Below are 222,639 nucleotides of genomic sequence, written 5' to 3'. Positions count from 1 at the left end.
GACGCGGTAGCGAGAGCGTCCCTCCTTCTCGACGAAACCGTCCTCGACGAGGTCGCGGATGTACTCGCTGACGGCCTGACTGGTGACGCCGACTTCCGCGGCGATTTCGCCCTGGCTGACGGCCGGTTGCCGTTCAGCGATCTCGACGAGGATTCGAAACCGCGTCGCGGCGCGTTTGTTGTCGAGAACGTCGACCATGTGCACGCGTTCTCACGACATGGCCAAAAATGGCGCGGTCTCTCGGGCCGCTCGTTTCAGTGGTGGACTGTGGCCTCGAGTACCGCAACCACGTCCGAGCGGCATACAGCGTCAGGTTGATAGCGCTCGAGTCCGTCAATTCGCGTGACAATGTCCTCCTCGCCCGTAACGGTCCTGCCAGCGGCCGTAGGGTCGTTCGGCGCCACCGACGCGCTGGCGTGGGTCGCGATCGGCGCCTTCGTTCTCGCACTGCTCCTCCAGTGGCAGGCCCGTGAGAACGCCGCCCGCTACCTGGCCGCCGGCGCCTGGGTCGTCTTCGGCGTCTTTTGGTTGACGATGGTTCCGTACTACTACGGCGAGGCCCAGAGCCCGATCCAGACGATGTTGAGCCTCGCCGCACTTCCGCTGTGTGCGTACACGGGGTATCTCCTGTACCAGGGCCGAACGTCCCTGCTCTTGCTCACGAAGGCGGTCGCCTTCATGGGAATTATCTACCTCCCCGTCGAGACGATTCCGTTCGCCAGGACCTGGCTGATCGAGACGACGGCTGCCCAGACCCACTACGGGATGGAACTGCTCGGCCACAGCCCGGGCCTCAACGAGGGTGCGAACGGCTACAAGAGTCGCTTCGACTTCGACCCCGACGAGACGGTAACGGGGCGAACGACCTACATCGTCCTCGCGTGTACCGGCATCGGGAGCATGGCGATCTTCGGCGGATTGATCGCCGCCGTGAAGGCGCCACTCCGGCGAAAGGCCACCGCGTTCGCGCTCGCCATCGGCGTCATCTGGTTCCTGAACCTGATCCGAAACGTCTTCATCGGTCTCGCCTCGCCCTTCGGCTGGTTCCAGTACGACCCGCTGATCTACATTACGACGACGTACATGGGATCGCCCGCCGACCGGACGTCGTTCCTCGTCGCCCACAACTTCGTCGCCCAGTCGCTATCGATCGTCGCCCTCGTCGGGATCACGTACCTCGTGATTCGCATCCTTCCGGAGGTCGTAGAACCGCTCGAGGAGGCGCTGTTCGTACTCACCGGGACCGAGTACGACCTCGCCGAGGCCCTCGGAAAACCCGACCCCACAGGCGAGCAGATCACGCCCTCGAGCGACGATTGAGGCGATGGCCGGCGCTTTTCCCGACTCCGTTCGAGTGGACGCCCCCGTCGAGTTCCTCGAGCGTGCCGTCTTCGTCCCGGGAGCCAACGCACTCGTCCTCTCGGACCTCCACGTCGGGAAGGCAGCGGCTTCTCGGATCGAGGCACCGATCGACGACGGCGGCGACGTGATCGATCGCCTCGAGCGCCTGCTCGGTCGCGTCGACGCCGAAATGGTCGTCGTCGCCGGCGACCTCTTGCACTCGTTTTCGACCGTACCCCGTGGGGCCGACTGGACTGTCACTCGCCTCGAGCGGGTCGTTGCTGAGACCGGTGGCGAACTGGTGGTCACCCCCGGAAACCACGACGGGATGCTCGAGGCGGTCTACGACGGACGCGCTCCCGACGCGTACGTGCTGGCCGACGGGGAGACGCTGGTTTGCCACGGGCACGAGCAGCCCGTCCTGGAGCGAGTCGATGCGGAATCCGAGAATCACGAGAATCACGAGAATCACGAGAATCACGAGAACCGCAAGAATCGCGAGAACCGCGAGGCCTCGAACCTCGAGCGAGTCGTCGTCGGCCACGACCACCCAGCGCTCTCGGTCGGCGGGCGAAAGCTCCCCTGTTTTCTCTACGGCCCGGCTGCCTGGGAGGGCCTGGACGTGCTGATGCTCCCGGCGTTCACCCGGAGCGCGTCGGGCGTGACGATCAACCGGGCCCGAGGAACCGACTTGCAGTCGCCCGTGATTCGGTCGCTCGAGCCGTTCCATCCGGTGATTCGCGACGAGGGCGCCGACGAAACGCGTTGGTTCCCGCCGCTCGAGGCGTGTCGGCACCTGCTGTAGCGAGTCGACGGGCGAGATACTCAGTCGTCGTCCCCCCCCGCGGTAACGGCACCTGCGTGAGTACGGCCCAGAGAGTCGACGCGATGGACAGGGATTTGGTCTCGCCGTCACAAGAGCCGGTATGGACACCACGGACGCGTTCGTCGGTCTCGAGTGCATCGACTGCGGGGCGTCGTTCGACGCCGAAACCGGCACTCACCGCTGTCCCGACTGCGACGGCATCCTCGATCCGACCTACGACTACGACGCGGTCGACCTCGACCGGGAGACCCTCGAGGCTCGCCCGTTCGACTCGATGTGGCGCTACGAGGAACTGCTCCCCTTCACCCGGGCGTCGGCGGTGACGATGGACGAGGGCGCGACGCCGCTGGTCGAGTGTGAAAAGCTCGCCGACGAACTCGGCGTTGGGCGCGTCCTGATCAAAGACGAGGGTCGGAATCCGACAGGAACGTTCAAGGACCGCGGCCAGACCCTGGCGATGACGGCCGCGAACCAGCACGGTGCGAGCGACGTCGCGCTGGCGTCGGCGGGCAACGCCGGACAGGCCGCCGCCGCGTACGCCGGCCGTGCCGACATCGACTCGCACGTGTTCCTCCCATCTCGAGCGGGCTTCACGACCAAGGCGATGGTGAACGTCCACGGCGGCGACATGACCGTCGTCGGCGGGCGAATCGGCGACGCAGGCGCGGCTTACGCGGACGCGATGGCCGAGCACGACGACTGGTACTCCGTGAAGACGTTCGTGACGCCCTACCGCCACGAAGGCAAGAAGACGATGCTGTACGAGATCGTCGAGCAACTCCAGTGGGAAGTCCCCGACGCCATCGTCTACCCGACCGGCGGCGGCGTCGGCCTCGTGGGAATGTACAAGGCGGCCGAGGAGTTCCGCGACCTGGGGCTCATCGACGACGTGCCGGCGCTGTACGCCGCTCAGGCGACGGGCTGTCAGCCGATCGTCGAGGCCTTCGAGAACGGCCGAGAGCGCCACGACCCCGTCGAGTACCCTGACACCATCTGCGGCGGCATCGAGATTCCCGACCCCGGCGCCAGCCCGTGGATCCTCGAGGCTCTGCGCGAGAGCGACGGCGGCGCGGTCGCGACCGACGACGACGAGATCCTGGAGGCGGCCGTCGCCGTTGCGAAGGGCGAGGGCCTCGAGATGGCGCCGACCTGCGCGGCGGCGGCCAGCGGGGCCTGGGAGCTCGGCGAGCGCGGGGCGTTCGACGACGACGCGACGGTTGTGATCCTCAACACGGGGGCCGGAAACAAGGACGCCGACGTGCTGCGCAGTCACCTGATGGGCCAGGGCGTCTGACCGTCGATCGAGTGCTCGACGGAACTGAAATCGTAATTTCCTTCATTGTCGAAATACATTTAAATGGTGTGGGTTGTCTGCTGCATATAGCGGATGAGTGGAGCACTGCGGAATACCCTACTGAGATCGATTTCCCAATCGTCCATCGCGGACAATAGTTAGGTAAATCGCTCGCGAACTACGAGTACTATGTCGAACGAAGAAGCGAACGGTCGAACGCCGGGTCGAAATCCGGACCTCGAACGACTCAACCGCCTCATCGGGGAATGGGAACTCGAGGTGTCTCTAGATGGGCAAACGTACAGGGGTGGACACGTAACATTCGAATGGCTAGAAGACGGAGCGTTCCTCGTTCAACGTTCGGAGGTAAGTGATCTTTCGACATTGCCGCCTGGGTGGGTCGAGAACGCGCCGCGCTCTACCGTCTCGATCATCGGTTTGGACGATACGAGCGAGCAGTTCTGGATGCTCTACGCCGATTCACGTGACGTCTTCCGGGTGTACAAGATGAGTTTGAGCGATGAGGTCTGGGGACTGCGGAGGGATGCACCCGAGTTCTCACAACGCTTCACGAGTAACTTCGACGATGACGCCAACGTGATCGAGGGTACGTGGGAATACTCGGACGACGGGGTTGACTGGGAGGTAGATTTCGACGTAACCTACACGAGAACTGGAGCGTAGAAAGCGAGACTGTTGGTACTCCCGAAGGCTGTTACATAGCGTACCCGTTATTACCGTTTACAAACCGTTCAACGGTGCAAGGTTCGCGCTATCTATTCGGCACGACCGCTGAAACATATCACCGGTGGGAGTTTCGACAGAGCCCGATTTCCGAACTCACGATCTCCAAACGGAACTTCTCGCTCAGGACGTTTCGACTAACTCACTAACGCCTCGTACTGCGCCCCCGTCTGCTTCAACGTCTCCGTCGAGTACAGGCGCTCGTGGGTAACCGGCAGGTACTCCTCGGTGAGTTCGTCGATTTTGGCGTCGACCGCTGACTGATCTCGCCCGTGGATCATCGTGAACAGGTTGTAAGGCCACTCGAGGTCTGGTCGTCGCGGTCGGTGGTAACACAGAGTCACGTAGGGCAGCGAACCAGCGCGCTCGCCCCACTCGTCCAGTCGGTCGTCAGGGACGTCCCAGACGACCATGCAGTTGGCGTCGAAGCCGGTCACGACGTGGTTGACGATGCAGCCGACCCGCTTGATGCAGCCCTCGTCTTGGAGGCGGGAAACGCCCTCGAGCACCTCTTCGACGCACACCTCGCACTCCAGGTCGGTCGCGAGTTCGGCCGCAATGTCGTCGTAGGGCGTCCTGGACAGCGGGAACCCGTCCTGGATCGCGAGCAAGAGCGCGGCGTCGAGCGGGGAGAGGCCGCCCGCGGCGTCCTCGCTGATCCGAGTTGCGGAGGCGTCGGTGCCGTCCTCGAGGCTCTCGCGTGCGAAACTGTCCGCGTTCACCACGGGAAACTCGAGGTCGATGTAGTAATCCGTCAGCATCGGGAGCACTAACACAGTGCAGCCGGTTCGCTCCTCGATCTCCTCCAGGATGCGGTCTCGCGTCTCTTGGGAACCGGCGGTCACGACGAACCACATGTTCCACTCGTGGTCGCGGGCGTAGTTGTGGTTGACCTGTCGGTACCCGTTGATCACCTCGGCGATCTCGTCGAACCGGTCTTCGGGTGCCTTGACGGCTGCGAGCGTCGAGGAGCCGATGACGGGCGGGTTGAGGACGGCGCCGAAGCGACGGAAGATGCCGTCCTCGCGCAGGCGTCGGACGCGGTCGAGAGCCTCATCTTCGTCGATCCCGAGGGCGTCGCCGACGACGCGGAAGGGACGCTCCGCGATGGGGAACCCGCTCTGGTAGCCGTCGACGATGGCGGCGTCCGTCTCGTCGATCGTCTCGCGCCAGTCGTCCGCGGCCGATCGAGTGGAACTCATTGGTCGAAGTAGGGACGACCCGCACCTATCGCTTTCGGGTTTCTCGAGCGCGGAGTTGCACGTCATCAGGAGCGTTTTCTCCGGAACTGCCCCGCAGTCGAGCGAGACACCCGAGCCACGCGGGAATTATCCCCTCGGAGCACGAACTGTGACTATGTCTCGCATCGAAGTTGCCGAACTCGAGGAGGCCGAACGGACGTCGGTACTCGGAACCGGCGGTACGGGCGTGCTGTCGTTTTCGACCGAGGGCGACGAACCACCACGCACCGTCCCAGTCTCCTACGGCTACGATTCCGTCGAGTCGACCTTTTACTTCCGGCTGGCGACCTCACCGGAGCACCCACCCGAGACGCTCGACGGCCACGCCGTCTCGTTCGTCACCTACGACGCCAACGACGAGTGGTGGAGCGTCGTCGCCAAGGGCCGTCTCCAGGACATCGAACGCGACGACGTGGGCACGGACGCTCTCGAAGGCCTCGAGCGCGTCGAGATTCCGCTAATCGACATCTTCGAGACTCATCCCCGAGAGATTGACTTTGCGTTCTGTCGCCTCGAGCCGACGGCGTTCACGGGTCGTCGGGAGTCGAGCACGGCGCCGTGAGCGGCTTCGGATCGCTTTCGTTTCTAACTTAGTTGGCCACCACGCCGCTGCGATCGATCCAAACGGGAGGTTTTTCCCCCGCCCATCCCAACCTCGAACTATGGCCCAGGCTACCCAGGACTTCGGCGAGTGGCCGCTGAAACGCCTGATGACCGAAATCGTCGGCTCCGGTCCCAAATCCGCCGACGACATGACCCGCGAGCAGGCTCGAGAGGCGTTCCGGCGGATTCTCGCCGACGAACCCGACCCGACCACGCTGGGGGCGTTCTGGCTGGCGAATCGCTGGAAGAAGAATACGCCCGAGGAGCTGGCGGCGTTCACCGACGTCATGCGCGAGGAGAGCGTCGTGACGGCTGAACCCGACTGCGACCCCGTCGACTGTGGCGCGAACTACGACGGCAAGCACACCACGGCCGTCCTCGGCGTGGCCGCCGGTATCGTCGCCGCTGCCGCCGGGACGCCCATCGTAACCCACTCCGGCGACCGCGTCCCCACCCAGAAGGCGACGGCCTACAAGCACGTCCTGGACGAACTGGGCGTTCGGACGGAACTCGAGCCCAGGGAATCAGCGGAGATGGTCGACGAGACCGGCTTCGGCTTCTACTACCAGCCGACCTTCAGCCCCGGCGTCCACGCGCTGTACGACCGTCGGGATCAGATGGGCGTTCGAACGTTCGTCAACACCATCGAGACCGTCGCCAATCCGGCTAATGCCAACGTCCACCTCGGCTCGTTCTACCACCTGGCGTTCGCGAAGAAGACGTGCGACCTGGTCGCCGAGAGCGAGGCACTCGAGTTCTCCCGCGTCGTCATGTTCCAGGGAATGGAGGGCTACGACGACATCCGTCCCGGGTACACGAAAGTCGCCGACTGGCGGGCTGGCGAGTTCGACGACTTCGAGATCGAAACCGCCGAGTACGGTATGGAGATGGAGAACGACGACCTCGCCGTCGACGACGTCGACGCCGACTCCGCAGCGATCACCGAGGCTGTTCTCGCCGGCGAGCGCGACGACCACTTCGCCGACGCCGTCGCGCTCAACGCCGCGTTCCGGATGTTCGCCCGTGACGACGTAGCCGATCTCGAGGACGGCCTCGAGCGCGCTCGCGCGGTTATCGACGACGGGAGCGCGGCGGCAGTGCTCGAGGATCTGCGCGCGTTCTGATCCTCTCGCAAATCGACCGGGGTTGCGCGCGGATACTGCGACGACCGTTGCCTCGAGACCACCACTGTTTTCACCACGCCCCTCGTCGGCCGTGGTATGGCAAATCCGACAGCGACGCTTCACACGAGCGAAGGCGACATCACCGTCGAACTGTTCGAAGAGCGAGCGCCCCGAACGGTCGGGAACTTCGTCGGTCTGGCGACTGGCGAGCGCGAGTGGACCGATCCCGAAACCGACGAGCGTGTCACCGACGAACCGCTGTACGACGACGTGCCCTTTCATCGTATCATCGAGGGGTTCATGATCCAGGGCGGCGACCCGACCGGCACCGGTCGCGGCGGCCCCGGCTACACCTTCGACGACGAGTTCCACGACGACCTCACTCACGACAGCGCCGGCACCCTCTCGATGGCCAACGCCGGCCCGAACACGAACGGCTCGCAGTTCTTCATCACCCTCGACGCGACGCCTCACCTCGACGGCCGCCACTCGGTCTTCGGCGAAGTGACCGACGGGATGGACGTCGTTCGCGAGATCGGTTCCGTAGAAACGGACGGGAACGACAAGCCAAAACGCGACATCGTTCTCGAGTCGGTGTCCGTCGATCGGTAGGATCGATCGCGGGATCGATCGCACCCTCGAAACCGTAACGCGAAAGACCGTCGCCTCCCGAGGTGACGATATGAGCGACGCACGCGAGAAGACCGCTGAAACCGACGGGGGCGAAGGACGCCCACGCCCCAGCGACGTCGGCTCGAGCGACGGGCCGCCGGTCGACGAGAAGCCGTACAAGATCATCTTCGAGGCGAACAAGTGCTTCGGCGCGGGCAAGTGCGCCGAGGTGAGCGACAACTGGGAGATGGACCTCCAGACGAGTCTCGCGCGGCCAAATTCGTACTTTATCAGCGAGGACGATCTCCAGGAGAACGTCCGCGCGGCCGAGGTCTGTCCGGCGAAGAAAGACCAGGGCTGTATCCACGTGATCGACCGCCGAACGGACGAGGAGATCGCGCCCGATCCACACGGCGACGGCACGCTGAGCGTCGACTGGTAGTTGCCGCGGAACCGGCCCGCGGTGACGGCAAGGTCCATATGCATTCGAATCGAAGAATGACGCGTGCGACCCGTTCGTCTGCTGCTCCTGACGCTCGTCGTCGTCGTACTGGTTACCGGCGGCTGTCTCGACTTCGGGACGTCAACGGGTCCTCGAGACGTCGATGGTGGAGACGGTGACGACGGCGACGAACTCGAAGACGGTGACGACACTGACGACAGCGACGATCACTCCAACGACGGCGAAACGGATCGGAAGACGGGCACACTCGAAATCCACCACATCGACGTGGGACAGGCCGACGCGACCCTGCTGATCGAGCCATCGGGGGAGACGATGCTCGTCGACAGCGGCGACTGGCGAGACGACGGTGAGCAGGTCATCGCCTACCTCGAGGAGCGGGGAATCGACCGCGTCGACCACCTCGTCGCGACCCACGCCCACGCCGATCACATCGGCGGCCACGCCGCGGTGATCGAGCACGTCGAGACGAACGGCGACGGCGTCGGCGCCATCTACGACTCCGGTGTCGTCTCGACGAGCCAGACCTACGAACGCTACCTGGACGCCGTGGAGAAACACGATGTCGACCTCTTTCCGGTTCGAGAGGGGGACGCCGTCGACTTCGGCGAGGCGGAAATCGAGTTCTACAATCCGCCGGCCGAGGGTCCGAACGACGAGGACGGCCTCAACGACAACAGCATCGTTTTATCCGTAGCCTACGGCGACGTCTCCTACCTGACGACCGGTGACGCCGGGCGCACGGTCGAATCGCGCCTGGTCGAGCGCCACGGCGACGACCTCCGGGCGGAGGTCTACCAGGCAGGACACCACGGGTCATCGACCAGCTCGTCGTCGGCGTTTCTCGACGTCGTCGATCCCGAGGTGACGGTCGTCTCGGCTCCCCTCGAGAGTCAGTACGGACATCCGCACGACGAGGTGCTCGCGGCGTTCAGCGAACGCGGAATCGAGACCTACTGGACGGGCGTTCACGGTCACGTGGTCGTCACCACGGACGGCGAGTCTGTCGCGGTTCAGACGGAGCGGTCTGGTCCAACGGATGGATACGTCCTCCTGGAGGAGTTCTCGACCGATGAGACGGAGACGTCCGAGCAATTGGCCCAACGCGTAACCGGATTCCCGACGGAGGTACTCTCACTCCCATGACCAGTGCGACTGTCACTGCCGTCCTCGACCGCATCGCCGACGATTCGGTCGCGGTGTTGCTGCTCGAGACCGAGGCCGGCGACGAAGGCGAAGACAACGACGACCACGGCAACGACGTCGATGGTATCGAAGACGAAACACTCGATGGCGAAGACACCGAAGCCGACAGCGGCGGAGCCACCGAAGCCGATGACGGTGAAGACGCTACGAAACGCCGGCAACTCGACCTCGACCTCGAGTCACTCCCCGAGAACGGCCGCCACGAGGGGGCCGTCTTCGAAGTCGTTCTCGAGGATGGAGCAGTACGCGAGATGCGGTATCGACCCGACGAGGAGACTGATCGCCGCGATCGACTGCAGGATCGTTTCGACCGACTCTCCGACCGACTTCCGGACCGAGACTAACTGTCAACAATCGCCTCGTTCGACGCTCCTCTCTACTTTCTCATACGTCTCCGTCTCGAACGCCTACGATTTCGATACGCGGCTTCGCTGACCACGTCTCAGCTACGCGACCTCACTGTCCACGTCCCAGCCGATACTTTCACGTACCGGACACACCCATACCCGGTAATGATCGACCGACCCGTCAGGAGGCGGAGAACGTATGCCGACTAAGGTCGCTCGTCTGCTCGAGACCTACGACCTCGAGAGCCTCGGACTCGAACTCGAACAGCGCTGGCTCGGGAAGGGGTACGAACGGGAGAGCCTCCGCAAGTTGGCCACGCGATTCAACGAGCGTCTCCTCGGTGAACGGATGGCTCGCGCCGGCCTGTCGCCACTCGACGGCGAGGTCGAGAACACGTATCGACTCCTCACCGATGACGGCGTAAGCGCCGGGATGCGAACCCAGGCCGAACGCGAACTCGAACGGGCCGGCATCGACGTCGACGCGCTCCGACGGGAGTTCGTCTCCCACCAGGCGGTTCACACCTACCTGACGAGCGACCGGGAACTCGAGGGGCCCTCGAGCCAGACGAGTCCGGAGGACCGCCTCGAGCGGGATGCAGCGTCCATCCAGCGACTCTCGAGTCGGCTGACCGCGGTCACGGAGGACACAGTGAAGCGATATCGGGAGACGGACCTCCTCGAGAGCGGTTCCGTATCGGTGCTCGTCGACGTGAACGTCCTCTGTGAGGAGTGTGGAGAGCAGTACGACGTCGCGACGTTCCTCGAGCGTGGCGGTTGTCGCTGTCGCGAGTGATGGATCGGATCTGTCGTGAGTGATGGATCGGATCTGTCGTGAGTGATCGATCGAATCTGACGTGAGTGATCGATCGACCCGTTCGAGTAAACGGAACGCCAACGACCACTTGTCGTTCGAAACGGACGATAGACGATGGCATATAAATAGGTGGTGCCCCAAGTGGGGCCAATGAGCGCAGGCGAGACGACTGGACAGCCACGAGTGTCCGTCGAAAACATCGGCGGAATCGACTCGACGACGGTAGAACTGACGACGGGCGTGAACGTCCTCACGGGCCGAAACGCGACGAACCGAACCTCCTTCCTTCGATCTATCATGGGCGCACTCGGAAGCGACCACGTTTCCCTCAAGGCGGACGCCGACCACGGCTCGGTAACGTTAGAGCTCGAAGGTGAAACGTACGAGCGCCACTTCGAACGTCGGGAGGGGCGGATCGTCAGTTCAGGTGATCCCTATCTCGAGGATCCAACGCTGGCGAACCTCTTCGCATTCTTGCTCGAGTCGAACACCGCACGGCAGGCCGTTAGCCAGCAAGATGACCTTCGCGAGGTCATCATGCGGCCGGTCGACATCGAGGAGATCGAGGCCGAAATCTCCCAGGCCGAATCCGACAAACGCCGCCTCGACGAAGAGATCGACCGTCTCACGTCCCTCAAATCGTCGCTTCCCTCGCTCGAGGAACGTCGACAGTCGCTCCGGAAGGAGATCGAGGAAACGGAGGCCGAACTCGAGGAACGACGCGCAGACCTCGAGGCCTCGCGCGCGGACGAATCCGAGACCGACGACGACGAACTCGAGGCTAAACTCGACGATCTGCAGTCGGCGCGAAACAACTTAGAGGACATCCAGTTCCAGCACGAGACCGAACAACAGAGCATCGAAACCCTCGAGTCGGAACTCGAGGAGATGCAGGACGAACTCGAGGAGCTTCCCGACGGCTTCGAAACGGATCCCGACGCACTCGAACGGGAACTCGAGACACTTCGCGACCAGCGATCGACGCTCGATTCGAGTACGAACCAGCTCCAGAGCATCATCCAGTTCAACGAGGAGATGCTCGAGGGGACGAACCAGCGAATCACGCAGGCGTTGCAGGGCGAAACGTCCGAAACCGATGGTGGCGCGGTAACCGAACAATTGCTCGAAGACGACACAGCCATGTGCTGGACGTGCGGGTCCACGGTCGAAACCGACCAGATCGAGTCGACGATCGACCGCCTTCGCTCCCTCCGCCAGGAGCACGTCCAGGAACGCAACGAACTCCGGCGCCAGATCGACGACCGGAAGGAGACGTTGCGGGAGGCACGGGAGACGAGCCAGCGTCGACAGACGCTGACACAGCGAATCGAGAGTACGGAGGACGAACTCGAGCAACGGCGCGACCGGCTCGAGACGCTCAACGAGCGCGAAACCGAACTCCAGGAGGGAATTGACGACCTGGAGACGACGGTCGACGAACTCGAGGAGGAGAGCGAGAGCGAAACGCTCGATCACCAGAAGGAGGTGACCGAACTCGAATTCCAGGTCGGCCGCCTGGAGGACGACCTCGCGGACGTCGAGGCGGAAATCGAGGAAGCCGAGACCGAGATCGGCCGCATCGACGACCTGCGATCACAGCGAGAGCGCGCGTCCGAACGACTCACCGACCTCCGGACTCGGATCGACCGCATCGAACGGGAGTCGGTCGAGGCGTTCAACGACCACATGTCCTCGGTGCTCGACGTCCTGGAGTACGAGAACCTCGAGCGCATCTGGATCGAGCGAACCGAGCGGACGGTCAAGGAGGGACGACGGCGCGTCGACCGACCGGTTTTCGAGTTACACATCGTTCGACAGGCCGACGACGGGCGGACCTACGAGGACACGGTCGATCACCTGAGCGAGAGCGAGCGAGAGGTGACGGGACTCGTGTTCGCGCTGGCTGGTTATCTCGTCCACGAGGTGTACGACGAGGTGCCGTTCATGCTGTTGGACTCGCTCGAAGCCATCGACTCGAATCGGATCGCCCGACTCGTGGAGTACTTCAGCGAGTACGCGGAGACGCTCGTGACGGCATTGCTTCCCGAGGACGCGGCCGCCCTGGATGAGGAGTATACGCGAATTACGTCGATCTAGCTTTTTCGGGGTAAAGTCCTAAGTCTGAAGGCACGCTCCAACGGATGTCGTGTCCGATTGGTATCCGGACTGGTGTCGTATACGGTGTTCAGTCGTGATTCGAGCGTTACACGGATAGGTGTGTAACGTACAGACTGGAGGGTACGTTTGGGTACGGACTCGAGGGTACGTTTGGATACGGACTCGAGGGTACGTTTGGACTGGTAGGTAACGCATGGTCTACCGGTACCGCCTTCCTCGAGACGACGTAATCGACCTCTCAATTACTGTTCATAGCTATAATACTGATACGTATTGAATCGCTGTCGATGGCCCCGACCGGCGGTTTGGGCAAAGCGACCACTGGCTTTTTTGCTGATTGACTCGGTGGAGTCGAGCATGACACTCGATCCGGTTCACTTTGACGGCATCGCGCGGCTCGCGCGACGGATCGATCACGGGGCCGACGAGCGCGACCACCGGGCGCTCGCCGAGACGGTCTGGGCTGACTTTCTCGACCCGCTGATCGACGGTGACGGCCGATTCGTCCTCGAGCCGCTCGACACCGTCTCGAAGCACCTCGTCGACCGGGAGGCCATCGCCCTCTGTGACCGGCCGTTCGAAACCGAACATGGACTGGACGCCGGGACGATCAACCCGACGGTGTTCAAGAACGGCCTCGTGATCGACATCGCCCAGGCGGCGATGAGCACGACGCCCTCGTCGCTCGACCTCCACCGCTCGCGGACGATGATCGCGACGGTCCACTCGAACGATCAGACGGCCCACGTCGACGAGACGTGGGACGAGTTCGACGACGGGTACAGTCGCTCGCGGGCGATCAAGGTCCAGCAACGACTGCCGCGGTTCGCCGAGGGCATCGTCCACGCGCTGGCGCTCTACCTCGCCGAGAGCGAACACGCCCGCGATCACGCCGAGGACGTCTCGGACCTGCTGATCCTGGACGGGCCGCTCTACCCGCGAGGGCTCCTCCGGTGGTCGGACCAGCACCCGGACCTCGCGACGTTTCTCGAGGAGAATGCCCGGCCGAAACAGGTCGTCCAGAACTACGTTCGACTGGTCGAGACGTTCCTCGAGCGCGACGTCCCACTCGTCGGTTTCGTCAAGAACCCGGCGACACGGGCGATCACCCGGGCGGTGCAGTCGAAGGACATCGAGGCGCCGTGGGGCGACGACGGGACGTTCTTTACCCGCATTCTCGAGCGCGGCGAGTACGTCTCGGACATCGACGGGGAGCGCTGGGAACGCGACACCGAGAGCCTGACCTACACCGGATGGTTCCGTTCGCGAGGCGGCGTCGACAGACCCCTCTCGCCGGAAGGTGACGCACTCGGCGTCGATCGAAAACTCGACCTGGAGGCCTACGAAGTGACGTTCTTCGTGATCTACGACCCACGCGACGACTTGATCTACCGGGTGGAATCGCCGTACGGGGTCGTTCGCGACGAGGGGCGCCGGGACCGACTCACCCGGCAGGTGCTCCAGGACGTGGCCGTCACGGGCGGGCCGCCACAGGTCATCGAGAAGGCGGACGAACTCGCCAGAATCAGCGCGTCCGAGAAACGCTCGCTCCGTGAGGCCCTCGAGACACAGTTCGAGACGGTCGAACGGCGAACGTACGACGACAAGCGGTGGGGCGAGGAGTTCGTCTGAGGTTAGGTCGCGTCCCGTTCGAGCACGTCGGCGGCGTCGAGTTCGTCCTTCTCGATCTCGAGGTCGACGGCCTCGCGGTCGACGCCGATGCGGGCGAACTGGGTCTGAATGTGCTCGGTTGCGGCCTCGAGTGCCTGTTCACGGGTGTCGAAGCCCCGTGGCATCGGCGATTCGAAGGCAATGTGAACCTCGCGGCCGTCGATGAGCTGTGCGGTGCCGCCGCTATCGACCTCGTAGAACTCGTCGCAGATCCAGACGTACGGGGCGCCTTCGTCCGGCGCGCCGCGGAACGTGGGCGACTGCTCACCGCGCTCGTACAGCGTCCCGGTGAGTTCGGTCCCGCCGGCACGGCCGCGTATGAGGAGCATACGAGTGAGTAGGGTATCGAAACGGAAAAACCGGATGGTTGCAAGATGGCCACGAGCGGCCGTCTCGACAGACATTCTGTCTGTCGATAGATTCAGCGATTCACGACTCCCCGGAATTTCTCGCGTACCTGACTCCAGGCCAGCGGGCGATTCGTTCACGCTCGCGGAGTGTGTTCGACGTCACCACTGTTTGGACCGTGGTGTCTGTGGACCTGTTCGTTCGAAGACGACACTCCGTATCGTCTCCCTACCCGATAATTCGCGATGGTAACGACTGGGTCGACGAATCCGATTCTCGGTAACAGAAACCGGTAAATCGCTCACCGCCGAACACGTACGCAGATGTACGGATCCCCCCCGCTTTCGCGACGCCGCCTCCTCCAGCGAGCGACCGCCGGGGCCGGCACACTCGCCATCGCCGGCTGTCTCGAGCGCGGTGAGGACGACACCCCGGAATCGACCGGGGACGACGAACCGAACGGATCGGACGACGGCACCGATGGACCCGACGACCTGCTCGCGTTCCCCGAAATCGAGAACCCGCCGGACGCGGTGTACCGACCGACCCACCGCGAGCGCGTGCGGATGCTCGAGCCCGTCGACGCCGGCGACTACCACGTCGCCGGGATGGTCACCTACCCGCACCCGTTCTGGCTCGTCGACGGGAGCGGCGTCGAGACGGTCGAACCCGACCGTGACGATGTCCACCTGATGGTCACCGCCTGGGATCGCGAGACCGGACAGGTGGTTCCCGTCGACTCGAGTCCCGTCCTCGAACTCTCCCAGGACGGCGAGTTCGTCCGCGAGGTTCGCCCGTGGCTCATGCTCTCCCAGCAGATGGGCTTTCACTTCGGGGACAATCTCTCCCTCGATGGCGACGGTACCTATCGCGTCGAGGGCCGATTGAGCCCGGTCTCGATCCGTAAAACTGGCGCATTCGAGGATCGACTCGATGACCCCGTCTCGTTCGAATTCGCGTTCGACTTCGACGACGACCTTCGCCGACTCGCAACCGAGGTCGAGTACTTCCCCGAAGACGAGTGGGGCGAGCGCGGCGCGCTCGAACCGATGGCGAACGGAGATGGCGAGAGCGACAACGACGTGTCCGATCACGATGGCCACGCTATCCCGTACTCGAGCACACCGCCGACGGGAGGCCTCCCGGGCTCTCTCCAGGAACCGCTCGAGAGTGGCGACGCCGTCTTCGAGGTCACGATTCTCGAGCCAGGTTCCAGATTCGTCGATGGCGAGGCAGACGCCGGTACCGATACCGGCACCGACGGTCGGTACCTCGCCGTCTCCCCACGAACGCCTTACAACCACTGCGTACTCCCGCTGATGGCGCTCGAGGTGACCGTCGACGGCGACTCCCGGCGGCTGACCGAAACCCTCGACCACGAACTCGGCCTTCACTACGGGACGGCGCTGGCGACCGATCCGGACGAGGCTACCCTCGAACTCGAGGTTCGAACACCGCCGCAGGTCTCGAGACACCGGGGCTACGAGACGGCCTTCCTCGAGATGCCGTCTGCGTCGACGGTGATCTCGCTATGATCGGCATCGGCCGCCGACTCCTCGTCGCGTCGCTCGCGCTGGCACTGGTGACGTCCGCCGTCGCACTGGCCGGGTTCGGGGTCGGGACCGTCACCGCCGGCGACGCCGTCGCCACAATCTCGCCGACGCCCTACGAGGTCGAGGCCCAACCCGGCGAGGAAATCGAAATCGACGTCGTCATGGGCAGCCAGGGCGCCCACGGCGAGGGCGTCGCCTCCTACGAGTTGATCGCCCAGTACCACCCCAATTACCTCGAGGTCACGGACATCGAGGCGGGCGACTGGCTCGAACAGGGCGAGGAAACGGAAATCCGCGAGGAACGGGTGATCGCCAACGAGGCCGGAACGGCGATCCTCGAGCAGCGGCGCGATCCAGTGGCCGGCGGAGCGACGGGGCAGACTCGCGTCGCCACGATCACGGTCCAGGTCGTGACGGACGCACCGGCGGCACAGACGACACTCTCCTTCGGAAACTCGGAGGTCTACCTCGAGCGCGAGTTCCCGCTCGCAGTGCACGACCGGGAGGTGACGATCTCGATCGACGGCGGGGAGGAACCGCACGAGCCGTTCGATCACCCCGATCCGCAGAATCGCGACGTGCTCGAGGCGGATGCAAACGATTCGGCCGACGAACCCGATACCGCCGGTACTGGGGACGAACTGGACTCGAGCGACTCCACCGACGATGTGGACGAGAACGCCTCCGGATCGGCGGCCGAGTCAGGCAGCGACGAGCCACGCGGGGCAGACGATGTCGATTCGGTGCCCGGATTCACGCCCGTCTCCCTGCTCGTGGTGCTCCTCGCACTCGCTGGGTTCTACCGGGTCCTGGATGGAGAACGATAGCGGTGTCTCGAGTCGTGTAGCGAATCCTTCGAGCAGTCACCGACGCCGAATCCCTGGAGCGATCACTGACGTCGGTTCTCCGAACAGTCCTCGATCAGCGATTCCACGCGGCCGCGTCCGGATCGACCAGTCGCTCGCCACGGTCGAGTTCGGCGATGCGATCCAGTTCGTCGTCGCTCAACGCCACGTCGAGCGCCGCGTAGTTCTCCTCGACGTGGTCGCCGGTCGCCTTCGGGATGGGGACCACGCCCTCACGGGCGTAGTGCCACGCGAGCGTCACCTGGACGGGCGTGGCGTCGTGAGCGTCGGCGATCGCCTCGAGCGCGTCGTTCCCGGCGACGTTGCCCTTCGCGATCGGACAGTAGGCCACCGTCGTTAGGTCGTGCTCGCGTCCGTACTCGACCAGGTCGTCCTGCTGGAGGAACGGGTGCAGTTCGACCTGGTTGGCCACGATGGGTGAGTCGAGGATCTCTCGAGCCTCTTCGAGCAACTCGACGGTGAAGTTACTCACGCCGACATTGCGCGTCAGCCCGCGCTCGCGAACCTCGTCCATCGCGGGCAACGTCTCTGCGGGGTCGTAGGCGTCGGTCGGCCAGTGGACGTACAGCAGGTCGATCGAATCGACTCCGAGTCGATCGAGGCTCTCCTCGGTGGTCTCGAGGACGTCGTCGTGTGCGAGGTTCGAGGGGTGGACCTTCGTCGCCAGGAACACGTCCTCGCGGTCGACGTCGCTTCGCTCGAGCGCGGCCCCGACTGCAGCCTCGTTGTCGTACATCTGGGCGGTGTCGACGTGGCGGTAGCCGGCCTCGAGCGCTCGTACGACGCTCTCGGTGCAGGTCTCTCCTTCGTGACCAGACGTTCCGAAGCCGGGTTGTGGGACGGGTGTCTCGCTCATACGGAACCGGACGAGCGCCGAGTACTCGAGTGTCGGGGAAGCGGCAAGTGGTCGGCCGTCCCTCGAGTCGGTTTCGCGCCTCCGTCGTGCGCCTCGAGTTTATATACGATCGGGCGGCCAGACCGTCCATGGCTCGACAGCCCACTCGAACTCGCCGTACCGTACTCGGAACGATTGCCGGCCTCGCCATGGGCACTACTGCGGGAATCGTTAGCGGGAGCGGCGACGGAGCCCCCTCACAGGACGGGCCCGCCGACGCTCCGGCATCGCGCACCCAGCCAACGGCTCCCACCTCGAATTCGGGGCTCCCGTTCGAAACGTTCGTTGCGACCGTCGACCGAATCGTCGACGGCGAACACGTAGTCATCCTGCTCGAGGAGGGCGGGCGAACCGTCGATCAACTCGTCGTGCCTCGTGATCGCCTCCCGACCGTCCAGGAGCGCGACCGACTCGTCGTGCTCGTTCGGGACGGGAACCTCGCCGCAGCCTGGCCGCTGCCCGACCGTCTCGATCCCCGCCTGGGGGAGTAACCACGGGTGCTGCCAGCGAGGCTCGAGAGGGCGTCTCGAGCGAAGCGACTCGCCGTTCGTTCGCCGTCGCCCGAGTCGACCTGGCGCTGTGCTCGAGAGCGGGGACCGAGGAACCGAGACGTCACTCCTCCTGCCCGACGCCGTCACCCGCATCGCTGCCATCGACATCGCCCTCGTCGTCCGCCTGCGACTCGTCCCGGTCGCTCTCGTCCTGGCGTTTCGCGTCGCCCCCGCTGTATTCATCCGTGTCGGCTTCCTCGTTCGAATCGTCGCCGTCCAGGACACCGGGTCTCGGCCCGCCGGCTTCGGGGTCGACCTCGCTATCGATCGACATCGTCGGTTGTGCCTGTTCGGCCGATGGACCGGTCGCCTCGCTCACTTCGTCCGCGACTGCGGTATCCGAGAGGTCTGCTTCCTCGGTATCGTCATCGTCTAGCCGTGGATCGCCCGCTGCCGGGGTTTCTGCGGCCGATTCGTCGTCGACGGCCGGCTCGAGTGACGACGTCTCGTCGTCTTGCCAGTCGAACGCGTCGCTCGAGGCATCGAGCCCGGTTTCGCGACCCTGATCTCCCCGTTGTGCTGCTGCGTGGGCCTCGTCTGACGTGGATTTGTCTGATTCCCCGGTGCTCGCACGGCGTCGCTTGACGCCGGCGCCGACGGCCGCGATGCCGATGGCGGTCGGGATGACGCCGCGCACTCGACCCCGTCGAATCGATCGGAGCCCTCGCCAGAGGACCACGGCGCCGGTCGCCATCGTGAGCGATCCGTCGCTCGCGCCGCGTCTGGCCAGCGATAGCGCTCGTTCGACCGTCGACCCGCCGTCGAGCGGCGCGTTCGACTCGAGCGCTCGTTCGGTCAGATCGCCCGTCTGATTCCCGCCGTCTCCTGTGTCGACCATTGGAACGGGAGCTACACCGTCGACGCAAGTGAATCTTAGCCCGGCATACCAATCCACGCTCGATGCCGTCGTTCGCCGGCCGACGTTTGTGGAAAAGCGCCTGATACCGGAGACGTGACCGCCGAAACGACACATCTCGAGCGCGGCCGCGAGCACTGCGTCGACTACCAGAAGTCACCTGCCAAGACGACGAGATGGAGCACGCGTGGAATCGGTCGTCGCTCCCGACCTCGTGGCCTCGACGACCTCGTCCTGGACCTGGATGACCTCGTCCTGGACGTCCTCACCCGTGATTCTCATGGACGTCCTCACCTGCGATTCTCATGGACGTCCTCACCTGTGATTCGTACAAATCCCGACGAAGTTCCGCAGGATCTGGAGCCCCGTCTCGCCGCTCTTCTCCGGGTGGAACTGGGTCCCGAAGACGTTGCCCGCCTCGTTCGCGACGATCGAGGGGAACCGTCGCTCGTAGTCGGTGGTCGCCACCGTCGCCGATTCGTCGTCGGGGACGGCGTAGTAGGAGTGAACGAAGTAGGCGTAGCGCCCGTCGACGCCCTCGACGAGCGGATGCTCTCGTTCGACCGCGAGTTCGTTCCAGCCCATGTGGGGGATCTTCTGGCCCTCGGCGAAGCGGACGTTGGTTCCGGAGATCAGGTCCAGGCCGGTGACGGCCGACTCGCCGTCGGTCTCGCCCTCTTCGCTCGATGTCAGGAGCATCTGCATACCGAGACAGATCCCGAAGAGCGGCTGGCCGCGCTCGGCGACCGCCAGGAGGTCATCCCGGAGCGGATCGGCGTTCTCGACGCCTTCGCGGAACGCGCCGACACCGGGAAGAACGACGCCATCGGCGTCCTCGAAGTCGGCCGGGTCGTCGGTGATTTCGACGGCGGCGCCCGCGCGCTCGAGGCCGCGAGTGACGCTCCGGAGGTTGCCCAGGCCGTAGTCGACGATGGCGACGTCGGCGAGGGTCTCCTCGCTCTCCGCTGGGGACGATAGCGTGCTCTTGGTCATACGTACGTGTCGGCGACGAGCGAGCAAGTGCGTTGCCCTTCGAGAAAGAACGGCCGCGGAGGGGGAGTGAAGCCGCTTACTTCGCGAGTGACTCGGCCATCCGCCTGGGGAAGCCCTTTAGCAGTTCCCACAGTCCCATCGGCTCCTCTTCGGCGCGGATGTAGGACCGAACGCGCTGGCTGAACATCTCTACGGAGATGATCAGCACCAGGATTACGAGGATCGTCGCCATCATGTTCGTGTACTCGAACAGGCGCTGCTGGACGGCCAGGGTGTAGCCGATCCCGCCACCGCCGATGATTCCCAGACTAACCGCGATTCGAATGTTGATCTCGAGGATGTAGAGCGTCCACGCGATGAACGGCGTGGTCACCTGCGAGAGCATCCCAAAGACGATCACCTGAATGCGCCCTGCACCGGTCGTCTGGATCGCCTCGATCGGCCCCGATTCGATCTCCTCCAGTTCGTCCGTGAACAGGCGACCCAGATTCCCGATCGTGTCGGTAGCGATCGCGAGTGTCGCGGTGAACGGCGTCACGCCGCCGAGCGGAACGTAGATCAGCGCCCAGACGAGTGCTGGGATGGCTCGAATCGAGGACATGACCCCCCGGAAGAGGAAGTTGAACGGGAACGGCGTGACCCGTCCGGATCCAAGGACGCTGAACAGCAGCGCGAGCGGGAAGCCCATGATCGTCCCTGCAAAGCCCATCGCGAGGGTAATTCCCGCCTGCCCGAAGAGATTCCGATCGATGATGAACTCCCAGTACTGGCCCACGTCGAGAACCGGGACGCCGTTGACGGTCGTGACCGGGAAGTACTGCTCGAGCGCCCCGAGGAACTGCGGCCCGTAGCGTATGTACTGGGCGACGGTCATCTCGACGGCGATTAGCGCGCGATAGAAGAGCGCCATGACGGCCAGAAAGAGGAGTCCGCCGATTACGGCCCGGATTCGACGTGCACGTCGAATTTCCTTGTAGCGCTGCTTTACCTCCGGCGAGAACGTCTGTTGGCTCACTGTGCGGTCGCCTCCGTTTCGTCGTCGATGAGATCACCCAGATCGGTTCCGTCGACCGAGGGTGAATCGTAGATTCGGTCGATCACGTCGAGGTCGAAGTCTTCTGCGTAGCCGTCGAAGACGACTTCACCGTGTTTCAGGCCGATGAATCGCTCGCCGAACTGGCGGGCGAGGTTCACCTGATGTAAGCTTACGACGGTCGTCAACTGGCGATTCTCCGCCGCTCGTAGGAGGTAGGTCATCACTTTCTGTGCGCTCCCGGGGTCGAGGCTGGCGACGGGTTCGTCCGCGAGTAGCGTCATCGGCTTTTGCACCAGCGCTCGAGCGATCCCGACGCGCTGTTGCTGCCCCCCGCTCATCTGGTTCGCTCGCTGGCCCGCCTCGTCGAGCAATCCGACGGTCTCGAGGGCCTGTAGCGCCTCGAGTTTATCCTCCCGGTCGTGAGACTGGAGCACACTCTCGAGCACGCCGCTTCGCTGTAACGTTCCGGTGAGTGCGTTCGAGTAGGCGCTCATCTGCCCGATGATGTTGTGCTGCTGGAAGATCATCGCGATCTCCGGGTGCGGTTCCGTGATGTCGGTATCGTTTATCGTGATCGTCCCGGATGTGGGCTTCGTCAGCCCGTTCATACACCGCAGAAGGGTAGATTTTCCCGATCCTGACGCTCCGAGTACCACGACGAACTCGCCCTGTGGGACCTCGAACGAGACGTCTTTCAACGCCTGCGTATCGCCAAATCGTTTGCTCACCCCCTCGACACTGATATATGACATTGAATGGTGTTGTGGAGTATACTGTAAGAATCGTTTGGATTGATCCGAGCGTTACGCGTCGGCGAGATCGGCGAACTCGAGACCGAGTGCGTCCATGACGTTCTTGATTGGGTCGTAGTCCTCGACCGATCCTTCCTTCACGCCGGTGAACCAAAGTTGCTCGTCGGAGTCCTCGTCGATGAGATCCTCCTCGGTCGCGTTCAGCAACGCCTCCTCGATGTCGCCCTTCAGCGAGGAGTCCCAGTTCGAACGGGCGACGATCGGCGCTCGTGGGATGGGGTCGGATTCGGAGAGGAGTCGCAGTTCCTCGTCTGCACTACCCACACCGTCGGCCTCGGCCGAGGTCTCCAGGAATTGATCCGAGAACTGGTCCTCGGGGATGTGCGGCGCGAGCACGAACGCGCCTGCGCCGGCGGCCATGACCTCGTCCTGCTGGAGGAGTTCGTCTCGAGCGGTCGAGTGGTCCGAGTGACGCGTGCTGAAGTCCTCGGGACTGCCGTCGGGCGCGTTCCCGACGTCGAGTCCGGCTTCCGAGAGCATGTACAGTGGGAAGAGGCTCCCGGAGACCGAGAGCGGGTCACTGAGCGACACGTCGGTGCCCTGGAGGTCAGCCAGTTCTTCGATTTCGCTGTCCGGCGTCGTCGCGATCAGCGAGAAGTACTGTTCTGCACCGTAGGCAATGCGGATACCCAGGACGTCCATGGAGTCGGGTGCCGCGATCACGCCCGTTGGCGAGATGTCTGCGATTTCCGCCTGGTCGTTCCGAATCGCGTCGACCGTCGCCGTGTAACTGCTCGTTTCGGTCGCGTCGATCGTGGCCCCGGTCTCGTCCTCGAGGTAGTCGAACAGCGGCTGGTACTGTTTCATCATGTCGACGTCGCCTTCAGCGGGGTTCAGCACCATCCGAACCTCGCCGTCGTCTCCACCGTCACCCGTGAGATCTCCCAGACAACCCGCCAGCCCCGCCGTCGCCGTCACACCTGCACCTTTGAGGAACGTTCGCCGCTTGTTTGTCCACCGTGTCTTATCGGACATGGATGACACTATGAACGCCACCATTTAGGAGTTTCTATGTCGTCTACATACTCATCCATCGGGATTCCAATTGAGACGCGCTTTGTACACAAACCGGCCGAGTTTATCCGACATTTTGGCTCTTGACTGCTATTATTAAACAAACGATTATCGAAAAATTCCGTCGGTTTTCGGTATTGCTCGTTCGGACAAAATGTGACCCGTCCGAACGAAATACGAGTAGTTTTCACGCATACGTGAATCACCGCCCAGGCCTCGAGCGAGAGTGGGAGTGGGAGCGAGAGTGGAAGTGGGAGTGGGAGCGAGAGTGGAAGTGGGAGTGGGAGCGAGAGTGGGAGTGAACGTAACCGTCAGCGTCCACTGGTCGATACGGCTAGTCGAACCCGTCGAGGCGCGACTGGCCACCCTCGCCACCGTCGTCGAGCCCCGCCAACTCCGCCGCCGTCTCGAGCGTTTCTGCGAACGTATCGGTCTGGCTCCGGTCGTACAGCGTCGCGGCCGGGTGGAGACAGATCAGGACGCGTCTCGCGGTGTCGCCGATGCGGGCGTCCTCGACGGTTCCGGCTTCTTTCGTCACCGCGACCGACCGCTCGAGCAGGTGTTCGCTCGGCACCTTGCCGAGCGTGACGATCACCTCTGGGTCGAGTCGGGCGATTTCAATCTCGAGGTAGCCCCGACAGTTCGCGAGTTCCGCCTTCGTCGGGTCCCGGTTCTCGGGTGGCCGACAGCGCACGCAGTTCGTGATGCGGACGTCCTCCCGGTGGAGGCCCACGTCCCGGAGGTGGTCGTCGAGAACCGACCCGCTCCTCCCGACGAACGGTTCCCCTTCGCGGTCCTCGGTCGCACCGGGTCCCTCCCCGATGAACAGGAGGTCGGCGTCCTCGGGCCCCGCTCCGTTGACGATCTGACTGCGCGACTCGACCAGGTCGCTACAGCGCGTACAGCCCGTCACCTCGAGGCCGTCCATCTGTTCGGTGTCGGCGTTTTGCTCGGCGTCGGCGTTTCGCTCGGCCTCAGTCGACAGTTCACCGTCGGCGTCACCGTCGTCCGCGGTCATATGCTCCGCTCGGAGAGCCATCTACTAGAATCCTTCCACGCGCGCTCACAATCAACAGTGGGTGGGCGACCTACCGCGAGACCGACTCGAGGCGCTCGCCCTCCAGCTCCTCGAGACACCGCTCGAGCGGAGCGAGCGCCTCGTCGGCGATCGTGTACGGGTCGGTCTCGCCTGTCCGGACCGCCTCCGCGAGCGCGTCGACGCCGCCGGCGCGCTCGAGTTCGTCCTGGAGCAGGTCGTGGACGTCCTCCCGGAGCAGGGTTCGGATCTCCTCGCCGTAGCGTCGACGGGTGCGCTCGGCGAGGGTCCCGGAGCGCTCGAGGTAGTGGCGGTGGTGTTCCAGATCCTCGATCAGGTCGTCGACGCCGGTTCCGTCGGTGGCGACGGTTTCGACGACGGGTGGGATCCACGTGTCGGGTTCGTCTGCTTCGTCTGGTTCCCCCTTACCGCTGCCCTCGCTCGAGTGAGGGCTCGAGTCACCCTCACCCATCGCGTCCACACCGTGGTGCCCGCCTCCCGAACTCGAGAAGCCGCTGCTCCCGTCGCCCAGTTCGATCATCTCGAGGAGTTCCTGGACCGTCCGGTCGGCGCCCGGCCGGTCGGCCTTGTTCACGACGAAGACGTCGGCGATCTCGAGGATGCCGGCCTTGAGCGTCTGGACGGAGTCGCCGGAGCCCGGTGGAACGAGCACGGCGACTGTATCCGCGGTTCGAACGATGTCGATCTCGTTCTGTCCGGCACCGACGGTCTCGATGATGATCTTGTCCTTGCCGAAGGCGTCCATCGCCTTGACGGCGTCGGCGGTCGCCGTCGAGAGCCCGCCGAGGGTTCCCCGGGCGCTCATCGAGCGCACGAAGACGTCCATGTCGCCGACCGTCGAGGCCATGCGGATGCGGTCACCCAGCACGGCTCCGCCGGTAAAGGGCGAGGAGGGGTCGATGGCGATTACGCCGACGGTCTCGCCCCGATTGCGGTAGGTCTCGGCCAGTTTGTCCACGAGCGTGGACTTGCCCGCGCCCGGACTGCCCGTGATGCCGACGATTTCGGCGTTGCCGGTGTGGGCGTACAGGTCGGAAACCAGTTCGCGGTAGCCCGGCGCCCGGTTTTCGATCTTCGAGATGACGCGCGCGAGCGCCCGATGCTTTCCGGCCAGGAGGTCCTCTAACAGGTCGTCGTCGCCGCTCATCGCTCGGGGGCGTTCTCGCGGACGAACTCGACGGTCTCCTCGATCGAGGTGCCGGGTCCGAAGACGGCGGCGACGCCCTCCGCTTGCAGCGCTGCCTTGTCCTCCTCGGGGATCACGCCACCGACCAGGACGAGGGTGTCCTCGGCGGCGTCGTACTCCTCGAGGCCGTCCATGATCTTCGGGACCAGCGTCTTGTGGGCTCCCGAGAGGATCGAGATGCCGAGGACGTCGACGTCCTCCTGGACGGCCGCCTGGACGATTTCGGCGGGCGCCTTGTGCAGTCCGGAGTAAATGACCTCGAAGCCGGCGTCGCGGAACGCTCGAGCGATGACGTGGGCCCCGCGGTCGTGGCCGTCCAGGCCGACCTTCGCCACGAGACACCGGATCGATCGCGTTTCCTGTTCGCTCATGTCCGGTACTTTTCCGCCGGTCGGTTTGACTCTAACGGAAGTTCGTGGGGGTTCACGCGCCAATCGACGCGCACAAATCGCCGGCGCACGAGTCACCGCCAATGACCGATCTCGCGACCGACCTCCCGTTCATCGTCGACGTCCCGATCCGTTACCGTGATCTCGACCCCTTCAACCACGTCAACAACGCCGTCTACGTCACCTACCTCGAGTCGGCCCGGGCCGCGTACCTCGAGGCCGTCGCCGACCTCGCGGCCGAGGACTACGGATTCGTCGTTGCCAACCTCGAGATTGACTACGAGCGATCGATCACGATGGGCCAGGACGTCGTCGTCGCGACGGGAACGACGAATCTGGGCACCTCGAGCTGGACGATGGGCTACGAGATCTACGCCGACGGGACTCGTGCGGCGATCGCGGAGACGACCCTCGTGTGCGTCGACGCCGAAACCCGATCGTCGATCCCGATACCGGATTCGATGCGCCAGCGAATCGTCGAGTACGAGGGGTTCGAGGGCTGAAAGCTCGCTCGAGAGACGCTCGACTCGACAGTACCCGACGAGAGCCAGATCAGTCGATTCGCCCGCCAGTCAACCGCACGACGCCGCCGGTGTACGTCTCGTGGGCGACCGCACCCGACTGCGCGCGGAGCCGATCGTGGGCGTCTCGAACCTTTCGGTCGAGCTGTCCCGAGAGGTCGCGATCGTAGCGAAGCCGCGTCGTCGGCGGGGTCGACAGGGCGACGACGATCCCGAAGAGCGCGTTGACGGGCGGAGCGTACCAGCGCCTGCTCCGACCGGCGTTGACGAGGACGAGGTGGCCTCCTGGCGCGAGCGCGTCACACCACTGGTCGACCGCTCGAGCCGGCTCGTCGAGCATGCCGACGACGAAGGTGGCGAGGATCGCGTCGACCCCGTCCTCGTCGGGAATCGGCGGCTGGGTCGCGTCCGCCCGGACGACGTGGACGTTGTCGTACTCGGCCGTCGCTACGCGCGCTCGCTCGAGTACACCCCGGGTGAAGTCGAGCCCGATGACGGTCCCCCTGGGGCCGACCTGCTCGCGAAGGTAGGTCAGGTTGGCACCCGTTCCACACCCCATCTCGACCACGGTGTCGCCCGGTTCGAGCCGACAGGCGAGGGCGGCCTGACGCCTGAGGGTGACGATGCCGGGCGTTCGCGTGGCCAGCAGGTCGTACAGACGCGCCCAGCGGCTGTAGAACGCCTGTGCATCCTCGTCTGCCATTCAGACCAGCTCTCGGATCGTCCTCGCAACCGCCTCCGCGTCCGGACCCAGCACGTAGGTGAGGGGTTCGATGCCCTCGCCGCCGGTCTGGTAGAGGACGGTCGCCTCCGGCGTCTCCTCGATGGCCGCCCCGACGCTCGAGGCGACATCGCCCGATTCGTCGAACTCCGCGAGGTCGTGGCCGCGCTCGGCCAGCGCGTCCAGGAGCGCGGGATCGTACCGGACGTTCACCGCGGCCGCCGCGTCGCTGCCGTGACGTCGCGCGGCAAGGAGCACTGTGGCCACGTGCTCGGAGACGCCGAACTCGGGCTCTCCAGGGACCGTCGCCCGCCCCTTTACGTCGAAGATCCGCCCGGGGACGCCCGCCACGTCGTCGACGTCCTCGGCGTCGGGGACGCAAGCGACGAGGTTCGACCCCACCGCCGGAATCAGGCCGGCGAAGCCGCTCGCGTTCTCGAGGATACGCAGCCCGCGTCGGAGCGAGGACCGAACCCGCTCGCTCGAACGGACGGCACTCTCGGGGTCGTGAACGCGAAAGCTCGCGTCGTGTTCGGCCAGTTGCGGGACGGACGTCTCGTGGAGCGTCGCCAGCAGGTCGCCGGGACTCTCGAGGTCGCGCACGAGCACTTCGATCTCGACGAGCGCCTGGACCGGCGACATATCACCGCTCGAGAGTCCCTCGCCGAGTCGCGTCACGAGTTCCTGGACGCGGTCGTCGTCGGCGATGCGGTCGTTCGTGGCGACGTCGCCGTGGGCGTACTTCGAGACGGCGCTCTGGCTGATCCCGAGGACCTCGGCGACCTCGCTCTGGGTCAATCCTCGCTCGCGAAGCTCTCCCGCGAGCTGTGAGCGGATCGTCGGCAGGAACTCCTCGACGACGATCTCTTCGACGAATTTCATCTGCCCGGACGTAGGGGACCGCGTACAATAACTGTGGGGATCGTCCTGGACGTACTTCTCGCGGCTCGGGACTCCCGTCGCTCGAGGCGCGCGACTGGTTTACGGGAAGAAGCCTCGGCGCTTGACCTCGAGGCGGTTCACTCCTCGCGACGGTCGAGCTGATCGCCGCCGAACTCGTCGTCGCGCTGGATTCGGGAGGCCTGCGGGCCGTCCTGGTCCTGGTACTTCGAACCGCGTTCGCTTCCGTAGGGTCGATCCGCTGGCGTCTTCAGCTCCGTGAAGGTGAGCTGTGAGATCCGCATCCCCGGCGAGAGGGCGACCGGGGCACTCCCGAGGTTCGAAAGCTCGAGGGTGATCTGGCCTCGATACCCCGGGTCGCACAGGCCGGCCGTGGCGTGTACCACCACGGCGAGGCGTCCAAGGGACGAACGCCCCTCGACGTGGGCGATCAGGTCCGCCGGAATCTCGACGCGCTCGTGGGTCGTCCCTAGCACGAAGTCGCCGGGGTGGAGGATGAAGTCCTCACCGTCCTCGACGACGGTCTCGGTGACGTAGTCGTCGACCTCGCGTTCTTCGTTCGGGTGAATGCAGGGGATGTTCGTGCGCTGGAATTCGAGGAATCGACTCCCTAGCCGGAGGTCGACGCTCGCCGGCTGGATCTGCAGGTCGTAGTCGTCTATCGGCTCGACTACGAGGTCGCCCGCCTCGAGTCGGTCGAGGATGTCCGCGTCCGAGAGGATCATGTGCGGGAACTCGCGTGCGGCGTGGTAAATGGTTCGGATCCGCTGGCGGTCTGGTTCGGATCCACGGGCGCTTTCGTGGCCGTGCTGGTGGTGGCGCGGTGGCGATGATTGCCGGAGCCACGTCTCTGTCGCGGTCGAGCCTCAGTCGTTCGCGAGCGCTTCGTCGATTGCCCCGACGATCGCCGCCGTGTCGGGCTCCACTCGCTCGCCGTCGACGACGATCCAGGGTGTTCCCTCGATGCCTAGCTCCATCCCGTGGGCGCGCTCGGCTTCGAGGCCGTCCCGGTAGGTCACGTCCTCGGCGTCCGCTCGAACCTGCTCGGCGTCGAAGCCCAAGTCGCTCGCGACCTGTTCGATGAGGTCGTAGGAGTACCCGTCATCCCAGTGGGTGAAGATTTCGCCGGTGAACTCGAAGAATGCCTCGTCACCCTCCTGGTCCTGGACCGAGCGGGCCGCGCTCGCGACGGCGTAGGACCACTCCTCCTGGACGGGGATGGGAAAGTCCCGGTGTTCGTAGCGAATCTGCTCTGCGTCGACGTACGCTTCCTTGATGTCCGGGAATATCTCCGTGTGATAGAGGGCGCAGTGCCCGCAGCCGAAGTCCTCGAAGACGGTGACCGTGACGTCCGCGTCCGGGTCGCCGATGACGGGTATCTCGAGCAGGTCGTCCTCGTTGACGTCGGATCCGTTGCCGTTGCCGCCACCGTTACCGCCGCCATTGCCGTTTTCCTCGCCGTTTCCGTTCCCGTCGCTCTCCGCATCACCGCCACCGAGACAGCCAGCACCGGCGAGCGCCGATCCGGCGGCGAGCGCGGCGAAGCGTCGTCGCGTCACGTTCATGGTCCATCGTATCGAGTCCGTGCGCAAATAGGTGTCGCAGTCGCCAGTCTGTAACTCGAGCGTAACCGCGGACATTTTACCGGTCGTCCACCTCGTCGTCTGCATGAAACAGGCGATCGTCGCCCGAACGGACATCGGTATGGGAACGGGAAAACTCGCCGCACAGGTGGCACACGCCTCGTTGTCGGCCTACGAGAAGGCCGACGATCGATCGCGCCGGCGCTGGAAGAACGGCGGCCAGAAGAAGATCGTGCTGAAGGGCTCGAGCGAGCGCGAACTCCACGAACTCGCGGCGATCGCCGACCAGGAGGGACTGCCGAACGCGGTCGTTCGGGACGCAGGCCACACCCAGCTCGAGCCCGGAACGGTGACGACGCTGGCCGTCGGCCCTGGTGACGAGGACCTGGTCGACCGGGTGACGGGCGAGCTGTCGCTGTTCTGATCGACGGGGTCCGTCTCGCGATGCGACTTCGAGGACGCCCGTCCGATGGTGCGCTCGAGTGCGCCCCAGTTCGCCGCCTCGAGAACGCCTTTCACGCTCGAGGCCCTTCGTGAACCTATGAGTGGAACGTCGACCCCGAACGCCGGCGACGACCCGCACGGCGACCAACCCGTCGAGCGCGCCGGTGCCGACCTCGAGGACGCCAGTGCCGCGATGATCCTCGTCCACGGTCGCGGCGCCCGCGCCTCGGGCATGCTCGAGATGGCCGCCCAGTTCGACCGCGACGATGTGGCCTACCTCGCACCCCAGGCCGCCCGCGGAACCTGGTACCCGCAGTCGTTTCTCGCCCCGATCGAATCCAACGAGCCGTACCTGACCTCGGCGCTCGCCCTGCTCGAGTCGACGCTCGAGACCGTAAACGAGTCGATCCCGGTCGAGCGGACGATCCTGGCTGGCTTCTCACAGGGGGGCTGTCTCGCCAGCGAGTTCGCCGCCCGGAACGCCCGCGAGTACGGCGGCGTCGTCGCCTTCTCTGGCGGGCTGATCGGACCCGAGGGAACCCCGCGGGAGTACGATGGCTCGCTCGAGGGCACGCCCGCGTTCTTCGGGTGTAGCGACCAGGATCCCCACATCCCGCTCGAGCGGGTGCACGAGTCCGTCGAGGTCTACGAGGGACTCGGAGCAGACGTCACCGAACGAATTTACGAGGGAATGGGCCACACGATCATCGAGGACGAACTCGAGGTCGTTCGCACCATCGTGGACGATGCAGCCGACCAGTAGCCCGAGAGGCCGCTACTGTGGCGTTCGACGCAGTGGCCGTACGGCAATGACGAACGTCCACCCCAAACTATACTTTCTGTAGTAAGGCCTGATTGCTGACTCGAGCAGATCGTCCCTCTCCGTCAGTGGCGCTTGGGACTGCGGTTTCCGCACGTGGCCTGAAACCGATCCCCCACCGGGCTTCGCTCGTCCACCGTCAATCGCTTCGAAGTCCGTACGCAGCCGGTAAATATGCGGTATAATCCGAAATAAATGCGCAATTAGCGGTCTTTATTCCGATTTTATTATGAATTTGGCGGCAGTCTTAGATAGATCTGAAGCCAATTACGTGTGTGACCGTAAACCATGTCTAACGTCAGCGAACGAAATCTGGCATCCCGTACCATCGAGGGAGTGGAAGCGCTGGTTAGCACGGAATCCGGCGAGGTTTTTATCGACGTACCAGCCGCGAACCCGCGCTACATCCGCGTCGAGGAGGGCGACGTAATTCAGGAAGGAGACACCCGCTCGCGAACGGAAGAAGAACTCGCATCCGACTCGCTCAGAAAGTGGACGGTAGATACGATCGGACCGGAGACGGTCATCGGGACGGATCGAGAGACGGACGAGCGGCGCGAATGGGATCGGGAGTCGCTCGAACAGAAACTCGCGATCGGCAGTCTCTCTACGAACCTCACCGATTTCGAACGAGTAAACGTTGGGGAACCCCGCACGGCGGATCGGGACGGCGGACGGTCGGACGAGCAACTCGTGACCGTGACCGCGTATGGGAACGATAGCCGAAAATTCACCCAATCGTACCGCCTCGTCGACGTCGATGAGGGCGGCGACGAACGCCGCCTCGAGCTGGCCAAATCCGACAAACGGATCGAGGGGTTCGCAGACGAGCTGCGAAAGGAGTTCAACGAAGCGGTCGAGCTCGCGCTGCGAAACGAAGGGTACGCGGTCTGACTGACGTTTTGCTTCGATCCGGCGTTCCTTTCAACGGTGTTTCGAGTCAGGCCTGTTATCGTTTTTCGTTTCCCAGCCCTCGGACTTCCTCCACGGCCACTGGCGCCTCGAGTGCGGCACTCTCGTACAGCGCGTTGGGCAGGGGGACGTACACCGCGTCCAGGTCCGAATCGGCGAGCAGGTCGTCGTACGAGCCGTACGACCGCGGGATGCCGTACTCCTCGGCGACCGATTCGGCTCGGCCGGCGTCGCGGGAGGCGATGGCGCCGACGCGGTGTTCGTTCGAGTCGATCGCCGGCAGCAGCGCCTTTTAGGCGATTCCGGCCGTCGATAACACGCCAAATTCCATACGCGAACGCCGACGAGGAGGCGCAAAAACCCAGCGGATGAGGCGACGAGAGGGAGGGGGTTCGGATACTGTTCGGATATAGAGAGATCGTATTCGAATGCGAGAATCTCGCGAGATGGAGTTGAATACCGAGTTCCATCAGTAACTCTGGTGTCGCTTCTCGTTCCACAAAATCCACTTCGAGATGGCTATCGATCCGGTGGGACTAGCGTTTTCCGACTCAGGCATGCAGAAAACGCTCTGCCTCTCCTTTCGGTGTTCATCTAAACATCGCCCAGGAAATTCAACAGTTATTTACAGAACTATTTTGACATTCGCTCATGAATCGAAAACGCCATAATTATGCTGGGGTTCTCGAGCGCGGCCTTGCGTTGCTTCTCGATGGTATCATTATATTCGTGCTTCTACTTGCAGTCTTACTACCACTGATATTCCTCCTCCAACCAGCATCCCCGGAATCGACGGAGGCTCTGGGAGGTTTCGTTGGGCTCGTTGGAAGTGCCGTGTACTATGTCGGGACTGAAGCCAGGTGGGGTGCAACGGGCGGAAAGATGGCTATTGGTCTGCGAGTGGTCAACCGACACGGCGAGCAGTGTTCAACTGGGGATGCCGTCATACGGAATATTACGAAGATCATCGGCGCAGGTACGCTATTGGCGGTCATCGTTGCTATCCTCCTCATTATCTCGTCAGAAGACAACCAGCGCCTCGGGGATATGATGGCCGAGACGGTGGTCGTTCGAGAATAAGTTGTTGGACCGAATCACTATGTTGCCGTGTCCGGTAGGCATCGCCATGAACGTCTACCGGACTCGGGCCGGGCTTCGCCATCAGTTCCGGGACATCTTGCAGTTCTACTACCCAGTGATGATCGACACCAAAATTGGCGGGTACGCTGCCCAGGTCGACGAGCGGGACGGCTACGTCTACGACGCGAGGACGAGACACCTCGTCGCCACGGCTCGCGGCGTCCACAACTTTAGCCTCGGCGTTCTCGAGGACGGGCCCGACTGGTGTCGCTACGCCGCCGAACACGGCCTCCGGTTCCTCTCAACGGTCCACTGGGACGACGAGCGCCAGGGATACGACTGGGTGCTCGACGGCCGCGAGCTGACCGACCGCACCCGCTACTGTTACGGACATGCGTTCGTCCTGCTCGCCGGGGCGCGGGCTCACCAGGCCGGCATCGCCGGCGGCCGTGCGGAACTCGAGCGCGCGTTCGACGTGCTCGAGGAGCGGTTCTACGAGCCCGAGCACGGGTTGTACACTGACCGAGCAACGCCCGACTGGGATTCGCTGTCGCCCTACCGCGGCCAGAACGCGAACATGCACGCCTGCGAGGCGCTTCTCGCGGCCTACGAGGCTACCGACGAGGAGCGGTTCCTCGAGCGGGCGTACACCGTCGCCGATCGGTTTATCAGGGAAGTGACGAGTTCGACCGACGGCCTGCTCTGGGAGCACTACACGGAAGAGTGGAAACCGGATCTCGCGTACAACGAGGATCAGCCGACCCACCAGTTCCGGCCCCCCGGTTACCAGCCGGGACACCATGCCGAGTGGGCGAAGTTGCTCGCGTTGCTCGCGGAACATCGGTCGGAGGGGTGGCTCCTCGAGCGCGCCCGCGACTGCTTCGACGCCGCGGTCGACCTCGGCTGGGACGACGAGCACGGCGGACTCTACTACACGGTCCAGGACGACGGCGAGCCGATCGTCGCGGACAAGTACGGCTGGGTGCACACCGAGGCGATCGGCGCGAGCGCGCTGTTGAGCCGGTTCGACGCCGAGTATGCCGAGTGGTACGATCGCCTCTGGACGTACTCGCGTGAGCACCTGATCAATCCGAAGTACGGCAACTGGTATGGACGACTCACGCGCGTCCACGAACGCGACGATTCGGACCGTGGGCCGGCGGTCGAGCCGGGCTACCACCCGTTGACGAACTGCTGGCTCGCGATGCGGGCGCTCGAGGCCGAGTCGCCTAGTTAGACGTCGCTCCCCGAGCCCAGCACCGTCCGCACGTCCTGCGGATCGATCAACCCGCTGGCGAAGGCGAGCCCGGCCCAGACGACCACGCCGACGGAGATGCTCGCGAAGAGCATGCCCAGGCTCGAGATGAAGGGCGCGAGGACGACGACCAGCAGCCCCATCACGCCGGTGATGGCGACGATTTTCCCGACCGTCGCCGCGAGTTCCTCGAGGCGCAGGGAGAGTTCGGTGTGGACGACGTAGAGGTTTACACCGACGTAGATCGAGTGGGTAGTGATCGTCGCGATGGCCGCACCGACGACGCCGATGGTCGGGATCAGAACGACGTTGAGCCCGAAGTTGGCCAGGGCGGTCCCGCCTTTGGCCATCGCTCGAGCGCGGGCGCGTCCGAGGTAATCGAGGCTATCGCTCGTGAGGTTCGTGATCGCCTGCAGGACGACGAAGACGCAGAGCACCTGCAACACGGGGACGGCCCCGGCGTAATCACCGCCGAAGACGAGGGTCACGAACGGCTCGGCGACGATGGCCAGGCCGACGGCCGCGGGCACGTAGAGCAACAGCGTATTCGTCAGCGCCGTCTCGTAGAGCGTTCGGGCGTACTCGAGGTCTCCCGACGCCTTCTGTTCGCCGAAGTTGGGCGAGATGGTGAACCCGAGTGAATCCGCGGGCGCGAGGACGAAGTCGACGACCTGCTTCGCGAGGGTGTAAAAGGCGACGGCCACCGGGTTGAGGAAGAATCCAACGAGGACGATGTCGATCTGTTTGTCGATGACGTTCGCCCCTCGGGTCGCGGTGAGGGGGACGCTGTACTCGAGCACCCGGCGGGGGAGCCCCGGTTCGAACGACGACGCTCGCTCGAAGGGGCGATAACACTGGAGGTAGAGGACGGTAATCCCGAAGACGGCGGCGATGGCGTAGCCGACGACGTAGCCGAAGAAGGCCCCGAGTGCGCCGAAGCCGGCGACGACGAACGCCACGGCGAACAGGAGCCGCGAGACGCCGCCGATCGCCTGGACGGCGGCGCTGTACCTGAGCATGTTGAACCCCTGGAAGGTAATGATGGCGAGGCCGTGAAACGACATGGCCAGGACGTAGACGGCTCCGGCGGCGAGAAACGGCGCGACGGCCCCATCACCGAGTACCGCGGCGATCTGATCGTGACCAAAGAGCAGGATGATCGAGACGACCGCAATACAGAGCACCTGCACGGCGACGGTCAACTCCAGGACGCGAGGGATCTGGCCGGGATCCTTCTCTCGATACTCGGCGAGGTAACGTGCCGCAGACTTCCCGAGGCCCCCGCCGGCGATCAACTGGACGACGCTCAGCACGCCGATCGCCCAGAACAGCGTTCCGTAGCCGTCGGGATCGAGGAGGAATCGCGCCAGAACGACCATCAACAGCGCGCTCGAGCCCATGTAAATCGCTCGAGCGACGAGCATAGCCTTGAAGCCGCGGACGATGTGATTCAGCGTGCGTGAACTCATTGTATGAGAGTCGTGATAGTGGATGGAGACGATGTGTGGGTCGTGGCAGCGGGTGGGAGACGATGTGTGGGTCGTGGCATCGGGTGGGTGACGGCGTCGTGAGGCGGCCGTCGTCCGTGTGACTGGTCGATTCTGGATACGGCGGTCGACGGTCACCACGAGGCGACCCAGCGGTCGACAGTCGGCGTCGGCGTCGAGCCCACCTGTCGCTCGAGTCCAATGCCTGGACGGTGGTTTGTAATGCGGTCCGTTCGCCCTCGAACGAGCGGGCTACCGCCGGGGGATTCGAGCAACGCCTTTAGCCGTCAGTGATGGGCTCGAAACCGATGTTCGAATCCGACCGGCGGCTAGTAAGCGGACCCTACGTGGCGAGGTCGACGAGTGCGACGACCGTCCGCGACTGTCCGTCGTGAGAAACCGAGAACGAGGGTCGATTACTCGAGGTCGGCGTCGCCAGGACGGACGTCGTCGAGCGAAACCCACGATGGCCGAATCACGTTCGTCTCCGGATCGTACTCGAGCACGTGCATCTCGGCCATCTTGGGGAGGTGGTGGTGATGGAGGGAGATTTCGATCTCGCTACGGTCGACGCTCGCCTCGTCCTGGACACCGCGGTCGTCTTCGCGGGCAGCGACCTCGCGGGTCAGTTCCTCGAGTGAGACAGTCCCAGAAGTCCCGGTGAGAACCTCCAGCGCCAGTCGACGACGGTCGGCGGCGAGCAATCGATGACGATCACTGGTGCTTAGTTCGATTGCGTCCGAGCGTTCGTCCGTTGCGGTGTTCGATGGGGAAAACATTGATTTACACCGGTCGGCTGGTGATTGCCAACACGTACGGGTAGAGCGCGCCGACTCCTGTAAGGTCGTACTAGAAGTGATTAGGTATCTTTCGAAATCGTGAAGTGACCGATTGGGTGCGTTCGCTCCCGTCCGGCTATAAGAAATCGTGCCGGAGTCAGCGGATAAAATAGTAGGTACTTGAACGAGACGGGAGACTCCATCGACGGAACGTTGAAGCCCGAGTGTCTGGTATACAGGCTATGCCCTCGGAACGACTGACGCCCGCCCTCCGAGAAACCCTCGCCGTCTTCGACGGTGCAGGCGAACCTCGGACGACACCCGAGGTCGCCACGGCGATCGAACTGGGTCGGCGCAGCACCTACGCCCGACTGGAGCGACTCGCCGAACGGGGCAGACTCGAGACGAAGAAAGTCGGCGCCAACGCACGCGTGTGGTGGCGACCGTCCCGACCGTCCCGACCGTCCCGACCGTCCGAACACGTCGACGGGACGGCTCCAGACTGGCCGGCCGCCGCGGAGTCGCTGGTAACCGACGCACTCGACGAAATCGAGGTCGGCATCTTCGTACTCGACGAGTCCTTCGACATCGCCTGGGTCAACGCCGCGACGGAACGCTACTTCGGGCTCGACCGGGAGCGGGTCGTCGGTAGTGACAACCGACATCTCGTCGACGAACGTATCGCGTCGACCGTCGCGGATTCGGAGAGGTTCGCGGAGACGGTCCTGGCGACGTACGACGACAACACGTCCACCGAACGCTTCGAGTGCCTCGTGGAGGCGGCCGACGGGCGCGAGGAACGCTGGCTCGAGCATCGAAGCCAACCGATCGAGTCCGGCGAGTACGCCGGCGGGCGGGTCGAACTCTACTACGACGTCACCGACCGGAAGCGATCGGAGCGCGAACGTCGCGATCGGATACGCCAGCTTCGTGACGAGCGCGACCTCACCGAACGACTTCTCGAGACCGCGCCGGTCGGACTTGTGGTCGCGGGAGCCGACGGATCCGTCGAGCGAATCAACTTCCGGGTGAGAGACCGTCTGGGAATAGACGAAGGGGACGTCTCGGGTTTATCCGTCGAAGATTTGGCAGTCTACGAGCCCGACGGGGACCCACTCTCGGCAGCGGATCACCCGATTTCACGCGTGATCGAAACCGGCGAAACGGTCACCGATCGACTCGTCCGGTACGACGAATCGGGCGAGAGCCGTCGATGGGTTTCTCTCACGGCGGCGCCAGTATTCGGCGAGAACGGGAGCGTCGAGCGGGTCGTCGTCGCCAGCAAGGACGTGTCAGACAGCAAATACTGGGGTCGCGAACGGGAACTCGAGCAGTACGAACGAATCGTCGAAGCGGCCGACGACGGCATCTACGTCCTCGACAGCGACCGCCGGTTCACGATGGTGAACGACGGATTCGCGTCCCTGACGGGATACGATCGGGAAGAACTTATCGACGCTCGCGCAGAGACGGTGTTCGAAGCGGCGTCCGTCGACGTAGCAAACGAGAAACAGGCCGAACTCGACTCCGGGAACTTGGACGCCGCCGTCCTGGAGGAGGAGCTGCGTCGGGCCGATGGAACGTCGTTCGTCGTCGAGAGCCGGTTCGATCGCTTCGAATTCGACGACGGCGAGACGGGGCGCGTCGGCATCGTCCGCGACGTTAGCGAGCGCGTCGAGCGCGAGCGGGAACTCGAGGAGGTGAGGCGTCGCTATCGAACGATCGTCGAGCACTTTCCCAGCGGGGCCGTCGCCCTCGTCGACGAGAATCTTCGCTACATCACCTTCGGCGGCACGCCGGAGGGGGAGTCGGGCGTGACGAGGACCGATCTCGAGGGTAGCCCGGTCGAGGAGGTACTCCCGCGGAACCTCGCCGACGTCGTCGTCCCTCGTTACGAGGCGGCTCTCGACGGCGAGCCCTCGACGTTCGAGGAGACGGTAGACGGCAGGGTCTACCAGTTCCACTTCGTCCCGGTTCGAGACGACGACGGCGACGTCTTCGCTGCGACGGCGATGTCTCAGGACATCACCGAACGAAAACGGTACGAGGAGCGACTCCGGGCGCTCTACGAGTCTTCGCGCGGGTTCCTGACGGCCGACACGGTGTCGGCCATTGGCGAAATTCTGACCGAAACGGCCCAGGAGGTCCTCGATCTCCCCGGTATCGTGGTCTACGACTACGACGACGACCGCGACCGACTCGTTCCTGGTGCTTCCTCCGCCGAGTCCGGGTTCATGCGTGATGACTTCCCGGTCGTTTCGCTCGACGAGCGGAGCCTCACGGGTCACGTGTTCGATTGCGGCGAGAACCGGTACTACGAGAACGTCCACGAGTCGTCGCACCTGCAGGTTTCTCCCGAGGCAACCGAGATGCGTGCCGGTCTCTTCGTCCCGCTGGGATCGGAGGGAATCCTCATCGTGGGCTCACGGGAAGTCGACGGGCTCGACGCGAGCACCCGCCGGCTGGTGGCGTTGCTGGCGATGAACGCCGAGGCGGCCTACGAGCGGGTGAACAACGAATACACGCTCAAGCGCCAGCACGAGCAACTCGCGGCCCTGAACAGTCTCAACGAGGTCGTCAGGGAGATTACCGACGCCGTCATCGATCAGTCCACACGCGAAGAGATCGAGGCGACGGTCTGTGAGCGCCTCGCCGAATCCGACTCGTACCTGTTCGCCTGGATTGGCGACGTCGACACCACCCAGACGGTGAATCTGCGGACCGAAGCCGGCGTCGACGGGTACCTCGACGGCGTCACGATCACGGTCGACGCCGACGACGATCGGAGCGAGGGGCCCACCGGACGGGCCCTGCGAACGGGCGAGATTCAGACGATGCACGACATCGATGCCGACGCTCGCTACGATCCCTGGCGTGGCTGCGTCGAGTCCTACGGCTTCCAATCGTCAGCGGCCGTCCCGATCGTTCACGAGGGAACAGTTTACGGCGTCCTGAACGTCTACGCGGAGCGGGCGAACGCGTTCGAGGGCCAGGAGTGCGGACTGATCGGCCAACTCGGCGAAATCGTCGGTCACGCGATAGCCGCTGCCGATCGGAAACAGGCCCTCATGAGCGACGAACTGGTCGAACTCGAGTTCCGGATCCAGGACATCTTCGCGACGGTCGACGCACCTGTCGAGACGGCGGGAACGATCACGCTCGACCAGGCGGTTCAGATCGAAGACGACGAGTATCTCGTCTACGGTACCGCGACGCCGGACGCGGTCGACGCCGTGACCGGCCTCACCGAAGCTATCCCCCACTGGAACGACGTAACCTTCCGCTCGGCGGGCTCTCCGACGGGATTCGTGCTCCGCCTGTCCAGCCCACCGGTGCTCTCGGTCGTCGCCTCCCTCGGCGGCGTCGTCGAGCGGGTCGTCATCGAAGACGCCGACTATCGGATGACGATCCACCTCGCCCCGACCGTCGACGTGCGTCGGGTGATCGACGCCGTCGAGGCGTCCTACCCGAACGTCGAAATGGTCAGACGGCGGCAAATTACCCGACCTCACGACGACCCGCAGCGTATTCAGCGCCGTCTCGTCGCGGACCTCACCGACCGACAGCGCGCCGCCCTGGACGCCGCCTACCACGCGGGCTACTTCGAGTGGCCGCGCGAATCGTCGGGCGAAGACGTCGCGGCGTCGCTGGACGTGGCGCCCCCGACCTTCCATCAACATCTTCGAAAGGCAGAACGGAAAGTGCTCGATTCGCTGTTCTCGGACGAGGGGCGGACCGAAGACTAACAGCCATCGAGAGCGGTGTGAGGTCGCGAGCGGGCCGCCGTGTTCGGGTGAAAGGGTGGTCGTCATCGGAACACACGATGGCCGGTCGCCGGAATACACGACCGCTGGTCGCTAGAATATACGACTGCCGGTCGTCGGAAGACGCGACGACGACTGCACTCGATCCAGAGCCAGAGCCAGAGCGAGAACGAGAACGCGGACTCGATCAGAGGTACGACGCGTCCCAGCGCGTCGCCTTCCGCCGGTTATCACAGCTGTTACAGACGATCCGTCCCATCGAATCCATCGCATTGTCCAGCGAGTCGCAGTTGCCACAGAACCAGCCGTAGCGATCGCTCGCCGCCTCGTTCGCGTACACCGTGTAAAAGGGTGCCTTCGACCCGCGCGCAGGCTCCCCGTAGCTCACGTATCGCGTCTGCCCGTCGTCCTCGAGCGCCTCGAGCGCGCGCCACGCGTCGTCGTCGTGGTCGCTCTCGACGTAGACGTTCTCGGTGTGGGTCTGGTCCCCGACGTCGAGTTCGCGGGAACCGACTCGATCGAACCCGTGGGTGGCGTAGAACTCGTTGCCGACCTCGTTCGCCTCCAGGACGACGCCCTGAATCTGTTCCGCCCCGGCATCGAGGAGGGACTCGCGCGTGCGAGCCAGGAGCCGCGGGCCGATTCCGCTCCCGCGGTGGTCCGGATCGACGTGGATCCACTCGATGCGCCCAATCCCGTGGTTCTCGCCGACGAGTTCGCTCTGGGAGAATCCCACGGTTTCGCCGTCGTTCTCCGCGACGAGGTACACCGTGTGTTCGCGTTCGACCGCGTCCTGGAGGTCGTCGCCGTACCAGTTCCCGGCGGCCTCGTCGATGGTTTCGTCGTCCAGGAAGTGGGTGTAGGACTCGGCGAGCGAGCGCTGTGCGACCGACCGGATCCTCTCGCTGTCTGCGGACGTGGCTTCGCGTATGTCCATACCGGCCGCTACCACGGCCTCCTAGAAAACTTCTTGCTCGAGTGACGGCGCGCGAAGGTGTTGGAGTGTGGTTCGAAACCGGGAGTGTGGTTCGAAACCGGGAGTGTGGTTCGAAACCGGGAGTGTGGGGAGCGATTCGACACCAGGAGTCTGGAAAGCGGTTCGTTTACCAGGCGTGACCGTCGCAGGCGGAAGTAGGTCACACCAGTTATACCGATCCCCCTCTTCTTGCCGACCATGAGCGAGGATCGCGCCGACTCGAGTTCGGCCGATGGCGGGCCCGGCGAGGACGTATTCACCTACAACGGTGGGCGGGTCGACCCGGGCGAGTCGGCGAACATTCGGTACGGAATCAGCGAAACCTATCTCGGCGACCCGGTTCGTATCCCCGTGACGGTCATCAACGGCACCCACCCGGGGCCGACGGTCTTCCTGTCGGCGGCGGCCCACGGCGACGAACTGAACGGTATCGAGGTCGTTCGCGAGGTCGCTCACGACTGGGATCACGCCAACCTCCACGGCACGCTGATCTGTCTCCCCGTGATGAACGTCCCCGGCTTCCTCGCCCAGGAGCGGTACCTGCCGATCTACGACCGGGACCTGAACCGGTCGTTTCCCGGCCGGGAGGACAGCACCAGCGCGCGGCGGATGGCCTACCGCATCTTCACGAACTTCATCGAGCCCTGTGACCTCGGCATAGACTTTCACACCTCGACCCGCGGGCGAACGAACATGCTTCACGTGCGGGCGAATACGGACGACGACGACATCGAACGGCTCGCGAAGGCGTTCAGTTCGAACGTGATCATCGCCGGCGAAGGGCCGTCAGGTACGCTTCGCCGGGAGGCCACCGATGCCGGGGTACCGACGATCACCGTCGAGATGGGGGAGGCCCACCGCTTCCAGCGACGCCTCATCGACCGATCGCTGACAGGTGTTGCGAGCGTGCTCGCAGAGTTCGGCCTCCACCCCGACTCCTCGGTCCACTGGCCTGGATGGCGCGTGATCATCGACGACGCGGGCGAGAAGACCTGGCTCCGGGCCGACGCCGGCGGCATCGTCGACATGAAACACTCGAGCGGCGACCTCGTCAGGGAGGGAGAGACGATCTGTGCGATCACCAACCCGTTTAAGGAAGAAGATGACATCGTCACGGTCGAGGCGCCGTTCACGGGGCTGCTCGTGGGCGTCCTCGAAAATCCGGTCGTCTACCCCGGCAATCCGCTCTGTCACCTCGTCAGACTGGATCGGACCATCCTGAACGCTATCGAGCGCGAGATCGAATATCAGGACCCATTCCTGGAGACCCTCGAGTAGCCGCTGCTCGGGCGCACCCGAACGTATTCGGCTTCTCGGTCGAACCGGGGCGAACGGTGCCAGGCGACCCGCCGTTCGCGGTGGCCGACACGGCAGGATAAAAGTAACTTCTATAGCCCCAGGGTCCAACCCTCGAGATGAGCGCATGAGTCAGTCTTACAATCGCGGCCTCATCGAGGACTTCGGTCGCTGGAAGGAGTTCTCGGCCGGGATGTGGGCGTGGATCTTCCACAAGTTCACCGGGTGGGTCCTCATCGGCTACCTGTTCACCCACATCGCGGTGCTGAGTAGCGCCATCTCGGGCCCGGAGGCCTACACGAATACCCTCCAGGGACTCGAAGCACTGTTCCTCGTCCGACTGCTCGAGGTCGGCCTGCTGGCGGTCGCCGTCTTCCACATCCTCAACGGGATCCGCCTGCTGATGGTCGACCTTGGCGTCGGACTCGAGGCCCAGGACAAGACGTTCTACCTCTCCTTGCTCCTCACGGGCGCGATCACGGTCGCAAGCGTCCCGACGTTCATGACGGAGGTGGGCTTCTAATGGCGGAACGTTACTCCTCGTTCGCGCCGGGCGGGACCGCGTGGTTCCTCCAGCGCGTCACGGCGGCGTTCCTGATCGTCGTGTTAGCCTTTCACTTCTTCCTCTTGCACTTCGTCAACCACGCGTGGGAGATCGATTTCGCCGGGACCCAGACGCGTATGCAGGACATCGGCTACTTCCTCACGATGGTCCTGTTCCTGATCACGGCCACGTTCCACGGCGTCAACGGCGTCTACAACGCGCTGATCAACCAGGGACTGACCGGCACGTCGAAGAAGGTCGTCCTCACGATTCTCGTGATCGCCGGGGGCGCGCTGATCGGCCAGGGAATCTGGGTCGCACTCGTCATGGGGGATTTCATCTAACATGAGTACACAACAACAGGAGCAACCGGACGAACCGGAGACGCAGGAGGTACCGGCCGACCAGGAGATGAGCGGCCTGACCTCGCCGCAACAACAGCGACTCCAGCGCAAGGAGTCCGGGCGAGTTGACCGCGAGCGGGCCGCCGAGACCGAAGACTTCGAGGAGGATTCCGTCCACCTCAAGGTGTTCCGATACGACCCCGAAGTCGAAGCCAAGCAGGAACCGCGCTTCGACGACTTTCACGTCCCCTTCACGAAGGGGATGACCGTCCTGGACGCGCTCATCTATGCGCGCGACGAGTTCGACTCCTCGCTTACGTTCCGTCACTCCTGTCGTCAGGCGGTCTGTGGCTCGGACGCCTTCTTCGTCAACGGACGCCAGCGCCTCGGGTGCAAAACACAAATCTCCGCGCTCGAGCAACCGGTCCGCGTCGAACCCCTGCCCCACCAGGAGGTCGTCAAGGACCTGGTCGTCGAGATGGAACACTTCTACGAGCAGATGCACGCCGTCGAGCCGTACTTTCAGCAGGAAGACCTGCCCGATGGAGAACTCGAGGAACAGCGCCAGACTCGCGAGAACCGCGAGAAGATCAAGATGTCCAGCCGGTGCATCTGGTGTGGCGCGTGTATGTCCTCGTGTAACATCGCCGCCGGCGACAACCAGTACCTCGGACCCGCGGCCATCAACAAGGCCTACAAGTTCGCGATGGACGACCGCGAGGACGAGGAGATCAAGGAGCACAGACTGCGCATCCTCGAGCAGGAACACGGCGTCTGGCGCTGTCAGACCCAGTTCTCCTGCACCGAGGTGTGTCCGAAGGACATCCCGCTCACCGAGCACATTCAGGAGCTCAAGCGTGAAGCGGTCAAGAAGAACCTGAAGTTCTGGTAATATGTACGAACACGACGTCATCGTAGTCGGCGCCGGCGGTGCCGGCCTCCGAGCGGCGGTCGCAGCGCACGAGGCGGGAGCGGACGTGGCCATGGTCACGAAACTCCACCCGGTTCGCAGTCACACCGGAGCCGCCGAGGGCGGCATCAACGCCGCTCTCCGGGAGGGCGACGACTGGGAACTCCACGCCTACGACACCATGAAGGGGTCCGACTACCTGGGCGACGCCCCCGCCATCGAAACGCTCGCCAAAGACGCCCCCGAGGACACGATCAAACTCGAACACTGGGGGATGCCCTTCTCCCGCGAGGACGACGGCACGGTCTCTCAGCGGCCGTTCGGTGGCCTCTCGTTCCCGCGAACGACCTACGCGGGCGCCGAGACCGGCCACCACCTGCTCCACACCATGTACGAGCAGGTCGTCAAGCGCGGCATCCAGGTCTACGACGAGTGGTTCGTGATGAACCTCGCCGTCAGCGACGAACCCGACCCGAACGACCGGACCTGTCACGGCGTCGTCGCCTACGACGTCCAGTCGGGCGAAATCCAGGGCTTCAAGGCCCGCCAGGGCGTCGTCCTCGCGACTGGCGGCCCCGGCCAGGCGTTCGATCACACCACCAACGCCGTCTCCTGTACCGGCGACGGCCAGGCGATCGCCTACCGTGCGGGCGTCCCGCTCGAGGACATGGAGTTCGTCCAGTTCCACCCGACGACGCTCCCGAGCACGGGGGTCCTCATCTCCGAGGGGGTCCGTGGTGAGGGCGGTATCCTGTACAACGAGGACGGCGAGCGGTTCATGTTCGAACACGGCTACGCGAACAACGACGGCGAACTCGCGAGCCGGGACGTCGTTTCCCGCGCCGAGTTGACCGAGGTCAACGAAGGACGCGGCGTCAACGACGAGTACGTCCACCTCGACATGCGACACCTCGGCGAGGAGCGCATCCTCGACCGCCTCGAGAACATTTTGCACCTGGCTGAGGACTTCGAGGGCGTCGACGGCCTCGTCGAACCGATGCCGGTCAAGCCCGGCCAACACTACGAGATGGGCGGCATCGAGACGGACGAGAACGGCCAGACGTGTATCTCGGGACTGTATGCGGCGGGCGAGTGCGCCTGCGTCTCCGTCCACGGGGCGAACCGCCTGGGCGGGAACGCGCTGCCCGAGCTCATCGTCTTCGGCAAGCGCGCGGGCGCCCACGCCGCCGGCGCGGACCTCGGCGAAGCCGAGATCCAGACGGGTTACGGCGACGACGTCGAGGACGAGACCGACGCCGACCTCCCCGTGACGCCCGGCGAGGCGGGGCTCGAACCCGTCGGTGCCAGCGAGAGCGAGGACGTCGCCGCCGATGGCTCCGGCCAGATCACTGACGCCGACGGCCTCCTCGAGCGCGCCGTCGAGACCGAGCGCGAGCGAGTCGCGCACCTGATGGGACGCGACGACGGCGTCAAACACGCCGACATCCGCGCAAAACTGCAGAAAGCGATGACCCGAGACGTGAACGTCTTCCGCGAAGAGGAGGGACTCAAACGCGCTCTGAAGGCGATCCAGGAGTGCCGGGAGATGTATCAGGACGTCTACGTGGAAGATCCCTCGCGGACGTTCAACACGGACCTACAGATGACCTACGAGACGCGCAACCTGATCGACGTCGCCGAGACGATCACCCTGGGCGCGCTCGTGCGCAACGAGTTCCGCGGCGCCCACTGGCGCCTCGAGAACCAGGTCCGCGACGACGAGAACTGGCTCAAGCACACGCTGATCTCCTGGAACGGCGGCAAGCCGTCGATCTGGTACCGGCCCACGATCCTCGAGGGCGAGGACGAGACCTACGAGCCGAAGGTTCGCAGTTACTGATCGCACGGCGTTTGCAATCCTCGTTTTATCGAATCCGTTCTGTCAGGCGTCGCCGAACCCGTCAACGACGGTCGAATACAGCGGAACTGCTAACTCCCGTCGATTCGACACTCGAGTCATGGAATCCGATACGTCGACAGAGAAGACGCTCCACCTCGCGTCCTGGGAGGATCGGTTCTGGGCGTGGCTGATCGACGTACTCCTCGTGGGCGCGGCCCTCTCCGGTCTTGGCGAAGCGGTCGGGACGCTCTCGCTCGTCACCGGCGACCTGTCGTTTTCGCCCTCGTTTCTCGGCGTCAACGGCCTCGGGATCTGGCTTTACTGGACGGCCCTCGAGGGGTACAACGGTCAGTCAGCTGGCAAGCTCGTGATGAACATCGCGGTCACTGACGAACGCGGCGACCCGATCGACTACCCCACAGCGGCGCTCGAGAGCTTTGGGAAGGCGTTCTTGCTCCCGCTCGACGCGCTGATCGGCTGGATCGCCATGGAGGGCGAGTACGTGCGACTGTTCAACAGGCTGTCCTCGACGATCGTCGTCGAGGCTCCCGAGGAAGACGAACCGTCGGGCGTGACGTATGTCCCACCTGAGTGATTCGAAAGGTGATCGACGCCGATCCCGACGCGATTTTCCCCCTCGAGCGCCAGCGATAGCGTATGATTGGTGTCCGTTTCGTCGAGCGCGGTTGTGGACTCGAGGTCGAGCAGGAGTACGAAGGCGAGCGCAAGTACGGAGGCGAGTGCGAGTATAAGGTCGAGCGGGAGTACGAAGGCGAGGACCAAGACCAGGACGAGGACGAGGACGAGGACGAAAATCGCATCGAGTGGGAGCACGAGTGCAGAACCCGCGGATCAGCTAACCGGGTGCGACCATGAGCGGCCCGCGCAAACGACCCCGCCGAACCGGCGACGTGTCGGGCGGTCGTCGACTCAAGCTCGGATTTATAGTGCTCGTCGCCCTGTCGGGAGCCACGATGGCATTTCAGGGTGGTGCGTCGCTTCCGATCGTCGCCCTCGCCACCCTCATCGGTGGGCTGGCGGGTGGTGCACTGCTGTGGTACGTCTCCTGGATTACGCGCTAAACCCGAAGCTCTCGGTTCAGGACTGCCGGCGACTTACCACGAGTTACCACGGTTCGCCAGACGCCAGGTCGATCTCGCTGTCCCCCCTCTCCGACGGACAGATATCGGCGAGGACGCACGCCTCGCAGTCGGGCGACCGAGCCGAACACACCGCGCGCCCGTGATCGATGCAGAGGTGGGTGAACTGCTGCCAGTTTCCGTCGGGAACGATCGCCATCAGATCCTGCTCGATTCGCTCGGGATACTCCTCCTCGGTCAGGCCGAGTCGTCGCGAGAGCCGCTGGACGTGCGTGTCGACGACGATGCCCTCGACCACGTCGTGGCCGTGCTGGAGGACGACGTTCGCCGTCTTGCGACCGACGCCAGGGAGATCCGTGAGTTCGGCCATGGTGTCGGGGACCTGGCCGTCGTGTTCGTCGACGATTTTCTCACAGGCGGTGCGAATGTACTTCGCCTTGTTGTTGTAGTAGGTGATCGAACTGAGGGCGTCGGCGAGTTCCTCCTGGGGAGCGTTCGCGTAGTCTTCGGGCGTCTCGTAGGTCGCGAAGAGCTCCTTCGTCTCCTGGTTGACGCGCTCGTCGGTACACTGTGCCGAGAGGATCACCGCGATCAACAACTCGAGGCGGTTCGAGTATCGAAGCGAGATGGTCGAGTCGGGGTACTCGCGTTCGAGGCGGTCGACCACCTCGGTGGCTTGCTCCTGGCGAGTCTCGAGAGGGGTTCCCATCGGCTGTGGGTTTCGAGAGCGACCATTTCAGGCGTTCGGTTCCGCTATGACGAGTTGCAGAAATGAAAACTGAGGGACACTCTTATCATCCTCCACTTCGAGTCTCTCGAAAAGGCTCCGGGGGGAGTCCACCAGGTGGGCGGGCCACCTGGAAGCGACAGACGGGGAACTCAGGTTATGACCGAAGCAAACGAACCACTCACGATTCCGGACGAACCGTACGACCGATTCGACGACGATTTGCTCGACGCCCTGCTCGCCCAACTCAGCACGGACGAGGGCGGGGCCAGGCGTGACGCGCTCCGGCGAGCCCTGAACATCGACACCAGCACGAGCAACGAGGTCCGCCTCGAGCACGTCGAGTCGTCACTGACCGAACTCGAGGCCTACACCGACGCCATGGGTGAGTTCTTCGACGAGAACGGGACCGCCGAGGACGTCCTCGACTCTGTCCAGGACGGCCTCGAGTCGGCCCGTACGGACCTCGAGTCCCTCGAGTCCGAGATCGGCAACCTCGAGGCGACGGACGAGGTATTCGAGGAACGCGTCGATGGACTCGAGGAGACGTTCGAGCGCCTCGACTCCCGCCTCGAATACCTCGGGACGGAGACGACGGAGCTTCGGGGAGACTTCGAGGCCACGCGGGACTCACTCGAGGATTCGGTCGCCGAGATCGGTGCGACCACCGACACCCTCGCCGACGACCTCGAGGCCCAGTTCGAGACCGTCCAGAACCTCGACGCGCGTCAGGAGGACCTGACGGACCGACTCGACTCGATCGCCGACCAGCAGGAGGCCAACCGCACGGCGCTCGAGGCGCGGATCGACGAGCGGGCGGACGAACTCGAGACTCAGATTGACGACCGAGCCGGGGCCCTGGAGGACCGAATCGACGACCGAGCGGTCGAACTCGAGGAGCGAATCGACGCCGTCGAACGCCACGTCGACGACCGTCTGGCGTCGTTACGCGAGAACCTCTTCGCGGAACTCGAGTCGGTAGACGCCTCGCTGACCGAGGACGTCGAGGAACTCGAAACGGACGTGAGCGACCTCGAGGAATCCGTCGACGACTCGATCGCCGACGTGCGAACGGCATTCGCGGACGACGTTGCCTCCCTCGAGTCCGACCTCGGAACGCTCGAGGCGGCGACCGACGAGCGGATCGACGACCTCCAGGACATCCTGGAGACCGACGTGGACGAACTCGAAGGACGCGTCGACGAACTCGAGACAACGGCGGCCGAGGCCGAGGAGTGGCGCCAGTCGTTACAGCACGCGTTTCAGTGAGCGAGGTGTCGGCGGTCGGGACGGCTACGACCGGGTGCACCCGGCGGTCACTCCGATGCCGTGACCTTTAAGCGGTCGTCACACCCCTGTGGGGGTATGAAAGCGACGGCGATGGCCCACCCAATCCAGGGCCTGATCAAGTACCACGGGATGCGCGACGACATCGAGCGACTCCCGTATCACGACAGCATCAGCGTCTGCACCGCCCCGAGTCACACCCGCACCACCGTCGAGTTCTCGATGGACCACGACGAGGACGTCTACGTCGTCGACGGCGAGGAACTCGAGGGACGGGGCTTCGAGCGCCTCGAGGCCGTCGTCGACAAGGCCCGCGACATGTCGGACGCGGCCCACACCGTCTACCCGGTTCGCATCGAGAGCGAGAACAGTTTCCCCTCCAATGTAGGGCTGGGCTCGTCGTCGTCGGGCTTCGCGGCCGCGGCCCGCGCCCTCGCGGAGGCTGCTGACCTCGACGCCTCCCTCCAGGACATCTCGACGATCGCCCGCGTGGGTTCGGCCTCGGCCGCCCGGTCGGTAACGGGGGCGTTTTCTCAGCTCTACACCGGGATGAACGACGAGGACTGTCGCTCCCGGCGGGTCCCGAGCAATCTCCACGAGGAGTTGAAGATCGTCGTCGGGCTCGTCCCCTACCACAAGGAGACCGAGGACGCCCACGACGAAGCCGCCGACAGCCACATGTTCCAGGCACGAAACGCGCACATCCACGGCCAGATCGCGAAGATGCGCGACGCGCTCCGCAACGACGACTTCGACCGGGCGTTCGAACTGGCCGAACACGACTCGCTGTCGCTGGCGGCGACGACGATGACCGGCCCCGAGGGCTGGGTCTACTGGCAGCCGGCCACCCTCGCGATCTTCAACAAAGTACGCGAACTCCGGGAGGAGGAAGGCATCCCGGCGTACTTCTCGACTGACACCGGAGCGAGCGTCTACGTCAACACCACCGAGGAACACGCCGAAACCGTCGAGGAGGCCATCGCCGAGACCGGCGTCTCGACCACCACGTGGGGCGTCGGCGGCCCCGCGCGGCTGCTCGAGGAAGAAGACGACCACTTGTTCTAACCAACCACCTTTTACCCACCTTTTGCGTTGTCGTTCGAAAGAGCGTAGCTCTTTCGTGATGACGAAACGCCGCAGGCGTTTCGAACCACAGTCTAACGCGCTGACGCCAGCGTAGCTGGCGCACAGCGCGTCGTCCCTCGGCAAAAGCTGGACCAAAAACACTCCTCCTTCCCCTACGGGTCAGTCGTCGGTCCGCTCGCTCACTGCGCTCGCTCGCGGTGAGCATCGGTGGACCGCCTGCCCTTCCCCGAGTCGCGAGAAGTCGCCGCTACGGCGACTTCGCGCTCCCGGCCGTTCGTTATTGTAACGAAATCACGTGTGTGTCTGGAACTCACAATTGCTCGAGATTGTTCGAAAATACCGGTGTTGCCACTCGTCTCCTCGAATCGAGCGACGACCCGTTACGGGTATGCGCCGCTATCGCGGCATCTCAACAAAATGGGGTCGTCTGATCGATCACGCTCGGATAGCGCTGAACGACACTGCTCGGAGCGCCGCTCCCGTGAACAGGAGAACGACGAACGCGATGGCCAGCCACATGCCGACCTGCGTTCCGAGCGCGCCAGCGATAACACCGAGGAGATCGACACCGAATGCTTGCCCGAGCGCGAACAGCACGATCGTCAGGCCGACGACGGCGACCGCCGTCTGCAGTGCCGTCGAGGCGGCCCAGGCCCCCGCAGCGCTCTCGTCGCGGCGCTCCGCGGGTGGTCGCTCGTCACGAGCACGTGTCTCGGATCGATCGGCAGTGCGGTCTCGAGTCATCGGTCTAGTACCCCATCTGAGGTCACAAGACGGCTACACGTCAACGCTCACCCGGCAGGTGCATGGCGTACTTTATCTGGCGGACAGAAATCGCCGAGGTACCAATCCGGAATTACCGGTGGAAAAAGGTGATTACCCCTGAATCTCACGTCCACTTGTCCAGTCCGGTCTGGGTGACGCTCTCCTCGATCCGTTCGAATCCGCGTTCGACCTCGCCAGCGTCGACGCCCCACTCGTCGACTACGTAGGTGCGCGCCGCCTCGAGGTCCGGATCCAGGGTCGTCTCGAACTCGTAATCGTCGGTGACGTCCGGGTCCCGGAAGAGCTGTCGAACCCGGTCGCCGTACTCGACGTGGTCGCCGCGGGCCTCGAGCACGCTCCAGAGGTCGCCGTGTTCGGCGATTTCTTTCAGGGCCGTCTTCGGGCCGATTCCGTTCACGCCCTCGTTGAAGTCCGTCCCGATCAGGATGGCCGCGTCGATGAGCTGTTCCTGCGTGAGGTCGTGTTTCGCGAGGGTCGCCTCGAGGTCCATCAGTTCGGGGTCTCCCTTGCTCGTCAGTTGTCGAAGCGTGTAGGGGGCGCCGAAGAGGAGCGCATCGTAGTCCTCCGAGCCGACGTAGTCGGCGTCCCCGCGACGGGCCATGTGCGCGGCTTGCGCCTCGCCCTCCGCGGGCGCCTCGACGATAGGCACGTCGAGCAGTCGGAGCAGTTCACGACTGGTCTCCTGGATCGTCGGCGTCAGCCGCTGGGTTCGGGACTCGAGCTGGGCGATGGCGACCGTGTCGCCCTCCTCGCGGGCGCGCTCGAGTTGGGCCTCGTAGGTCTCGCGCTGGTCGCGTCGGGATTCGATCTCGTCGGCTTTCAGTTCCGAGGGGCCGCCGTCGAAGACCATCACGGGGATGATGTCGTGTTCGAAGAACTTCGGCAGGCCCTGGACGATACCGATCAGGTTCGCGACTTCGGTGCCGTCGCTGGTCGTGTACTTCCCGCTCGCGGTCCACTTGACGGTCGTCGTCAGGTACCGGTAGAGCCAGTTGTGGGCGTCGACGGCAACGACGCCCTCGACGTCCGAGAACGGAATCGACTCGATAACGGCGATGTCCCGGAGTGCTGCGTTTCCCATTGGGTGTTCTTGGAAGGAGAGGGATTTGAAACGTTCCCTCCCAATTTCGTTTTCATCGTCTGTCTCCGACATGAGCGGGCCCCATCTCGGCGCACCTACGCTACGTCGAATCGATCCGCGAAGGCGGCCCCACCTCGAGTCGGCGCGCTACGAACGCGCGTTCGCCGTCGGTGAGGTCGCGCTCCAGGAAGCGTTCGAGGCCCCGGCGATACGTCTCCGTGGTCGCCTGCGTCGGGTACTCGAGAACGAGTTCCGCGATGCCGGTGGTCTCGCCGGTGAACCCGAAGCCGCCCTTCCAGAGGGCGTCGTAGGCGTAGGGGTTGTTGACGGCGATCTGCAGTCGGTCGTAGCCGCGTTCGAGGGCTGCGTCGCGGACGAAACCGACGAGTTTCGGGCCGAGACCCCGGCCGCGGTGGGCGCGGTCGACGGTGACGTACCGGAGCCAGAGCGTCGAGGCGTCGGTCCGATCCTCGTTGAACGCGACGGCGGCGAGGACGTCGGTCGCGTAGGGGAGGTCGGCGCGTTTGCTCGAGTCGAGGTCGGCCGACACGATTCCTGCGTCGGCGTCCCCGGACTCGTACTCGTCGTCGTCCGTTCGAGCGCGCGCGACCGCTTTCCCGGTCGACGACATCACGAACTTGCCCGCGTAGCTGAACCGCTCGTGGTGAAGCCTGACCGTGGGGCCGTCGGGTGGCCAGCCGAGCAGCTCGAAGGTGACCGGCGGCGTGTCGGGCATCGACCGCAGTTCGCGCGCCCCGCGGAAAAGTCCGCGCTTTCGGTGAATTGAACGCTTCCCTCGAGTGTCGTCTCGTTCCAGACCGGGGATCGACGCGAGGTCGCGAACGGTCTGTAAGCGGTGAGTCGGGCCCGACTTCAACGACCGGGTGCTCGCCAGCCGTTGGCTTTTGCCGCCGTCCGTGCTAGCACACGGCATGAGTGCAAACACAGACACGACCAGCGGGTTCGGCGTCGGCGGACGCATCGGCTGGCCCATCGGTGGTGCGGTCGGCGGTGTCATCGGCGCCGCCGCGTTCGGCCTGCTCGTCTGGTTCTTCAGCCCCGACGTCATCGAGGCGACGATACCGACGGCATACGGCCTCGAGGCGGCGGGCACAATCGGCTGGGCGATCCAGCTCGCGCACGGAGTCATCCTCGGCCTGATTTTCGCGTTCGTCGTGACTCGCCAGGCCGTTCTCGGACTGCTCCGGACGGACGTCGAGACGGATGCAATCGCTCGAACCGGCCTGACGGGTCGCTTCGTCGCTGCGGGACTCGTCTTCGGATTCGCCGTGTGGGCCATCCTCCCGATGCTCATCCTCCCCGTCTGGCTGAGCGCCGTCGGTGCCGGCGAAACCACGCAGTTCTCCGCGCTCGCGACCAACGGCCTCGTCGGGCACCTCCTGTTCGGGACGGTCCTCGGCGCCGTTTTCGCGTTGCTGGTCGACGTGACCAAACGCACGTCGCAAGACGTGCTCGGGGAGTGACCTCGACCGCTTACGCCGCTGGCTCGAGGGTCACGGACTTCGTCTCGTAGTCCTCGACGAACGCGCCCTCGCCGCCGAGGGTGACGGTGCGGTTGTCGCCGTCCTCGCCGTCGCCCTCGTCCCCGTCGTCTCCCGCACCATTGGCGGCTTCGATTTCGACGATCAGCGCGTTCTCGACCGCGAACGTGTCTCTGGTCGGCTCGAGGAGGCTCTGTCTGACCCCAACGAGTCGCCCCTCGACGGTGGCATAGTCGTCCGTCCGAACGGGACGAGCCTCGGCGCTGACGGCGATTTCGCGGCCGTCCTCGAGGTGGAGCGTCGACTGCAAGACGGCGTGGCGGAAGTCGGTGTACGTCCGCGGGAGGTCATCCGGGTCCGTGACGTACACCTGCTCGGCCATCGGCCAGTAGTTGCCGAAGAAGGAGCCGACGATGATCGGCACGAGCTGGGCCTGCGAGATGGCGATTCCCTGCGTGCCCGCGTTCGAGCGAACGAGCATCTCGTTCGGGGCGAACAGGCCGAGGCGGCGCTCGGCGGTCACGATGAGCGGCGCGTGCTCTCCCCAGAGCCTGACGACGCTCGCGATGCCCTCGAAGCGCTCGGCTGGGAGAGTATCGTCGCCGGTCACGAGCAGGATGACCAGGACGCCGCGGTCGACCGTCTCCCGCAGTTCGTCTTCGATTTCCTCGAGCAGCGAGGCGGGGATCGAGAGGGTCACCTCCTCGGTGGCGCGCTCGAGCAGTCCCTTGATCCGCTTCATGATGGTCGTCCGGGTCTTGATGACCTCGAATTCCCGTTCCTGTTCGGAGACGTTGCCGTACCGGGTGGTGAGTTCGGGTTCGAGCGACTCGAGGTCGCTCGTGAGCGCCGCAACGACTTCCTCCGGCGGGTTCGCCCGGATCGTCGTCGGCACGACGTGATCGATGACGTCGACGAAGCCCCGTTCGTCGAGCTTCTCGCTGACGCTGTATACGTAGCGCTTCGAGACGCCCGCGTCCTCGGCTACCGTGCTCGCTTTCGCCTCTCCGTGCTCGAGAATAGTGAGATACGTGTCGATTTCCTTCTCCGACAGACCCAGCTGTCGGAGGTTGTCCGCGACCGTCTCGTCGTCCATACGGACTGTTGGATAGTCGGGTACAATGAGTGTTCTGCTCGGCGGTAGAGTGAACGAGGGTGGGAAGGGTGAGGGACTGAGGATCGGCCCGTATCCTACCTCGTCTCGAGGACGACCACGTCGTCCACGGTGATCGTCGTCTCGCTCCCATCTGTCTCGCAGTCGACCGGGGTCCCGGTGACGAGGTCCGTCGGGTCGACCGGGACCGTCGCGTCGAACGTGATCGTCGCGAGTTCCTCGCCGAAGTTCAGCGCCACGACGACGCGCTGATTCTCCTGGTCCCGAACGAACGCGACGGCCGCGTCAGTATCGGCGTCGTACGTGAGATCCTGGAGCGTCCCTTGGGAGAGGGCGGGTTCGGATCGACGGGCGGCTACGAGCCGCCGGTGGAACGCAGTGGACTCGCCGTCGCCCTCCCAGGGCATCGGTTGTCGGTAGCCGGTCGCACCCCGCTCCTGGCCGTAGTAGATCATGGGGACACCGGGGAGCGTGAGGACTGCCGCGACGGCCGCGCGCTGGGCGTGTGGGCCGCAGGTCTCGAGGTAGCGATCCTCGTCGTGGTTCTCGACGTAGCGCATGTGGAGCGACCAGTCGGGGAACCCCTCTCGATCCGGTGCCCGGGCGGCCTCGAGGATCGATTCGGCGGGCGCCTCGCCCTTTCCGACGTCGACCAGCGTCCAGTAGAGGGTGGTGTCGTAGTGAACGTCGAACTCGGCCTCGGCGTACGCCGGATCGCGGGGAATCGTCTCGTCGAGCAGGAGGAACTCGGGATCCCGGCCCTCGAGCTGGTCGTGGACCTCCTTCCAGAAACCGTGAGGGACGCCCCAGGCGACGTCACACCGGTAGCCGTCGACCACGTCCGCCCACTCGTCGACGACGTCGAGCATGTACCGTCGAACCGCGAGCGAGTCGAAGTTGACGTTCGGGATGTTCCGCCAGTTGAAGTAATACTGGGCGAGCTCGGTGCCTCGATCAGGGAGGTACCGTCGCGGGGGGCCGTACTCGTCTCGTCCCTTCTCGAGGTCGCTCTCGGTCAGGTGGCTCCCCTCGAACGGCTCCCAGACGTACCAGTCGGCGTAGTCGTCGACCCCGGCGGCGCTCAGGTCGAAGTTCGCGTGCTCGCGAGCAGTATGGTTGATCACGAGGTCGAAGACGACACGAATGCCCGCCTCGTGGCAGCGGTCGACGAACGACTCGAACGCGTCTCGAGAGCCCAGGTCCGAAGCCGTGTCGAAGTAGTCCGTCGTGTGGTAGCCGTGTTTCGTCGGGCTCTCCAGGACAGGCGTGAGCCAGATGCAGTCGACGCCCAGCGACTCGAGGTAGGGGACGCGACGTTCGAACGACTCGAACGTCCCCTCGTCGGTGAACGATCGAACGAACACTTCGTAGACGACGGCGTCGCGAATCCACGCCGGCGGGTCGTTCACGCGGTCGACCGACCCGTCCGGCGAGACGGCGACGCAGTCCGCGACGCTGTGACGTTCGCCGACGGCGACGGCGTGGACGCGAACCGGGTCGTCAACGGCCACGGACTTGAGGGCCCGAAGCGGGAGGCGGGCCTCGTGGCCGTCGGCCTCGAGCACGCCGTCGTCCAGGCCGTCCCGGTCGTCGATCAGGAACTCGACGGTCAGTTCGTCGTCCGCGAACTCGCTGCCGGCGCCGGCCGTCGCGTCGGCGCCGATCACCACCGTCTCGTCTTCGACCTGGCCGTCGAGGCGAATTTGCGGGCGGGCGGGGCCCGGAACCGTCGTCTCGGTCCAGACGTCGTGTTCGCTCCCTTCGCCGAGGACGAACCCGTGTCGATGGTCGCCCGGCGGCAGTTCGACGTCGAACACGTAGGTGCCGTCCTGGAGCCTGGGTCGGTCGCGGCCGGCGAGGTGCTCGTTGAACGGCCCGATGACCGACACGTCCCCCGCGTCGTGTTTAGGGAGTTCGTCGCGGTCGAGTTCGAAGGTCGTCTCGCGGCGAACGTCGGGGAACGCCCTGACGCGCTGGACGGCGGTACCGTCGGGTCCCGCGCACTCGAATTTGTAGGTTCCGGGCACGTCGGGTTCGGCGTGCCAGACCGCGGTCTCGGGCGCTTCGAGGTCGCTCACGTCCGGCTTTGCGAGGACGCGCCACCGATAGGCGGCTGTCGGATCGGGATCACGGGGGGCGAGTTCGACGGACTCGCCGACGGCGACGAAACGGGGTGGTCCGGGGTGTCGCATACCTACGCCATTTCAGGCGTTCCTCTTACGCCTTTGGTCTCCGGCCGTCTCCGACCCGCTACGCCATGATCAACTGTGAACTAATTTTACAACATACTTTTGTACCCGCCGTTCGTGGTCAGAGTCAATGACGCTACGCGCCGCGCTCGACGACTACAAACGACACCAGGGGTCCCCGACCGTGTTCCCCGGCGAGCGCCGGACCACGAGCGGCCGTTTCTCTGGACTGGCCGGCCGAACCGTCCACGTCGGCCGAGATGGAACGCTTCGAGACTTCTCCTATCCGCTCACTGGCTGCTACGGCATCGACCGCTCCCGGTTCGGCGTCCGGGTCGACGGCGAGATACAGTGGCTCGACGGACTCGAGACGACGTCCCAGACCTACGTCGACGACACAGCGCTGGTCGAGACGACCTTCGCCGGTGAGGACCGCGACCTCGACATTAGACTCGAACTGGAGCGCCTTGACCTCACGCTCGATGATTTGCACGTGACCCACGTCACCGTCGCCGAGGGGAGCGCCGACGCGCTCGCGGCGTTCGTCTCGTTCGCGCCAGGGGGACGCGACGACCGGATCGGGCAACTCGTCTACGACGACCCGGGCGTCGTCGAGGTGTACCATCGAGCGGAACACGACTTCCTGACGAGCGAACCCCGCTTCGAGACGGTCGGCGGTCAGCTTCCCGAACGACTGGCGGACGTTCTCGACGACGAACCCGTGGACTTCCCCCGAGGCGAGGAGACGGGCCAGTACGAGGACGGCCGACTCGGCGGGTACGTGCTCGGCTTCGTGCCGTTCCAGGACGGGAGCGCGACGGTCGTCAGCCGTCTCACCGACGCGCCCGAGTCGTCGGCCGTCGTAGAGGACCTCGTCGAACGAACGACCGCACTCGCTGACGTCGAATCGATCCGGGCGGCGGCGCCCTCGATTTCCGCGGGTCGGGAGGGAAGCGCCGATGCCGGGACCGGGACCGAGACCGGGACCGAGACCGAGACCGAAACCGAGACCGAGACCGAGACAGCGGACCTCGAGCACGGAGCCGTCGTCGATGACCTCCGCGTCCTCGGCGTCCTCTCGAGCGAGCGCGGCAGTCGCATGGCCGGCCCCGACTTCGACCCTCACTACGAGTACTCCGGGGGCTACGGCTACACCTGGTTCCGCGACGACGCCGAAATCGCCCGCTTCCTCCTCGAGAGCGCGGACGCCCTCGACCTGAACCTCGAGACCGTCCATGAACACAGCGCGTCCTTCTACGCCGATGTCCAGCTCGAGGACGGCACCTGGCCCCACCGGGTCTGGCCGAACGACGGCTCGCTCGCGCCCGGCTGGGCGAACGACCATATCGGTGGCGACGGCGTGGACTACCAGGCCGACCAGACCGCCAGCGTCCTCTCGTACCTCGCGACGTACGCGGGGACGAGCGACGAACGGGCTCGCGAGGCCGAACCCATCATCGACCGAGGGCTCGCTGGGCTCGACGACACCCTCGCCGAAGACGGGCTGCCGGTCGCCTGCCAGAACGCCTGGGAGAACATGGCCGGGCGCTTCACCCACACTGCCGCGACGTTTCTCCACGCGTATGCCGCCGTCGCGGCGGCCCCCATCGACGAGGAACTGCGAGCACACGCCCGCGAGCAGGCGCGGACCGTCTACCGCGGCCTCGATCGGCTCTGGGACGACGACCGCGGCATCTACGCGCTCCGGGAACGCGACGGCGACCTCGACGCGCGGCTGGACTCGAGCACGTTCGCACTCGTCGACGCCCACGCGGCCTACGACGTGCTCGAGTCGGTCGACGACGAACGCCGTGAACGACTCCGCCAGCACGTCGACGCGACGCTGGACGGACTCGCCCGGAAGACCGACGCCGTCACCGGGTTGATCCGCTTCGAGGGCGACGACTGGCGCACCCGAACGCAGGCAGACGAGAAGATCTGGACCGTCTCGACGGCCTGGGGAGCCAACGCCGCCGTCTCGCTCGCTCGCTTGCTCGGGGACGACACGTACCTCGAGCGCGCCCGCAACCTCCTCGCGGAACTGTTCCCTGGAGGGAGTCTCTGCCTCGAGTCGGGCTACCTGCCAGAGCAGGTCTTCGACGACGGCACCCCCGACAGCGCGACGCCGCTCGGGTGGCCTCACGCGCTCCGGCTGGCGACGATCGCGCAGCTGTGCGAGATCGGCGAACCGGTTCGGCCGGAGCATTCGACGCCAGTCTCGAACTGATCGGCTGTTCCGTCCCGACGTCGACGCTCGTGTCGGGTCGAACCCCGTGGATACCGATCACGAATTCTACCCTCCTCCGTCGAGCGGAGTCTCCGCTGGCCGATCGAACGTGAGTCGACCCGGGAAGCAACTCCGGGTCGCCGCGATTGTGCACGACGGAACTCGAGTATCGACTCGCGGACGCGAAGAAAAACGCGATCAGGCTTCCGGGGTCGCCGGCTCACGTCGCTGGGGGTGGAGCAAGGATTCGCCGGTGTCCCGGTCGAAGAGTCGGATCTTCGATTCGTCGAACGTGATCTCGATGCTCTCGCCCACGGTTGGCTTGACGTCGGCGTTGACGCGAGCGATGAAGTCCTCCTGGACGTCGAGGTAGAGGTAGTTGTCGCTCCCGATCGGCTCGAGGACGTCGACCGTCGTCTGGATGCCGTCCGAACCGGGATCGGCCGTGTAGACGTCCTCGGGGCGGATGCCGAGGGTGACCGGCTGTCCGTCCTGGACGTCGATATCGGCGGCGTACTCGGGTGACAGCGAGAAGCGGAAGTCTGCGCCGTCGGTGAGGACGAGCGAGTTGCCGGACGTGCGGGCGACGACGTCGATGAAGTTCATCGAGGGCGAACCGACGAAGCCGCCGACGAACGCGTTCGCGGGTTCGTCGTACACGTGAGTCGGCGCGCCGACTTGCTGGAGTTCGCCGTCGTTGAGGATGACGATTTTGTCACCCATGGTCATCGCCTCCTCCTGGTCGTGGGTAACGTAGACGGAGGTGATGCCGAGTTCGTCCTGGAGGCGCTGGATCTCGGCGCGCATCGTGGTCCGGAGCTTCGCGTCGAGGTTCGAGAGCGGTTCGTCGAACAGGAACAGTTTGGGCTCACGGACGATGGCTCGCCCGAGGGCGACGCGCTGTTTCTGGCCGCCGGAGAGTTCGTCGGGTTTCTGATCGAGGAGTTCCTCGATGTCCATCATCTCGGCTGCCCACTGGACCTTCTCCGCTCGCTCGGCTTTCGACAGGTCCGTACTCATTCGCAGGCCGAAAGCCATGTTCTGGAAGACCGTCTTGTGCGGGTAGAGCGCGTAGTTCTGGAACACCATCGCGATGTCCCGGTTCCGGGCGCTCTGGTTCGTAACGTCCTCGTCGCCGAGGGAGATCGACCCGCTCGTCGGCTTCTCGAGGCCGGCGATCATGCGCAGCGTCGTCGTTTTCCCACACCCCGACGGCCCGACGACGGTGACGAACTCGCCGTCCTCGACCTCGAGGTTCAGATCGTCGACGGCGACGATTGCTCCGCGGTCGTACTCCTTTCGGAGGTTCTCGACTCTCAGACTCGCCATTTCCTAGGTGTGAGTGAATCGCACATATAATTCTTTTCCTCGATTTCGAACGAATGATGCACTATTTCGTAGTACTTTTACCAGCGGCGGTGTGAGACACAGTATCGAACGTCAGCGGTTGCTGGCGCTCACGGTCAACGCGCCGTCTCGACCCTCGGGAACGTCCAAAGAGTCGCGTGGCCGTCCTGACAGCGCGAGCAGCCACGACCGACACTCATGACGACACCGAATTCGACCCACGACGACTCGAATCGATTTCCCACCGTAAGCTGGGCGAGCGGCGAAACGTACGGACTCGAGACGCCCCACGACTACGACACCGAGGACCCAACGCGCGTCTGGTGTACCCTGACCGACGGAGCGATCACCGAACCGCGGTTCCCGCGCGTGGACGTGATGAACCTGCGAACGCTGTCGTTCGTCGTCACCGACGGTGACGGCTACGTGGCACGAACGAGTCGACCGACCCAGCGCGCGACCGATACGCTCGAGCGCACCGTGACGCCGACGGCCGACGACGCACTCGTCTACGAACACCGGTTTCGCGAGACGGCGGCGGGCCACGACTGGACGCTGACCGTCGAAACCGCCGTCGATACCGAGAGCGAAGCGCTGTGCTGTTCGCTCGTCTTCGACGCGGCCAACGCACCCACCGAGTACGACGTCTACGTCGTCGGCCAGCCGACGCCATCCGCACGAGGCGTTCACACCCGCGCCGAACGCGTGGGTGATACTGACGACTACGGCCTCGCCGTCTCCGACACCGGCGGCGGATCGACTGTCATCCACGACCAGGACGGTGAGCCATACCGCGTGGCGCTGGCACTCGAGGCCGCGGACGGGTTCGACTGGGCGGCGGTCCGCGAGGGTGGCGAGAACGGAATGGAGCCGCTCGAGGGGGACGCCGGCGCCGCGGCTTCGGGCGAGGAAATCGTCTCATTCGGCGCTCGCGTCGGGCGTAGCGTTGCTGCCCTCGAGACCGAGGTCGCGCTCGGATTCGCGACCGACGCGGACGTGGACGCGGCCCGAGTGGAAGCAACGCGAGCACTCGAGCGCGGCTTCGAGACGATCCGCGAGGACTACGTCGACTCCTGGCAGTCGTATCTCGCTGACCTGGACGTCCCCGCGAGCGTCGCCGACGATCCGGACCGGCGCGTCCAGTACGACTTCGCGGCGATGACTCTCAAGGCCGTCGAGGACAAGACGTTCGTCGGGGCGGGCCTCGCATCTCCCTCAGTTCCCTGGGGAACCGGCGTCGAGGCCACCGAAGCGGCGGACTACGGCTACAACTTCGTCTGGTCGCGGGACCTCTACCAGGTCTCGACCGCCTTCGAGGCGATGGGCGACGTCGAGAGCGCGATCGACGCCACGGAGTACCTCTTTCGCTACCAGATCGAGGACGACGGCTTCCTCCCGCAGAACACCTACCTCGAGGGGACCACGCGGTGGGGCGGCGAGCAACTGGACAACGTCTCGTTCCCGGCCGTCATGGCCTACCAGCTCGCGAATCGCCACGGCTACGGGCTCGATCGAGCCAGCTACGACTACGAGGACGTGCGATCCATCGCGGAGTACATCTTGCGAAGCGGGCCCGACAGCGAACAGGAGCGATGGGAGGAGGAGGCGGGTTACTCCCCGAGTACGATCGCCGCCGAGGTCGCCGCGCTCGTCTGTGCGGCCTGGTTCGCCGACCGCGAGGGCGCCGACGAGGATGCCATCCGTTACCTCGCGGTCGCCGACGACTGGTCGCGCGGCGTCGAGGAGTGGTGCGCCACGGACTCGGGAACCGAGGAGCACGACGCGCCCTACTACGTTCGCGTGAGCGCGGACGGGCGACCGGACGAGGCGAGCGAGCGGACCCTCGCCAACGGCGGCCCAACGCTCGACGAACGCGAAATCGTCGACGCAGGCTTTCTCGAGCTCGTTCGGCTGGGAATCGTTCCCTGGGACGACGAGGTCGTCCGCAACTCGCTCGCCGTCGTCGACGGAACGATTCGCGTCGACACCCCTCACGGCCCCGCCTGGTACCGCTACAACGGCGACGGCTACGGCGAACAGACCGCCGACGGGCCGGACGGATCGGGTGCACCCTGGTCCCTCACGCACGAGGGCAAGGGACGACTGTGGCCGATCTTCACAGGCGAGCGCGGCGAGTACGAACTGCTCGCCGACGAGACCGACGCCGACCTCGAGCCGGAGGCCCTCCTGGAGACGATGACCGGCTTCGCCAACAGCGGCCGGATGCTTCCAGAACAGGTCTGGGACGGCGAGGAGACGACCGAGTTCAGCTGGACGTTCGGTAGCGGAACGGCGGCTGCGACGCCCCTGGCGTGGAGTTGCGCCCAGTACGTTCGGCTCGCTCACTCGATGGACGCCGGACGTCCGGTCGAAACGCCCGAAATCGTCGCGGACTTTTTTCGCGAGCGAGGTCGTCAGAGCCGCACATCGAGCGATTCGATAACCCCGACGCTCGAGGTCGAGATCGATGGCAAGACAGTCTCGGGCACCACCGATGGCGACTACCTCGTCGTGCAGACGGACGCAGGAATTGAGACGAGAGCGGTCACGAATGGACGGTTCTCGCTCGAGAAGGACAATGCACTGTCACCGATGCGTGTCGTCGCCGTCAGCGTCGGGGAGGACGTCTGGGCCCTCGAGACGGCGACTGAGGTCCTTCGCCCGGAACGAGGCGCTCCGTAACCACGTGTGTGATTGGCATCCGCATCCAAAGGACTAAATAGGTGAAGTCATAATTCATCACGTATTCACCATGACAATGGACAGGAGAACGCTGGTGAAGTATCTCGCGGGTGCCTCGGCGGCAGGCGCTCTCGCAGGATGTATCAGTACCGAAGACCCCAGCGGCAACGGTGATGGGAACGGGAACGGGGACGGGGACGGCAATGGAAACGGCAACGGCAACGGCGAGTACGAGGACGACGAGGACTGGCCGACCGTCGAACCCGAAGGCGTCTCCGGCGAGGCCGAACTCTGGCACGACCTCAGCGAAGGTGAGCAGGACTCCTTCGACTCGTACATCGAGGAGTTCAACGACAGCTACGACATCACGATCAGCCCGGAAGCGGTGTCGGAACTCGAGGACCAGACGACGGCGTCGATTCCCGCCGGCGACGGTCCCGAACTGTTCGTCTGGGCTCACGACTGGGTCGGCAAGTACTACGAAAACGGCTTCCTGAGCGACCAGAGCGACAACCTCAACATCGATCCCGAGGAGTACTTCGGGGAGAACGCGAACTCGGCGCGCTACGACGGCGCGACCCTCGGCCTGCCATTCGCAGCCGAAACCGTCGCTCTCGTCTACAACAAGGAGTACGTCGACGAGGCGCCCGAGACGTTCGAGGAAGTGCTCGAGGTCGCCGAAGAGTACCACGCACCCGAGGACAACACCTACGGCTTCACCTGGCCGATGGACGCCTACCACGTCAGCGCGTTCCCGCACGGCTTCGGTGGCTACTACTACGACGAGGAGTCGGGTGAACTCGGACTCACGAACGACGAGACCATCGCTGGCTTCCAGTACGTCATCGACAACGTCTGGGACTACATGCCGGCCGACCCCGGCGGAGAGGCCCAGCAGTCGGTGTTCATCGAGGGCAACTCGCCGTTCCTCATCACCGGCCCGTGGAACCTCGGAAACTTCGAGGACAACGACCTCGACTACGGCATCGCACCATGGCCCGAGGTCGAGGGCAACGAGCCCAGCCCGTTCACGGGCGTCCAGCTGTTCTACTTCGCCGCCGCAATGGACGAAGACCAGGAGCGAGCCGACTCGGCGATCGGGTTCGCGGAGTGGTACACGACCAACACGAGCCTGATCGCCGAACAGGCGGACAAACACGGGTTCATCCCAGTCCACAACGCCTTCGCGGACGACGGCGAGGAATCCGGTGAACTGTCCGAAAATCTGCAGGGCTTCTCCGCGGCCGTCAACCAGGGCAACCCGATGCCGACCGCCGCCGACTTCCAGGCCGTCTGGGAACCGCTCGAGACCGAGTGGTTCGAGGCCCTCAACGGCAACAAGTCCGTCGAAGACGCGATGGCCGACGCCGAGAGTCAAATTCAGGACGCCTGGAACTGAACGTCTGACTACCACAATGAGCCTTTCCTCAGTCGGAGCGCGCTCACGGGACGGATACCGTGCGATAGTACCGGAGTCGACGCAGGAGTGGATCAGTGAAAACAGCGCGTTGCTCCTGGTCTTACCGGGCCTGTTTTTCTTCTCGCTGTTCATGTTCTTCCCGCTTCTGTTTACAATCTACCTCTCCTTTACGGACGCCGAACCGGCGACTGTCTTCCAGGACGGCCCCGGCGGAATAACCGGCTTCTTCGGCCTGCGTGGGGTGGAGAACTTCGTCGGTCTGGAAAATTACGTGTCAGTTCTGTCCGATCCTGCGTTCTGGAACTCGCTCGGAATCACGTGGCTGTTCGTCGCGATAAGCGTCACACTCAAAGTGGCGTTCGGACTGTTCCTCGCGATGCTCGTGACGAGCGACCGCGTCCGCGGGAAGCGGTATCTCCGGTCGATCATCATCATCCCGTGGGCGCTCCCGCCGATTTTCACGATCACGATCTGGAGGGGCGTATTCAGTTCGGCCCGATTCGGCCTGGCGAACCAGGCGATTGCCGTCTTCGGCATGGCGCCGAAATCGTGGTTCAACGACCGATGGCTCGCGTTCGGGACCTACCTGCTGACCGAGATGTGGCTGGCGTATCCCTTCATGGTCATCATCACCGTGAGCGCACTCCAGGCCGTCCCGGACGATCTGATCGACGCCGCGAAGGTCGACGGCGCCGGCTTCGTTCACCGGTTCCTGAACGTGACCGTGCCGTCGATCAAACGGCCCGTGATGTTCGCGGCGATCCTGACCGCTGCGGCGTCGTTCACCCAGTTCCTGATTCCCTACGTGTTCAACCGGGGCGGACCGGGTCGAGCGAACGAACTCATCATCCTGTACGGCTACCGTGAAGCGTTCACGTTCGACGCCTACGGGGCCGGGGCCGCGATCATGATGACCGCCGTCGTCTTCATCGGCATCTTCATGCTCGCCGCGGTCTGGAAGGGACAGCTGGCGGAGGGGGTGAACTAACCATGACGATGCTCGAAAGCATTCGCCGAAAACTCGCACGCGACGTACGCACGGCAATCGACAAACCAGCCGAATTCCGGGCCGATGTGGAGTACACGATCGAGGGGGTCAAGCGGGGAACGATCTCGCCGCGGGACGTGTTGATTCCCGCCCTCTCGACGCTCGCAACGCTCGTCTTCGTCTTCGTGCTGTTGATCCCCATCTACTGGGTGCTCATGATCGCCCTGCAGGGAGACGGTGCCACGCTGTACTCCACCGATAGCGCGGGCCTGATCCCCCAGGACTTCAGCCCGGAGGCGTTCGTCTGGGTCGTCGGCGATCTGTTCATTCCCGGCGCAATCGTCCGGATCGCCGTTCCCTTCACCGACGTCGTGTACTACTTCGAGTGGCCACGAATCGTCTTCCTCGACGCGAGCAACTACGTCGACACGACGTCTGACTTCCCCAGGTACTTCTGGAACAGCCTGTACATCGGCGTCGCCACTGTCGTGATCGCCATGTCGCTCATCGTTCCAGCGTCGTACGCGTTCTCCCGCCGGGAGTTCGCGGGCCGGATGAAACTGCTCTACGGCTACATTCTGTTCACCCAGATCGGCGGTGGCCTCGGCATCGCGGCGCTGATCGCCCTGTACACGATCTTCTCGAGCACCGGGCTCACCAACAACAAACTCGTGCTGGCGGTCTACTACGCGGCGATGGCCGTACCGTTCAACACCTGGCTGTTGAAGACGTACATGGACTCGATCCCGGTCTCCTACGAGGAGGCGGCGATCATGGACGGGGCCTCCCCGTTCCGCGTCGCCTGGGAGATCGTCCTGCCGCTGGCGAAGCCGGGGCTGGCGACGATCTTCATCTTCATCTTCCTCACCGGGTGGATGGAGTTCATCGTCGCCCAGCTGGTGTTGCGCCCCGAGAACTACACGCTCCCCGTCGGGCTGTTTAGCCTGGTCGACACCTACACGGTGCCGTGGGGGCGGTTCTCGGCGTTCGCACTGGTGTACGCCTCGCCCATCGTCTTCGTCTACATGTTCGCTCAGCGCTACATCGAGAGCGGGCTCTCCTTCGGCGGCGTCTCGGGGTAGTCCGGCCCCGAGCGACGTTCTCCAGTTTTACGTCCCATCGCGGGACGCTCGCGCGAGCGGGTTCCGACATCGCCGCCATTCACGCCGCCGATCGGGCCCGTCTCGGCTTGCTGAACGCGTCCGAATCGGCTGCTCGAGTCCCGGCTAGCCTCGAGACGATCACCGCAGGCGAGTGGCGAGTGCAAGTGAAGCGACTACGCACGTCCCGGTGAAATGGGTGACTATGACCCAGTTCGGGTACACGCTCTCGAGCGAGGAACAGGGCCCCGACCGACTCGTCGACCTCGCGGTCGCCGCCGAGGAGGCCGGCTTCGACTTCGTCTCCATCTCGGATCACTTCCACCCCTGGATTAGCGCCCAGGGCGAGTCCCCGTTCGTCTGGAGCACGCTCGGCGCGATCGCCCGCGAAACCGAGGAGATCGAAATTGGCGTCGGCGTCACCTGTCCCATCGTCCGCATCCACCCGGTCAACGTCGCCCAGGCCGTCGCGACGGTCCAGGAACTGGCCGACGGCCGGTTCACCTTCGGGGTCGGAACCGGCGAGAACCTGAACGAGCACGTCGTCGGCGAGCGCTGGCCCGAGCACTCGGTTCGCCTCGAGATGCTCGACGAGGCCATCCACGTCATGCGCGAACTCTGGACGGGCGAGCCGATAAGCTTCCACGGGGAGCACTTCACGGTCGAGGACGCGAGGCTCTACACCGTGCCCGACGAGGACCCCGACGTGGTGGTCTCGGCGTTCGGTCCAAAAACTGCCAGGATGGCCGCCGCGGAAGGTGATGGCCTCTGGACCGTCGGCCCGCAGGAGGAGGTCATCGAGGCCTACGAGGACGCCGGCGGAGACGGACCGACCTACACCCAGCTCGACGTCTGTTACGCCGACAGCGAGGAGGAGGCGGTCGACACGGTGTACGAAATGTGGCCGAACGGCGCGCTCCCGGGCGAGTTGAGCCAGGCGCTTCCGAGTCCAGCCCACTTCGAGCAGGCCACCCAGATGGTCGAGAAGGAGGACATCGCGGAGGGATCGACGGTGACCGATCCCGATCCCGACGCACACGTCGACTCGCTCGAGGAGGCGGTGGAGGCCGGATTCGACCACGTCTACGTCCACCAGATCGGCGACGAGGAAGAGCGCGCGATCGAGTTCTACGCGGAGACGGTGCTGCCGGAAGTCAGGTAGATTTGGGTCCGAGGGCGGTGTCGGGTCGCGCTCGGTGCGATCGGTCACATCCTCGAGACGCCCTCGGCCGTCTCGCCAGGCAGACACTGTCAGCGAGCACCCTCGACCGTCCCGCTGATGGACGCCGTCACCGGGCACCGTCGGCCGCGTCCGCTCCAGCGCCGGTCGGCGTGCGGCCCCCAGCGTAGGCGACGTACCCAGCGAGCAGCGCCGTCAGGGCACCCGAGACGATGGTGCTCCAGGAGGCGCCACCGGTATCGGTCCCGTACGCGAGCACGAACGGCGAGAGTAACACCCACAGTCCCAGGATGGCCACGAGTGACATCGCGGGCGTACTGGAGGGGTGAGCCGTCTGGATCCGGTAGTAGTTGTAGCCGGCGAGCAGGAAGATCGACGCGCCCACGAGCACGTTGTTCCAGGTGGCCGTCTCCGCCGTCCCGTAAACGAACGGCGAGACCGCGATCCAGATCCCGATCAACGAGACGAGTCCGCTGAGCCACTTCTGGCCACTCGCATTCCCCCGCGTCGCCGTTCGGGTCGTTCGGTCGTCGGTTCCCGCGTCTGTCGAACCGTGTGATGAGTCGCTCATAGTGATCCTCGAGTCGGCTCCGACCAGGACGCCCAAAAAGGCGGACGACCGTTCGACCCGCCGTCTCGCGGCTTCGAAGGTTTGCTCTGCGGACTGCGACTGCCACAGGGGTCGACGATCGGCGGCCTGGACGACTAATCAGCCATTATCGACGAGTCAGGGGATCAGGAAAACGCGGGCTCGAGGGACACGGTCGGTTCGAGTGCGTCGGAATCGATAACAGCTGGTTACTCCCCGAAATCACGCGCCGACAGCGACGAGCGCGTCGACCAGGATCGCCACGAGGACAGCCCCGAGGAACGCGTTCGAGGCGTGGAACGCGCGGAACGCGGCCCGTTCGGTCTGCTCGAAGTGGAGGTCGACGGCGAACCAGAGGAAGAGACCGCCGAAGCACACGACGGTGACGGAGTAGAGTGCGCCGAGATCCGTGAGCCAGACGAGTGCAACCGCGCCGACGAGCGTCGCCCCGATGTAGTAGAGGATGTGCTTTCGTGTGACGGTTTCGCCTCGAACGACGGGCATCATCGGGAACCCGCCGCGGGCGTAGTCGTCCTGGTAGGCCAGCGCGAGGTTGTAGAAGTGCGCGGGCGTCCAGAGGAAGATCAGGCCCGCCAGTGCCAGGGCGGGGACGCCGATCTCGTTGGTGACGGCGGCCCAGCCGATGAGCGCCGGAAGCGCGCCGGCGAACCCGCCGATGACCGTGTTCTGAACGGTATTCGGCTTGAGCAACAGCGTGTAGACGACGCTGTAGAACAGGATGGCCACGAGACCGAGGGCGGCCGCCAGCACGTTGATCGACAGGAAGACCGTCATCGACGCAGCCGTGAGGAACAATCCGAACAGCAGGGCGTTCCGAACCGGAATCAGGTCGGTCGCCAGCGGCCGGTCGGCCGTCCTGGACATCTGCTGGTCGACGTCGCGCTCGAGGACGTGGTTGAACGTTCCCGAGGCGCCGATGGCGAGGACGCCGCCGCCGAGGGTCGCGACGATGGTCGAGGCCTCGAGGTCCGGGCCAGCGGCCAGCGCCATACCAGCGGCGGCGACCAGGCACAGCAGCCACATGAGCCGCGGCTTCATCATCTTGAAGTAGGCGTAGGCGGTGAGCCGGACTCTGGCGAGCCCGCCGTCGGGAAGCTGTCGGGGCGGGGCGTCGCCGGTGTCGATCGGTTCCGGCGGCTCCATTCGGTCGTCGCTCGAGCCGGTGGTGACCTCGAGGTCCCACGCGAGCGCGAGGACGACGAACGCGAAGATGGTGACGCCGATGGTGAGGTGCAGTCCAGGGATCAGCGCCTGTGGTCCCATCGTCGCTGTGGCGGCACCGACGGCGACCTGGACCGGGTACAGGGCGACGGCGGCGTACAGGGCGTAACGGACGCGCTGGGTGGCGTCGCCGATTGCGGCCACGAGGGTCGTGCCGATCAGCAGGAGGCCGACGAGGACGGCGGCGATGCGGTGGCCCCACGCGATCGCGAGTTCGGTCTGGCTCAGTGGGTTGGTGGGTGGGGCACACACCGGCCAGGATGTGCACGCGGTGACGGCGTTCGTCAGCGACGTGGTCGCGCCGACGATCACCAGGAGGTAGACGCCGACGGCGGTCGCTGCCAGCAATCCGGCGAACCGCGAGCGCGTCTCGATCGGACGAGGGAACGGCGGCGATGACACGTGTCTCTAGAGGAGGGTTCGTCTCCGCGTATTTAGGGGTCCCGTTTTTTCGCCCGGCCGTCCACCGTTCGCGGCACTCGATTCGGCGCCCACTCGGCCGTCGGATTCGTCACTCGGTCGTCGGATTCGTCACTCGGTCGTCGGATTCGTCACTCGGCTGTCCGACCACCCACGGCGCCGGTCGTACGTTCGACGAACGGTACTCGATATCGGGGCGCCTTTGCCCCTCGAGGTGCCCCGTCCAGACACGTATGATCGCTCGACGAATCCTCCGCTCCTCGAGACCTGCTCCATCCAGAGAACTACCCCGAACGGAGGCCGGACGTCGATGAACGTCCTCGCCGTCGTCGGCGCAGCATTAGTGCTAAGCGGCGTCGCCGGAATTCGGATGGCACCGCGGATGGTCGACGCGCAGGCCGAACGCGGGGTCGGCGCCGCGGCCTCGGCCGGCGTCTCGCGAGATGACCGAATTCGCGTGATGAAGGGGTCGGGCGTGGTGATTACGCTCGTCGGGTTCGGACTGGTTCTCCTTGGCGTTAGCTGAGTTCACCGCAAACAGGCCGCCACGACCTCGAGCATCGACTCGCCCTTGACCTCCTCGGCGAACAGCGGCACTCGCCGCACGTCGGTCACGCGAAAGAGGTCCTGGGCCTCCATCAGTGCGTTCTGCTGGACGTCCCAGCGGCGCTGGCAGAACGCACAGGAGTCGAGATCTGGCTGCAGAAACTCGCCCTCGACGTCGTCGGTGACCTCAGCCAGCGGCTCCATCACCCGATTGACGACGACGGTGCCGACCGGAATGTCGAACTCGTTCAACTGGGCGCGCAGTCGCTTCGACTCCAGGACGCTCATCTCCTCGGGGACCATGACGATCCGGAAGTCGGTTCGCTCGGGGTCCTGCAACACGGCACGAAGGCGTTCGATGCGCTCCCGGAGGATCTCGAGGTCCTGGAGGTCGTTTTCGTCTGCCTCGCCGGCATCGCCGAACATTCCCTTGATCCCGTCGACCATGCTCCCGACGCGCTGGCGAAAGCTGATGATCCGGCCCATCATGGTGTCCATGATCTCCGGCAACTGGAGCAACCGGAGGGTGTGGCCCGTGGGCGCGGTGTCGACCACTACGCGGTCGAACCGGTCGTCGTCGAGGTACTCGAGGAGGGTCTGCATCGCAGCGGCCTCGTCGGCGCCCGGCATCGTTCCTCCGAAGAGCATGTCCATCGGCGTGTCCTCACCCATGAACTGGCCGAGGCCGCCCAGGGCGTCGGGGCCGCCCTCGGCCATAAATGCGGCCTGCCCCTCCTCTAAGGCCGCATCGGGGTCGATCTCGGCAGCGAACAGCGGAATGTCCTCCCGAAGGCGCTCGGGCCGGGTCCCGATCTCGGTCTCGAAGGTGTCCGAGAGGGAGTGAGCCGGGTCGGTCGAGACGACGAGCGTCGCGGTTCCACGTTTCGCGCTGTCGAGTGCCGTCGCGGCGGCCATGGTCGTCTTGCCAACGCCGCCTTTCCCGCCGTAGAGGACGTAGGCGGGGCCGTCGACGGGTTCGTCGGATGGCTCGACGTCGATGGTCTGTCGGTCTGTGTCCGCGTCCGCGTCCACATCTTCGTCGGCCCCGTCGTCGACTGATTCCGTCGGCGTCACTTCGATCGTGTTGTCCTCGTTCGTCGCGTCGGTCTCGTCGACGGGATCGACATCGAGTCCGCTCATGCCCGTGGCTATCGGACGAAGCCACGAGTACTCGTCGGTTGCGAGCAGCGAGTGGCGAGTGGCGATAAACGAGCAGCGAGCAGCGAGTGGCGAGTAACGATCAGCGCTCAGGGAGCAACGATCAACCGAAGTACTCGGCCAACCGATCGGCCGCCTCCTGGAGGCGTGGCGTCACGAGCGCGAATCGGAGCCAGTCCTCGCGGGCGGTGCCGAAGGCCTCGCCGGGCATCCCGGCGACGCCGGCCTCGTCGATCAGGCGCTCGACGTTCTCGAGCGTGCCCGGATATCCCTCGAACCTGGCCAGCACGTAGAACGCGCCGTCCGGGCGGGTGTACTCGGCGCCGGCCGCCTCGAGCGCAGCGGTGAAGGTGTCAACGCGCTCGCGGAGCAGTTCGCGATTGGCCTCGTAGTACTCCGGACCGGTCTCCCGGAGCGCCTGGAGGACAGCGTACTGGGCCGGGGCGCTCCCGGCGACGTTCACCAGCATGTGTCGACTCTTGGCGTCCTCGACGAGATGGGGCGGGAAGATCGCGTAGCCGACGCGAAAGCCCGTGATCGCCAGCGACTTCGAGAACGCGTTGGTGACGATCCGGTGGTCGGAGTCGACCTCGAGCGCGCTCGAGAACGTTCCGGAGAGGTCGTAGTGATCGTACACCTCGTCGGCGACGAGGATCGCGTCGTTCTCCTCGGCGATGGCGACGAGTTCGCGAACCGTCGACTCGGGGTAGACCGCGCCGGTGGGGTTGTTCGGGGTGTTGACGACGATGGCGGCCGTCTCCTCGCTCGCCGCTTCGCGGGCCGCCTCGGGATCGAGCTGGCCGTCTTCGGCCGCCTCGACGTACGTCGGCTCGCCGCCGAGCATCGTCGTCTTGCCCGGGTAGTACGAGTAGACGGGATCGGTCAGGATCACCTCGGAGCCCGCGTCACGCTCGAGCGCCCGGGCCATCGCCAGGTAGTTCGCCTCGCCGGCTCCGTTCGTGACGACGACCTGCTCGATGTCGACGCCGCGGCGGGTCGCGATCTCCTCGCGGAGGCTTCGAAGCCCTTCGCTGGGCGGGTACTGGAAGTACTCGCTCTCGAGGTCGGCGTACTCGTGAAGGCCGTCCCTGAGTGCCTGAGGCGGCTCCCAGTCGGGGTTGCCGCTAACCATGTCGACGACGTCCCGGTCGGCCTCGGCGGCGTAACTCATGACGTGAAAGAAGAGAGGCGTTTCGTACTCCATGTGCGCTCGTGCGCGGTCGGAGATGGTGATTCTTTCGTCACGCGGTTCCGATCCGGGCGGGCGATGCCATAGAACCATTGCCCTCGAGTGCGTGTGATGTGTCATGCCTCCGCTGGATGACACGCCTAACGGAATTGACCCCGAGGCACTCGTGCGGCGCTACTACGACCGCGTCGACGCCGACGACGTCGAGGGGCTGCTCGAACTCTTCTCGGAGACGATTACCTACGAACGTCCTGGACAGGATCCGATCGAGGGTCGAGCGGACCTTCGGGCGTTCTACGAGCGCGACCGCCCGCTCAAGGACGGCGAGCATAGCCTCGACGCCGTGATCGTCGACGCTGGCGATACTGGAGAAACCGACGTCGATGCTGCAATCGGCGACGGCGACCGGGTAGCCGTTCGTGGCCGGTTCTCGGGCGTCCAGGACGGCGATCCCGTTTCGTTCGGCTTCGCCGATTTCCACGAGATGAACACGGAGGGCGTAATCGAGACCCGCTGGACGTACACGGATCGCGACACGGTCTAGCGCTCGAGTCGCATTGGTTCGGGCTCGCGCGGCCTCCCGACCTCGTCTCGACCTGGCGACCCCACGATTCACGACGCTGGCTCCCGTCTGGGGAGATATGAGCAACGCCAACGTCGATTCGGACCAACCTGCCGAATCGTCGCCGACGGATCCCGCCACCCGAACTGGTTCGGCGTCTGGAGCGATGCAGTTCGACGCGCCGCTCGATCTCGTCTCCGGGGTCGGCCAACGACTCCGCGAACGCGGGGACACCCTCGCGGTCGCCGAATCCTGCACCGGCGGCCTCCTCGGGGGCGCGATCACCGCGGTTCCCGGCTCGAGCGACTACTTCGACAGCGGGCACGTCGTCTACGCCTACGACGCCAAGCGTCGCCACCTCGGCGTCTCCCGGGAATCGCTGGACGAACACGGGGCCGTCTCCGAACCCGTCGCCCTCGAGATGGCTCGCGGGGTGCGCGACGTCACGGACGCCACGTGGGGGGTCTCGATCACGGGCGTCGCTGGGCCCAGCGGCGGGACCGCGGAGACGCCGGTCGGGACGGTCTTCGTTGGGGTCGCCTACGCCGGTCCCTGGGGGACCGAAACCTCGTTCGCGACGGCGACGCGCCACCAGTTCGACGGCGATCGCCACGACGTTCGCATGCAGACGGTTCGAACCGCTCTCGAGCGACTGGTGGCGGTGCTCGAGTCCGGACCCGATTCCGAGTGCGAATCGACCTCCTGACTTCACTACACTAACGATACTAATACAATATAGTATGTATAGTAAAAGTGAACTGCCCGACGATGTGGACGATACCTCGAGCAGCCGGGGTCCAGAACACCTGAGTGAACGGTGACCAGAACACCTGAGTGAACGGTGACCAGAACACCTGACGTCACTCGGGGCGAAGCGGTTCGCGACCGGCCGTACGCGGGCGCGCTCTGGTTGCCCTGACCGTCACGAAGACAGGCTTTTCTCCCTCGGCTACACAGAGCGAGTCGATGAACAAGAAAGGACACGTGCTCAACGCCGTCCTCCTGAGCATCGGGCTGGCGTACCTCCTCGAGCCGGCCGGGGACGAGACGACCTTCGCGACGGTGCTCCAGGTGGGCGTGCCCGTCACGCTCGGGGCGCTGTTCCCGGACGTGGATACGGCGTTCGGGAGACACCGCAAGACGCTGCACAACCTGCCCATCCTGGTGGGGTTCGCTGCCTTCCCGTTCTACTTCGGCAACCTCGAGTGGGTCTGGCTCGGCATCCTGACTCACTACGTGCTCGACGTGGCCGGAAGCAAGCGTGGTATCGCGCTATTCTACCCGGTCTGGAAGAAGGAGTTCGGTCTGCCCGTCGGCGTCGCCGTCACGAGTCGGCAGGCGGACCTGGTAACTGTCCTGGTCACGGCCGGCGAACTGCTGATTGCCGGGGCCGTCATCTACCGGGCGGACGTCTGGGCGAGCGAGACGGCACGCGCGATGCTCGGGCTGTAGCCCGTTCGCGAAAACTCGGCGCTGCTCAGAAACTCGGCGACGGCGCTCGCATATGCACGGGCGTGAATATTCTCCCTCTCAGAATCGCGGATGCGAGCACGAACACGGGGGATTTTTATCGCCTTGGCCCGGTAGGTTCAGCCATGACTGATGGGCGGGGCGAGACACCCCGGCGAACAGGGATGACCGAGAAGTGCGGCGTCGTCGGCGTCGCGCTCGCGGACCGCAACGTCGCGCGACCGCTCTACTACGGACTCTACGCGCTCCAGCACCGCGGCCAGGAGTCCGCCGGCATCGTCACCCACGACGGCTTCCAGCAACACAGCCACGTCGAACTGGGACTCGTCGGCGACGCCTTCGACGAGGACGACCTCGAGTCGCTCGCGGGCTCGGCGGGGATCGGTCACGTTCGCTATCCCACCGCCGGGAGCATCGACACCTCCTGCGCCCAGCCGTTCTCGGTCTCGTTCAAGTCCGGCTCGCTCGGACTCAGCCACAACGGGAACCTCGTCAACGCCGACGAGATTCGAGACGACCTCGCCGCGCTCGGTCACGCCTTCACCTCCGACGGCGACACCGAGGTGATCGCCCACGACCTCGCGCGCAACCTGCTCGAGGAGGACCTGATCCGGGCGGTCAAGCGGACGATGCAGCGGATTCACGGCTCGTACTCGCTGACGATCATGCACGACGAGACCGTCATGGGCGTTCGCGATCCGCAAGGGAATCGCCCGCTGTGTCTCGGCGAACTCGAGGACGGCTACGTGCTGGCCTCCGAATCCGCGGCGATCGACACCCTCGGCGGCGAGTTCGTCCGCGACGTCCGGCCCGGGGAACTCGTCGTCCTGGAGGAGGACGGCTCCGGGTTCGACTCCTACCAGCTGGTCGAGGCCGAGGCGACTGCTCACTGTTTCTTCGAACACGTCTACTTCGCCCGTCCGGACTCACAGATCGACGGCACGCTGGTCTACGAGGCCCGACGCAGACTCGGGCGCAAACTCTGGGAGGAAAGCGGCGTCGAGACCGACGTCGTCATGCCGGTCCCCGACTCCGGGCGCGCGTTCGCCTCGGGGTACGCCGACGCCGCCGACGAGACGACCGCTCAGGGAGAGCCCCGGGAGGAGGACGACGAGGGCGTCGAGTTCGCGGAGGGCCTGATGAAGAATCGCTACGTCGGCCGGACGTTCATCATGCCGACCCAGGACGAACGCGAGCGCGCCGTGCGACTCAAACTCAACCCGATCACCTCGACCGTCGAGGGCAAGACCGTCACCCTCATCGACGACTCCATCGTCCGCGGGACGACCTCGAACCAGCTCGTCGAACTCCTCAAGAACTCCGGGGCTGAAGAGGTCCACATGCGCATCGGCGCGCCGCCGATCGTCGCTCCCTGTTACATGGGGATCAACATGGCGACCCGCGAGGAACTCATCGCCTCGGACAAGACGATCCCCGAAATCGGCGACGAAATCGATGCCGACAGCCTCGCGTACCTCTCGCCAGACGCCGTCGCCGAGGTGCTCGAGACCGATCGGGACGACCTCTGTCTGGGCTGTGTCACCGGCGAGTACCCCTACGACATCGACGGCGAGGCGACCGACCGGGACGTGACTCGCCCGCAGATCGGGCAGGCGACCGTCGACGCGGACGACTGAGCGGGCGGCTGTACTCGAGTCGAGCTGTTGTGTCGGGTGTCGGTCTCGAGTGAAGCTGGTGTGGGCGTTCATCGGGCGCCGGTCAGTAGATCACGTGCAACAACACGTAGACGACGACGCCGAGGCTGAACGAGACGAGCCAGAGCGCCGCGGCGATTCGCCCGACACGCGCGTGCGCGGTTCGTCGAAGTTCCGGCACGCTGTGACTCGCGGCGAGCAGGAGGACGTAGTACAGCAGGGGAATGCAGACGACCGCGAGCAGGATGTGGATCGCCAGGACGGGTAAATAGACGTACAGTCGGATCGCGTCCGGGCCCGGAAACGGCTGGGAGCCGCCGAGGACGATCAGCCGATACAGGTACAGGACGAGAAAGGTCGCGAACAGCACGGCCGAGATACCCATCAGCAAGCGGTGGCGGTCGACGTTTCCGCGTCTGATCGCGCGCCACCCCGTCGTGATCGTCACGATGGCGGTCAGACTCAGGAGGACGTTCACCGTGGGAATCGCCTCGAGTAGCCACGCGGGCGGCCTCGGAACGGCCGTCTGTGGAATCACGCCGCCAGCGGCGCCGAACACGAGCGCCAGGGAAACGAGCGAGAGCAGGGCCGTCAGGTGGGGCACGCGACCTCGAGTAACTGCAGTCATAGTTCGAAATCTGGCCCGAATCCCCAAATCGCTACCGTTCGCACGCTGGTGACGGTACGCACGGTTGGTGACGCGCGGTATCGATCACAGGCCAAGCCAGTGGACCGACTATCCGCTACTCGCCCAGCGCTGCAATTTCGTCCTCGAGCCACTCGCGGAACCACTTCACACGCTTGAGCCTGCGATGGGCGATCGAGTCAGCGGTATCGCTTCGGACGCGCGAGGCGGCGTCGAGGCCGCGCTCGAGGACCCGGTCGACCATCTCGTCGGCGTCCATGTGCGTCCGCGCTTCGTACCCCATCCGCAACAGCATGAGCGCCGTCCCGTTGGCACCGATCTTGTCGAGCAGATCGGCCTCGATGACACACTGGCTCTCCATCGAGAGGTCGGTCACGTCGCCCTGGTAGGAGTGGTACTCGATGGCGCGAGTGACCTGGGCGATGAACGACTCCGGATACTCGCTCTGGGCCTCGAGGTACTCGCGAGCGACGCGAGCGCCGGCCTCGGCGTGGAGCTCCTGGTCGGTCTCGAGTTTGGCAACGTCGTGAAACAGCGCAGCCACGCGCGTGACGTCGACGTCGGCGCCTTCCTTTTCGGCGATCTCGGTCGCCAGATCGACGACGTTGAGGATGTGATTGTGTCGGTACTCGGCGGAGTGCCAGGGGTACCACCGCATCCGACCGCCCTCGTCTTCTTTCTCGACGCTGGCGGCGAGGTACTCGAAGACGAACTGTTTCATGGCCTCGAACTCGGCGTCGGTGACCGTGGTCTCGGTTATCTCGACACCCACGATAGATCCCTCCGCAATATACGAACGATAGTCATTACACGAACATTAGAGTGATTCACTCTTTAGCCTTTGGTTCGGGGCGATGGACAGACGTTGGGTTTTGTCACGGTCGACGACACTCGCCAGCTTATATCTCCCTCGAGCCCCTGGGCTCGCCTATGACCGACCTCCTGTATCTCGAGGACTCGACCGTCCGAACGTTCGACGCCACCGTCGAGCGGGTTCTCGAGGACGGCCGCGTCGTCCTCGATCGAACGCACTTCTACCCCGAAGGTGGGGGTCAGCCGGCGGACACGGGAACCCTCCGCGTCGATTCCGACGGAGGGAGGCTCGAGTGGCCCGTCGCTGACGTTCAGAAACGCGACACGGTGTACCACGTCCTGGATCTCGAGGCGGGCACGAATTCGACGGCCGCGCCAATCGCGGACGTCCTGGAGCCCGGAACGACGGTAACCGGCGAACTCGACTGGGATCGACGGTACGCGCACATGCGCTATCACACGGCCCAGCACCTCCTCTCGGCGTACCTGCTCGAGGCCTACGACGCGCCGACGACGGGCAACCAGCTCTACGCCGACCGGGCCCGCCTCGACTGCGCGTACGAGCGCTTCCAGGACGACGACCTCGCGACGATCGAGGCGGCCGTCAACGACCTGATCCACGACGGCCTTCCCGTTCGCTGGTACGAACTCGAACGCGACGTCGCCGAAGCCGATCTGGACCTCGAGCGGACGCGCATCGATCTCCTGCCCGACAGTATCACGGAGATACGGATCGTCGAGATCGGGGACACGGACGATCCCTTCGACCGGGTCGCGTGCGCCGGCACGCACGTCCAGTCGACCGCTGACCTCGGCACGCTCGAGATCACTGGCCGCGAAACTGCCGGGAGCGGGGAGGAACGTATCAGGTTTCGACTTCTCGAGTAGCTGCCCAAAAATTTTTGGCGCAATTATTGAGGGGAAGAGGGTCCCGGTAGTAGTTATGTCAACCGTGCGAACACCGTCGGTGGAGCCGCTCTTCGAGGCGCTTTCGGATGCTCGACGCCGGTACGTGATGTCGCTGCTACTGTCCCGTCCACAGGTGAGCGTCGAGGAGCTTTGCGACGAGGTCGTCGCCTGGGAGCGAACGGGGGCCGAAGGCGCCGTCGTGCGAGAATCAGTAATCACCATTTCGCTGGTGCACAATCACTTGCCAAAACTCGACGACCTGGGGCTGGTCGACTACGACGTCGAGACCGGACGCGTCGCTCGAGCCGACGTCGACCTCGAGACGCAGCGCATCGTCGAGCGAGCGATCGAACTGGACGAGTCAGTACCGGTGGCACCCGCCTCGCCGGTCGGTAGCGCTTACCGTCCGGAATCGTCCCTCGCACTCGACGACGAATGATCGCCTGAGCGAGTGCGAGTGCGAACGCGAGCGACTGCACCCGTACCTGCACCCGCATCCGCGCCGTCACCCGCGTCCGCCTCAGCATTCGCAACTGCACCCGGGCCGTCGCTCGCATCTTCTTCGGCATCCACAACTACATCCTCACCATCGGCCGCACCTGCCTCAGCGTCCGCATCCGCCTCAGTCCGCATCCGCATAAACCGTGGCGTGCTCGGCACAGAACGCCGTCCCCACTAACTGGGCTCGAACGACAGCCTCGTGGGTGTGGGCATTGAACAGGCGGCAGGTCGGCTTCGCACAGAACGGCTCCCCAGTCGCGAGGTAGTGAACGGCCTGGAGCACGTACCCGCAAATCGCGTCGGTCGTCCGGGGGTCGTCTTCGAGGAGGAAGTCGTCCGCGACGTCGCGCTCGAGAATCTCTCTCGGTGGCACGTCGCCCGAAACCAGCGCCCGTCGCTGTTGTTCCTGGTAGTACGATTCGGGTTTGGCTGGCGCCTCGTACAGTCCAGGAACCGAGACGAGCGCCGGCTGGCCGGGAACCGTCACCCGCTTGTGCCAGCGTCCGTCGTGGTCGCCCCACGTCGCGAGTGCGCGGTCGAGAAGGACCACGTGTGCCCACCCGAGTCCTCGCTCGCCGGCCGGCAGTTCACGGTTGAGCGCGCGACCAATCTGCGCGCCGTCGTAGAGTACGCCGCCTTCCCGCTCGGGATGCTCGAGAACGCGCTTCTCGTAGCGAACGGTTCCGAGCATGGTGTTCCCAGTCTCTCGTTCGCGCGGCCGTCGAATTCGGGCGGCCGCGAACCGTTCCGCCAGACCGTCGCTCCGAACGTCGTCCAGAAACCGTTCTCGTACCGTTACCGACGCCTCGAGTCGCGACTCGAGCCACGCGGCGACGGCGTCTGCGTCGACGACGGTGGTCGGTGCGCGATAGATGGCGACGTGCTCGACCATGGTACAACGTAGTGGTACCATCGAGTGTAGTCGTTACGGTCAGCGACGGAACGACGATACGAGAATCGGCTGGTGCGACTCACTCCAGAAACAGCGGTCCCGCCACCTGCTCGAGTTCCGCATCCTCCCACGTGTGCTCCGGCTGCCAGCCGAGTTCCCGCCTCGCCTTCTCTGTGCTGAACGCCGACTGGTCCCCTTCGAGGGCACAGGACTCGGGCAGATCGCCGAAGACCGACTCGATCACCTCGGCGGTCGGGCGATCGAGGAAGTTGTTCTCGGCCGCCGCGAGGTACACCTCGTGGCTTCCGTGGTCGTGGCCCTCGGGGCCGGCCTCGGGGTCCGCCTCGAGCACCGCTCGAACGATCGAGACGACGTCGCGAACGTCGACGTACGACCAGAAGTTACCGTTCGGGTCCGCCGTCTCCGGATCGAACGTCTCCCGACCCCGGGCCGTCTGCTGGCTCCCCGGATACGTGATCCAGGAGGGCCGGATCGAGGTCACCGAGATGCCGTATTTGCGGGCGGTCGCCGCGGCGAGGTCTTCGCCGACGAGTTTCGACGTGGCGTAGGGGTCCTCCGGTCGCAGCGGGTGGTCCTCGTCGATCGGGAGGTACTCGGGGAGCCACGGTTCGTCGGCGAAGACCGACCCGTAGATGCTCTCGCTCGAGGCCCAGACGACGTCCGCGCCGATTCGGCCTGCGGATTCGAAGACGTGGTAGGTACTCTCGACGTTCGTCAGGAAGGTCTCGGCTCCCGGTTTGATCCCGTTACGCGGAATCGCGGCGAAGTGGACCACGGCGTCGGGTTCGTACGTTTGGACGAGTTCCCACGTCTGGCCCTGCTCCCTGAGATCGGCCTCGAGGAACGTGACGTTCTCGCGGGCCCGGGGCGGACGCTCGAGGTCGACGCCGACGACGTCGTGGCCGTCTCGCGCGAGGTCCTCGACGATCCAGCTACCAGCGCCGCCGGTCGCGCCGGTGACGACGAATTTCATGTGCGGACAGTGTGTACGGGTGACGAAAACCGTGTGGGTACCCACACCGCGCCGCTGCTATTGATTGGAGTGGGCTACTACTCTTGTGCGACATATACCAAACGTATTCTTAATATTATCATCGAAAAATAATCGACACTCAAAATACGATATATGAATCGCACTTTTATAAAATATTATAATATAAAATAGAAAATTATATAAATTCTCGAGTTAAGTATTTTCTATGGTCAATAGAAGGCAGGTTTTAGCCTCAGGTATCGGACTATCAACGCTCAATGTAGTTGGGACGGCTAATGCTGTAACAGAGAAGGCGGCGATCAGAGAATTAGGATTGGAAAACGAATATATTGAAGTGCTGCAAGAACAAGGCGTTGAAAAAGCCACTGAAATCTTAGAGAAGAACAATGTTGAGTGTGTACATAACAAATCAAAAATAACTGGGAGAGATCTCGTTGGTTCAGATTTCTCGACAGAAGGCCGTTATACTAAAACTGAGAGCGAGATTGATGTAATCATAGGCCGATTATCGAGAGGAGATAATTTATGGTATGCAGCAGGGAATGTAATATTTATTGGAGCAAAATCTACCGTCCGAGATGTTACTCAAATCGCAGATGCCATAGGAATCACATGGCCTGACTCAGATTGGACGGGAGAACGTCCCGATTCTGATGGTGTTAATTATTGGTCAACTTATGACAATAGTGAGCATGACATTGCCCCTCCCACACATGATATAAGTCATGAAGATTATGATACTGGAACCGGCGTTGCCGGCTCTGTAGATATCACTTATTCGATGCCACAACATACCATTGTTGGAATGGGTGTCCCGATAGAACGAATAAGGCCCGGAGCTAATGCAGTGCAATTTAATTATAAACATAATTATGCCTTTAGCTATATCACGGGCAGTGCATCAATTTCGATTTGTGCTGGCGCTCTTTGTGTTACACTCCCGTGGGGGGCTTCGACAGCTTGGGACATTGAGAGAGCAATCCTTATTGATTAGAAATATTTAAACCTAATTGGAAAATATAATTTAAAGGGATATTATGATGAAGAACGCTTTAATAGGAACGCAGCTTAGTGTTATTGGAACAGCAATTGTAGCTATTTCAAGCCATCCAGGAACCAGTAGTAACGTAGGTGCAGTTGGTATCCTCGTTCTTGTTATCGGAACGGTCGCGTTCACCCGAGGAATCCGAGAATGATTTCCACCGTCGTGGATTCAGCGTAATACGAGTTACTGTTCAATCGTCCGCGGGGACTCGGCTCGTCAACTCTACCGGGTCGGCGTCGACCTCGAGTTCATCGAGAGCAACTTGAGCGGCGCGCTTGCCGGAGACGAGCATGGCGCCGAAAGTCGGGCCCATACGCGGCAGGCCGTAGGCGGTCGCGGTCGCCATACCAGTCGCGATGAGTCCGTCGTGGACGAGGCCGGTGTGTTCGACGACGGCGTCCTCGCTCTTGCCGACCCACATCGAGTCGTGGCCGGGCGAATCGTGACCGGGGGCGCCGTAGGTGTCGCCGTCGGTCTGATCCATCACCGTGCCGCGCTCGCGAGCGTCCCGGATTCCGGGCGCGTCCAGGACGCCACGCTCGTCCAGTTTGGTGATCGCCATCGCATCGTGGCCCGTCGCGTCGATCACCAGGTCCGCCTCGACGGCGATGGGGTCGACGCAGGTGATCTCGCGGGGCAGGGCGTGGACCGGCGTCCAGTTCATCACGATGCCGGCGACACGGTGGTCCTCGCGGATGACGATGTCCGTGAACTCCGTCATGTTCTGCATCTTCGCGCCCGCGTCACAGGCGGCCTTGATCAGCGCGGAGCAGGCGTGGGGACCGTTGGCGACGTACAGCCCCTCGGTGTCGGCCGCCGGCTTGTACTCGACGTCCAGCTCCTCGAGCACCCGCTGTGCAGGAGAGCGGACGGTGACCTTGTTCATCAGGAAGCCGCCGAGCCAGAAACCGCCGCCGAGGTAGTTGTTCTTCTCGACGACCATCGTCTTCACGCCGCGCTCGGCGAGTTCCTTCGCGGCGGTCAACCCGGAGGGGCCGCCGCCGACGATGATGACGTCCGAATCGGAGAAGTCCATGAACTCCTTGGTCCACTCCTGTCCAATCGCTCGGGTTACGTCTGCTTCGCCAACGTCGCTGAACGGTTCGAACTCGCTCATATTCACAAGTGGTACGACCAGGTAGTAAAACGTATCGAATCCGCTCGAGCACACACCGATCACCGAGGAGCCGTTCGTTCGGCTCGAGACGCCCGATTACCGAGCGGCCGACGTCGTTCACTCGACGCGGCTGTTCCCGAAGGCTGAAGAGTCGACCCGTCGAACTGGTAGCTGACTCGCGTATGAAACGCCGCGCGCTCCTCGCGTCGACCGCCTTCGCCTCGCTGTCCCTCTCGGGGTGTCTCGACCTCCTGACGGACAACGGCGAGGACATCCTCCAGCCGACAGACCTGGTGGTCGTCTGGTCGGACCTCCTTCGGGAGAACCCCTGGACCGACGACGAGCGCGTTTCCGTCTGGGGACTCGTCCGCAACGAGGGGGAACGTGAACCGACTTACGTCGAGATTCGGGCAACGTTCTTCGACGCTGACGGCGAGGAACTCGACACCGTCATCGAACTCATCGACGACACGACGGAGGGAACCGACTGGCCGTTCGAAGTGGAGTTTCCCCACTTCGGCGAGGCGGCCAGAGAGGTCGCCAGCTACGAACTCGAACCAGCGACGAGCGTCTAAGCGAGTCGATATCTACTCCAGGTACCGACTCGAGCCGAACCGCCAACCCAGCAGTCGACCCAATACACGACTCTCGAGGACATGACCGAACACGATTCAGGGGTTTCCACGCTGGCGAAACAGGGGAGTATCACGTTCGTCGGGAACGTGCTCAACGGCGTCCTCGCATTCGCCATCGTGATGCTGATGACGCGGTTCGTCAGCCCCTCTGTCTACGGCCTGTGGGTACTCGCGACGTCGGTCATCCTCTTCATGCAGGTGTTCGCGAACCTCGGATTGCCGCTGGCCATCGATTACTTCGTCCCGCAGTACCTCGAGGCGGACGAACCCGGGAAGGCCAAGGGCGTCATCGTGCAGGTGACGGCGACCGTCCTGGTCACGTCGTCGCTGGTCGCGCTCGCCCTCGCGATGACGGCCGAGCGGTTCGGGGTCTTCTTCCGAGAGCCCTCGCTCGAGGTCGCACTCCTGTTGCTGGCAGTGACGATTCCGATGCTCGCGATGTACAACGTCCTGCTCAAATCCTTCTACAGCATCAAGAAGCTCCAGTACCGGGTCGTGATGCGCGACATCGTGCGCCCGGTGGTTCGGTTCGTCGTCACCGCGGCACTCCTCCTGGCCGGCTTCGGGTTACTCGGGCTCGTGGGCGGCTACGTTGTCGGGCTCTTCGTGTGCATCGTGGTCGGCGCCCTCCTCTTTACCTACCGCGCCTGGGAGATCATGTCGGCGACGTTCGAACCCGTCGCGCCGGGGCCGATGATCCGGTACTCGGTGCCGCTGGCCATGACGAGCGTCGTCTTCGTCCTGATGGGCCACGTCGATTACTTCGTACTCGGATACTTCCTCGACTCGGGCGAGGTCGGCATCTACCGCGTCGGCTACATGCTCGGCTCCGGGTTGATGATTATCTTCAACTCCCTCTCGCCCGTGTTCAAACCCCTCATCGCCGAAACGCGAGACGACACCGCTCTCGTCCAGGAGCGCTTTCGCGTCGCCGCTCGCTGGATCGTTGGCATCACCCTCCCGTTCGCGATCATCATCTCCCTCGGCGCAGAGGCGTTTCTCTCCGTGATGTACACACCCCAGTACGGCGAAGCCAGCGCCGTCGTCGCCCTCCTCGCGATGGCCTTCCTGTTCAACGTCACCTTCGGCGGCCCTGACGGCACTCTCCTGCAGGGATGGGCTATTCCCGTATCGTCTTCGCCAACACCCTCGCACTCTTCGGTACCAACCTCGTCGTCTCGTTCCTCCTCGTTCCGATTTACGGCATCAACGGGGCCGCTATTGGGTCGGCGTCCGCGCTCGTGGTCGTCGGCCTCTTGACCCTGGGCGAACTCCACGTCGTCGACGGCATCCACCCCTTCACTCGAGATTTCGGCACCGTCGTGTTCGCGGGGATCCCGGCCGCCCTCGCCGGGCTTCCGATCGTCCTCCTCGTCGATTCGCACCTCCTCATCGTCGCCACGCTCCCGCTCGTAGTTCTCTTCGTCTACGTGGCGACCCTCGTCGTCACTGATGCGTTCACGGACAAGGACATCCAGCTCGCCAACGAGTTCGGGTTCAATCTCCGATCCTGGTTACCGAGGCGGGGCGAACAGTGATGGATGGCGACCGTGACTGCTCGACCCGATCCGTCTCGGGCCACTGATTCGAGCCAGCGACTCCGAACCACTAGCTCGAGCCACTACTTTTGACCACCGACCTGAGCCACCACGAGTACCAGCGTAACCGACGGTAGCCCGTCCTCGAGAACGCAGACGCTCGATGGACAGATGAACAGGAAACCGATCGGGAGCCGGAAAAAGACGCGACGAGAGGTGGTTCAGTTGTTCTCGGCGTAGTGGGTTCGTACGCGACGGCCAGCCGGGATGAGCGCCCAGAACGTGACCGCGCCCAGGATACCGAAGTAGAACGCCGCTTCCTTGACGACCAGTGCTAGCATCGTGTACGTACCGGGGTCTTCGGGGTTCGGTCCGACGAGCTGGGTGTCGTAGAACGATGGCGTGTTGTACCAGCCTGCGAACGTCATCCACACCAGTAATCCGAGGGACAGGATTACGAAGCCCTTGACGAATTCGTCAGCCATTGTGTGGTCCTTCGTCGGCGTCGTCTTTAGCGTTTCCCATTCCTGCCGTCCGAAATCGCGTCGAAAACGCGTAGGCCCCGGCCCCGCTTGCGATCAGCGCCACGCCGAGCAACGCCAGCCCGATGCTCACGTCCGAGGCTGCCGCCTGGGCTCGATCGGTCGCGACGTCGAGCACGATGAACCCGCCGAGAATGCCGATCACCGCGAGCAGTGTCGAAAAGACGGTGATCGTCTTGTACAACCGCATGGGAACGACGACCTCGCGCTGGCCCGAGGCGCCGACTCGAGGCCCCTCTTCGGCGTTAGCACCGCTCTTGTTCTTGCTCTCGCTCTCGTTTTCGTTCTCGTCCTCGCCCCGGAGGCCTCGTTCGAACCGCTCCGTCCGTGCCTCCTCCGTCGGCGGGTCCGATCCCGATTCTGAGCCGCTCATAGCCGGGCTACGCGGCGACGCAAAATGAGTACTGTGACTCCGCGTCGATCGATCTCGAGTCGAGAAGGGTAACTCGAGGGTTCAAAAGCGGAAACGAAGCACCGTCATTGAGCGTGACGACCTACCGCGGCGGTCGTAATCGGTAGTATCGCTTGTTGAGATTGTACATGTACCCCTCCCGCATCGTCTTCAACACCGCGTAGGTGATGATCGCGCCGATAACGGGCAGGAAAAACGCCATGTCGAACGTGATGTGGACGTCCCAGGGGAACATGGCCTCGATTGGCAGGAGCGACAGCGTGAACGCGAAGATGACGCCCCCCACGCCAATCGACGCCCAGAACGGCTCCTCGACGGGTCGCCGAGCGCTCCCCTTGTTCAGGAACGGGAGGATCGCGATCGCCCCGAAGACGACGCCATTCGCCAGCACACCGTAGAGCTGGTCGGACATGATCTTCTCGCCCCCGGCAAGCGCCAGTTCGGGGTTCAGCGACTCGAGGTGCAACAGGCCGAACGACCAGTAGAGATACCAGTCGGGCAGGATGACCGACGGCGTCTCGGATGGATTTGCCGGGTCCTCGATCGTCGGCGGCAACAGCGCCGCGAGGAACAGCAACATACCGACGAAGAAACTCGCGAGCGCGATGTTTCGGATCGTCTCGTGAGGCCAGGCGGGGAAACCAAGTACGTCGCGCTCGACGTAACTCGACTCCTGGCGGAGGTCCTGGTCCTCCCGGCGGGCCCGCTCGAAGTACTCGTAGGTGAGCCGCGAGAGCCCGGTCGTTCGCTCTTTCCGTTCGCTCCAGGATGGCACCTCGTCGTCGGGGGCGACGATGCCGGTGCCGCTTCCGTCGGTTCGGACGTCGTTGTTTGCGTCGGTGTCTGTATCAGTCATGGTGGATCAGTGTGGTTCGGCGATGCCCTGCATCCAGACGATGCCGATGTGAAGTGCGATTAGCGCCGTGACGACGAACGGCAGGACGAACACGTGCAGGATGTACATCCGTTGTAGCGTCGGTTGGCCGAGGCTGAGACCGCCGAACAGCAGGTTCGCTGTCCACTCGCCGACGATGGGGACCGAAATCGCCATTTCGACGCCAATCTGTCCCGCCCAGAACGCGAGCTGGTTCCAGGGCAGGAGGTAGCCGGTGTACCCGAAGAGGACGGTCAGTGCCAGGAGTACCACGCCGAGCAGCCAGTTGACCTCTCGGGGTTCTTTGTACGCGCCCGTAAAGTAGACGCGAAGCATGTGCAGGAAGACCGCTGCGACCATCACCTGGGCTGCCCAGCGGTGGATGCTCCGGAGCATGAACCCGAAGTTGAGATCGGCCATAATTGCCTCGACGGTCTGGTAGGCAACCGGCGTCTCGCCGGCCGTCGACGGGGAGTAGTAAAATCCCAGCAACGCGCCGCTCAACGCGGCGACGATGTACGCGAGCAGCGAGAACGAACCTAGTGCATAGAGCGGATACCAGTACCAGAATTTGTTGTCCAGGTTGTACTGTTCGGTGTGGCTCTTTGGCATCTGGAGGTTGATCTTGTAGTACATATCCTCCAGCAACTCGAGGTAGTCGACGAGCCGGAGTCGTCGGTCGAACCAGATTAGCATCATTAGGTAGGACTTCTCGATGAGCGAGAGGTCCTTCTCCGCGAGCCACGCGCCGTGGTCGTGTTCGTCTTTGCGCTCTAAGCTCATTCTTCATCACCCGACCGCGGGAGCGCAACGAACTGCTGTTCGCTGATGCTGAACGGGTCGTAGACGGAGTTGTGGCAGTTACAGAAGATTTCGTTCGCGGCGCCGAAGGCGGCCGCGTCGTCGAGAGAACGGTAACCCGGTGCACAGCAGAAGTGCGTACACTTGTTGACGTAGCCGAGGTAGCGGCCGCCGTCTTCGTCCTCGGGGCAGGACGCTTCGACCCACTCGCGGATGCGGTCGTCCATGTTGTCGACCTCGAGTTGATCCGTCTTGATCACCAGCACGGGAACGGTCTGTTCCGGGGGAACGTTCTGTGATCGCCAGGTTCCCGTCGCGGGTTTGCCCTGGCCCGGCTCCCCGATGTCGTTGGTCCACTCGTCGTAGTCCTCGAAGTGTTCGGTGAGCATCGGGTCGCCATTTTCGACGTCCGACATCCACTCGTAGGAACCGGCGTCGTAACGAATCACCTGATCTTCGCCGTCTGCATCGGGGACGAGTCCACCGAAGGTCTGGAGCCCGCAGTACTGGTACCACTCGGTCGTGTAATCGACGCCGCCGAGTTCCATGCTCGCTTCGGTAAATTCGGACCCGTCGGGGAGGGTTTGCGTTTCCGGTTCGGGCCACACCCCGAGCAGCTGTCCCTCGTCGTCGATTTCGAGGGGGATTTGCGGAAGTCCGCGGGGGGCTGGACCAGCGAGCCGTTCTGCACCGAAGTAGTTGACGAATCCGCCGCCGCCACTCGAGGGGGCGGTCGCGCTGGAGACGGCGACTGCGCCGGTCGTCAGTACGCCGGCGAGCGCGGAGCCACCGACGACGCCCTTGACGAAGCGGCGACGATCGGATTCGACTGGATATTTGTCGTCGTTAGCCATTGTTATCGTTTGTAGTAGGGGTAGATTGCGCGTTTGATCGTGTCCCATGCACCGGTATCGTCGGTCAGCGTCTGCCCTTCGACGTCCGATTCCCGAACGTAGAGGTCTTCCCACTTGCGACGGCGCTTCTTGACGATCATCACGTCCGGCAGGAACTCCTTGCGGTACAGCAGAAGGATGAACCCGAGGTTGAGGAAGATCGCCGACAGCAAGAAGCCGAGGAACGTGTTTCCGACGCCGGCGTCGAGTCCAGCGATCGCCCAGTTCGCCGAGAGACCGTACACGAACAGCGAGACGAAGATTATCTGGACGAACGTCAACAGGACGATCGCGATCGCCGCTGCGGTGCTCTCACGCGCGGGTTCGTAGCGGTGAATGTCGCCGTAGGTACTTCCAGACGATGACATGGTTATTTCCTCCCTGGGCTGCTGGTATTGGCCGATTCACCGTACTTCAACAGGTAGAACGTGAAGACGAGGGCGATGAAGATCGCGAAGAACGACGCGACCCCGACGAAGTGCTTCTGGATCGGGACGCCGAGGTCGTGGATGTCGACGTCGGCGGCCGCTGCTCCTTCACCGCCTGCGTCCTGGGTCACTTCGACCGAGCCGGTCATCCCAACGCTCACGTGGGGATCACAGACGTACTCGTAGGTTCCCTCGACCTCGAACGTGTGTTCGTAGGTTCCTTCAGACTGGAGGTCCGTGTGGCCTTCCCAGCCTGCCTCCTCTGGCTGGCTTCCGGGGTTGATGTTGTGTTGGCCGGAGCCGACCCACTCCCAGACGACCGTGGTGCCGGGTTCGATGGTCAGATCTGCGGGAACGTACTCGTTGTCGTCAACTTCGACGGTTTCGGTGCCACCGCCTCCGCCGCCTCCGCCGCCACCGTCGGCCGACTCGTTGCCGCCTTCTTCGCCGTCTCCGCCGCCTTCGCCGGCTTCGGTGTCGTTTCCGTCGCCACCATCGCCTGTTTCGGTGTCGTTACCGTCCTCATCTTCCTGGGCTACGACGGGTGTCGCAGCAGTGGCGGCTACGGCACCCCCGGACACGCCGCTGGCCGCTACCATAAACTCCCGCCTCTTCATACAGTGTGGACTCAGGAACGTGTTCGCTTAAACCCACCGATGCAGACGCTGGCCGTGCCCCGCGGTATCGTGGGGTTACTCCTCGAGCGGCGACCGATTTCGGGGAGGTGAGTCGCGCTCGAAGGCCTCGTCGTCGATGGGGAGAAACGAGGGCCGGTCCCCGGAACCGATCGTCCGCAGGCGCGACTCGTATGCTTCGGTCCGGAATCGATCTGAGAGTCGAGCGTTCGCCACCATCAAGAACAGCACGAGCGAGATGACGACGAGCACGACGCCCACGACGCCGAGGACGAGCTGGGACTGGAGTCCCTGCACGAACCAGATCCCAATCGCGACGATCCCGATGACGAGCTGTGCAGCCGCCAGCAACTGGAGCATCCAGTTGCCGAGTTCGCTGTGGTCGCCCGAGAGGTCGGCGGGCTCGGGGAGGTGCCAGTCGGCGGGCGGTTCCTCGACCTCGTAGCTCTCCATCGAACACAGGGCAACCGTGGGCTTGACGTCGCGAACAACCGTTCCGCGACCTTCGACGGTCCCGTCCTGGAAGATGATCGCGTAGTCGGTGTCGGAGTACGCGACGAGGCTTCGTCGGCCGTCGACGACGGCGTACTCGAGCATCGCGAACACCTCCCGGTAGGCGATTCGGGTTTTGAGTTCCCGCTCGACGCGATCGAGGAGTTCGTCGCCGGTGATCCAGGTGTCCGGGTCGAAGGCGACATCCCACTCCTCCGGGGTCATCTCGGCCATGTCGGCCTCGCCGAAGTTCTCGAAGTCGTACTTCGACTCGACCTGCCGGCGGAGGTCCTCGACGGACTGGTCGTCGTCTCCAGTCGCTGAACCGTCGGCCGACGGCTCGGTCGTTCGGCCGGCGGGCGGTTCGTCCGAAGCGTCGGTCATCGTTCGACGATGGGACCCGTAGCCGCATAAGCGCCGCGACGTTCGCTGACGAACACCGCTAGTGGCGCCCAGGCTCACTGGGCCGGGGAAACGGAGAGCGGAATCAGGCAACACCAATACGTACGTGGCCGTCGTACCGTTGGCTAGCAATGAGTGTCACGCTGGAGTTTACCGTCGAGAACGACCAGTTCACCCTCGGACAGGTGCTGTCCGGGCCGCCGTCGATGCGCATTGAACTCGAGCGGATCGTACCCACGGGAACCTCCGCGATGCCGTTTCTGTGGGTGGCCGGCGACGACTACGCCTCGTTCGAGGAGAAGGTCGTCTCGCACCGCTTCGTCGACGACATCATCGCCATCGACCGCGTCGAGAACGCGGTTCTGTACCGCGTCACGTGGCACGAGGATCACACCGACCTGATTCGAGGGATCACGGACGCGCAGGGGACGGTGTTACAGGCTTTCAGCAACGGCAGCTGGGAGTTCCACGTTCGATTTCCAGACCACGACAAACTCTCACAGTTTCACAACTACACCACCGACAGCGGCATTTCTATCCACATCAACCGAACCTATACGGTCACCGAACGAACCGAAAGCGTCCACCAGTTCGGCCTCTCGGACGAGCAACGCGAAGCCCTCGTCCTCGGACTCCGTCGCGGGTACTTCGACACGCCGAGCGAGGCGAGCCTGGACGAGCTCGCCGACGAACTCGGCATCTCCCAGCAGGCCGTCTCCAATCGCGTTCGTCGGGGCACGAAACAGGTGCTCAGTGAGATGTTACTCTCGACTGCGGCCGACTTCGACTGAGCCCCGTCTTAAGAGGGTTGTCTCAACAATGATGATTCATTTCTCGATGGATCAAATACGCCTAATCAGGCTATGTCGAGACCAACCCTCGAGGACGAGTTCGAGCCCGAGACGATCGACGATCTGCAATCGATACTCTCGAACGGGTACACCCGTGGTGTCGTAGACTACTTCCACCGCTGCACCGACGATGTCGCCTCGCTCGACGAACTCGCCGACTACATCGTCGACGGCCAGTTCGACTGTGCGGCGGAATCGTCGCGAGACGTTACGATCTACCTGCATCACGCCGGACTCCCGAGATTAGCCAACGTCGGTCTCCTCGAGTACGACGAGCGGAGCAAGCACGTCCGACGGCGGGACCATCCCGTACTCGAGGCTTCCAGGGCATTCCACGAGTCCACCGAGTGCGACGAGAACGCCGGTGTGGCGTGACGGCGTTTTCGCCCCTCCAGGTGGCCGGTCGCGGGGCGGCCGGTCGCGAAGCGGTCGGTCTGCGTGACGAAGATCGTGTCTCCCTCGCGTTCTAACGCGAGTGACAGCGAGTGCGTCCGATTTGCCGGAACGGTCCCTCCGGTCTCCTCGAGGACCGGTCTCTCCGCTTCAGTCGGCGTTTTACGTTCCGTGTCCAGTAGCGTTTCACGTTTTGCATCCGGCAACGTTTCTCGTCCAGAGAACGTACGTTCCGTTCACGAAGATCCTGATCGCCCTCTCTCGAAGGCTCTCGAACCCTCTCGAACCCTACAAGTCGTCACCGTGGCCACGTCCCGGAACGCTTTCGCTTCGTTTATTCGTTCACCCTCCCGACATTCAGTATGGTCTCTGAGCTGGCGACAGCCACCGTTGCGCTCGTGATGGTCACCGCCAGTTTTCCCTTCTATCTCTACGGCGCCTGGATCATGATCGACACGGCGGTCGTCACCTGGGACGTCCTGGTCTACCACCTGAAGGTCATCGCCGTAGGCCTGACCTTGAACACGATTCCCGTCGTCTTCTGGATGGCACCGCGGGTGCTCGAGCAGATAAGCGGTCTGGCGGCCGTCCACGCGTTCTTCGGGCTCCAGGCGTACGCGATGTTACTCGTCGCGCTGACCGGGATCGTTCGCATACTTCAGGTCAAACTCACCCACGACCTCTACGGCGACCCCGACCAGGACGTCGACCTCGATGACCTCCACGAGCACATGGGCGCCTGGCGGCGACGACTCCGCGTGGGCGTCTTCGGCTACGTGTTCTTCTGGCTGCTGGCGTACCTGCTCGGTCTGATTCGTTATCTCCTCCGGTACGATGTGTTCCGATGACTGGGGGCGGCGCGTACTCAAATCTCGTCGACGATCGACGCGAAGTCGTCGGTATCGAGAATTTCCATCGTCTCGCAGTCCAGTCCGTGGCGATGGAGGGTCAGTGCCGACGTAAACGCCTTCTCGTGGTCCGGTGCGTCGAAGATAATCAGAAAGTCGTGACTCCCGAGGACGGCGTAAGAATCCCTGAGTTCGGCGTTGTGTTCCTCGAACTCCGACTGCACCTCCCCCCAGATCGATGCGAGTTCCTGTGCGTTCTGGACGTCTCGGTCGCCAACGTCGACGAACGATGCGTAGAGCGGCATGTGTCCGACCACTTTGCCACGGAAGTAAATCGTTTGGCAGGCAGGTGCCATCGCGACCGCCCCGTCGACCGTCGTCCAGGACGTGCCTTTTTTCACAGCGCTCGGCCAACGGACGGCCATGCGAAACGCGAAGATCGTCTGTACCCTGGGGCCGGCGACGAACAGTCGCTCGGCTATCCGGGATCTCTCAGAGGCGGGAATGGCCGTCGCCCGGTTGAACGCCAGTCACGGGTCACTCGAGGATCGCGCAGAGTTGATCGACCGGGTTCGACGCGTCGACGAGGCGACGCCAAATCCCGTCGCCGTGATGCTCGATACGAAGGGACCGGAGATTCGAACGGCGCCGCTTCCCGGCGGGGAGACGGTGACCCTCGAGACCGGGAGCGAGATTCGGTTCGTCGAAGGGACGAACGCCTCCGCCGAGGAAGTCGGCCTGTCCGTCCCGCTCACCAGCGTCGAACCCGGCGACCACATCCTGCTGGACGACGGGTTGATCGAGACGACCGTCACCGGAGTCGACGGGGAGGCGGTCCTCGCCCGCGTCGAGACCGGTGGCGAACTCGGCGGGCGAAAGGGGGTCAACCTGCCGGGCGTCGCCCTCGACCTCGACGTCGTCACCGAGAAGGACCGTCGTGACCTCGAGTTGGCCGCGGAGAAGGACGTCGACTTCGTCGCGGCGAGTTTCGTCCGGAACGCCGACGACGTCTACGAGGTCAGCGAGGCTCTCGAGTCATTCGGGGCGGAGATTCCGATCATCTCGAAGATCGAACGCGCAGGCGCAGTCGACAATCTCGACGAGATCATCGAGGCCTCCTACGGGATCATGGTCGCTCGTGGAGACCTGGGCGTCGAGTGTCCGATGGAGGACGTTCCGATGATCCAGAAGCGTATCATCCGGAAGGCCAGGGAGGCGGGACGCCCGGTCATCACGGCGACGGAGATGCTCGATTCGATGGTTCACTCCCGCCGACCGACGCGGGCGGAGGCCTCAGACGTGGCGAACGCCGTCCTGGACGGGACCGACGCGGTCATGCTCTCGGCCGAAACCGCCGTCGGCGACCACCCGACGGCCGTCGTCGAGGCCATGGACAGCATCATCCGCCAGGTCGAACGCTCGGGAGAGTACGCCGAACTGCTCGAACAGCGCGTGCCGACCGCTGGCGAGGCCCGGACGGACGCACTGGCCCGCTCGGCGCGATATCTGGCGCGTGACATCGGCGCCGACGCCGTCGTCGCGGCGACCGAATCCGGCTACACGGCACTGAAGACGGCGAAGTACCGCCCCGGCGTGCCCGTGGTCGCCTCGACGCCGAGCCACCGCGTCCGGCGCCAACTCGCGCTCACCTGGGGCGTGACGCCGCTCTACGCCAGCGTCTCGGATCAGGGGGCCGACGCCGTCGTCTCGCGGGCGGTTCAGTCGGCGCTCGACGCCGGAGTGGCCGAGAGCGGCGACACCGTCGTCGTGCTCTGTGGCATGATGACCGAACTCGAGGGTGCGAACACGACGAACATGATGAAGGTCCACGTCGCGGCGGACGCCCTCGAGACGGGGCGCGTGGTCGTCGACGGTCGCGCGACGGGACCGATCGCCCGCGTCACGGACGGCGACCTCGCGGCGATTCCCGACGGCGCGATCATCGCCCTCTCTGCGGACTTCGACGCCGAGTTCACCGGCGACGTCGGGAAGATCGGCGGCATCGTCGACGCCAGGCCCGGTATGACGGGGTATCCGGCGCTCATCGCACGCGAGACGGGCGTCCCGATGGTGAGCGACGCCGACGTCACCCACCTCCAGGACGGGCGGACGGTGACGATCGACGGCGAGCGCGGTGTCGTCTACGATGGGGACGTTCGCGGTCGATCGACGCGAAACTAGGTTGGATCGACGTCCAGGACGACGGAGCGTCGAACCGCGGCTTTTTGCCTGCAGCGATCGAAGCCGGGGTATGGACGACAGGAAATCGGATCGTGTCTCGGACCGAGCGAGCGACCGGACCGAGCGCGCGCAGGCCCAGTCCGATGGACTCGAGCGACGTGCTGACGCGGACGACGAATACAACGAGGACGAAGACGAGGGCGCGTGGGGCCGCATTCCCATCTCGGATCCGGCCTCGCGACGCCAGCATACCGAGGACGACGATACCGTCGCCCCCGGCGACCCGTCCGCGTCCGAACCAGAGCCGAACGACCAACCGGTCCGATCGGGCGACCCGTCCCTGGAGAGCGCCGTCTTCGTCTTGCTCGGGGCAATCGCCATGGTGCTCGTGATGGTGAGACTCGGGTCGATCTTCGCCATCTGAGTGGCCGGCCGCGGTAAACCTTTAATCGGGCTGAGACCTAACCCTCACGCATGGTCGAATTCCTCGTCGACAATCTCCCCGTGGTGCTCCTGGCGGCCGGACTCGGATTAATGGTGCTCGAGGCGATTTCCCCGGGCGCGCACCTCATCGTCATCGGGGTCGCCCTCGCCGGCGCGGGGCTCGTCGGGATGCTTCTCCCCCTGACGCTCAGCCCATTCATCCTCGTCGCGTTGACGCTGGTCATCGGCGTGATCGCCACCTACGTCTACCGCGAGTTCGACTTCTACGGTGGGAAGGGAACGGCCCAGACTCGCGACTCGGATTCGCTGTCGGGATCGACCGGCTACGTCACCAAGACGGTTACAAACCGAAGCGGCGAGGTCAAACTCGACGACGGCGGGTTCGCCCCGTACTACTCCGCGCGATCACACGACGGGACGATCGAGGAGGGCGAGGAGATCATCGTCCTAGACCCTGGCGGCGGGAACGTCCTGACCGTGGCGTCGCTCGAGGCGCTCGAGACCGACAGCATCGACCGGGAACTGGCCCGAGAAGCCAGGCAGGCGGACGCCGAAAACTCCTCGTCCCGAGATACCGTCTCCGAGACGGAAGGATCAGGCTGAGAGAAATGTTAGTGAAATAAGGGAACGCTTTTAGTCCCACCGACATAAGTTCCGCGTATGGTTCCGGAGCTAATATTCGCACAAGCGGCAACGGTTGGGCTCTTCATCGGCGCCCTCCTCCTGATCGTAGTCCTCGCGGCGCTCCTGAGTGCCATCGAGATCGTCAACGCGTACGAAAAGCGCGCGCTGACGGTCTTTGGGGAATACCGAAAACTGCTCGAGCCCGGTATCAACGTGATTCCGCCGTTCGTCTCTCAGACGTACACGTTCGACATGCGGACCCAGACGCTCGACGTCCCCCGCCAGGAGGCGATCACGCGCGACAACTCGCCGGTGACCGCCGACGCCGTCGTCTATATCCGCGTTATGGACGCCAAAAAGGCGTTCCTCGAGGTCGACAACTACAAGACTGCCGTCTCGAACCTCGCCCAGACCACCCTGCGGGCCGTGCTGGGTGACATGGAACTCGACGAGACGCTGAACAAGCGCCAGGCGATCAACGCGCGCATCCGTACGGAACTCGACGAACCCACCGACGAGTGGGGGATCCGCGTCGAGTCCGTCGAGGTTCGCGAGGTCAACCCCTCGAAGGACGTCCAGCGCGCGATGGAGCAACAGACTTCCGCCGAGCGGAAACGCCGTGCCATGATCCTCGAGGCACAGGGTGAACGCCGCAGTGCCGTCGAGAAGGCCGAAGGTGACAAACAGAGCCAGATCATCCGCGCACAGGGTGAAAAGCAGAGTCAGATCCTCGAGGCCCAGGGTGACTCCATTTCGACCGTCCTCCGGGCCCGCTCGGCCGAGTCGATGGGCGAACGCGCCGTCATCGACAAGGGTCTGGAGACGCTCGCGGAGATCGGACAGAGCGACTCGACGACGTTCGTCCTGCCCCAGGAACTGTCCTCGATGGTCGGGCGCTACGGCAAGCACCTCACCGGCAGCGACGTGAAAGCCGACGGCGAGAGCCTCGATAGTCTCGCGTTCGACGAGGAGACGCGCGAACTCATCGGCCTCGACGACATCGCCGAGATCATCGGCGAGATCGACCAGGAAGCCGAGATGGACCTCGAAGCGATGGAACAGCAGGCCCAGGCGATCAAAGAAGGGAAGGACACCGGGACGGTCTCGGAGACCGAGACCGAGGAGAGCATCGGCGGAATCGACAAGGACTTCGACTCCTCGAGTGAGGAGCCGACCTCGCCGGAAAACGACTGAGTCGAAGGAGTCGCCTCGGTCGGCGGCGTTCGCCGGCCAGGTACGAGCATCGCTCGATTTTCTCTACACGCGGTGGAGCGAAACGCGTTTTACCCTCCGTCGCTTTTCAAACGATACGCAGCATATGACGGGTTCCGATGGGGTCGACGAGAAGAAACGAGCCACGCTCCGGCGGTTCGCCGCCGTCGGTGCGGCCTCGCCGCTCACGCGGTTTTCGGAGTCAGCCGCCGCCGACACGGGCGAGAGCGACGCCCGAGACGCCATCGTCGGCTACCTCTCGACGACTCCCGGCGCACACTTCTCGAAGGTCAGAGACGACCTCCAGCTCGGAACCGGCGAGACCCAGCACCACCTGCGCCGACTCGAGGAACTGGACCTCGTCGAATCGTACAGCGACGGCGACTACAAGCGATTCGTCCCCGCCGCCCGGTTCGACGGCTTCGAGAAGAACGCCCTCGGATACCTCCGGCGAGCGACCCCGCGAGGCATGCTCGTCGAACTCCTCTCGAATCCGGACGCAACGGCGAGCGACCTCGCGGCCGCCCTCGAGGTGTCCCCACCGACGGTGAGCAAGTACGCGGGCGAACTCGAGGAGGCCGGCCTGCTGTCGCGCGAGGATGGGTACGCAGTCGAACGACCCGAAACAGTCCTGCTGTTACTCGTTCGGTACGCCGATTCGTTCGGTGAGCGAGCGGTGACGCTGGCGCGGGACGCGGACGCGTTGATCAGGTACGACGGGTAGCCCGGACGGGGGGCTCAAACCCGAGAGTCGGTATCGACGGGTCAGTTTCGATTCTAATTTCCGGTTTCCGATTCCGAGACGCAGTCAGTACAACGAGTCGCGCCGCTATCGAGTACGTGAAATACAAACGAATTGGCGCGAAAAACCGACCTATGGTATCGAACCCTATTACAGGAGTACTTTCCAGGTCGTACTCGAAGAGTACCCCCACTTCTCGATCTCGATGTCGTAGTCGCCGTCCTGGATTGCTGTGATGTTCGCGCCGACTTCCTTCGCGGTCATCCCGAGTTCCTCGCCGATCAGTCGGGACTTGAAGTAGGTCTTGGTCGCGGCGTGTTCGCGGAGGTACCGCAGGATACGGGTTTGTTTGCTCGTGAGGTCGGCGGCGACTGCTGTGCTCATACTGCACTCGAGGTCAGGCGCCGACTTAGGGGGTTTGGTACACCCGGTTAACCCGTTGTAGTCTCCCGGTTTTCGGGTCGGTAAACCGGCCACTACTCCACCCGGCGGGCGCTCTTGGTACGGCCGGTTAATACGTTCTTTTACGTGACGATCGCCGGTAATTGAACGATACCCACGTTCGCGAACGGGGCCTCGGTGGTCGAGCCAGTCGGCGAACGATTCGAAGGTATCGAGGCGACGCGAGCGACGGGTAATCGTGACTTATCCGACTAGTCGTAGTACGGCGTCACGAACGGCCCTGCGGCGCAGGAAACGGCAGCCGCGAGTGCCGTCGTTCGGTCGGTCAATCCGTCAGTGAGTGCGCCGGCAGCGCCCTCGGTTTCGGCGATGTCGGTCGTCCCCAGCAGATCGTTCATCACGGGTCCGAGTTCGGCGCCTCGCTCGAGGCGTTCGGCGACGACGGTCGGGAGTCGAAGGCTTGGCCCGCTCCCGAGGCCATCCCGCTCGCCATCCGTGATGGCTGCCCACATAATCAGGTACAGGTCGTCGGTGCCGTCGATTCGAGCGATGCCGCCTTCCAGGCCGACGCCCCAGTCGGCGTCGATCGCCTCGAGGGCGCGCCTCGCTCGCGTTTTTGCGCCGGTGATGGTCTCGCGTTGGCCGGTCGGCTGTTCGGCCACGCCGGAGTCGACGGTGACATCGGCGACGGACGGGTCGTACCGCTCGAGGGCGCGTTCGGTAGCCTGGACTTTGACCGGGTTCGTACTGCCCACGGCGACGTGCATCGGTTCGACGGTGGCGTTCAGCGCCTAAAGCCGGTCCGAAAATCGTGCGAGTGGGGCGCACGCACATATTTTAATGTTTGGATTGATAATGCCATTCCCGACGAATAACCAGGTTTCGCGCACTCTCGGCGTATGCTTTCGAAATGTTTATATATAGCACCTCTGAACCCAGTAGGTAACGAATCCGTCCGAGCTTTTCCGATTTCGTTCGGCCGGGGAGAGTTATCATCGTATGACCAACGCACGACTATCCGCCAGAGCCCGACGCACCGAAACCGAGACCGAAACCGAATCAGAGGACGTCGCAGACAGCGACCTCGCCTGTCCGGAGTGTACCGGCCAGCTGGTCGTCGACGACGAACACGGCGAGACTATCTGTGAGGACTGTGGCCTCGTCGTCGAGGAAGATTCCGTCGACCGCGGCCCGGAGTGGCGCGCGTTCGACTCCGCCGAGAAGAACAAGAAGTCCCGCGTCGGCGCGCCCACGACGAACACGATGCACGACAAGGGTCTCTCGACCAACATCGACTGGCGGAACAAGGACGCTTACGGCAACTCCCTGGGCAGTCGCCAGCGCGAGAAGATGCAGCGCCTGCGAAAGTGGAACGAGCGCTTCCGCACGCGCGACAGCAAGGAGCGCAACCTCAAGCAGGCCCTCGGCGAGATCGACCGTATGGCCAGCGCGCTCGGCCTCCCGAACAACGTCCGTGAGACCGCCAGCGTGATCTACAGGCGGGCGCTCAACGAGGACCTCCTGCCCGGCCGGTCCATCGAGGGCGTCTCCACGTCCTGTGTCTACGCCGCCGCCCGCCAGGCCGGCGTCCCGCGCAGCCTCGACGAGATCGCCGACGTAAGCCGCGTCGAGAAGAACGAAATCGCGCGCACCTACCGCTACGTCGTCCGCGAACTCGGCCTCGAGGTCCAGCCGGCCGACCCCGAGAGCTACGTCCCCCGCTTTGCCTCGGGACTCGAACTGTCCGACGAGGCCGAGCACCGCGCCCGCAGCCTCCTGCGAAACGCCAAGGAGAAGGGCGTCCACAGCGGCAAGTCGCCGGTCGGCCTCGCGGCCGCCGCGGTGTACGCCGCTGCCCTGTTGACCAACGAGAAGACTACCCAGGCAGCCGTCAGCGACGTCGCTGATATCTCCGAGGTCACGATCCGAAACCGCTACCACGAATTGCTCGAGGCTGAGGAGACGCTGGGTCTGGCCTGATCGCGGTTTCGTTTTTCCTGTTTCCCGTCTCCCAGCTATCCTCTCTCGTTTCACTCGACGCGCGAGCATCGCCGCCGACGCGTCTTTTTTCACCGCTGCCCTCGAGCGACGCACATGGGCACGAACAGGGACGGGGGTTGGGACGAGAACAGGACCCTCGCGTTCGAGACGTTTACGCTCGCCGCCTCGACGGCCGATTTGAGCGAAGAGCCGGCGGCTCGAGGCCGTGCGGACTGCCTCGAGTTTCGGATGGACCTCGCCGACGCGCCGCTCGCAGCGCTCGAGTCCTACGACGGCGAGCTACCGATCCTGGCGACGAATCGTGCGGCCTGGGAGGGCGGCGAAGCGGACGACGAGGGGCGACTCGAGGCGCTCGTCGAGGCGACCGCCATCGAGGCCGTCGGGGCGGTCGACGTCGAACTCGAGTCGGTACTCGCAGGAGACGCGGACGACTTGCTCGAAGTGGCCCGCGAGCGCGGCGTCGCCGTCGTCGCCTCGACGCACGATTTCGAGGGGACGCCGCCGAGATCCGAGCTGGTACGAACGCTCACCGAAGCGGGGAAGCACGCCGACGTGGCGAAGCTAGCGGTGACGGCGGAGACGAACGGCGACGCGCTGGCGTTGCTCTCGGCGACCGAACAGCTGACGGCGCACGGCGACCGGGTGGCGACGATGGCGATGGGCGAGGTCGGCCGGCACACCCGGGCCGTGGCCCCGGTGTACGGCTCGAAGATTGGGTACGCGCCGGTCGACCCCGAGCAGGCGACCGCACCGGGACAGTACGACCTCGAGACGCTTTCGCGGCTGGTCGCGGCACTCGAGTCGACGGATTGACGCCGCGTTGGCGGCGGTATCGGGTATCGGGTATCGAGCATCGGGTTTCAGGTATCGGGTATCGGAAATGGACCCAGGAATCGCACCGTAGAACCTCGAGCGAAACCGGAATGTTAACGGAGTCGACACCGAACGCACACACGAATGACGCTGGTCCGTGCCCTCGTCGCCGCCGCGTGTTCGCTGCTGTTCCCCGGGATTGGCCACGCCGTTCTCCGCGAGTGGGTGCGTGCGCTTTTCTTCTCGGGGCTGTTCGTCACGGCCGTTGCGCTCTCGTTTTCGACGGACCAGCTCGCCGCGATGTCGTCGCTCGAGGGGACCTGGACGGTCGTGACCGAAGAGACGAGCGTGATCGATCGGTTCGTGCTCGCTTCGATCGCCCTCTTCGCGGCGACCGACGCGCTCTTTCGCGGGCTTGGGACGATCGGCCACGACGGCACCGAGGGGCCGACCTGTCCTCACTGCGGCCGCCCGCTCGATACGGACCTCGAGTTCTGTCACTGGTGTACAACGCGTCTCGAGCGCGTGGAGCCGGATTCGACGCCGTAGCCCGAGTCGAGACGGTTGCCGGTTACCAGTTGCCAGTCACCAGTTACTTTTCGATAATGCTCTCCTCGACGGCCTCCCCGAAGTGTCGCGCTGTGTCCTCGTAGTAGAGGAGGAGTTCGTCGCCGGCCGAGAGGTCGGTCACCGCTCGGCGCCCGTCCCTGGTCGACACCTTGATCGTCTCGGCGTTCTGGAGGAGCGTCTCGACCCGGTCGCCGGAGCCGGTCTCGAGAGCGACCCGGAACATCGGGCGCTTCTCGATTTTGACCCGGCCCACGATCGCCTCTCGAGTGTGACCGTTCGTATCGACGACCTGTACTTCGTCGCCGCTGGTGAGTTCCGAGAGGTACTTCGTGCCGCCGTCGGGCGTCCGGACGTAGGCGTGGACGGCGCCCGCGTTGACCCGGAACGGACGGGAGGCGACGTACGGCGACTCGGCGGTCTCGGCGTGGACGAACACGAGACCGCGGGCCATCGATCCGACGAGCATCCCCTCTTCGTGTTCGAACAGGTTTCCGGTGTCGACACAGACCCGGTCGGCCGAGCCGACGGGTTCGATTTCGACGACGGTGCCCCACTCCAGGTCGAGCGATTCGCGCTCGGACTCGTCTCGAACCTCGACGGTTCGGCGGATTTCGTCGGGATCGTCCGAATCGAGCAGGACGGCGTCGGCGCCGTGCTCGAGGGTCTCGAACGCGGTTTTGGCCTCCGCGGCGTCCGTGACGCCCGCAACGAGGGTCGTCTCGTCGCCGATCCTGGCGATCAGGTTCTCGAGGGGGATGATCGTCCAGTCGTCGCCGATGACGACGGTGTACTCCGCGGTCTTGGCGGCAGCTTCCGCGAACGACTCGTACTCCGTTCCGAGGATGCGAACGTAGGCCCCCTGGTCGACGGCGCCGTTTCGACGCAGCGTCGAGAGGTCGGCCGATCCTGAGAAGTCGTTGGGGAGATCGATCGTGCCGTCGCCCTCGCCGTCCTTGCCGGTAACGTAGGCGTCCGGTCGCTCCTCGTGCTCTTGGCTCTCGGCGTCGTCGATCAACGTCACGTCGCCGTCGGTTCGGAAGGCGGCGACTGAGACGTCGCCCAGTTCGCGCACGCGGGCGACATCGTCCTCGTCGACCAGTACCCAGTCGGCGCCGGCCTCGAGGGCGGCGGTGATTCGTCTTCGGCGGGCGTCCCAGTCGCCGACGGTGCCGTCGGCTTTCACCCAGACTGCTCTCGTCATGGCTCCACCCTCGAAGGGAACTGGCTTCAACGTGGCGGATTTGTCAGTGCTCGCCTTCGGTCACCATTTCGGCGACCGACCGTCGACGGTCGCGTTCGAGACGACCTATCCGGACGCTGCGGATTACAATGAATGTGGAGAAAGTATCGATAGTTACGATAGTCACGACACTATCTTGGATATCAATAAGATACAACGGAAACGAGACGTAGGTATGCTGTGGAATACCGAATCGGTGGCCACGGACGACTCGACCGTCGAACGCATCAGCCGGGACCTGGGGTGTGCCGGCGTTGCGGAGGACGCTCGAGCTGTCGTCGCTCGCGCCGAAGCGGTACTCGGGTGCCAGTACGACCGCGGGGTGCTGACCGTCGCCACGCTTTCAGTGCTCACCCGCCGCAGCCGGGGTTCCCGTTCGCCCCTCGAGCGGGGAGCCGCCTGCGACGCGCTCGCGATGAACCCCGAAGCGGTCGCCGAGGCCGAAGCCGCCCTCGCGGCGACCCTCCAGTCTCCCGCTGACGAAACCGACATTCGCGCCCTCCGACGGACGGTCATCACCCTCCAGGAACTCCTCGCTGCGGTCGAGGCCGGTCGGTCGTGTGCCCCATACCGACCCGGATCGGACCTGGTCGGCCTCGACCCCGCGCTGGCGAGGCTCCTGGAGCAGCCCCTCGACGAAATCGACCCCGAATCCCTCGAACGTCACCTCGAGCGACTCGAGGCGGACCTCGAAATGGCGCGGCTGGGTGTCGAGCTGTACGCGTTGCTCGAGGGTGAGACGGAATCGGCGGACGACGAGAGCGATTAGCGATCAGGAAGTCAGGGGAAGGTGCCACCTTCCTCGAACGCATTGACGACCCGCTGCATAGCGACGACGTAGGCCGCCGTCCGGAAGTTCTCGAGGTCGTTCGCCTCGTAGGCGCTCGTCAACTCGTCGAAGGCGTCGACGATCATCGTCTCGAGTTCGTCGTTGACGCGCTCTTCTGACCAGTAAAAGCGCTGGCGGTTCTGCACCCACTCGAAGTATGAGACGGTGACGCCGCCGGCGTTCGCGAGGATGTCGGGGATGACGTGGACGTCACGCTCTGCCAGCACGTCGTCGGCCCCTGGCGTCAACGGTCCGTTCGCGGCTTCGACGATCAGGTCGGCCTCGACATCGCGGGCGAGGTCCTCGTCGATCGCGTTCTCCAGGGCGGCCGGGATCAACACGTCGACGTCGAGCGTGAGGAGATCCTCGTTCGAGAACTCCTCGTCGGCGCCTTCGTACCCGTTGACGGTCCCGGTATCGGTCTTGAACGTCTTGACGGCCGCCGTGTCGAAGCCGTCCTCGGCGTAGATCGCCCCGCTCGAGTCCGAGACGGCGACGACGCTGCCTCCGAGGTCTTCGAGCAGGTTCGCGGCGATCCAGCCGGCGTTACCGTAGCCCTGGACGGCGACCGTTGCACCCTCGATGTCCCGACCGAGGTAGTCGTAGGCCTCGCGAGTTGCGAGCATCGTCGACCGTCCCGTCGCCTCGACGCGGCCCTCGCTGCCGCCCGACTCGAGCGCTTTTCCGGTGATTACGCCCGGTTCGGTCGTGTTCTCGAGAGTCTCGTAGGTGTCCTTGATCCAGTTCATCTCGCGCTGGCCGGTGTTCACGTCGGGCGCTGGAATGTCCCGGTCCTCGCCGATGAACGGGCGCAGTTCCGTCGCGAACGCGCGCGTGATCCGCTCGAGTTCGCTCTCTGAGTAGTCGGCAGGGTCGATGACGATACCCCCCTTCCCGCCGCCGTAGGGGATGTTGACCACGGCGCACTTGTAGGCCATCCACCCCGAGAGCGCCTTCACCTCGTCGCGGGTGACGCCGGGGTGATAGCGGATTCCGCCCTTGTACGGCCCGCGGTCACCGTTGAACTGCGACCGGAACGCTTTGAATCGCTCGAGCGTGCCGTCGTCGAGTTCTACGGTGAGGTTCGTCTCGAGCACCCGTTCGGGATGTTTGAGGCGGTCGAGAACGTCGTCGCCGACCTCGATGTGGGCCGCGGCGTCGTCGATCTGTGACTGGAGGCTCTCGAATGGATTTGCGGACTCAGTCATACAATTCTATTCTGGAGAAGCCGGTAAAAGCGCGTCGACAAGGGAGAATATTAGATGAGTAGGCGGCGCTCGTCACCGGTACCCGCGAACACTGCTTCGACGGGACGGCGTCTGCACGTGCGCCCGAGATGGTTCACTCGCCACCGTCGGAATTGTACGCGAGACGGGATTCACTCGCCGCCGGCGGCGGAGTCGGCTGCCGCCTCCGCACGTTCGAGGATCCGTTCGGCCTGGGCGATCAGCGGGGCGTCGATCATCTGTCCGTCGACCTCGAAGACGCCTCGACCGTCCGCGTCGGCCTCGCGTTTTCCCTCCAGGACGGCCTCGGCCCACTCGACGTCTGTGGGTTCAGGGGTGAACGCGTCGTTGATCGGCCCGACCTGTGCCGGGTGAATCGCCATCTTCCCGTCGTACCCCAACTGAATGGCGAACTCGGTTTCCTCGACCAGTCCGCGCTCGTCGCCGAAGTCGGTGTAGACGGTGTCAATGGCGTCGATGCCGTTGGCCGCCGCGGCGATTACCACGCGCTCGCGAGCGTAGAGCACCTCGAGTCCCTCGTCGGTCCGCGTCGCGCCGATGTCCGCCGAGAGGTCCTCGGCCCCGAAGACGAGGGCGTCGGTCGCCGCCGCCGCAGCGATGTCGGGTGCGTTCAGGACGCCGCCGGCAGTTTCGATTAGCGCCAGGATCGGCACGGCAGCGTCGTGTTTGCTCAGTACGCCCGCCAAGTGGTCGACGTCCGCCGCCGACTCGACTTTCGGCTGCATGATGGTGTCGAGGCGAAGCTCTCCATTCGCGTCGTCGCCGAGGACGGACTCGAGGTCGGCTCGTGCCTGGTCCGGTGTGGCGTTGACCCGCACGCACACCTCGCAGTCGGGGTCGAATTCCGGGTCGGTGAGTACATCGCGAACGATCGTCCGTGCCTCGTGGGTTCGGGCGGGTGAGACGGCGTCTTCGAGATCAAAGACGAGGACGTCGGCGCCAGCAGTCGGCGCTTTCCGCAGCATTTCGGGTCGATCACCGGGCGTGAACAGGACGCTTCGACGTGTCATATCCGTCGTTTCGAGGAGAAGGAACGTGAATCTGCGGACTTCCAGTCAGGGCCAGAGGCCGCGAACGTCGTGGGTTTCGGCGACCCGTTGGAGCGCGACGATGTAGGCGGCGTCGCGCCAGGTGACATCTCGAGCCTCGTACTCAGTTCGTACGGCGCTCCAGGCCTGGAGCATCTCGCTCTCGAGTTCGTCGTGGACGCGCTCGAGCGACCAGGTGCGGCGGTTCGTGTTCTGGAGCCACTCGAAGTACGAGACGGTGACGCCGCCGGCGTTCGCGAGGATGTCGGGAACCACCGGAATTTCGCGCTGTTCGAAGACCGAGTCCGCTCGCGAGGTGGTCGGCCCGTTGGCGCCCTCGACGATCATCTCCGCCTGCACGTCGTTGGCGTTGTCACTCGTGAGCACGTTTCCGATTGCTGCAGGGATCAGGACGTCGACGTCCAGCTCGAGCAGTTCGGCGTTGGTGAGCTGTTCGGGGGCGTCGTACCCCGAAACCATTCCCGGGCGGGCGTCGTGGTCCTCGACGTCGTTGGTGTCGAGTCCGTCGGGGTCGTAGATCGCTCCGTCGACGTCGCTGACGGCGACGACCCTAGCGCCGTGGTCGTCGAGGTAACGGGCGGCGTAGGCGCCGACGCTCCCGAAGCCCTGGACGGCGACGGTCGTGTCTGTAATGTCCCAACCGTAGTGTTCGATTGCCTTCTCCGCGATGATTCCCACGCTCCGTCCGGGGGCATCCTCACGGCCCTTGCTGCCGCCGACGGCGGGCGGCTTTCCGGTGACGATTCCGGGCTGGGTCTCGCCTTCTTGCATCGAGTAGGCGTCCATGAACCACGCCATTATCTGCGGGTTCGTGCCCATGTCAGGTGCGGGGATGTCCTTCATCGGGCCGATGACCGGTCGGAACTCCTCGGCGAGCCGGCGCGTGAGTCGCTCTTCTTCCGTCTCGCTCAGGTCCTTGGGATCGACGACGATGCCGCCTTTGGCGCCGCCGAAGGGGATGTTCATGACGGCACACTTCCAGGTCATCCACATCGAGAGCGCGACGCACTCGTCCTCGGAGACGTCGGGGTGATAGCGGATGCCACCCTTGTAGGGGCCGCGGGCGTCGTCGTGGTGGGCCCGGTAGCCGGTGAGAATATCGGTCGTCCCGTCGTCGCGCTTGAGCGGAACCGCCACCCGGTAGACCGAGTCGGGGTGCCGGAGTCGCTCGATGATGCCGTCGTCGACGTTGAGGTGCGCAGCAGCGCGCTCGAGTTGCGTGCGAGCGGTTTCGACGGCTGACTCTGCCTCCGTGTTGCGTTCTGGTTCGGATGTGGATTCAGCGGTTACCATGGTATCTCTGGGAGCGGACACGGTCCGTCACGGACGGTGTCTGGACCAACCCGTCGACGACCTCGTCGAGAGCGGACGAGCGTGTCGACGCATTCGTTCGGATTTCCCGAGGCCGACGCTTAACCCTTGCTATTACTCTCTGGATTGGGCAATACTTGCACCCCGGCCACGGCCTCGGCGTCGAGCAGGGATCGATCGGTGTCATTTTACTCGCCCCCGTCGACGCTCGAGACGATGACTGGCCTGTACTACGAGGAGTTCGAGGTGGGCGAGACGATCGAGCACCAGCGCCGACGGACAATTTCCGAAGGCGACAACCAGCGATTCTGTGACATGACGATGAACCAGCAGCCGTTGCACCTCGACGAGACCTTCGCCGAGGGAACCCAGTTCGGCGAACGCTTGGTCAACGGCATCTACACGATGGCGCTAGCCGTCGGCATCTCGATTCCCGAGACGACGGACGGCACGATCGTCGCGAATCTGAGCTACGACGACGTCGAGCACCCGACGCCGGTGTTTCATGGGGACACGATCCGCGTCCAGTCGACGGTGACCGACAAACGCGAGACCAGCGACGGCGAGCGTGGCATCGTCACGATGGACGTCGAAGTCTTCAACCAGGACGACGATCTCGTCTGCTCGTTCTCCCGAACCGTCCTTTCGCTCAAGCGTGAGTTCGCGGAGACGGACGGGGAGGCAGGCGAGGATGCGGAGACGGACGCTGATTCGGACGACTGAATCCGAATCTGAGCGACCGCTCGAGTTCGGCGTGCACCGACTCATTCAGTGTTCGGTATGCACCGATTCACTCAGTGTTCGGTATGCACCGATTCACTCAGTGTTCGGTATGCTCGACTCCCTCGGTCGATTCGGCGCGCGCTCGTTCACTCGGCCGGTTCGGTGCGAATCGACGGCTCAAGGTCGATCGGATAGTCGGTGAGATTCTCGTAGCCATCTTCGGTGACGACGACGAGGTCCTCGATTCGGACGCCGCCGACCGCGGGATCGTAGATGCCGGGTTCGACCGTCACGACGTGGCCGACCTCGAGTTCCTCGCCCGACGGCGAGAGACTCGGCGACTCGTGGATGTCGAGACCGACGCCGTGGCCGGTGCTGTGGATGAATCCCGTTTCGGTGCCGGGATCGCTCCGGAAGGTGGCGTAGCCGGCGTCCTCGATGACGTCGCAGACGGCGTCGTGGACGGCCGCGCCGGTGACGCCGGGTTCGATCGCTTCGAGGGCGGCCTCGAATGCCTCACGAGTGACCTCGTAGCGACGGCGCATCTCGTCGGTCGGGTCGCCCCGACAGAACGTCCTGGTCATGTCGCCGAAGTACTTCGTCTCCTTGTCCCGCGGGAAGATGTCGATCACGATCAACTCGTTCGCTTCGAGCGGGCCGCTCCCGCGGTCGTGGGGGTCGGCGCCGTGTTCCCCGCACGCGACGATGGTTTCGTCGAGCGAACATCCATTTCGCAGGAGCGCGACCTCGATCTCCTCGGTGACGCGTTCGCTGGTCAGCGGTTCGCCCTCGTGGTAGAGGACGTCGTCCTCGACGTTGGCCCCGCCGATCAGGCTCTCGGCGACGGCCATCGCCGACTGGTTCGCTCGCTGCGTGCGGTGGACGTGCTCGATCTCCTCGTCGTGTTTGACCGAGCGAATCTCACCGACGATTCCATCGGGCTCGACGGTTACCTCGAGGCCGCGGGCGCGGAGACCGTCGGCCGTCCCGGTCGGGAAACTGCGCGGAACGCCAACCGAAGCGATCTCCCGATCGTCCAGGAACCGCTCCTGGACGCGGAGGAATCCCTCGTAGCGGCCGTGCTCGGCGATGAGTTCCTGGGAGTCGTACGTCGCGTACCGTGTGACGGTGTCGGCCCCCGACTCCTTGACGGCTCGGCCATATTCGAGGCCTGAGACGAGCAGGTGGACCGCGCCGTCGGGCGTGACGAGCGTCTGGTAGGCGTCCGGCGCCGAGAATCCGGAGACGTAGCGCTGGTCGGAGTCGGTCGCGTCGTCGTCGATGAGGTAGCCGTCGAGTTCCTCGGCGGCGAGGAAGTCTGTGAGTGGTGACAGATCGATCTCCATGCCAGAGCATGGGTGTGGCGCGCTAATAATTACCGGGAAAGCGGAACAGTGCGGAGACTCGGGCGCTCCCGTCGATACCGTGGGCACGAGTCGACGAGTACGCTCGCGATTTCGAAAACCGTTCGAGAATTGGACGGCGACGGCGACAGCGACACACCGGAAAACGGCCCGGGACCGACTCAGTGTTCGAGGGACGGGTCGTCGGGAACCTGCCGACGCTGGCGGGCGTAGCGCGGGTGCTCGCCCGCGTAGACGTGATCGAACATCGTCTCGGCGTCGGGGTCGGACTCGGATTCGGCCGTCTCGACTGCCGACTGGACGCGCTCCGTTGCGCGCTCGCGAACGGCCTGCTCGTCCTCCTCGGTCCAGCCGACGGTCGATTCGAGGTACTCGCGGGTGCGCTCGAGGGGGTCGGTCCACTCCTCGGCTTCGTCCTCGTCGCGGTAGACGTCGGGGTCGTCGGTGGTCGTGTGCGGTCCGCGCCGGTAGGTGACGGCCTCGATGAGGGTCGCGCCGTCGCCGTTCCGGGCACGTTCGAGGGCCTCGTTCACGACGTCGTAGACGGCCAGGACGTCGTTGCCGTCGACGCGGACGCCCTCGATGCCGTAGGCGTCGGCCTTCTGGGCGATGGTGGCACTCGCCGTCTGGCGCTCCCGTGGCACCGAGATGGCGTAGCCGTTGTTCTGGCAGAAGAAGACGGTCGGTGCCTCGAAGACGCCCGCGAAGTTGAGGGCTTCGTGGAAGTCGCCCTCGCTCGTGGCGCCGTCGCCCAGGCTGGCCATCGAGACGACGTCGTCGCCTTTGAGGTTCGAGGCCATGCCCATGCCGACGGCGTGTGGGAGCTGGGTCGCGATGGGGATGGTGATCGGGAACGTCCGAAGGTCCGCCTCGTCCTGGCGGTCGATGTAATTACCTCGCCCCATCAGGTGACGGATGACCTCCGAGAGTGGGAGGCCGCGCGAGAGGTACATCGCGTGGTCGCGGTAGGTCGGAAAGAGGTAGTCCTCGTCACGAAGCGCCATCGCGGCGCCGATCTGGGCGGCCTCCTGGCCCCGCATGGGGGCGTAGGTACCGATCCGCCCCTGTCGGTGGAGGCTGATCGCTTTCTCGTCGAATGTTCGGGCGAGTACCTGTGTCTCGTAGAGTTCGAGGAGCGTCTCCTCGGAGTGGGTGAGGGAGTACTGTGGGCCCTCGTCCTCGTCGGCTTCGAGTTCCGGCAACACACGAACGATTTCATCGACGTGACTGGCCATAGTAGATTCCAACGGTCTATCAGGGAAGATGCCGTCCTAGCTAATAAATGATGGGCTTTGACCCGGTATGGTAAAGATAACTCATTTCTACTTAAACCACTACAACGATTTGTCGAGAATAGTCCGTAGATTCGGGCAATTTTTGACGATCTGTCGACCATGGCTCGTTCCGGACGGCCGGATTCCCAACAGTTAGGCTACCGGGCAAACCTACTCCGGCACATGTCCACGTGGATCGGCGACGTATTCACCAGTGATCGCGGCTGGAACCACCTCGAGGCCCTCGTCGACATCGGCAACCGCATGGCCGGCTCGCCGGGCGAACGCGAGGCGGCGGAACTGACGCGCGACGCACTCGAAGCTGCTGGCGCCCGAAATGCGAGGCTCGAAACCTACGAGATTCAGGGCTGGGAACGCGGCTCGAGCGCAATTCGAGCGAACGACCTGGAACTCGAGTGCATCGCGCTTCCCCGCAGCCCCGCGGCGTCGACGACGGCTCCGCTGGTCGACCTGGGGTACGGTCTGCCCGAGCAGTTCGAGGACGCCGACGTCGAGGGCGCGGTCGTCATGGTTCGAAGCGACATTCCGGACTACTACGATCGATACGTCCACCGGCGCGAGAAGTACTATCATGCGGTCGAAAACGGGGCGTCCGGATTCGTCTACCGCAACCACGTCGAGGGCTGTCTTCCGCCCACGGGAAGCGTCGGAACGCCTGAAAATCCCGTCGGCGAGGTTCCGGCCGTCGGCGTCTCGAGCGAGGTCGGCGCCAGGCTGGCCCGGCGGTTCGACGGCGAGGAGATCGAGGTCGCAGTCGAGGCGACGATCGAGGACGCCGAGAGTCAGAACGTCCACGCCGAGCTCGGTCCCGAGACCGACGAGCGCGTGCTCGTCACGAGCCACGTCGACGCCCACGACATCGCGGAGGGCGCCCTGGACAACGGTGCCGGCACCGCGATGGTTATCGAACTCGCGAACGCCCTCGCCATCCGCGAGGACGACCTCGAGACACGCGTCGAATTCGTCGCCTACGGCGCCGAAGAGGTCGGTCTCGTCGGCTCTGGATACCACGCCGAGGCCGCCGACCACGACCAGATCAAGGCCGTCGTCAACAACGACGGCGTCGTCCGCGGACGAACGCTCTCGCTGACGACCCACGGCTTTGACTCCCTCCAGGACGTCGCGGACGAGGTGTCCGACCGGTTCGGCCATCCCATCGAGACGATCCCGAAGTTGGGTCCCCACAGCGACCATTGGCCGTTCGTCCGGTGGGGCGTCCCCGGCACCCACGTGATGAGCACGTCCGACGAGGTCGGTCGCGGCTGGGGCCACACCTTCGCCGACACGTTCGAGAAACTCGAGAAGCGCGACCTCCTCGAGCAGGCCATCCTTCTCACCGAGTACGTCGTTACGCTCGCGAGCGACGACGTGACCACCGAGCCGAAGTCGACCGACGAGATCGTCGAGCGACTCGAGGCCGAGGACCTCGCCGAGGGGATGCAGATTACCGGCGACTGGCCCTACGACGAGTGATGGCAACGGTGGTGTGACCGCCGACGCGCTCGGGGACGGGTACGACGGCGGCGAGTACGACAGTGACGGGTACGGCGATGACGGGTACGATGGTGGCGAGTACGACAGCGGCGCTCGGAACCGCACGTTTTTGGTCGATCACCGGGAACAGGTTCGTATGGTCGAGGACGGGTGGACGCCAGGCGACACGCCCCAAATTGGGGTCGTCGCGGACGATGTGACGGATGATTCGATTCGAGCGGCCGGCTCCGGCACGCTCGCCGGCGAGGACGGCGCGACGGACGAGAGCGCAGGAGCCGGCGAACGCGAAGAGGCGCTCGAAGACGCGCTCACCGCGCTCGGCGGCTCCCCCGAGGTCGTCACCGGAACGCCGGCCGAGGTCCGTGACGCCGCTCCGGACCTCGTCGTCGCAGTCGGTGATCGCGCGCTGTCGTCGCTCGCCAGGCTCGAGAACGCCGTCGACGCGCCGATCCTCCCCGTGTCGACCAGCGCCGGGGTCGCTCCCGTCGCCCTGGCCGACGTCCAGGAGGCCGTGAACGCCTTCGTTCGTAGCGAGGCGACGATCACGCACCACCCGCTCGTCTCGGTTGTCGTCGACGGCTCGGTCGTCTCGAGGGCCGTCTTCGACGTCTCGCTCGTCACCGACGAACCGGCCCAGATATCGGAGTACAGCGTCCACAGCCGCGGGAGCGCGCTCGCGACGTTCCGCGCGGACGGCGTGGTCGCGGCGACGCCGGCTGGGAGCCACGCCTACGCAGCCGCTGCCTCCGGCCCCTCGCTGTCGGCGGCCGTGAACGCCCTTTCTGTGGTCCCGATCGCCCCGTTCACCACCCGGACGCGCCACTGGGTGGTGCCGGACGACGACCTCACGCTCGCCGTCGAGCGCGACGAGGTCGCCGTCTCGCTCTGCGTCGACGACCGCTGTCTCGAGTCGGTCGGCGTCGGCACGGCCGTCTCGATCCGGATCGATCCCGAACGCGCGCTCGCCTGTCTCGAGACGCCGGTGAGTCGCGGGCCGTTCACTGGCCCGTAGCCGTAGCCGACGTCGACCGAGCGCCTATACCCGCCGTAGCAGCCTCAGCTGATGGAGTATCGGAACGAAAGCCGAGAATTGGCGGTCGCGCGCGACATTGGAAAAATTCTAATGCACGAACCACCGTGTTTCGAGTATGTTATCACCAGCGCTGCTCGGCCCGATCGACATCCTCGCCGAGGAGGTCGTCGGCGGCGTCATGCTCATCGAGTTCGTTCTGCTCGGACTCGTCGTCGCGAACCTGCTCGTCCGCGCGGTCGCACATCGGCGAACCGTCTCCGCGGCCCGCGAGGAGGATCCCGAAGCGATCGCGCGTCCGATCATCCTCGACGTATCGACGTTTCTGATCGTCCTCGGTGGCTTCTACTACCTGACGGTCGAGGTCCACCCCGGGGTCATCTTCACCTCGCTTGCCATCACCCTGCTCATCGCGGACTTCTTCGAGTTCGAGGCGCGCCTGGTCGAAGCTCGTCAGGAACTGCCTCTCGAACGACCCAAGGCCGCGATGACCGCCTCGGCAGTCGCCCTCGCGTACATCGCCTATCAGTCGCTGTTCTTCCTGCTCAGCCCGTTCTGGGACTCCGTCGCCTGGTAAGGCCGTAAGCCCGTCTTGAATCGGTCTGCGTGCCGATTCCACCCTCTCGGTTCGACATCTACGAGCGGTTCGCCTCGCGACACCCCGCTCTCGATACTTTCGCTTCAAGCAGCCGCAGAAAAACTCGAGTGTCGTGCGACCCCCAGCCCCCGCTCAGAGACCGTTCTCGATACCTCGCTCAGAGACCGTTCTCGATACCTCGCTCAGAGACCGTTCTCGATACCTCGCTCAGAGACCGTTCCCAGAACCTCGCTCAGAGACCGTTCCCAGAACCTCGGTCAGAAACCGTTCCCAGAACCTCGGTCAGAAACCGTTCCGAATCCGCGCTTCGGCAGCCTCGAGCGCCGCTTCTCTGTCGAAGTCGGCGACGATGGCCTCGAGTGTCGCCTCGTCGGCGTCGATCAGATCCCTCGCGTGAGCGGTAATATTCGGCACTGCCCGGACGATGTTGTCGACGATCGGGACGTCCGCCACACGCGGTGAACGGGAGAGCGGATTCAGGTCGATGACGATCTCCGTCTTCCCCATCGCGTCGAGGGCTTCCGCGCGGTCTCCGTCCTCGAGCGGGACCAGGACGACGTCGGCCGCGTAGATCCCGTCGGCGTCGACCTTCGCGCGTTCGTGCTCGAGACCCGGAATGAGGGCGTCCGCCTCGATTCCCTTGACGTCCTCGGCGCCGTGCTCGCGGAGGTGGCTGGTGATGGCGTCGATGCGCTCGGGCGTCCGGTTGAAGAGGTTGACCTCGAGGTCGGCGTCGACGACTTCGGCAAGCGCGACCATCTCTTCGGGGACGAGCGCGGCGACGTTCCCGTTGATCGAGAGGACCGGCCGGTCAGCGAGCAGGAGGTGGGCCGCGGCCGCTCGTTCGGCGTCGTCGGCGCTCGGAATCGTCTCCTCGTCCAGGAGGTAGTCGAACGCGCTCCCACGGCCCTCGGCGTGCATGCCCTGGATGTGGGTGATCCCCTTCTCGACGCCGCGTTCGATTCGGTGTCGGGTCACCAGGTCGGTATACCGGGGGTGGTCCTCGGGGATCTCCGACTCGTCTTCGACGTCGGCCGGGACGGTCTCGTGGTCGCTCACACCGGTCACCTCGAGCGGGTCGGACAAAAACGACGCGATTGGGTCTCGAGTGGGACCGAGACCGCCACGGACGCCGGCCCAGACCGGGCGAACGGTGAACGGTGGCCACCATTTATGCCGTCCTGCGCCGTCTCGAGGCACATGCGCGCTATACGACTCGAAACCCACGGTGGACCGGACGTCCTCGAAGTAGTCGACGCCGACCGCCCCGACCCGGGAAGCGACGAACTCCTCCTCGAGGTCGCCGCAGCGGGCATCAACCCCGTCGACACCTACTTCCGAGATGGATCCTACGAACCAGTCTCCCTGCCGTTTACGCCGGGTGTGGACGTCTCGGGAACCGTCGTCGAGACCGGCGACGCCGTCGAGGGCTTCGAACCCGGCGACCGGGTCTTCGGAACCGGCATCGGCAACGCGACGGCCCAGGGGAGTTACGCCGAGTACGCCACGATTCCGACCGATCGCGTCGTCCACCTGCCCGACGGCGTCGACGCCACGCAGGCGGGCGCGGCCGGCGTCGCCACCGTTACCGCCTGGCGGGCCCTGATCGACCACGCCGCCCTCGACCCCGCCGAGTACTGCCTCGTTCACGGCGGCTCCGGCGGCGTCGGCCACGCCGCCGTCCAGATCGCTGCCGCGGTGAGCGCCCGCGTCCTCACGACCGCGAGCCCCGACTACCACGACGCCCTGACCGACCTCGGCGCCGAGACGGTCCTCGATTACGGTCGGGAGGACCTCGCCGATGCCGTCCTCGAGGCCAGCGACGGCGGCGTCGACGCGATTCTCGACCACCGCCTCGACGACTACCTTCAGTTCGACGCCGACGTAGCGGCGACCGGGGCACGGGTGGTCGGCATCGGGGAGAACAGCCCCGACCCCGGCTTCACGAACGATGGCGCCGCCCGGTCGAAGGACGTCAACTACCAGTTCATGAGTATGTTCAACACGCCCGACCTTCGCGTCCCGCTTCGCGGGGTCGCCCATCTCCTCGAGACGGGCAAGCTGTCGATCGAAATCGCCGAGACGTACGGACTCGAGGAGGCCGGCGAGGCTCAGCGGGCCGTAATGGAAGACAGCGTGTTCGGGAAGCTCGTGATCGTTCCGTAAGCTTTTGCCCGTCTTCGACCACGATCTCAATATCGCTCTCGAGACGCGATTCCCTCGAGCGAAACGGACCGAACGCTCAAGACGAAAAGCTCGCCAGTAAAACGAAATCCGCGTCAGCGACCGGTGATCACTCGGTGAACGTGATCCAGCCCTCGGGTGCGTGCGATTTCACCGCCATCATCGCCTCCCGAGCGTCCGTCCGGTGCTCGTAGCTCTGGGTGCTCTCGGCCAGCACGTCGCCGTAGGTGTCGATCAGCCGCCAGACCCAGCCGTCCTCCGCGCGGTGGAGTTCGAACGAAACGCTGTCGATCTCGAGGATGCTCGCGTTCGCGATTAGCCCGCGAACGTCCTCGAGGGCCGCCTGGGCGGACTCGCTCGAGGCGTGGCCCTCCGATCCGACCGCGACGGTGCGTCCGTTCTCGTCGATCAGCCGCCAGCGCCACCGCCCGTCCTCGTCGGCGAACAGTTCGAAGGAGGCGACGTCGAAGTCGACGCGACCGGCAATGGGTGCCCGTCGCCTGACCTCGTCGACGACGGACATCGCGTCCGCCTTGGTGCGCTCGGTCTCGACGGCGCTCGCGAGTATCTCCCGATCGGAATCGATGAGTTCCCAGGCCCAGCCGCCGTTGTCGGTCAGCCGAATGGCTGCCGTGTCGATGGTGAAGATCGGCGCGTCGACCGCGCGCGCTTTCAGGCCCTTGACGGCGGACATCACGCGACCGCGCGAGTCGTACGTCCGGGTGGCGTCGGTGACGATCGTCCGTTCGCGGTCGAGGAGCCGCCAGCGCCACTCGCCGCCCCCGCTGCCGTACAGCTGAACGGAGACGTCGCCGATGGTCGTAGGCTGACCGTTCGCCGCCGTCTGGCGAACGTCGTCGATGGCCCGCTCGAGTTCGTCGCGGGTCGAGGTCTCCTCGGCGGATACGGCGACGGTTTCGCCCGACGGAAGCACGAATCGCCACTGCCAGTCCTGGTCGGCGTAGGTCTGGAAGATGGCGTCGTCCATGGTCCGCACGCTCGAGTCGAGGTGGGCGAGCAAGCGCTCCATGGCTTCTTTGGCCGCCACTCGCGTCGGGTGGCTGGCTGGGTCCTCTGCGACCATCTTGCCGGCCTCGTCGATCAGCCGCCAGCCCCACTCGCCATCTTCGGTGAAGATTTCGAACGCGGCCGTGTCGATCTCGAGGAGTTCGGCCTCGGGCGCCTGCTCCTTGAGCGTCATCATGGCCTCCGCGGCGTCCCCGCGGGAGGTGTGTTCCTCGCCGGAGTCGGCGAGCACGTTGCCGTCCTCGTCGATCAGCCGCCAGCGCCACTCGCCGGAGTCGGCCTCGTAGACCTGGAACGCCGCGTTCTCGAACTCGATGAGCTCGGCCTCGCTGGCCTGCTGGCGGACGCGCTCGATAGCGTCCTGGGCAGTGTCCTCACCGACGTGGGCCTCGGTACTGGCCGCGATGACCTCTCGGTCCTCCGTGACGAGGCGCCAGTGCCAGTCCTGAGTCACCGCCGGCTCGTCGGTGCCGGTCGATTCGTCGTCGGTCTCGGTGTTGTCGGCGTCGGCGGCGTCCACAGGTTGCAGTTCACCACCGTCCGTGGTGGCCGTTCGCTGGGTCGGATAGATCTCGTACTCGGCGTCGTCGATCTCCACGACGGACGCGGCCGTCGCGTGGTCGGCGAACGCGGTGGTCTCCTCGGTGGTCGCCGCTTCGCTCCCGTGGACTGACGGGCTGTCCGCGACGACGTGTTCGTTCTCGTCGACCAGCCGCCAGTTCCAGCCGTCGTCGACCTCGTAGCACTCGTAGGTCGGCTCGCTCGCGACGGTCACCGCCGCCGACTCGAGTTCCGAGAGGAGCGCCTCGACGCCGTCCTCAGCGGCACGCCTGGTCTCGAAGTCGGTCGTCGCCCGAGCCAGTTCCTCGTCGGCCTCGTCGACGAACCGCCAGGTCCAGCCGTCGGCCTCCTGGAGGAGTTCGACGCCGACGTGCTCGATGTCGAGGAGTCGCGCCCGATCGAACTGCTCGGCGAACGTCTGGGCGGCCGCTTCGGCCCGATCCATCGACCCGTAGCCCTCCTCGCTCTCGGCAAGCGGACGCCGATCGTCGTCGAGCAGTTGCCAATACCACTGGTCGCGCCGTTCGGTGTAGGTGAAGGCCGCGCCGTCGATCTCGATCACGTCCGCACCTGGGCCACGGTCTTTGAGGAAGCTCACCGACTGTTCGGCGTCGTCGCGTCGGTCGAACTCGCTCGCGCAGGTTCCCACGACGCTCCCGTCGTCTCGAGCCAGCGTCCACTGCCAGGTCCCCTCGCGGTCCTCGTGGAGGCGAAACGCCGAGGTCGTCAGCTCCATCAGTCCGGCCGAGCCGATCTGGGATTTGACGTTGTCGATGCCCGACTCCGTCTCCGGGCGGGTGACCGCGCTGGTCACGCTCTCGGCGAGCGCCTCGAGGTGGAGCACGTGCCACTTCCAGTCGCCTTCCTCGTCGCGGAAGACGGCGAACTGGGCACCCTCGAGGGAATCGCCGGTCATGATCGGGGGCTCCTCGGTTGCACCCTCTTCCGTGACGAACATCCCTTTGCGCCCCGTCACGATGGGGACGAGGGCGGTTACGCCGGCGATGATCGCGATGCCGGTCGCGTAGAGGCCGACGACTTCGACGGTCAACTCGCGGCCGTATGAGTACCAGTGGTCGGGATAGACGGCACCGAAGGATGCGGCTCCCGCCAGTGCGATGACGAGGCCGACGACGCTCGCCTGAATCCCCCGTCTTCGGACGGGTAACAGGAGTACGATGCCGAAGAGGCAAAGCGCGAGGCCGATGGCGGCCAGGACGCCCGACACGCGGAACTCGAACTGAGCGACCTCCCCCGTGTAGCCGACCACGAAGACGATGACGCCGACCGCGCCGAGGAGATAACCGGCGATGAACACCCAGAATCCGTACACGTCCTTCGGCGAATCGGGCTCGCCGACGTAGTGTTCGTACAGTCGAAACAAATTTTGGTGAAAGTCACTGAAAGACGACATTCTGAAACTCGAGTGCATCACCACACTCAACCATAATAAACTTCTGGCTACCAATGAGTAAGGTTACATATTCGAAAATCGACGGATGGCGCCGTCCTGGACGGGTCGAAACTGGTCGGCACCGATTCAGTCGAGGCCGTCACGGCGACTGGAGACGCCATTGACGTCGCGGTCGGTACCTCATCGTCGAACGACGCGGCGCTCAACGACGCGATTCGAGTGGGCGAGTCACGTCGATAACAGTCGCGAGCATCGATGGTAGTGTAGGAGAACTGATATCTTCAGCCGTTATGTAAGCGGGCGTCGTTTCTCTTCGCCGTTCCAGAATCAGGTGATTTTGCTTCGCCGTTTCAGAATCAGGTGATTTTGCTTCGCCGTTTCAGAATCAGGTGATTTTGCTTCGCCGTTTCAGAATCAGGTGATTTTGCTTCAGTGAGCGACGTGTTCGACGCACGGGATGACATCGACGAACGTGATCCGTCTCGGTATCACACCGAAAACCACAATGCGTCACTTCAACACGGCCCCGGCCGAGTGGGTCCCACACACCGACGGCTCGTAGCCCGCATCCGACAGGCCCGTGCCGAGCGCGAACACCGTGTTGCCGAGCATCGCCATCGACGCCTGGCCCTCGACGTCCGCGACAGCCTCGAGCACGTCCCGCACCTCGTCGGTGAGCAATCTCGCCTCGCGGGCGAACCGCCTGGAGGCGTAAATGAACGACGTGAGCGTCGGTTCGTCGACGACCAGTGAGAGCGCCTCCTGCCCGGCCGCCGACAGTACGTCCGTGTCGCCCGTGATGACGTCCGCCGTCGACAGCCCGCCGAACGAGATATATTCCACGCGTGCCCGTGCGGGAATCGCATCCAGGACGTTGTGGGCTGGTGCGCCCGGTTCGAGCCGAATCGGAATTCCTCCGTGGGCCTGGGCGACGACGTCGCCGAGTCCGGTCCCGGCCTGAACCTCCGCGCCGTGGGCGAGCGTCACCAGTTCGTTGTACGAGAGCCGCCGGTCGAAGACGTGGTTGGCGGCCATCGCCGCACCCAGCGCCGTCGCCCCGGAGACGCCGAACCCGGACCCGAGCGGGAGCGAGGACTCGATGTCGACTCGTGCCGGCGCCTCGAGCGTCTCGAGCACCGTGTAGACGGGGTCGATGTCGACGTGCTCGCCCTCGAGGGAGATGGCCGGGTCGTCGGACCGCGTCACGGTCACGTCGACGCCGTCGGTCAGCGTCAGCCCGGCGCCTCGAGAGCCGGCTTTCGTCGGGTCGTCGTCCGGGTGGGCGCTGAAAAATCCGGTGATGTGACCGGGAACGAACGCCGTCGCCTCCTCGCGCATACGGTCGTCGTTTCGGCCCGGCGGATATAACGTTGAAGATTTTGACCAACGGAGGCCGTTCCGGCAAACACATGGACGTGGCTTTTCCGTCCCGAGCGCCCAGTATCAGGTCGAGAACTGGGCAGGTCGCCGTTCCCCGGGTGACGAGAGTCGCCGTGACCGGGTTCCCAGCCAAGCGACCCGTCCAGGAGCCTCTCACGATGGCCACGAACACGAACACCGACAGTTTCGGCGCGTTCTTCAGACGGTATACGAAGACCTGGGTCCACGCCGTCGCGACGGCCGGATTGACTGCCTTCGGCACGCTGACCATATTCTACCGCGGGTTCGCCGTCCTGGCGCTCGCTAGTTACGTCGTTCCGCCGGTCGCCCTCTACGTCGCCCGCGGCCGCCGATCCGAGGCCGTGATCGCGACGGACGACGAGGTCTCTCGGTCGAGGGCGAATACCGGTCCACGTGCCGACCGGCCCGAACCGGCCTCGAGCGGCGGGAAGGCACGGTCGACAACAATGGGTGAAATGAACTCGGAGAGAGACACGTCTACCGGCCCCGGTTCGGACGCTGACGAGCACACGAACGCAGATGCAGATTCGGACACGAGCACCGACACGGACACTGACAGCGCCGTGGATACTGCCGCCGATGGCACCTCGGGCACCTCGAGCCGTCCCGAGGAGGCACACTGGACCGCCGTCGACAGCCCGACTGAGTCCACCCTTCACGACGTTGCCGTCGGCACGGGCACCGTCGCCGTCGGAACCGGTGGCACGGTCCTCCTGGACACCGACGACGGGTGGGAAGCAGTCCTCGAACACGGTCCTGCCGGCCAGGACCAGGACCTCCACGGCGTCGACGTGACGGACGACGGCGACGTGTCCTGGATCGCCGGCGATGGCGGCGCAGTCGCCCGTCTCGAGGTCACGACCGGGCGCCACACGGACTTCTCCGCCCCGGACGACCGGACCGACAACCTGGCCGGCCTGGCCGCCGCGGGCCCGACCGGCGACGAGACCGTCCTCCTGATCACCGGGTCGGGAGTGGTCGTCAGGGGCCGATACCGGGACGGCGACCTCGCGTGGGCCGAACCCGTCACGCCCGGCAGCGGCTCGAGCCTGTCCGGTGTGACCCTGCTCGACGACGAGACCGGATACTGCTGTGACACCAACGACGGCGTGTTCCGGACCGACGACGGCGGCCGAACGTTCGACGCGATTGGAATCGACGGGTCAGAGGGAACGCTGACCGACGTCGTGGCGGGCGGGGGTGAGGGAGAGGGCGAAGGCGGAGGCGAAGAAACGGCGTGTCACGCGAGCACCGACGCCGGCTTCGTCTACCGATACGACGAGTCTCCGTCCACCTGGACGCCCGACCGCGTCGGCGACGACGCGATCACCGCCCTCGCTCGAGCAGGGAGTCACCTCGTGGCGATCGACGACCAGGGTGGCGTCCACGATCGTCCCAACCTCGCAGCCGACTGGAAACACGCCGTGACCGGCGCAAGCGGTCCTCTCTACGGTGTCGCGATCAGTCCTGGTCGAGCAGTTGCTGTCGGAGATGGTGGGACCGTGCTCGAACGACGATAGTCGGTTTCGCCCCCGTACTCGTCTCTCGCTCGAGCGTTGAAGCGGGGTCTGGAGGACCAACTCCCGTACCAATATCAGTATCTCGCCCGTCTCGAGTTCGTCGCTTCGGCGAGCCCTTACGGGCTCAGCCTCTGTCGATCTCTCGGGAATAACGCAGGATCAGAGATCCTGCGAACTCCCACTCGACAGTTGCGTCGTCGCCTTACGGCGACAGACGCTGCCGGTCCGGCGAGACTCACACGGCTCGTCTCGCTGGCTCCCAGGTCTTCGTCCTACGGACTCAGACGTTGCCGATCTCGCGGGAAGAGAACAGCCTCTCGAATGTTCTCGAGCCCCAGCATCGTCATCACGACGCGCTCGACGCCGTAGGCCCACCCGGCGTGGGGCGGCATCCCGTAGCGGAACATCTTCGTGTAGTAGTCGAACTGCTCGGGGTCGAGGCCTTGCTGTTCGAAGCCGGCGACGAGGTTCTCGTAGCGGTGCTCGCGCTGGCCGCCCGAGACCAGTTCCATCCGTGGGTGCATCAGGTCGAACCCCTTCGAGAGGTCGGGGTCGTCGTCGTGGTCCTGGATGTAGAACGGCTTGATCTCGCTAGGCCAGTCGGTGACGAAGTAGTGGCTGCCGATGTCCTCGCCGAGTGCCTTCTCGGCCTCCGTCGAGAGGTCGTCGCCCCAGACCAGCTGCTCGTCGACCTCGCCGGTCGCGTTGACGCGCTCGATGGCCTCCTCGTAGGTGAGGCGGGGGAACGCCTCGTCGAGCGGCTCGAAGTCGTCGTAGCCGAGCAGGGAGAGCTGCGCTTCGCAGTTCTCGGCGACCGCCTGGTAGGCGGCCTTGAGCGTGCCCTCGCAGACGTCCATCGCCTCGTGGTGGTCGATGAACGCCGACTCGAAGTCGATCATCGTCGCCTCGTTGAGGTGACGGGGCGTGTTGTGCTCCTCGGCGCGGAAGATGGGCCCGATCTCGAAGACGCGTTCGAGGCCGGAGCCGACCATCAGCTGCTTGAACAGCTGCGGGCTCTGGTTCATGAACGCCTCCTCGCCAAAGTACGTGATGGGGAAGAGTTCGGTGCCGCCCTCGGTCCCGGTGGCGACGATCTTCGGCGTCGTGATCTCGGTACAGCCGACCTCGCGGAAGTGCTCGCGGACGGCCCGCAGAATCTCGGCGCGGATCTCGAAGATCGCCTGCACGTCGTCCTTGCGGAGGTCGAGCGTCCGGTTGTCCAGGCGCGTCGACAGCTCCGCGTCGACCTTCTCGGAAGGATCGAGCGGGAGCTGCGGATCGGCGGGAGCGACGACATCGAGGTCCTCGGGCGTGATCTCGACGCCCGTTGGCGCGCGGGGCTCCTCGGCGACCTCGCCGGTGACGCTGATGACGCTCTCGCGGGCGACGTCGAGGCCGGTCTCGACGAGGTCTTCGTCCATCTCGTCCTTCTCGAACTTGATCTGGATCTTGCCCGAGGTGTCCCGGAGGATCAGGAAGGCGATTCCGCCGAGGTCGCGCACCTCGTGGACCCAGCCGGCGACCGTCACGTGGTCGCCCGGCTCGGCGTCTGCCGTGTAGGTTCGGTCCTGCATACCCACCGATTCTCGTAGCCGGGACTTAAGCGCAATCTTTCGTGCTCGAGCCGGAAACGAGACTCTGCCCGTTCTCATTTTTGACACTGCCACACGTACCGGGAGACACTGCATGCAACCGATCAACAAAGCCGACCTCGAGTGGACCGAGTACGACCGCGGCGACGCACGATTCCGCCGGAAACAGCTCTCGGAAGCCGCCGACGCCACCGACCTCGGCTGTAGCCTCTACGAACTCCCGGCGGGCGAGCGCTCGTGGCCGTACCACTATCACACCGGCAACGAGGAGGCGCTGTTCGTCCTGGACGGCGAGGGAACGCTCCGGTGTGAAGACGGGTCCGTCCCGCTCGAGTCGGGCGACTTCGCGGCGTTTCCAGCGAGCGAGGCGGGCGGCCATCGAATCGTCAACGAGGGCGACCAGCCGCTTCGGTACCTGCTACTCTCGACGATGAACGAGCCGGACGTGACGGTCTACCCCGAGATGAGAAAAATCGGCGTCTACGCCGGCTCTCCGCCGGGCGGGCGCGACGAACGGTCAGTCCACGGGTACTACCGGCTCGAAGACGAAGTCGAATACTGGGACGACGCAGCGTAGGATAGTGGTGACGACAAACGGTTACCGTTGGCGCACCGTCATCGGAATCTCCTTCCTGGGCCGCGCCGTGATCGTCGCCATCAGGTCCAGTTCGGTACCGGGGACCAGCTCGAGATGGTGACGTTGATAGATCGTCGCCAACAGGAGTCGCGCCTCGAGCATTGCGAACCGGTCACCGATACAGCGGCGTGGTCCCGCGGCGAACGGGAAGTAGGCCAGTTTCGGTAACGCCGAACGCATCTCGTCGGTCCAGCGCTCGGGCCGAAACGCCAGCGGATCGTCGTACCACCGTGGGTCCCGGTGGACGACCCACTGGTGCATCTGGACGGTCGCCCCCGGCGGAATCTCGTACCCGCCGATCAGGTCCGGCTTGACCGCTTCGCGAACGATGCTCGGAACCGGCGGGTACAGTCGCATCGACTCCTTCACGACGCGCTCAGTGTAGGTCAGGTCCTCGAGGTCGGCCATCGTCGGCGGCTCGCCCTCCAGGACGGTCTCGAGTTCCTCGACCAGTCGCCCCTCCACGGCGGGATGGGTCGAGAGCAAGTACGCCGTGAAGGTCAGCGAGAGCGCGGTCGTCTCGTGGCCCGCGAGCAGGAGGGTCGTCACCTCGTCGCGGATCTGCTCGTCCGAAAGGTGGTCGCCGCCCTCAGTCTCGACCTCGAGCAGTTTCGAGATGACGTCGTTGTCGGTCGGGTTCGCTCGCCGTTCGTCGATGAGGTCGTAGATCAGCGAATCGAGGCGCTCGCGTGCGCGCTCGATCCGCCGCCTCGAGGGCGTCGGGATTCCCGGCGGCAGGATGTAGTGTGAGAGGGTCTCCGAAGCCAGCATGAAGTCGTCGAGCGCCGAGGAGACGACGCCGAGACGGTCGTCGATGCCGACGCCGAAGAGCGCGCGAGCGACGATTCTGAGGGTCAGTGTCGACATCTCCTCGTGGAACGGGACTGTCTCGCCGTCAGTCCAGGATTCGGTCGTCTCGAGACCGATGTCGGTCATCATCGTCGCGTACTCCCGGATCCGATCCGGGTGAAACGCGGGCTGGAGGAGGTGGCGGTTGCGTCGCCAGACCGCGCCCTCGCTGTTGAGGATGCCGTTGCCGGTGATCGGTCGGAGGGTGTTCTGGAACAGGCTTCCCTTGACGTAGTGCTGGTTGTTCGCGACCAGGACGTGCTCGATGTAATCGGGATGGTTGAGCTGATAGACGGGGCCGATGGGATCGGTCCAGGAGACGATGTCACCGTACTCGCGGGCCGTCTCGGTCATAAATTCGTAGGGTCGGCGGAGAAAGGAGAGCTGTGTCCCGACGTAGGGGAGGCCGTCGGGGCCGGGTGGACGGCGGTCGGTCGAGTGCGTCGATGGGGCCATACGGTAGTTAGGGAAGGCTGACGGGTTACCTCTTGTCGTCCAGGCGTCGCGTGAGGTCGAAAGAGGACGGAACTCGTGGGCGATCGCGGTCCGCCGATCAGGCGTCGTTCGCCGCTTTCACCGTCTCGCGAACCGCGTCAACCCCCTCGTCGTGTGCGAGGTTGCCAACGACGATCACGTCGGCGTGGGTGGCCATCCGGTGTGCCGAGTCATAATCGTGGATGCCGCCGCCGTAGAACAACGCCGACTCCTCGAGGCTCTCCGCGGCCGCCTCGACGACCGACTCCTCGCCGTAGGTGCCCGAGTACTCGACGTAGACGATCTCCTGGCCGAACATCTGCTCGGCGATGGTGGCGTAGGCGGCCACGTCGTCCTCTGCGAGGTCGCAGTCGGCCTCCGTCAACGTCGCCACGTCCGCCTCGGGGTTCATGACGATGTAGGCCTCCATGTACGTTCGATCCCACTCGAGGTCGCCCTCCAGGCGGACCCACTCTTTGTGAGCACCGGTGATCCAGAACGGCGATCCGGCGTTGAAGACGGTCGGGATGAGGTACCCCTCGAGGCCGTCGTTCTCGACGACGACACTCGGATTCGACGGCTCTTGGTACAGGGGCACGTCGTGTTCGGCGCAGGCCTCGATGACCGCCGTCATGTTCTCTTCCGTCATCCCCATCGTCCCGCCGACCTCGATGGCGTCGGTGCCGGTCGCACAGAGGTCGCCGTAGGTCACGCCCTCGGGCAAGTCCTTGTCGGGGTCGAGTTTGAGGATGTGGTTCCAGTCCGCCCAGGGTGCAGTCATACCGACCCGTTTCTCGGTCTCGAGCAAAAGTTCTGCGAATCGGCGGTTCTCCGTCGACTTCTGGCACCAGATCCGCGAATCATGGCGATACCAGGTCGTAGGCGGTGATCGACCGAATGACGCTGTAGAGACTGCGTCCTATACTATATAAAATATAGTTAAGAGCTTGTCGACGATGACTGGACCTCACGTCACCGATACCAACGACTACTCAACCGCCTCGAGTGCCTCCAGAATCTCACCGACCAGGTCGGGGTCGTACGTCCAGAACCCGAGAAACCCCGACTCGCGTTCGCGGGCCACGAGCGCACACGCTTGCATCGGGTCCTCGCCGCCGTCGAACGCCAGACACCAGAACGGGGCGAGGACGCCTGCTTCGTCCCGGTGGTAGCGCACGTTCTCGAGCGGCGGTGGCTCCCAGTCCGGGCGACCGTAGACGTACACCTCGAGGTCGGTTTCCTCGCCGAGGCGTCGGTACAGCGGCACCTGCTGTTCGAAGACCGACAGCCGCTGGAAGCCGACGCGCAGCGTCCCCCGGCCGATCCGGAAGGCCCGGTCCTCGATTTCGCGGCTGGTAGCCAGCAGCTGTCGGTGATCGAGGGCGGTAAACAGCGTCTCCTCGAGCACCTCGAGGAGTGCGCGATACCCCTCGGACAGGCCCGTCCGATCCGTCGGTCGGACTACCGGTGGTTCGAGCAGTTGCTCCAGTGTCTCGAGGGCGATAGCACCGACGAACGTCTCTCCGTCGTAGATAGTGACGAACGGCGACGGTCCGTGAGGCGGCAGTTTGCGGTGGACGACCGTCACGTTTCGCGCGGCGAGCCGATCCGAGAGGTCCGTCGCGTCCGCGCCGCTGTAGACGGTGAGCCACTTGCGTCGGCCTTCGACCGCATCGAGGTACGTATCGAGCATGGGTCGTCGATGGTGCTGGTCGCGAGTTCCGAAACCGGTCGCTCGAGGGGCGACGGTGGCATTCCGACGGCTACGCGGTCTCGGCTTCGATCGCGCGACGGACGAGCGCCTTCGCCGGCTCCGGAACGGTCGCGAGCGAGACCTCCCCGCTCTCGGAATCGTACGCCACCAACCCGGCCTCCGAGAGCAGCGGGAGATGGCTGTGGACTAGCGAGAGCTCGTGCTGGTGGCGTCGGTCGGGAGCGACCATCGTTTCGGTCGTCGTCTCCCACCCGGCGAGGACGTCCGCCAGTTCGTCGACCGAACACTCGTCTCGCTCGAGCAGGTAGTAGAGCACGCGACGACGGGGGCGTTCGGAGAGCGCCCGATAGAACGAATTGCTGGCCAGTAGCGGTGCCGTTTCGACTCGGTCCGGATCGCCTATCGCGGGTTCGTCTTCGGGCATGTATTCACCGGCGTCGAGTGCGAGCGTGGATCGGTGCACGACCGCGCTTCGATGGGTCGCGCCGCGTGCCGTGATCGTCCGGTACTGTACGAGACCTGTGAACACGTATGCTACTGTCCGACACTCAATAAGCGATTTCCCCTATACGAGTGACGTTCTCGATCGCCCACGTGAGAGCAGCGCTGAACTGGTCGGGATCCGAGATCGATCCTCGAGAAGCGGCTTCGACGGCTCTCACGCGTCGTGGCAGCGGGAGAACCGAGGAGTAGTCGTACCGATTCGCCCGTCTGGAGTGGACGAGTCGCTCGTCTGCTCCTGAGCGACGACTGCCGAGAAACCGGTACCCGAATCCGGTTTCATCGGGCAGTTCGAGCTTAGAACTGCACTAGTCGTCCTGAGTCGTGATGTCCGCCGAGAGCCCCTGGGCCATCTGGATCTCCTTCGAGTTGTTCAGCGTCCAGGCGGTGCGCTCGGTGACCGCCTCGATAGCCTCGCGGGCGGAGGGGTAGCCGTTCCCGGATTTCTTCACGCCGCCGAACGGCAACTGGACCTCCGCGCCGATACACGGCAGGTTGGCGTAGGCCAACCCGATTTCGGCGCGGTCGCGGAAGTAGTTGATCTGGCGGTAGTCTTCGGAGATGATCGCGCCCGCGAGTCCGTAGGGCGTGTCGTTGTGGATCTCGACGGCCTCCTCGATGTCACCCGAGTACTTCAGCAGAGCGACGTGGGGACCGAAACACTCCTCTTTCAGACAGCGCAGGTCGGTGTCGTACTCGATCTCGTAGACGAACGGGCCGACCCAGTGGCCGTCTTCGTGACCGTCGGGGATCTCGCTCGCCTCGAGGTCGGCGCGGTCGACCAGCACCTCGGCGCCCTCCTTCTCCGCCAACTCGTTGTGTTTGTGGATCTTCTCGACGTGCTCCGGCTCGATCGCCGGGCCCATGAACGTGTTCTCGTCGAGCGGGTCGCCGACGGCGACGCTCTCTGCGAGTTCGACGTAGCGCTCCTTGAACTCGTCGTAGACGTCCTCGTGAACGATCAGGCGCTCGCTCGAGACGCAGCGCTGGCCGGTAGTCTTGAAACTCGACATGACCGCCGAGTGGACGGCGATGTCGAGGTCGGCGTTCTCCGTGATGACGATGCCGTTCTTCCCGCCCATCTCACAGGCCGCGAGTTTGCCGGGTTCGCCGCCGACCTTGCCGGCGATCTCGTGGCCGACCTCGGCCGAGCCCGTAAAGAGGACGGTGTCGACCCGGGAGTCGTCGACGATCGAGGCCCCGGCGTCGCCGAAGCCCTGCACCATGTTGAAGACGCCCTCGGGGACGCCGGCGTCTTCCATCATCTCGGCGATGATCTGGCCGCACCACGGCGTCTGCTCGGCGGGCTTCCAGACGACGGTGTTGCCCTCGACCAGCGCGATGGCCATGTGCCAGAACGGGATGGCGACCGGGAAGTTCCACGGCGTGATACAGCCAATGACGCCCCGCGGTTTGCGGCGCATGTAGGCGTCCTTCGCGCCGACCTCGCTCGGGACGACGTCCCCGTGCGGGTGACGAGCGTTGCCCGCGGCCCACTCGACCATGTGGTAGGCCTCGACGACGTCCGCCCGGCCCTCGGAGATTTCCTTTCCGCACTCTTTCGTAACGATCTCGGCGAGTTCGTCGGTTCGGTCGCGCAGCTCGTGGTAGATGTCCCAGAGGTACTCCGCGCGGTCGATGTAGGAGAGTTCTCGCCACTCGTCGAACGCCTCGTCGGCGGCCTCGAGCGCGGCGTCGACGTCGTTCTCGGTTCCACGGTGGAATTCGGCGAGCGTCTCGCCCGTCGCCGGGTTCTCGCTCCCGAAGGTGTCGTCGCCGGTTCCGTCGGTCCACTCGCCACCCACGTAGTGGCCGTACGTCTGCGAAGGGTCGTCTTGACTCATGCTCGGCAATATTTTCGCCGAGCGGTATGAAAAAGCCTGCTACTCGAGGCGACCGATCGAGTGTGCATCGAGGCCGACGAGTTCGGGCAGTTGATACCTGGTGGTCGCTCGCCGACGGCTCTCGAGCGGCAGAATTCGGCCAGGAGGAATCTCGAGCGGCGGAGCTCAGCTTGGACTGATCGTCAGCCGTCACCGGGATACCCGATGTCGGCGACCTTCTCGACCTCGCTTCGCAACTGCGTCGAGTCGAACTCGTGATCCGGGCGCAACCTGACGAAATCGAGGAAGGACCGCGCCGACAGCAGCGTCTCCGCGTCGTAGACGCTCGCGGCCGCGGCAACGGCTGCTCGAGCCCCGATTCGCGGCTCGAGCATCGCGAGCGCACAGGCGAGGTCGTACGCTCTCGTTTCGCGAATCCGACCCTCGTTCACGCTCGTCGCGTCGATGAAGTAGAGGTCCCCCTCGAGCAGGAGGACGTTCTCCGCCCGGAGGTCACCGTGGGCGAGTCCGTGGTCGTGGAGCGTTCGGAGCATTCCGAAGAGCGTCGAGGAAACGTCGCGGATCTCCTCGTCCGTGAGTTCGTCGAGCGAGTGAAAGTCGGGAAGGTACTCCAGGACGAGGACGCCGAGGCCGTTGACCTCGAAGGCGTCGATCGGACGCGGTGCGTTGAGACCGATCTCGCGCATTCGTCGGGTCGCCTCGAACTCGTGTTCGACCATCTCGCGAGGCGTCTCGAATCGGTCGAAAAAACCCTCCGTTCCCGAGGAGAACGCGCCGACGTTGCGCCCGGTGGTCAACAGTCCGTGAACGAGGGCGTTCTGTCGCGAGACGATCTTGACGAAGTACTCGTCGTCGAGCACGCACGGCGTCGAGAGCCAGTTGTTGGCCTCGAAGAAGTCGACGCGAACGTCTGCGAGGTCGTATCGGTCCGCCAGGGTCCGGACGACTCGTTCGAGTCGATCCCACTCGACCGTACCGCGAGCGAGCTGGCGGATGTCCATACCGGAAATATAGACGCGACGATCATAAATGCCTCCCGGCTTCGGCGATCGTGAAGGCTTCCTGGACCAGAGGGGTCATTGCCGGATCCGGGCGGTCGGTGTCCGCGGTCCGACCCCGCACCTCGGTGCCGTCCTCTCCACCGAGATCGGGATCGAGAGCCGATTCGTCGGTAGTACCCGGAGATCGCTCGAGGCGAAGATGGCTAACACGGTGACCGGCTCGGGCGAGCCGAGTGTCGACTCATTTGGATTGAGGACCGAAACGACGCCGACGTGATCGTGATGGGGCGAACACACGTCCCCTGTCGGGCCCCGTCCTCAGTTCGCTGTGAGACCGGATTTCCTCGCCTCGATGACGGCACTATTTTACAGTCCCAACACGTAGCTCCAGAAAACCATGTACGCAATCGACGATCTCGGCGATGCGATCGACGTCACACGAAACCGACTGACGCCGATCGACGCCAGCACGTGGCTCAAACTGGCGCTCGTCCTGTTTTTCATCGGTGGGGCTACCTTCGGTGGACCGGGAGCACCCTCGACCGGCACGGACACCGCGCCAGAGGGGGCGACCGAAATCGACTCCTTCGCGGATCTCGAGGCCGAATACGAGTCCCAAGTCAGCGACGGTCCCCCGTTCGAAACGGTGCTGTACGCCGTCGCCGCCCTCGTCGTCGCCTTGCTAATCCTCTGGCTCCTCTACGTGCTCGTCGGATCTATCATGGAGTTCGTCTTCATCGAATCGCTCCGAACGGACGCCGTCCAGGTCAGGCGGTACACACGGAGCCACCTCGGGGACGGCCTGCGGCTGTTCGGCTTTCGACTCGCCTTGCTGCTCGCGGTACTCGTTCCCCTCCTCGTCCCGATCTGGTTCGTGGTGGCGAGCGCGACCGAGTTCTCGGCGGGACTCGCCGCCCTCGGCGCCCTGTACGTCTTCGGCGCGATCGTCCTGGGGCTCGCGTACGCGCTCGTCAATCGCTTCACCACGATCTTCGTCACCCAGATCATGGTACTCGAGGACCGCGGGGTGCTTGCCTCCTGGAGCCGGTTCCTGCCGACGCTCCGCTCGAACCTGGCGGAGTACGCGGTCTACGTGATCCTGGTGTGGATCTTGCAGCTCGTGGTGAGCTTCGGCTACGGGATCCTGGCTGCCATCGTCGCCGTGGTCGTCGCGATTCCGTTCGTGATCGTGGGGGCAATCTTCGTCGTCGTCGGCGGCCCGGCTCTCTACCTCGCGGCCGTCGTCGCCGTCGTCGGCCTCCTCTGTATCTTCCTGGCTACGCTCGTGCTTCGCGTTCCCATCGACTCGTACTTCCGGTACTACGGCTTCCTCCTGCTCGGTGACACGAGCCCGGACCTCGATCTGATCCCCGAGCGCCGGAGCGCGGTTCGGGCGGGCGGACCGGTTGGCCCCGGCTCCGGGTCGAGTGGCGGACCCGACGGCGACGACTGGAACGACTCGGGTTCGTGGGACGACGATGCCGACGACGGCTGGCGGTTCGACAGCGAAAGTGAGGACGACACCGGGCGGCTCGACAGCGGACGTGACGACGACGAGGACCAGGACCAGGACCGCGACCGCGGCTGGTAACCCACGACGTCCGCCGACCAACTGGTCTTCGGAGCGTTTATTTCACCGGTCGGCAAGTATTGCGCATGGAGTTCGATCTGCCCGACGAGCACCGGATGATCCGGGACACCGTCCGGGAGTTTTGCGAAGAGGAAATCGAGCCGATCGCCCAGGAGATCGAGGACGAACACCGCTTCCCCGAGGAAATCTTCGCCCAACTCGGCGAACTCGACGTGATGGGCGTCCCCATCTCCGAGGAGTACGGCGGACTCGGCGGCGACACGCTAATGTACGCCGTGGTCGCCGAAGAGCTCGGCCGGGTGTCGGGCTCGATCGCGCTCTCCTACGTCGCACACACCTCGCTCGCCTCGAAACCGCTCGAGCTGTTCGGTACCGAGGAACAGAAAGAGCGCTGGCTTCGCCCGCTCGCGGAGGGCGAGTACCTCGGTGGCTGGGCGCTCACCGAGCCCGGCAGCGGCTCCGACGCGTCGGATATGGACACTCGAGCCGTGAAAGAGGGCGACGAGTGGGTGCTCAACGGCACCAAACAGTTCATCACGAACGCGAGCGTCGCGGGTTCGGTGCTCGTGAAGGCCGTGACGGACCCCGGGGCGGGCTACGACGGCATCTCGACGTTCATCGTCGACCCCGAGGCGGACGACGGTTTCGAGGTGACGACGGTGTGGGACAAGATGGGGCTCAACGCCTCCCCGACCTGCGAGATCTCCCTCGACGACGTTCGCATCCCCGAGGAGCGCCTCCTCGGCGAGGTCGGCGAGGGCTGGGACCAGACGAAGAAGACCCTCGATGGCGGCCGAATCTCCATCGCGGCCATCTCGACGGGGCTCGCCCAGGGGGCTTACGAACACGCCCACGCGTACAGTAAAGAGCGCGAACAGTTCGGTAAACCGATCTGTAAGTTCGACGCGATCCGGGACAAACTCGTCAACATGCACCGCAAAACCGAGCGTGCCCGACTGTTGACCCACAAGGCCGCCAGTCGGTACGACAACGGGCAATCGGTGACGAAGGAGTCGGCTCTCGCCAAACTCGACGCCAGCGAGGCGGCCCGGAAAGTCGCCGAGGACGCCGTCCAGGTGCTGGGCGGCTACGGCTACACGACTGATTTCGCTCCCCAGCGCTTCTACCGCGACGCGAAACTGATGGAGATCGGTGAGGGCACCAGCGAGATCCAGCACCTCGTGATCGGACGCGAGATCGGGCTGTAGAACACTCGGGCGTCGACGTCGTTCGGTGCCGACGAAATTGTTCTCGATCGGACAGTCGTCCGCCCCGAAAAATCCGTTTCACCAAAGGTAACGATCTATTGTCGAGGTTTGTGGTACGAGGAAGCGAGTCGTCCGTTCACTATTCAGACAGTCTGGTGGATGTGAGACGACCACACGAAACGGAGGCGTATATAAAACCTTCAAATCGACACACGTCGGGGCGTTGAACCGAACTTTCTACTGGACCAACGTCGGGAAATCACCAGACGTGATGGACTTCGTAGCAACCTTCACCGCGAAAATCGGAATATCAGTATAAATAGAATATATAAAAATCTGGACGTGAACTGTTCGTTTCACGACTCGGAATCGGCAGAAGGTGTGGGTCAATGCCGTACACACACTCACCTCTGTGAACGTGCACATCCGTTCAATTTCGCCACGCTGGCCTCCTTTAAGTGAAATTGGTGCTTAACTCGATTTCCCGGAAGGTGAAACAGGGATCATGTATGAATTGTGTAATATGTGGGAATGAGGCAGGGTACAACAGGGCTGCGATCGATCTATACAGCGGCGCGGAAATCGGTCGGCTGTGTATGAACTGCGAAAAAGACGAATTCGGCAAAACGCTTCAGTACGCGAGCCGCCGAGACGGCACTGAGTGCGAACTCTGTCGCCGCGACGGTCAGATCTCCCTCCCGCGATATCTCTCCCAGGTAGAGACCCGGGATCAGTCGCTGGTCTCGACGAGCGTGCTCGAGGACGGCGACGTCCCGTGTCTCTGTGACGAACACTTCCACGAACTGACGCGGACGTCGGATCGTCGGACGGTGGTCGGCCCATGACGATCGCCGTCAGGAAGCAGGGCGAGTGGATGTCGAAGAACGACGAGCGAATACTCGAACTGCTGTGTTCCACCGATCGGTGCCGCCCTCGAGACATCCGAGACGAACTGAACGATTTCGGAATCGCGCTCCGTCTCGACTACGTCGACAAGCGACTCGAGACGCTCGAGGACGCTGGGCTGGTCGCTTCTGACGCATTGCGATTTCGGATCACCGACCGCGGGCGAGCGTACCTCCTCGGGGAGTTCGACGCGACGTCGGTCCGTTCGCCACAGCTGTAGTGCGTCGACCGAAACCACGTTCTGAGCCGGCACCGGTTGCACTCCTCGAGTCGCGAGTCTCGAGTCGCGAACAGCGACACTAATTCGTCCAACTCGAGGACAATCCGCATCCAGGCCACACACGACGGCTCACAGCCCCGGGCGCCGCCGTCGTCGCCGCTCCTGGAGCAGCGCCTTTGCTCGTTTGCCGGGACCGCCCTCGATGGGCCAGCCGCGGGTCCGCCACGCGGGCGGTTCGGGTTCGACGTGGGAACAGCGACTGCTACACTCCGCGGCCGTCTGACAGCGCCCCTTCGCCGCACACCACGGCAGGAGCTGACCCGCCGACCGTAACTCGAAGTGCCGGCAATCGGAACGCATCGTGTCGACGAACGCCCGCCAGCCGCGTTCGTACGCGCGCTCGGCGATTTCGAGCCGTTTTCGCGCCTTGGCTTCGGGATCGACGTACTCGAACTGTGCTGGCGACGCGTCTCGCGGGCCACCCGTCGGTCGTTCGAGGATGCGCGTTCCCGGCCCGTCGACGTCGAGGCGCCGGGGATACCACGCGACCTCGCTCTCGAGCGAGTCGGGATCGAGCGTCAGGATGCCCGCCTCGACCGGCAGGCGCTCGAGCAGGGCGGGTTCGATCGGTTCGCCCGTCTTCCGAGTGGCCACCCACACCTCGTCGGCCAGCGCCATCGCTACGTCGTACTCGAGTTGTGGGCGCAGGGCGCGTGCGGCGCTCGCGTCGAGGTCGGGTTTGTTCTCGATGGCGACGATCCGTTGGACCCACTCGCGGTAGGGCCACGTGCGTCGGATCTCGATGCGGTTGCCGTTCCGGCGCGTCTCGAGAACGCCGCGGTCGTCGGCCTCGTGGATCGATTCGCGGACGTAGCGCCAGGGATAGCCGGGGTCGGGGAGGCAGTCGCGGTAGTAGGTCCACTCCTCGGGCGCGTTTCGGAGGACGTGGAGCAGATCCCCGTCGAGGCGTTTCTCGCCGAACTTCGCGCGGTGGCGGAGCGCGTCGGGGTCGCACTCGAGGACGATAGTATCCCAGCGGCGCCGCTTCGTGCCGAGTTGCCGGGCGACCAGGACGGCGCCGTCGGTTATCGCGTCGAGTGGCCACTCTCGTTCAGCCCACCGACAACATCGAAGCTCGAACCGGAATTCGCTATCGGCCGATGTCACGGCCTGTGTACGAACGGCTGTGAAAAAAGCGTTCCCGTCGTCCGATCAGTGGGCCGATACAGTGGCGTTCGCTGCACGTCCTCCTGTCTGACTCGTGTTCGCGAACGCGACACCGTACATTCGGAAGACCGCGACGTACGTGTAGAAGTACAGGAACGGCACTAAGAGCAGCCCGATGAGGGTAATGGCCAGGAATCCGGCTACGATGTTCACCAGGATAGCGAGTACGACCGGCATCAGCATCGCCACGAGATAGTCGACACTCAGAACGACGGGTTTGATCGCTCCGATGTCGAACGCTGCGCCCAACGAATTGTTGACGGCGTAGTTCGTCAGCGCTGCCGGGACGATGTAGAGGATCAGGAACATGAGGGGGATGTACATGAGCAAAGTCATGAATCCCATTCCGGCGAGCAGGCCACCGCCATCTCCACCGATTGCACTGCCAGCACCGATGAGCGTGAACACGATGAACGTATAGACGACTGTCGGGACGATCGCGTATGCGAACCCGATAACCGTTGCGACGATACCTTTCACGAAGAGTCCTCCCCAGTCGGTAAACTCGGGTGGCTGCTCGGCGCCCGAAACGGTCGTCTCGAGCACGCGTACGAGATATCCCATCAGGAAGAACACGGGGATAAACAGGAACGAGAGGAACCCGAGAACCGTCCCGATAATCATTCGTCCGATCCAGTCACCGCGTACGGGGTACGATAAGCCATCTTCGAACATTGTACGACCCTGTCAAAGAACTCATACGTTATCCGTGTTTGGGCCGATTGTGTGCGACGGTCTACGTTCACACCACACACGCACACGAGGAGCGAACGAATTCGGTCGGCATAGTACCAGAAGAGGGTACGTTGGCACGAATGAAGGGTATGCCGCCACGAATGAAGGGTATGCCGCCACGAATGAGATGAACGCCATCACGGGAATCTGAATCTCCGGACGAAATAGTGAAGCGTCTCTCGAGAGCCTAGGTTCGGCCACCGGTTGTGGCCACCTCTCGTGACTCTATCTGCGGTGACGGACCAACGGTTCGGTCGCTAGATCTCGCCGTCTTCCTCGAGATCGTCGAGGTAAACGTGGGCCTGCTCGAGGATCTCACGGGGCCCGTCCTGGGTGACCGTGTTGACCGCCTGCTCGTAGTCACGCCACTGGAGGTCCCGGTGTTCCCTCGAGAGTTCCGCACTCGCTTCGAACGACTTCGCGACGAAGAGGTGGACGGTCTTGTGGATCGTCTTCCCGTTCGCCTCGAAGACGTAGTCGTAGTCCTCGCGGAACCCGTCGAGTAGTCTGAACTGTTCGATACCTGCCTCTTCCTTGATTTCGCGGATCGCCGTCTGCTGTAGCTCTTCCTCTCCCTCGACACCGCCCTTTGGAAACTCCCAGTCGCCCGGGCGGCTCTTGAGTAGAAGATACTCGCGCCGGCCCCGCGTGTCGCGGAAGAGGATCGCGCCTGCGCTCGTAGCTTCGACTGCCATTGCCAGAAATAGCAGGCCGGACGTTAAGAGAATATCGGACTGTTCGTCTCCGGTGAACGCGACTCAGCACCTTTTTCTGTCCCCGTCGTGGAGTAGTGCACAATACGACTATGACCTTCGTCACCCGTCTCAAACTCCAGAGTGGGGACCGGGCCGCCCTGGACGGCATCGTCGAGGACATCAAGGCGACCGCCGAGAAGAAAGGGGCCGCGCTGAAGGGACCACACTCCCATCCGCCGGAAAAGTACACTGTTCCACAGCACCGTCGACTCCACGCCGACGACGACCGGCGCTTTTCTGCGTGGACCTACACCGTCTTCACCCGCGAACTCGAGATTCACGGCCACGACAACCTCGCCCGGAACATCGCCTCGCAGAATTTCCCCGATTCAGTTCACATCGAGGCCGAAGTCGAGCAGGTCCGGGGCGTCGGTCAGGGCCGGAACTGAGCGCCATCTTCGCCGGTTCCGATTTGCGATTGTAGCCGTCACGGTCTCGTCTTCGTTCTCGTCGTCGCGGTTCTGACGCACACGCACATCGCCGCGTTCATCAATCCTTTTACCGTCCCCGAGAAGAGGGTCGTATGCACGACGACGAACTCGTCTCGCTCCGCCGAGACCTCCACCGAAAACCCGAACCCGCCTGGCGGGAATTTTACACCACCGCGCGAATTGTCGAGGCCCTCGAGAGCCTCAAGGCCGACCTCGACCTGTACGTGGGACCCGAAGCCATCAATGGCGACCACCGCCTGGCGCTGCCCGAGGACGGCGAGATCGACGCCTGGTACGAACAGGCCAGCGAGTACGACGTCGACCCCGACGTACTGGCATCGCTCGAGGGCGGCTACACGGGCGCCGTCGCAGTCCTCGAGCAGGGTGAGGGTCCGACGGTCGGCCTCCGAGTCGACATCGACGGCCTCCCACGAATCGAAGCCGACGGCGAGGATCACGAACCCGCGGCCGACGGCTTCCGGTCCGAACACGAGGCCATGCACGCCTGCGGGCACGACGCCCACGCGACGATCGGTATCGGCGTCATCGACGCCGTCGCCGAGAGCGACTTTCAGGGCACGTTGAAAGTATTCTTCCAGCCCGCAGAGGAGGTCATTGGTGGCGGGAAGGCGATGGCCAAGAGCGACCACCTCGCGGACGTCGACTATCTACTGGCAATGCACGTCGGCCTCGACCACCCAACTGGCGAAATCGTCGCCGGCATCGACGGCTTCCTCGCCGTTTCCCACGTCGAGGCGACGTTCCACGGCGAACCGGCCCATGCGGGCGCTCGTCCGGAAGAAGGGCGCAACGCGAACCAAGCGCTCGCGACGGCGGTCCAGAACCTGTACGCGATCCCGCGTCACTCCGACGGGGAGACGCGGGTCAACGCCGGCGTCATCGAAGGTGGCTCCGCGGCGAACATCATCGCCGAGGAGGCCCGCCTGGTCGCGGAGGTGCGTGGCGAGACGACCGAACTCATGGAGTACATGCGCGAGAAGGCCACGCGGGTACTCAGGTCCGCAGCCGAGATGCACGACTGCGACCTCGAGATCGAACTCGGTGCCGAAGCGCCGAGCGCGACGAGCGACGCGGAGCTGGCCGACCTCGTTGCAGAGGTGGCGGGCGCGACCGGCGGCGTCGAACGGGTCCTCGAGCGCGATAAACTCGGCGGGAGCGAGGACGCCACCTTCCTGATGCGGGAGGTCCAGCAGAACGGCGGGCTGGCGTGTTACGTCGGTGTCGGCACGGATCACCCCGGCGGCCACCACACGTCGACGTTCGACGTGGACGAGGCGAGTCTGTACCACGGTGTCCACGTCCTGGCGGGGACGATCGAGCGGGTGAGTCTCGAGCGACCCTGAGCCGATCAGTAGAGGCGAGGCGAGGACTCCAGCGACCAGCGACTTTACAATCCTCCTGTGAGAACGGAAGGCAGATGGACGACGTTCTGTGGTACGTCCTCGCAAGCTCTCGCGGGGGTCCGACGCGCGTCAGGATCCTCAGGGCGCTCGAGGAGCGGCCGCGGAACGCCAACCAGCTCGCGACCGACCTCGAGTTCGACTACACGACGATTCGCCATCACCTGAACGTCCTGATGGAGAACAACGTCGTCCGCCGAACTGACGACGACTACGCGGCCGTCTACCTGTTCACCGAACAGGTGCGGTCGAACTGGGACACCGTCGAAACTGTTCTCGAGGCGGTCGATCCGGACTCGGAGGCGAGGTAATCGTAATCATGGATCAATTTTGGACAACACGGATAACCGTCGACTGGAAAGGTGGGGATAGATGAGCGCCCTGTTCACGATCGCCTGGGTCGCCGCGGCGGTGAACGTCGTGCTACTGGCGGCTCTGGGCTGGGTCTGGGTGCAGGGCTACCGGCGACACGGCGCGAGCCACACCCTCGGGTTGCTCGTGTTCGCGTCGTTGCTCCTCGTCCAGAACGGGGTCTGGCTGTACTTCTACCGGCTCCACGAGGGGTACATCGGGTGGTTCGTCAACGCCGGCGTCGACGTCCAGGTCGGGATGGTGCTCCTCTGTGGCCTCGAGACGGTCGCCCTGGCCTTCCTCGTTCGCATTACGTGGTCCTGACGAGGTATTTGGACACGAGGTCGTGACGGGGTGTTTTGGCGCGAGGCGTGATGAGACGATTGGGGACGAATTTTGGACGGACTTCGGAAAACCCTCATCTACCATATCGGCGTCGGTAGTGGTATGTCGATACCACGACGAACAGTCCTGCTCGCCGTCGGCTCGAGCGTCGCCATCGCTGGCTGTCTCGGCGACGATGAATCGGACGAAGACCCGTCCGACGACGGAATCGAAGATTCGACGGACGACGGGACGCAGACGGACGATAGTGACGGTTCGGGTGACGAGGATAGCGAAAGCGAGAACGAAAACGAGACCGACAACGAAGGCGGTTCCGGCGCGACGGTTCGAGTTCGATCCCATCCCGACCTCGGCGACATCCTCGTCGGGCCGGAGGGGCTGACGCTGTACAACTTCGACCAGGACACCCAGGACGAGATGGCGAGCACCTGTTACGAGGGTTGTGCCGAGGCGTGGCCGCCGCTGACGGTCGAGGGGGAGCCCACCACCGGCGACGGCGTCTCCGCGACGCTGACCACGTTCGAGCGGGACGACGGGGAAACACAGGTGGCTACAGACGGGTGGCCGCTGTACTACTTCGCTTCGGACGAGGAACCGGGCGACGTGAACGGTCAGGGCGTCAACGACGTCTGGTGGGTCCTCGCACCCGACGGAACGCCGGTGCGGCCGGATGACGACGGTGACTCTGACGGCGATACCTCGAATGGTACGGATGACACGGATGACTCGGATGGCGACGATAGCGAGGATGACGATAACGGAGTCGGTTACTGACGATGCGTGAACCTTGCCTCCTGAGCCGTCGGTTGGAAGAAACACACCTCGACGTTCGACATCGACGAGGAGAGTCTGGGTCACGGCATGGACTACTAGCGGGCGGAATCGAAGAGATCAAACTCGAGCAGCCCCGCGTCGTTGCTCGATCTGATCGCCTAAACGTCTATACCCTGCTCGAGAACGGCTACGTCACCGAGAACTGCTGCGTCATCCAACGCGGACAATCACGGCGTGTCTGCGTTACGGTAAACTCACTCGAATTGCTCGCGAGTCGTCTCCCACCCGGTACCGCTTTCGGTTGCTACGACGGCGTCTGGAAACGGCCCGTCGACAGTAATCGTGGCTCGGTAGGTAATCAGTTGGTCGATTTCTTCACATTCATCGCTCCCGTCGTGCTTTCGGGAGACGCGAAATTGTAATTCCTGCTCTTCGGCATCGTAGGTCGCGTCGTCGTACGTCGCTTCGTAGCACGCGCTCCCAATTGAATACTGCCCCTGGACGTAGATTTCTCCCGCTTCTCGTTCGTAGCTTACCGACGGTGAATCAGTTGCTTCCGCTGGAACGTTGACGTTCGTCTCGAACTTTGTCCCAGTGATTACCGTTTCATCCTCGGTTTCGTCGTTGTCGTTACTGGTTCCGTCAGCGGTGGGGATATTGCCGAGGCAGCCAGCGACAAGCGTGCCGAGACCGCTTCCAACACCAGCGAGTAGCTTCCGTCGGTACATACATACGGCATATGACAAGGGATATGAATACTTTGTGTAGATTCAAACTCCTATTTCACGTTAATGTATTCCTGAAATATGGTGGGTGTGAAGAGAACACGAGTAGAGAAACGGCAACGCTAATGGCTGAGAACGGCCGTTAGTACCGTATCAATCGTTATCGACAGTTGTAATCGTCCGGTAAAAATCTACGATTGTGGCCTGTGGACCCTGCTGATCAGTACTTGGGATCCGCACCTGTCGTCTCGTACACCGTCTTCATCAGGTCGTCGCGCTGGCGTTGCCAGTTCGGGAGCGCGTCGGGTCTCGAGGGATACCCCTCGTACTGCTCGAGCACCTCGTCCGCCCGCCGTTTCGTCCGGTAGAGGTTCAGGATCGTCCCCCAGTGGCCGCGGCTCTTGACCAGTGCCTCGAGTTTGAGTTTCATGCCGATGTCCGTACTCCCCGAGTAGAGCGCCTCGGCGAGCTTGTCGCCAGGCATGGCTGCGAGCAGGCCCATGAGGTCGTCGACGTCGACGGCCGTCGAGAGGATGTTGTAGACGTCGAGGGCGGCGTAGCGGGCGCCGTAATGGTCCATCACGCGCTCGTTGTACGCCCAGAGGGCGTGTTCGCTGACGTCGCCGTCCTCGATCGCCTCGACGGCCTGCTCGCCGGCGTACTTCCCGGCGTAGGCGGCGCCCGCGATGCCGCCGCCGGTCGTGGGGTTGACGTGGCCAGCGGCGTCGCCCACGGCCATAAAGCCGGGGTGCACCGCGGAGTCGTAGGGTCGCCGGGTGGGCAGGGCGGCCCCCAGTTTGTCCTCGACGCGGGCCCCGGCGAACTCCGGTCGGTCCCGGAGGTCACGCTTGAGGTCCTCGACGAGTTTCATCGGCTGTTCGGTCATCTGGAAGCCCAGGCCGGCGTTGATCTCGGTGTCCGTCCGCGGGAAGTACCAGAGGTAGCCCGCGGCACGCTCGGTCGGCTTGAACACGAGGGCGTCGTTCCACTCGACTGGCTCCTCGACGTGGACGATCTCGCGATAGGCCGAACAGAACTGCGAGTAGGTGACGTTGGTGTCGAACGTCGAGTCCGAGAAGTCGACCTTGTCCTGGAGGAGTGAGAGCGACCCGGCGCCGTCGATCACGATGTCGGCCTCGTACGTGTAGGGCTCGCCGCGGGACATCGCCCGGACGCCCGTGACCCGCCCGTCGTCCGCCTGGATCACGTCCTGGACGACGGTGTCGTAGTGGAACGTCGCGCCCGCGTTCTTCGCCCCTTCGATGACCCGACGTCCGTACTCCCAGCGGTCGACGACCGCGAGTTCACCGGGGACCGGAATTTCGAGGACGGTGTCCTCCTGTGGAATCTCGAAGCGACCGTGGGTGACGTCGGTGTTGGTGAACGCCGGCTCGAGCTGGGACTTGGGAATCGCCTCGGGGAACGCGTCCGCGCCCTTCAATGCGTCGCCGCAGGCGATGTGTCCGGCTTCCTTCCTGGACTTTCGCTCGAGAACGACGACCTCGTAGCCCGCCTTCGCGACGGTTGCGGCGGCGTAACACCCTGCCGTGCCGGCGCCGACGACGACCACGTCCGGCGACTGCTCGCGCTGGCCCGTCGTCGCGGCCGACTGCTCCATGCTGCTCATAACTCGACTCTCCACACTGGGGTAAGAAAACGTTTTTCGTGCGCCGGCGACCGCATCGCCGCCCCAGATTCTGTCGGAGCAAAGACGACAGAGAGGGATAAAGAGTTTTAGTACGGTCTTTCGTACCGGCCAGTATGACCGAGTACACCGTCGAATTCGTCGGCACGGGCGAGACGATCACCTGCGCTGACACGCAGACGATTCTCAGTCGCTGTCTCGAGGAAGGGATTGCCCAGGAGTACTCCTGCCGCGTCGGGATGTGCCTGGCGTGCTCGGCGGAGATCCTCGAGGGCGAGGTCACCCAGCCGGCGGCCCGCGGGTTGACCGAGGAGGAGGCGGAAAACTACGCGCTGACCTGTATGGCGCGACCCCAGTCGGATCTGAAACTCGATCGGGGAACGTACCCGCCGAGCATCGAATCGGACGTGGACGTTGACGACGATGCGGACGCTGGATCGGCGACCGCGGATGACTAAAGGCAGAGTGACGGCACTGCCTTCCGGGGAATGGGGAGTCTAATTCTGGGTTCTGGGTTTGATTTTTGATTTTTGAATTCCGGGTTCCGGATTCCGGTTTGCAGGTTCCGGGTTCCGGATTCCGGTTTGCAGGTTCCGGGTTCCGGATTCCGGTTTGCAGGTTCCGGGTTCCGGGCTCCGGGTTTCATGCTCTGGGCTCTGGATTCTGGGATCTATCGATAGTCGGAACTCGCTAGTGTTGGCTGTACGAGGTAAGTATAGAGTTCAGGAGTCGACGCGAGAACGGTAAGTCAGCCGAATACCGATGAGTGTTCAGCGTAGACCGATCAGTCGACGAAGTCGATGTCGTCGCCCTGTGGCTGGACGGCCTCGCCGTCCGGGCGGCCGTAGATCTGTGGCGATTCGACGCCGGTGACGACGATCATGGTTCGCATCGAACCCTCGAGGGTCTCGTCGATCGAGGTCCCCCAGATGATGCGGGCGTCGGGGTCGATCCGGTCGTAAATCTCTTCGACGACGCCCTCGGCCTCCTCGATGGACATGTCGTTGCCACCAGTGACGTTGACGAGCGCGGAGTTCGCGCCGGAGATGTCGACGTCGAGCAGGGGCGAGCGGAGGGCGGTCTTCACGGAGTCTTCGGCTTTCGCCTCGGAGTCGGACTCCCCGAGGCCAATCATGGCGACGCCACCGCGTTCCATCACGGTGCGAACGTCGGCGAAGTCGAGGTTGACCAGGCCCGGTTTGGTGATGAGTTCGGTGATACCCTTGACGGAGCGCATCAGGACCTCGTCGCTGACCTTGAACGCCTGGCGGACGGGGAGTTTGCCGACCGAGTCCAGGAGGCGGTCGTTCGGGACGACGATGACGGTGTCGGAGACGTCCCGCAGGCGCTCGAGGCCAGCCTCGGCGTTGGTCCGTCGAACCTCGCCCTCCGCGGTGAAGGGCGTCGTGACGATCGAAATGGTCAGTGCGCCGGACTCGCGGGCTGCCTTCGCGACCACAGGGGCGGAGCCGGTACCGGTGCCGCCGCCGAGGCCGGCGGTGACGAACACCATGTCGGCGCCGTCGATAGCGTCGTAGATGTCCTGCTGGCTCTCCAGGGCAGCCTCCTCGCCGACCTGCGGGAGCGAGCCGGCGCCGCGCCCGGACGTTTTCTGCTCGCCCATGAGGATCTTGGTGTCGGCGTCGATCTCGACGAGGTGCTGGACGTCGGTGTTGGCGGCGACCAGTTTCGCCCCGTGGATGCCCTCCTCGTTCATCCGATCGACGGTGTTGCCGCCCGCACCGCCACAGCCGACGACCGTGATGTTCGTCTGGAGGTCGTCGAGTACGTCGAGCAGTTCGTCGTCGGTCATCGTCCCGGAGTTCGCGCCAGCGTCGGCCCCGCCCTCGTGGGGTTCCTCGGCCCCGGGGACGCCCTCGGCGGCGTCCTCCTCGGCCTCGTCGATGGCATTTTCGACAATTGAGTCCATTCTTGCTCCGTTCTAGAAGATGGAGTATTATTATCTTTCCCCCATGCGTCAGTCAGACGTCAGACATAGTAATTCGTTCTTACATATAATTGAGTTGTCACTGGCGCACCGGCCGAAGGAACCCCGTAACTGATCGTTACTCCTCTCCCTCAAGACGATTCCACGGGAACGATTTGCTCCGTTCTCGAGAGACGTCCTCGGCCCGGACGGTCGTCCCGTCGACGGTCACGTCCTCACCTGCGGACAGTCGTCCGAACTTCGGGCCCTCCGGGACGCCCGCTTCGCGAGCGAGCGCCGGATCGAAGGCGACCTCGCAGACGACCACTGCTCGCTCGCGGACGTCGACGGTCTCGTAGCGGTCCTCGAGTACCGCAGCGGCCGTGCGAACGATGGACTCGAGCGGGCCCTCACCATCGGTGGAGGTAGCGGGAAAGGCGGCTCGTCCCCCGACTCGGCTCCCGCCGTTTCGCGTCTCGAACGCGACCGCGGTGGACTCGAGACTCGTTCGAACGGCCCCGGCGTCGACGGCTTCCGCGGCCTCGAGCAGTTCCGTGGGCAGGTCGACGACCGCGAAGTCGTCCGCTCGATGGGACCCGAAGCGAACGCCGTCGTCGACGGCTCCCAGTCTGGACTCGACCGCGTCGACGAGTTCCAAGGGTCGGTCGCCGACTTCGCGAAGCCAGGTTTCGCTCACGACGCGGTAGCCGATGTCCTCGATCGTGTCCTCGAGGTCAGGCCACTCGCCGTCGACGACGGCGTAGTCGGCGTTGCTCGCGTCGAACGCCGCCTGGATAACCTCGCGGTGGTCGGCCGGGTCGCTCATCGCCTCGAGCGCCCAGTCGGCGGCGACGTGGCCGACGGCCCATGGCGTCTCCCGGACGATCCGTTCGAACCGGGGGACGTAGTGGTTGCCGCCGAAGCCGACGAAGGTCCGTCGCCGGTGCGGCGCGACGTCCCGCAACTCGAGAATCGCCCTCGCGACGGCGCGCGCACCCTCGGGGTCGTCCCACTGTGCGTCGTCGCTCCCCAGTTCCGCGAACAGCGAGGGACAGCCGACATCGGTCGGCCCGTGGTGGGTACACTCGAGGCCGGTGTCGTACCCCTCGGGCGCGTGGTGGTCGAACGCCTCGAGGATCGCGGAGAGAGCATTCGGAGCCGCCTCGGCGACGGCGTTCGGGTCGCCGCCGAACTCCGCGGGCCCGAAGTTGCCGGTGGAGTGGGCCGTCAGCAACGGGCCGGTGTTCCCGGAGTGGCGCGAGGCGAAGACGAGCAGGTCGGGTTCGGGGTCGGCGTCGAAGGCCTCGACAGGGCGCTCGAGGTCCAGGTGGAGGGCGTCGAACGACCGCAACTCGGCGCCGTCGGTGCGATAGTAGGTGCCGCCGCCCTCGGCGTCGGGCGTCTCCGGGTCGACGCGTTTCTCCCAGTCGGCGAGTTCGAGGAGGTGCCGACAGACGTGGCTCGAGGCGCGGTCGGCGTGGCTCTCGACGATGGCGATCACGGTGAGGCGTCGGTGGCGGGGAACTGAATAGGCTCCGTTTTCGAACCGTCGATCTCGTATGCGAACCGAGCGTGCCGTCGGCAGCTTGGAGCCGGTTCGTCGGTCAGAAATGACGACTGCAAACGAGATGGCTGCGAGTGAATCGGTCGAGAACGTATATCAGTTTCACAACACATTTTGCCCCAGAGTACCCGTATCGTCAGTATGAACGCCGTGACCCGCCTCTACAGGCGCACCGACGAGTGGGCCAAGGGACTCTCTCGAGTGCGGCACGCAGCGTTACTGGGTACGTCGGCAGGCGTCGGCGTTCTCACGGTTGGCCTTCTGTTGAGCGGCGACCTTCCCCTCGTTCAGGCTCTCACGATGGGACTCGTGATGTTCTCCCTGGAGTGTGCGTTTGGGGCGTTCCAGACGACCGAGGAGTGACGGAAGACGGATCTGTGACGGAGCGATTCACAAATCGGTCCAGGCGGATCGAGTCTCAACGACTCCGAGTCGGCGGTGACGGCGTCGGCGTGAGGGCAGCACCGAGCCGTCTGTGGGACCGACTCAGCGCTCGAGGTCGACGGTCAGGTCGGTCGCGATCCAGCCGTCGGTGTTGTTCCACTCGGTGAAAACGGCTTTGCCGGGGCGGGTCTCGTGACAGGTCACCAGGCAGTCGGCGTCCGCGTCGTCGGAGCGCTCGAGCGAGCGCCCGTCGTCGCGCTGTACGGGAACGTCCATTAGCAGGTGTTAGGCGAGCCTAAACCTATATAGGTTTTGGTCCGCCTAAGACGACAGCGGACGACCACGCCCGCGGACTTTTGGCCTCGGCCGACGAACGTCGACCCATGAGCAACGAGACGCCCGACGTCGCCCCCGTCGTCGAGGAGACCGCCACCGACATCGCCGACATGGAGGTTCGCGGCGCGGCGACCATCGCCGACGCCGCGGCGGCCGCCCTCGCCGCCCAGGCCGAGCGCTCCGAGGCGGACTCGCCGGAAGCGTTCCGCGAGGAACTCGAGGCGGCGGCCTCGGCGCTGTACGAGACGCGACCGACCGCGGTGAGCCTGCCCAACGCCCTGCGGTACGTCCTCCGTGGCGTGGAGGGCGAGACCGTCGAGACCATGCGCGAGTCGACGGTCGCCCGCGCCGAGGCCTTCCAGGAGGACCTCGAGCGGGCCCAGGAGACCCTCGGCGAGGTCGGTGCGAACCGGCTTCGCGACGGCGACGTCGTCATGACCCACTGTCACTCGACGGACGCGCTCGCCTGCGTCGAGGCGGCCATCGAGGACGGCAAGCACATCGAGGCGATCGTCAAGGAGACCCGGCCACGCCTCCAGGGGCACATCACCGCGAGCGAATTGCGCTCGATGGGCGTCCCCGTCACGCTGGTCGTCGACAACGCCGCCAGGCGGTACCTGGACGAGGCCGACCACGTGCTCGTGGGCGCCGACAGCATCGCCGCCGATGGCAGCGTCATCAACAAGATCGGTACCAGCGGCCTGGCCGTCAACGCTCGCGAGCGCGGCGTGCCGGTGATGGTCGCCGCCCAGTCGATCAAACTCCACCCCGACACGATGACGGGCCACACCGTCGAGATCGAGATGCGTGATGAACGGGAGGTGCTCGAGGAGACGGCCTACGCGGACGTCGCGGCCGATGGCGACGTTCCCGACGACGGCCTGACTGTCGAGAACCCAGCGTTCGACGTGACCCCGCCTCGCCACGTCGACGCCATCGTCACTGAACACGGACAGTACCCGCCCGAGAGCATCGTGATGCTCATGCGCGACCTCTTCGGCGAGACGACGACCGATCCCTGGGCGGTCTGAGGGCGCGCTACGGCCGAACGTCGTCGATAACCGGAAATTGTTTCACGCTGGTCTGTCCCAGTAGTGCTATGGTAGTACCCGAGGGTTTCGTCTTGCCGCCGTGGTACGTGGTGGTGCCGCTGGCGGTGGTGCTTCTGGGAACCGTGGCGCTCCTGTGGGTGCTGGCGCCGCCGGTGACCGACGAGACGGTGATGGCATTCGTCCCGTGGATGATGCTGGGGTCGACGCTGTACGTCCTGTACCAGCTCGAGCAGTTTCCGTCGAGCCTCGAGGCGCTGTTCAGCGCGCCGACGGTGTACGTGACGACGGCGGCCGTCGCCGGGCTAACCTGGATCGCCGGCAGTTTTCTGTACGCCGCCGGCCTGCAACGATCGATCGAACGCTTCGTCGGCATCGTCGGGACCGGCTTCGCCGTCGTTTTCGCCACGTTCACCGTCCTGATTGGCTGGCAGATGGGGACCTTCGAACCCTTCTGGCCGGTGATCACCGTCGTCGTCACCGGCGTCGTCGCCGCAATCGCCTGGGTGGCCCTCAGCCTCTGGCGAACCGACGTCGCGGCCGTGACGGGAGTGACCGGCGCGCTGGTCGTCTTCTCTCACGCGCTCGACGGCGTCTCGACGGCCATCGGCTACGACATCCTCGGCGTCCGCGAGGACGTACCCGCCTCGGCGTTCATCCTGGAGGTGGGTGAGATGCTCCCGACGGCAGGGTACATCGGCGGTGGCTGGCTGTTCGTCCTCGTGAAGGTCGTCCTCGCGCTGATCATCGTCTCGCTGTTCGAGGAGTACGTCCGTGAGGAGCCGCGACAGGCCCGGATCGTCCTCGGGTTGATCGCAGCCGTCGGGCTCGGTCCCGGCGTCCACAACATCCTCCTGTTTACGGTGGGTGTAGGGGCGTGAGATCGGGTTGGCTCAAGTAGTGTGAAGAGCCCGACGAACACCCGAGTATCGCGAAAACCCACCGACTGCTCGCACATCGAGAGGAGACGACAACGTTTTTTGACCGGCTCTCGTCTCTCCGCCATCGTCGAATGGTCACCGTACTCACCGCCGGCCACGTCAACTGGGACGTCACCCTCCGCGTCGACCGCTTCCCCGAACCCGACGGCGAGGCCGCCATCCGCTCGCAACGCCAGTCCGGCGGCGGAAGTGCCGCGAACGTCGCCGCCGCGCTCGCCACCCTCGAGGTCGAGGCCGGGCTCGTCGGAAGCGTTGGCGACGACGACAACGGCCTCCTGGCCAGGCGCGAACTCGAGGCCGCGGGCGTCGACCTCGACGGCGTTCGGATCATCGAGGGCGCCGACACCGCGGTCAAGTACATCCTGGTCGACGACGACGGCGAGGTGGCCGTCCTCGGGAACGACGGGGTCAACGAGGCCGTTCGTCCGTCCGATCTGGACCCGGACCGCATCGAGTGCGTCGATCACGTCCACCTGACGAGCCAGCGCCCCGATACGGCCGGGCGCCTGGCCCGTCTCGCCAGCGACGCCGGCGTGACCGTCAGCACCGACCCCGGTCGACGGCTGGCCGAGCGCGACTACGACGAGGCGCTAGCCCACGCGGACGTGATCTTCGCGAACGATCGGGAGGTCGAGTCGATGATCGAGGAGACCTACCCCACGTCGGACTTCAGCGACCGCATCCTGGTCGTCAAGTACGGCGGCGACGGAGCCGAAGTCCACACTCCTGGAGGGTCGATTCACCATCCTGGATTCGACATCGAAGCCGTCGACACGACGGGTGCCGGCGACGCGTTCGCGGCTGGCTTCCTCGCGATGTACCTCCAGACCGAGGATGTCGAACGGATTCTCGAGTTCGCGAACGCCTGCGGTGCGCTCGCGGCGAGCGTCGAGGGAGCACGGTGTGCGCCGACGGTTGGTGCTGTCGAGGAGGTTCTCGACGGCGCCCGCACTCGCTGATTTCGTGCCACTTCTTACCACGTTCTTCGCTACCAAACTATTGCAGCCAGTGGTGTCTGACGGTACCTATATGGCGCTGGTCGTTGGCAAGTCGACTAGCGTCACGGAGACGTATACCTGATAGACATGAACGAACGAACAGCAGGGGCCGTTCGCTCCAGGGGGACTGGGGCACGACACCACGTCCGGTACGAGCGGGACGACGCCGAACCGCTGAGCGTCGCCACGGCGTCCGCAATCGCGATGTACAGAGGTGAAGAGGTACTTTCGTCGTCGACACAACTGTACGAGTACGTCGACCCGGAGGCACTCGACGCACTGTTCGCCGACAGGCACGACGGCACGCCTCGTGAAGCGGGCCGGATCACGATCGACCTCCCCGACGGGTTGGTCGTCATCACGCCGACGTGTATTCACGTGACGGCTGACGACGAACCGCAGGAGATCTCGTAACCACGTCAACGCTTATGGCTCAACGCCCAGGGGAACACTGGGCGACGAATCGCATCGGCGATACGACGAGCAGCGACAGCGAGAAGCAACAGTAAGTAGCCAGCAAGGCAGCAAGGGGGAGCGGTTACTGACGATTCGAACTCGGGCTGCCCGAGCGTCGACGTCGAATGCGGGCACGGTCCTCGAGTCGTCCGTGCTGACGGGCACCGAGGACCGTCGGTGTCGAGTGCGGATCACGAACCGACTGGTTCCCGCCGGACGGAACGCGACCTTTTTGCGGCCGGTCCGAGAATCGTCGTCCATGGCAACCCAACCGCACCTGCTCGTTGACGACGGCGACGTCCACGACATCGCGTTGATTCCAGGCGATCCAGGACGCGTCGACCGCATCGCGAGCCACTGCGACGAATCCGAGACGATCGCTCAGAACCGCGAGTACAAGCTCGTCAACGCCGTCTACGACGGTCGTGAGCTAACCATCTGTTCGACCGGCATCGGTTGTCCCTCGGCTGCCATCGCTCTCGAGGAACTGTCGAACGTCGGCGTCGAGACGTTCGTCCGCGTCGGGACGACCGGGGCCCTCCAGCGAGATATCGAAATCGGCGATATGATCGTCGCGACTGGCGCTGCCAAGAACGAGGGGACGTCGAAGCGCTACGAGGACGTGGAGTACCCGGCCGTTCCGGACTACGAGGTCCTCTCGGCGCTGGTCGACGGGGCAGAAGAAAACGACGAGGACGTCCACGTCGGCCCCATCGCCAGCGACGACGCCTACTACGCCGAGACGGACGAGTACGTCGAGAACTGGGAGGCCGCCGGCCTGCTCTCTGTCGAGATGGAAGCCGCGGCCGTGTTCACCCTCGCGCGCCGCAAAGGCCTCCGCGCCGGCGCCATCTGTACCGTCGACGGAAACCTCGTGAAGGGCACCCAAAAGGGAACCGACACCGAGGACGACGAGCTGCCCGAGAAGGCGAAGAACAACGTCGCTCGCGCGATTGACATCGCGCTCGAGGCGACGACGAACCTGTAGACGAGTCCGCTGCGACCTCCAGACAGATCGCCAGCGCGGAGTTCCCTTCGTTTGACGACCCCGTTATCGTGGACTCGAGCGATCCCCACGTCCCGCGATTACAGATACCGTTCCATCTCGTAGTCGCCGCGGTTGCGCGCAGTCGTCTCGAAGCCGGCTGACCGGTAGAGGTTCATCGCGATGCGATTATTCCGGTCGACGGTCAGCCAGACGTGACTCACGCCGTTTTCCCGGCCGTACTCGAGCAACCGACTGATGAGTTGCGTACCGATCCCCGCCGACTGGTACGCCGGCCGAACGAAAATAGCTAACTCGGCTCGGTCATCGAACGGAACCAGGACGGCGTGACCGACCACGTCACCTCGATGGCGCGCGACGACGTGGAACCCCTCGTCCAGGAGTCCGTTAATCCACTCGCGTATCCGGGGCTCACTCCGCGGTGGAAGCCCCTGCGACCGCGATTCGTCGTCGAAGTGCGTGTACATCTCGACCACTGGTTCGGAGCCGTCAGCGTAGGCGGCGACGGCAATCGGTCGCTCCGCGCGATCCGTAACCGTCGTCGGGGGCGAGGGTCGTCGGTGCTGATCGGTGGCGGTGACCATACGTTCGCTTCGAGCGACACGGACCTAAGCCTGGCTCGTATTCCCGGACACTGGGAGACGAGGGCCTGCGGGGGTAACTCGGCGAATTCGTCGGTTCCACCGTGCGCCACTCGACTTGCGAGATCGGGTCGTCCGAAGAGCCGACGGCGGCCACAGTTCGAGAGCGGAAACGACCGAATGTTGGCGAGTAACTGTCAGAAAACCGGACAGAGGGCTTAACCTTCCCCGTCGCATTCAGGGAGGTATCCGATGATACGCCCCACCCGCGAACGAGAGCAATCCGCGACGTCGGCTACGAAAGAAACGGACTCGACTCAGTCGACGGTGAAACAGTGTCCGGAGTGTGAGTCCGAGTCGCTGGTCACGAGCGATGGGGGGAGCGAAATCAGTTGCGAGCGGTGTGGGCTGATCGTCGAAGAATCCCGTATCGACCGCGGGCCGGAGTGGCGGGCGTTCAACGCAGCCGAGCGCGACAGCAAATCGCGCGTCGGTGCGCCGACGACCCAGACGATGCACGACAAGGGGCTCACGACGGCCATCGACTGGAAGGACAAGGACGCCTACGGCCGCTCGCTCTCCTCGGAAAAGCGCAGTCAGATGCACCGCCTGCGCAAGTGGCAAGAGCGCATCCGAACCAAGGACGCGGGCGAGCGCAACCTCCAGTTCGCCCTCTCCGAAATCGACCGGATGTCCTCGGCACTCGGCATTCCACGGTCCGTCCGCGAGGTCGCCTGCATGCTCTATCGCCGGGCGCTCCAGGAGGACCTCATCCGCGGGCGTTCGATCGAGGGCGTCGCCACCTCGGCGCTGTACGCCGCCTGCCGAATCGAGGGCATTCCGCGGAGCCTCGAGGAAGTCGCCGCCGTCTCGCGGGTCGATCGCAAGGAGATCGGCCGAACCTACCGCTACGTGGCTCAGGAACTCGGTCTGGGCATGGAGCCGGTCGACCCGAAGAAGTACGTCCCCCGGTTCTGTTCGGAACTCGAGCTCTCCGAGGAGGTCCAGGCGAAGGCCAACGAGATCATCGACGTGACGGCCGAGAAGGGGCTCCTCTCCGGGAAATCCCCGACGGGTTACGCTGCCGCGGCCATCTACGCGGCCTCGCTGCTCTGTAACGAGAAGAAGACCCAGCGGGAGGTCGCCAACGTCGCCCAGGTGACCGAGGTGACGATCCGCAACCGGTACCAGGAGCAGATCGAGGCAGTCGGGTTGTACTGATCGGCGGTAAATCGTTCTCGCGAGTGCGATATTTTCGGATCCATTAGCGTGGTGAGCGTGACAATCGGTCCGTCAGCGAATCGTTGCCGTTTTCTCGCCGACTTGACCCCTCGACCCACCGACGATCCTGGAGAATCCGAGCGGACGTCTTCTGACGACATCCTCGGTACCCATCCCGTTATCCACACCCTCGAGACCCACCCGTTATCCGCATCCTCGGGGCCCACCCGGTATCCGCACCCTCGGGGCCCGCCGTGTTACTCACATCTCGGGACTCATCCGCGTCAGTACCTCCGCGATCACTCGTAAGTCAGGGTCATCCCGCCGTCGAAGAGCAGGTCGCCACCATCGAGGTGGCGCCCGAGCTTCGAGAACCCGACGACGAAAAGGTTGGCGACGTCGACCGGATCCATCATCTCTTTGACGCGGGACTGGCCGAGCATCACGTCGGAGATGACCTCGTCGACGCTGATCCCGCGCTGTTCGGCAGTGTCCTGGAGCTGGTTCGTGACGAGAGGAGTCTTGACGTAGCCCGTACTGACCGAAAACGACCGAACGTCGCCTTCGCCTTCGGCGGCGATCGACTGCGTGAGGCCGCGCAGGCCGAACTTCGAGACGTTGTAGGCGACTTTATCGCTCGTGACGTAGTGGCCGTGAACCGAGGCCATGTTCCCGACGCACCCGCGCCCGTCCGCCGTTTCTCGAAAGTGCGGGATACAGAGCTTCGTCAGATAGATCGGTGCTCTGAGCATGATCTGGTGGATGCGGTCGTAGGCGTCCATCGGGAACTCCTCGATGGCGTCGATGTGTTGCATCCCGGCGACGTTGGCGAGGTACTTCACGGAGCCGAGATTCGCCGCCTCCTGGACGATCCGTTCGATGTCTTCGTCGACGGTGAGATCCCCGACCACCGGCGCTACGGACCCGGCGACACCGATTTCGTCGGCGCGGTCGACCGTTTCCTCGAGGCCGGCCTCGTCGTAGTCCGTTGCGGCGACGGTGAGTCCGTTCTCGGCGGCGGTGAGGGCGACCGCCTGGCCGATGCCCGACGCTGCACCGGTGACGATACAGACGTTTTCCTCGGCGAACGAATCGTCATCTACCGTGTGAATTGTCTCTCGAGTGACCGCTGGGACGGCGACTTGATCCTGAGTCATCGTTGTATCGAGTGACTAGTTGACTCGAGTCACGCTAAAACTCGAATGTTAACATATCAATGGGCGGTCGCGGAGGGTGAGGGAAGGGAGCGCCCGCGTGAAGAGACGACCAGTGAGAGGAAAGGTAACGCTATGAGGGAGATGCTAACAATTAATGTCGGTGGGCCCCATTCGGGTATTGACCTGCGATGATCGACCTAAACATCGACATGCGTCAGTACGACTGTCCGTTCATCGACACCACTGACGACGTCGACATCGCGTTCTCGGCCGTCCAGTGGCAACTGGATACGGACGCCGAAAAACTCGAGACTCGCCTTATCGCCAGGGGAAATTCCCCCGGAACGCTGGATACCGGCCTCCAGACGCTTCGAGAGCACCGAAACATGTCCGACTACTATCTGCTCTCGCGGCGGGGGAACGTCGCCCAGATCGGGACAGTTATCGAACAGACGAACGCGATGAAGACGATCCAGCGACACGGAGGCTACATCACCGGTCCGTTCCAGATCGAAAACGGTCGCGAGCACTGGCACGTCGGCTTCGACGACGACGACGCGGAGGACAGGACGCTTGCGGACCTCGAGCGCCACAACGATTACGACGTCGAAAACCGGGATCAGTTCGGCGCGTCCACGCTGTTCGACCTCCTCGAGAACGCCGACAGCGCGAGGCGGTTGCTCGACGGCTGCCGGTCGCTCACGGAGACCGAACGGAAGACGTTCGAAACGGCCTCTCGATTCGGCTACTACGAGACGCCTCGCGGGGCGACCCTCGACGAACTCGCGGATCACTTCGACATCTCGAAGACGGCCGTCTCGATGAACCTCCGACGGAGCGAGCGCAAACTGCTCGGGGCCGCGCTGTCGGCGCTCTCGGACGTGGACGACGAGGAGACCCCGCTCTAGCGTCGCCGTTCTCGCGACCGATCCGAAATCTCGAGGCGCCTCCCTGTGTTTCCGTGTTAACATCGGAGTTTATCCGAGGGTGCCGCGTCAATTCATGTCGTGATAGAAAATAGCACGCATATCAAGGGCGCGGAGCGACCGTCGCTCGAGTTTCCACCCGAAGTGACCGAATCCGTCTCGGAGATCATCGCTGCCGTCCGAAGTGACGGGGACGACGCCCTCCGCGAACTCACCGCCAGGTTCGACGGCGTCGAGCGGGAGTCGATCCGGGTGACGGACGAGGAACTGGCGTCGGCTCGAAAACGTCTCTCGGAGGAGGATCGGGAAGTGATCGACGAGACGATCGAGAACGTTCACGAATTCCACGAGGAACAGCGCGGCCACCTCGAGGGCTTCGAGCGCGAGTTCGACGACGGGGTTCGACTCGGACAGCGAGTGGTCCCCATCGAGCGAGCCGGGGTGTACGTTCCTGGCGGACGGTACCCGCTCGTCGCGTCGCCGGCGATGACGATCGTCCCCGCCGTCGTCGCCGGCGTCGAACACGTCGTGGCCTGTGCGCCGCCCCAGGACGACGGGAGCGTCCAGCCCGCACAGCTGTACGCGATGGATCGAACTGGTGCGGACGAAATCTACTGCGTGGGCGGCGCCCAGGCGATCGCGGCGATGGCTTACGGTACCGAATCCGTGCCGACCGTCAACGTCGTCACCGGCCCCGGGAACGCCTACACGACCGAGGCGAAGCGACAGGTGTTCGGCCACGTCGGCGTCGACTTCCTCGCTGGACCGACCGAGGTGCTCATCATCGCCGACGACACCGCCGATCCCGAACTGGTGGCGACCGACCTGCTCGCCCAGGCCGAACACGACACCGACTCCCGGGTGGTCCTCGTCTCGCTCGAGGAATCGCTCGCTCGCGAGACGATAGACGCCGTCGAGGCGCAACTCGAGGAGTTGCCGACGGCCGAAACCGCTCGAGCGTGCTGGGCGGAAAACGGCGAGGTGATCGTCGCCGAAGACCGTGATGCCGCTATAGCGGTCGCGAACGACTATGCGATGGAGCACCTCCAGGTGATGAGCGACGAGCCCCGCGAGTACGTCGACGACCTCGTCAACTACGGCTCGCTCTTTCTCGGCCACCACTCGCCGGTCGTCTTCGGGGACAAGGCCGTCGGGACGAACCACTGTCTGCCGACGCTCGAGGTGTCGACGTACACCGGTGGTATCTGGGTCGGCACCTACCTGAAGACGCTCACCCACCAGCAACTGACCGCCGAGGGAGCGGCCTCGATTGCACCGCATGCGGCCAAAATCTGCGAACTCGAGGGGACGGTCGCGCACCGACTCTCTGCCGAGAAGCGGTTCGACGGCGAGGCGGAACGACAGTAATTTGGGGAGAAACTCCCTCTTCTACGACCTCCTACCCCTGCCTCACCGGCTCGACGTTCTGATTCGTCCGGAAGACGTTCTCCGGATCGTACTCGGCCTTCGTCTCGGCGAGCCGATCGTAGTTCACGCCGTAGGCGTTCCGCTCGCGCCCCTCCTGGTCGCCCTCGAAGTTCACGTACGTTCCGCCGGTGGCTCCTTCATCGAGCGCGTCGTGGCACTCCCGCACCCACGCGATGCACTCGTCGTCGTTCGCCGGATCCTCCCACCGAGCGGCGACGCTCGCGATGAACGCCGTCTCCCGGTGCGGGTAGGCGGTCTCGTCCGGTCCGACCTCGTTGACTGCCCCGCCGACCTGGTGGAGGAGGATTTCGGACTGTCCCGTCGGGAACCGTTCGGCGTACTCGACGATGGTGTCAATCGTCGCGTCGGTGAGTTCCGTGAAATTCGGCGCCTTCCAGTAGTTACGAGCCCCCTCGGCGTACAGATCGTCCAGGAGACGCTGGGCCTCCGTGTAGGGGGTCGGCGCGACGGCGTCGGCAATGGGGTCGCCGTATTCGCGGAGCGGTTCGAGCACTGTCTCGCCTTCCTCGAGGTCGCCGGCGTAGAACTGCACGAGCACCAGGACCGTGGTACCGTGGATTTCTTCCGGGATGACCGGAAGCGGCGGCGCGGCCACGCTGTTCGCCCAGACGGCACACTCCGGCGGCGCCTCTCGAGCGAACGCCGCGTAGCGTGAGAGGATGTCGGGTGCGTCCTCGTAGGCGTACACAGTCGGGCCGAAGAGCACGTCCGGACCGACCTCGTGCAGGTCGAACTCGAACGACGTGACGACCCCGAAGTTGCCGCTGCCACCGCGAATCGCCCAGAAGAGGTCCGGGTTCTCGGCTTCGCTCGCGGTGATCAGGTTGCCGTCCGCGGTGACGACGTCGACCGACCGGAGGTTGTCGATCGCGAGCCCGTACTTGCGGCTGAGCCAGCCGACACCGCCCCCGAGCGTGAGTCCGGCGACACCAGTCGTCGAGATGACCCCGCCCGGGGTAGCGAGGCCGAACGCCTGCGTTTCGTGGTCGAGATCCCCCATCGTTGCGCCGGGACCGACCCGGGCGGTTCGGGCTGCGGGATCGACCCGCACCGACGCCAACGGAGACAGGTCGATCGTGAGGCCGTCGTCGCAGACGGCGTTTCCGGCGACGTTATGGCCACCTCCCTTCACGGCGAGGGGAAGGCCGTGGTCGCGAGCGAACTCGACCGCGGTGATTACGTCGGCCGTGCCGGTTGGCCGAACGATAACGGCCGGTCGGCGGTCGATCATTCCGTTCCAGACCGATCGGGCTTCGTCGTAGCCGTCATCGTCGGGACGGAGTACTTCGCCGCGGGTCGTTTCGGTGAGCGTTTCGTAGTCCGGGTGGTCTACTGGCGTTTTAATCGTCATTGAACACGTCCTCGAGGGTGGTACGGAAGCCAGGGCCAGATAGCTACGTGGTGACGTTCGTGCAAGCGCCGACACTCGAGCACAGGTTGCAAGCAATTCACGGACTGCAAATGGAGTGGCGGTCTCCGTACGCTACCTCGGAATGTGGCCGAGTTCTCTCAGTCGTGGACGTCGACGGAGTTCCCCAGGTACTCGTCAGTACCAGGCGGTACCGCCGTCGACGTTGACGTCCTGGGCCGTCACGTGGCGGGCGGCGTCGCTCGCGAGGAATAGGGCCATCTCGGCCACGTCGTCGGCGTCGACCAGCGTCTCGAGCGCGGCGTCCTCGGTGAACACTCGCCGTTTGGCCTCGTCGTACTCCACGCCAAGGCTCTCGGCCTGTGCTTCGATGACGGCCTCGATCCGCGGACCGCTGGTCGCCCCTGGACAGATCGCGTTGACCGTAATGTCGTCCTCGCCTAATTCGAACGCGAGGGTCCGGGTGAGACCGATCACCGCCATCTTCGAGGCGACGTAGGGCGTCCGGTTCTCGAGCGGCCGTTTGCCGCTGATCGACGAAATGTTGATGACGCTCGCCCGGTCGCTCTCGCGGAGGTCAGCCACCGCGTGTTTCGCCGTCAGGTAGGGGCCGGTGGCGTTCACGGCCATCGTCCGGTCCCAGTCATCGCGCTCGACCGCTCCAATCGGCGCCGTCGGTCCGGCGATCCCCGCGTTGTTGACGAGGACGTCGAGGCCGCCGAAGCTGTCGACGGTCTCGGCGATCGACGAGCGTACAGAGGACTCGTCGGTGACGTCGGTACGAACGGGGAGCGTCCGCGACGGGTCGCCGATTTCGGCGGCCGTTTCCTCGATTCCGTCGCCCCGCGCCGCGAGGGCGACGTTCGCCCCGCGGTCGGCGAACGCGAGGGCGATCCGACGGCCGATGCCCTGGCTGGCCCCGGTGACAAAGACGGTGCGGCCTGCCATCTCGTCGGCAGTGGGACTCGAATGACCCGCCGTCATTCCCCGCCACCGCCTTGCATCAGCATCTGGATGTCCTCGTCTTCGACCAGGACGTCCGGATCGCCGCTGTCGACGATTTCGCCGCGTTCCATGACGTACATTCGGTCCACGATGTCGGGGACGTGGCTCGCGTTCGACTCGGCGATGAGCACGGAGATGTCCCGGTCGATGATCTCCCGGATGTATGTCTTGAGATTCTCGACGACGACCGGCGCCAGTCCCTCGAGCGGTTCGTCGAGAATGAGCAGGTCTGGGTTGAGTGCGAGTGCCCGACCGATCGCGGTCATCTTCCCCTGGCCACCACTCAGGTTCTGGACCTCGGCATCGCGGCGCGACTCCAGTTCGGAGAACAGGTCGAAGATGTCCTCGACCATGGCGTCCTCGTCGTCGACGCCGCGAGCGTCACCCGCCGTCCAGATTGGAAGCCGGAAATTCTCCTCGACGCTCATGCCCGTGAACAGGTCGCGATTTTCCGGCTGATACCCGATTCCCCGTCGCGGGATGAGTTCCGGTCGGAGCGTCGTCAGTTCCTCGCCGTGAAGTCGTATCGACCCGCTTGCGATGGGCGTCAGTCCCATGATCGCCCGGAACGTCGAGGTCTTTCCGGCGCCATTGCGCCCGACGAGCGCGACGGCTTCGCCCTCGCGCACTGTCAGATCGACGCCGTGGGTGACCTCGAATCCCTCGACGGTCGCCGAGAGGTTCGAGACCTCGAGCAGCGGGTGCGACGAACTCATTCGTCCACCCCCAGGAGGACCCGCCGCAGTTCGCTGTCGGTCTCGAGCAGTTCGGGTTTGCCCTCCCGGAACACGCTCCCCTCGTGGAGAACGACCAGTCGGTCGGCGTACTCCTTGACGAGATCCATGTCGTGTTCGATCGTGACGGTGGTGACGCCGTCGGCCTCGCTCGCCTCGACGATGGTTTCGATGACGTACTCCTTCTCCCGCGTGGCGACCCCGGAGGTCGGCTCGTCCAGGAGCAGGTACGTCGGATCGAGGGCGAACGACATCGCCACGTCGAGGAGCTTTCGGTCGCCATGAGGCAGCGTCTCCGCCACCTCGTTGGCGACGTCTTCGAGCCGGAACTGCTCGAGCAGACCGTCGACTGTTTCTTCGACTTCGTCGTGCGAATCGTCGCGGGTTCGCATGCTCAGCGTCTTGCCGTAACGCGAGAGGACGGAGACGCGAAGGTTTTCGCGAACGGTCATCTCCTCGAAGACGTGGACGATCTGGAAGCTCCGAACGAGTCCTTCGTTGACCCGTCTTTCCGGCGACGTGTCCGTGATGTCGCGCTCGACCGTCGAGCCGCTGCCGTCGTCCTCGTGGACGACGACCGAGCCCTGATCGGGTTCGAGCAACCCCGTGAGGAGGTTGATGAGCGTGGTCTTTCCGGCGCCGTTCGGACCGACGATGAAGACCATCTCGCCGGGGGTCTCCCCGAACGTGAGCGAGACGTCGTCGGTGGCGCGGAGCACTCCGAATTCCTTCCGTAAGTTGCGTGCTTCGAGCATCTATTTCACCCCGAATACGAGAATGCGAACGGTCGTCGCGGCGCGGTACAGTCGCTGGCGGATCGTCGTCGAGACGGTAGCGGCGTCCCCGCGAACGAGCGTCGGGTCGCGAAGGCGCCGCTCGAGGCCCGCTCTGAACGTCGGCAGCGAGCCGAGTATTCCCTCCGGCAGGAAGAAGACGACGACCAGCAACACGAGTCCCGTCAGTGCGTGGTAGTACTCGAAGTAGAACCGTGCTAGCCGGAGTAAGTAGATGAGTACGATGCCGCCGACGATCGGTCCGACGATCGTTCCGATGCCACCGATGATCGCCATGAACAGGATCTCACCGGAGACGAAGACGAAGAGGACCGGCTCTGGTCGGACGTGAAGTTGCAGGAGGGCGAACAGCCCGCCCGCGATGCCGCCGTAGAGGCCGGAGAGCGTGAACGCGATCCAGACGTACCGGTCGACCGGAATGCCGATGAACCGAGCTCGAGTTCGATCCTGACCGATGGCGTCGAGCGCCCGACCGAACGGCGAGTTAACGATTTTCCACGTCACGGCGACCATGACGAGGAGGACGACGACCGTGAGGTAGTACAGGACGTAGTCGTAGGCGACGATTGGGTCGGCACCGAACGTCGAGACGAGCCAGCGGTCGATTCCGAGCAGCGACGGCCGGTCGGCGCCTACGCGGACCCGGAGGCCATCGTTGTAGTTGAAGAAGCCGCTCTGGAGGACGAACGCGAACAGCACCTGGTTGAACGCGAGCGTCAACAGCGCGAAGTAGATGTCGAGGTAGCCGGCGACGAGATAGCCGACCAGCAGAGCGATGGCCGTCGCCGCCAGGGCCGCCCCGAGCAGCAACAGCAACCCGTTCGACACCTCGTAGTGGGCCGTCAGTACGGCGACGCCGTAGGCACCGGCGCCGAAGAACGCGGTGTGTCCGAACGAAACCAGTTCGGTGTGGCGCAACAGGAGGTTCAGCCCCATCGCCGCCATGCCGAACAGGATTCCCTGGTGAATAATCGAGAACGACAGCGGCGTCACGTTGGCGATGTCGGGGACGGCGAGCAGGAGGACGATGGCTAACACCGCCAGGACTCCATTTCTGGAAACACGAGTCATTCGATCTCACCCCACGTCCCGTAGAGACCTTCGGGTTTGACCAGCAGGATGATGGCCATCAGGATGAACGGTGCCGCCAGCTCGAGCTGGGGCAGGCTGAACACGCCGACCGTCCACCGGCTGATGACGCCGACGAGCAACGCGGCGACGAACGCCCCCTTCAGGCTTCCGAGGCCGCCTATGACGACCACGACGAACGAGAGTACGAGGGGGTCGAGCCCCATCTCGAGGTACGCGTCGCTCGGCCCGATGCTGTTCATCGCTCCGCCGAAGGCGGCGAAGAACGCCCCCATGGCGAAGACGAGCGTGAACGTCCGGTCCGTGCTGACGCCGATGGCGGTCGACATCTCGCGGTTGATCGCCGTCGCGCGAACGATACGCCCGGTCTTCGTCCGGTCGAAGAACCAGATGAGCCAGGCGAAGACCACGACGCCAACGAGAATCACGATCACGTTGTAGGAAGGGTAGCTGAACCCCACGAGTTCGGTCGTCGGAATCTCGTTGAGTCTGCTGTACGACGAGGTGCTGACCGGAGACGTCCCCCAGAGGAACTTCATCACGTCGACGAGGATTAGCAACAGCGCGTACGTCAGCAGTAACTGGTAGACGTCCTCGCGCTCGTAAATCGGTCTGACGAACACCGACTCGATGACGGCGCCGACCGGGAGCAGGACGGCCGCCGCGAGGAGCGATCCCAGCAATACTACTACACCGAAGACGAGCGCTGAAAGTGGGCCCGTGGGTTCGGCGACGAATCCTGCGAGGAATCCGACGACGGTAACCACGAGAAACGCCCCGAGCGCGTACAGTTCGCCGTGGGCGAGGTTCAGTATTCCCAGGACACCGAAGATGATCGTCAGTCCGGACGCGATCATGAACAGGATCAGGCCGTAGTAGAGGCCGTTGAGCGTGTGGGTGAGGAGCGATTCGATCATCTCGTTACACCCTCTCGACCGTCGCTTTCCGATGTACTTGTGCTAAGAATTTCATAAATTGCGTCCGTCGTACCTCTACCAGCTGTCGATCCAGTCGAGAGACGTCGTTCCCGGCGGCGGAGAGACGTTTTCGGCCGCGTAGACGTTGACGTTTTCGAGGATGGCCCCGCCGATTTCGTCCGACCACGCCATCTCGCCGAAGTGGGCGCTCGAGTAGCCCTGATGGTCGGTCGACATGACGTGGTAGCCCGCCGGGGTGAAGAACCCGTGTTCCTCGAGCACCATCGCGAGTTCGTCCTGGTCGGGCCAGCGCCCGAGGAGCCTGACGGCCTTGTCGGCGGCCGTCGCCCAGGCGGTCACCGCGCCGTAGCCACTCATGAAGTGCGCGGTCGGGATCACGCCGTACTCGTCTTGTACTTCGTCGAAGAGGTCTGCGGCGGGCGTCCACTGGTCCGTGGTGGGCTGGTCCCAGTAGAAGTTTCGCGATCCGCCGTGGATTGGCCCCTCGAGGTCGCCCTCCTCGTAGTCGTTCGCCGACCCGTACAGCACCGTGCCGACGACGAGTTCCGTGTTGTCGAGCATGTCGTTCGCCTGCGCCTGCTGGAGGAGCAGGGTGGCGTCGCCCCCCCAGCAACTCGTGAAGACGACGTCCGGTTCCTCGCTGTTGATGTTCGTCACGTGGGTCGACATGTCGTCCGCGGCGAGGTCCGGCGTCCCGTTGTACACCTCCTCCGCACCGGTGAGCTTCTCGATGCCGGCGGAAAAGAGCGCCATCTCGTCCTCGCCGAACGCGTAGTTCGGGTTGACACCGGCGTACGTGTCGATGTTGTCCGCGCCGAGGACCTCGACCGCCTCCTTGGCGGCCGACAGCGCCTCCATCACGTCGTGATTCTGGAAGCGAAACGAGTAGGTCGTATCCGGAAAGTTCTCCTCGTACAGCGTCGTCACCGTGCCGTCAGTCGCGACGTTGATCACGCCCTGGTCGTCGATTTCGGGCACCATCGCCTCGTGGCCGCCGCTCGAGATCGGGCCGAAAGTGACGTCCTTGCCCTGGTCGACGAACTGCTGGTAGTTCTCGAGCTGTTCGGACCCCTCCTCGACGATGTCGAGTTCGATCTCCCGGCCCGCGACGCCGCCGTTTTCGTTGATTCGCCGGACGGCGGTTTCGGCTCCGTACTCCGCCTGCACGCCGAGCACGGCGGGTGCACCCTCTCTGAAGGTCTGCAACCCGGCCTGGATCGGTTCGTCCGGAACGTCGCCGTCGCCCGTCTCGGACGGCGAGGAATCGTCACCGTCGCCATTGCCCAGGAGTTCGGTACAGCCAGCGAGCGCGACCGCGAGCGCCGACCCGCCGAACAGTTTCAGTGCGTCTCGTCGGTCGATACCACCGTTCGCCGCCGGATTGGTCGCGTCGGTCATTGCGTAGCAACCCCCGTTCGTGGCTGTATTGCCATAGGTATGGTAGCAAGCATCACTGCAAATAGCCAAACGTGAACATGTTAATGGTGCCTCGCAGTCTCGGATCGACGCGCGAGCGGACCGCCGAAACGTGGCGATGTTCGTCGTCGTTTATCTACCAGAAAAAATACGCATGTCTGACGTACGTTTAAGTAGCGAGAACAGTCCCTAGTAGGTATGCCGAAAAATCGCGTCGAGCGACTCGAGGCGACCGTGAAGGAACTCGAGTCCACCGTGGAGGGACTGACCGAAGAACTCGTCGAGTCGAAAGAACGCATCCGTGTACTCGAGGCCGAGTTGGATACCGAAATCCCGACGCGCGTCCCGGAGCGACGCCAGTCGGCCGATGCCGAGGTCGAGGGCGACGAGACGCCGGAGGCCGCCCAGAACGACGTCGCCGAGGCGGCCGCGGAAGCCGACGGTGCCGAGGAAGACGGAGAGGAAGCGATCGAGGGCGAACCAGAAGACTCAGGTACCGACGACATTATTGTCGCATAACTCGTCGACTCGCCCGACCCACGTCGGCGATCGACGCCCGCTCTACGGAGATCTCGAATGCACATCAAGGCGCTCGTCCTGGACAATTTCAAGAGTTTCGGCCGGAAGACGAAGATCCCCTTCTACGAGGACTTCACCGTCGTTACGGGCCCGAACGGGTCCGGGAAGTCGAACATCATCGACGCCGTCCTCTTCGCGCTCGGCCTGGCTCGCACCCGCGGGATCAGGGCCGAGAAGCTCACCGACCTGATCTACAACCCGGGCCACGACGGCGAGGGAGCGTCGTCCGGCCCGCGTGAGGCCATCGTCGAGGTCATTCTCGACAATAGCGACGAGACGCTGACGCGCTCCCAGGTCGTCAACGCCGCCGGCAGCGACGACGTCGGCGACTGCGAGGAGATTCGAATTCGCCGGCGGATCAAGCGCACCGAGGACAACTACTACTCCTACTACTACCTCAACGACCGCTCGGTCAACCTCTCGGACATCCAGGACCTGCTCGCCCAGGCCGGGGTCACCCCCGAGGGCTACAACGTCGTCATGCAGGGCGACGTCACTGAAATCATCAACATGACGCCGTACAACCGGCGTCAGATCATCGACGAAATCGCCGGCGTCGCCGAGTTCGACGCCAAGAAGGAAGACGCCTTCGGCGAACTCGAGATCGTTCAAGAACGCATCGACGAGGCCGAGTTGCGCATCGGAGAGAAACGCGACCGCCTCGCCCAGCTCGAGGACGAGCGCCAGACGGCGCTTCGCTACCGGCGACTCCGCGAGGAAAAGGACGAATACGAAGGGTATCTCAAGGCCAGCGAACTCGAAGACAAGCGCGAGGAACTCGACGGCGTCGAGACGAAGATCGACGGCCTCGAGACCGACCTCGAGGACCTCCAGCGCGAACTCGACGAGCGCCAGGGGAAAGTCCTCAGACTCGAGGAAGACCTCGAGGACCTCAACGCAGAAATCGAGCGCAAGGGCGAGGACGAACAACTGCGGATCAAGAGCGAGATCGAGTCCGTCAAGGGCGAAATCTCCCGCCTCGAGGACCGCATCGAGGCGACGACCGAGCGGATCGACGAAGCTGAATCCACTCGGCGGGAAGCGTTCGTCCAGATCGACCGCAAACAGGAGCAGGTCGCCGACCTCGAAGACGAGATGCGCGAGTACAAACTCGAGAAGGCCTCGCTCACGTCCGAAGTGCAGGAACGCGAGAGCGAGGTCGAACGTCTCGAGGCAGAGATCGACGACGTCGACACCGAGTACGACGAGGTCAAAGCCGAACTCCGGGAGCGAAAGGACGAACTCGAGGCCGCGAAAACCGAGAAGAACGACCTTCAGCGCGAGCAGGACCGCCTGCTCGACGAGGCCCGCCGTCGCTCGAACGAGGTGAGCGAAACCGAGGCCGAGATCGAGGCGCTTCGGGAGTCGATCCCCGAGATCGAAACCCAGCGAAAGGACCTCGAGCGCGAACTCCAGAAAGCCGAGGCCAACCGCGAGAACATCACGGGCGTCGTCGATGACCTGCGCGAGGAGAAGCGCGAACTGGGGGCGAAACTCGAGGAGATCGACGACGAGTTACAGGCCAAACAGGCCGAGTACGCCGAACTCGAGGCCAACGCGGGCGAGAGCGGCGACTCCTCGTTCGGTCGAGCGGTGACGACGATCCAGAACGCGGCCATCGACGGCGTCCACGGCCCCGTCGCCGAGTTAGGAAACGTGAGCGGCGAGTACGCCATCGCCTGCGAAACCGCGGCGGGCGGCCGACTGGCGAACGTGGTCGTCGACGACGACGTGATCGGCCAGCAGTGCATCGAGTACCTCAAATCGCGAAACGCCGGGCGAGCGACGTTCCTCCCGATCACGAAGATGCGCTCGCGAGGGCTGCCGAACGCGCCCTCTGATCCGGGGGTCGTCGACTTCGCGTACAACCTCGTCGACTTCGACGACCAGTACGCGGGCATCTTCTCGTACGTCCTCGGGGACACCCTCGTCGTCGAGGACATCGAAACCGCCAGGGCGTACATGGGCGACTACCGCATGGTCACCCTCGACGGCGATCTGGTCGAGAAGAGCGGGGCGATGACCGGTGGCTCCCGGAAAGGGTCCAGGTACTCGTTCACCAGCGGCGGGAAGGGGCAACTCGAGCGCGTCGCCACTCAGATAACCCAGCTCCAGGACGAGAAGCAGTCCGTCCGGAGCGACCTCCGGGGAGTCGAAGAGCGACTGGACGACGCTCGCGACCGCCAGACCGACGCTGCCGACGAGGTGCGTTCGATCGAGGCCGAACTCGAGAAGTTAGACGAGAAACGAGCGCGCATCGAGGGCGACGTCGAGGACCTCGAGACGAAACTCGACGACCTCGAGGACGACCGGGAGTCCGTCGACGAGCGGATGACCGAGATCGCCGACGAGATCGAGGCGACCACAGGAGAGATCGACGAGATTCAGGCCGACATCGACGACCTCGAGACCGAACTGGCCGACTCGAAGATCCCCGAACTCACGGCCCAGATCGAGGAACTCGAGGGCGAAATCGACGAGCGCGAAGAGCGGATGGACGGCCTCGACACGAAACTGAACGAACTCGGCCTCGAGAAGCAGTACGCAGAGGAGGCCATCGAGGACCTCCACGACGACATCGAGACGGCCCAGAACCGCAAGGCTGAACTCGAATCCACGATCGACGACTGCGAGGACGCCATCGAGGACAAACGCGGAGAACTCGAGGACAAACGCGATGCCGTCGCGGAACTCGAGGACGAGTTAGCCGAACTCAAAGGCGAACGTACGGAGGTCAAGGAGGCCGTCTCGGAGGCCCGAACCGCGCGCGACCAGCAGCAGGATCGCGTCAACGCCGTCGAGAGCAAACTCGAGTCCGCCCGCGAGCGCGCAGGCGCCCTCGAGTGGGAGATCGACGCTCTCGAGGAGGAAGTCGGTGAGTACGATCCCGAGGACGTCCCCGACCACGACACCGTCGTCGAGATGGTCGAGTTACTCGAGGCCGACATGGAAGCGCTCGAACCGGTGAACATGCTGGCAATCGACGAGTACGACGAGGTGCGCTCCGACCTCGACGACATCGAGGAGGGACGGGAGACGCTGGTCGAGGAAGCGGAGGGCATCCGCGAGCGGATCGAGCAGTACGAGACTCAGAAGAAGCGGACGTTCATGGAATCGTACGACGCCATCGCCGAGCACTTCACCGACATCTTCGAGAAGCTCTCGGAGGGGACCGGCACGCTCCACCTCGAGGACGAGGCGGACCCGTTCGAGGGCGGCCTGACGATGAAGGCCCAGCCCGGTGACAAGCCCATCCAGCGCCTGGACGCGATGTCCGGCGGCGAGAAGTCCCTGACCGCCCTGGCCTTTATCTTCGCCATCCAGCGCCACAACCCCGCACCGTTCTACGCCCTGGACGAGGTCGACGCGTTCCTGGACGCGGTCAACGCCGAGCGTGTCGGCCAGATGGTAGACGAACTTGCGGGCCGAGCTCAGTTCGTCGTCGTCTCTCACCGCTCGGCGATGCTCGATCGGTCCGAGCGGGCCATCGGCGTCACGATGCAGCAAGATAACGTCTCGGCCGTGACGGGGATCGACCTGAGCGGTGACGGCGAGGAGGTCCCGGCAGATGACTGACGGCGAAGGCGAGAACGACATCCCGCTGCAGATCGCCGGTCACGAGGATCGCGAGCGGCCGGGGTCTGATAGGAACTCGAGAGCCGGGGACTCGGTCCTCGCGTTCGACGAAAGCGAGATCACTGGCTCGGATACCAGAGACGACCTCGAGACGGCGGGTGACGGGGAAGAAGGGGGCGAGGCCGGGAACGAAGGCGAAGGCAAAGCCGAAGACGAAGACGAGGTCGAACCCGTCGAACTCCTCGTCCAGCTCGCCAAAGACGGCGAGATCGACCCCTGGGACATCGACATCGTCGCCGTCACCGACAAGTTCCTCGAGGTGCTCGACGACGCCGACCTCCGCACCTCGGGTCGGGCACTGTTCTACGCGAGCGTCCTCCTCCGAATGAAGAGCGACGAACTGTTCGCCCCCGACCAGCCCGAAGAGGAGGAACTCCCGCCGTGGGAGGCCCCCTTCGCCGACGAGGCGGCGATGGAGGACGCAGCGCCCGGCTTCGACCCCATCGAAAGCCTCGAGGCCGAGATGGATCGTCGCCTCGAGCGCAAGCACGCCCGCGGGAAACCCGAGACGCTGGACGAACTGGTGCGAGAGCTCCGGGACGCCGAGCGCGGCACCTGGTGGAAGTCCTCCAGGAGCTACGACACGAGCGGGTCGCCGCACGGGTACGGTCGCGGGATGCAGGAACTGAGCTACCACTCGGGGGACGACTTTCGAGTTGATGACGAGCCGACGGCCGACGACGTGACCCACACGGCCCACGAGGAGGACATCGAGGCCGTCATCGACGACGTCGAGGCCGAACTCGAGACGCACTACGAGAAGGGGCGCGACGAAGTACTGTACGCCGAAATCGACCACGTGGGCGGCACCCGCGTGATGACCTACCTCGCGTTGCTGTTTCTGGCCCACCGCGGACGGCTGGTGCTCGACCAGGACGAACTCTTCGGCGACCTATGGATTGCACCCGTGACGCCGGAGGCCGAGGCCGAGGAAGCGATCGCGGATTGACCGACGCGCGATACGTGGCACGTCGTACCGCTCGAGTCGCGCTGACGTCCCAATTTTTGTAGTGGCCGCCCACACTGAGCGTATGGAACGCGTGCAGGCAGCCCTCGGCGGACTGGTCGTGGTCGTCGCCCTCTACGGCGGGTACGTCCTCGTGCGGACGCTCACGCGAGCGCTCTACGCGATCGTCTGGTTCACCGAGACCGTCGCGATGTTCGCGTTCGCCCTGCTGGTCGGCTACGTCGCCTACCGGGTGCTCTGGGGCGTGAGCGACGACCCGCGGCGCCACTGACGGCAGGGATTCTGTGAGCGATGATCTACGAATCGAGTTCGATCGCAATGGTTTAGGGAGCCACGAGAAAACAAATAAACAGATGTCGCGACCCGACGACGTACTCTATCGTGCCCGCCTCGGCGCGTTCGCCCTCCTCCGAAAGATCTTCCCGGTCGTGGCGCTCATCTTCCTGTTCGTCTGGCCACCCATCGTCTTCGGGGCCGAGTGGGCATTCGCCCTCAGCTGGGCAAACCTCCTCCTCGGTCTCTTCGTCCTCTGGATATCCCGCGGGATTCCCCTCTATCCAGCACACACCTTCGGCGTCGAACACCGCGTCGACGAGGACACCTTCGACGGCCCCCGAAAGCACTGTGCCGGCTGTGGTACTACCTGCCGACAGGGCCTTCGACGGCGGTACACCCGCCAGTTCGTTCTCTTCGGCGTCCCGCTGCACACCCTCGAGTGGGGCATCAACGACTACTGCCTCGAGTGTGCCCGTCCAGGTGGCGGTCCAGGCGTCGATCAGGGGTCGGAGGTCGGGCGCGTCCAGACCAACGACACCAGCGCGAAGCGCGAACTCGAGCGCGCCCTCGAGTCGAGTTCTCGGGACGAAGGGAGCGGAAAAGGCGAGCTATCTCGAGAATTCGACGACTGACGTGCGCAGTGAGACCGATTACTCGAGGTACTCACCCGCCAGCAACTCGACGCGCTCGCGGGTCTCTTCGGGAATGGATTCGACGGGCGTGTTAATCGTGCCCTCGAGCGCCGACCAGGCCTCGCTCTCGAAGTCCTCGGGCATCGTCCGAACCGCCTGCTCGATCACCGCGTTGATCGACTCCTGGTTGGCCGCCGCGTTCTCGAGCACCTCCTCGAGGGTAACCTCGTTGTCTTGCTTCCAGACGTCGTAGTCGGTGATTCCCGTCACCGTCGCGTAACTCATCTCGGCCTCGCGAGCGAGTTTGGCCTCCGGGATGGTGGTCATGCCGACGACGTCCCAGCCCTGGTCACGGTAGAACTCGCTCTCGGCTCTGGTCGAGTACTGGGGCCCCTCGATGCAGACGTAGGTGCCGCCCTCCTGGACGGTGGTCTCGGCCGCTTCCTCGGCGGCGGTCGCGAGGTGATCGACCATCGCCGGACAGTACGGATCGGCGAAGCCCATGTGGACGACCATCCCGTCGCCGAAGAACGTCGGCGTCCGGTGTTTCGTTCGGTCGAAGATCTGATCCGGGATCACGAGCGACTGTGGCGGCAGGTCCTCGCGCAGGCTGCCGACAGCGTTCGTCGAGATGACGCGGTCGACACCCGCGTCCTTGAGCGCGTAGATGTTCGCCCGGTAACTCGCTTCGGTGGGGGTGTGCTGGTGATCCTCGCCGTGACGCGGGAGGAAGACGACCTCCTGCCCGGCGAGTTCGCCGATCGTCAGGCCGTCACTCGGCTCGCCGTAGGGCGTCGTTGCCGACTCCGTAGAGACGTTCTCGAGTGGCAGTGCTTCGTAGATACCGCTTCCGCCGATGACGCCGATGGTCATACCCTGACGTCGACGGGGAGGTTCCTAAACGGTGTGGAATCGGGCCACCCCTCGGGTACACCCCGAGCGGAGATGTGACACGCTATCACGTCGTACGAGAGTTCAAGTATCCTGAGAACTATTTCGATTCGTAATGCCTCTCGAGGACGATTCCGGCACCGAGCCCCTCGAGGAGACGGCGGGTACGGACGCGAGCGTGAACGCGAGTACGAACGCGAACGCGAACTCGAGTACGAGCGAGAGCGAGACGACCGATACCGACTCCCCGGGAACGACCACAACGACCGCGACGACCACGACGACCGGTAGTGGGCTCACCGACGGCCCGCTCCTTCGACCCATGTTTCGGCTCGCGTGGCCGCTCATGGTCATCCAGTTGCTGCAGGTCGCCTACAACATCGGCGACACCTTCTGGCTGGGCGCGCTGTCGCCCGAATCAGTCGGCGCACTGAGCCTGGCCTTTCCGCTGATCTTCTTCCTGATCTCGATTGGCGGCGGCTTCACCGCGGCGGGGGCGATCCTCATCGCCCAGCACACGGGCGCCGGGAGCGGCAAGGGCGGACTGATCGCCGGACAGACGCTCTCGTTCATCTCGATCGTCGCGATCGTGCTCGGCGTGCTCGGCTATTTCGTGACCGATCCGATGCTTGCCCTGCTCCCGGCGGATCCGGAGACGAAGGCCGTCGTGATCCCCCTGGCAGCCGACTACATGCGCATCTTCTTCCTCGGGTCGCCGTTCCTGTTCGGCTTCTTCATCTTCACCTCGCTCATGCGCGGCTACGGGAACACGCGAGCGCCGATGCGCGTGATGGCCGTCAGCGTCGTCATTAACCTCGTGCTCGACCCGCTGCTCATCTTCGGCGTCGGGCCGTTTCCCACCCTCGAGATCGAGGGGGCGGCCGTCGCGACGGTCTTTTCGAGAGCCGTGGCGACCGCCATCGGACTCTACGTCCTGTTCGGGACGGACGTCGGTCCAAAGATCGAGGCCGGCCACCTGTGGCCGCGGCGCGAGTACGTCTCGAAGATCACGCGACTGGGCGTTCCCACGGCACTCGAGCAGTCGATGAGTTCGCTCGCAATGATCGCGATGACCGCAATGGTGGCGACGTTCCCCATGGCCGTCGTCGCGGCCTACGGCCTCGGAAATCGACTCATTTCCCTCGCTTTCCTCCCCGCGATGGGGATGGGGCAAGCGACGGACACGATCGTCGGCCAGAACCTCGGAGCCGGGAAGCCCGACCGCGCCGGCCGTGCGACCTGGATCGCCTCCGGCGTCGTCGCGGCGATTATGCTCGGGGCGGGAGCGATCGCGTTCGTCGCCCCGGAACCGATCGTCGGCGTGTTCATGACGTCCGGGGAGGAGGGGGCGGCCGAGACGATCGCCCACGGCAGCACGTACCTCAGAATCGCCGCCTCGATGTTCGTCTTCATGGGCGTCTTGCAGGTCCTCCTCGGTGCGTTCCGCGGGGCCGGGAACACCAAGACGGCGCTCGTCTTCTCCGTCGTTACCCTCTGGATCGCCCGGGTTCCGGTGGCTTACTACCTCATCTTCGTCGCTGGCTGGGGAACGACGGGGATCTGGATCGGGGTCGTCGCCGGCGACGTCGTCGGCGCGCTCGCTGCCATCGCCTACTTCACCCGCGGCACCTGGAAGGGGTCGATCGTTGAGGACGAGGGCGAAACTGAGCGCTCGGGTCGCGACTCGACGACGGCGTCTTCGGTCGACGATTGAACAAATGAACGAGTGAATGCCTCGAGTGAGGCGTCGACTGCCTCCTCGAGCGTTCCAGACCGAAAATCGGCACCGAGCGCGTCGACGGTGTCAGTCTCGAGACGCTACTCCGCCAGCGCCCACTCGCCTGGCGCCGTCATCTCGAGGACCTCCCGGCGTTCCATCTCGGTCAGCACCTCGGTCAACCGGTTGGGCTGGGCGATCTCCATACCGATGCGGTCGACGTCGTGGAACTCCTTGAGATAGTGACGGACGTCCGCCTTCGTGAACGACTCCTGGTCGGCCTTCTCCATAACGCCCGAGATGAGGTCGACCATGTCTTCGATGAAGTTCCACGGGTAGACGACCCAGGCCCACTCCTCGAGTCGCTCGCCGACGTAGTCGGGGTCGAACTCGCTGGTCTGGAGCAGTTGGAGGGTCGCCGTTCGGACCTCGCCGGCGCCACGATCCTCGACGTACTCCTGGGCACGCCTGATCGAGCCGCCGGTGTCGGCGATGTCGTCGATGATGAGGACATCCTTGTCCTCGACGCTCCCTTCGGGCATCGGGTACCGGATGGTCGGTTCGCCGGACTTCTCGGCGGTGCCGACGTAGTGTTCCATCTTCAGGCTCGTCAGGTCGTCGAGTCCGAGAAAGTCACAGATACATCGACCCGCGAACCAGCCCCCCCGAGCCAGCGCGACGATGACGTCCGGCTCGAACGCGTCGCGGCGAACGTCGTCGCTGACGTCCCGACAGAGGCTGTAGATGTACTCCCAGTTCGTGATCGTGCACTTGAAGTCGTCCGGTAGATCGGACATTGCGTGTGGCCACCTACCTCGAGTCGATGACGCCATCCCTCTTAAGTCGGCTGAATCCGATTCGTGCGTTTGCTCGAGTCCTCGGGGTGAGCGACGAAGTACAGCGACCTCGACCGGTCCGAACCGTCGCAACACCTATTTGGTCCCCGTTCAGTGAACAGTGGTAATGGCTGGCAAGTGGATGGCTGGCGTCGTCGAATCGCGTTCGGAGGGCGGGCCACCGACCGTCGATCGATGGACCCCCGTTTCGGTCCCCGGTCGACCGGACGGGTTCGCGAAGACGGCGCGTTCGGCCGACGAGCGCCTCGCGTATCGAACGACGATCGCCGATCCTCGGTCGACGCCCGACGCCCGAACGCTGCTCGCCCTCCACGGCGCCTCGGGCCTCGAGTCGGTCCGGATCGACGGTATCGATCGAGAGATCGACGCTGGGGCACCGTACTTCGTCCCGACGAGACTCGAGTTCGAGCCGGAATCCGAAACCGAACTCCACCTCGAGTTCGCGACAGCGCGGACCGCCGGCGGCGTCTACGATACTGACGAGGTACCGCCAGAACTCGGTCTGCCGGGGATCTGGTGGGGCGCGGCGGTGCAAGTGCGCCCGCAGACGTTCATCGACGAGCTGTCGGTGACGCCTCGACTCGAGGGAGAGACCGCGTACATCGACGTCGAGCTCGTCGTCGACGTCGGCGAGGACCCGCTCGACGATTCGATCACGCTCTCGCTTCGCCCGGAGGGGTTTCGCGGCGGCGGAACGATGGACCGCGTCCGCGTCGAGGGCGACCCCGGCGAGCGAGTCGCGGTCTCGAAGACACTCGAGGTTCGGGAGCCGTCGCTGTGGTGGCCGCGGGGATACGGGGATCAGCACCGATACACCGTGCGGGCGAAACTCGGCGAGGACGCGACCGAACGGACGGTCGGGCTCCGGACGGTCGAGCGCACCGACGACGAACTCCTCGTCAACGACCGGCCGATCCGCGCTCGCGGGGTTGCCCGACTCCCCGGCAGCGACCCCCTCCAGGACGTCCAGCGCGCCGTCGACTGCAATGCGAATCTCGTACGCGCGCGAGGTCACGTTCCGCGTCCCGAGTTCTACGACGCCTGCGACGAGGCCGGGTTGCTCGTTTGGCAGGACCTGCCGATCATCGGGGCCGACCCTGAGTTCGAGGTCGACCGCGCGACGAAACTGGCCGAGGCGCTCGTCGAGTACTATGGCTCGCACCCGAGTCTCGGCCTCGTCGGCGTTCGGAACGAACCGGTCGACCCGTTCGCGGACCCGCTCGGGAGCGGCTGGCGGGCCCGCCTGGCATTTCGCTGGCGGGCCTGGCGCGCCGGCGTCGACCAGCGCGGGGCGCTCGAGGTCGCCGACTCGATTCCCGACTCCGTCGCGACCGTCCCCCTAACGGGAGCGCCAGGGCTCGACGCGACCGCCACGACGCTCTACCCGGGCTGGCGCTACCTCGAGGCGACCGACGTCGAGTGGCTCCTCGACCGATACCCGTCCCTCGGGCGGTTCGTCGGCGCGTTCGGAAGCGCGTCGCTCACCGACGACGTCGATCCGGCAGCCGTCACGGGCGTCGACGCCGCGTTGCTCGAGCGACGAGCGACGAGCCCCGAGGAGTCCCTCGCGGAGCAGGCCAAAACTGTGCGGACCGTCGCCGAAGCCCTCCGTCGCCACGAGAGCAGCCTGCTCGTCGCATCGAGCCTTCGGGACAGCGGGCCGGGCGGCGGCACGGGCTTGCTGAGCGTCGACGGCGAGGCGAAGCCGGCGTTCGAGCCGCTCGCGTCCGCCTACGAGCCAGTGCAGGCGGTGCTCGACGCGGCGCCGGTCGGCGGTGGGGAGATTGGAGTGACCGTCGTCAACGACGGTCCCGAACTGCTCGAGACGACGGTTTCCTGGCGGGCGGGCGAACGGTCGGGCGCGACGTCGGTGACCGTCAACGCGACGGGTTGTGCCTCGGCCGGAGCCGTCGACGTCCCGCCGGACGCCGACGCCGTCGTCCTGTCTCTCGAGTTGCCGAGCCGAACGGTCGAAAACAGGTACGGTTTATAAGCTCGTCGTTTGACCGTGCGAGTGAATTACACACCGTATCGGGCCCCCTGGTAACGATTTTCACAGTTGGGTGGACCGGTACATTTAAATGGTACGCACCAGTAGTATCGGGTACCAGAACGCCACCGGGGCGCGTATCGCTCGATGATCGATGACAGGAAATCTTATCACTGGGTTTTCGCGAGTCACGAGCGATTGCGCCGGCCGGTGCGGGTATGGCACCGAAGGTAACTACACATGGTAGACGAATCGAAAAACATCGACCTTACTGACGAAAATCTCGAGAACGACTCCAAAGGACAGCTCATTAAAAAGGCCGGCCAGCTCCGGGACCGACGAAACGACCTGAACCAGATGGCCTCTGAGCGCGCCGGAAAGCGTGACGACCTCAACGCGAAGACTCGCGAGAAGGTCGACGAGGCCCAGGAACACCGCGAGAAGCGCGACGAACTCAACGAGCAGGTCCAGGAGCACAAGGAGAAACGCAACGAACTCAACGCCGAGGCCAACAAGCTCTTCGACAAAGTTGAGACGCTCAAGTCCGACATGGAACTCGACGAGGGCAAGGACCTCGAGCAGCTCGAGTCCGAGATCGAACAGCTCGAGTTCAAACAGCAGACCGAGGTGCTCTCGACCGAAGAGGAGCGCGAACTCATAGAGAAGATCGAGGGAAAGCGCGAGGAGTACGCCGAGCGCAAGGGCAAACTCGATGACAACGACGGCCTCGAGGAACTCGTCGAGGAAGCCGAAGAGGTCCGTTCCGAGGCCTCCCAGCACCACCAGAAGGTGACCGAGCTGGCTGACAAGGCCCAGGAGCACCACAACCAGATGATCGAAGCCTACCGCGAGGCCGACGACATCCGCGACGAGGCCGACGAGATGCACGAGTCCTTCGTCGAGGCCCAGGAGGCTGCCGACCGCCACCACGAGGACTTCGTCCGCGTCCAGAAGCGCCTGCGCGAGATGGACAAGAAAGAGGAGAAACAGCGCCAGTCCGCTCGCGACAAGAAGAAGGAGGAAGCCAAAGAGGAAGCCGAGGAAATCTATCAGAAGTTCAAGGAGGGCGAGACGCTCGACACCGAGGACCTGATGAAGCTCCAGAAGACCGGTCTGCTCTAAGTCCGACGTTCTTCTCTGATCTATCTCAACTCATCGCTGAATTTCTTCCTCGAGGTTAGTATTGACTTACCGTCCCTCGAGCGATTTCTCCATTCTCGTTGTGGAATTCTCCCTGCTAGCGACTCTAGCCACACTATTTGTTACGAATTGTCACAGAGTGGTTGAGAACTCATAATGAACGGATTTTTAATCTATTAGTTATTAGTTCTATATGATGTTTAATGATATCAAGAGAAAAAAGGTGCTTAGAAAAGCAGGTGTTGGTGTCGGAACACTCGGTACATTACCCTACGCAGTAGCAGCGAGCGAGACTACGTCCGCCGAAAACCGTGACGGAGAAATTATTCGAGAAACGGATACATATCTCGTTACTGCGCACAAACACGACAGCAACGTCTATATCGTGACAATTGAGAAAGAGACAGGGGCTGTTTACATGGACACAGTGCCCGCAGATACGTTTGATACGATGACTCCGCAAAAACTGGGTGTCAACGGAGATGAAATCACTCCAGAGGGTCACGATAAGATTATCACACAAAGTGACGGTGGTCACGAATGGGTCGGCAATTGTAGTAACATTCGCTACCAACTCCATCAAGAGGTATACCTGGCAATTGAATTTGGCGAAACCATAGAGGAGTTAACCGCTGGTGGATTAGAAGCGGCAATCTGTGCGCTCGTCGGTTTCAAGTTCGGTGGTCCGGTAGGAGCCGTAGTCGGTGCTGTTGGTTGTCACGCAATCGCCGTTCTTATCCTAGACCACATAACCCTGTCTGGGACGCGGATGACGTGGGGTGCATGGGACTGTCATCGTGGGTTCACTGGTTACTCGAATATCTGTCATGGCGTAACTGATGGTATGACCGACAACGTGGGGAACATTCCAAGCCTGAAACGCATTCCTCACACACATATACAAGAATTCAATTTACCCTAATTCACCAAGAGCATGATGTTCCTATCGATATGAAACAAGTACTTACTGCGGGTGCGGCTATTGCAGCACTTCTCGCGAGTTGCGGATGGATAGTTTCCGGAGGAGCCATCGCTCCGATACCAGGTGCACTCGGCGCGCTCTCCGGGACAATCGTGACAACGTTACAACGTAGACCCTCGAGGAGAGATAAGGCAGCTGGGGTCGCTGTGGCCGCTGGAGTCGTTGTGACGTTCATCGTACTCGACAGTGAAATCGCGTTATTCTTCGGGGCGGTCGTGACGATCAGCATCGTCGTAACTGAACTCGTTTTGTGGCTCCGGTCCAGACTGACTGGAAAGCAAGCAGAAAGGCGGTAACTTCTTTTTGGCTGACGTGCAGGACTATCGGAGCCCCCTCCCGAAATTATCGCGATACTATCCTCAACCGATATCCAGGGTTGAGGCGATCAGAATCGAGCACAAGAGACATCGCTTCGACCGTATCGGCGGAGTGGTTCTGATGGAGAATCACGGACACTCAACAGCCGGATGATCAGAGAACAGAGCATGTTCGAGGGGATTGGCAGTCGGGGACGAACCAGTATCGATCGATATACGACGCGACGACCGGTCCGGCCCGCCAAACGAGTGAGTGGTTTTATCGTCGCAGAGAATGCAACAGAAACCGTGACAACGCTGGTGGTCTGTCTCGACCGAACCGACGACGTCGGTCGACGGACCGGCCTTCGGACGCCAATCGTGGGGTGGGAAGCCGTCCGCGCGCTGGTGACCGACGTCGGCCTCGCCGACCCGGAAGACTCGGGAGTGAACACGTTGCTCGAGTCCCTGCGGGTCGCCCAGAGCCTCCGTGACGACGACGAGGAGACGGTCGTCGCGGTGGTTTCAGGGGACCGCGAGTCGATGGTCTCGGCCGACCGGGCAGTCGCCCGCCAGCTGGACGACCTGATGGCCGAGTACGAACCGGACTCCGCGGTCGTCGTCATCGACAGCGCGGAGGACGAGCGACTCGTCCCCATCGTCGAGAGCCGTCTCCAGGTCGACGCCGTCGACCGGGTGGTCGTTCGACAGGCCAGGGACATCGAGTCGACGTACTACCTGCTCAAGCAGTTCCTGGCCGACGAGGAGCTTCGCCAGACGATCCTGGTTCCCCTCGGATTGACCCTCCTCGTCTTCCCGATTCTCGCCAGCGCGTTTACACCGGCGGTCGGCGCAGCCACGATCACGGCCGTCATCGGACTGTTCCTGCTGTACAAGGGATTCAGTATCGACGAACGGCTGACCAGGACGGCGAAACGACTCCGGGAGTCGCTGTACTCCGGACAGGTTTCGGTCGTCACCTACGTCGTCGCCATCGGGTTGACCCTCGTAGGCCTCTTCGTCGGCGCGCTCGGCGTCTCGACCCTCGAGGACACGCAGGGGGTGCTCGTGCCGACGATGCGCTTCGTCTTCGACAGCGTGCCCTGGTTGGCCGCCGCGGGGCTCACCGCCAGCCTGGGTCGGCTGTTCGACGAACTGATCGACGATGGTCCCCTTCGCAGTTCGTACCTTCACCTGCCGTCTCTCGTCGTCTCCGTTGGACTGGTCGTCCGCGGGTTCAGCGGCTTCTTCCTCGAGCAACAGGGATGGACCGATCCGCTGGTCATCCCCTCGATCCGGATCAACCAACAGGGAATCGGCAGTTTCGCGCTCACGCCGGGTCAGCGGCTGGCGCTCTTCGTTGGCCTGGCTATTCTGCTCAGCCTCGTCGGCGTCTTTACCGTCTCGCGTATTGCCGACTCCGCCGCTGGAAAGGAGTACGCCGACGGTGACGAGCCTGCGGCTGAAGAAGAACCGTCGCGACTGGCGGATGCGGAGTTGACCGACGGTGGGTCGAAACCCCCACGGCCTCGAGACGGAGCGGAGGCGGGGAGCGATAGCGACGATTCGGCCGACCTGGGGCCGAACGCGGAGGGGGAGGACGAAACCGGTGCTAACGTCTACGTCGATACTGGAACCGATGACGACGTGGACACCAGCACAGACACCGACACCGGGACCGACACGAACACCGATAGCCAGCGTGGCCCCGAGTAACCCGACTCGCCACCCCTATGACTCTCGAGTCGAACCATCGAGTATGACACCGGACGATGCCGACGGTTCGACGGGCACGGGCGCCTGGGTCGGCCTCTTTTCGGGCGGCAAGGACTCCGCATGGGCGGTGTATCGGGCACTCGAGCGCGGGCTACCCGTCGAGTGGCTCCTGACGGTCCATCCGGTCGGCGACTCCTACATGTACCACGTCCCCGAGACGCGCCTGACGGCACTGGTCGCCGAAAGTATCGGGATTCCGCTGATCGACGTCGAACCCGACTCGTTCGACGCCGAGTCGGCGGCGGACTCGAGCACACAGGGTGACGACGAACTCGAGCCACTCGAGGCGGCGCTCGCCGACCTCGCGGACGACCTCGAGGGGGATGGCGGGCTTGCCGGGGTCACCGCAGGCGCCGTCGAGAGCGAGTTCCAGACCAGTCGCATCGAAGCGATGTGTGAGCGACTCGAGTGTGACCTGTTCGCACCGCTCTGGCGAGAGGATCCCCGGGAACTGGCCGAATCGATGCTCGAGGCCGGATTCGAGATCGTGATCGTCCAGGTGGCGGCAGCGGGACTCGACGAATCGTGGTTGGGTCGGACGCTCGATTACGACGCGCTGGAGGAACTCGAGGCACTCAACGAGGAGTACGGCGTCCACATTCTCGGCGAAGGTGGCGAGTTCGAGACCCTGGTCGTCGACGGACCACACATGGATCGGCGACTGGACCTCGAGTACGAGACCGAGTGGGAAGGGACCCGTGGACGGATTCGAGTGAGTGAGGCGAGGCTCGAGTAGTCGTTGTCGTGTAGTCTCTGTGTGTGATCCTTGAGTCCCAGGGAATTGTACTGCGAGCGAGTGTAACGAACGAGCGGCCTTTTTTTGGGTCTCCTGGCGAGCACGGCGAGCCAACGGCCAGCGAGCGCTCGCGCTCGCCAGACAGATTTTTGCCGCGAGGGTGAGCGAAGCGAACCCGAGCGGGAAAAAGGCGGGTGTAAAAGGTGGGTTTCAATCCGACTCGCCCGCCGTCTCATCGCCAGCAGCTTTCGCGGCGGACATCTCGAGCGTCGTCGGGCCCGGAGCGGGTTCCTCCGCGAGCGTGGGTCGCGGCTCGAGGTTCCCGTAAGCCTCCCCGAAGACGTTGAGGCCGGCCTTGAACACTGCGAGGAGGACCGGTCCGAGGAACAGCCCCATGATCCCGAGCAGGTAGAGGCCCCCGATGACGCCAACCAGGACGACCGCCGGGTGGACGCCCGACTGGCGGTCGACGAAGATGGCACGCAGGTAGTTGTCGACGACCGAGAGGACCGCGGCGCCGTAGGCGAGCAGGAGGAGTCCGGCACCGGTTTCGCCACTGGCGAGGAGATAGGCGGCGGCCGGGCCCCAGACGAGCCAGACGCCGATGGCCGGCAGGAAGGCGGCGACGATCATGATCAGCGTCCAGAAGGCGACGTTGGAGATGCCGGCGAGCCAGAGTCCAAGGCCGCCGAGGGCACCCTGGACGAGCGCCACCAGGACGTGACTGCGGATGACCGCCCAGGTGACGACCCGAATTTCCTCGAACAGTTCGTCCTGGACGACGGGGTCGAGGGGGGCGATGGCGCCGACCCAGTGAACGAACCGGTCGCCGTCGACCAGGAAGTAATAGAGCAGGAAGACGAGGATGACCAGTCCGATGCCCATCTCCATTCCCGAGTTGAGCAGTCGAACGGATTCGTCCAGCAGAAGGTTGATGACGCGGGTGAGAACGTCGGTTTCGATCCCGGTGAGCGCCTGTTGCTCGAGGGCGGCTACCGTCTGTGGGTCGAGGCCGAGGTCTTCGGCCGTCGTTCGAACACCCTCGAGCAGGTTGCGGCCGTCCAGGTCGCGGAGAAACGAGAATACGGTCTGAAAGAGGACGACCGAGAAAATCGCCAGCGGCACGACGGCGGTGACGACGGCAACGACGGTCAACGCCAGGGCGACGAGTTTCGTCCCGTAGCGATTCCCGAGCCGTGTCGTTTCGAGTCGATCCTCGAAACGCCGCTGGGTGGGGTAGAGCACGAACGCGAGCAGACAGGCAGCCATGACGTACGGAAAGAGGGGAAGAACCATCAGCGCGGCAATGTAGCCGAGGATCAGCAGCGAGAGCACGAAGAACCCGGCTCGAATATCCATAGCGAGTGCTAACGTGACAGTCCTATAAATCTTCACCTTCGGCGGGGCGAGCGGTGACGATTTACAACGGGATGGGGAGCCACTCGAGGGCCTCGAGCAGCCCCGTGGGGTCGAACAGCGGCTCTCGGAGGACCAGCCAGTCCAGGAGCACCAGCCCGGCACCGTGGGCGACGACCGAGGGGAGAATCGAGTTCGAGTGGTAGTCGACGACGCCGAAGAGGACGTCCGTCGGCCCCGAGAGCAGGAACTCGATCGGTGGCTTCGCGGCGTGGTGGATCATGTAGACGACGGGGCTGATGAACACGGCCACGATGCCGATTTCCTTGACGCCGACACAGAGCAGCCCCCGGTAGTAGGTCTCGGCGGCGAGCGCGAGGACGAACAGTTGGATCGCGTGGGGGAGAAACTCGCCCATCGCGAGCGACGTTTCCCACATCGGGTAGTACGCCCGGATCGTGGGGAGCGTCGAGCCGATGAGGTAAATCGGGAGGACGAACAGCGCGAGCAACACCGCGTTGCGGATCGCGACGCGGTCGACGTGCCAGCCGATGTGACGCCCGTGGGTGTAGCCGAGCGCGAGCGGCCCGCCGATCAGGACGATCGAGTCGAAGATCGCTCGTCGACCGATGGACCCGGGCACGTTAGTCATCCAGACGATCGTGAGAACCGCACCCGCGATCAACGACTTCTGGACCCAGGATCGGTTGCGGAGGTGCTCGCGTATCCAGCGGCGAGGGCCCGATTCGTCCACCCGTTCCACGATTCGTTACTCGCTCGAGGTCGATTCGTCGACGGCCGATGCGCCCGAGTCCGCCGTCGCGACTGGACCGGTTCCGACGACGTCGCGGACGTGTTTCTCGAACTCCTGGTGACGCTCGAAGTACGTCTCGTCGACGTCCTCCAGGACGGTCGAAATTGTCCGGGGGCCGTCGGGCGTCCGGATCTCGCTATCGCCCTCGAGCCGGTCGATTTCGCTTTTCTGGATGGGCCAGTGCAGGCGAGAGGTCACGCGAGCGAGGGGGGCTCCCTCGACGGGCGTGTGCTCACCGAGCTCGACGGCGGGCGTCGAATCGTCTTCCTCGTCACTCATAGGCGAGCGTTCGCGAGCCCGTTGATTCAAGCTTTCGTTTCCGGGGGACTGCCATCGGCGGTACTGCAGACCAGCGCTCGCTCGTGTCGCTCGTGTCGCCCGAGACAGCGCCGGTCGTCGCACGAACCGGAGCGTCGGCACTGCTCCTCGGGTCGTTACGCGAACCGACGCGTCGGCGTCGCCCCTCACGTCGAAATCCTCTCTGATTTTTTACATACGTCTGACGTATCGTTTTGTGGAATGAGCCCCATTGGGCGGACATGACAAGCCTGACGGACGTTTACGACGGGGCCGGAACGGGAACGAGCCACCGGCGGCTGTACGCCGGAACGGCACTCGTCGCCGTCGGGGCGTTGCTCTCGGTCGTCGCCGTCGTCGTCGCGACGACCTCGACGTTTGCGAGCCTGTTCGCCGACCAGTACGGGCCGGTGCTGTGGGCGGGGGTGCTCGCTGGTACCGGCGTTCCGCTGGCGCTGCTGGGGGTCTTCGCCGTCCTTCCGGCGAGTCGCCGTGTACAGGCTGCCGCCGTAATTGGCACGAGCATCTGTCTGCTCGGCGTCGTCTTCTTCTCCTACGCCTACCCGGACCACTGGCGAAACTACGGCCAGAACCTCACGCTCCAGGTATCCGTCGTCTACCTCTTCGGCCTCTTCACCGCGATGTGGTGTCTGTTCACCGGCGTCGTCAACTTCAAGACGCGAAACGATCCCGGCGGCATGCTCGAGATGAACGTCACCCGCCGAAACCAGACGAAGGTCGTCGAGGTCGAGTCCTCGAGAGGCGGCCTGGGCGGCATCGGCTTCCTCGGCGGGACGCCCGACGGCGAGGTCGAAACGCAGACTGCAGAGAAGAACGGACCATCCACTTCCGGAAACCCGACCTCGGCAGCCAGCGACGGTGGCTCGACCACGCAGGACATTCGATCGCCGCTCGACGACGGACCGTCCGCCGACGCCACCGAATCGGACGGCATCATCGTCGACGGGCCGACGGCCGCCGATCCGACCGACCGCTACTGCGGGAACTGTCGGCACTTCCAGTACGTCCGAACGTCGAACGGGATGACGCCCTACTGTGGACGCTTCGAGGAGACGATGGACGACATGGACGCCTGCGAGGAGTGGACGCCGAATCGTCGGTAGACCGTCGGAGCCTTTCGAGCCGTTTTTCGCCTGGTCCAGGTCGTGAGAGCCGTCCGGGAACGAAAGAGTAGAAGTGCTCCGTCCGTGAACCACATTCCATGTACGACCGCATCAAGGGCTTTCGTGACTTCTACCCCGGCGAGATGGCCGCTCGCCGCCAGGCGATCGATACCCTCGAGGAGACGGCGCGTCGGTACGGATTTCGAGAAATCGGGACGCCGGCGCTCGAGCGCGCCGAAATGTGGACGGACAAGAGCGGCGACGACATCGTCGACGAACTGTACGCCTTCGAGGACCAGGGCGGCCGGTACGTCACCCTCACCCCGGAACTGACGCCGACGGTCGCCAGAATGGTCGTCGCCAAGCAACAGGAACTCTCGAAGCCGATCAAGTGGTTCTCGACGCGCCCGTTCTGGCGCTACGAGCAGGTCCAGCAGGGCCGCCAGCGCGAGTTCTACCAGACCAACGTCGACATCTTCGGCTCCTCGGAACCGGAAGCCGACGCCGAGATTCTGACGTGGGCTGCCGACGCGCTCACCGGCCTCGGGCTCACGGGCGAGCACTTCGAGTTCCGCGTCTCCCACCGCGACATCCTTGGCGGGATTTTCGAGACTTATGGCGACGATATCGACGTCGACGCGGCCATCAGGGCCGTCGACAAATCGGACAAACTCGAGCGCGCCGAGTACCACGGACTGCTCGCCGACGCCGGGCTCTCGCGAGGGGAGGCCGAGGACGTCGCCGATCTGATCGCCGGGGGCGACCTCGAGGCAGTCGACGCGTTCGCCGACACCGAGCGCGTCACGGCGGCTGTCGAGAACCTCCAGGATGTGCTCGCGGCGGCCGAGGACTTCGGCGCCCGTGAGTACTGCACCATCTCGCTCGAGACGGCTCGTGGGCTCGATTACTACACGGGTGTCGTCTTCGAGTGCTTCGACTCCGCGGGGGACGTCTCGCGGTCGATCTTCGGCGGCGGGCGCTACGACGACCTGATCGAGTCCTTCGGCGGTCAGCCGACGCCCGCGGTCGGCGTCGCCCCCGGCCACGCGACCCTGCCGCTGCTCATGCAACGCGCCGGCGTCTGGCCCGCCGAGGAGGTGACGACCGATTACTACGTCCTCTCGGTGGGCGACACCCGCTCGGAGGCCTCGCGGATCGCTCGCGACCTCAGAAACCGGGGGCACGTCGTCGAGAGCGACGTCGCCGGGCGCTCCTTCGGCGCCCAGCTGGGGTACGCCGACTCGATCAACGCCGAGACGACGGTTATCGTCGGCGAGCGCGACCTCGAGAACGACGAAATCACGGTCAAGGAGATGTCCTCGGGCGACGAAGTCCAGGTTCCAGTTACCGCGTTCCCCGGCGACCTCGACCGGCCGACCATCGGCGATTTCGACGCCTGAGGTGGCGCCGTCCATTGTGAACGGACCTTCTTGCTCGAGCGCCACGAAGAACGAGTCGTGACCGACGAGGAACGACGACGCTGGAACGACCACTACGAGGACTCAACACACCGCTCGCCCGGCGATCCGTCGGCCGTTCTCGAGGCTTTCGTGGACGACATCCCCGCGGGCCGGGCGCTCGACATCGCCACCGGCGGCGGGCGAAACGCCAGATTCCTCGCCGAGTGCGGGTGGAGGGTCGACGCCATCGACATCTCGAGCACCGTACTCTCGCGGGCTCGAGAGCGGGAGCAGGACCGCGAGCGGTCGCTCGAGCGGAGGCTGGGGATCAACTGGATTCTGGCCGACGTGGATCGCTACGGGTTTCGCCTGAACGCCTACGACCTGGTCACGATCAGTTTCTTCGACGCTCGCGACCGCCTGCCCGCGATCCTTGACGCCCTCGCCCCTGGTGGGGTGCTCGTCTACGAGCACTACCTGGACGACGCGAACAGCGGTGGCCCCGGAAGCCCCGGAAACCGCTACCGCTTCGAGCCGAACGAACTCCTCGAGGCCTGCTCGAGGCTCGAGATCCGGTACTACGCCGAGCGGGATGTCGACGGCGAGCGGCTGGTGACCCTGGTCGGCCACCGACCGGAGGATCCCGCGGGAGGAGAGTCCGAGCACGGGGAGTGGTTTCCGACGTTTCGCGTCCCCTGAATCGTCTCCTCTGACTCGAGCGACCAGAACTATTTTTTGGCCGTCCAACGCACGACAGGTATGCGACTCGCCGTCATTTCCGATACGCACATTCCCGAGCGAGCAGACGCCATCCCGGACGACTTCCGCGAGCGCATCGCCGGCGCGGACCACACGATTCACGCCGGCGACTTCGAGACCCCCGAGGCGCTCGCGGAGATTCGCGACCTCGCCGCTGACCTGACCGCCGTCCACGGCAACGCCGATCCGGCCAACCTCGAGTTGCCAGCGGTGGCGGACGTGACCCTCGAGGACGTCACCTTCGTCGTCACCCACGGCACGCTGAACCCAGTCGAGGCGGCCGTCTACGGCCACGACGGGATGGTCATGACCGACGAGGACTGGGCGAACGCCATCGCGGACACCGCTCGAGCGCGGACCCGCGCGTGGGACGGGGAGGGGGTCGTCGGCATCGGTGGCCACACCCACAGGGTCGAAGACCGTGTTCACGAGGGAATTCGGCTGCTCAACCCGGGCTCGGTGACGGGGGCTGACCCCGCCGAGAAGGCGACGATGATGACCGTCGACGTCCAGGACGGTGAGTTCGAGGTGACGCTGTACGAGGCCTGACCTGGCTATCGATAGCGCTGGAGCATCGCCCACCCCAGCACGCCGGTGACGGCGAGGACGATCAGCGTGCTGACGACGTAGACGAGCGCCGTGAATACGGGGCCCAGAAGAACGACGAGAATCACGACCAGGAGGACGATGATGACGTTGAGACGAAAGATGACGGGGTCGTCGGACATTATTTCGGCTCGGTTTTAAAACACTAAATATATTTTGATGGAGGCGGACGACTCGAACAGGATGGGCGACTCGAGGCCCGCTCAGGCCAGCCCGATCTGTTCGGTGTAGGCGCCGTAGTGGTCCTCGAACACCTGCATGATCTCGCCCATCGTCGCGTACGCCTTGACGGCGTCGACGATGGCGGGCATCGTGTTCTCGTCGCTCTCGATGGCCTCCTTCAGGTCATCGAGGGCGGCTTCGACGGCCGCGTCGTCGCGTTCGGCCTTCGTTCGCTCGAGGCGCTCGAGCTGGGTTTCCTGGGCGGCCTCGTCGACGTGAAGGATTTCGGGGCTGGTGTCCTCCTCGATGGTGAACGTGTTGACGCCGACGACGACCTCCTCCTCGCGCTCGACGCGTTCCTGGTACTCGTAGGAGGCCTCCTGGATCTCCCGGAGGAAGTAGCCGTCGTCGATGCCCTGGAGGATACCGTCGCGAACGGAGCCATCGCCGAGGTCGCGGATGTGTTCGATGTACTCCATTGCCTGCTGTTCGACCTCGTTGGTCAGGGCTTCGACCGCGAAGGAGCCGCCGAGCGGGTCGACGATGTCCGCGGCGCCGGACTCCTCGGCGATGATCTGCTGGGTTCGAAGGGCAACGCGAACGGCTTTCTCGCTGGGCAGGGCGAGCGCCTCGTCGAAGCTGTTGGTGTGGAGGCTCTGGGTTCCTCCCAGCACTCCGGCGAGCGCCTGGACGGTGACGCGAGCGACGTTGTTGATCGGCTGCTGAGCGGTCAGCGACTGGCCGGCGGTCTGGGTGTGGAACTTTAGCCGTTTGGACTCGGCGCGCTCGGCGTCGTACCACTCGTCCATCACGTGGGCGTAGATTCGCCGTGCAGCGCGGAACTTGGCGATCTCTTCGAAGAAGGAGTTGTGGCAGTTGAAGAAAAACGAGAGACGTGGCGCGAACTCGTCGACCTCGAGGCCCCGGTCCATCGCGTCCTCGACGTAGCCGAAACCGTCCGCGAGGGTGAAGGCGAGTTCCTGGACGGCCGTCGAACCGGCCTCGCGGATGTGATAGCCCGAGACCGAGATGGGGTGGAACTTCGGGGTCTCCTCGGTGCTGAACTCGACGACGTCGGTCACCAGGTCGAGGGCGGGTTCGGGCGGGATGACCCACTCCTTCTGGGCGATAAACTCCTTGAACATGTCGTTCTGGAGGGTACCACGAACCTGGTCGCGGGGCACGCCCTGCTGGTCGGCCAGCGCGACGTACATCGCGTAGATGACGGGCGCGGAGGGGTTGATCGTGAAACTCGTCGAGACCTCGTCCACGTCGATGCCGTCGAACAGCACCTCCATGTCCCGCAACGTGTCTACGGCGACGCCCTCCCTGCCGACCTCGCCGTCGCTCATCGGGTCGTCCGAGTCGAGCCCCATCAGCGTCGGCATGTCGAACGCCGTCGACAGACCAGTCTGTCCCTGTTCGATCAGGTAGTGAAAGCGCTCGTTGGTCTCCTCGACGGTCCCGAACCCGGCGAACTGACGCATCGTCCACGTCCGGCCGCGGTACATCGTCGGGTACGGCCCTCGCGTGTAGGGCTCCTCGCCGGGAAAGCCCAGATCCTCGAGGTAGTCCAGGTCCGAGACGTCGTCGGGGGTGTACAGTCGGTCGACCTCGAGGTTCGAGACCGTCGCGAACCGGTCCTTTCGCTCCCCGAAGCGGTCCACCACGGGCTCGAGCGTCTCCGATTCCCACTCGGATTCGGCGTCCTGGATCGCCTCGAGATCCGCATCGTCGTACATGAGCGTACATATTGCCGGACGGTCCATTAAGGATTCCGGGAACGGTCGATACGCCGGCGTCATCGACGAGGTTGAGGGATGCGGAAGCGCGATTTGCTCGCGTTGCTTGATCCTCCCGACGTGTAGCGGAACGGCGGTGCGAGGCTAGGCTGCATCTGCAAGCAGCATGGTAACGCACGGCCCGCTCGAACCTCTCAGTGAGTGAGCGGCGGCCACAGTCGCCGCTGCATTTGGAGGGTGAGACGTATGCACATGCGACGACAGACGACCAAAGACGTAGACGGCCGGTGGAACCGTTCGCGAGTGACCGGTCACCGACACCGTCCCTGGGATCGTGTCCGAGACCGGAACCAGGGCCGGCAACGATCCGCGAGGTGGCACGGTGGCTGACTCGAGTTACCACTACGTGTACGGGATCGTCGCCTCGAGCGACGCCGACGTGATCTCGCTCGAGGAAGTCGAAGAGTCCGAGGAGTTCGAGGAGGACGACGATTCAGACCGGGAGACGCTACCCGTGGAGGGGACGGGCGTCGCCGGGGCGACCGAGTTGTACCCGGTATCCCACGGGCGACTCGCCGCACTGGCGTCGCCGATCGACGTGACCGATCCCGAGGAGACCGACGAGGACGCGAAACGCCACGACGCGGTGCTCCGCGCGCTGTTGACCGAGAACGGCGGCCGAACGATCATTCCGATGCGATTCGGCATGGTCTTCGAGAGCGAGCGCGCGCTCAAGAACGTCCTCCGCGGCGGCCGTGGCGCGTTTCGACGAACGCTTCACGACATCGACGACAGGGTCGAACTCGGCCTGAAGGTCGTTCGCGAGCAGGACGCGACCGTCGACGACGAGACGATCGTCGAGCGGGTGAGCGACGAACTCGAGCCACTGGCCACGAGCAGCGTCGATAGCGGGGAGTTCAGCGATCGGCTTGTACTCAACCGCTCCTACCTCGTCGACCGATCGGAGCGCGAGGCGTTCGACACCGCCGTCGGCGAACTCGAGGCCGACCTCGAGGACGTGATGATCCGGTACTCGGGACCGTTTGCACCGTACAGTTTCGTCGACGTCAAGATCGGGGCCGAGCGATGATGGCGATCATCGTCGACGACCTGCTCGTCCGCCCGTTCGTCGGTCTCGTCAACACGTTGCACACGATGGCGATCGACGAACTGTACGACATCGACGCCCTCGAGGACGAGCGCAAGGAAAACCGACTCCTCTACGAACTCGGCGAACGGTCGAAAGGCGAGTACGAGGAGCGCAAAGACGAAATCGAAGCCGAACTCGAACTCGCTCGCGAGATCCACGAGGAACTCACGAGCGGACGCGTGGAGGTCCGAACCAATGACTGACGAACCACCAGATCCCCCAGATTCACCCGACAGTCCGCCCGAGGAACCACCTGAGGAATCGTCCGAGGACCCACCGAACGACGGCGACGATTCGGTGTCCGACTCGAGCCAGCCGTCCGACCAGGAGCCGACCGCGGGAGACGACGAAGTCGACGCGGGAGAGGATGCGACGGAGGAGCGATTCGGCGAATCCGGCGTATCCGGCGAATCCGACGAACTCGACGAACTCAACGAACCCGGCAACCAGCCGAACGAGCGACCGGATCGGTCCGACGAACAGGGAAACGAGCGTCGTCCGTCGACCCCGTCCTCCCGTCGACCCCAGTCGGAGTCCGGGTTCGAGGCCAGGCCAGGCGGAAAGCTCCTGTCGCGGCTCTTTCGGCTCCTCGAGTCGGGAGCCGAGAGTAGAACCGAATTCGGTGGCGCGTACGGAAACGCGCCCTTCGGTGACTCGAGCCGACGCGACGATAGTATCCGTCCCGGGTTCGACGCCGACGTCGACCTGACGATTAGCTCGATCGAGCCCGACGGGGACGCCGGCAGTCGAAATCGGCGTCGCGGATTGCACGACGAGCGCTCGTCCGAGCGCACTCGACGCGGCGTAACCCCGTCGATCGACGTTGCAAAGCGACGATACGGAACGGAACTCGAGGTCGTCGCCGACGTCTCGGCAGTCGGGGAAGATCGGGTCCGTGTCGGGTTCGACGACGAAGACCTCGTCCTGGCCGACACCGACGGCCACGAGCTGTCGCGCGTAAGCCTGCCGTGGCCGGAAACGGAGGCCGACGCGTCGGTGAACAACGGCATCCTCACGGTTCGGGTGACTCGGGTGGATTCCCCCGACCCCGCGGACGGTGAGATCGATGAGTGAAACCAACGAAACGGGCGAGACGGGCGAGACGAACGAAACGAGCGAAATAGGCGACAAAATCGACATCGAGGCCGACGACCTCGAGTCGATCGTCGAATCCGGCAGCGCCGCGCTCACCGCGCTCGAGGGCGACCTCGCCGACGTCGACGCGCTGGGCGATCTCGACGACGATGCGCTCGAGAACGTGCGGGAGAACCTCGACGCGCTCGAGGACGTGACGACGGCCCTCGCCGAGTTCGTCGAGGCGATGGACCTCGAAGATCTGGCCGAGGTCGTCGAGCCAGGCGAGTTGCTCGACGCAATCAAAGTGGGCGAGATCCCGGATGCGCTGCAGTCGGGCGAGATCCACGATGCGGTCGACGTGACGGCCCTGCTCGACGCGCTCAACCTGCTCGAAGCGTGGGGCGCGACCGACGTGACCGACGTGCTCAGGGAGGGTGACGATCTCACCGACACCCTCGAGGACGTGAGCGAGGAAGACTCGGCCGTCGGCGCGGCGGCTTCGACGGTAACGGACGACGATGGCGACGACGATGATGACCTCCTCGAGGACGAACTCGACGTCAGCGCCGAGGAAACCATGGAGGCCCTCGACGTCGACGTGCTCGAGGACCCCGAGTACGTGCAGGTCTCGATCCAGCAGGCTGCGATGGAGGCCATCGACGGCGTCCGCTGGACGCTACTCGAGACTCACGAGCAGTTCGAGAAGCTCTACGAGTTCAACCGGGAACGGATGCGCCGCCAGGACCGAGGAACCACGTCTCGGAATCCGACCGCGGCGTCGACCATGCCGGTCGGCCGGGCGGACCTCGGGAGTGACAACCGCTACTCGACGGTTCCCCAGCAGGTCAAATTGTCGACGGCGCCCGCTCGGCGTCGGATCTACGGCAGACGATTCGAGATCGAACGGGAACGCCAGCGGGGTGAGCGCTGATGGTGGACGCAGTCCAGCCAAGCCGTCAGCAGGCCGACCTCGCGGACGTCGTCGAGATGCTGCTCGACAAGGGGATCGTGATCAACGCCGACATCGCCGTCTCCATCGGCGATACCCAGTTGCTCGGCATCCAACTTCGCGCCGCCATCGCCTCCTTCGAGACGGCCGCGAAGTACGGCCTCGAATTCCCCGAGGGGACGGACATGCGCCGCGTGGCGGAGGCCGCGGGCGAACCGGAACTCGCGGAGGAGGATCGGCGCCTGATCCCACCCGTCGCACCAGTCCACGGCGTGAATGTGACTGGCGAGGACGACCAGATGGAGCGTTCGGATGCGGACGACTCGAGTGCGGCGGATGCAACCAAGTCGGACGAGGACGAATTGGACGACGATACCGACGGTTCGAGTGGGGGGGACACTGACGACGGTGAGGAGAGCGAAGACGAAGCAAAGGCCGAGGTCGAAGCCGAAACCGACGGAGGCGAGACCACGTGACCACGATCGACGTCGGCGAGGACGGCAACGCGCGCCAGGGACTGATGACCCTCGTCATCACCGTCGTTGAACTCCTCGTCGAAGCGCTCGAGCGGGAGGCGATCCGGCGGATGGAATCTCCCGATCTCACCGACGAAGAAATCGACCGGCTGGGGCGCCAGCTCGCGACCATCGAGGCCGAACTCGAGCAACTCAAAGCCGATGAGGGAATCGAGGAGGGCGTCGCCGATCTCCGAAACGACCTCGACGGCCTGGTCAGCGACGCGATCAGGCAACTCGAGGGCGATCCGACGAACGTCGAACCGGGCCACGCCGTCCTCGGAGGTGACGACGATGGGGCGTGAACAGCGCGAAACCACTGCCCAGGAACGGGAAGTGAACCGCGACGACCTGGCAGGTCGCGACGCCGAACCCGTTCCTGACGCCGACGCGACCCCTGACTTCGCCGAGGGACGGTACGTCTACTGCGTCGTCACGCTCGAGAGCGGCGAGGCCGACCTGGACGTCGAGGGGATCGACGACGAACCCGTGTCGGTCGTCGCGCTTGAGCGTGACGACAGGGACAGAGACAAGGACGGAGGCAGTGACAGGGACGGAGACCGGAACGCGACCCTCGCCGCGGTCGTTCACGCCTGTGACTCGCTGTACGATTCAGCCGACCTCGCGCAGGTCAAACGGTGGCTTGTCCGCCACCAGACGGTCATCGACCGGGCGAGCCAGCGGTTCGGTACGCCGCTGCCGTTCCAGTTCGACACCATCGTTCGGGGCGACGACGACGCCGTCCGTGGGTGGCTCGCGGACCAGCGGGCCCAGCTCGAGTCGGCGCTCGCGGACCTCGCCGGCCACGCGGAGTACCGGATCGAGGTCGTCGAGACCGATCCGCCCGACGAGGAGACGCTGATCGAGCGCGACGACGAACTCGCGTCGCTGGCCGAAGAGCGAGAGGCCGCCTCGGAGGGGCGGGCGTTCCTCCTGGAGAAGCAGTTCGACCAGCGGATCAGGGACCTCCGGCGTGACCGACGAGCGTCGATTCGGGAGTCCCTGCGTCAGTCGCTCGAGTCGTGTACGCGGGAGGTACAGGTGCTCGATCGCCAGCCGTCGGTGAGTCTCTCTAGCGCTTCCAGCGGCTCCGGCGGGGCGGGGAAACCGACTGACGGAACCCGGCTCTGCCGACTGACCGTCCTCGCCCGGGAGAGCGAGGAGGAGACGATCGGTTCGGTACTCGACGACGTCGCCGAAAAACCGGGGCTCGAGGTCCGGTTCACCGGCCCGTGGCCGCCGTACTCGTTCGCGCCCACGCTCGGGGAGGAGACGGACGCTGCCGCGGGCGGTGGTCAGCCTGGAAGCACGGAGACGAGGACGCAATCCGAGACGGAAACCCAGACGGGTGATCCCCAGCGATGAAACCCGACCGGGACGACGACGCGCTGGTCGACGTCCTCGACGTGCTCCTGCGCGACGGCGCGGTCGTGCGCGCCGACGTGATCGTCTCCGTCGCGGAGATTCCGCTCGTGGGCATCAAACTGTCCGCCGCAATCGCCGGCATGGAGACGATGACCGACTACGGCCTCTTCGAGGACTGGGACACGACGCGGCGCGCTCGAGCAGTCGAGCGCCGCCAGTACGGCCATCGGCGTGGAGACGACCAGCGCGAGGTCGACGCGAACGAGGCCCGTGAACTCCAGGATCACCCCACGATGCGCCCGCAGGGGGAACCGCGGCGATGGACGCCGGCGCCGGAGGACGAGCGAGAGCGAGAGGGAGAGCGCAGGCGCGAGTGCCCACAGCCATCTACTGTCTCCGACGACGAGTGACCGCGACAGCGACCGAAGTCGGACGACGGACGACTCGAGAATCGAATCGGGCCGAACCGACCGAGTGAGCGAACGCTGGCCGGACCAACTGATCGAATCGAGCGTGCGCTGAACAAATGGATCGAGTCGAGCGCACGTCGAATCGACTCGAGCGAGCGAACGACGGGCCACCGACGCCCACCGAACCGTTTTTGCGCCGGCGACGGGTAGCGGTCCCCAATGGAGGTTCTAATCGTCGGCGCCGGTGCGATGGGAACGTGGTTCGGGGAAGCGATAGCCGACGATCCGTCCGTCGACGCGATGGTGGCGTTCGCCGACGTCGATGAGGACGCCGCCGAACGGGCCGCCGAAACCGTGGCCGGAACCACTGCCGACCTGGATGGAGCGACGACCTACGACGCCGTCTGCGTGGCCGTCCCCATGGGTCGCGTCGAGGCGTCGATCGAGCAACACGCGAAGCGGGCCGAACGCGCCATCCTCGACGTCACCGGAGTGATGGCCACCCCGCTCGAGGCGATGGCCGCCCACGCCGACGACCTCGAACGAGCGAGTCTCCACCCGCTGTTCGCCCCCGAACGCGCGCCGGGGTCGATTGCGACGGTACGTGCCCGCGAGGGGCCAGTCACCGACTCGCTCCTGTCGGCGCTCGAGTCGGCGGGCAACCGCCTCGTCGAGACCACGCCCGAGGAACACGACCGGGCGATGGGTTCCGTCCAGGCGGCGGCTCACGCTGCGATCCTGTCGTTCGCCCTCGCGGCGGAACGCGTCCCCGAGGGGTTTCAGACGCCGATTTACGACGACATCGAGCGACTCGCGACCTACGTCACTGGGGGCAGCCCTCACGTGTACGCGGACATTCAGCGAACGTTCGACGGCGCTGACGCCGTCGCCGAGGCCGCTCGAGCGATCGCCGACGCCGACGACGAGGCGTTCGAGGCGCTGTACGACGAGGCGACGGAGCGGTGGAGTGCTCGGGAACGCCTCGACGACGGTGAAACGGACGTCCAGGACGACGGCGAAACGATAGATCAGGACGGCGTCGAGAGCGTGAACGGAGGTGACTGCGAGTGACCGACCAGCGCGACGCCATCCGATCGAACGCAAAGTACCTGCGCCAGGTCCGACCGATCGATCCCGAGGAGATCAGCTCCTACGTCGAGGGCGAACCGCACCCGGCCGTCGTCGCCCAGATCCTCCGCGAGGAGGCCCTGGACCTCGGTCTCGTCGAGCGCGAGGACGGGACGTTTGCCCCCGTGAGCGACGAACCGGTTCCGCCGCGGTCGGCGGCCACCACCGATCCCGTTCATCGATTGCCCGAGCGGTACGTCACCCGTCTCGAGGAAGACCTAGTCGACCGCTACGGCGTGGACTGGCACGAGGGCCCCTCGGGTTCGCTCCTCCGGTCGACGATCCGGCGCACGAAGTCCCAGTACCTCGAGCGACAGTCGGTCTCCTACGACGAGGACGTCGCCGCCGGCTACGCCATCTACCACCTGCCGAGCTACTACGCAGCGATCCAGTACGTCCTGGACGACCTCGCCGAGCGGGGGTTGCTCGGGCGGCGGTTGCGCGTGCTCGATGTTGGGGCCGGCGTCGGCGGGCCCGCGCTGGGGCTGTTCGAGTTCCTCCCCGACGATTCGCTGGTGGACTACCACGCGGTCGAGCCAGGCGAGGGCGCCGACGTGCTCGAGGCGTTGCTCGGGGAGACGGGGCAAAACGTTCACACGACTGTCCACCGGACGACTATCGAGGCGTTCGAACTGGGGTCACTAGACGATAACTGTGACTCCGATGCGGATCCCGGGTTCGACCTCGTGCTCGCCTGTAACGTCCTCAGCGAACTCGAGGATCCCGAAGCCGTCCTTCGACGGACGCTCGAGTGGCTCGCACCTGACGGCTCGCTGGTGGCGATGGCGCCCGCCGACAAGAACGCCAGCATCGAACTCCGGGAACTCGAGCGAACCCTCGAGGCCGACGGGGTGACCGTCTACAGCCCGACTGTTCGGCTGTGGGGCGGCGAAACGCCCGAAGACCGGGGCTGGTCGTTCGACGTGCACCCCGATCTCGAGGTGCCATCGTTCCAGCGAAAGCTCGACCGGGCGGGCGAGGGCGCGGACCCCGGCGAGTTCGTCAACGTCGACGTCCAGTTCTCCTACTCGATTCTCCGACGGGACGGAACCCGTCGAATAGCGATCGGTCTCGAGGGGAGCGGGCAGGCGAAGATGGCCGAGATGGAACGCCACGTCACGAACCGGATCGACCTGACGGCTGCGAAGCTCAGCCACTCCCTGAGCGACGCCCGTGGAGAAGACGGCGGGACCCGAGGGGGCGATGCAGACGACCGGAAACCGAACCCGATCTTCAAGATCAGTGACGGCAGCGAGGTCGTCGACCACTACGCCGTCGTGACGAACGAAACCGCGCTCAATCGGCCCCTGCTCGAGGCCGAGTACGGCGATGTGCTCGCGTTCGAGAACGCGCTCGTCCTCTGGAACGACGACGAGGGCGCGTACAATCTCGTCGTCGACGAGGAGACGATCGTCGACCGGATCGGCTAAACCAGCTGAATGGACTGAACCGGTTGTATTGGCTGAACCGATTGAACCGGCTAAACCGGCTGACGAGAGCCGAGACGACTCGACGTTCGCCAAACGGAGCACTTTTCGATCACGGCGCCGACAGATGGGTATGAACGAGCGCGAGCGCGAGCGCAACCGAGATCGGGACCGGGACCTGGACCGGGACCAGGACCGGGACCAGGACGGCGACAGCCTCGAGATCCTGCTGACGAACGACGACGGGATCGACAGCCCCGGCCTCCGGGCGCTGTACGACGAACTCACCGCCATCGGCACCGTGACGACGGTCGCCCCGGCCACGGACCAGAGCGCAATCGGACGCGCCCTCTCGAACGACGTCGACGTCGAGGGCCACGACCTCGGCTACGCCGTCCACGGCACGCCCGCCGACTGCGTCGTCGCCGGCCTCTCGGAACTCTGCCCGACCGACCCCGACCTCGTCGTGTCGGGGTGTAACAAGGGCGCCAACCTCGGCGAGTACGTCCTCGGGCGCTCGGGTACCGTCAGTGCCGCCGTCGAGGCCGCATTCTTCGACGTCCCCGCGATCGCCACCTCGATGTACGTCCCCACCGGCGACCTCGCGTTCACCGACGTCGAGACGACCACCGAGGACTACGCCCTCGCCGCCGACGCGACCCGCTACCTCGCCGAACGCGGCCTCGAATCCGGCGTCTTCGAGACGGCCGCGTACCTCAACGTCAACGCGCCGATGCCCGACGGCGCAACCGAGAGCGTCGACCTCGCCCCGCTCGAACTCACACGCCCGTCGAAACGCTACGAGATGGACGCGAGTCGCCACGAGACCGGCGTCACCCTCCACGATCGCGTCTGGGAGGACATGGACCCCGACGTGATCCCCGACCCCGAAGGGACCGACCGGCGGGCCGTCGCCGAGGGTCGCATCAGTGTCTCCCCGCTAACGGCCCCACACACGGTCGCCGATCACGATCCGCTGGCGGACCTCGTGTCCTCCTACGGCCGACTCGAGGGGCGTTCGCGCCCGGAATTTTAACGAACGCGACGGGGCCGCCACCACTTTCCGTATCCGCAACGCTAGTTGTGACATGCCCTCCCTCGAGATCGAGTACTGCCACCCCTGTGGCTTCCTCGACCGCGCGCTCGACGTCCAGGCGGCCGTCATGCGATCGTTCGGCGGCGACCTCAAGTCGGCAACGCTCACCGTCGGCGACCACGGGGTATTCGTCGTTCGCGTCGACGACACGGTCGTCTTCAACGTCAGCGAGGAACCGTTCGACGTCGACGAAATCGTCAGGACAGTCCGAGCCGAACTGTGACCGGCGGGGCCGACCGTCGAACCGCGGCCCACGAAAGTGTCGGATTCGACTTAGTTCTCGAAAAGCGACTCAACACCGGACACATATAATACTGCGAGCACAAGAGAAAGGTAGGAGCACATCCTATCAGCGATGTCAACCGAGGTTGGTGATCACACAAATGGTATTCAATTCACTTCGAGACCGTCTCTCGTCCCTCTTCGGATCGGAGGCTGCCGACGCTGAATCGGTCGACGGCCAGTCGGCATCTGGGACGCCCTCCGATCCCGATGCGACTCCCGAGGAACCGCCCACAGGACCGGGCACTCGAGAGCACAAAGAGACGTTGAGCTACGCCGAACAGGTCGAGTACGGCGCCAACGACCGCGAAATCGCCGACGAGGACAAAGTCCTTCGCCTCCTCGTCAAACGCGGCGGGCGCGTCGACGAAACGACCATCCTGGAGGAGACGGGATGGAAAGAATCACATCTCTCGGCAGTCGTCGAGGAGATGGAAGCCGACGACCAGGTCAGTGCGATCACGGTCGGGCGAAAGCGCGTCATCTGTCGGCGCGGCTTCGAGCCCAAAGGGTACCGGTCGCACCTGAACGAGTAACTGGGGATTTTTACGGGGGTTGGGGACCTCTCGAGAGCAACCGGCGCTAGGGCTGGCTTTCTGATTTTCGCGTCCAGGATGGTATTTCAGACGTCGTCGGGTTCGAAGGGGTGTGGAAAGGTGTGGTTCTGGCTGAGGGCTCCTGGTCGAGCCGTTCCACTGCGTGAACCGACGTCTCTGAGGCGATAGCGGTGAGGACAGAGTAGATGCAGCTACGAGATCGCCGCAGGTACACGCTCGAGCGCGCCATCTAACTGGGATTCGTGGCGGCCGAGCATCTTCCGCATTACCGCTTCAGCAGCCATGTCTGCAACGATTCCGTCAGGGATCCAGTTCTGGTCTGTCGGCGTCCCTCGACCCTGTAGTTCTAACACGGCGAATTCGGCGATGTGAGCGTGTTCGATGTAGTGGGTAGCGAGGTTCGCGTACTCCCATGCCGTCCGCGGGTCTTCGAAATCCACGAGCGGTTTGCGTCTTTCGTACCCCGATTCGATACCCGTTCGGAACGAAATCGAGTAGACGGTTGCGTCTGCCTCCGTGTCGCGTTCTCGAGCGTAATTCACTCCATCTTTCGAAACGACGTGTGTGGGGGTCACGAAGACACCTATCTCCCCATTTTTGTAGCCGTCCTCAGTATCTTCCCACGCTGCATGATGTGACACCATTTAGCGTCCACTCGGTTTCCCATCGCATAGAGTTTTTGGACTGTCAATCTCCTGCTGACGTTCTACCTGTGTTCGCTACGTCCTGGCTTGAGGACATTGAACAAAGTATTTTCAAAACCGAACAGAGACGGTCTACAACACGTGCTTAGATCACCTCCGTGTCGTCAGTTACATGATCGATCCCATAGCCTGGTGATGGGGGTGGCGTGGTCGCGAGCGAGTCGCCACCCCTCCTCGGTTCGCTCAACGACCCCCAGGGCTTCTCGATCCCGGAGCGTGAGTTCGACCTGGTCAATCGGCATCCCGGTGACGTCGACGATCTCCCACTTCGTGAGCGGTCCGTTGGCAAGGATGTGTTCCTCGAAGCAACTCATGTGATCGAGGGCCACACCAAACAAGAAATAGGTGAGCCGTCCGGGGCGAAAGTGGTCGACCCCACGATATCGAGAACGAGTGGCTGATCGAGTAGTTACGGATTTACAATTGGTCTCTCCGATAGCTGGAATCACAGCGTATGGGTTTGTCAAAACTCCCAAAATTTGATGTGTTTTAGCTCTGTGTTGAATACACAGCGCAGATCTCGAGAAGTACCTCAGGGACAAACCCCTAAGTACTCGTTCTGTAGAATTTACCATCGTGATTCACACTAGTGAAAGGGATTCGGAAGCTATTACCAATTGGAAAGAGGTTGGTATCACGTTATGGGAGTATTAGATGCGTTCGGTTCGCTGGCTAGTGCGCTAATAGCGGGTTTCGTTATGCTCGCCTTTGCGATTTTGAGCCTGTTCGTTACTGTCTTTGTCGTAGACATGGCCGCGGCAATTGGTGGTCTCAATCCGGATGACGGCTACGTTGTCCTCGGCGCAACCATCCTCGCCGCCGCCGCCATCGTGGCAGGCGGCGTTGGCTTTTCCCTCCCGGAAGAATCAGCGTAAATCAGCTTTCTGCGCTCATCCTCTGTACCTCACACACAACTTCTGACCGTAGTTCGATAGTTCATTTATCCCGAACATAGGTTTGGCTCGCTTGCCGGCATATACCAGCCCGAACGGAGTACTCACGTAGTTATAATCGAGTTCGCTCTGTTGGTTGGTCCCTTCGATCGGGTGTCCGATCAGCATCTACACGAACTCGATTCCACGTTACCAGCGCGAAACAAACTTCAGGGGAGGGGGAAGAGGTATGCCTCTAGTGAGGATTGAGTGGCAGAAAGGCTCGCGTGGGACGGCATTTACAAGCGGTACAAGAGAACTCCCCCGGGATTGGATTTAGCATTTATTTATACAAACCATTAGGACAACACATTCCTGGCTGGGCGGTGGTCTACTGCATACAATTGCACGACGGTTGTGACGGGTTACCCGAGACGGGGGCTAATCGAGGCGTCGGTGCTTGCCGGAAGACGGGTTTGACTCGGGTCTCTACAGGGTCTAAGTGTGATAAAAGACCGACGCAAGCTGTCGTTCATGCTCCGCGTCGTCGCGTGATGGACTTGCCGGGCGGGCAGTCGGCGACCAACGCTATAGTCATTCGTCGTACAGCGGAGGGTTCGAGCGATGAGCGCGTTCTCCCAACCTACCGATGGGAAACCACTCGAGTTCACGACCGAACGAGACGGGCAGACGAGATCGTGGGCTCGAGCCCGCCCCGGCGACGCTTTAATCGAAGCGTTCGGTCGATTCGGCTACAAGGTGATCCTTCGAGACGGCGAGGACGTCCACTACTGCGCTCTCGGAGTCGAGAACGGCGAATACATTGGGCGGTGCGACTGCAAAGGCTGGAAGTACCACGATGGCCCTTGTGCGCACCTCTGCACGCTCAGGAAAGCCGCCTTCATCGGACTCATCAACGTCGAAGAAACGGATGGCAGTCTCGACGATGAGCACGAGATGCGCCAGATGACCGGTGAGATGTTCGATGGAGAACGATTCGACGGCGCAATAGAACGTGCGAAAGGAGAGGTGTGCTGCCGATGACGCACGCACCCGCGCGCGATAGCCCTCCGCGGGCATCCCCCAGGGGGCGTGTGGCTAAACTGTCTATCGCGACGCCGTCTGCGTGTTCACCCGTGAACACGATGGGGTCAAACACCATCGATTCTGTGTACACGTCGGTAGGTGGTCATTGATGAGCCGGATGGGTGCCGAAGGCTACAGCAGCGCCGGTCAAACCCGTCTCAGCGCGAAAGTCGACGCGGAACTAAAAGAGGACTTCAAAGCCGCCTGTGAAAAACTCGGTGAGACGATGACCGACGTCATAGAGGCGCAGATGCAAGATGTTGTCTCTGAGTGCGGTGGCGTCGATGTCGATAGTAGAGACGACGGGTACTATCCGTCCGATCCGCAACTCCGCGGACTGTACGAAGCGTGCCTCAAGTACGCAACGGAGGACCTGAAGATCTACCAGCGGCGCCACGCCGGAAGTATCGCTCAGGAGACTCGGCAGGTGAGCAAGAGCGAACTCCCAGACGCTCTAATGCCTCTCCGACAACAAGGATTCGTGGCTCTCGGAGCAATGCCGATTGATCTCTCCGGTAATGCGGTCCATCGCTGGCGGAGCTGGCACGTTAAGCCGCCGTGCGCTGATCCGAAGCGGTGGAAGTATCGCGAACGAAGATAGAGCTAATCACACAAATTATAAGAGTTACTCGTCTTCCTCGAGGACTTTTCTTCGTTTGGCGTCCCAGATTTTGTGACGCTGTCGAATTTCTTCCCTTTTCGATTTGGAAAATGTCTGATTTACTATCTCAGTCCCGCCAACAAGTGTCACTGCTTCTGTTCCACAATCCGGACAATACCATATTTCAAATTCTTCATCGGATACCACGAAATCGTCGATAAACAGCAGTAAGTCGGTACATTTGGAACACTGCGGGTTACCGGGATAACTCCATGCTTCAGGATTGTCCTTCATTGATTGCAGATAGTAACAGATCCCTATAGAATTTTTGCTCAGAGCGTCTCATAAGCGAGGTGGTGTATAGTACTACTACGACTTAATCGGCGTCACGATGAACGATCCCGTTTTCACGTCATACGCAACTTGAAGCGGCGTTCCTTGCTCGATTTCCTCGTTATCGCTGAAGGGGCTGGGAAGAACCGAGTAGACACTGTTCCCGTTCTCTTGTGCACGAACCATTCCGCACGGAATCGTCTCATCATCACGGTGAGCCTCAGCCGCTTGCTGGGCGCGAGCCGACGCAGTTGTCATCACGTGAGGTAGGTGGTGATCCACCTACAAAAATACACGTCTCAATTGGTATTTCATTGCTTACTGAAGTTCCAATTCTGTCACTTGTGATGTACGTCACACCGGTTTAGCGGAGTATGGACCCACCCGATGAGTCCGAAAAGAGTATCGACGACGTATACCACGATCGCAATCTGCTCGCGATCGCCTTTGCAGCGATCGTCGCGATGGCTTGGGGGCCGGAATCGGCCGGCTATTACTATCACGACGGCTGGCCGGTGATCTGGGTCGAAACGCCCGCTGGTCAGAAGTCGTGGCACGTGACGCCCGACCTCGAGGACGTCATCAAGCGATCGACCCTCCAGGAGAGCGAGCCGCCCAAGGGATTCGATGGGCACGATCGCGTGACGAAGAACAGCCGTCTCGCCCGCTACATCACCGGCTCATACAGCACATTTCCGGAATGACCGAGCGCATCGAATTCGGATCGAAGTCGGCAGCCGACGCCTTCCGTAACGAGCACGAGGGCCACCTGGGAAGCCACGACGACCGGCGGTTGAAAACAGTCGCGATCTCCTCGAGCGCGCCCGATTGGGTGCTGGAAGAGGCAACGATCGAGGCGGCTTCCGGTCGGTCCGATCGAGGAAGCCGTGGCGGCCAGGTTAAACTGACCGACCACGAGCGCGAGTCGATCGATTTTACCCGGACATCGATTCCCCACGCCAGGAGCGTGAAAGGGTTAATGATCGAAACGGGCGTCGACGACTGGCTCGCGTACTACGACCACACCCTCAGCGTCGATGAACACCGGGAGGTGGCCGAGCGGGCAACTCGCGACGAACGCGGGGCGCGCATGGACGCCGGGGCCGACGTTGACGAGCGGCTCGCGGCAGCTGAAGGGGCGCGCGGCGAGCAGTGCGAGCAGGCCCGCGACTACTGCGAAGACGAGGGCGACGACGACGCTTGTCAGTTCCTCCAGGAGGCGTGCGGCTTCGATGAGGACGATATACAGACTCTCCTCGAGGCCGAACCCAGCGACCTCTCCGGTGAGATCTATGGCGCCCTGCGTCGGCTCTGGCTCCGCTACCAGATCGCCGTCGCGGACGCGAAGGAAGCAGCGGCGGCGATCAACGAAATTCACCGAGAAAGTGGGCGCGATTTCGTCTCGTTCGAGGAACTCGGTGATCGGCAATTGACCGAGGAAGACATCGACTGGTGACACCATGACCAGCTATTACTGCCCCGTAGAGGGGTGCGAGAAACACGACGACGAATGGAACGATGACCAACCCCCGTTTGCCTCTCCCGAGGCGGTCAGGGGCCATATTAACGCGATGAGCGACGACGACCACCAGCAGGCTAGGGACGAAAGGGCCTGGTCGACCGCCCTGGAGGTACCCGAAGAAGGGGACGGCAAGGGGAAGGAGACCACCGACGAGGTGGAACAGAATGTGATCGAACAAGCAGAAGACCAGCCAGAAGGCCCCGATGAGGGGGGTGAAGCGACCGACGAGGAGGTATCCGAGATGGTGAGTCAGGAAGAGTACCAACAACAGCAGGCAGAATCGACCAGCAAAACTGGCAGCAGTGAGGCCGACGACAAGGAGGTCCGCGAGGCGATCGAGCAGGCAGACGACCAGGGCGAAGACGGCCTTCTACCGTCGGTCGGCAGTGCCGTCCCGGAACTCTCACCGATGACCACCTTCGTCATCATTTGCGGGGTGTTCGCGGCGATCGTTATCTGGCGAGTGTACCGCGCCCGCTCGGAAGATGAGCCCGTTCTTGAGGAGGCCGTCGACGAGGAGAACGAGACGCGGAGCCAGACGACCGGACTCACGATGATCGAACAGTAACCCATGAGCGACGATACTGACGCTGTTGACGAGGCCATGGAGGATCTCGAGGCAGCAAACGAACCCGACGAGGAGGAGACGCCGGAGATCGACGGCGACGCGACCGTCGATGTCGACCTCGAGGCAATCGACGCCGACCTCGAGGACGACGAGGAGGGTGACGCCACCCCCAGCAGTGACGAGAGCGGTGCCACGCCCGATGTAGTGGGCGAGGGTGACACGATGGGGGACATGTACGTGAAGGGGCTTTGCAGCGTCTCCAACGCGGTTATCGAGCAGCACGGCGGCGACCCAATCAACGAGTCGGTCGCTCGCGATCTCGGGCTCGATTCGGCAATGGATGAATGGATCAAAAGCAAGGGCGGAAGCGAGGATCTTCCACCGGGGCAGGCGCTCGCGATTGGGACGACGATGTTCGCGATGGCGGTGCTCGCATCGAACCCGCAGATCGTTAACGGACTTCTGGAGGTACTCGAATAATGCTAGGAAACATGCGCGAGCGGACGATCGGGAAGGTAGTCGGCAACATGATCAACGGCGAGGCGGGCGACATCCTGACGGGGCTGATCGCCGCGAAGGAAATCGACCTGCTCGAGCGCGTCGACCGGCTGCACGACGCCGTCGACGTCGACCAAATCGAGTCGATCCCGTCGAAGGCCGATCGGAAAGAGCAGTTGAAGGCGCTCGTTCAGGCGCTCATCAACGACGAGATCCCGGCGTTCTGGTTCGACGTCGTCGGCGAGGACACCCTCGAGAACGCGGCAGACGCCCGCGAGTATCTCGACCTCGAGGGCGACGAATGGACGCATCGCGTCGACAAGATCGTACGCTCGTACCGGAAACAGGGCGACGAGCGGCCCCGGTCGGAGATCATCGCCGACTACATCAACCGGAAGCACGGCGTCGACGTCGGCTGGTTCGTGAGCCACGTCGTCAACTGGACGCCGACGCAGAAGCGAAACGTCGCGTCGACGTTCCTCCTGGGGAACTTCAACGCGGTTGGCGCCGGGATCAACGCGGCGCTCGAGGCGATCGAGGACGACGTCGACACGGAGGGCGGCGATGCTCCCGATGAGTGATGAGCAACTGACGCAGGCGCTCCTGGGGGCGCTGGCGCTGGTGTGTGCGCTGATTCTCGAGGCAGGCGACCGGCTTCGCGACGACGTCGATGACGATCGTCTCCTCGAGGACGACTGCGCCCTCGAGGTGGTGCGTGTCTCGCCCGACGTCGTCGTGCTTGAGGAACCCGTCGACGAGGACCGGAGGGCGTAATGTCGCGGGTCGGGCTCGCGGCGAAAAGCGGCTGGGGGAAGTCGTACAACACCCAGCTATGGCTCGAGAAAAACCTGCCCGACCAGGATTTCGCGGCGATCCTCGATTACAAGGACGAGTACCGGGGCCTGGTGCGCGGCGTCGAGCCGTCGTCGCCGGAGACGGACCTCTGCCGGTGGTACATCGCCGGGCCGAACGAGGTAGACCTCTCGCCGACGCAGTGGGCGGCGATCCTCGAGGCCGGCGGGCGGCTCGTGATCCCGCGCTACCGGATCGACGGCGACGACTGGCGGGCGGTCGTCGGCAACGTCGCGGCGGCCTGCCGACGGCTGTACGAGGACCACCCGAAGGCGAAGATCTTGCTCGCGATCGACGAGGCGCATATCGCGGCGCCCCAGAAAGGGAAGTACCCGGAGGCGACGAAGAAGGCGGCGACGACCGGGCGAGGCGAGGGCCTGTCGTCGCTCTGGGTGACCCAGCGGCTCGCGGAGCTAGCCGAAACCATCGCCGCGCAGTGGGATGAGCAGATTCTCGGCGGCTTCTCGAGCGACGCCGACCTCGGGAAGATCTCGGTCGACTACCCCGCCGACGTCCACGACACCCGCTCGCGACGGGCACCCCCGTTCCCGAGCGAAATCCAGGTCGACGGCGAGAACCTGCCGCTTCGGAAGTTCGAGGACGACGCCGGGAACACCGTCGGCAGTGAATGGGTACGTTCGAACGACTCAGGCCTGCTCGAGCGCGTCAACACGGGTGACGCAACGATGCACTCCCGCCACTACGGGAGCGAAGGCCAACAACTCACATCACCGTACGAATGAGGATCCAAATCACACTAACGGGCGAGAGAGCCGACGAGTACGCCGAACGGAAGCAGCGCCTCGAGGACGCGCTCGGTTACGAACTCTCGCACCCGGAGGCGTTCGGGATTTTGATGAATCCTGCTGTATCTGACGAAATCGTTTCGTCACTGGCGAAAGCCTAATACCTCGTTTTGCCGGGTTTCGCACGGGTTTTACACCATTTTAGGTGTTCTGACAAGGCGCAATGTCTGCGACTGAAGAACTCGAACGACTCATCGACTTCGACCTCTGGGAAGAGGTGGCGCTCGTCTTCGCGGGCTACCTGCTTCCGTTCGTCGTGAAGACGGTCCTCGAGGGCCGTGGAATCGTCGAACTCCCTGACGAAGTGTACGGCCTGGCGACGATCCTCGGCGCCGGCTACGCGCTCGAGGGAGATTACCGAAACGCGGCGGCAGTCGGCGGCGGCGTCTACGTCGCTGACACCGTCGCGAACGATCGCATCGGCGTCAAACAGCGGCTCACGGAGATGGCGGCCTAAGAATCATGGGACGGAACATCAACCACAACAGCGACATCGTCGAACTGCACGAGAACACCCCTGGCGACCTCACGCCGGTCATGACAATCAAACCGGAGGAGGGGACCATGATCCAGATCGGGAACCGCGTACCCCAGGGCGACGCGCCCGGCCTGCCGATCTACGCCGACCTTCGCGACGTCGACGGCGACCCGCTTCCGGTCGACACCACGTTCGTCCTCACGGCGAAGCAGCCGGGCGACCCACGCAGAACGCCCGTCTCGCTGGCTGAGGACAACATCAGTACCTATCTCAACAAGACGATCAGCGAGCAGCAGTCGACCGACCACGTCGACGCGACGAAGATCGAGCTTCGCGGGAAGGCGGTCAACGTTCGCGACGTCGACGAGCTGGCCGTCGAGATCGAATCGTCCGTCGCGATCGACTGGTCGAACTCGAAGCTGTACTTCGAACGCTCTGGCGTCCGCGAACGCCAGCGGTGATCGTCATGCAGGGAATCATCAAGGAACTGGCGCAGATGCCGGCGACGCCGGCGCGCCTCGAGCGGGACAGCTTCGACCACCACAACGGCGAGGCGGGCAGCCGCTCGCTGGTCGCGTCGTTCCGGGCGCCGAATCCGCTGGTCCTTCGGTCGGATCGACCGATTCGGGTCGTCATCACGGCCTTCGACTCGTTCACGACCGACGGCAGCGGGAACAGCCAGACGTTCGAACTCTCGCACGACCTCGTCGAGAGTCCGCAGTCGCAGGACCTCATCATCTTCGCCGACGGCGCTCGCGTGAAGCCGGACGCGGTCGACTACGACGCCGACTCGTTCGACTACACCGACGGCGGCGCCGGCGAGGACCTCGCGGTGTACTACATCAGCGGGGCCGACTGCGAGATCGAGATCGAGAAGCAAGCGCCCTCGAGCCAGGGCTCGGTGTCCGAACGCGTCTTCGAGGAGCCGCTTTCGCTGCTCCACCAGCGCGACCAGGACGAACAGCCCCGGTACTTCGAACTGGGCGCCTCGCCGCTGCAGGCGGTCGTTCCCCGGAAGTGGCGCCTCAACGTCTACGCCGACGGCGAGTACGGCGCGACGTGGGACGACGAGACGACCGGGACGAGCGCCCGCAACGCGGTCCTCTCGCTGCCGTACAAGCAGGGCCGGGGCGAGGTGAACGGGCTCGGTCGGGCGGTGGCGCACGACACGGTGAACCGCTCGTAACATGATCGAGAGCCCGCTCATCGTACCGGAGGACGGCGCGAGCACCACGGGCGGGCAGGTGGCCGCGACAGGCGCGTACACGACGACGTCGACGCCGGACGGGGCGGCGGGGGCGAACTCCGCGAATCCCGTCGACGAGTTTTTCGCAGGAACTCGCTGGCGACGAGACGACGTCGTGTTCGCACTAGCGGCGCTCAACCTGGTGCTCGTGCTCATCAACATTTGGACCTCTCTACAGGTCAGAAAACAATGACGAACCACACCAACACGACGACGACGAACAGCACTCACGGAGGTGAGAACGATGGTATTCGGAGGGATCGTTGACGGCGCCAGCGACGCCTGGGACGACGCGACCGACACGGTCGGTGACGCGGTCGACTCCGGCAGCGACGCGGTCAACGACGCCTGGGAGACGGGAACCCACGAGTTCGACGACACCACCAACACGGTGACGTCAACGGGCGGCTCGTTCTTCGACGACGTCACGGGCGGCCTCTCGGACGCCTGGGACTCGGGAAGCGACGCCGTTGACGACGCGGCCTCGAGTGGCGGCTCGCTCTGGGACTCGGTGACCGGCGGCTTCGATGACGCGGTCGATGACGCGGCCTCGAGCGGCGGCTCGCTCTGGGATTCGGTGACCGGCGGCGCCGGCGACGTCTTCGACGACGCGACCGACACGGGCGGCTCGATCTGGGACGACGTGACCGACACGGGCGGCTCGGTCTGGGACTCGATCGGTGACACCGTCGACGACGCGACCGACGCGGCTGGCGACGCTAGCGGATCGATCTGGGACACGGGAACCGGCGTGATCGGTGGCGGCTTCGACGCGATCGGGGACGCCGGGAGCGGCCTGGTCGACTTCGGCGGCTCGATCATCGGCGGCGCTGGTGACGCTGCAGGCGATGCAGCGAGCGGCGTCGGTGGCGTCATCGGCTCGATCGGCGGCGGGATCGGTGACGCCCTCGGAGCGATCGGGGGCGGCGCCGCGACCGGGATCGGCGCGGTCGGCGGAGGCGCGGCGGAGACGGTCGGCGGCCTGCTCGCGTACTTCGCGAGCTACGGCGACGAAGAGATCACGCCCGAGCAGATCGAGCAGGGCCAGGCGCCCCCGGCGGGCTCGCTGGTAACGAACCCCGTCATCATGGGCGGCAGCGCGCTCGTCGCTGTGGGCGCGTACTACGGGTACACGCGGTACTACGGTGGTTCCGATGAGTGACGCCGGCGGGCTCTCGAAAGTCGCGCTGCTGGTCGGGCTCGTGCTGATCGTGATCCCCGAGCCGGCGACGACCGCGACGGGGCTCGCGATCACGACCGCCAGCGTCGGCGTCAACGTCGCCGGCAGACAGGCCGAAGCGGCAGCAGGAGGCGCCTGAGATGGTCGACATCATCGACGCTGGCGGCGGCTTTCTCGACTTTACGGGCGACGTCGCGACCGGGGCCGGCGATGCGGCCACGGACGCGGCGGGCGCCGTCGGTGGCGGGCTCGTCGACACGGCGGGCGACGCCGTCGGTGCCGTCGGTGACGTCCTCGGGGACGCGGCCTCGACGACTGCCGACGTCGGCGGGTCGGTCATCTCGGTTCCGATCGACGCGCTTCGCTGGGGTGCGGAGGGCGTCGGTGGCGCAGTGGCCGACTTCGCGACGTGGGCCACTGGCGGCGTCGTCGGCGCGGGTTCGGACGTCGCAGGGGCGGCGTTCGGCCCGTTCGTCGACTTCGGGCTGAAGGTGGGCGTCGTCGCGATCGTCGCGTACGTGCTCGTCTCGAAACTCGAGATCGACGTCGGAGGGGTGACCGATGGAGCCAGTTGAACTGCTGGGGAACTTCGGGTTCCCGGTGGTCGCGTTCCTGCTCATGTTCCGTCTTTACCGCGAGGAACGGAACGAGCGACGCGAGGAGCGGTCGAACTGGCTCGAGGCGATCAAGGCGCACACGGGGGTCCTGCGCGACATGCGTCACGACGTCCGTAGCGTCGCGACTGACGGCGGCGAGGACGAACACGACGGAGGACTGAACGAATGACGCTCGGCAACATCGGAACGACCTCACCGATCGACAACCTGCTCGCTCCGTACTTCCCGGGGCGCGACGGCCTGCTGCACCAACTCCTCGAGGACGAGAACGCGGCGCTGCAGGCGGCGATCCTGATGGAACTGCAGCGGCAGAACGGCAACGATCCGCTCGAGGCGCGCGACGAACGCCCGGACCAGCAGGAAGCCGAATACTTCGTGACCGAGCAGCCGCTCCCGGTGACGTCGGTCAACCAGACCGACCAGCACATCAACTGGGGGTTCCCGGCGACCTCGGTCCAGGTCTGGGGCTTCGATGCCCCGATCTACGTCGCGTTCCGCGAGAGCGGCGACAATCGACTGATTCCGCTCGATCCGAAGGATGCGCCGTACAACGCGGGGCCGGAGGGCGGGCTCGGGTCGTCGTCGATCTGGATTCGGAAGCCGAGTGAGGGGACGAACGACACGACGATCAAAGTGAAAGCGTACAAGTAAAAATGGCATACGATAGCAAGGTCGACGTCACTTTCGACACGGCGATCGACGACTTCATAGCGGCGATTAGTGGAATGGCAGACTGGTCCGTCGTCCGAGATCACACGGACGGGACCACGGACAGCAACAACGATGGCGAGTACATCGTTTTCGAGTACGCCGGATCAAGCATCACGCCCAACGTGTTCATCTCGTTCGGTGACGAAAACGACTACGACTACAATCAGGAACTCGAGACAGGAACGTGGGACGACGCCAACCTCTCGATGAATAGCGACGCGGGGGAAATCCTCAACTTCTACCAAATCTCGAGATCGTCAAACGTCCACTACGACATGGGCTACGTGAACGATCGAGGTTTCTGGTTCCGAGTCGACGAGGACACCGGAGCAAGCGGCGACACGACCGAATACTTCGGGGTTGGCGTCGTCGAAAAGATTTGGGACGACTCGGGAGCCGACAGCCCGAACGCCGAGCTTGTCGTCACTCACAACCCCCGAGAAACGGAGTATCACGCTGCTCCGCACCCGAACGACGACGAGCGTTACGAAGATATGAACTGGGGCGGCGTCGGTGGCATGAATCCCGATCCGAACGACGACTCGGTGATCTGGACCGAGTGGATTCTTCGCTCGAGCTATCAGTCGAATAGCTGGCCGCAACAGTTCGGCAAGCATTCGATGTGGATCACCGACAACGGTAGTGGCTTCGCGAACGGTGACATCGTGCAAGATTCGAGCGGGAACGACCTGTTCGTGTTCTTCAGCGGTGGACTTTGGAGGATTGCTTAGGGATGGCAACCTACACCGGCACGACGTCGTCTCCGTTCGTGAGCAGTGTCGAGCCGGAGGCGATTCACGTCGTCGAGACGTACACGCAGGCGGGTACGCCGACGATCGAGAGCCACGTCGAGCCCGAGGCGATCCACATCGTCGAAACGTTCAACGAGGCGGATCACACGTCGACGGTCGACACCCATCGAGGCGTTCAGATCCCGACCGGGCCGTTCAACCGGGTGAGCGTCCAGGCACTCGACCAGGAGGGCGACCCGCTCGACAACACGCTGTACATCGGGACTCGGGAGAAGTTCCCAACGATGGCGCCGCTCAACGAGGACTCGGTGGCGACGATGTACCTACTCCCGAATCACAAATATACGGAGTTCTTCGTGATCGCGCTCGACGACTCACCGGGGTACGACCTCGTCTGGTACGAGTCAGACGCGACGTCAATCCAGTCCAACATGGAGATGGGCGTTGCGTACTTCAACAAGAACGAGCCGGTGACGAAGAGCGGGCTGAACGCCGGGATCGGCGTCTCGTTGGGATGATCTCAAGTAGGATCAAGATGTCCGTGAAGCCCTGATTCGAGGTCATTTAGGGAAATGGAACTGGACGCAGAAAGAGCGATCAATCAAGAGTCTTTTACAACAGTCTCCAAATGATTCTTAAATTGTTCAATGAATTCCTCAAATCGATCTATGTCTACAGGATGGCCTACCAAATATTCGCCAAGCAGTTGTGCTCTTTCAGCGCTTTTACCACTAAACCCCTTTTCATCACTTACTTGAATTGAATGATGTAGCTCACAGAGATACTGCAAAACATAACCATCCATATTCGTTTGAATGTGTTTAAGCAGATCAACAGAATCTGATAAGCGGTTTCTGTATTCTCCCAGAGAACCGTCATACCGTATTTTCATCTCCAGTTTGTCAGACTGTAGTTCATGTGTCTCTGCTGCACGTATGGCTGGAATCGGATTCATTAACTTTCGTTTTTTGTATCCATCATATCTCATTGCAGTAGAAGAAGTCATATATCCTATAGGCAATCCATCTGGGCGTATCTGTGTTAGATCACCATTCTGAATATTAAATCGAACAAGGGTTATCCATCGATCTTTAAGGACTGCGTTAAGTCTCTCACTCATAGTCGGGGACGATCGTTCCTGCTCGAGTTTAGTAAATGCTTGATCCGCTTCTACTGACGATATTCCCTTTCTCTCTTTTTTTGGAAAGTATTTTGGTCGGACTGTTACTGATTCTACTGAAATACAGGCCTCTTCATGGTTATAGTTCTGGAAACACCACTTTTCACCTACCAGTTCCCTATTCAATTCTCCCTCTATATCACGGCCAGTCTTTTGATCACGTAAAGCTTCAATCGCTACTTTGCTTGCGGAAAGGAAGAAATCTGAAATCATATTGCTAGCCTCTTCTAGTCTAAAACGCGATATCTCTTCTGGTGGTTATAATCTTACAGGTTAATGGATGTCCGTGAACCCCTGATTCGAGGGCATTTTGAGCGAGATCGGTACCAATTCGAGTACTGATAACCCTATCCTTCATGGACTGTCGGGACAAAACTGAGTATCGAGGACACTGATGAGACTCAAGTCGTACCCTCACCGCGAGGGTAAGCGAGTGTGGTTGAGTGATGATGAACTCGAGGCCGTTATAGCGGAAGCGAAGAACACCGAACAGACAATCGCGTTTTTGCTCGCCGGTCGGTGTGGATTACGCCGCTGCGAGGTCGTCCAGGTGACGCCTGCCGACGTCGTCGATACGCCGACAGGCACGCACCTACGGATTTGGGAGGACGTCGCGAAGCAAGAGCACTATCGAGAGCCACCGGTTTCCGATCGCCTGACGACGTACATTGACGCACACACCGATGCCGCAGGGATCAGTCCTAGTGAGCCAATCGTTGACGTCGCCGACAAAACAGTGTACCGTTGGGTTCGTCGAGCTGCTGAACGACTCCAGGCGAAGACCGATGACCGTGGTTGGTCGTTCCTTGACGTCCACGACCTACGCCGGACCTGGGGAACGAATCTGCTTGAACAAGCTGTTCTTCCGTCGGTTGTGATGGATTGGGGTGGATGGGAGGACTGGGAAACGTTCAGGCGGCATTACCTTGGTGAGTTCTCACCAGAAGCGATTCGTAGAGAACGTGGGAAAATCAATTATCTTAATGAGAAGTCCCCTATTGACAAAAATAAAGCAACAGAAGGGGTCGTCGTCTCTCCATTAAGCAAGTTCAAATAGTTTCACATTCACCTAGGTCCCGTTGTCTTTATATCCGACCTGAATAAAGAGCAGTCATGGAAATATCCGCTGTCGATTTATTTTGCGGAGCTGGTGGACTTACATATGGTCTCGAACAAGCAGGATTGCCTGTTGTCGCCGGCATTGATCTGAACTCACGATGTAAGTATCCCTACGACGAAAATACTAACTCAGAGTTTATTGAGGAAGATATCCAAAGATTAGCCAAAGAAAATCCAGAAAGAGTTGCGCAACTCTTCGGTGATTCCGATGTATGCGTATTAGCGGGGTGCGCTCCTTGTCAACCCTTCTCGCCTTTGAATCATGGTGATGACAGTAAAGAGCACCAGAAATGGGGGTTGCTTAATGCCTTTTCTGCTTTAGTGAAGGTTGTTGAACCGGATATTGTGACTATGGAAAACGTCTATGAGGTTAGGAACCATGATGTTTATGATGAATTTGAGGAAACCCTGTCCGACCTAGGTTATTGGATTAATAGTGATGAGAACAAGAGGGTATATTGTCCAGAATACGGTGTTCCACAGACTCGGAAACGGTGGGTCTTGTTGGCGTCTCGTCGAGGCCCAATCAATCTGAAGGGACCTGTTCATAAAAACGAATCCGAATATCCGACAGTGAAGGACACCATCGAGAATTTGCCTGCGATCAGTGCTGGTGAAACCCACTCTGAAGATTCTATGCATCGCTCTCGGGATCTTGCCGATGTCAATATAGAACGAATCAAAATTTCAGAGCCGGGGAAAACCTGGAAACTGTGGGAGGAAAAGGGTTATGAGGATTTATTGTTAGCTTGCCATAAAAAATCATCAGGACGAACTTATACGGATCCATATGGAAGAATGACCCCCGACAAGCCTGCCCCGACTATCACTACTCAATTTTACAATTATGGAAGCGGGCGCTTTGGCCATTATGACATGGGGCAAAACAGGGCGATATCTCTACGAGAAGGTGCAATGCTACAGACATTCCCGAGAGATTACAAATTTATAGACTCTCCCGAAGAGAACCATCTTAAACCACTTGGGGAGATGATCGGAAATGCTGTCCCGCCGAAACTGGGCGAAGTCATTGGGAAAAGTATTATACATCATGTAGAGAACACTGCACGTCAAGAGCGATTAAAAAACTTCCATGTCTGAACAAACATCACCTTCAGAAGAGCAGAATAGTAAGTATGAAATGTCGCTGAGTCTCAACGTTCTAAATCATCTTGGCTTAAACCTTTACAGCAACGTTCCGGCCGTTCTATCCGAAACAGTTGCTAATGCATGGGACGCGGATGCGGAACTAGTAGACGTTAACATATATCCAAATGAAGAGGTCATCATTATCACCGATGATGGGGAGGGAATGACAAGACAGGATGTTAATAATCGGTATCTGCATGTCGGATATAAACGCAGGGAAGATCGCGGAGATACGTCTGAAAAGTATAATCGACCAGTTATGGGCAGAAAGGGAATCGGTAAACTATCCCTATTCTCTGTTGCTGAAACAGTTGAAGTATATACCACAAAGAATGGCGATGAAAACGCCTTCCGTATGGTCGTTGACGATATTCGTGAGGCCATCGGAGAAGAAGAAAAACCAGATTCCGATCAAACGCCAGCGGGTACATATACCCCCGAACCATTAGATGATTTTCCTCCGGATCTGGACAGAGGCACCAGAATTGTACTAAAAGACTTGAAAAAGAGAGTTCACACTGCTGAACAGGCCCTCAGAAAACGGCTAGCCAGACGATTTAGCATTATTGGTGCAAATGAAAATTTCTCTGTCGAAATTAATGGTGAGCCAGTTGAGGTTACTGATAGAGATTATTTCCACAAATTAGAATATATTTGGACTTATGGAGATAGTAAGGATTATAGCGGCGATAACAAGTCATATGAGGACTATTGTACAGATTTGAATGAAGAGCCTTTTGAAAGAGAAAATACCACTCCTGACGGAAACAATATCTCAGGATGGATTGGTACAGTAGAAGTTCCAAGTGACTTGGAAGAGAACTATGGTTCTGAAGAAAGCGATGATTTGAATAAGATAACCTTGTTAATACGTGGGAAAATGGCTAAGGAAAACCTCCTTGGCGATTTCAATGACAGTAGACTATACACAAAATATCTTGTTGGTGAGATTCGAGCGGATTACTTAGATGACGTAAACGAAGATGATATAGCGACATCTAACCGCCAAGACATAGTTCAAGATGATCCTCGTTATCAAGATCTCCAAAAATTCCTACAAGAGGAGTTGAATAATATCCGGAGGAAATGGAGTGGTCTACGCCGAGAAAAGGGGTCAGATAAAGCCAGAGAAGAAGTACCTGTCATTGATCAGTGGTACCAGCGGCTCGACTCGGAGGCTAAGCGTGATAAAGCTAAACAACTATTTGGGAAAATAAATCAAATAACTACAGACTCGGAGGAAGAAAAACGTCAACTATTCAAATTTGGTGTAATGGCTTTTGAAAGGTTGCGATATAAAGATAATTTATCCAAGTTGGATAATTTGGACCCACAGGATTTGACCGCCGTTGATGAGATGTTTGTGGATCTGAATGACCTAGAGGCTACGTTATACTATCAGATTGTGAAACAGCGTATTGAAGCGATAGAAGAACTTAATGAGGCTATTGAGGAAAATTACAAGGAGAAGGTTCTTCAGAAACACCTGTTTAACAATTTATGGTTGTTGGACCCTTCATGGGAACGTGCCACTGATAGTCAATATAAGGAGTCTTCCATTTCGAAGGAATTTGAAGGAGAATTGCCGGATGCATTAACTGATAACGAAAAACGAGGGCGGATCGACATCAAATATCGGTTAACAACCGGACGCCATGTCATAATCGAATTAAAACGCCCTGACCGATTAGTGGACACCTCTGAGTTAATGGAGCAGGGCGATAAGTACAAAAGGGCCTTAAGCAAAGTTCTAAAAGCAAGAGGCCGGGAAGATGAAGCCGTAGAAGTCGTATTTGTTCTCGGAAGAGAACCGCGTGATTGGGTTAATGAAACCGATGAACAACAGAAGGAACAGGCCCTTAGAGCAATGGATATGCGGGTTCTTGATTATAAAGAATTGCTTGACAATGCTGAAGATTCGTACAAAGAGTATCTAGATAAACAGAGAGAGGTCGGCGAGATCTCAGATATTATTGACCAAATTGAGACATCAGACCTACTCGAAGAATAACGTTAAACTATCTATTTTTTATCTTCTAATTGGTTGAGGTGCTGGCTTCGGTTTGTGTTCAACGTCAAGTCGACCCTCGAGGTACTGTTGCCCTTCACTGGTGATCTCATACATACGACTGCCACTGAAGACTGGAGCGATGAGTCCAACCTCTGAAAGCATCCAACAACGTTCGGCGATGCGATCGCAAGAAGCATTAAACTCTATAACCTGAGACATCAGGCGAGGAGATGAAAGTGAATCCTCCGCAAGGTGCTCGAGAATTCGTTCATCAAGTGTACACATCCAGCGCGCCGATTTGCGACCGGTCATGATTTCGAGGCCTCGCTAGCTGTTGGCCCGTTTTCAGACCCGTTGCCGTTCCCATTGAGGAACACCTCGTTTTCGGCGTCGTATTCTTCATCGAGATACGCTTCGCCAGTCTCTGTGATTGAATAGACGCCATTTCCGATAGGGAGAAGAAGATCCTTTTCGGCGAGTTTTTGACAGCGTCTGGATACCGATGACTGGCTAATTCGGACCTCATCGGACTCAGTGAGCTTGCCTACAGGAGTAGGACCCTCTTGTTGGATAATCTCTAAAATACGGTCGTCCCATATTGTCATCCACGTTCCAGACTTCCTCATTAACCCCACTACAGGGTATTGGAACCTATTTCCCATGAATATCCCTATTACCTATCAAAATCAGAGATACAAATATTCGATGCATTTATGCATACTCCATCTAATTGTGCTGGTACGGAGCTACCAATTCGGGTGAAGACGACTCTTGTTGGTAGGTGAGACAGGGCGGCGCTGGAACGCCGCCCAGAAGGTAGCTCCGTGTCCACAGTATGAGCTACGGAACTTCCGTGGGGACTACACCCCACGTACGGCAAGAGGCATCACCCACGAATAATTCTGACGCTCGATGCGTCTGCGGTGCTAGAGCGGATGGCTTAGACGCACGAGTCGGTATTGCCGTCTGCAAAAACTGCGCGCGGCTGCGATGCGACGGCGGACAGGTGAAGGAACTTCCCGATCACATCGTCGAGGCGGTTTCCGATCGCGTGCTCGCGAAAGGTCCCGTGGTGGCTGTCTACGAGTACGAGAAGAAGCACATTACGGTCGGTTTTGCAGAACGAGACTGTCGCGTCTGCAACGGCGAAACTCACCACCGAATCGAGCGAGACCACTACCGTTCGCGTACGGCTTCGGTGTGTTCGGTCTGTGGCGAAACGGATGTCACCGTCACCGATGGTGGCGTCGCTCTCTCAGACTATACCGATCAGGGAGACGTTGACGCTCGTCCCGACGACTGCGACTGCGCGCCGTGCATCGTCGACGAAGATCTCCCTTGCTGGCCGTGCTACCGGGACGGCTTTGAGGAACCAAACCAGGCCGTTCTCGAGGACACGGAGGAGACGGCATGACGATCGTCCCCGACTCAGTCACATGTGCGACCTGTGGCGGCACCGCTCGACGATGTTCCTGGGGAGCGACCTGCGCCGACTGCTATCGCTGCGCTGGTTGTCACGCGGGCGGCCACATCACTTTCCGAGAGGACGGTACAGAGGTTCGCCAAGGCGGTGTCTTCCGTCGCCTTCGAAACTACGCGACCAGGAGGGCGTGGATATGAACAGAGGTGGCCGATGACGGACCTCGAGCCGATCACGCCTCAGGAAGCCGTCGACCTCTACGTCGCTCATCGCGAACTCGAGGTGAGTGCGAAAACGCTCCAGAATCACAAGTACCGGCTCAACGCTTTCGTCGAGTGGTGTCACGAGGTTGGAATAGGGAATCTGAACGACCTCTCTGGGCGCGACCTGCACCGATACCGCGTCTGGCGACAGCAGGACGTCAACCTCATCACGCTTCAGGGACAGCTCGCAACGCTTCGCGTCTTTCTCGAGTTTTGCGCGTCGATCGACGCCGTCGAACCCGGTATGCGCGAGCGCGTGAAGCTTCCCGAGGTGACGCCAGGCGACGAAGCGAAAGACGTGATGCTCGACGACCACCATGCGAAGAAACTCATCAGCTACCTCGAGCGGTACAAGCGTGCGAGTCGCGAGCACGTCATTATCGCCGTACTCTGGCACACCGGCATTCGTCTCGGAAGCCTACGCGCGATCGACCTCGAGGACTACGAGCGCGAGAATCAGTGCGTCTGGCTCCGGCACCGGCCCGAGTCCGAGACGCCGCTGAAGAATCAGGAACCGGCTGAGCGACCGCTCGCGCTCGACAAGTACTACTGCGACGTGATTGACGAGTACATCCAGTTCCACCGGCACAACGTCACTGACGATTTCGGACGCGAGCCGCTGGTCACGAGTGACCAGGGACGGCTGAGTTCCGGCCAGATCCGTTCAGAGGTGTATCGACTCAGCCAGCCGTGTCTGGTCGGGGACTGTCCGCACGATCGCGACCCGCTCGAGTGCGAGGCGCGGTTGTACGATTCCTATTCACAGTGCCCGAGCAGCCTCTCACCGCACGCGATACGGAGAGGCTCGATCACGTACCAACTACGCGAGGACATCCCGGAGGAGATTGTCAGCGACCGCTGTAACGTCTCTTCTGACATCCTCGATCGTCACTACGACCGACGAACCGACCGCGAGAAGATGGAACAACGACGCGACTTTATCACCGATCTTTAAAGGGAAATGATTCACACGAACTGCGGAGTCAGCACTGGCAGGAGTAGAGACATTGAGAAACCCGGGGGGAAAGGAATTCAGGCGTTAGAGGGCCTGAAACCCTTTTTTGCATATGGACTTGCCGGGATTTGAACCCGGGGCCTCTCCCATGCCAAGGGAGTGATCTACCGCTGATCTACAAGCCCTCCTACGCACCTTCTGCTTTCCGGCGGGCATAGATAAACCCCTCGAATTCTCCGCAGGGACGCTACGCTGGCACATGGTTTTCGAGCGCTCGAGTCCGCCTCTCACCCAAGAAACCGAACCCATCCGCTCCTCGAGTTTAAATACCATACCGAAGCCAGAGCCGGTGTATGAAACTACACTTCAGGCGGGCAACGGGCATCTACCTCCAGACGTTTCCGTTCGTCCTCCTCAGACTGGGCATCGGGCTCGCACTCGGTATCGCATCGCTCCTCTACTTCGGCGCCATCGCCTGGATAGCGTACACGTTCGTCGACGCGGGGACCATCTCGGGGTGGATCGCCATCGTGGGCCTCCTGGTCGCGCTCGCCCTGTTCGTGAAGGCCTGGCGGCTCCTGGTCAGGTACGTCCTCTACCTGGTCAAGGCGGGACACATAGCCGTCATCGCCCACGTGATCGAAACGGGTGACGTTCCGTCGAACCAAGTCACCTATGGAATCGAGCAGGTCAAAGCGAACTTCACCGAAGCCAGCGCCCTGTTCGCCGTCGACCAGGTCGTCAAAGGGGTGATCGAGCAGTTCAACCGTCGCCTCCTGTCGGTGTCGAACCTCGTCGACTTCGCTCCGAGCCTCGAGCAGATCGTGGAACTCCTGGGGCGGGCCCTGGCGCTCGCCGCGACGTACATCGACGAGGCGATCGTCGCCCACCTGTTCGTCACCGACGAGGACAACCGCTGGCAGGCCGCGGGCGATGGACTGGTGTTGTACGCCAAGACCTGGAAGTCCGTCCTGGGCTCGACGCTCCTCATCGTGGTGGGAATGTACGCAGTAACAGGGGCGCTCCTCCTGGCGCTCACGCCCTTGGCGGGTGCGTTCGGTGGCCTCTCGACGACGGTCGAGTTCGCCGGCTGGCTCGTCGTCGGGGCCATCGTGTTGACCGTCTACACCGGACTGCTCAAACCGTGGGTGAAGACGGTCGTCATCACGACGTTCCTGCTCGAGTCACGGAATCACTCGCCGGATGCGAAGACGCGGGCGCGGATCGAAGCGCGCTCTGAGAAGTTTCGCGAGTTGCTCGGGCGGGCCGACGCGGCGGAGGAAACGAAAGCACGGGATGGCCCGGCGGCCCCGGTCTGACCGAATCGTCGCCGAGTCCATACACGGCGAGACGCAGGTCGCAACGCTTTTGCCTCCGACCGAGAAGAAGAGAGTGGGAAGCGCGCGGCCGCAAATCTGACTTCGTCACCCCGCAGTTGTCGGGTGACTCGGGATTGCGGAAGTGCATCCAGCGAGAGCTGACAGTTGCAACGGTACGCCTCGCGGTCAGTGCGGTTCCTATCCTCGATCAATGGCACGAATGCACACCCGCCGCCGTGGCACGTCCGGTTCGGACAAGCCGGCGGCAGACGAACCACCGGAGTGGAGCGACGTCGACGCCGAGAAAATCGAATCTCGCGTCGTCGAACTGGCAGAGCAGGGGCACGATCCGAGTCAGATCGGCCTCAAACTTCGCGACGAAGGCGTCACGGGGACGCCGATCCCGGACGTCAAGTTGGCGACCGGCAAGAAGGTCACCGAGATCCTGGACGAGAACGACGCGAAAGGCGACCTCCCCGAGGACCTTCGCAACCTGATGGAGCGAGCGATTCGACTGCGCGAGCACGTCGAAGCAAACCCACAGGACGCCCAGAACAAGCGCGCCCTGCAGAACACCGAGTCGAAGGCTCGACGCCTCGTCTCGTACTACCGCGGAACGGAGATCGACCCCGACTTCGCGTACTCCTACGACGCGGCCGTCGAACTGCTCGAGGAGT

General features: G+C 63.7%; 237 protein-coding genes, 1 tRNA gene and 2 pseudogenes (2 of these 240 only partly in view). 144 read left to right on the top strand and 96 right to left on the bottom strand.

Features of this window, described 5'->3' with window-relative positions:
* A protein-coding gene (locus NGM15_RS09170; protein WP_253429827.1) for a DUF7839 domain-containing protein crosses the window boundary here: on the bottom strand, positions 1 to 198 show its start. Its footprint begins 582 nt before the window's first position; only the first 198 of its 780 coding nucleotides appear in the window; it begins with the start codon at positions 196 to 198; the stop codon falls past the left edge of the window.
* A 150-nt stretch (positions 199 to 348) separates the two neighbouring features.
* Here NGM15_RS09170 and artA point away from each other — a divergent pair, with 150 nt between their 5' ends.
* The 4 genes from artA (at position 349) to NGM15_RS09150 (ending at position 4,145) form a co-directional block, all read left to right on the top strand.
* The gene (artA, locus tag NGM15_RS09165; protein WP_253429824.1) at positions 349 to 1,320 is read left to right on the top strand and encodes an archaeosortase A; all 972 of its coding nucleotides are present in this window, start codon (positions 349 to 351) and stop codon (positions 1,318 to 1,320) included.
* A gap of 4 nt (positions 1,321 to 1,324) precedes the next feature.
* A complete protein-coding gene (locus tag NGM15_RS09160; RefSeq protein WP_253429821.1) occupies positions 1,325 to 2,146 on the top strand; it encodes a metallophosphoesterase in 822 nt (273 codons plus the stop codon).
* A 121-nt stretch (positions 2,147 to 2,267) separates the two neighbouring features.
* Positions 2,268 to 3,461 carry a threonine synthase gene (locus tag NGM15_RS09155; protein ID WP_253429819.1) on the top strand — a complete coding sequence of 398 codons (1,194 nt, stop codon included), beginning with the start codon at positions 2,268 to 2,270 and terminating at the stop codon, positions 3,459 to 3,461.
* Positions 3,462 to 3,650: 189 nt separating this feature from the next.
* Complete coding sequence (locus NGM15_RS09150) at positions 3,651 to 4,145, top strand: hypothetical protein (protein ID WP_253429817.1); 495 nt, start codon at positions 3,651 to 3,653, stop codon at positions 4,143 to 4,145.
* 197 nt (positions 4,146 to 4,342) lie between these two features.
* Here NGM15_RS09150 and ahbB read toward each other — a convergent pair whose 3' ends face one another.
* Positions 4,343 to 5,407 (bottom strand): siroheme decarboxylase subunit beta, encoded by a 1,065-nt coding sequence (ahbB, locus tag NGM15_RS09145; protein WP_253429814.1) that lies wholly within the window; start codon positions 5,405 to 5,407, stop codon positions 4,343 to 4,345.
* Positions 5,408 to 5,561: 154 nt separating this feature from the next.
* Between ahbB and NGM15_RS09140 the strand changes: the two genes are divergently transcribed.
* The 9 genes from NGM15_RS09140 (at position 5,562) to NGM15_RS09100 (ending at position 14,368) form a co-directional block, all read left to right on the top strand.
* Positions 5,562 to 6,008, top strand: a complete 447-nt coding sequence (locus NGM15_RS09140) for a pyridoxamine 5'-phosphate oxidase family protein (RefSeq protein WP_253429811.1) — start codon at positions 5,562 to 5,564, stop codon at positions 6,006 to 6,008.
* A 100-nt stretch (positions 6,009 to 6,108) separates the two neighbouring features.
* A complete protein-coding gene (locus tag NGM15_RS09135; RefSeq protein ID WP_253429808.1) occupies positions 6,109 to 7,173 on the top strand; it encodes an anthranilate phosphoribosyltransferase in 1,065 nt (354 codons plus the stop codon).
* 96 nt (positions 7,174 to 7,269) lie between these two features.
* Positions 7,270 to 7,785, top strand: a complete 516-nt coding sequence (locus NGM15_RS09130) for a peptidylprolyl isomerase (RefSeq protein WP_253429805.1) — start codon at positions 7,270 to 7,272, stop codon at positions 7,783 to 7,785.
* 70 nt (positions 7,786 to 7,855) lie between these two features.
* Positions 7,856 to 8,227: a ferredoxin gene (locus tag NGM15_RS09125; RefSeq protein WP_253429804.1), complete on the top strand. Its 372-nt coding sequence runs from the start codon at positions 7,856 to 7,858 to the stop codon at positions 8,225 to 8,227.
* Positions 8,228 to 8,290: 63 nt separating this feature from the next.
* Entirely contained in the window at positions 8,291 to 9,394 is a 1,104-nt protein-coding gene (locus NGM15_RS09120; RefSeq protein WP_253429801.1) for a ComEC/Rec2 family competence protein, read from the top strand.
* Positions 9,391 to 9,798: a DUF3006 family protein gene (locus NGM15_RS09115; protein ID WP_253429798.1), complete on the top strand. Its 408-nt coding sequence runs from the start codon at positions 9,391 to 9,393 to the stop codon at positions 9,796 to 9,798. The genes NGM15_RS09120 and NGM15_RS09115 overlap by 4 nt, the downstream gene beginning before the upstream one ends.
* 202 nt (positions 9,799 to 10,000) lie before the next feature.
* Positions 10,001 to 10,597, top strand: coding sequence for a rod-determining factor RdfA (gene rdfA / locus NGM15_RS09110; protein ID WP_253429795.1), 597 nt, complete (start codon positions 10,001 to 10,003; stop codon positions 10,595 to 10,597).
* Positions 10,598 to 10,768: 171 nt separating this feature from the next.
* The gene (locus tag NGM15_RS09105) at positions 10,769 to 12,715 is read left to right on the top strand and encodes an archaea-specific SMC-related protein (protein ID WP_253429792.1); all 1,947 of its coding nucleotides are present in this window, start codon (positions 10,769 to 10,771) and stop codon (positions 12,713 to 12,715) included.
* Positions 12,716 to 13,093: 378 nt separating this feature from the next.
* A complete protein-coding gene (locus tag NGM15_RS09100; RefSeq protein WP_253429790.1) occupies positions 13,094 to 14,368 on the top strand; it encodes a DNA double-strand break repair nuclease NurA in 1,275 nt (424 codons plus the stop codon).
* A 2-nt stretch (positions 14,369 to 14,370) separates the two neighbouring features.
* On the opposite strand, the gene NGM15_RS09095 is transcribed toward NGM15_RS09100, so the two are convergent.
* Positions 14,371 to 14,736, bottom strand: coding sequence for a DUF7113 family protein (locus NGM15_RS09095; RefSeq protein ID WP_253429787.1), 366 nt, complete (start codon positions 14,734 to 14,736; stop codon positions 14,371 to 14,373).
* A 342-nt stretch (positions 14,737 to 15,078) separates the two neighbouring features.
* Between NGM15_RS09095 and NGM15_RS09090 the strand changes: the two genes are divergently transcribed.
* Together NGM15_RS09090 and NGM15_RS09085 are read left to right on the top strand one after the other, a co-directional pair.
* Complete coding sequence (locus NGM15_RS09090; RefSeq protein ID WP_253429784.1) at positions 15,079 to 16,290, top strand: DUF7350 domain-containing protein; 1,212 nt, start codon at positions 15,079 to 15,081, stop codon at positions 16,288 to 16,290.
* On the top strand, positions 16,287 to 17,135 hold the full coding sequence (locus tag NGM15_RS09085) for a cohesin domain-containing protein (protein ID WP_253429781.1): 849 nt from the start codon (positions 16,287 to 16,289) through the stop codon (positions 17,133 to 17,135). The genes NGM15_RS09090 and NGM15_RS09085 overlap by 4 nt, the downstream gene beginning before the upstream one ends.
* A gap of 94 nt (positions 17,136 to 17,229) precedes the next feature.
* On the opposite strand, the gene NGM15_RS09080 is transcribed toward NGM15_RS09085, so the two are convergent.
* Entirely contained in the window at positions 17,230 to 18,030 is an 801-nt protein-coding gene (locus tag NGM15_RS09080; RefSeq protein WP_253429779.1) for an aldo/keto reductase, read from the bottom strand.
* Between the two features lie 128 nt (positions 18,031 to 18,158).
* Here NGM15_RS09080 and NGM15_RS09075 point away from each other — a divergent pair, with 128 nt between their 5' ends.
* Positions 18,159 to 18,560, top strand: a complete 402-nt coding sequence (locus NGM15_RS09075) for a DUF3006 domain-containing protein (RefSeq protein WP_253429777.1) — start codon at positions 18,159 to 18,161, stop codon at positions 18,558 to 18,560.
* Positions 18,561 to 18,681: 121 nt separating this feature from the next.
* Here NGM15_RS09075 and NGM15_RS09070 read toward each other — a convergent pair whose 3' ends face one another.
* From NGM15_RS09070 to NGM15_RS09035, 9 genes are all read right to left on the bottom strand, one after another.
* Positions 18,682 to 19,458, bottom strand: coding sequence for an MSCRAMM family adhesin SdrC (locus tag NGM15_RS09070; protein ID WP_253429774.1), 777 nt, complete (start codon positions 19,456 to 19,458; stop codon positions 18,682 to 18,684).
* Positions 19,459 to 19,632: 174 nt separating this feature from the next.
* Entirely contained in the window at positions 19,633 to 19,758 is a 126-nt protein-coding gene (locus tag NGM15_RS18705; RefSeq protein ID WP_256498839.1) for a hypothetical protein, read from the bottom strand.
* A gap of 33 nt (positions 19,759 to 19,791) precedes the next feature.
* On the bottom strand, positions 19,792 to 20,469 hold the full coding sequence (gene hisH, locus NGM15_RS09065) for an imidazole glycerol phosphate synthase subunit HisH (protein WP_253429771.1): 678 nt from the start codon (positions 20,467 to 20,469) through the stop codon (positions 19,792 to 19,794).
* A gap of 76 nt (positions 20,470 to 20,545) precedes the next feature.
* Entirely contained in the window at positions 20,546 to 21,484 is a 939-nt protein-coding gene (gene phnE, locus NGM15_RS09060) for a phosphonate ABC transporter, permease protein PhnE (protein WP_253429769.1), read from the bottom strand.
* Positions 21,481 to 22,257 carry a phosphonate ABC transporter ATP-binding protein gene (gene phnC / locus NGM15_RS09055; protein ID WP_253429766.1) on the bottom strand — a complete coding sequence of 259 codons (777 nt, stop codon included), beginning with the start codon at positions 22,255 to 22,257 and terminating at the stop codon, positions 21,481 to 21,483. Before phnC ends, phnE begins: the two co-directional genes overlap by 4 nt.
* Before the next feature lie 51 nt (positions 22,258 to 22,308).
* Positions 22,309 to 23,292 (bottom strand): substrate-binding domain-containing protein, encoded by a 984-nt coding sequence (locus NGM15_RS09050; protein WP_253429764.1) that lies wholly within the window; start codon positions 23,290 to 23,292, stop codon positions 22,309 to 22,311.
* Positions 23,293 to 23,665: 373 nt separating this feature from the next.
* The gene (locus NGM15_RS09045) at positions 23,666 to 24,259 is read right to left on the bottom strand and encodes a uracil-DNA glycosylase (protein ID WP_253437998.1); all 594 of its coding nucleotides are present in this window, start codon (positions 24,257 to 24,259) and stop codon (positions 23,666 to 23,668) included.
* 160 nt (positions 24,260 to 24,419) lie between these two features.
* A complete protein-coding gene (gene meaB, locus NGM15_RS09040; protein ID WP_253429761.1) occupies positions 24,420 to 25,535 on the bottom strand; it encodes a methylmalonyl Co-A mutase-associated GTPase MeaB in 1,116 nt (371 codons plus the stop codon).
* Complete coding sequence (locus NGM15_RS09035) at positions 25,532 to 25,945, bottom strand: cobalamin B12-binding domain-containing protein (RefSeq protein WP_253429758.1); 414 nt, start codon at positions 25,943 to 25,945, stop codon at positions 25,532 to 25,534. The genes meaB and NGM15_RS09035 overlap by 4 nt, the downstream gene beginning before the upstream one ends.
* Before the next feature lie 101 nt (positions 25,946 to 26,046).
* Between NGM15_RS09035 and NGM15_RS09030 the strand changes: the two genes are divergently transcribed.
* Positions 26,047 to 26,466 (top strand): acyl-CoA thioesterase, encoded by a 420-nt coding sequence (locus NGM15_RS09030; RefSeq protein ID WP_253429756.1) that lies wholly within the window; start codon positions 26,047 to 26,049, stop codon positions 26,464 to 26,466.
* 49 nt (positions 26,467 to 26,515) lie between these two features.
* On the opposite strand, the gene NGM15_RS09025 is transcribed toward NGM15_RS09030, so the two are convergent.
* From NGM15_RS09025 to NGM15_RS09010, 4 genes are all read right to left on the bottom strand, one after another.
* Positions 26,516 to 27,187 (bottom strand): class I SAM-dependent methyltransferase, encoded by a 672-nt coding sequence (locus tag NGM15_RS09025; RefSeq protein WP_253429753.1) that lies wholly within the window; start codon positions 27,185 to 27,187, stop codon positions 26,516 to 26,518.
* A complete protein-coding gene (locus tag NGM15_RS09020; protein ID WP_253429750.1) occupies positions 27,188 to 28,087 on the bottom strand; it encodes a thiamine-phosphate synthase family protein in 900 nt (299 codons plus the stop codon).
* A 137-nt stretch (positions 28,088 to 28,224) separates the two neighbouring features.
* Positions 28,225 to 28,830 (bottom strand): dCTP deaminase, encoded by a 606-nt coding sequence (gene dcd, locus NGM15_RS09015; RefSeq protein ID WP_253429747.1) that lies wholly within the window; start codon positions 28,828 to 28,830, stop codon positions 28,225 to 28,227.
* A gap of 141 nt (positions 28,831 to 28,971) precedes the next feature.
* A complete protein-coding gene (locus NGM15_RS09010; protein WP_253429744.1) occupies positions 28,972 to 29,670 on the bottom strand; it encodes a thioredoxin domain-containing protein in 699 nt (232 codons plus the stop codon).
* 103 nt (positions 29,671 to 29,773) lie between these two features.
* On the opposite strand from NGM15_RS09010, the gene pth2 reads away from it, so the two are divergent.
* From pth2 to NGM15_RS08995, 3 genes are all read left to right on the top strand, one after another.
* A complete protein-coding gene (gene pth2, locus NGM15_RS09005) occupies positions 29,774 to 30,112 on the top strand; it encodes a peptidyl-tRNA hydrolase Pth2 (RefSeq protein ID WP_253437995.1) in 339 nt (112 codons plus the stop codon).
* Positions 30,113 to 30,229: 117 nt separating this feature from the next.
* Positions 30,230 to 30,895: an alpha/beta hydrolase gene (locus tag NGM15_RS09000; RefSeq protein WP_253429741.1), complete on the top strand. Its 666-nt coding sequence runs from the start codon at positions 30,230 to 30,232 to the stop codon at positions 30,893 to 30,895.
* Between the two features lie 345 nt (positions 30,896 to 31,240).
* Positions 31,241 to 31,846 (top strand): hypothetical protein, encoded by a 606-nt coding sequence (locus NGM15_RS08995; RefSeq protein WP_253429738.1) that lies wholly within the window; start codon positions 31,241 to 31,243, stop codon positions 31,844 to 31,846.
* Positions 31,847 to 31,901: 55 nt separating this feature from the next.
* Here NGM15_RS08995 and NGM15_RS08990 read toward each other — a convergent pair whose 3' ends face one another.
* Both NGM15_RS08990 and NGM15_RS08985 read right to left on the bottom strand, forming a co-directional pair.
* Positions 31,902 to 32,138, bottom strand: a complete 237-nt coding sequence (locus tag NGM15_RS08990; protein ID WP_305882008.1) for a Gfo/Idh/MocA family oxidoreductase — start codon at positions 32,136 to 32,138, stop codon at positions 31,902 to 31,904.
* Positions 32,139 to 32,274: 136 nt separating this feature from the next.
* A pseudogene (locus NGM15_RS08985) lies at positions 32,275 to 32,423 on the bottom strand (IS6 family transposase); the annotation flags it as partial.
* 92 nt (positions 32,424 to 32,515) lie between these two features.
* On the opposite strand from NGM15_RS08985, the gene NGM15_RS08980 reads away from it, so the two are divergent.
* Positions 32,516 to 32,944, top strand: coding sequence for an RDD family protein (locus NGM15_RS08980; RefSeq protein ID WP_253429735.1), 429 nt, complete (start codon positions 32,516 to 32,518; stop codon positions 32,942 to 32,944).
* 46 nt (positions 32,945 to 32,990) lie between these two features.
* Positions 32,991 to 34,181, top strand: coding sequence for an AGE family epimerase/isomerase (locus tag NGM15_RS08975; protein ID WP_253429732.1), 1,191 nt, complete (start codon positions 32,991 to 32,993; stop codon positions 34,179 to 34,181).
* On the opposite strand, the gene NGM15_RS08970 is transcribed toward NGM15_RS08975, so the two are convergent.
* Together NGM15_RS08970 and NGM15_RS08965 are read right to left on the bottom strand one after the other, a co-directional pair.
* A complete protein-coding gene (locus tag NGM15_RS08970; protein WP_253429729.1) occupies positions 34,178 to 35,668 on the bottom strand; it encodes a flippase in 1,491 nt (496 codons plus the stop codon). The genes NGM15_RS08975 and NGM15_RS08970 overlap by 4 nt on opposite strands.
* A 434-nt stretch (positions 35,669 to 36,102) precedes the next feature.
* A complete protein-coding gene (locus NGM15_RS08965) occupies positions 36,103 to 36,465 on the bottom strand; it encodes a DUF7344 domain-containing protein (RefSeq protein WP_253429726.1) in 363 nt (120 codons plus the stop codon).
* Positions 36,466 to 36,707: 242 nt separating this feature from the next.
* Here NGM15_RS08965 and NGM15_RS08960 point away from each other — a divergent pair, with 242 nt between their 5' ends.
* Entirely contained in the window at positions 36,708 to 40,211 is a 3,504-nt protein-coding gene (locus NGM15_RS08960) for a PAS domain S-box protein (RefSeq protein WP_253429724.1), read from the top strand.
* A 205-nt stretch (positions 40,212 to 40,416) separates the two neighbouring features.
* On the opposite strand, the gene NGM15_RS08955 is transcribed toward NGM15_RS08960, so the two are convergent.
* Complete coding sequence (locus NGM15_RS08955) at positions 40,417 to 41,166, bottom strand: GNAT family N-acetyltransferase (protein ID WP_253429721.1); 750 nt, start codon at positions 41,164 to 41,166, stop codon at positions 40,417 to 40,419.
* A 237-nt stretch (positions 41,167 to 41,403) separates the two neighbouring features.
* On the opposite strand from NGM15_RS08955, the gene NGM15_RS08950 reads away from it, so the two are divergent.
* The 7 genes from NGM15_RS08950 (at position 41,404) to NGM15_RS08920 (ending at position 47,015) form a co-directional block, all read left to right on the top strand.
* Complete coding sequence (locus NGM15_RS08950; RefSeq protein WP_253429718.1) at positions 41,404 to 42,483, top strand: succinylglutamate desuccinylase/aspartoacylase family protein; 1,080 nt, start codon at positions 41,404 to 41,406, stop codon at positions 42,481 to 42,483.
* 145 nt (positions 42,484 to 42,628) lie between these two features.
* Positions 42,629 to 43,024, top strand: coding sequence for a succinate dehydrogenase, cytochrome b556 subunit (gene sdhC, locus NGM15_RS08945; protein WP_253429716.1), 396 nt, complete (start codon positions 42,629 to 42,631; stop codon positions 43,022 to 43,024).
* Complete coding sequence (locus NGM15_RS08940; RefSeq protein WP_253429713.1) at positions 43,024 to 43,389, top strand: succinate dehydrogenase/fumarate reductase transmembrane subunit; 366 nt, start codon at positions 43,024 to 43,026, stop codon at positions 43,387 to 43,389. Before sdhC ends, NGM15_RS08940 begins: the two co-directional genes overlap by 1 nt.
* 1 nt (position 43,390) lies before the next feature.
* Complete coding sequence (locus tag NGM15_RS08935) at positions 43,391 to 44,281, top strand: succinate dehydrogenase/fumarate reductase iron-sulfur subunit (protein WP_253429710.1); 891 nt, start codon at positions 43,391 to 43,393, stop codon at positions 44,279 to 44,281.
* A 1-nt stretch (position 44,282) separates the two neighbouring features.
* Positions 44,283 to 46,139, top strand: coding sequence for an FAD-binding protein (locus tag NGM15_RS08930; RefSeq protein WP_253429708.1), 1,857 nt, complete (start codon positions 44,283 to 44,285; stop codon positions 46,137 to 46,139).
* A 118-nt stretch (positions 46,140 to 46,257) separates the two neighbouring features.
* Positions 46,258 to 46,734, top strand: coding sequence for an RDD family protein (locus tag NGM15_RS08925; protein WP_253429705.1), 477 nt, complete (start codon positions 46,258 to 46,260; stop codon positions 46,732 to 46,734).
* 62 nt (positions 46,735 to 46,796) lie between these two features.
* Entirely contained in the window at positions 46,797 to 47,015 is a 219-nt protein-coding gene (locus tag NGM15_RS08920) for a hypothetical protein (protein ID WP_253429702.1), read from the top strand.
* A 249-nt stretch (positions 47,016 to 47,264) separates the two neighbouring features.
* Here NGM15_RS08920 and nth read toward each other — a convergent pair whose 3' ends face one another.
* A complete protein-coding gene (gene nth / locus NGM15_RS08910) occupies positions 47,265 to 47,948 on the bottom strand; it encodes an endonuclease III (RefSeq protein WP_253429696.1) in 684 nt (227 codons plus the stop codon).
* A gap of 177 nt (positions 47,949 to 48,125) precedes the next feature.
* Between nth and NGM15_RS08905 the strand changes: the two genes are divergently transcribed.
* Both NGM15_RS08905 and mvaD read left to right on the top strand, forming a co-directional pair.
* Positions 48,126 to 49,235: a coiled-coil domain-containing protein gene (locus NGM15_RS08905; protein ID WP_253429693.1), complete on the top strand. Its 1,110-nt coding sequence runs from the start codon at positions 48,126 to 48,128 to the stop codon at positions 49,233 to 49,235.
* A 96-nt stretch (positions 49,236 to 49,331) separates the two neighbouring features.
* The gene (gene mvaD, locus NGM15_RS08900; protein ID WP_253429690.1) at positions 49,332 to 50,318 is read left to right on the top strand and encodes a phosphomevalonate decarboxylase MvaD; all 987 of its coding nucleotides are present in this window, start codon (positions 49,332 to 49,334) and stop codon (positions 50,316 to 50,318) included.
* Positions 50,319 to 50,774: 456 nt separating this feature from the next.
* Here mvaD and NGM15_RS08895 read toward each other — a convergent pair whose 3' ends face one another.
* From NGM15_RS08895 to NGM15_RS08885, 3 genes are all read right to left on the bottom strand, one after another.
* The gene (locus tag NGM15_RS08895; RefSeq protein WP_253429687.1) at positions 50,775 to 51,083 is read right to left on the bottom strand and encodes a hypothetical protein; all 309 of its coding nucleotides are present in this window, start codon (positions 51,081 to 51,083) and stop codon (positions 50,775 to 50,777) included.
* Positions 51,084 to 51,228: 145 nt separating this feature from the next.
* A complete protein-coding gene (fen, locus tag NGM15_RS08890) occupies positions 51,229 to 52,206 on the bottom strand; it encodes a flap endonuclease-1 (RefSeq protein ID WP_253429684.1) in 978 nt (325 codons plus the stop codon).
* 100 nt (positions 52,207 to 52,306) lie between these two features.
* Complete coding sequence (locus tag NGM15_RS08885; RefSeq protein ID WP_253429681.1) at positions 52,307 to 52,942, bottom strand: GNAT family N-acetyltransferase; 636 nt, start codon at positions 52,940 to 52,942, stop codon at positions 52,307 to 52,309.
* A gap of 196 nt (positions 52,943 to 53,138) precedes the next feature.
* Here NGM15_RS08885 and NGM15_RS08880 point away from each other — a divergent pair, with 196 nt between their 5' ends.
* Entirely contained in the window at positions 53,139 to 53,690 is a 552-nt protein-coding gene (locus NGM15_RS08880) for a hypothetical protein (RefSeq protein WP_253429678.1), read from the top strand.
* 10 nt (positions 53,691 to 53,700) lie between these two features.
* Here the strand turns inward: NGM15_RS08880 and NGM15_RS08875 are convergent, their stop codons facing one another.
* Complete coding sequence (locus NGM15_RS08875) at positions 53,701 to 54,804, bottom strand: TrmB family transcriptional regulator (RefSeq protein ID WP_253429675.1); 1,104 nt, start codon at positions 54,802 to 54,804, stop codon at positions 53,701 to 53,703.
* A 95-nt stretch (positions 54,805 to 54,899) separates the two neighbouring features.
* Complete coding sequence (locus NGM15_RS08870) at positions 54,900 to 57,014, bottom strand: alpha-amylase family glycosyl hydrolase (protein ID WP_253429672.1); 2,115 nt, start codon at positions 57,012 to 57,014, stop codon at positions 54,900 to 54,902.
* 127 nt (positions 57,015 to 57,141) lie between these two features.
* Between NGM15_RS08870 and NGM15_RS08865 the strand changes: the two genes are divergently transcribed.
* Positions 57,142 to 59,238 (top strand): DUF7997 domain-containing protein, encoded by a 2,097-nt coding sequence (locus tag NGM15_RS08865; RefSeq protein WP_253429669.1) that lies wholly within the window; start codon positions 57,142 to 57,144, stop codon positions 59,236 to 59,238.
* A gap of 198 nt (positions 59,239 to 59,436) precedes the next feature.
* Here NGM15_RS08865 and NGM15_RS08860 read toward each other — a convergent pair whose 3' ends face one another.
* Complete coding sequence (locus NGM15_RS08860; RefSeq protein WP_253429667.1) at positions 59,437 to 60,567, bottom strand: ABC transporter ATP-binding protein; 1,131 nt, start codon at positions 60,565 to 60,567, stop codon at positions 59,437 to 59,439.
* Positions 60,568 to 60,783: 216 nt separating this feature from the next.
* On the opposite strand from NGM15_RS08860, the gene NGM15_RS08855 reads away from it, so the two are divergent.
* The 5 genes from NGM15_RS08855 (at position 60,784) to NGM15_RS08835 (ending at position 67,937) form a co-directional block, all read left to right on the top strand.
* Entirely contained in the window at positions 60,784 to 63,267 is a 2,484-nt protein-coding gene (locus NGM15_RS08855; protein ID WP_253429664.1) for a glycoside hydrolase family 15 protein, read from the top strand.
* A 76-nt stretch (positions 63,268 to 63,343) separates the two neighbouring features.
* On the top strand, positions 63,344 to 64,666 hold the full coding sequence (locus NGM15_RS08850) for an extracellular solute-binding protein (protein ID WP_253429661.1): 1,323 nt from the start codon (positions 63,344 to 63,346) through the stop codon (positions 64,664 to 64,666).
* 16 nt (positions 64,667 to 64,682) lie between these two features.
* On the top strand, positions 64,683 to 65,675 hold the full coding sequence (locus tag NGM15_RS08845) for a carbohydrate ABC transporter permease (RefSeq protein ID WP_253429658.1): 993 nt from the start codon (positions 64,683 to 64,685) through the stop codon (positions 65,673 to 65,675).
* A gap of 2 nt (positions 65,676 to 65,677) precedes the next feature.
* Positions 65,678 to 66,757: a sugar ABC transporter permease gene (locus NGM15_RS08840; protein ID WP_253429656.1), complete on the top strand. Its 1,080-nt coding sequence runs from the start codon at positions 65,678 to 65,680 to the stop codon at positions 66,755 to 66,757.
* A 208-nt stretch (positions 66,758 to 66,965) separates the two neighbouring features.
* Positions 66,966 to 67,937, top strand: a complete 972-nt coding sequence (locus NGM15_RS08835) for a TIGR03557 family F420-dependent LLM class oxidoreductase (RefSeq protein ID WP_425494438.1) — start codon at positions 66,966 to 66,968, stop codon at positions 67,935 to 67,937.
* A gap of 127 nt (positions 67,938 to 68,064) precedes the next feature.
* Here NGM15_RS08835 and NGM15_RS08830 read toward each other — a convergent pair whose 3' ends face one another.
* Together NGM15_RS08830 and NGM15_RS08825 are read right to left on the bottom strand one after the other, a co-directional pair.
* Positions 68,065 to 68,526: an SPW repeat protein gene (locus NGM15_RS08830; protein WP_253429650.1), complete on the bottom strand. Its 462-nt coding sequence runs from the start codon at positions 68,524 to 68,526 to the stop codon at positions 68,065 to 68,067.
* Between the two features lie 240 nt (positions 68,527 to 68,766).
* Positions 68,767 to 70,188 carry a heme o synthase gene (locus tag NGM15_RS08825; RefSeq protein WP_253429647.1) on the bottom strand — a complete coding sequence of 474 codons (1,422 nt, stop codon included), beginning with the start codon at positions 70,186 to 70,188 and terminating at the stop codon, positions 68,767 to 68,769.
* Positions 70,189 to 70,516: 328 nt separating this feature from the next.
* Here NGM15_RS08825 and NGM15_RS08820 point away from each other — a divergent pair, with 328 nt between their 5' ends.
* Entirely contained in the window at positions 70,517 to 70,732 is a 216-nt protein-coding gene (locus NGM15_RS08820) for a hypothetical protein (protein WP_253429645.1), read from the top strand.
* A 2-nt stretch (positions 70,733 to 70,734) separates the two neighbouring features.
* Here the strand turns inward: NGM15_RS08820 and NGM15_RS08815 are convergent, their stop codons facing one another.
* Entirely contained in the window at positions 70,735 to 71,892 is a 1,158-nt protein-coding gene (locus tag NGM15_RS08815; protein ID WP_253429642.1) for an ArsA family ATPase, read from the bottom strand.
* Positions 71,893 to 72,013: 121 nt separating this feature from the next.
* Complete coding sequence (locus NGM15_RS08810) at positions 72,014 to 73,114, bottom strand: pyridoxal phosphate-dependent aminotransferase (RefSeq protein ID WP_253429639.1); 1,101 nt, start codon at positions 73,112 to 73,114, stop codon at positions 72,014 to 72,016.
* 103 nt (positions 73,115 to 73,217) lie between these two features.
* Between NGM15_RS08810 and NGM15_RS08805 the strand changes: the two genes are divergently transcribed.
* From NGM15_RS08805 to purF, 4 genes are all read left to right on the top strand, one after another.
* Positions 73,218 to 73,643, top strand: coding sequence for a nuclear transport factor 2 family protein (locus NGM15_RS08805; RefSeq protein ID WP_253429636.1), 426 nt, complete (start codon positions 73,218 to 73,220; stop codon positions 73,641 to 73,643).
* 184 nt (positions 73,644 to 73,827) lie between these two features.
* The gene (locus NGM15_RS08800) at positions 73,828 to 74,367 is read left to right on the top strand and encodes a CinA family protein (protein ID WP_253437993.1); all 540 of its coding nucleotides are present in this window, start codon (positions 73,828 to 73,830) and stop codon (positions 74,365 to 74,367) included.
* A gap of 260 nt (positions 74,368 to 74,627) precedes the next feature.
* Positions 74,628 to 75,113 carry a metal-dependent hydrolase gene (locus tag NGM15_RS08795; protein ID WP_253429633.1) on the top strand — a complete coding sequence of 162 codons (486 nt, stop codon included), beginning with the start codon at positions 74,628 to 74,630 and terminating at the stop codon, positions 75,111 to 75,113.
* Positions 75,114 to 75,295: 182 nt separating this feature from the next.
* A complete protein-coding gene (gene purF, locus NGM15_RS08790) occupies positions 75,296 to 76,768 on the top strand; it encodes an amidophosphoribosyltransferase (RefSeq protein ID WP_253437990.1) in 1,473 nt (490 codons plus the stop codon).
* Between the two features lie 82 nt (positions 76,769 to 76,850).
* On the opposite strand, the gene NGM15_RS08785 is transcribed toward purF, so the two are convergent.
* Entirely contained in the window at positions 76,851 to 77,414 is a 564-nt protein-coding gene (locus NGM15_RS08785) for a DUF420 domain-containing protein (protein ID WP_253429630.1), read from the bottom strand.
* A 115-nt stretch (positions 77,415 to 77,529) separates the two neighbouring features.
* The gene (locus tag NGM15_RS08780; RefSeq protein WP_253429627.1) at positions 77,530 to 78,204 is read right to left on the bottom strand and encodes an HD domain-containing protein; all 675 of its coding nucleotides are present in this window, start codon (positions 78,202 to 78,204) and stop codon (positions 77,530 to 77,532) included.
* Between the two features lie 158 nt (positions 78,205 to 78,362).
* Between NGM15_RS08780 and NGM15_RS08775 the strand changes: the two genes are divergently transcribed.
* On the top strand, positions 78,363 to 79,133 hold the full coding sequence (locus tag NGM15_RS08775; protein ID WP_253429624.1) for an alanyl-tRNA editing protein: 771 nt from the start codon (positions 78,363 to 78,365) through the stop codon (positions 79,131 to 79,133).
* A 55-nt stretch (positions 79,134 to 79,188) separates the two neighbouring features.
* On the top strand, positions 79,189 to 79,593 hold the full coding sequence (locus tag NGM15_RS08770; RefSeq protein WP_253429621.1) for a DUF7344 domain-containing protein: 405 nt from the start codon (positions 79,189 to 79,191) through the stop codon (positions 79,591 to 79,593).
* A gap of 183 nt (positions 79,594 to 79,776) precedes the next feature.
* Here NGM15_RS08770 and NGM15_RS08765 read toward each other — a convergent pair whose 3' ends face one another.
* Positions 79,777 to 80,547 (bottom strand): DUF7001 family protein, encoded by a 771-nt coding sequence (locus tag NGM15_RS08765; RefSeq protein WP_253429618.1) that lies wholly within the window; start codon positions 80,545 to 80,547, stop codon positions 79,777 to 79,779.
* A 79-nt stretch (positions 80,548 to 80,626) separates the two neighbouring features.
* Complete coding sequence (locus NGM15_RS08760) at positions 80,627 to 81,541, bottom strand: NAD-dependent epimerase/dehydratase family protein (protein WP_253429615.1); 915 nt, start codon at positions 81,539 to 81,541, stop codon at positions 80,627 to 80,629.
* Between the two features lie 226 nt (positions 81,542 to 81,767).
* On the opposite strand from NGM15_RS08760, the gene NGM15_RS08755 reads away from it, so the two are divergent.
* Positions 81,768 to 82,556 (top strand): hypothetical protein, encoded by a 789-nt coding sequence (locus tag NGM15_RS08755; RefSeq protein WP_253429612.1) that lies wholly within the window; start codon positions 81,768 to 81,770, stop codon positions 82,554 to 82,556.
* 241 nt (positions 82,557 to 82,797) lie between these two features.
* Here the strand turns inward: NGM15_RS08755 and NGM15_RS08750 are convergent, their stop codons facing one another.
* Complete coding sequence (locus NGM15_RS08750) at positions 82,798 to 83,724, bottom strand: sulfide-dependent adenosine diphosphate thiazole synthase (protein WP_253429610.1); 927 nt, start codon at positions 83,722 to 83,724, stop codon at positions 82,798 to 82,800.
* A 182-nt stretch (positions 83,725 to 83,906) separates the two neighbouring features.
* Here NGM15_RS08750 and NGM15_RS08745 point away from each other — a divergent pair, with 182 nt between their 5' ends.
* Positions 83,907 to 84,299: an FxLYD domain-containing protein gene (locus NGM15_RS08745; RefSeq protein WP_253429607.1), complete on the top strand. Its 393-nt coding sequence runs from the start codon at positions 83,907 to 83,909 to the stop codon at positions 84,297 to 84,299.
* An 81-nt stretch (positions 84,300 to 84,380) separates the two neighbouring features.
* Positions 84,381 to 85,897 (top strand): annotated as a pseudogene (locus NGM15_RS08740) (flippase).
* 221 nt (positions 85,898 to 86,118) lie between these two features.
* On the opposite strand, the gene NGM15_RS08735 reads toward NGM15_RS08740, so the two are convergent.
* From NGM15_RS08735 to NGM15_RS08700, 8 genes are all read right to left on the bottom strand, one after another.
* Complete coding sequence (locus NGM15_RS08735) at positions 86,119 to 86,382, bottom strand: DUF7314 family protein (protein ID WP_253429604.1); 264 nt, start codon at positions 86,380 to 86,382, stop codon at positions 86,119 to 86,121.
* Positions 86,375 to 86,812: a DUF7315 family membrane protein gene (locus NGM15_RS08730; protein WP_253429602.1), complete on the bottom strand. Its 438-nt coding sequence runs from the start codon at positions 86,810 to 86,812 to the stop codon at positions 86,375 to 86,377. Before NGM15_RS08730 ends, NGM15_RS08735 begins: the two co-directional genes overlap by 8 nt.
* A 121-nt stretch (positions 86,813 to 86,933) precedes the next feature.
* Positions 86,934 to 87,707: a cytochrome b family protein gene (locus tag NGM15_RS08725; protein WP_253429599.1), complete on the bottom strand. Its 774-nt coding sequence runs from the start codon at positions 87,705 to 87,707 to the stop codon at positions 86,934 to 86,936.
* A 6-nt stretch (positions 87,708 to 87,713) separates the two neighbouring features.
* Positions 87,714 to 88,508, bottom strand: a complete 795-nt coding sequence (locus NGM15_RS08720; RefSeq protein ID WP_253429596.1) for a cytochrome b — start codon at positions 88,506 to 88,508, stop codon at positions 87,714 to 87,716.
* Positions 88,505 to 89,380 carry a hypothetical protein gene (locus NGM15_RS08715; protein WP_253429593.1) on the bottom strand — a complete coding sequence of 292 codons (876 nt, stop codon included), beginning with the start codon at positions 89,378 to 89,380 and terminating at the stop codon, positions 88,505 to 88,507. The genes NGM15_RS08720 and NGM15_RS08715 overlap by 4 nt, the downstream gene beginning before the upstream one ends.
* A 2-nt stretch (positions 89,381 to 89,382) precedes the next feature.
* Positions 89,383 to 89,787: a DUF7318 family protein gene (locus tag NGM15_RS08710; RefSeq protein ID WP_253429590.1), complete on the bottom strand. Its 405-nt coding sequence runs from the start codon at positions 89,785 to 89,787 to the stop codon at positions 89,383 to 89,385.
* A gap of 2 nt (positions 89,788 to 89,789) precedes the next feature.
* Positions 89,790 to 90,464, bottom strand: coding sequence for a plastocyanin/azurin family copper-binding protein (locus NGM15_RS08705; RefSeq protein ID WP_253429587.1), 675 nt, complete (start codon positions 90,462 to 90,464; stop codon positions 89,790 to 89,792).
* Between the two features lie 75 nt (positions 90,465 to 90,539).
* Entirely contained in the window at positions 90,540 to 91,358 is an 819-nt protein-coding gene (locus NGM15_RS08700) for a DUF7319 domain-containing protein (protein ID WP_253429585.1), read from the bottom strand.
* Positions 91,359 to 91,507: 149 nt separating this feature from the next.
* On the opposite strand from NGM15_RS08700, the gene NGM15_RS08695 reads away from it, so the two are divergent.
* The 3 genes from NGM15_RS08695 (at position 91,508) to NGM15_RS08685 (ending at position 93,468) form a co-directional block, all read left to right on the top strand.
* Positions 91,508 to 92,167, top strand: a complete 660-nt coding sequence (locus tag NGM15_RS08695; RefSeq protein ID WP_253429582.1) for a helix-turn-helix domain-containing protein — start codon at positions 91,508 to 91,510, stop codon at positions 92,165 to 92,167.
* Between the two features lie 72 nt (positions 92,168 to 92,239).
* Positions 92,240 to 92,602, top strand: a complete 363-nt coding sequence (locus tag NGM15_RS08690; protein WP_253429579.1) for a DUF7344 domain-containing protein — start codon at positions 92,240 to 92,242, stop codon at positions 92,600 to 92,602.
* 380 nt (positions 92,603 to 92,982) lie between these two features.
* On the top strand, positions 92,983 to 93,468 hold the full coding sequence (locus NGM15_RS08685; RefSeq protein ID WP_253429576.1) for a DUF7321 family protein: 486 nt from the start codon (positions 92,983 to 92,985) through the stop codon (positions 93,466 to 93,468).
* 17 nt (positions 93,469 to 93,485) lie between these two features.
* Here NGM15_RS08685 and NGM15_RS08680 read toward each other — a convergent pair whose 3' ends face one another.
* A complete protein-coding gene (locus NGM15_RS08680) occupies positions 93,486 to 93,773 on the bottom strand; it encodes a GYD domain-containing protein (protein WP_253429574.1) in 288 nt (95 codons plus the stop codon).
* 118 nt (positions 93,774 to 93,891) lie between these two features.
* On the opposite strand from NGM15_RS08680, the gene pyk reads away from it, so the two are divergent.
* From pyk to NGM15_RS08655, 5 genes are all read left to right on the top strand, one after another.
* Complete coding sequence (pyk, locus tag NGM15_RS08675) at positions 93,892 to 95,649, top strand: pyruvate kinase (RefSeq protein ID WP_253429571.1); 1,758 nt, start codon at positions 93,892 to 93,894, stop codon at positions 95,647 to 95,649.
* A 70-nt stretch (positions 95,650 to 95,719) separates the two neighbouring features.
* On the top strand, positions 95,720 to 96,073 hold the full coding sequence (locus tag NGM15_RS08670; RefSeq protein WP_253429568.1) for a DUF7312 domain-containing protein: 354 nt from the start codon (positions 95,720 to 95,722) through the stop codon (positions 96,071 to 96,073).
* Between the two features lie 50 nt (positions 96,074 to 96,123).
* A complete protein-coding gene (locus NGM15_RS08665) occupies positions 96,124 to 96,696 on the top strand; it encodes an NfeD family protein (protein ID WP_253429565.1) in 573 nt (190 codons plus the stop codon).
* Between the two features lie 57 nt (positions 96,697 to 96,753).
* Positions 96,754 to 97,911, top strand: a complete 1,158-nt coding sequence (locus tag NGM15_RS08660) for an SPFH domain-containing protein (RefSeq protein ID WP_253429563.1) — start codon at positions 96,754 to 96,756, stop codon at positions 97,909 to 97,911.
* Positions 97,912 to 98,035: 124 nt separating this feature from the next.
* Positions 98,036 to 98,653 (top strand): winged helix-turn-helix transcriptional regulator, encoded by a 618-nt coding sequence (locus NGM15_RS08655; protein WP_253429560.1) that lies wholly within the window; start codon positions 98,036 to 98,038, stop codon positions 98,651 to 98,653.
* 168 nt (positions 98,654 to 98,821) lie between these two features.
* On the opposite strand, the gene NGM15_RS08650 is transcribed toward NGM15_RS08655, so the two are convergent.
* Positions 98,822 to 99,055, bottom strand: coding sequence for a DUF7123 family protein (locus tag NGM15_RS08650; RefSeq protein ID WP_253429557.1), 234 nt, complete (start codon positions 99,053 to 99,055; stop codon positions 98,822 to 98,824).
* A gap of 269 nt (positions 99,056 to 99,324) precedes the next feature.
* Positions 99,325 to 99,840: an inosine/xanthosine triphosphatase gene (gene yjjX, locus NGM15_RS08645; protein ID WP_253429554.1), complete on the bottom strand. Its 516-nt coding sequence runs from the start codon at positions 99,838 to 99,840 to the stop codon at positions 99,325 to 99,327.
* Positions 99,841 to 100,072: 232 nt separating this feature from the next.
* Here yjjX and NGM15_RS08640 point away from each other — a divergent pair, with 232 nt between their 5' ends.
* From NGM15_RS08640 to NGM15_RS08630, 3 genes are all read left to right on the top strand, one after another.
* Positions 100,073 to 101,053, top strand: coding sequence for a transcription initiation factor IIB (locus tag NGM15_RS08640; RefSeq protein ID WP_253429551.1), 981 nt, complete (start codon positions 100,073 to 100,075; stop codon positions 101,051 to 101,053).
* Positions 101,054 to 101,167: 114 nt separating this feature from the next.
* Positions 101,168 to 101,887 carry a type I 3-dehydroquinate dehydratase gene (locus NGM15_RS08635; protein ID WP_253429548.1) on the top strand — a complete coding sequence of 240 codons (720 nt, stop codon included), beginning with the start codon at positions 101,168 to 101,170 and terminating at the stop codon, positions 101,885 to 101,887.
* A gap of 144 nt (positions 101,888 to 102,031) precedes the next feature.
* Positions 102,032 to 102,436, top strand: coding sequence for a zinc ribbon domain-containing protein (locus tag NGM15_RS08630; RefSeq protein WP_253429545.1), 405 nt, complete (start codon positions 102,032 to 102,034; stop codon positions 102,434 to 102,436).
* Between the two features lie 43 nt (positions 102,437 to 102,479).
* On the opposite strand, the gene NGM15_RS08625 is transcribed toward NGM15_RS08630, so the two are convergent.
* A complete protein-coding gene (locus tag NGM15_RS08625) occupies positions 102,480 to 103,658 on the bottom strand; it encodes a 3-dehydroquinate synthase II (RefSeq protein WP_253429542.1) in 1,179 nt (392 codons plus the stop codon).
* A 214-nt stretch (positions 103,659 to 103,872) separates the two neighbouring features.
* Here NGM15_RS08625 and NGM15_RS08620 point away from each other — a divergent pair, with 214 nt between their 5' ends.
* Positions 103,873 to 104,466 (top strand): hypothetical protein, encoded by a 594-nt coding sequence (locus NGM15_RS08620; protein WP_253429540.1) that lies wholly within the window; start codon positions 103,873 to 103,875, stop codon positions 104,464 to 104,466.
* An 11-nt stretch (positions 104,467 to 104,477) separates the two neighbouring features.
* Here the strand turns inward: NGM15_RS08620 and NGM15_RS08615 are convergent, their stop codons facing one another.
* The 3 genes from NGM15_RS08615 to gdhB all read right to left on the bottom strand — a co-directional run bounded on the left by NGM15_RS08615 (position 104,478) and on the right by gdhB (position 108,115).
* A complete protein-coding gene (locus tag NGM15_RS08615; protein WP_253437921.1) occupies positions 104,478 to 105,734 on the bottom strand; it encodes a Glu/Leu/Phe/Val family dehydrogenase in 1,257 nt (418 codons plus the stop codon).
* Between the two features lie 170 nt (positions 105,735 to 105,904).
* Positions 105,905 to 106,783 (bottom strand): HpcH/HpaI aldolase/citrate lyase family protein, encoded by an 879-nt coding sequence (locus NGM15_RS08610; RefSeq protein WP_253437918.1) that lies wholly within the window; start codon positions 106,781 to 106,783, stop codon positions 105,905 to 105,907.
* 45 nt (positions 106,784 to 106,828) lie between these two features.
* Positions 106,829 to 108,115 (bottom strand): glutamate dehydrogenase GdhB, encoded by a 1,287-nt coding sequence (gene gdhB, locus NGM15_RS08605; RefSeq protein ID WP_253437915.1) that lies wholly within the window; start codon positions 108,113 to 108,115, stop codon positions 106,829 to 106,831.
* Between the two features lie 234 nt (positions 108,116 to 108,349).
* Here gdhB and NGM15_RS08600 point away from each other — a divergent pair, with 234 nt between their 5' ends.
* Positions 108,350 to 108,856 carry a MaoC family dehydratase gene (locus NGM15_RS08600; RefSeq protein WP_253437912.1) on the top strand — a complete coding sequence of 169 codons (507 nt, stop codon included), beginning with the start codon at positions 108,350 to 108,352 and terminating at the stop codon, positions 108,854 to 108,856.
* Between the two features lie 146 nt (positions 108,857 to 109,002).
* Here the strand turns inward: NGM15_RS08600 and NGM15_RS08595 are convergent, their stop codons facing one another.
* Together NGM15_RS08595 and pdhA are read right to left on the bottom strand one after the other, a co-directional pair.
* Positions 109,003 to 110,202 (bottom strand): M24 family metallopeptidase, encoded by a 1,200-nt coding sequence (locus tag NGM15_RS08595; RefSeq protein ID WP_253437909.1) that lies wholly within the window; start codon positions 110,200 to 110,202, stop codon positions 109,003 to 109,005.
* Positions 110,203 to 110,381: 179 nt separating this feature from the next.
* Positions 110,382 to 111,455, bottom strand: coding sequence for a pyruvate dehydrogenase (acetyl-transferring) E1 component subunit alpha (gene pdhA, locus NGM15_RS08590; protein ID WP_253437906.1), 1,074 nt, complete (start codon positions 111,453 to 111,455; stop codon positions 110,382 to 110,384).
* A 222-nt stretch (positions 111,456 to 111,677) separates the two neighbouring features.
* Between pdhA and NGM15_RS08585 the strand changes: the two genes are divergently transcribed.
* The 3 genes from NGM15_RS08585 (at position 111,678) to NGM15_RS08575 (ending at position 114,616) form a co-directional block, all read left to right on the top strand.
* Positions 111,678 to 112,988 (top strand): M28 family peptidase, encoded by a 1,311-nt coding sequence (locus NGM15_RS08585; protein WP_253437903.1) that lies wholly within the window; start codon positions 111,678 to 111,680, stop codon positions 112,986 to 112,988.
* Between the two features lie 13 nt (positions 112,989 to 113,001).
* The gene (locus NGM15_RS08580) at positions 113,002 to 114,021 is read left to right on the top strand and encodes an NAD(+)/NADH kinase (protein ID WP_253437900.1); all 1,020 of its coding nucleotides are present in this window, start codon (positions 113,002 to 113,004) and stop codon (positions 114,019 to 114,021) included.
* A gap of 136 nt (positions 114,022 to 114,157) precedes the next feature.
* Positions 114,158 to 114,616, top strand: a complete 459-nt coding sequence (locus NGM15_RS08575) for a DUF7313 family protein (RefSeq protein WP_253437897.1) — start codon at positions 114,158 to 114,160, stop codon at positions 114,614 to 114,616.
* Positions 114,617 to 114,919: 303 nt separating this feature from the next.
* Here the strand turns inward: NGM15_RS08575 and NGM15_RS08570 are convergent, their stop codons facing one another.
* Complete coding sequence (locus tag NGM15_RS08570; RefSeq protein ID WP_253437894.1) at positions 114,920 to 115,696, bottom strand: 4-phosphopantoate--beta-alanine ligase; 777 nt, start codon at positions 115,694 to 115,696, stop codon at positions 114,920 to 114,922.
* Positions 115,697 to 115,837: 141 nt separating this feature from the next.
* Here NGM15_RS08570 and NGM15_RS08565 point away from each other — a divergent pair, with 141 nt between their 5' ends.
* Positions 115,838 to 116,803, top strand: a complete 966-nt coding sequence (locus NGM15_RS08565; RefSeq protein ID WP_253437892.1) for an NADPH:quinone reductase — start codon at positions 115,838 to 115,840, stop codon at positions 116,801 to 116,803.
* A 127-nt stretch (positions 116,804 to 116,930) separates the two neighbouring features.
* Here NGM15_RS08565 and NGM15_RS08560 read toward each other — a convergent pair whose 3' ends face one another.
* Positions 116,931 to 119,822 carry a DUF1508 domain-containing protein gene (locus NGM15_RS08560; RefSeq protein ID WP_253437889.1) on the bottom strand — a complete coding sequence of 964 codons (2,892 nt, stop codon included), beginning with the start codon at positions 119,820 to 119,822 and terminating at the stop codon, positions 116,931 to 116,933.
* Positions 119,823 to 120,332: 510 nt separating this feature from the next.
* The gene (locus NGM15_RS08555) at positions 120,333 to 121,160 is read right to left on the bottom strand and encodes a pantoate kinase (RefSeq protein WP_253437886.1); all 828 of its coding nucleotides are present in this window, start codon (positions 121,158 to 121,160) and stop codon (positions 120,333 to 120,335) included.
* A 155-nt stretch (positions 121,161 to 121,315) separates the two neighbouring features.
* Between NGM15_RS08555 and NGM15_RS08550 the strand changes: the two genes are divergently transcribed.
* Complete coding sequence (locus NGM15_RS08550) at positions 121,316 to 122,743, top strand: beta propeller repeat protein (protein ID WP_253437883.1); 1,428 nt, start codon at positions 121,316 to 121,318, stop codon at positions 122,741 to 122,743.
* A gap of 272 nt (positions 122,744 to 123,015) precedes the next feature.
* Here the strand turns inward: NGM15_RS08550 and aspS are convergent, their stop codons facing one another.
* A complete protein-coding gene (gene aspS, locus NGM15_RS08545) occupies positions 123,016 to 124,317 on the bottom strand; it encodes an aspartate--tRNA(Asn) ligase (RefSeq protein WP_253437880.1) in 1,302 nt (433 codons plus the stop codon).
* A gap of 112 nt (positions 124,318 to 124,429) precedes the next feature.
* On the opposite strand from aspS, the gene NGM15_RS08540 reads away from it, so the two are divergent.
* Entirely contained in the window at positions 124,430 to 124,912 is a 483-nt protein-coding gene (locus tag NGM15_RS08540) for a cupin domain-containing protein (RefSeq protein WP_253437877.1), read from the top strand.
* Positions 124,913 to 124,933: 21 nt separating this feature from the next.
* Here the strand turns inward: NGM15_RS08540 and NGM15_RS08535 are convergent, their stop codons facing one another.
* The 6 genes from NGM15_RS08535 to NGM15_RS08510 form a co-directional block, all read right to left on the bottom strand.
* Positions 124,934 to 126,277 carry a cytochrome P450 gene (locus tag NGM15_RS08535; RefSeq protein ID WP_253437875.1) on the bottom strand — a complete coding sequence of 448 codons (1,344 nt, stop codon included), beginning with the start codon at positions 126,275 to 126,277 and terminating at the stop codon, positions 124,934 to 124,936.
* A 97-nt stretch (positions 126,278 to 126,374) separates the two neighbouring features.
* Positions 126,375 to 127,076 (bottom strand): phosphoglycerol geranylgeranyltransferase, encoded by a 702-nt coding sequence (locus NGM15_RS08530; protein ID WP_253437872.1) that lies wholly within the window; start codon positions 127,074 to 127,076, stop codon positions 126,375 to 126,377.
* Positions 127,077 to 127,283: 207 nt separating this feature from the next.
* A complete protein-coding gene (locus NGM15_RS08525; RefSeq protein ID WP_253437869.1) occupies positions 127,284 to 127,988 on the bottom strand; it encodes a DICT sensory domain-containing protein in 705 nt (234 codons plus the stop codon).
* A 70-nt stretch (positions 127,989 to 128,058) separates the two neighbouring features.
* The gene (locus tag NGM15_RS08520) at positions 128,059 to 128,538 is read right to left on the bottom strand and encodes a DUF7344 domain-containing protein (RefSeq protein ID WP_253437866.1); all 480 of its coding nucleotides are present in this window, start codon (positions 128,536 to 128,538) and stop codon (positions 128,059 to 128,061) included.
* 280 nt (positions 128,539 to 128,818) lie between these two features.
* Complete coding sequence (locus NGM15_RS08515) at positions 128,819 to 130,354, bottom strand: aldehyde dehydrogenase family protein (protein WP_253437863.1); 1,536 nt, start codon at positions 130,352 to 130,354, stop codon at positions 128,819 to 128,821.
* 182 nt (positions 130,355 to 130,536) lie between these two features.
* On the bottom strand, positions 130,537 to 131,355 hold the full coding sequence (locus NGM15_RS08510; protein WP_253437862.1) for an RIO1 family regulatory kinase/ATPase domain-containing protein: 819 nt from the start codon (positions 131,353 to 131,355) through the stop codon (positions 130,537 to 130,539).
* A 397-nt stretch (positions 131,356 to 131,752) separates the two neighbouring features.
* Here NGM15_RS08510 and NGM15_RS08505 point away from each other — a divergent pair, with 397 nt between their 5' ends.
* The 4 genes from NGM15_RS08505 (at position 131,753) to NGM15_RS08490 (ending at position 135,280) form a co-directional block, all read left to right on the top strand.
* A complete protein-coding gene (locus NGM15_RS08505; RefSeq protein WP_253437859.1) occupies positions 131,753 to 132,946 on the top strand; it encodes a DUF7544 domain-containing protein in 1,194 nt (397 codons plus the stop codon).
* 65 nt (positions 132,947 to 133,011) lie between these two features.
* Positions 133,012 to 134,154, top strand: coding sequence for an acyl-CoA dehydrogenase family protein (locus tag NGM15_RS08500; protein ID WP_253437856.1), 1,143 nt, complete (start codon positions 133,012 to 133,014; stop codon positions 134,152 to 134,154).
* A 596-nt stretch (positions 134,155 to 134,750) separates the two neighbouring features.
* Positions 134,751 to 134,999, top strand: coding sequence for a hypothetical protein (locus NGM15_RS08495; protein ID WP_253437853.1), 249 nt, complete (start codon positions 134,751 to 134,753; stop codon positions 134,997 to 134,999).
* Entirely contained in the window at positions 134,996 to 135,280 is a 285-nt protein-coding gene (locus NGM15_RS08490; protein ID WP_253437852.1) for a MarR family transcriptional regulator, read from the top strand. Before NGM15_RS08495 ends, NGM15_RS08490 begins: the two co-directional genes overlap by 4 nt.
* A gap of 129 nt (positions 135,281 to 135,409) precedes the next feature.
* Here NGM15_RS08490 and NGM15_RS08485 read toward each other — a convergent pair whose 3' ends face one another.
* From NGM15_RS08485 to NGM15_RS08475, 3 genes are all read right to left on the bottom strand, one after another.
* A complete protein-coding gene (locus NGM15_RS08485) occupies positions 135,410 to 136,447 on the bottom strand; it encodes a DUF5787 family protein (protein WP_253437849.1) in 1,038 nt (345 codons plus the stop codon).
* A 45-nt stretch (positions 136,448 to 136,492) separates the two neighbouring features.
* A complete protein-coding gene (locus NGM15_RS08480) occupies positions 136,493 to 137,131 on the bottom strand; it encodes a DUF4013 domain-containing protein (RefSeq protein WP_253437846.1) in 639 nt (212 codons plus the stop codon).
* 368 nt (positions 137,132 to 137,499) lie between these two features.
* Positions 137,500 to 137,937, bottom strand: coding sequence for a bis(5'-nucleosyl)-tetraphosphatase (locus NGM15_RS08475; RefSeq protein WP_253437843.1), 438 nt, complete (start codon positions 137,935 to 137,937; stop codon positions 137,500 to 137,502).
* Positions 137,938 to 138,047: 110 nt separating this feature from the next.
* Between NGM15_RS08475 and NGM15_RS08470 the strand changes: the two genes are divergently transcribed.
* The 5 genes from NGM15_RS08470 (at position 138,048) to NGM15_RS08450 (ending at position 141,319) form a co-directional block, all read left to right on the top strand.
* Entirely contained in the window at positions 138,048 to 138,386 is a 339-nt protein-coding gene (locus NGM15_RS08470) for an uS10/mL48 family ribosomal protein (protein ID WP_253437987.1), read from the top strand.
* Between the two features lie 134 nt (positions 138,387 to 138,520).
* Positions 138,521 to 139,792, top strand: coding sequence for an amidohydrolase (locus NGM15_RS08465; protein ID WP_253437840.1), 1,272 nt, complete (start codon positions 138,521 to 138,523; stop codon positions 139,790 to 139,792).
* 74 nt (positions 139,793 to 139,866) lie between these two features.
* Positions 139,867 to 140,160: a winged helix-turn-helix domain-containing protein gene (locus NGM15_RS08460; protein ID WP_253437837.1), complete on the top strand. Its 294-nt coding sequence runs from the start codon at positions 139,867 to 139,869 to the stop codon at positions 140,158 to 140,160.
* Between the two features lie 61 nt (positions 140,161 to 140,221).
* Positions 140,222 to 140,524 carry a DUF8036 family membrane protein gene (locus tag NGM15_RS08455; RefSeq protein WP_253437834.1) on the top strand — a complete coding sequence of 101 codons (303 nt, stop codon included), beginning with the start codon at positions 140,222 to 140,224 and terminating at the stop codon, positions 140,522 to 140,524.
* A gap of 123 nt (positions 140,525 to 140,647) precedes the next feature.
* Positions 140,648 to 141,319, top strand: coding sequence for a COG4315 family predicted lipoprotein (locus tag NGM15_RS08450; RefSeq protein ID WP_253437831.1), 672 nt, complete (start codon positions 140,648 to 140,650; stop codon positions 141,317 to 141,319).
* A 254-nt stretch (positions 141,320 to 141,573) separates the two neighbouring features.
* On the opposite strand, the gene NGM15_RS08445 is transcribed toward NGM15_RS08450, so the two are convergent.
* Complete coding sequence (locus tag NGM15_RS08445; protein WP_253437828.1) at positions 141,574 to 142,047, bottom strand: hypothetical protein; 474 nt, start codon at positions 142,045 to 142,047, stop codon at positions 141,574 to 141,576.
* 217 nt (positions 142,048 to 142,264) lie between these two features.
* Complete coding sequence (locus NGM15_RS08440) at positions 142,265 to 143,671, bottom strand: geranylgeranyl reductase family protein (protein WP_253437825.1); 1,407 nt, start codon at positions 143,669 to 143,671, stop codon at positions 142,265 to 142,267.
* A gap of 134 nt (positions 143,672 to 143,805) precedes the next feature.
* On the opposite strand from NGM15_RS08440, the gene NGM15_RS08435 reads away from it, so the two are divergent.
* A complete protein-coding gene (locus tag NGM15_RS08435; protein WP_253437823.1) occupies positions 143,806 to 144,147 on the top strand; it encodes a 2Fe-2S iron-sulfur cluster-binding protein in 342 nt (113 codons plus the stop codon).
* Between the two features lie 326 nt (positions 144,148 to 144,473).
* On the opposite strand, the gene ftsZ is transcribed toward NGM15_RS08435, so the two are convergent.
* Positions 144,474 to 145,619, bottom strand: coding sequence for a cell division protein FtsZ (gene ftsZ, locus NGM15_RS08430; RefSeq protein WP_253437820.1), 1,146 nt, complete (start codon positions 145,617 to 145,619; stop codon positions 144,474 to 144,476).
* Between the two features lie 136 nt (positions 145,620 to 145,755).
* A complete protein-coding gene (locus NGM15_RS08425) occupies positions 145,756 to 147,117 on the bottom strand; it encodes a D-aminoacyl-tRNA deacylase (protein WP_253437817.1) in 1,362 nt (453 codons plus the stop codon).
* Between the two features lie 204 nt (positions 147,118 to 147,321).
* Here NGM15_RS08425 and NGM15_RS08420 point away from each other — a divergent pair, with 204 nt between their 5' ends.
* Positions 147,322 to 147,543 carry a hypothetical protein gene (locus NGM15_RS08420; RefSeq protein WP_253437814.1) on the top strand — a complete coding sequence of 74 codons (222 nt, stop codon included), beginning with the start codon at positions 147,322 to 147,324 and terminating at the stop codon, positions 147,541 to 147,543.
* A 123-nt stretch (positions 147,544 to 147,666) separates the two neighbouring features.
* Here NGM15_RS08420 and NGM15_RS08415 read toward each other — a convergent pair whose 3' ends face one another.
* Positions 147,667 to 147,840 carry a hypothetical protein gene (locus tag NGM15_RS08415; RefSeq protein WP_253437811.1) on the bottom strand — a complete coding sequence of 58 codons (174 nt, stop codon included), beginning with the start codon at positions 147,838 to 147,840 and terminating at the stop codon, positions 147,667 to 147,669.
* Positions 147,841 to 147,947: 107 nt separating this feature from the next.
* On the opposite strand from NGM15_RS08415, the gene NGM15_RS08410 reads away from it, so the two are divergent.
* The 5 genes from NGM15_RS08410 to NGM15_RS08390 all read left to right on the top strand — a co-directional run bounded on the left by NGM15_RS08410 (position 147,948) and on the right by NGM15_RS08390 (position 152,332).
* On the top strand, positions 147,948 to 148,931 hold the full coding sequence (locus NGM15_RS08410) for a ribose 1,5-bisphosphate isomerase (RefSeq protein ID WP_253437808.1): 984 nt from the start codon (positions 147,948 to 147,950) through the stop codon (positions 148,929 to 148,931).
* 68 nt (positions 148,932 to 148,999) lie between these two features.
* Positions 149,000 to 149,830, top strand: a complete 831-nt coding sequence (locus NGM15_RS08405; protein WP_253437805.1) for a DUF63 family protein — start codon at positions 149,000 to 149,002, stop codon at positions 149,828 to 149,830.
* A 131-nt stretch (positions 149,831 to 149,961) separates the two neighbouring features.
* A complete protein-coding gene (locus NGM15_RS08400) occupies positions 149,962 to 150,849 on the top strand; it encodes an ATP-dependent ribose-1-phosphate kinase (RefSeq protein WP_253437803.1) in 888 nt (295 codons plus the stop codon).
* A gap of 126 nt (positions 150,850 to 150,975) precedes the next feature.
* Complete coding sequence (locus tag NGM15_RS08395; RefSeq protein WP_253437800.1) at positions 150,976 to 151,302, top strand: HalOD1 output domain-containing protein; 327 nt, start codon at positions 150,976 to 150,978, stop codon at positions 151,300 to 151,302.
* 301 nt (positions 151,303 to 151,603) lie between these two features.
* Complete coding sequence (locus NGM15_RS08390) at positions 151,604 to 152,332, top strand: guanosine phosphorylase (RefSeq protein WP_253437798.1); 729 nt, start codon at positions 151,604 to 151,606, stop codon at positions 152,330 to 152,332.
* A gap of 98 nt (positions 152,333 to 152,430) precedes the next feature.
* Here the strand turns inward: NGM15_RS08390 and NGM15_RS08385 are convergent, their stop codons facing one another.
* Entirely contained in the window at positions 152,431 to 152,934 is a 504-nt protein-coding gene (locus NGM15_RS08385; protein ID WP_253437795.1) for a GNAT family N-acetyltransferase, read from the bottom strand.
* A 249-nt stretch (positions 152,935 to 153,183) separates the two neighbouring features.
* Here NGM15_RS08385 and NGM15_RS08380 point away from each other — a divergent pair, with 249 nt between their 5' ends.
* Complete coding sequence (locus tag NGM15_RS08380; protein WP_253437793.1) at positions 153,184 to 154,152, top strand: transcription initiation factor IIB; 969 nt, start codon at positions 153,184 to 153,186, stop codon at positions 154,150 to 154,152.
* Positions 154,153 to 154,451: 299 nt separating this feature from the next.
* Here NGM15_RS08380 and NGM15_RS08375 read toward each other — a convergent pair whose 3' ends face one another.
* Positions 154,452 to 155,309: an SDR family NAD(P)-dependent oxidoreductase gene (locus tag NGM15_RS08375; protein ID WP_253437790.1), complete on the bottom strand. Its 858-nt coding sequence runs from the start codon at positions 155,307 to 155,309 to the stop codon at positions 154,452 to 154,454.
* A gap of 188 nt (positions 155,310 to 155,497) precedes the next feature.
* Here NGM15_RS08375 and NGM15_RS08370 point away from each other — a divergent pair, with 188 nt between their 5' ends.
* Both NGM15_RS08370 and hisD read left to right on the top strand, forming a co-directional pair.
* Complete coding sequence (locus NGM15_RS08370; RefSeq protein WP_253437788.1) at positions 155,498 to 156,217, top strand: helix-turn-helix domain-containing protein; 720 nt, start codon at positions 155,498 to 155,500, stop codon at positions 156,215 to 156,217.
* A gap of 99 nt (positions 156,218 to 156,316) precedes the next feature.
* The gene (hisD, locus tag NGM15_RS08365) at positions 156,317 to 157,603 is read left to right on the top strand and encodes a histidinol dehydrogenase (protein ID WP_253437785.1); all 1,287 of its coding nucleotides are present in this window, start codon (positions 156,317 to 156,319) and stop codon (positions 157,601 to 157,603) included.
* Positions 157,604 to 157,634: 31 nt separating this feature from the next.
* Here hisD and NGM15_RS08360 read toward each other — a convergent pair whose 3' ends face one another.
* The 7 genes from NGM15_RS08360 to NGM15_RS08330 form a co-directional block, all read right to left on the bottom strand.
* Positions 157,635 to 159,035 (bottom strand): FAD-binding oxidoreductase, encoded by a 1,401-nt coding sequence (locus NGM15_RS08360; protein WP_253437782.1) that lies wholly within the window; start codon positions 159,033 to 159,035, stop codon positions 157,635 to 157,637.
* 195 nt (positions 159,036 to 159,230) lie between these two features.
* Entirely contained in the window at positions 159,231 to 160,001 is a 771-nt protein-coding gene (locus NGM15_RS08355; protein WP_253437779.1) for an SDR family NAD(P)-dependent oxidoreductase, read from the bottom strand.
* Between the two features lie 32 nt (positions 160,002 to 160,033).
* Positions 160,034 to 160,774, bottom strand: coding sequence for an ABC transporter ATP-binding protein (locus NGM15_RS08350; RefSeq protein ID WP_253437776.1), 741 nt, complete (start codon positions 160,772 to 160,774; stop codon positions 160,034 to 160,036).
* Positions 160,771 to 161,547, bottom strand: coding sequence for an ABC transporter ATP-binding protein (locus NGM15_RS08345; protein ID WP_253437773.1), 777 nt, complete (start codon positions 161,545 to 161,547; stop codon positions 160,771 to 160,773). Before NGM15_RS08345 ends, NGM15_RS08350 begins: the two co-directional genes overlap by 4 nt.
* On the bottom strand, positions 161,548 to 162,657 hold the full coding sequence (locus NGM15_RS08340; RefSeq protein ID WP_253437770.1) for a branched-chain amino acid ABC transporter permease: 1,110 nt from the start codon (positions 162,655 to 162,657) through the stop codon (positions 161,548 to 161,550).
* Positions 162,654 to 163,592: a branched-chain amino acid ABC transporter permease gene (locus NGM15_RS08335; RefSeq protein ID WP_253437767.1), complete on the bottom strand. Its 939-nt coding sequence runs from the start codon at positions 163,590 to 163,592 to the stop codon at positions 162,654 to 162,656. The genes NGM15_RS08340 and NGM15_RS08335 overlap by 4 nt, the downstream gene beginning before the upstream one ends.
* A gap of 75 nt (positions 163,593 to 163,667) precedes the next feature.
* Complete coding sequence (locus NGM15_RS08330; RefSeq protein WP_253437764.1) at positions 163,668 to 165,011, bottom strand: ABC transporter substrate-binding protein; 1,344 nt, start codon at positions 165,009 to 165,011, stop codon at positions 163,668 to 163,670.
* Between the two features lie 216 nt (positions 165,012 to 165,227).
* Here NGM15_RS08330 and NGM15_RS08325 point away from each other — a divergent pair, with 216 nt between their 5' ends.
* The 5 genes from NGM15_RS08325 to NGM15_RS08305 all read left to right on the top strand — a co-directional run bounded on the left by NGM15_RS08325 (position 165,228) and on the right by NGM15_RS08305 (position 171,119).
* Positions 165,228 to 165,548 (top strand): DUF7518 family protein, encoded by a 321-nt coding sequence (locus NGM15_RS08325; protein WP_253437762.1) that lies wholly within the window; start codon positions 165,228 to 165,230, stop codon positions 165,546 to 165,548.
* A gap of 57 nt (positions 165,549 to 165,605) precedes the next feature.
* Positions 165,606 to 169,184, top strand: coding sequence for a chromosome segregation protein SMC (gene smc, locus NGM15_RS08320; RefSeq protein ID WP_253437759.1), 3,579 nt, complete (start codon positions 165,606 to 165,608; stop codon positions 169,182 to 169,184).
* On the top strand, positions 169,177 to 170,193 hold the full coding sequence (locus NGM15_RS08315; RefSeq protein WP_253437757.1) for a segregation and condensation protein A: 1,017 nt from the start codon (positions 169,177 to 169,179) through the stop codon (positions 170,191 to 170,193). The genes smc and NGM15_RS08315 overlap by 8 nt, the downstream gene beginning before the upstream one ends.
* A gap of 82 nt (positions 170,194 to 170,275) precedes the next feature.
* A complete protein-coding gene (locus NGM15_RS08310) occupies positions 170,276 to 170,482 on the top strand; it encodes a hypothetical protein (protein WP_253437754.1) in 207 nt (68 codons plus the stop codon).
* Positions 170,483 to 170,564: 82 nt separating this feature from the next.
* A complete protein-coding gene (locus NGM15_RS08305) occupies positions 170,565 to 171,119 on the top strand; it encodes a DUF8108 domain-containing protein (protein ID WP_253437751.1) in 555 nt (184 codons plus the stop codon).
* A gap of 18 nt (positions 171,120 to 171,137) precedes the next feature.
* Here NGM15_RS08305 and mtnP read toward each other — a convergent pair whose 3' ends face one another.
* Positions 171,138 to 171,992 (bottom strand): S-methyl-5'-thioadenosine phosphorylase, encoded by an 855-nt coding sequence (gene mtnP / locus NGM15_RS08300; protein ID WP_253437748.1) that lies wholly within the window; start codon positions 171,990 to 171,992, stop codon positions 171,138 to 171,140.
* Positions 171,993 to 172,332: 340 nt separating this feature from the next.
* Between mtnP and NGM15_RS08295 the strand changes: the two genes are divergently transcribed.
* Positions 172,333 to 173,724 carry an MATE family efflux transporter gene (locus NGM15_RS08295; protein ID WP_253437984.1) on the top strand — a complete coding sequence of 464 codons (1,392 nt, stop codon included), beginning with the start codon at positions 172,333 to 172,335 and terminating at the stop codon, positions 173,722 to 173,724.
* Positions 173,725 to 173,828: 104 nt separating this feature from the next.
* On the opposite strand, the gene NGM15_RS08290 is transcribed toward NGM15_RS08295, so the two are convergent.
* Positions 173,829 to 174,524, bottom strand: a complete 696-nt coding sequence (locus NGM15_RS08290; protein ID WP_253437745.1) for a phosphoribosyltransferase — start codon at positions 174,522 to 174,524, stop codon at positions 173,829 to 173,831.
* Positions 174,525 to 174,690: 166 nt separating this feature from the next.
* Between NGM15_RS08290 and NGM15_RS08285 the strand changes: the two genes are divergently transcribed.
* The 6 genes from NGM15_RS08285 to NGM15_RS08260 all read left to right on the top strand — a co-directional run bounded on the left by NGM15_RS08285 (position 174,691) and on the right by NGM15_RS08260 (position 181,504).
* Entirely contained in the window at positions 174,691 to 176,577 is a 1,887-nt protein-coding gene (locus tag NGM15_RS08285; RefSeq protein ID WP_253437742.1) for a glycoside hydrolase family 2 protein, read from the top strand.
* 237 nt (positions 176,578 to 176,814) lie between these two features.
* Positions 176,815 to 177,696: a coiled-coil protein gene (locus tag NGM15_RS08280; protein ID WP_253437740.1), complete on the top strand. Its 882-nt coding sequence runs from the start codon at positions 176,815 to 176,817 to the stop codon at positions 177,694 to 177,696.
* A 211-nt stretch (positions 177,697 to 177,907) separates the two neighbouring features.
* Entirely contained in the window at positions 177,908 to 178,636 is a 729-nt protein-coding gene (locus tag NGM15_RS08275; RefSeq protein ID WP_253437737.1) for a hypothetical protein, read from the top strand.
* A gap of 29 nt (positions 178,637 to 178,665) precedes the next feature.
* Positions 178,666 to 178,992 carry a hypothetical protein gene (locus NGM15_RS08270; RefSeq protein WP_253437734.1) on the top strand — a complete coding sequence of 109 codons (327 nt, stop codon included), beginning with the start codon at positions 178,666 to 178,668 and terminating at the stop codon, positions 178,990 to 178,992.
* A gap of 309 nt (positions 178,993 to 179,301) precedes the next feature.
* Complete coding sequence (locus NGM15_RS08265; protein WP_253437732.1) at positions 179,302 to 180,708, top strand: DUF373 family protein; 1,407 nt, start codon at positions 179,302 to 179,304, stop codon at positions 180,706 to 180,708.
* Between the two features lie 43 nt (positions 180,709 to 180,751).
* On the top strand, positions 180,752 to 181,504 hold the full coding sequence (locus tag NGM15_RS08260) for a diphthine--ammonia ligase (protein WP_253437729.1): 753 nt from the start codon (positions 180,752 to 180,754) through the stop codon (positions 181,502 to 181,504).
* Positions 181,505 to 181,714: 210 nt separating this feature from the next.
* Here the strand turns inward: NGM15_RS08260 and NGM15_RS08255 are convergent, their stop codons facing one another.
* From NGM15_RS08255 to NGM15_RS08245, 3 genes are all read right to left on the bottom strand, one after another.
* Positions 181,715 to 182,863 carry an AI-2E family transporter gene (locus tag NGM15_RS08255; protein WP_253437726.1) on the bottom strand — a complete coding sequence of 383 codons (1,149 nt, stop codon included), beginning with the start codon at positions 182,861 to 182,863 and terminating at the stop codon, positions 181,715 to 181,717.
* A 61-nt stretch (positions 182,864 to 182,924) separates the two neighbouring features.
* Positions 182,925 to 183,623, bottom strand: a complete 699-nt coding sequence (locus NGM15_RS08250; protein ID WP_253437723.1) for a CPBP family glutamic-type intramembrane protease — start codon at positions 183,621 to 183,623, stop codon at positions 182,925 to 182,927.
* Between the two features lie 6 nt (positions 183,624 to 183,629).
* Positions 183,630 to 183,953, bottom strand: a complete 324-nt coding sequence (locus tag NGM15_RS08245) for a DUF5789 family protein (protein WP_253437720.1) — start codon at positions 183,951 to 183,953, stop codon at positions 183,630 to 183,632.
* Positions 183,954 to 184,213: 260 nt separating this feature from the next.
* Here NGM15_RS08245 and NGM15_RS08240 point away from each other — a divergent pair, with 260 nt between their 5' ends.
* From NGM15_RS08240 to NGM15_RS08225, 4 genes are all read left to right on the top strand, one after another.
* Complete coding sequence (locus NGM15_RS08240) at positions 184,214 to 185,095, top strand: cell division protein CdpA domain-containing protein (RefSeq protein WP_253437717.1); 882 nt, start codon at positions 184,214 to 184,216, stop codon at positions 185,093 to 185,095.
* 98 nt (positions 185,096 to 185,193) lie between these two features.
* Entirely contained in the window at positions 185,194 to 186,495 is a 1,302-nt protein-coding gene (gene hisS, locus NGM15_RS08235; RefSeq protein WP_253437715.1) for a histidine--tRNA ligase, read from the top strand.
* Positions 186,496 to 186,552: 57 nt separating this feature from the next.
* Positions 186,553 to 187,194: a class I SAM-dependent methyltransferase gene (locus NGM15_RS08230; RefSeq protein WP_253437712.1), complete on the top strand. Its 642-nt coding sequence runs from the start codon at positions 186,553 to 186,555 to the stop codon at positions 187,192 to 187,194.
* Positions 187,195 to 187,254: 60 nt separating this feature from the next.
* Complete coding sequence (locus NGM15_RS08225; RefSeq protein ID WP_253437709.1) at positions 187,255 to 187,803, top strand: metallophosphoesterase family protein; 549 nt, start codon at positions 187,255 to 187,257, stop codon at positions 187,801 to 187,803.
* Between the two features lie 5 nt (positions 187,804 to 187,808).
* On the opposite strand, the gene NGM15_RS08220 is transcribed toward NGM15_RS08225, so the two are convergent.
* Positions 187,809 to 187,982 carry a hypothetical protein gene (locus NGM15_RS08220; RefSeq protein ID WP_253437706.1) on the bottom strand — a complete coding sequence of 58 codons (174 nt, stop codon included), beginning with the start codon at positions 187,980 to 187,982 and terminating at the stop codon, positions 187,809 to 187,811.
* A gap of 81 nt (positions 187,983 to 188,063) precedes the next feature.
* Entirely contained in the window at positions 188,064 to 189,764 is a 1,701-nt protein-coding gene (locus tag NGM15_RS08215; protein WP_253437703.1) for a methylmalonyl-CoA mutase family protein, read from the bottom strand.
* Positions 189,765 to 190,146: 382 nt separating this feature from the next.
* On the opposite strand from NGM15_RS08215, the gene NGM15_RS08210 reads away from it, so the two are divergent.
* From NGM15_RS08210 to NGM15_RS08150, 13 genes are all read left to right on the top strand, one after another.
* A complete protein-coding gene (locus NGM15_RS08210; protein ID WP_253437700.1) occupies positions 190,147 to 190,854 on the top strand; it encodes a GvpL/GvpF family gas vesicle protein in 708 nt (235 codons plus the stop codon).
* Entirely contained in the window at positions 190,854 to 191,117 is a 264-nt protein-coding gene (gene gvpF, locus NGM15_RS08205; RefSeq protein WP_253437981.1) for a gas vesicle protein GvpF, read from the top strand. The genes NGM15_RS08210 and gvpF overlap by 1 nt, the downstream gene beginning before the upstream one ends.
* Positions 191,110 to 191,988 carry a gas vesicle protein GvpH gene (locus NGM15_RS08200; RefSeq protein WP_253437697.1) on the top strand — a complete coding sequence of 293 codons (879 nt, stop codon included), beginning with the start codon at positions 191,110 to 191,112 and terminating at the stop codon, positions 191,986 to 191,988. The genes gvpF and NGM15_RS08200 overlap by 8 nt, the downstream gene beginning before the upstream one ends.
* On the top strand, positions 191,981 to 192,922 hold the full coding sequence (locus NGM15_RS08195; RefSeq protein WP_253437695.1) for a hypothetical protein: 942 nt from the start codon (positions 191,981 to 191,983) through the stop codon (positions 192,920 to 192,922). The genes NGM15_RS08200 and NGM15_RS08195 overlap by 8 nt, the downstream gene beginning before the upstream one ends.
* Positions 192,922 to 193,416 carry a gas vesicle protein GvpJ gene (gene gvpJ / locus NGM15_RS08190; RefSeq protein ID WP_253437692.1) on the top strand — a complete coding sequence of 165 codons (495 nt, stop codon included), beginning with the start codon at positions 192,922 to 192,924 and terminating at the stop codon, positions 193,414 to 193,416. The genes NGM15_RS08195 and gvpJ overlap by 1 nt, the downstream gene beginning before the upstream one ends.
* A complete protein-coding gene (locus NGM15_RS08185) occupies positions 193,413 to 193,760 on the top strand; it encodes a gas vesicle protein K (RefSeq protein ID WP_305882007.1) in 348 nt (115 codons plus the stop codon). Before gvpJ ends, NGM15_RS08185 begins: the two co-directional genes overlap by 4 nt.
* Entirely contained in the window at positions 193,750 to 194,820 is a 1,071-nt protein-coding gene (gvpL, locus tag NGM15_RS08180; RefSeq protein WP_253437689.1) for a gas vesicle protein GvpL, read from the top strand. Before NGM15_RS08185 ends, gvpL begins: the two co-directional genes overlap by 11 nt.
* Complete coding sequence (gene gvpM / locus NGM15_RS08175; protein WP_253437686.1) at positions 194,817 to 195,230, top strand: gas vesicle protein GvpM; 414 nt, start codon at positions 194,817 to 194,819, stop codon at positions 195,228 to 195,230. Before gvpL ends, gvpM begins: the two co-directional genes overlap by 4 nt.
* Before the next feature lie 219 nt (positions 195,231 to 195,449).
* Positions 195,450 to 196,301 (top strand): prephenate dehydrogenase, encoded by an 852-nt coding sequence (locus NGM15_RS08170; protein WP_253437683.1) that lies wholly within the window; start codon positions 195,450 to 195,452, stop codon positions 196,299 to 196,301.
* Positions 196,298 to 197,788, top strand: coding sequence for a small ribosomal subunit Rsm22 family protein (locus NGM15_RS08165; RefSeq protein WP_253437680.1), 1,491 nt, complete (start codon positions 196,298 to 196,300; stop codon positions 197,786 to 197,788). The genes NGM15_RS08170 and NGM15_RS08165 overlap by 4 nt, the downstream gene beginning before the upstream one ends.
* Before the next feature lie 130 nt (positions 197,789 to 197,918).
* Positions 197,919 to 198,821 (top strand): 5'/3'-nucleotidase SurE, encoded by a 903-nt coding sequence (surE, locus tag NGM15_RS08160; protein WP_253437678.1) that lies wholly within the window; start codon positions 197,919 to 197,921, stop codon positions 198,819 to 198,821.
* 52 nt (positions 198,822 to 198,873) lie between these two features.
* A complete protein-coding gene (locus NGM15_RS08155) occupies positions 198,874 to 199,104 on the top strand; it encodes an Rdx family protein (protein WP_253437675.1) in 231 nt (76 codons plus the stop codon).
* Positions 199,105 to 199,264: 160 nt separating this feature from the next.
* Complete coding sequence (locus NGM15_RS08150; RefSeq protein ID WP_253437672.1) at positions 199,265 to 199,699, top strand: helix-turn-helix transcriptional regulator; 435 nt, start codon at positions 199,265 to 199,267, stop codon at positions 199,697 to 199,699.
* 212 nt (positions 199,700 to 199,911) lie between these two features.
* Here the strand turns inward: NGM15_RS08150 and NGM15_RS08145 are convergent, their stop codons facing one another.
* The gene (locus NGM15_RS08145; protein WP_253437670.1) at positions 199,912 to 200,295 is read right to left on the bottom strand and encodes a hypothetical protein; all 384 of its coding nucleotides are present in this window, start codon (positions 200,293 to 200,295) and stop codon (positions 199,912 to 199,914) included.
* Positions 200,296 to 200,528: 233 nt separating this feature from the next.
* Positions 200,529 to 200,738, bottom strand: a complete 210-nt coding sequence (locus tag NGM15_RS08140) for a hypothetical protein (RefSeq protein ID WP_253437667.1) — start codon at positions 200,736 to 200,738, stop codon at positions 200,529 to 200,531.
* Between the two features lie 327 nt (positions 200,739 to 201,065).
* On the opposite strand from NGM15_RS08140, the gene NGM15_RS08135 reads away from it, so the two are divergent.
* A complete protein-coding gene (locus NGM15_RS08135) occupies positions 201,066 to 201,299 on the top strand; it encodes a hypothetical protein (RefSeq protein WP_253437664.1) in 234 nt (77 codons plus the stop codon).
* A gap of 723 nt (positions 201,300 to 202,022) precedes the next feature.
* Here the strand turns inward: NGM15_RS08135 and NGM15_RS08130 are convergent.
* On the bottom strand, positions 202,023 to 202,376 hold the full coding sequence (locus NGM15_RS08130; protein WP_253437661.1) for a hypothetical protein: 354 nt from the start codon (positions 202,374 to 202,376) through the stop codon (positions 202,023 to 202,025).
* Positions 202,377 to 202,491: 115 nt separating this feature from the next.
* Between NGM15_RS08130 and NGM15_RS08125 the strand changes: the two genes are divergently transcribed.
* Entirely contained in the window at positions 202,492 to 202,983 is a 492-nt protein-coding gene (locus tag NGM15_RS08125) for a hypothetical protein (RefSeq protein ID WP_253437658.1), read from the top strand.
* Positions 202,984 to 203,007: 24 nt separating this feature from the next.
* Here the strand turns inward: NGM15_RS08125 and NGM15_RS08120 are convergent, their stop codons facing one another.
* On the bottom strand, positions 203,008 to 203,277 hold the full coding sequence (locus tag NGM15_RS08120; protein WP_253437655.1) for a hypothetical protein: 270 nt from the start codon (positions 203,275 to 203,277) through the stop codon (positions 203,008 to 203,010).
* 413 nt (positions 203,278 to 203,690) lie between these two features.
* Between NGM15_RS08120 and NGM15_RS08115 the strand changes: the two genes are divergently transcribed.
* From NGM15_RS08115 to NGM15_RS08025, 19 genes are all read left to right on the top strand, one after another.
* On the top strand, positions 203,691 to 204,020 hold the full coding sequence (locus NGM15_RS08115) for a WDGH domain-containing protein (protein ID WP_253437652.1): 330 nt from the start codon (positions 203,691 to 203,693) through the stop codon (positions 204,018 to 204,020).
* Positions 204,017 to 204,772, top strand: a complete 756-nt coding sequence (locus tag NGM15_RS08110) for a hypothetical protein (protein ID WP_253437649.1) — start codon at positions 204,017 to 204,019, stop codon at positions 204,770 to 204,772. Before NGM15_RS08115 ends, NGM15_RS08110 begins: the two co-directional genes overlap by 4 nt.
* A 115-nt stretch (positions 204,773 to 204,887) precedes the next feature.
* Positions 204,888 to 205,406: a hypothetical protein gene (locus tag NGM15_RS08105; protein WP_253437646.1), complete on the top strand. Its 519-nt coding sequence runs from the start codon at positions 204,888 to 204,890 to the stop codon at positions 205,404 to 205,406.
* A gap of 3 nt (positions 205,407 to 205,409) precedes the next feature.
* Positions 205,410 to 205,886, top strand: coding sequence for a hypothetical protein (locus tag NGM15_RS08100; RefSeq protein WP_253437643.1), 477 nt, complete (start codon positions 205,410 to 205,412; stop codon positions 205,884 to 205,886).
* Positions 205,886 to 206,485, top strand: a complete 600-nt coding sequence (locus tag NGM15_RS08095) for a hypothetical protein (RefSeq protein ID WP_253437640.1) — start codon at positions 205,886 to 205,888, stop codon at positions 206,483 to 206,485. The genes NGM15_RS08100 and NGM15_RS08095 overlap by 1 nt, the downstream gene beginning before the upstream one ends.
* The gene (locus NGM15_RS08090; RefSeq protein ID WP_253437637.1) at positions 206,478 to 206,678 is read left to right on the top strand and encodes a hypothetical protein; all 201 of its coding nucleotides are present in this window, start codon (positions 206,478 to 206,480) and stop codon (positions 206,676 to 206,678) included. Before NGM15_RS08095 ends, NGM15_RS08090 begins: the two co-directional genes overlap by 8 nt.
* The gene (locus tag NGM15_RS08085; protein WP_253437634.1) at positions 206,678 to 207,499 is read left to right on the top strand and encodes an ATP-binding protein; all 822 of its coding nucleotides are present in this window, start codon (positions 206,678 to 206,680) and stop codon (positions 207,497 to 207,499) included. Before NGM15_RS08090 ends, NGM15_RS08085 begins: the two co-directional genes overlap by 1 nt.
* The gene (locus NGM15_RS08080; protein ID WP_253437631.1) at positions 207,496 to 207,663 is read left to right on the top strand and encodes a hypothetical protein; all 168 of its coding nucleotides are present in this window, start codon (positions 207,496 to 207,498) and stop codon (positions 207,661 to 207,663) included. The genes NGM15_RS08085 and NGM15_RS08080 overlap by 4 nt, the downstream gene beginning before the upstream one ends.
* A gap of 62 nt (positions 207,664 to 207,725) precedes the next feature.
* Positions 207,726 to 208,019, top strand: a complete 294-nt coding sequence (locus NGM15_RS08075) for a hypothetical protein (RefSeq protein WP_253437628.1) — start codon at positions 207,726 to 207,728, stop codon at positions 208,017 to 208,019.
* A gap of 5 nt (positions 208,020 to 208,024) precedes the next feature.
* Complete coding sequence (locus NGM15_RS08070; RefSeq protein WP_253437625.1) at positions 208,025 to 208,501, top strand: hypothetical protein; 477 nt, start codon at positions 208,025 to 208,027, stop codon at positions 208,499 to 208,501.
* A gap of 5 nt (positions 208,502 to 208,506) precedes the next feature.
* Positions 208,507 to 209,226 carry a hypothetical protein gene (locus NGM15_RS08065; protein ID WP_253437623.1) on the top strand — a complete coding sequence of 240 codons (720 nt, stop codon included), beginning with the start codon at positions 208,507 to 208,509 and terminating at the stop codon, positions 209,224 to 209,226.
* Between the two features lies 1 nt (position 209,227).
* Complete coding sequence (locus NGM15_RS08060; protein WP_253437620.1) at positions 209,228 to 209,479, top strand: hypothetical protein; 252 nt, start codon at positions 209,228 to 209,230, stop codon at positions 209,477 to 209,479.
* 51 nt (positions 209,480 to 209,530) lie between these two features.
* Positions 209,531 to 210,448 carry a hypothetical protein gene (locus NGM15_RS08055; protein WP_253437618.1) on the top strand — a complete coding sequence of 306 codons (918 nt, stop codon included), beginning with the start codon at positions 209,531 to 209,533 and terminating at the stop codon, positions 210,446 to 210,448.
* Entirely contained in the window at positions 210,441 to 210,605 is a 165-nt protein-coding gene (locus NGM15_RS08050; protein WP_253437615.1) for a hypothetical protein, read from the top strand. Before NGM15_RS08055 ends, NGM15_RS08050 begins: the two co-directional genes overlap by 8 nt.
* Position 210,606: 1 nt before the next feature.
* Positions 210,607 to 211,041, top strand: coding sequence for a hypothetical protein (locus NGM15_RS08045; RefSeq protein WP_253437612.1), 435 nt, complete (start codon positions 210,607 to 210,609; stop codon positions 211,039 to 211,041).
* Positions 211,028 to 211,252 carry a hypothetical protein gene (locus NGM15_RS08040; protein ID WP_253437610.1) on the top strand — a complete coding sequence of 75 codons (225 nt, stop codon included), beginning with the start codon at positions 211,028 to 211,030 and terminating at the stop codon, positions 211,250 to 211,252. Before NGM15_RS08045 ends, NGM15_RS08040 begins: the two co-directional genes overlap by 14 nt.
* Positions 211,249 to 211,734: a hypothetical protein gene (locus NGM15_RS08035; protein WP_253437607.1), complete on the top strand. Its 486-nt coding sequence runs from the start codon at positions 211,249 to 211,251 to the stop codon at positions 211,732 to 211,734. Before NGM15_RS08040 ends, NGM15_RS08035 begins: the two co-directional genes overlap by 4 nt.
* A 2-nt stretch (positions 211,735 to 211,736) precedes the next feature.
* Positions 211,737 to 212,525: a hypothetical protein gene (locus tag NGM15_RS08030; RefSeq protein WP_253437604.1), complete on the top strand. Its 789-nt coding sequence runs from the start codon at positions 211,737 to 211,739 to the stop codon at positions 212,523 to 212,525.
* A 2-nt stretch (positions 212,526 to 212,527) separates the two neighbouring features.
* Complete coding sequence (locus tag NGM15_RS08025) at positions 212,528 to 213,064, top strand: hypothetical protein (RefSeq protein WP_253437601.1); 537 nt, start codon at positions 212,528 to 212,530, stop codon at positions 213,062 to 213,064.
* A gap of 83 nt (positions 213,065 to 213,147) precedes the next feature.
* Here NGM15_RS08025 and NGM15_RS08020 read toward each other — a convergent pair whose 3' ends face one another.
* A complete protein-coding gene (locus NGM15_RS08020; protein ID WP_253437598.1) occupies positions 213,148 to 213,939 on the bottom strand; it encodes a hypothetical protein in 792 nt (263 codons plus the stop codon).
* 181 nt (positions 213,940 to 214,120) lie between these two features.
* Between NGM15_RS08020 and NGM15_RS08015 the strand changes: the two genes are divergently transcribed.
* Genes NGM15_RS08015 through NGM15_RS08005 form a run of 3 tightly spaced genes read left to right on the top strand, consistent with a single transcriptional unit; the run spans position 214,121 to position 218,005 of the window.
* Positions 214,121 to 214,783 carry a site-specific integrase gene (locus NGM15_RS08015; RefSeq protein ID WP_253437595.1) on the top strand — a complete coding sequence of 221 codons (663 nt, stop codon included), beginning with the start codon at positions 214,121 to 214,123 and terminating at the stop codon, positions 214,781 to 214,783.
* 56 nt (positions 214,784 to 214,839) lie between these two features.
* The gene (locus NGM15_RS08010; RefSeq protein ID WP_253437592.1) at positions 214,840 to 215,946 is read left to right on the top strand and encodes a DNA cytosine methyltransferase; all 1,107 of its coding nucleotides are present in this window, start codon (positions 214,840 to 214,842) and stop codon (positions 215,944 to 215,946) included.
* Positions 215,939 to 218,005: a BbrUII/HgiDII family restriction enzyme gene (locus NGM15_RS08005; protein ID WP_253437589.1), complete on the top strand. Its 2,067-nt coding sequence runs from the start codon at positions 215,939 to 215,941 to the stop codon at positions 218,003 to 218,005. The genes NGM15_RS08010 and NGM15_RS08005 overlap by 8 nt, the downstream gene beginning before the upstream one ends.
* Positions 218,006 to 218,313: 308 nt before the next feature.
* Here NGM15_RS08005 and NGM15_RS08000 read toward each other — a convergent pair whose 3' ends face one another.
* Positions 218,314 to 218,631 (bottom strand): helix-turn-helix domain-containing protein, encoded by a 318-nt coding sequence (locus NGM15_RS08000; RefSeq protein WP_253437977.1) that lies wholly within the window; start codon positions 218,629 to 218,631, stop codon positions 218,314 to 218,316.
* Positions 218,632 to 219,011: 380 nt separating this feature from the next.
* Here NGM15_RS08000 and NGM15_RS07995 point away from each other — a divergent pair, with 380 nt between their 5' ends.
* On the top strand, positions 219,012 to 219,419 hold the full coding sequence (locus NGM15_RS07995) for a hypothetical protein (protein ID WP_253437586.1): 408 nt from the start codon (positions 219,012 to 219,014) through the stop codon (positions 219,417 to 219,419).
* A gap of 219 nt (positions 219,420 to 219,638) precedes the next feature.
* Positions 219,639 to 220,643: a tyrosine-type recombinase/integrase gene (locus NGM15_RS07990; protein ID WP_253437584.1), complete on the top strand. Its 1,005-nt coding sequence runs from the start codon at positions 219,639 to 219,641 to the stop codon at positions 220,641 to 220,643.
* A 113-nt stretch (positions 220,644 to 220,756) separates the two neighbouring features.
* Here the strand turns inward: NGM15_RS07990 and NGM15_RS07985 are convergent.
* Positions 220,757 to 220,828: transfer RNA gene (locus tag NGM15_RS07985), tRNA-Ala, on the bottom strand.
* A gap of 168 nt (positions 220,829 to 220,996) precedes the next feature.
* Between NGM15_RS07985 and NGM15_RS07980 the strand changes: the two genes are divergently transcribed.
* Together NGM15_RS07980 and NGM15_RS07975 are read left to right on the top strand one after the other, a co-directional pair.
* Positions 220,997 to 221,962, top strand: a complete 966-nt coding sequence (locus NGM15_RS07980) for a hypothetical protein (protein WP_253437582.1) — start codon at positions 220,997 to 220,999, stop codon at positions 221,960 to 221,962.
* Between the two features lie 211 nt (positions 221,963 to 222,173).
* On the top strand, positions 222,174 to 222,639 hold the 5' portion of the coding sequence (locus NGM15_RS07975) for a 30S ribosomal protein S15 (RefSeq protein WP_253437579.1). It continues 2 nt past the right edge of the window; 466 of the gene's 468 nt are visible here — the first part of the coding sequence; the start codon lies at positions 222,174 to 222,176; its stop codon straddles the right edge of the window (only 1 of its three bases is visible, at position 222,639).

Origin of the sequence: Natronosalvus halobius, assembly GCF_024138145.1 — an archaeon.
Classification (GTDB): domain Archaea; phylum Halobacteriota; class Halobacteria; order Halobacteriales; family Natrialbaceae; genus Natronosalvus; species Natronosalvus halobius.
This window is presented reverse-complemented; position numbering and strand designations above follow the sequence as displayed.

Bases quoted from the DNA above. Each gene is read 5' to 3' on its own strand.
- artA (WP_253429824.1), top strand. From the start codon at position 349: ATGTCCTCCTCGCCCGTAACGGTCCTGCCAGCGGCCGTAGGGTCGTTC.
- NGM15_RS09160 (WP_253429821.1), top strand. From the start codon at position 1,325: ATGGCCGGCGCTTTTCCCGACTCCGTTCGAGTGGACGCCCCCGTCGAG.
- NGM15_RS09155 (WP_253429819.1), top strand. From the start codon at position 2,268: ATGGACACCACGGACGCGTTCGTCGGTCTCGAGTGCATCGACTGCGGG.
- NGM15_RS09150 (WP_253429817.1), top strand. From the start codon at position 3,651: ATGTCGAACGAAGAAGCGAACGGTCGAACGCCGGGTCGAAATCCGGAC.
- ahbB (WP_253429814.1), bottom strand. From the start codon at position 5,407: ATGAGTTCCACTCGATCGGCCGCGGACGACTGGCGCGAGACGATCGAC.
- NGM15_RS09140 (WP_253429811.1), top strand. From the start codon at position 5,562: ATGTCTCGCATCGAAGTTGCCGAACTCGAGGAGGCCGAACGGACGTCG.
- NGM15_RS09135 (WP_253429808.1), top strand. From the start codon at position 6,109: ATGGCCCAGGCTACCCAGGACTTCGGCGAGTGGCCGCTGAAACGCCTG.
- NGM15_RS09130 (WP_253429805.1), top strand. From the start codon at position 7,270: ATGGCAAATCCGACAGCGACGCTTCACACGAGCGAAGGCGACATCACC.
- NGM15_RS09125 (WP_253429804.1), top strand. From the start codon at position 7,856: ATGAGCGACGCACGCGAGAAGACCGCTGAAACCGACGGGGGCGAAGGA.
- NGM15_RS09115 (WP_253429798.1), top strand. From the start codon at position 9,391: ATGACCAGTGCGACTGTCACTGCCGTCCTCGACCGCATCGCCGACGAT.
- rdfA (WP_253429795.1), top strand. From the start codon at position 10,001: ATGCCGACTAAGGTCGCTCGTCTGCTCGAGACCTACGACCTCGAGAGC.
- NGM15_RS09105 (WP_253429792.1), top strand. From the start codon at position 10,769: ATGAGCGCAGGCGAGACGACTGGACAGCCACGAGTGTCCGTCGAAAAC.
- NGM15_RS09100 (WP_253429790.1), top strand. From the start codon at position 13,094: ATGACACTCGATCCGGTTCACTTTGACGGCATCGCGCGGCTCGCGCGA.
- NGM15_RS09095 (WP_253429787.1), bottom strand. From the start codon at position 14,736: ATGCTCCTCATACGCGGCCGTGCCGGCGGGACCGAACTCACCGGGACG.
- NGM15_RS09090 (WP_253429784.1), top strand. From the start codon at position 15,079: ATGTACGGATCCCCCCCGCTTTCGCGACGCCGCCTCCTCCAGCGAGCG.
- NGM15_RS09085 (WP_253429781.1), top strand. From the start codon at position 16,287: ATGATCGGCATCGGCCGCCGACTCCTCGTCGCGTCGCTCGCGCTGGCA.
- NGM15_RS09080 (WP_253429779.1), bottom strand. From the start codon at position 18,030: ATGAGCGAGACACCCGTCCCACAACCCGGCTTCGGAACGTCTGGTCAC.
- NGM15_RS09075 (WP_253429777.1), top strand. From the start codon at position 18,159: ATGGCTCGACAGCCCACTCGAACTCGCCGTACCGTACTCGGAACGATT.
- NGM15_RS09070 (WP_253429774.1), bottom strand. From the start codon at position 19,458: ATGGTCGACACAGGAGACGGCGGGAATCAGACGGGCGATCTGACCGAA.
- NGM15_RS18705 (WP_256498839.1), bottom strand. From the start codon at position 19,758: ATGAGAATCACGGGTGAGGACGTCCAGGACGAGGTCATCCAGGTCCAG.
- hisH (WP_253429771.1), bottom strand. From the start codon at position 20,469: ATGACCAAGAGCACGCTATCGTCCCCAGCGGAGAGCGAGGAGACCCTC.
- phnC (WP_253429766.1), bottom strand. From the start codon at position 22,257: ATGTCATATATCAGTGTCGAGGGGGTGAGCAAACGATTTGGCGATACG.
- NGM15_RS09050 (WP_253429764.1), bottom strand. From the start codon at position 23,292: ATGTCCGATAAGACACGGTGGACAAACAAGCGGCGAACGTTCCTCAAA.
- NGM15_RS09045 (WP_253437998.1), bottom strand. From the start codon at position 24,259: ATGGACGGCCTCGAGGTGACGGGCTGTACGCGCTGTAGCGACCTGGTC.
- meaB (WP_253429761.1), bottom strand. From the start codon at position 25,535: ATGAGCGGCGACGACGACCTGTTAGAGGACCTCCTGGCCGGAAAGCAT.
- NGM15_RS09035 (WP_253429758.1), bottom strand. From the start codon at position 25,945: ATGAGCGAACAGGAAACGCGATCGATCCGGTGTCTCGTGGCGAAGGTC.
- NGM15_RS09030 (WP_253429756.1), top strand. From the start codon at position 26,047: ATGACCGATCTCGCGACCGACCTCCCGTTCATCGTCGACGTCCCGATC.
- NGM15_RS09025 (WP_253429753.1), bottom strand. From the start codon at position 27,187: ATGGCAGACGAGGATGCACAGGCGTTCTACAGCCGCTGGGCGCGTCTG.
- NGM15_RS09020 (WP_253429750.1), bottom strand. From the start codon at position 28,087: ATGAAATTCGTCGAAGAGATCGTCGTCGAGGAGTTCCTGCCGACGATC.
- dcd (WP_253429747.1), bottom strand. From the start codon at position 28,830: ATGATCCTCTCGGACGCGGACATCCTCGACCGACTCGAGGCGGGCGAC.
- NGM15_RS09010 (WP_253429744.1), bottom strand. From the start codon at position 29,670: ATGAACGTGACGCGACGACGCTTCGCCGCGCTCGCCGCCGGATCGGCG.
- pth2 (WP_253437995.1), top strand. From the start codon at position 29,774: ATGAAACAGGCGATCGTCGCCCGAACGGACATCGGTATGGGAACGGGA.
- NGM15_RS09000 (WP_253429741.1), top strand. From the start codon at position 30,230: ATGAGTGGAACGTCGACCCCGAACGCCGGCGACGACCCGCACGGCGAC.
- NGM15_RS08995 (WP_253429738.1), top strand. From the start codon at position 31,241: ATGTCTAACGTCAGCGAACGAAATCTGGCATCCCGTACCATCGAGGGA.
- NGM15_RS08980 (WP_253429735.1), top strand. From the start codon at position 32,516: ATGAATCGAAAACGCCATAATTATGCTGGGGTTCTCGAGCGCGGCCTT.
- NGM15_RS08975 (WP_253429732.1), top strand. From the start codon at position 32,991: ATGAACGTCTACCGGACTCGGGCCGGGCTTCGCCATCAGTTCCGGGAC.
- NGM15_RS08970 (WP_253429729.1), bottom strand. From the start codon at position 35,668: ATGAGTTCACGCACGCTGAATCACATCGTCCGCGGCTTCAAGGCTATG.
- NGM15_RS08965 (WP_253429726.1), bottom strand. From the start codon at position 36,465: ATGTTTTCCCCATCGAACACCGCAACGGACGAACGCTCGGACGCAATC.
- NGM15_RS08960 (WP_253429724.1), top strand. From the start codon at position 36,708: ATGCCCTCGGAACGACTGACGCCCGCCCTCCGAGAAACCCTCGCCGTC.
- NGM15_RS08955 (WP_253429721.1), bottom strand. From the start codon at position 41,166: ATGGACATACGCGAAGCCACGTCCGCAGACAGCGAGAGGATCCGGTCG.
- NGM15_RS08950 (WP_253429718.1), top strand. From the start codon at position 41,404: ATGAGCGAGGATCGCGCCGACTCGAGTTCGGCCGATGGCGGGCCCGGC.
- sdhC (WP_253429716.1), top strand. From the start codon at position 42,629: ATGAGTCAGTCTTACAATCGCGGCCTCATCGAGGACTTCGGTCGCTGG.
- NGM15_RS08940 (WP_253429713.1), top strand. From the start codon at position 43,024: ATGGCGGAACGTTACTCCTCGTTCGCGCCGGGCGGGACCGCGTGGTTC.
- NGM15_RS08935 (WP_253429710.1), top strand. From the start codon at position 43,391: ATGAGTACACAACAACAGGAGCAACCGGACGAACCGGAGACGCAGGAG.
- NGM15_RS08930 (WP_253429708.1), top strand. From the start codon at position 44,283: ATGTACGAACACGACGTCATCGTAGTCGGCGCCGGCGGTGCCGGCCTC.
- NGM15_RS08925 (WP_253429705.1), top strand. From the start codon at position 46,258: ATGGAATCCGATACGTCGACAGAGAAGACGCTCCACCTCGCGTCCTGG.
- NGM15_RS08920 (WP_253429702.1), top strand. From the start codon at position 46,797: ATGATTGGTGTCCGTTTCGTCGAGCGCGGTTGTGGACTCGAGGTCGAG.
- nth (WP_253429696.1), bottom strand. From the start codon at position 47,948: ATGGGAACCCCTCTCGAGACTCGCCAGGAGCAAGCCACCGAGGTGGTC.
- NGM15_RS08905 (WP_253429693.1), top strand. From the start codon at position 48,126: ATGACCGAAGCAAACGAACCACTCACGATTCCGGACGAACCGTACGAC.
- mvaD (WP_253429690.1), top strand. From the start codon at position 49,332: ATGAAAGCGACGGCGATGGCCCACCCAATCCAGGGCCTGATCAAGTAC.
- NGM15_RS08895 (WP_253429687.1), bottom strand. From the start codon at position 51,083: ATGACTCGAGACCGCACTGCCGATCGATCCGAGACACGTGCTCGTGAC.
- fen (WP_253429684.1), bottom strand. From the start codon at position 52,206: ATGGGAAACGCAGCACTCCGGGACATCGCCGTTATCGAGTCGATTCCG.
- NGM15_RS08885 (WP_253429681.1), bottom strand. From the start codon at position 52,942: ATGCCCGACACGCCGCCGGTCACCTTCGAGCTGCTCGGCTGGCCACCC.
- NGM15_RS08880 (WP_253429678.1), top strand. From the start codon at position 53,139: ATGAGTGCAAACACAGACACGACCAGCGGGTTCGGCGTCGGCGGACGC.
- NGM15_RS08875 (WP_253429675.1), bottom strand. From the start codon at position 54,804: ATGGACGACGAGACGGTCGCGGACAACCTCCGACAGCTGGGTCTGTCG.
- NGM15_RS08870 (WP_253429672.1), bottom strand. From the start codon at position 57,014: ATGCGACACCCCGGACCACCCCGTTTCGTCGCCGTCGGCGAGTCCGTC.
- NGM15_RS08865 (WP_253429669.1), top strand. From the start codon at position 57,142: ATGACGCTACGCGCCGCGCTCGACGACTACAAACGACACCAGGGGTCC.
- NGM15_RS08860 (WP_253429667.1), bottom strand. From the start codon at position 60,567: ATGGCGAGTCTGAGAGTCGAGAACCTCCGAAAGGAGTACGACCGCGGA.
- NGM15_RS08855 (WP_253429664.1), top strand. From the start codon at position 60,784: ATGACGACACCGAATTCGACCCACGACGACTCGAATCGATTTCCCACC.
- NGM15_RS08850 (WP_253429661.1), top strand. From the start codon at position 63,344: ATGGACAGGAGAACGCTGGTGAAGTATCTCGCGGGTGCCTCGGCGGCA.
- NGM15_RS08845 (WP_253429658.1), top strand. From the start codon at position 64,683: ATGAGCCTTTCCTCAGTCGGAGCGCGCTCACGGGACGGATACCGTGCG.
- NGM15_RS08840 (WP_253429656.1), top strand. From the start codon at position 65,678: ATGACGATGCTCGAAAGCATTCGCCGAAAACTCGCACGCGACGTACGC.
- NGM15_RS08830 (WP_253429650.1), bottom strand. From the start codon at position 68,526: ATGAGCGACTCATCACACGGTTCGACAGACGCGGGAACCGACGACCGA.
- NGM15_RS08820 (WP_253429645.1), top strand. From the start codon at position 70,517: ATGAACGTCCTCGCCGTCGTCGGCGCAGCATTAGTGCTAAGCGGCGTC.
- NGM15_RS08815 (WP_253429642.1), bottom strand. From the start codon at position 71,892: ATGAGCGGACTCGATGTCGATCCCGTCGACGAGACCGACGCGACGAAC.
- NGM15_RS08810 (WP_253429639.1), bottom strand. From the start codon at position 73,114: ATGGAGTACGAAACGCCTCTCTTCTTTCACGTCATGAGTTACGCCGCC.
- NGM15_RS08805 (WP_253429636.1), top strand. From the start codon at position 73,218: ATGCCTCCGCTGGATGACACGCCTAACGGAATTGACCCCGAGGCACTC.
- NGM15_RS08800 (WP_253437993.1), top strand. From the start codon at position 73,828: ATGCAGTTCGACGCGCCGCTCGATCTCGTCTCCGGGGTCGGCCAACGA.
- NGM15_RS08795 (WP_253429633.1), top strand. From the start codon at position 74,628: ATGAACAAGAAAGGACACGTGCTCAACGCCGTCCTCCTGAGCATCGGG.
- purF (WP_253437990.1), top strand. From the start codon at position 75,296: ATGACCGAGAAGTGCGGCGTCGTCGGCGTCGCGCTCGCGGACCGCAAC.
- NGM15_RS08785 (WP_253429630.1), bottom strand. From the start codon at position 77,414: ATGACTGCAGTTACTCGAGGTCGCGTGCCCCACCTGACGGCCCTGCTC.
- NGM15_RS08775 (WP_253429624.1), top strand. From the start codon at position 78,363: ATGACCGACCTCCTGTATCTCGAGGACTCGACCGTCCGAACGTTCGAC.
- NGM15_RS08770 (WP_253429621.1), top strand. From the start codon at position 79,189: ATGTCAACCGTGCGAACACCGTCGGTGGAGCCGCTCTTCGAGGCGCTT.
- NGM15_RS08765 (WP_253429618.1), bottom strand. From the start codon at position 80,547: ATGGTCGAGCACGTCGCCATCTATCGCGCACCGACCACCGTCGTCGAC.
- NGM15_RS08760 (WP_253429615.1), bottom strand. From the start codon at position 81,541: ATGAAATTCGTCGTCACCGGCGCGACCGGCGGCGCTGGTAGCTGGATC.
- NGM15_RS08755 (WP_253429612.1), top strand. From the start codon at position 81,768: ATGGTCAATAGAAGGCAGGTTTTAGCCTCAGGTATCGGACTATCAACG.
- NGM15_RS08750 (WP_253429610.1), bottom strand. From the start codon at position 83,724: ATGAGCGAGTTCGAACCGTTCAGCGACGTTGGCGAAGCAGACGTAACC.
- NGM15_RS08745 (WP_253429607.1), top strand. From the start codon at position 83,907: ATGAAACGCCGCGCGCTCCTCGCGTCGACCGCCTTCGCCTCGCTGTCC.
- NGM15_RS08735 (WP_253429604.1), bottom strand. From the start codon at position 86,382: ATGGCTGACGAATTCGTCAAGGGCTTCGTAATCCTGTCCCTCGGATTA.
- NGM15_RS08730 (WP_253429602.1), bottom strand. From the start codon at position 86,812: ATGAGCGGCTCAGAATCGGGATCGGACCCGCCGACGGAGGAGGCACGG.
- NGM15_RS08725 (WP_253429599.1), bottom strand. From the start codon at position 87,707: ATGACTGATACAGACACCGACGCAAACAACGACGTCCGAACCGACGGA.
- NGM15_RS08720 (WP_253429596.1), bottom strand. From the start codon at position 88,508: ATGAGCTTAGAGCGCAAAGACGAACACGACCACGGCGCGTGGCTCGCG.
- NGM15_RS08715 (WP_253429593.1), bottom strand. From the start codon at position 89,380: ATGGCTAACGACGACAAATATCCAGTCGAATCCGATCGTCGCCGCTTC.
- NGM15_RS08710 (WP_253429590.1), bottom strand. From the start codon at position 89,787: ATGTCATCGTCTGGAAGTACCTACGGCGACATTCACCGCTACGAACCC.
- NGM15_RS08705 (WP_253429587.1), bottom strand. From the start codon at position 90,464: ATGAAGAGGCGGGAGTTTATGGTAGCGGCCAGCGGCGTGTCCGGGGGT.
- NGM15_RS08700 (WP_253429585.1), bottom strand. From the start codon at position 91,358: ATGACCGACGCTTCGGACGAACCGCCCGCCGGCCGAACGACCGAGCCG.
- NGM15_RS08695 (WP_253429582.1), top strand. From the start codon at position 91,508: ATGAGTGTCACGCTGGAGTTTACCGTCGAGAACGACCAGTTCACCCTC.
- NGM15_RS08690 (WP_253429579.1), top strand. From the start codon at position 92,240: ATGTCGAGACCAACCCTCGAGGACGAGTTCGAGCCCGAGACGATCGAC.
- NGM15_RS08685 (WP_253429576.1), top strand. From the start codon at position 92,983: ATGGTCTCTGAGCTGGCGACAGCCACCGTTGCGCTCGTGATGGTCACC.
- NGM15_RS08680 (WP_253429574.1), bottom strand. From the start codon at position 93,773: ATGCCGCTCTACGCATCGTTCGTCGACGTTGGCGACCGAGACGTCCAG.
- pyk (WP_253429571.1), top strand. From the start codon at position 93,892: ATGCGAAACGCGAAGATCGTCTGTACCCTGGGGCCGGCGACGAACAGT.
- NGM15_RS08670 (WP_253429568.1), top strand. From the start codon at position 95,720: ATGGACGACAGGAAATCGGATCGTGTCTCGGACCGAGCGAGCGACCGG.
- NGM15_RS08665 (WP_253429565.1), top strand. From the start codon at position 96,124: ATGGTCGAATTCCTCGTCGACAATCTCCCCGTGGTGCTCCTGGCGGCC.
- NGM15_RS08660 (WP_253429563.1), top strand. From the start codon at position 96,754: ATGGTTCCGGAGCTAATATTCGCACAAGCGGCAACGGTTGGGCTCTTC.
- NGM15_RS08655 (WP_253429560.1), top strand. From the start codon at position 98,036: ATGACGGGTTCCGATGGGGTCGACGAGAAGAAACGAGCCACGCTCCGG.
- NGM15_RS08650 (WP_253429557.1), bottom strand. From the start codon at position 99,055: ATGAGCACAGCAGTCGCCGCCGACCTCACGAGCAAACAAACCCGTATC.
- yjjX (WP_253429554.1), bottom strand. From the start codon at position 99,840: ATGCACGTCGCCGTGGGCAGTACGAACCCGGTCAAAGTCCAGGCTACC.
- NGM15_RS08640 (WP_253429551.1), top strand. From the start codon at position 100,073: ATGACCAACGCACGACTATCCGCCAGAGCCCGACGCACCGAAACCGAG.
- NGM15_RS08635 (WP_253429548.1), top strand. From the start codon at position 101,168: ATGGGCACGAACAGGGACGGGGGTTGGGACGAGAACAGGACCCTCGCG.
- NGM15_RS08630 (WP_253429545.1), top strand. From the start codon at position 102,032: ATGACGCTGGTCCGTGCCCTCGTCGCCGCCGCGTGTTCGCTGCTGTTC.
- NGM15_RS08625 (WP_253429542.1), bottom strand. From the start codon at position 103,658: ATGACGAGAGCAGTCTGGGTGAAAGCCGACGGCACCGTCGGCGACTGG.
- NGM15_RS08620 (WP_253429540.1), top strand. From the start codon at position 103,873: ATGCTGTGGAATACCGAATCGGTGGCCACGGACGACTCGACCGTCGAA.
- NGM15_RS08615 (WP_253437921.1), bottom strand. From the start codon at position 105,734: ATGACTGAGTCCGCAAATCCATTCGAGAGCCTCCAGTCACAGATCGAC.
- NGM15_RS08610 (WP_253437918.1), bottom strand. From the start codon at position 106,783: ATGACACGTCGAAGCGTCCTGTTCACGCCCGGTGATCGACCCGAAATG.
- gdhB (WP_253437915.1), bottom strand. From the start codon at position 108,115: ATGGTAACCGCTGAATCCACATCCGAACCAGAACGCAACACGGAGGCA.
- NGM15_RS08600 (WP_253437912.1), top strand. From the start codon at position 108,350: ATGACTGGCCTGTACTACGAGGAGTTCGAGGTGGGCGAGACGATCGAG.
- NGM15_RS08595 (WP_253437909.1), bottom strand. From the start codon at position 110,202: ATGGAGATCGATCTGTCACCACTCACAGACTTCCTCGCCGCCGAGGAA.
- pdhA (WP_253437906.1), bottom strand. From the start codon at position 111,455: ATGGCCAGTCACGTCGATGAAATCGTTCGTGTGTTGCCGGAACTCGAA.
- NGM15_RS08585 (WP_253437903.1), top strand. From the start codon at position 111,678: ATGTCCACGTGGATCGGCGACGTATTCACCAGTGATCGCGGCTGGAAC.
- NGM15_RS08575 (WP_253437897.1), top strand. From the start codon at position 114,158: ATGTTATCACCAGCGCTGCTCGGCCCGATCGACATCCTCGCCGAGGAG.
- NGM15_RS08565 (WP_253437892.1), top strand. From the start codon at position 115,838: ATGCGCGCTATACGACTCGAAACCCACGGTGGACCGGACGTCCTCGAA.
- NGM15_RS08560 (WP_253437889.1), bottom strand. From the start codon at position 119,822: ATGTCGTCTTTCAGTGACTTTCACCAAAATTTGTTTCGACTGTACGAA.
- NGM15_RS08555 (WP_253437886.1), bottom strand. From the start codon at position 121,160: ATGCGCGAGGAGGCGACGGCGTTCGTTCCCGGTCACATCACCGGATTT.
- aspS (WP_253437880.1), bottom strand. From the start codon at position 124,317: ATGCAGGACCGAACCTACACGGCAGACGCCGAGCCGGGCGACCACGTG.
- NGM15_RS08540 (WP_253437877.1), top strand. From the start codon at position 124,430: ATGCAACCGATCAACAAAGCCGACCTCGAGTGGACCGAGTACGACCGC.
- NGM15_RS08535 (WP_253437875.1), bottom strand. From the start codon at position 126,277: ATGGCCCCATCGACGCACTCGACCGACCGCCGTCCACCCGGCCCCGAC.
- NGM15_RS08530 (WP_253437872.1), bottom strand. From the start codon at position 127,076: ATGACTGCACCCTGGGCGGACTGGAACCACATCCTCAAACTCGACCCC.
- NGM15_RS08525 (WP_253437869.1), bottom strand. From the start codon at position 127,988: ATGCTCGATACGTACCTCGATGCGGTCGAAGGCCGACGCAAGTGGCTC.
- NGM15_RS08515 (WP_253437863.1), bottom strand. From the start codon at position 130,354: ATGAGTCAAGACGACCCTTCGCAGACGTACGGCCACTACGTGGGTGGC.
- NGM15_RS08510 (WP_253437862.1), bottom strand. From the start codon at position 131,355: ATGGACATCCGCCAGCTCGCTCGCGGTACGGTCGAGTGGGATCGACTC.
- NGM15_RS08505 (WP_253437859.1), top strand. From the start codon at position 131,753: ATGTACGCAATCGACGATCTCGGCGATGCGATCGACGTCACACGAAAC.
- NGM15_RS08500 (WP_253437856.1), top strand. From the start codon at position 133,012: ATGGAGTTCGATCTGCCCGACGAGCACCGGATGATCCGGGACACCGTC.
- NGM15_RS08495 (WP_253437853.1), top strand. From the start codon at position 134,751: ATGAACTGCGAAAAAGACGAATTCGGCAAAACGCTTCAGTACGCGAGC.
- NGM15_RS08490 (WP_253437852.1), top strand. From the start codon at position 134,996: ATGACGATCGCCGTCAGGAAGCAGGGCGAGTGGATGTCGAAGAACGAC.
- NGM15_RS08480 (WP_253437846.1), bottom strand. From the start codon at position 137,131: ATGATTATCGGGACGGTTCTCGGGTTCCTCTCGTTCCTGTTTATCCCC.
- NGM15_RS08475 (WP_253437843.1), bottom strand. From the start codon at position 137,937: ATGGCAGTCGAAGCTACGAGCGCAGGCGCGATCCTCTTCCGCGACACG.
- NGM15_RS08470 (WP_253437987.1), top strand. From the start codon at position 138,048: ATGACCTTCGTCACCCGTCTCAAACTCCAGAGTGGGGACCGGGCCGCC.
- NGM15_RS08465 (WP_253437840.1), top strand. From the start codon at position 138,521: ATGCACGACGACGAACTCGTCTCGCTCCGCCGAGACCTCCACCGAAAA.
- NGM15_RS08460 (WP_253437837.1), top strand. From the start codon at position 139,867: ATGGACGACGTTCTGTGGTACGTCCTCGCAAGCTCTCGCGGGGGTCCG.
- NGM15_RS08455 (WP_253437834.1), top strand. From the start codon at position 140,222: ATGAGCGCCCTGTTCACGATCGCCTGGGTCGCCGCGGCGGTGAACGTC.
- NGM15_RS08450 (WP_253437831.1), top strand. From the start codon at position 140,648: ATGTCGATACCACGACGAACAGTCCTGCTCGCCGTCGGCTCGAGCGTC.
- NGM15_RS08445 (WP_253437828.1), bottom strand. From the start codon at position 142,047: ATGTACCGACGGAAGCTACTCGCTGGTGTTGGAAGCGGTCTCGGCACG.
- NGM15_RS08440 (WP_253437825.1), bottom strand. From the start codon at position 143,671: ATGAGCAGCATGGAGCAGTCGGCCGCGACGACGGGCCAGCGCGAGCAG.
- NGM15_RS08435 (WP_253437823.1), top strand. From the start codon at position 143,806: ATGACCGAGTACACCGTCGAATTCGTCGGCACGGGCGAGACGATCACC.
- ftsZ (WP_253437820.1), bottom strand. From the start codon at position 145,619: ATGGACTCAATTGTCGAAAATGCCATCGACGAGGCCGAGGAGGACGCC.
- NGM15_RS08420 (WP_253437814.1), top strand. From the start codon at position 147,322: ATGAACGCCGTGACCCGCCTCTACAGGCGCACCGACGAGTGGGCCAAG.
- NGM15_RS08415 (WP_253437811.1), bottom strand. From the start codon at position 147,840: ATGGACGTTCCCGTACAGCGCGACGACGGGCGCTCGCTCGAGCGCTCC.
- NGM15_RS08410 (WP_253437808.1), top strand. From the start codon at position 147,948: ATGAGCAACGAGACGCCCGACGTCGCCCCCGTCGTCGAGGAGACCGCC.
- NGM15_RS08405 (WP_253437805.1), top strand. From the start codon at position 149,000: ATGGTAGTACCCGAGGGTTTCGTCTTGCCGCCGTGGTACGTGGTGGTG.
- NGM15_RS08400 (WP_253437803.1), top strand. From the start codon at position 149,962: ATGGTCACCGTACTCACCGCCGGCCACGTCAACTGGGACGTCACCCTC.
- NGM15_RS08395 (WP_253437800.1), top strand. From the start codon at position 150,976: ATGAACGAACGAACAGCAGGGGCCGTTCGCTCCAGGGGGACTGGGGCA.
- NGM15_RS08390 (WP_253437798.1), top strand. From the start codon at position 151,604: ATGGCAACCCAACCGCACCTGCTCGTTGACGACGGCGACGTCCACGAC.
- NGM15_RS08385 (WP_253437795.1), bottom strand. From the start codon at position 152,934: ATGGTCACCGCCACCGATCAGCACCGACGACCCTCGCCCCCGACGACG.
- NGM15_RS08380 (WP_253437793.1), top strand. From the start codon at position 153,184: ATGATACGCCCCACCCGCGAACGAGAGCAATCCGCGACGTCGGCTACG.
- NGM15_RS08375 (WP_253437790.1), bottom strand. From the start codon at position 155,309: ATGACTCAGGATCAAGTCGCCGTCCCAGCGGTCACTCGAGAGACAATT.
- NGM15_RS08370 (WP_253437788.1), top strand. From the start codon at position 155,498: ATGATCGACCTAAACATCGACATGCGTCAGTACGACTGTCCGTTCATC.
- NGM15_RS08360 (WP_253437782.1), bottom strand. From the start codon at position 159,035: ATGACGATTAAAACGCCAGTAGACCACCCGGACTACGAAACGCTCACC.
- NGM15_RS08355 (WP_253437779.1), bottom strand. From the start codon at position 160,001: ATGGCAGGCCGCACCGTCTTTGTCACCGGGGCCAGCCAGGGCATCGGC.
- NGM15_RS08350 (WP_253437776.1), bottom strand. From the start codon at position 160,774: ATGAGTTCGTCGCACCCGCTGCTCGAGGTCTCGAACCTCTCGGCGACC.
- NGM15_RS08345 (WP_253437773.1), bottom strand. From the start codon at position 161,547: ATGCTCGAAGCACGCAACTTACGGAAGGAATTCGGAGTGCTCCGCGCC.
- NGM15_RS08340 (WP_253437770.1), bottom strand. From the start codon at position 162,657: ATGACTCGTGTTTCCAGAAATGGAGTCCTGGCGGTGTTAGCCATCGTC.
- NGM15_RS08335 (WP_253437767.1), bottom strand. From the start codon at position 163,592: ATGATCGAATCGCTCCTCACCCACACGCTCAACGGCCTCTACTACGGC.
- NGM15_RS08330 (WP_253437764.1), bottom strand. From the start codon at position 165,011: ATGACCGACGCGACCAATCCGGCGGCGAACGGTGGTATCGACCGACGA.
- NGM15_RS08325 (WP_253437762.1), top strand. From the start codon at position 165,228: ATGCCGAAAAATCGCGTCGAGCGACTCGAGGCGACCGTGAAGGAACTC.
- smc (WP_253437759.1), top strand. From the start codon at position 165,606: ATGCACATCAAGGCGCTCGTCCTGGACAATTTCAAGAGTTTCGGCCGG.
- NGM15_RS08315 (WP_253437757.1), top strand. From the start codon at position 169,177: ATGACTGACGGCGAAGGCGAGAACGACATCCCGCTGCAGATCGCCGGT.
- NGM15_RS08310 (WP_253437754.1), top strand. From the start codon at position 170,276: ATGGAACGCGTGCAGGCAGCCCTCGGCGGACTGGTCGTGGTCGTCGCC.
- NGM15_RS08305 (WP_253437751.1), top strand. From the start codon at position 170,565: ATGTCGCGACCCGACGACGTACTCTATCGTGCCCGCCTCGGCGCGTTC.
- mtnP (WP_253437748.1), bottom strand. From the start codon at position 171,992: ATGACCATCGGCGTCATCGGCGGAAGCGGTATCTACGAAGCACTGCCA.
- NGM15_RS08295 (WP_253437984.1), top strand. From the start codon at position 172,333: ATGTTTCGGCTCGCGTGGCCGCTCATGGTCATCCAGTTGCTGCAGGTC.
- NGM15_RS08290 (WP_253437745.1), bottom strand. From the start codon at position 174,524: ATGTCCGATCTACCGGACGACTTCAAGTGCACGATCACGAACTGGGAG.
- NGM15_RS08285 (WP_253437742.1), top strand. From the start codon at position 174,691: ATGGCTGGCAAGTGGATGGCTGGCGTCGTCGAATCGCGTTCGGAGGGC.
- NGM15_RS08280 (WP_253437740.1), top strand. From the start codon at position 176,815: ATGGTAGACGAATCGAAAAACATCGACCTTACTGACGAAAATCTCGAG.
- NGM15_RS08275 (WP_253437737.1), top strand. From the start codon at position 177,908: ATGATGTTTAATGATATCAAGAGAAAAAAGGTGCTTAGAAAAGCAGGT.
- NGM15_RS08270 (WP_253437734.1), top strand. From the start codon at position 178,666: ATGAAACAAGTACTTACTGCGGGTGCGGCTATTGCAGCACTTCTCGCG.
- NGM15_RS08260 (WP_253437729.1), top strand. From the start codon at position 180,752: ATGACACCGGACGATGCCGACGGTTCGACGGGCACGGGCGCCTGGGTC.
- NGM15_RS08255 (WP_253437726.1), bottom strand. From the start codon at position 182,863: ATGGATATTCGAGCCGGGTTCTTCGTGCTCTCGCTGCTGATCCTCGGC.
- NGM15_RS08245 (WP_253437720.1), bottom strand. From the start codon at position 183,953: ATGAGTGACGAGGAAGACGATTCGACGCCCGCCGTCGAGCTCGGTGAG.
- NGM15_RS08240 (WP_253437717.1), top strand. From the start codon at position 184,214: ATGACAAGCCTGACGGACGTTTACGACGGGGCCGGAACGGGAACGAGC.
- hisS (WP_253437715.1), top strand. From the start codon at position 185,194: ATGTACGACCGCATCAAGGGCTTTCGTGACTTCTACCCCGGCGAGATG.
- NGM15_RS08225 (WP_253437709.1), top strand. From the start codon at position 187,255: ATGCGACTCGCCGTCATTTCCGATACGCACATTCCCGAGCGAGCAGAC.
- NGM15_RS08220 (WP_253437706.1), bottom strand. From the start codon at position 187,982: ATGTCCGACGACCCCGTCATCTTTCGTCTCAACGTCATCATCGTCCTC.
- NGM15_RS08215 (WP_253437703.1), bottom strand. From the start codon at position 189,764: ATGTACGACGATGCGGATCTCGAGGCGATCCAGGACGCCGAATCCGAG.
- gvpF (WP_253437981.1), top strand. From the start codon at position 190,854: ATGGCGATCATCGTCGACGACCTGCTCGTCCGCCCGTTCGTCGGTCTC.
- NGM15_RS08200 (WP_253437697.1), top strand. From the start codon at position 191,110: ATGACTGACGAACCACCAGATCCCCCAGATTCACCCGACAGTCCGCCC.
- NGM15_RS08195 (WP_253437695.1), top strand. From the start codon at position 191,981: ATGAGTGAAACCAACGAAACGGGCGAGACGGGCGAGACGAACGAAACG.
- gvpJ (WP_253437692.1), top strand. From the start codon at position 192,922: ATGGTGGACGCAGTCCAGCCAAGCCGTCAGCAGGCCGACCTCGCGGAC.
- gvpL (WP_253437689.1), top strand. From the start codon at position 193,750: ATGGGGCGTGAACAGCGCGAAACCACTGCCCAGGAACGGGAAGTGAAC.
- gvpM (WP_253437686.1), top strand. From the start codon at position 194,817: ATGAAACCCGACCGGGACGACGACGCGCTGGTCGACGTCCTCGACGTG.
- NGM15_RS08170 (WP_253437683.1), top strand. From the start codon at position 195,450: ATGGAGGTTCTAATCGTCGGCGCCGGTGCGATGGGAACGTGGTTCGGG.
- surE (WP_253437678.1), top strand. From the start codon at position 197,919: ATGAACGAGCGCGAGCGCGAGCGCAACCGAGATCGGGACCGGGACCTG.
- NGM15_RS08155 (WP_253437675.1), top strand. From the start codon at position 198,874: ATGCCCTCCCTCGAGATCGAGTACTGCCACCCCTGTGGCTTCCTCGAC.
- NGM15_RS08150 (WP_253437672.1), top strand. From the start codon at position 199,265: ATGGTATTCAATTCACTTCGAGACCGTCTCTCGTCCCTCTTCGGATCG.
- NGM15_RS08140 (WP_253437667.1), bottom strand. From the start codon at position 200,738: ATGAGTTGCTTCGAGGAACACATCCTTGCCAACGGACCGCTCACGAAG.
- NGM15_RS08135 (WP_253437664.1), top strand. From the start codon at position 201,066: ATGGGAGTATTAGATGCGTTCGGTTCGCTGGCTAGTGCGCTAATAGCG.
- NGM15_RS08130 (WP_253437661.1), bottom strand. From the start codon at position 202,376: ATGCCCGCGGAGGGCTATCGCGCGCGGGTGCGTGCGTCATCGGCAGCA.
- NGM15_RS08125 (WP_253437658.1), top strand. From the start codon at position 202,492: ATGAGCCGGATGGGTGCCGAAGGCTACAGCAGCGCCGGTCAAACCCGT.
- NGM15_RS08120 (WP_253437655.1), bottom strand. From the start codon at position 203,277: ATGAAGGACAATCCTGAAGCATGGAGTTATCCCGGTAACCCGCAGTGT.
- NGM15_RS08115 (WP_253437652.1), top strand. From the start codon at position 203,691: ATGGACCCACCCGATGAGTCCGAAAAGAGTATCGACGACGTATACCAC.
- NGM15_RS08110 (WP_253437649.1), top strand. From the start codon at position 204,017: ATGACCGAGCGCATCGAATTCGGATCGAAGTCGGCAGCCGACGCCTTC.
- NGM15_RS08105 (WP_253437646.1), top strand. From the start codon at position 204,888: ATGAGCGACGACGACCACCAGCAGGCTAGGGACGAAAGGGCCTGGTCG.
- NGM15_RS08100 (WP_253437643.1), top strand. From the start codon at position 205,410: ATGAGCGACGATACTGACGCTGTTGACGAGGCCATGGAGGATCTCGAG.
- NGM15_RS08095 (WP_253437640.1), top strand. From the start codon at position 205,886: ATGCTAGGAAACATGCGCGAGCGGACGATCGGGAAGGTAGTCGGCAAC.
- NGM15_RS08090 (WP_253437637.1), top strand. From the start codon at position 206,478: ATGAGTGATGAGCAACTGACGCAGGCGCTCCTGGGGGCGCTGGCGCTG.
- NGM15_RS08085 (WP_253437634.1), top strand. From the start codon at position 206,678: ATGTCGCGGGTCGGGCTCGCGGCGAAAAGCGGCTGGGGGAAGTCGTAC.
- NGM15_RS08080 (WP_253437631.1), top strand. From the start codon at position 207,496: ATGAGGATCCAAATCACACTAACGGGCGAGAGAGCCGACGAGTACGCC.
- NGM15_RS08075 (WP_253437628.1), top strand. From the start codon at position 207,726: ATGTCTGCGACTGAAGAACTCGAACGACTCATCGACTTCGACCTCTGG.
- NGM15_RS08070 (WP_253437625.1), top strand. From the start codon at position 208,025: ATGGGACGGAACATCAACCACAACAGCGACATCGTCGAACTGCACGAG.
- NGM15_RS08065 (WP_253437623.1), top strand. From the start codon at position 208,507: ATGCAGGGAATCATCAAGGAACTGGCGCAGATGCCGGCGACGCCGGCG.
- NGM15_RS08060 (WP_253437620.1), top strand. From the start codon at position 209,228: ATGATCGAGAGCCCGCTCATCGTACCGGAGGACGGCGCGAGCACCACG.
- NGM15_RS08055 (WP_253437618.1), top strand. From the start codon at position 209,531: ATGGTATTCGGAGGGATCGTTGACGGCGCCAGCGACGCCTGGGACGAC.
- NGM15_RS08050 (WP_253437615.1), top strand. From the start codon at position 210,441: ATGAGTGACGCCGGCGGGCTCTCGAAAGTCGCGCTGCTGGTCGGGCTC.
- NGM15_RS08045 (WP_253437612.1), top strand. From the start codon at position 210,607: ATGGTCGACATCATCGACGCTGGCGGCGGCTTTCTCGACTTTACGGGC.
- NGM15_RS08040 (WP_253437610.1), top strand. From the start codon at position 211,028: ATGGAGCCAGTTGAACTGCTGGGGAACTTCGGGTTCCCGGTGGTCGCG.
- NGM15_RS08035 (WP_253437607.1), top strand. From the start codon at position 211,249: ATGACGCTCGGCAACATCGGAACGACCTCACCGATCGACAACCTGCTC.
- NGM15_RS08030 (WP_253437604.1), top strand. From the start codon at position 211,737: ATGGCATACGATAGCAAGGTCGACGTCACTTTCGACACGGCGATCGAC.
- NGM15_RS08025 (WP_253437601.1), top strand. From the start codon at position 212,528: ATGGCAACCTACACCGGCACGACGTCGTCTCCGTTCGTGAGCAGTGTC.
- NGM15_RS08020 (WP_253437598.1), bottom strand. From the start codon at position 213,939: ATGATTTCAGATTTCTTCCTTTCCGCAAGCAAAGTAGCGATTGAAGCT.
- NGM15_RS08015 (WP_253437595.1), top strand. From the start codon at position 214,121: ATGAGACTCAAGTCGTACCCTCACCGCGAGGGTAAGCGAGTGTGGTTG.
- NGM15_RS08010 (WP_253437592.1), top strand. From the start codon at position 214,840: ATGGAAATATCCGCTGTCGATTTATTTTGCGGAGCTGGTGGACTTACA.
- NGM15_RS08005 (WP_253437589.1), top strand. From the start codon at position 215,939: ATGTCTGAACAAACATCACCTTCAGAAGAGCAGAATAGTAAGTATGAA.
- NGM15_RS08000 (WP_253437977.1), bottom strand. From the start codon at position 218,631: ATGAGGAAGTCTGGAACGTGGATGACAATATGGGACGACCGTATTTTA.
- NGM15_RS07990 (WP_253437584.1), top strand. From the start codon at position 219,639: ATGACGGACCTCGAGCCGATCACGCCTCAGGAAGCCGTCGACCTCTAC.
- NGM15_RS07980 (WP_253437582.1), top strand. From the start codon at position 220,997: ATGAAACTACACTTCAGGCGGGCAACGGGCATCTACCTCCAGACGTTT.